Below are 227295 nucleotides of genomic sequence, written 5' to 3'. Positions count from 1 at the left end.
GTCCGCGTGACGATGTCGGTGGCGACCGGGTCGCCCGCCGCGTGCGCGGCGGACACGAACGGCGCGAACCGCGCGAGCCGGATCGGCTGTTCGGCGTTGGCGGCCGTGATCAGCTGCGACCAGAGCTTCTGGTGGTCGCCCGCTGTGGTCCCGACGGCTTCGGTGAGCACGGCTTTGGCCAGTTCGCCTGCTGGTACGTGCGTCTCGAGCAGCTTCAGCACGGCGCGCACGGCTTCCCGGCCCATCCAGTACGCGGAGCCCTCGTCACCGAGCAGCCAGCCGATGCCGCCGACGATCCGGGCGGCGCGGTGGTTCTCGATGCGGGACGCGATCGAGCCGGTGCCCGCGACCAGGATGGTGCCGGACGGCTCGGCCGTCATCGACGCGAACGCCGCCTCCTGGTCGGTGATCACCCTGACCTCGCAGCCGAGCCCCAGTTCGCGCCACGTGTCGTGGAACACCTTGGCCACGTCGGGGTCGCTGAGCTTGGACGACCCGGCCATCCCGACGACGCACGCCCGGCAGTCAGCCGGGTCCAGGTCGCGGATGGCCAGTGCGATCGCCTCGGCGATCCGGGTCGCGGCGACGTCGTACGGATGGGAGTTGGGGTTCGCGCCGCCCGAGGCGCCCCGGCCCAGCCGGTAGCCCTCCAGATCGACGGCCAGTGCCCTGCTGCCGGTGCCACCTGCGTCCACGCCGACCACGTAGCTCACTGCTGCTCCATTCGGAGTAGTATCCACTCTGCCCGCTTCGTCTTACCCCCTCGGCGAAGCGGGTTTCTCACATCTGGGCTCGGAATCTCGTCAATTGTTAACTAGACTCGACGGACTGTTCGCCGATACGCTAGCACTGGTCTGGACCAATTGGAGGGGAAGTTTGAGTACTGTCCTCGCCGCGCAGAAGGCCCTGATCGGCCGCGGCTTCTCCGGCCCGGTTTCCGTCCGCATCGAGGACGGCCGGATTGCCGATGTCACCGAAACAGCGAACGGCGACGTGGCGAGCGGCCTGCTCACCCCCGGTCTGGTCGACATACAGGTGAACGGTGCGTTCGGCACCGATTTCGCCGAGATCGACAACGATGGCATGCGCAGGATCGTGCGCAACCTGCCGAGGACCGGTGTCACCAGGTTCCTGCCGACGCTGATCACGGCCGACCTGAACCGGATCGTCGAGCAGGCACGCGCTGTGCTCGCTGCGGTGTCCACAATGAACGGTTCCGGCGCCCGATCGCTTGGCGTGCACCTGGAAGGACCATTCCTGTCGCCCAAACGGCCGGGTGTGCACGACCCCTCGCTGATGGTCGCGCCGACCCCCGAACGCATCGACGCGGTACTCGAACTGCGCGACGCGCTGCGGATGGTCACGCTGGCGCCTGAACTGCCCGGCGGCTTCGAAGCGGTCAAAAGGCTTACCGAGGCGGGTGTTCTGGTCGCCGTCGGTCACACCGACGCGACCGGCGCGGAGACGACGAAGGCCGCGGACGCCGGCGCGCAGATGATCACGCACCTGTTCAACGCCCAGCGCGGGCTCGGCCACCGGGAACCGGGCGTGCCCGGCGTCGCGCTCGTCGACGAGCGCTACACCCTCGGCCTGATCGCCGACCTCGCGCACGTCGGCGCCGACGCGTGCCGACTGGTCTTCAAGGCCGCGGGCGACCGGGTCGCGCTGGTCACGGATGCCGTGGCGGCGGCCGGGATGCCGCCGGGCGTGTACCGGCTCGGCGGTGCGGACGTGCTGCTGTCGGACGATGGCGTGCCCCGCTCCGCCGAAGGAACCATCGCCGGAAGCGCGTTGACGCTGGACCGCGCGATCCGCAACGTCATCTCGATCGGGGTCGACCCGGTCACGGCGTTCCGCGCCGCGACGGTCGTGCCCGCCGACACGATCGGGGAGACGGCGCTCGGCCGGATCGAGCCGGGCGCGCTGGCCGATCTCGTCCTGTGGGACGACGAGTTGCGGCCGAGCAAGGTCTGGGTGGAAGGCAAGCTGGTCTACGACGCGCAGACAGCGGAGCCGGACACCACGCTCCCACCCCACCGCGAGGCAGCGGGTCAGCCTTCGTGAGTGGTTTGGCCGGTTCTAACCGGCCAAACCACTCACGAGGACTAGCGGGTCCTCGTCACCTTTGAGAGGCCTCGCGGGCTGTCCGGGTCGCCGCCGCGCGCGAGCGAGAGCCCGAGCGCGAGTCGTTGCAGCGGCAGGACTTCCAGGATCGGCGCGACTTCCTCGGCGGTTTCCGGCAGCACGATCCGGGAACTGGCCGGGACGTCCGCCGCGGCCGAACCGACGGCGAGCACGTCGGCGCCGCGCTGGCGCACGGTGTCGACGACGTCACGCATCGCCTCGCCGCCACGGCCCGCGCTGGTGACGGCGACGACGCCGGTGTCGGAATCGATCGCGGCGACCGGGCCGTGCAGCAGGTCCGCGCCGCTGTACGCGCGGGCGGCGAGGTAGCTGGTCTCGGCGAGCTTCAGGGCGCCTTCGGCCGCGGTGGCCGAGGAGTAACCGCGCCCGGTCGTCACCATCCGTTCGACGAACCGATACCTGGCGACAGCCTCCTCGACGGGCGAGTCGATCGTGGACAGCGCCTGCGCTGCGAGTTCGGGCAGCGCAGCGGCTTTCTCACCCTGTCCACCCTGGACAGAGTCGATCAAGAGGTACAGCGCGAGCAGCGTCGCGGTGTAGGTCTTGGTCGCGGCGACCGCCTTTTCGACGCCCGCGTTGACATCGACTGACAACTCCGCGACCCCGGCGAGCTCGGAGTCCGGGTTGTTGGTGACGGCGACGGTGAGCGCGCCGCGGTCGCGTGCCGCCGCTGTCGCCTCGATCAGGTCGGGCGAGCCACCGCTCTGGCTGACGGTGACGTAGAGGACGTCGTGCAGGTCCGGCTTGGCGTTGTACAACGTCGTCGTCGACGCGGACACGAGGCCCGCGGGCAGCTCGAGCAGAACTTCTGTCAGGTACTTCGCATACAACGCGGCGTGGTCGCTCGATCCACGAGCGGCCAGCAGCACGAAGCGTGGCGCGCGTTCGGCGATCACCCCGCCGACGGAGGCGATCGACGGCCGCGTTGCCGTGACCGCTGAGAACACCTCCGGCTGCTGAGCGATCTCGGCACTCATGTGCCTGCCGGGCGTTTCGTCGGTCATCCGGCCCCTCCCGTAGTAGGTCTAGACCAATCGTAATGGGCGGGCCACCCCGACCGCCACGTGAGACGATGTGGTGCCAGTTTGTCACTCCAACGGGCAACAGGGTGGGGTTTGATCGCATCTGAGCCGGTGGCAGGGCATGCTGTGGGGGTACGCCTTGAGGAGGAGGCCATGCTGGAGACATCGTCCGCCGCGACATCGGACGCCGCAGCCGCCGCGCGCCTGCAGCGCGAGCCGAAGTACTGGGGTTTGAAGCGGCATCTGCTCGACCTGCTCAGCGCGCTGCCTCCGGGCTCGCCGATTCCGACCGAGCGCTCGCTCGCGTCGGAGTTCGACGTATCGCGCACCACCGTGCGCCAGGCGCTGGCCGAACTGACGGTCGAGGGCAGGCTGCTGCGCGTGCAGGGCAAGGGCACCTTCGCGGCCGAGCCCAAAGTGGCGCAACGACTGCACCTTTCGTCCTACACGGAGGACATGCGGGCGCAAGGACGTGAACCATCTTCACGTTTGCTCGAGGTCTCCGAGCTGCCCGTGGAAGCCGAACTCGCCCGCCTGCTGGGAATCCGGGCGGGCGCGAAGATACTGCGGCTGCACCGCCTGCGCTTCGCCGACGGCGAGCCGATGGCGCTGGAGACCACGCACCTGCCACTGGGCCGGTTCCGCGGTCTGCGCAGGTACATCACCAGCGGAGGCTCGCTCTACCAGGTGCTGCGGGAGCGGTTCGGGGTCGAACTGGGGCACGCCGAGGAGACCATCGAGACCGGCCTGGCAGGTCCGCAGGAGGCGGAACTGCTGGGGGCGGACGTCGGCATGCCGATGCTGTTGCTGTCCCGGCATTCCTTCGGCACGGACGGGCGGCCGGTGGAATGGGTGCGCTCGGTGTATCGCGGTGACCGGTACAAGTTCGTCGCGACCCTGAACCGTCCAAACGGGTGATTGGCTTCCGTTGAGCATTCGCTGGGGCACGCCTGTTGCCCGGGGTGTCCTCGCCACCACCATCATGGCGTCGGGGATGGCGATGCTCGACGGCACCATCGTCAACGTCGCGCTGCCGCGGATCGGCAAGGAGCTCGAAGCGTCCGTCGCGGGTCTGCAGTGGATCCTTGACGGCTACCTGCTCTCCCTCGCCTCGCTCATCCTGATCGCCGGGTCGCTCGGTGACCGGTACGGCCGCAGGAAGGTCTACATCCTCGGCATCGTGTGGTTCGGTCTGGCTTCGCTGCTCTGCGGTGTCGCACCGACCACCGAGCTGCTCGTCGTCGCCCGGATCCTGCAGGGCATCGGGGGCGCGCTGCTCACGCCCGGCTCGCTGGCGATCCTCCAGTCCTCTTTCGACCGTGTCGACCGGGCTCGCGCCATCGGGGCATGGTCCGGTTTGGGTGGTATCGCCGCCGCTGTCGGGCCGCTGGTGGGTGGTCTGCTCGTGCAGGCGTGGTCGTGGCGGCTGGCGTTCCTCATCAACCTGCCTGTCGCCGTCATCTGCGTCTGGATGGCGCGCAAGTACGTTCCCGAATCGCGGGACGAGCAGATGCGGGGCCATCCCGACATCGTCAGTTCCGCGCTCGGCGCTGTCGGGCTCGCGGGCGTCACGACCGCTCTGGTCGAGGCTCCTGTGCGCGGTGCCGACCCGATCGTCCTGGTTGCCGGGATTCTCGGCCTCGCCGGGCTGACTGCTTTCGTTGTCCTGCAGATCAAGTCGCGCGACCCGCTCGTGCCGCCGGAGATGTTCCGCGACCGAACGTTCACGCTGTCCAACGCGCTCACGTTCGTGGTCTATACCGCGCTCGGCGGCGTGATGATGCTGCTGGTCCTGCAGCTACAGGTGTCGTTGGGGTACGGGCCGACCGCCGCGGGTGTCGCCGGGCTGCCCATCACCATCATCATGTTGCTGACGTCTTCGCTGTCCGGGCGGATCGCCCAGAAGTTCGGGCCACGGCTCCAGCTCGTCGTCGGCCCGCTCGTGATCGCCGTCGGGATGCTGCTGATGATGCGGATCGAGCCTGGGGCGTCCTACGTCACCGAAGTCCTGCCCGCGGTGGTGGTCTTCGGCCTGGGGTTGACGACCGTGGTCGCGCCTGTGACAGCGACCGTTCTTGCGGCGGCCGAGGATCGGCACGCGGGCGTGGCGTCGGGCGTGAACAACGCGATCGCGCGGACAGGTGGCCTGCTTGCCGTCGCTGTGCTGCCTGCGGTGGCCGGGTTGAACGGCGCCGCATACACCGACCCCACGGCTCTCACGAGCGCGTGGCGGACCTCGTTGACGATCTGTGCCGTGCTGGCTGCCGTCGGCGGGGTGCTGGCGCTGGGCGTGCGCAACGACGTTCTCGGCAGGACACCGGAGCCGGAGCACGAGGCCCCGGCGCCCGGTGAATGCCTGCACTGCGGTGTCGAGGGCCCACCGACGCACATCAAGCCGACAGGATCTCCTGAAGCATCTGTGGATTGACGTTCCCGCCCGACACGATCACCGCCGTGCGCCCCGCGGGCACGGCACCCTTCAGGTACGCGGCGAGCGCGGTCGCCCCGCTCGGCTCGGCCACCAGGTGCGACTTGTATGCGAGCACGCGCATGGCTTCCCGGATCTCGTCCTCGGTGACCGTCACCATGCCGTCCACGACCTTGCGCAGGTGCGCGAAGGTCAGGTCGGACGGCTGGGAGCGCAGTCCGTCGGCGATCGTGCGGTTGCGGTCGGCCACCGACCAGTCCACCCGGTGCCCGGCCGCCAGTCCTTCGGTCGCGTCCGCGGCCAGTTCGGGTTCGACACCGTAGATCCGCGCGTCGGGGCACAGCGCCCGGATGGCCGTGCCGACGCCGGACGCCAGGCCGCCACCGCTGACCGGGACCAGCACGATCTCCACGTCCGGCAGGTCGCGCGCGATCTCGAGGCCCGCCGTGCCCTGGCCCGCGATCACGTCGGGGTGGTCGAACGGCGGCACCAGCACCGCGCCGGTCTTCTCGACCAGGTCGTCGGCGTACTCCTCGCGCTTGCCGACCGGGCAGAGCACGACCTCGGCGCCGTACGACCGGGTCGCGTCGATCTTGACCGACGGGGTGTCCTCCGGCATGACGATGTACGCCGGGATGCCGTACGCCCGCGCGGCGTAGGCGACTGCTTGCGCGTGGTTGCCGCTCGAGTACGCCACGACGCCCCTGGCGCGTACCGGTTCGTCCAGACGGGCCAACGTGTTGAAGGCGCCCCTGACCTTGAACGCGCCGATCGGCTGCAGGCTCTCCGGTTTTATCCACAGTGGACGATCGGGGTCGGCCCAGCCGGCCGGGAGCAGCGGCGTCCGCACGGCGAACTCGCGCACGCGGTCGGCCGCCGCCTTGATGTCGTCGATAGTCACCAGTTCCACACGGCGATTCTGCCCTGTTCAGAGCCGGTGTGCGTACTGTCCATTATGGACTTCGATGGTGGCGGTGCTCACGTTCGGGCAACGCGCCCGCGAGCCGTTACGTCAACCAGAGCAATGAGCGAGGAGAAGAAGACCGGATTCCACCCGAGTCAGGTCGCCGTCGCGGCGCTGGCGGCGGTGACCGCCGCGATCCTCGGATCGACACTCGGTGTCGCCGGTACGGTACTGGGCGCAGCAATTGGTGCGATCGTGACGACCGTCGCGGCCGAGCTATATGCGCGGTCCATTGACCGAGTTCGTAGCCGAGTTGTTAAGTCGGACGCGGACGTACCGGACAAGAAAGTCGAGAAGTCGCCACGCGCCGTGCGCTGGCAATTACTCACCGCTGGGGCGCTTGCCGCATTCGTTCTCGGCATGCTTGTGATCACCGGTATCGAATGGGTGCGCGGTGAACCACTTTCCGGTGACGGCAAGACCACGATTGGTGGCGTTCTGCAGCGGCCTGAACACGGCGAGCAAAAATCAACTCCACCACAAAAGACGGTGCCGCCGCCCACTGTCACGGTGACCGAAACGCCGTCACTGACGCCGTCGCGAACCGCACCGCCGACCTCGACCCCGCCGCCTCCGTCCAGTGGCTCGGGCTCGTCCAGCTCCTCGTCGACCCGCAGTACGACTACTGATCCGGTTCAGACCGGCACGCCGAGTGCTCCACCGGAGTCGCCGTAGAGCGCTCTGTCCAGGCGTGATTACAGTGCGTACAAGAAACATGTGATTTGGAACACAGTTTCACCCTGTTCGGGCCATTGTGTAACGCCCACGCGATTCATACGCTCGCTTGCGGAGGGTGACCCGGAAGAGTGACGCTCGAACAGGTGCCGGGGTGAGTCGACCACCCCGGCACCTATTCCTTGAAAGCCCGCGAGCTGGCCCTGCATCCAGCTCACGGGTCCCTGCACCCAAGGAGACGACATGAACCCAAGGAAAACGCTCCGGTTAACCGGTACCGTCCTCATTGCCGCCGCCATGGCTGTGCTGCACAGTCTACCCGCGTCCGCGGCCTCTTCGGGTGGCACTTCTGCAACAGATTTGTCGACTCTTCAGTTCGAGGCCGAAAATCCCGGGTTGCTGGCTGCCATGAAGCGGGATCTCGGCCTCGACGCGACGGAGGCACGCGCGCTCGCCGCGACGCAGGAGGTCGCCACCGCGACCGAGAATTCGCTGCGTACGGCGTTGGGCGACAGTTTCGGCGGCGCCTACTTCGACAGCGCGTCGAGGAAACTCGTCGTCGGGGTGACCGACGCGAGCAAGGCCGGGGCCGTGACGGCCGCCGGAGCGACGGCCAAAGTGGTGGCCCGCAGCGCGGCCCAGTTGGACTCCGCTGTGGCACAGCTGAACGCCCGTGAAGCCAGCGCACCGTCCTCGGTGACCGGTTGGTACGCCGACACTGTGACCAACGAGATAGTCGTGACCGCCCTCCCGGGCACGGCTCAGGTCGCCAAAGCCTTCGCGGGTGACGTGCGGGTCGTCGAAGCCGAGGCCCCGCAGCCGTTCCTCAAGGGCGGCGACGCCTACACCATCGGTGGCAGGTCGCGCTGCTCCGTCGGTCTGACCGTCCGCGGTGGCTTCGTCACGGCCGGGCACTGCGCGGCCGCCGGTGCGCCCAGCAACGGCACCTGGGGCGGCTCGTCCTTCCCGGGCAACGACTACGCCTGGGTGCGCACCAACTCCGGTGTCACGCTGGAGCCACGTGTCGGCTCGGTGACGGTCAAGGGCTCGACCTCGGCCGCGACCGGCGCGGCTGTCTGCAAGGCCGGTTCGACCACCGGCTGGACCTGCGGCACCATCGGTGCCAAGAACCAGACCGTCCGGTACCCGCAGGGCGCCGTGACTGGCATGACCGCGTCGAACGTGTTGTGCCAGCCCGGTGACTCCGGTGGCGGCTTCATCACCAACGCCGGTCAGGGCCAGGGTGTCGTGTCCGGCGGCAACTCGTCGGTGTGCTACTTCCAGCCGCTCCCTGAGATCCTCTCGGTCTACGGCCTGACTCTGCTCACCGGCTGACCTCTGTTGTGCAACCAATGTGGCCTTTGTTGCAAAAAACGCAACAAAGGCCACATTGGTTGCACGGGGTGCTCAGTTGGTGAGCTGGGATTTCAGCAGGCTGGCGGCGGCGCGCGGGTCTTCAGCCTCGGTGATCGCGCGCACGACCACCGCACGGGACGCGCCTGCGGCCAGCACCTCCGGCATCCTGCCCGCGTCGATACCGCCGATGGCGAACCACGGCTTTGCCGGGTCGTCCTCGGCGGTTTGCCTTACCAGGTCCAGACCGGGCGCGGGCCTGCCGGGCTTGGTCGGCGTCGGCCAGCACGGACCGGTGCAGAAGTAGTCGACGCCCTGCTCGGTCGCGGCGGCGCGGGCCTGCGCCACGTCGTGGGTCGACCGGCCGATGACCATCTCCTCGCCGACGATCCGCCGCGCGTACTTCACCGGCAGGTCGTCCTGGCCCAGGTGCAGCACGTCCGCGCCGACGGTCGCCGCGATGTCCGCGCGGTCGTTGACCGACAGCAGCGCACCGTGCTTCGCGCAGATCCCGGCCATCACCTCCAGTGCGGCGATCTCCTGGCGCGCCTCCAGGGTCTTCGCGCGCAGCTGCACGATGTCCACACCTCCGCCGAGCGCCGCGTCGACGAAGTCGGCGAGGTCGTCTCGGATGTCGGTGCACAGGTAGAGCCGTGCTCCGGCGAGCTTGCGCCTGAGGTCTGTCCCACTGAGTCCGGGCATACCTTGATTTCTACGCTATTCTGGTCACCGGTCCGCACGGGAGCCTGGCGACACCGGGCTGAGAGGGAGCTTGTGGCAGCTCCGACCGTCGAACCTGATCCGGGTCATGCCGGCGCAGGGAGCGTGTTGTGGTCAAGGGAAAGATCGTCGTCGTCGGGGCAGGCGTGATCGGCCTGTCGGTCGCCTGGCGTGCCATGAACTCCGGATGGCGGACGGTTGTGGTCGACCCGCAACCGTGTTCGGGCGCGTCCTGGGTGGCGGGTGGCATGCTCGCGCCGACCACCGAGGCGTGGCCGGGTGAAGAACCGTTGCTGGAACTGGGCGAGGCCTCCTTGCGGGCGTGGCCGGAGTTCGCCGCGGACCTCGGCGACGTCGGGCTGCGCACGGAAGGCACTGTGGTCGCGGCGTTCGACTCGGCCGACGTGCGGCAGCTGGAGATACTGGCCGAGCACCTGGCTTCCACCGGGCGCGAGGTCGAGCAGTTGACCGGCCCTGAGCTGCGCGCGCTGGAGCCCGCCATGTCCACGTCCGTTCGAAGTGGACTGAGCGTGCCCGGGGATCTGGCCGTGGACAACCGGAAGCTGCTCGAGGTGCTGGCCTCGAAGGCGGATTTCCGGCACGCGGAGGTGAAGTCGATCCGGCCGGGGGCCGTCGAGCTCGAAGGTTCCACAGTGGACTGCGACGCCGTCGTCATCGCCGCGGGGGCGTGGAGCCGGAACCTGCATCCCCGCCTGAGAACGGTGATCCGCCCGGTGAAGGGCGAGATCCTGCGGCTCGGACCCGGCCGTGGCGCGTTGCCGCTCGGTCGCACGATCCGGGCCCTGGTCGAATCACGACCGGTGTACCTCGTTCCGCGGGACACCGGGGAGGTCGTGCTCGGCGCGACCCAGTACGAAGCGGGCTACAACACGGACGTCACGGTGAAGGGCGTCCGGGATCTGTTGCTGGACGCGGAACGCGTCGTGCCGGGCATCTCCGAGTACGTCCTCGTCGAGAGCGCTGCGGGTGTGCGCGCGTCGAGCCCGGACAACCTGCCGGTGATCGACTGGGTGGAACCGGGCGTGCTGGTGGCCAGCGGGCATCACCGCAACGGCCTGCTGCTCGCCCCGATCACCGCGGCCGCGGTGGTGGCGTTGCTCGACGGTGAACCGGTACCCGAAGCGGCTCAGGTGGCCGGATTGGAGTCACGAGGATGAAGGCTCGCGTGAACGGCGTCGAGCGCGAACTCGCCGAAGGCGCGACGGTGGCCGATGTCCTCCGGATGCTGGACGTGCCCCGGAACGGCGTCGCCGTCGCCGTGAACGGGGAGGTCGTGCCCCGCGCCAGGCACCTGGCGACCGTCATCGGCGACGGCGCGGACATCGAAGTGCTGACCGCTGTGCAAGGAGGCTGACATGGACGACCCGTTCATCCTCGCTGGCCGGGAGTACGAGTCCCGGCTGATCATGGGAACCGGTGGCGCAGCCAACCTCGCCGTCCTGGAACGCGCGCTGATCGCCTCCGGCACCCAGTTGACCACCGTGGCCATCCGCCGCGTCGACTCGGACGGCGGCACCGGTGTGCTGGAAACGTTGCGGCGGCTGGGGATCGATCCGCTGCCGAACACGGCGGGCTGCCGGACAGCCGCGGAAGCCGTGCTGACGGCCCAGTTGGCACGGGAAGCGTTGGACACCACCTTGATCAAGGTCGAGGTGGTTGCCGATGATCGGACGTTGCTCCCCGATCCCGTTGAGCTGCTTGACGCCGTGCGCAAGCTCGTCGCCGACGGGTTCGTGGCGCTGGCGTACACCAACGACGACCCCGTGCTGGCGTTGCGGCTGGAGGAAGCCGGTGCGGCCGCGGTGATGCCGCTCGGCTCCCCGATCGGCACCGGGCTGGGCATCAGGAATCCGCACAACATCGAGTTGATCGTTGCCAGGGCGTCGGTTCCGGTCGTCCTCGACGCCGGGATCGGCACCGCGTCGGACGCCGCGTTGGCGATGGAACTGGGCTGCGACGCGGTGATGCTGGCCACCGCGGTCACCAGGGCGAGCGATCCCGAGAAGATGGCCGCGGCCATGCGCAGCGGTGTTGTCGCAGGTAGATTGGCCCGCTCGGCCGGGCGTATACCGCAACGATTCTGGGCACAGGCATCCAGCCCTCCTCGGTAACCTCGGGCGAAACAGTCATCATTGTCCGATGCACCTTGCACGAAGGAGGGCAGATGATGACGCCTTCGGCTGCTGAGGACGTGCCGGCGCGGCTCTACCTGGCGATCGGACGGCTGTCGAGGTCGCTGCGCCGCAGTGGCACACCAGGGCTCGGGCACGGCTCCATCTCCGCGCTGTCGACGCTGGTCGGCTGCGGTGAGATGCGGCTCGGCGATCTGGCGAACAAGGAAGGCGTGGCCGCGCCGACCATGTCGCGGATCGTCGCCGCGCTCGTCGAGGCCAAGCACGTGCAGCGCGAACCCGATCCGGTAGACCGCCGGGCGTGGCTGGTCAAAGCCACGCCGGAGGGCGAACGGATGGTCTCCGGGCTGCGCTCGACCCGTGTGCAGGAACTGCGCAGACGGATCGAACGGCTGCCCGACGACAAGCAGGCGCAGTTGATCAACGCCATCCCGGTGCTCGAAGAACTGCTGAACGAGGACTAGTCCCGTTCACCGGTCCGCGGGGTGATCCCGGCGAAGATCGACTTGTGTCGTGAGTGAAAACCGGGGTCAGCACCCCGACAACCACTCACGAGGGTTTCCTCCGCCTCGACGAGTTCGTCCGTCATGCCGCGGTCCATCCCGTTGACCACCACCGCGACGAACATGTTCAGCACCACGACAACACTGTGGCCACGTCGCGGTGAACTGTGGCTGAAGAGCGGCATGTGGGGCCTGATTCATCCGACCGGGCGAATTATGTTGGTCGCTCCGGGGACAACGCTGGGGAGGCGTTCGATGGATCTCGACTTATGGGCTCTGGTCCTGACCATCCTGGGCATCTGCGTACCGGTCCTGGCCTTCCTGTGGGAGTTCGTCCTCGTGGGGCGCAAGCGGCTCGGCTACCGCGTGCAGATGGACACCACCGGGATGGCCGAGATGAGCTCCGAGTTGGCAGGCGTGCTCGCCAAGATGCGGCGGGACGACGGAATCCCGCTGGTGAACCCGTCCTTCGTGCTCGTCCGGATCGAGAACGACGGCGCGACCACCATCAGTTCCACCGACTACCGCGGCATCCCCGAGGTCAGGCCGGGCCTGCGGATCAAGTTCCCCGGCCGGACGGTCGCCGGGCTGGTGGTGACCGAGCTCAGCGATCCCGACCTGAGGAAGAACTTCGAGGAGAAGGACAGCGGCCTCAACAGCACGGACTTCGTCGACGGCGGCGAGAGGACCGGGGTCGTCGACCTGCCGCGGGTGCCGCTGAACCGCAACGACCACTACAAAGTCCTTGTCGTGCTGGAACGGGCGGCGGACGACGGGAACGGCGGTGCCACCAAGCCGAAGGACCCCGTCGTGGAAGCGGGGATCCTTGGCGGCAGGGTGAAGGAGACGACGGCACGCACCGGCCTGCCCCGCAGGGCGTTCGCGATGCTGGCGTTCCTGACCGCGGTGATCGTCGGCCTCGGCCTGTTCACCGTGCTCAACGAGGACTCGCCGCTGGACTGCGCCGAGGGGACGCTCAAGCTGACCGGGTCGACCGCGATCGAGGCGGTCATGCGGGAAGCCGGATCGATGTACGAGAAGACGTGCTCCGGCGCGAGCTTCGGCTACGACTTCCAAGGCAGCTCGGCCGGGTTGACCACGCTGCAGCGAGCAGGCGACGAGGCGAAGCAGTCGCCGGGTGTGCTCGCTTTCTCCGACGGTGCCAAAGCCGACCTCCAGCCGCAGCTGTTGCCGAGACCGGTCGCGTTCATGCTGTTCACGCTCGTGGTGAACAAGGAGGCGGGAGTGGGCGACCTGACCATCGACCAGGTCCGGCGGCTCTACGACGGGCAGGTCGCCAACTGGAAGGACATCGGTGGCAACGACGTGCCGGTCACGTTGATCAGCCGCAAGCCGGGATCCGGCACCAGAACCACGTTCCAGCACCAGATCCTGCAAGGCAAGCGCGAGGCCGCGACCAACTCCGACAACTGCCGGACACGCGACAGCGGCGGCGTACCAGGCGTCATCCGGTGCGAACGAGACCGCACCGACGACCTGCTCAACGGCGTCGCCGACACCCGAGGGGCGTTGGGCTACGCCGAACTCGGCGCGGCGGCGAAGCGAACCGACCTGGTCGTGGTCCGGATGGACGGCCAGAAGGCGACGCTGGACGCGGCGGTGCACGGTGCGTACACGTTCTGGGAAACCGAGTTCGCGTACACCTACCAGGAACCCAAAGCGGACTCGCTGGCCGCCAGTTTCCTGCGGTACCTGACCAACCAGGTCGGCAAGGACATCATCCGCTCACACGGCAACCGCCCGTGCGACGAGTTGGCGAACCCCATGCTGTGCCGCCCTTAGACCTCCTCAGTGGACAGTCGCCAGAACGGGGAGACCGGGCCGTGGCCCTTGCCCAGTTGGTACGAGTCACGGACCGAGCGCACGATGAACCGCTTGCCGAACGCGACGGCCTCCGGCACCGGCAGGCCACGGGCCAGCGCCGACGAGATGGCCGAGGCCAGGGTGTCGCCGCTGCCGTGGGTGTTGCCCGTGTCGAAGCGGGGGCCGGGCAGTTCGTGGAAGTCCGAGCCGTCGTAGAGCAGGTCGACGCAGTCGTCCACGTTGCGCATGTGGCCCGCTTTGACCAGCACCCACTCGGGGCCGTACTCGTACAGCGCCTTGGCCGCGTCGCGCTGGGTCGCCATGTCGGTCACGTCGATCCCGGTGAGCAGCCGGACCTCGTCGAGGTTCGGCGTGATCACGGTGGCGCGGGGGAACAGCTCTGAGCGCAGCGCGTCCAGCGCGTCGTCGCGCAGGAGCTGGTCACCGCCCATCGACGCGGAGACCGGGTCCACCACGAACGGGATGCTGCCGCCACGGCCCATGCCCACCCGGTCGGCGGCACCGGCGATGGCGATGATGATGTCCGCGTTGGCGAGCATGCCCGTCTTGGCCGCATCGATGCCGATGTCGACGGCGACCACCTCGATCTGGGCGGCGACCGCGTCCGGCGGGATCTCGACGAACCCGCTGACACCGACGGTGTTCTGGATGGTCACGGCGGTGACCGCGGTCATCCCGTGCACACCGCAGGCGAACAGCGTCCGCAGGTCGGCTTGGATGCCCGCACCACCGCCGGAATCGCTTCCGGCGATGGTGAGGACAGTCGGTGGAGTCATGAGTCAGTCAACCACGGGCAGGTAGACCTTGTTGCCCTGCTCAGCGAACTCTTGGGACATCTCGCTCATCCCGGCCTCGATGGCATCCACTGTGGACAGGTTGTGCTCCTCGGCGTACCTGCGCACGTCCTGCGTGATCTTCATCGAGCAGAACTTCGGCCCGCACATCGAGCAGAAGTGCGCGGTCTTGGCCGGTTCCGCGGGCAGCGTCTCGTCGTGGAACGACCGGGCGGTGTCCGGGTCGAGCGAGAGGTTGAACTGGTCGACCCAGCGGAACTCGAAGCGCGCCTTGGACAACGCGTCGTCCCACTCCTGCGCGCCGGGGTGGCCCTTGGCCAGGTCGGCCGAGTGCGCGGCGATCTTGTACGTGATCACGCCGGTCTTCACGTCGTCCCGGTTGGGCAGCCCGAGGTGCTCCTTCGGCGTGACGTAGCAGAGCATCGCGGTGCCGGCCCAGCCGATCTGCGCGGCGCCGATCGCCGAGGTGATGTGGTCGTACGCGGGCGCGATGTCCGTGGCGAGCGGGCCGAGCGTGTAGAACGGCGCCTCGCCGCACCACTCCTCCTCCAGCCGGACGTTCTCCATGATCTTGTGCATCGGCACGTGGCCGGGGCCCTCGATCATCACCTGGACGTCCTTGTCCCGCGCGATGTGCGTCAACTCGCCGAGGGTGCGCAGTTCGGCGAACTGGGCCTCGTCGTTGGCGTCCGCGATGGAACCGGGCCGCAGGCCGTCGCCCAGTGAGAAAGTCACGTCATAGGCGCGCAGGATGTCGCACAGCTCTTCGAAGTTGGTGTAGAGGAAGCTTTCCTTGTGGTGCGCGAGGCACCAGGCCGCCATGATCGAACCGCCGCGCGACACGATGCCCGTGACCCGTTTCGCGGTCATCGGGACGTACCTCAGCAGGACGCCCGCGTGGACGGTCATGTAGTCCACGCCCTGCTCGCACTGCTCGATGATGGTGTCCTTGTAGACGCTCCAGCTCAGCTTCGCCGGGTCGCCGTTGACCTTCTCCAGCGCCTGGTAGATCGGCACGGTGCCGACCGCCACCGGCGAGTTGCGCATGATCCACTCGCGGGTCTCGTGGATCCGCTTGCCGGTGGACAGGTCCATGATGGTGTCCGCGCCCCACCGGGTGGCCCAGACCATCTTGTCCACCTCGTCCTCGATCGAGGAGGACACCGCGGAATTGCCGATATTGGCATTGATCTTGACAAGGAACTTCTTGCCGATGATCGCGGGCTCGGATTCGGGGTGGTTGCGGTTGACCGGGATGACCGCCCGGCCGATGGCAACCTCCGAACGGACGAATTCCGGGTCCATGTTCTCGCGGGCCGCGACGAACCGCATCTCGTTGGTGACGATCCCGGCCTTGGCGTAGGCCAATTGGGTCACCGCGCCGTTGACCGGCTCGAGCGCCCAGCTCTCCCGGATCCTGGGCAGTCCATTGTGGACGTCAATGGTCGCGCTGGTGTCGGTGTACGGACCGGAGGTGTCGTAGAGGTCGACGTGCTCCCCGTTGGTCAGCTCCACCCTGCGGAAAGGCACTGTGATGCCGTCGCCGATGTCCCGGTATTCCTTGTGCGAGCCGGAGATCGGCCCGGTCGTGATGGTCGGCTGGACAGTGCGGTCTTCAAGCGCCGTCATGGAACGCCTACCTTCCCTACGCCGGCATTACCCGGTCAGGTTCATGCGGTCGGCGGCACCGGGTCCTCAGTGGACACCAGCCGCCCTCTCAGCCCGCTTCGGCGCGAGCTCCCGCGACGTTTGGTCAATCTTCTCGACCATAACCAGCATGACCGCGCGTTGCCAAGCCAATCGGCGTACCGTTTCGCTGTGACCTCCGCTCCGGGCCTGCGGCAGCTGGCCAGACCCGACGTGGTCGCGCCGTGCGCGGACTGCGGTGAATTCGCCGGCCGCGGCTACCCGCGGTGCCCGGCGTGCGAGGACTTCGTCGACCGCTACTGGGCCGCGGACTGGCTGAACGCGCTGGCGGGGACCCCCTCGGACCTGATCTCGGCGGTGCTGTCGGACGACGGCGACACCTACCCGTGGACCTGCCTGGACTGGGCGCTGCGGCTGTCGAACTGCGCGGGCTGCGGGCGTGAGGCCACCACCGGCGAGGTCGACTGCGCGTACTGCGCCATCGCGGAGGAGAAGCGCTGGCTCGCGGGCGGTGACATGACCCCGAACGAGCAGTTGTTGCGGCAGGCCAGGGTGGTCCTGCGGGCGCCGCACCGGCACCGGGCCTCGCAGGTCGGGTACTGGCGCCTGGTGCTGCCGTTCCTGCTGACCGGCCACTGCTTCACCGCCCGGCAGGCCCAGCGGCTGAGGTCGTTCCTGATCGCGGGCCGCTACGCCGAGCTCGCGCATAGTACGTCATACGACGAACTAGCGTCGTTGCCGGATCTGCCGTGGCGGCAGAACACGGTTACTACCGTGGGGCCATGAAGATCGGATTCGGCGCCCCGGTCTCGGGCGCATGGGCGACTCCCGACAACTTGACCCGGTTCGCCGAGTCGGCGGAGCAACTGGGGTACTCGTCGCTGTGGACGTTTCACCGGCTGCTGACCCCGGCGGACCGCGAGGCGCTCGACCCGGTCTACCGGAGTGTCCTCGACCCGCTGGTGGCGCTGTCTTTCATGGCGGCGCGGACGTCCACGATCAGGCTGGGCGTGTCCCTGATCAACTTCCCGTTCGTGTCGCCGACCTACCTGGCCAAGCAGGCGGCGACCCTGGACGTGGTGTCCCGTGGCCGCCTGGACCTCGGCCTCGGCGCGGGCTGGCAGCAGGAGGAGTTCGTCGCCACCGGCGCGTCGATGGAACGCCGCGGCCCTCGGACGACGGAGTACGTGCGGGTCCTGCGCACGCTCTGGGCCGATGAGGTGAGCAGCTTCGACGGCGAGTTCTACACCGTGCCGCCGACCAGGATGGCCCCGAAGCCGATCGGGCCGCAGGTGCTGCTCGGCGGGGTCGCGCCCGCCGCGCTGAGGCGGGCCGGGCGGATCGCGGACGGCTGGATGTCCCGCAGCGCCACGGATCTCGAAGCCATCGCCGACGAGATCGCCGTCGTCCGCGAGGGCGCTGCCGAAGCGGGCAAGGACCCGGCGGCCGTCCGCGTGGTCGTGCGGGGCGTGGTGCGCCCCGGTGAGCGTGCGGGACGCCTGTCCGGCTCGTTCTCGCAGATCCGCGCGGACGCCGAGTGGCTGGGCGAGCAGGGTGTGACGGAGTTGTTCTACGACCTCAACTGGGACGAGCGGATCGGCAACCCGGACGTGTCGACCGAGAGCGCGACGGAGACCGCGCAGGAGATCCTGGAAGCGCTCAAGCCCTAGGTGACGATCAGATAGCCCTTGTCCAGCAACCGCGACACGGTCGGGTGATCGGCGACGTAGTCGACCAGGATGGTCGCGCGTCGCCGGTAGCCCGACGGGATCCGCCGCCGGTAGTCGACGACCATCGGCGGGACGCCCAGCAGCAGAGCCGCGCACGAAGTCCAGAAGGTCACCTGCGCGCCGACCGGAAGACCTGGCAGGCCGAGCAGCAGGCAGCCGGCCACGATGGCCGCCGCGACGACGAGCGCGACGGAGAACACCACGAAGTCGGAGGTCGCGATCGGCAAGTTCGGGATGGGCGTCGTGCAGGTGCCGCAGAGCGGGATGCCGACGATGTGCGTCTGGGAGCCGTGCTTCTCCATCCGGATGTGCATCAGCGGTTGGCCGTCGCGCCTGCCGCACTCCCAGCACGGGCCGGGCTTCCAGTCCCGAATCGGCCGCAGCGACCCCGGATAGCGCTTGCGGTACTGGCCGGACTTCCGCGGCTCGGACTCGCCCGTCGGCCACGACTGCCTCGGCCTGGGCACCCGGGACGGGCGGGCGTTGTCGTAGCTCGCGCGCTTGTCGGGGTCGCTCAGCGTCTCGAAGGCCAGCTGCACGAGACGGAACTGCTCCTCGTCGCCGTCCTCAAGGTCGGGGTGCACCTGTTTCGCGAGTCTTCGGTGCGCCGACCTGATCTCGTTGGCCGACGCGGTGCGCGACACTCCTAGTACCGCGTAGAGGTTGGGTTGCCGCACTCTTCCCCCTGGCCGGACGCTTCTGCGTACGACGATATGCCTCCCCGGAGCAGACCGGCAACGTCCGTCAGCCGGGGGCTCGTCAGTCCTGGAACGGATCCGGTTGGGTCGCCGGATCCCAGGACAGTCCCGGAACGCCCCAGCCGTTGGACTTCAGCATCTTCTTCGACTGCTTCGCGTAGCGACCCACGAGCCGGTCCAGGTACAGCAGGCCGTCGAGGTGGTCGGTCTCGTGCTGCAGGCAGCGGGCGAAGAAGCCCGTGCCCTCCACCGTGATCTCGTTGCCTTCGGCGTCCTGGCCGGTGACGCGGGCCCATGTCGCGCGGCCGGTCGGGTACGTCTCGCCCGGCACGGACAGGCAGCCCTCGTAGTCGTGGTCGGGGTCCGGCATGGTCTCCGGGCGTTCCGTGGTCTCCAGCACCGGGTTGACCACGAGGCCGCGGTGGCGGACTTTGTCGTCGTCCGGGCAGTCGTAGACGAACAGCCGTAGCGGGATGCCGATCTGGTTGGCCGCGAGGCCGACTCCGTTGGCAGCCGCCATCGTCTCGAACATGTCTTCGACGAGCTGCTGCAGTTCGGCGTCGAATGTGGCAACTTTGTCGGTGGGGTTGTGCAGAACCGGGTCGCCGACAACGCGGATCGGGTGTACAGCCATGGTCGACATGTTATCCAGCGGCAACACATCGACCCGGACGCGCCGGGTGACATGGCCGACAGTCCCGGGCGGGGGCGTGATGTAATGACACAGCGGAAATCACACACGTGTGATTCTCAGACGGGTAAGGGATTCCCGAGCGCGAGCCGAGGAGCCGGATGGACGCCGCAGAGGCACTGGTCCCCGAAGGTGGGCCGCACGACGGTCTGACCGAGCGGGAACGGGTGATCCTCGCCTTCGAGCGCCAGTGGTGGAAGTACGCCGGCGCGAAGGACCAGGCGATCAGGGAGATCTTCGGCATCTCGCCGACCCGTTACTACCAGTTGGTCAATGACCTCATCGAAAAGCACGAAGCCCTGGTGGCCGATCCGATGCTGGTGAAACGCCTTCGCAGGCTGCGCACCGGTCGCGTCAGGGTTCGTGGGGCACGAAGGCTGGGTGTCGACAAAACATGACCACCCCTGAGCAGTCAGGACCGACCCGGCCGGCGCGCCTGGCTGGGCTTGGTCTGCTCGCGCTCGCACTCGTAGCAGTGGTGATCGGCGTCATCCAACTGGTCGGGGGTGATGATTCGGATCCGGGCGCCCAGCCCCCGCCGACCTCCGAGTCGCAACAGCCGCCGCCTGCGTCAAGCGGTGAGCCGAGCGTGCCGAGCAGTGCGCCGTCAACGCCGCCGTCAACGCTGCCGTCAACGCCGCCGTCCAGTGCGAGCACGCCCGCCCCGCCGACGAGCGCCACGCCGCCGCCTCCGGCGTCCCAGCCGCCTGCCCCGCCGCCGCAGCAGCAGCCGAACCGGACTGAGCCGGTGCGCGTCTACAACAACAGCTTCGTCGAGCACCTGGCCGAGCGGGCCGCCAACGACTTTCGTGCCGGTGGCTGGAACGTGGTCGACACGGGCCCGCACCAGGGCAAGATCGCCGAAACGACGGTCTACTACCGGCCTGGCACGGCCGAGGAGGCGCAGGCCAAGGAGTTGGCGCAGCAGTTCGGCCTGCGGCCGGAACCGCGGTTCGACGGCATCAAGAACGCCTCGCCGGGCATCATCGTGATCGTCACCAAGGAATACAACCCGAAGTCCAAGTAAGGATCCCCTGCTCAGCGGGTCCGTGGAACACGCACGCCCAGGTAACGTTGTAAAAGGGTGCAACGGTGTAATCGCGGCATGGGCGGTGGTGGCTGTGGACGAGTACTCCAGGACAGTGGTCTCCGTCGCCAAATCGGTGACCCCGCACGTCGCGAGCGTGCGGTTGGACAACGGCAGCGGCTCGGCAGTGGTGTTCGAGAACGGCCGGTTGCTCACGAACGCGCACGTCGTCGGAACCGCGAGACGCGGCACGGCGACGTTCGCGGACGGCAGCGACGCCTCGTTCGAGGTCGTCGGCTCAGACCCGCTCTCGGACCTGGCTGTGCTGAGCGCACGCGGTGACATCCCGCCGCCCGCGACGCTCGGCAACGCCGACCAGCTCGAAGTCGGCCAGTTGGTCGTCGCGGTCGGCAACCCGCTCGGTCTCAACGGGTCGGTCACGGCGGGCGTCGTGAGCGCACTCGGCCGGGCTTTACCGGTGCGGCAAGGCAAAGCGGCCAGGGTGATCGAGGACGTCATCCAGACCGACGCCGCGCTCAACCCCGGCAACTCCGGCGGGGCGCTCGCGGACTGGCAGGGCCACGTGGTCGGGATCAACACGGCGGTCGCCGGGTTCGGGCTGGGCCTCGCGGTGCCGGTGAACACGACGACCATGCGGATCGTGCGGACGCTGGTCGCCGACGGCCGGGTCCGCCGGGCCTTCCTCGGCCTGGTCAGCATGCCCGCGCCGATCCCGGACGACGTCGCCGCGCGCACCGGCCAGAAAGCGGGCCTGCGGGTGGTCGAGGTCGTGGCGGGCAGCCCGGCGCACCGGGCCGGTCTGCACGCGGGCGACCTCGTGCTCACGGTCGGGCGCGAACAGGTCAGCGACGCGCAGGGCATCCAGAAGCAGCTCTTCGCCGAGGCGATCGGTGCCGAGCTGCCGGTGACGGTGTTGCGCGGCGGCGCGATGGTCGACGTCTTCGCGACGCCGACCGAACTCTCCGTCCGCTAAAAGCTTGGCAACCAATGTGGCCTTCGGTGCTCAAAACGCAACGAAGGCCACATTGGTTGCACGGGGTTAACGGGACTGGGCGTACGCCTCGAGCGAGGCCAGTTGGGCGGGGTCGAGGGACGGGCGAACCGTTTCCCTGGCTGTGTCCAGGTGCGCGCCCGTGACCACGGTGGCATCGAGCGATTCGCGCATGGCGGTCAGCGCGGCTTCCCGTATCAAGGCGGCGCAGTCCGCGGCCGAGTAGCGGTCGAGGTTGTCCGCCAAGGCGTCCAGGTCGACGTCGTCGGCCAACGGGGTGTTGCGGGCGGACGAGCGCAGGATCGCCGCGCGTGCCTCGCCGTCGGGCGGCGGCACGTAGATGATCCGCTCCAGCCGGCCTGGCCGCAGCAACGCCGGGTCGATCAGCTCGGGCCGGTTGGTCGCGCCGACCACGATCACGTCCCGCAACGGCTCGACGCCGTCCAACTCGGTGAGCAACGCGGCGACGACGCGGTCACCGACGCCGGAGTCGCTGGACTGGCCGCGGCGCGGGGCCAACGCGTCGACCTCGTCGAGGAAGACCATGGTGGGTGAGGCTTCGGCGGCCCGGCGGAACAGCTCACGCACGGCACGCTCGGACTCGCCGACCCACTTGTCCATCAGCTCGGCGCCCTTGACCGACATCACGTTCAACCGGCCGCTACCGGCCAGCGCGCGGATCAGGAACGTCTTGCCGCAGCCGGGCGGGCCGTAGAGCAGGACACCGCGTGGCGGCTGAACACCAAGGCGGGCGAAGGAATCCGGATACTGCAACGGCCACAGCACCGCCTCGGTGAGCGACTGCTTGACCTCGGCCATGTCGCCGACGGCGTCCAGGGTCAACCCGCCGGTCTGCAGGTTGTCCGAAGAGGACATCGAAGTCGGCCGGACGGTCTCCAACGCCCCGACCAGATCCTCCGCCCAGATCTTCGGCTCGGGGGAGTCCTTCTGGCGCAGCGCGGCGCGGACCGACGCCTCCCGGCGCAACGCGACCAGGTCGGCGACCACGAACCCCGGTGTGCGGTCCGCGACGACGCTGAAGTCCACATCGGACTCGGTCGGCACGTCGCGCATCAGCACGCGCAGCAGCTCGGTGCGGGTTTTGCCCGTCGGCAACGGAAGGGCGAGCTCGCGGTCGAGGAGTTCGACGGTGCGCAGCCGCGGGTCGATCGCCTCGGGGTGCGCTGTCGTCGCGACGATCGCCAGGCGTGGCGTGTTCACGGCGTTGCGCAACGAGTCCAGCACGATCGTGGCGACCGGCGGGGGATTGGTCGCGGGCAGCAACGCGTCCACATCGGTCACCAGCAGGACCGCCGGGGTGTTCCGCCCGGCTTCGGCGATGGCCGCGCGGACCTGGCCCGCGGCGGCGTTGGCTTCCAGTACGGCGATCGACGGCGCCGCGATCTCGATGATCCTGGCGTCGACCGCGTTCGCGACCGCGCGGACCAGGGTCGCCTTGCCGACGCCCTCCGGGCCGCTGACCAACGCGCCGAGCCGGGGCTCCGCCCCGAGCTTCCGCAGCAGTTCGGGCCGTTGGAAGGCCAGCTCCAGCCATTCGGTGAGTTTGCGGGCCGCGTCGACGGCCCCGACCAGGTCGGCGACCGGCAGCGGCGCCTCAGCCGGTGACGTGTCGAGTTCCTCGGCGACGATCACCGCGTCCTCGATGACCTGGCTCTGCCCCGTTGTCTGGGCCGTGGCCTGGGTGGTGCCCGCGGTGGTCTGCGCGGGTCCGGCGCCGCCGCGCGCGCCGTCCCGCCAGTTGACCACTGTGGACGGTGCCACCGCCACGCAGCCGTCCGGGTCGGACGCGGTGATCGTGATCAGCTCGTTCGTCCAGGTCATCCCGATGGCCTGGGACAGCCGCTGCCGCGCTGCGGTCACGTCCGCCCCGGGTGGCGGCGCGAGGTCCTGCGGCAGCAACGAGACGGCGTCGCCGACCGTGAACACCTTGCCCATCAGCGCCAGCCGCAGCGTCTGCGGCGTGACGGCGGTCGTGGCGAGCCGTGACCCCGCGACCGTGATGGATCTGGCGGCGGACACGGTCACGGGCGAGACCACGACCTCGGAGCCCTCGACGATTCCCAGGTTCGTCAGCGTGATGTCGTCGAGCAGGGCGACGCCGGGCAGGTTGTCGCTCTCGGCGGCCAGCGCGACGCTCGGTCGTGCGCCGATCAACCTGACCGCGTCCCACTGCCGCAGGCCGAGGGCGTCAAGGACCTCCGGGTGCAGCCGCACGACACCCCGCCGGGTGTCGATGGCCGACGGGGACAGCCGAGCGGTCAGCGTGATCTGCGGAGAACTCACGCACGCGAGCCTACGGGCTCGGGCACTGCCGTGAGGGCGGGGTTCACGATCAGGATGTGCGCCTTGGCGTGCCGCCAGAGTTCCTGGCTGGCGCTGTTGTCCATCAACGCGGGCAGCCCGCCGTGCCGGGGCGCGCCGACCACGATGGCTTTGGCGCCGAGCTTGTCGGCGTAGTCGGCGATCAGCCGCCCGACCTCACCGTGGTCCGTCGCGCCGGTCAGCACCGTGCCGACCGTGCCCTTCGCCCTGGCGACCTGCTCGCGGATCAACGCATCGGCCGTCCGCGGGTCCTCGCTGACAGTCACAGCCTGTTCCTGGACGTGCACCACGTGGACAGTCCGGTTGTGCAGCGTTGCCAGCTTCACGGCGGCGTCGACCACCGCGTCGGCTGTGGGGGAGTCGTCGATCGCGGCCACGATGGCGTTGCCCGGTGCGACCGGTGCCGCTTCGCCGCTGTCCTCGGCCTGCACGCGCTCGGCGTCGGCAAGTTCCTTGCGGGCCAACGTAAGGATGCCGATGCCGAGGACCAGTGCGCCCGACGCGATGTAGAACGGCACGTGCACGTTGGTGGCCTCGACCAGCTTGCCCGCCGCGAACGGCGCCAGGCCGCCGCCGATGAACCGCACGAAACCGTAGGCGGCGGACGCGATCGGCCGCTCGACCGGCGCGACCGTCATCACGGCCTGGGTGGTCACGGTGTTGTTGACGCCGATGAACACCCCGGCCACGATCACCAGTGTCACGAGCGTCGTCGTCGAGTCGGTCCAGATCCCGATGCCGAGCACGACCAGTGCGAACAGGGCGAGGTTGAGGTAGAGCGTGCGGGCGATGCCGAACCGCCGCTGCAGCCGGGGAGCGCCGAAGACCGAGAAGACCGCGACCAGCGCACCCCAGCCGAAGAACACGAACCCGAGTTCGATCGCACCGAGGTGCATCGGGAACGGCGCGTACCCCAGCACGGTGAAGAACGCCCAGTTGTAGCAGAGCGCGGTCAGCGACAGGATCAGCAAACCCCTGTGCCGCAACGCCTTCAACGGTGCGGTGATGGATGTCTTCTGTGCGGGTTTCGGGAGTGGCTCGACCAGGACGACCGTGGCGATCAGGGCGATCGCCATCAGTGCGGCGACGCCGAAGAACGGTCCCCGCCAGCTGACCTCGCCGAGCAGACCGCCCAGCAGCGGCCCGACCGCGATGCCGAGGCCGAGCGCGGTCTCGTACAGGATGATCGCGCCGACGAACCCGCTGGTCGCCGACGCCACGATGACCGCGAGCGAGGTCGCGATGAACAGGGCGTTGCCCACGCCCCAGCCCGCGCGGAAGCCGACGATCCCGCCGATGCTGTCCGACGCGCCGGCCAGCGCGCTGAACACCACGATGATCGCCAGGCCGGCGATCAGCGTCTTCTTCGCGCCGATCCGGCTGGACACCCAGCCGGTGATCAGCATCGCGACGGCCGTGATCACCAGGTAGCTGGTGAACAGCAGGGTCACCTGGCTCGGTGTGGCGTTCAGGTCCGCGGAGATCGCGGGCAGGATCGGGTCGACCAACCCGATGCCCATGAACGACACGACGCACGCGAAGGCGACCGCGAACACGGCCTTCGGCTGCTTGAACGGACTGCTGGTACTGGAATTCACGCCGGAATTCATGACAGGGCCCCCGCTTGGTCGGTCAGTGCGTTGATCGCGGGGATCGCGGCGGTCAACGCTTCGTGGTGTTTCGGGTCGAGCCCGCTCAACAGCTCTTCCAGTCGCTCGGTCTTGACCCGTCGGCGATAGGCGAGCTGGGCGCGTCCGGCGTCGGTGATGTGCAGCTGGACGGCGCGGCGGTCGGCGTCGTCGGCGACGCGCTCGACGAGCCCGGCGTCACCGAGCCGCGAGATCAGCTGGGTCATCGCGGGCTGGGACACGTTCTCCGACGCGGCGAGCTCGGTCAGCCGGTGCGGCCCCAGCCGGTCGAGGGTGGACAGCACCCCGGCTGCCGTGAGCGACATGCCCGTGCCCTGGCTGAGCTGCTTCATCAGCCGGGTCACGCTTTCGATCGCCGTGACCAGTTCGGCGGCAGGAAGAGTCACACAAAAGTTGTATCACGCACTTATGTAAATGCCAACGTGCGAACGAGTGGTCCGCACCACGGCAACCGATCAGGCCTTGCGGGCCTCGAACAACGTCCGGCTGCTGTGCGCGACGAACGGGCCGTCGGCGGCGATCCGCTCATGCAGCTCACGCAACCGCGGCAGGTACGCGGCTGAGGTGAAGCCCGGAACCATCCAGATCACCTTGCGCAGGAAGTACACGACCGCACCGACATCGAAGAACTCCATCCGCAGCCGCTCGGTGCGCACGTCGACGACCGCCAGCCCGGCCGCCTCGGCGTCGGCGCGTTCCGAATCCGGATGACGGCCGTTGCGCGTCTCGTCCGGCAACGGGCCGAGGAAGTACTCGACCAGTTCGAACACGCTGGCCGGGCCGACGTGCTGGGCGAAGTACGTGCCGCCGGGCCGCAGCACCCGCGCGATCTCGCCGAAGTACGGCCGCACCGGGTGCCTGCTCACCACGAGGTCGAACGCGCCGTCCGCGAAGGGCAGCGGCGGCTCCTCGGGGTCGGCGACCACGGCCGTGCCCAACGGGTGGAGCAACGCCGTCGCCTTGGCCACATTGGGCGGCCACGCTTCGGTGGCAACGCACACGGGTGGGCGCTTGGCGACACCGGCGAGGACTTCACCACCGCCGGTCTGGATGTCCAACGCCGCACTCGCGACGGCCATCCGCTCGCCCATGGACCGCTGGTAGCCCCACGAAGGCCGGGCTTCGGTCGCCCGGCCTTCGAACCACGAGAAGTCCCAGCCCTCGGTCGGCTCGGCGTCCGCCTCGGCTACCAGTTCGTCAAACGACCGCATGTCCCGATCATGCGGGACGGTGCAAATCGAAATCGGCAAATCGAAACCGGCAAGTCGAAATCAGCGGTCGCGCGGCGGACGCGGCTGACGGCGCAGCCCGATCCGGCGCCAGCTGCGCCGTTTCGGTGCCGGGCTGAGCACGCGTGGCTGCTGCTCGGGCTGCTGGTACGACTGCCAGCCCGGGTGCAACCGCTCGTTCTCGCCCGCCCTGCGGCCACCCATCCGGACACGGCGGGCAACCCCGGCCACACGGCGGCGCAGCGGCGGCCGCAGACCCAGCCTGCGTGCCTGGCTGCGGATCGCCCTGCGCTCACGCGGCGGCACGTCCCACGCCTCGGGGTGGTTGGCCAGCCAGTGCTTGCGGCGCACCGCGTACGGGATGTGCAGCAAGTAGACGATCAGGAAGATGCCCAGCGCCGCGATCGGGTACGTGACAACGGCCGCGGCCAGCGCCGTGACGCTGACCAGGACCGGCACGACCATCCGCGGCGGCACCCGCACGGTCTTCACCGACAGCGTGGGGATCCTGCTGATCAGCAGCGCGGCCACGGCGACTGTCCACACCATCACCACGACCTGGTCGGTCCACCAGCCGTCGGCGCGGTCGAACTCCAGCCACACGATCATCGGCAGCAACGCGAGCATGCCCCCCGCGGGCGCGGGCACGCCGACGAAGAACTCCTTGGCGTACGGCGGCTGGTTGCCGTCGTCGAGCAGCGTGTTGAAGCGCGCCAGGCGAAGGATCATGCAGACCGCGAACACCAACGCGAAGATCCACCCGAGGCGGTCGCCGCCCTCGCCGAGTTTCCATTGGTACAGCACGAGAGCGGGCGCCACGCCGAACGCGATCGCGTCGGAGAGCGAGTCCAGCTCCGCGCCCATCTTGGTGGTCGCGTCCAGCAGCCTGGCGATCCGGCCGTCCAGGCTGTCCAGAATGGCCGCGGCGAAGATCGAGGCGAGCACGGCCTCGTAGTTGCCGTTCAACGCGAACTGAACGGCGGACAAGCCCGCGCACATGGCGAGGACGGTGATCGCGTTGGGCAGTAGTCGAACTCCGGGGGCGGTACGCGCCGCCATCTGGCTCAGCCTCCCAGTTCGGCGATGACGGTCTCGCCACCGATCGTCCGCTGGCCCGGCTCGACCAGCACCCGGCTGCCGAGCGGTACGTAGGTGTCCACACGGGAACCGAACCGGATCAGGCCGTACGTGGCACCGGCCGCGACCTTGTCGCCCTCGTCGATGTGGCACACGATCCGCCGGGCCACCAGACCCGCGATCTGCACGACGACCAGCTGATGACCGTCCTCGGTGCGCAGCAGCACCGTGTTGCGCTCGTTCTCCTCGCTGGCCTTGTCCAGGTCAGCCGAGAGGAACTTGCCGGGGTGGTAGATCTTGCGCAGCACCTCGCCGGACGCGGGCACGCGCTGGACGTGCACGTCGAACACCGAGAGGAACACGCTCACCCGCAGCATCGGCGCGTCGCCGAGGCCGAGCTCCGGTGGCGCGACGACCTCGGACACCTGCGAGACCGTGCCGTCGGCGGGGGCGACGGCCAGGCCGGAGCGGCTCGGCGTGACCCGCTTGGGCTCGCGGAAGAACCACGCCGTCCAGCCGGTGAGCACCGCGCCGACGACACCGAGCGGCCGCCAGACCTTGCGCAGCACGAGGGTGAGCGCGGCGGCGGCGAGCACGAACGGGCGGCCGGCCGGGTTCATGGGTGGCACGATCCCGCGCGCCAGCTCGACGAAATGGGCGACGGGACGTTGCGGGGAAGAAGTCACTGCGGCCTTTTCCTGATCACGACGGGTGATGTGTGCTCCCAAGTCTGCCCGACTTGGTGCGACCAGGTGCCGATGCATCCCCCGACGATGCACCGGCATCTGTCGGTTCATCCACATGAATTACCCGGTCGACCCAGTTTAGGGCGCGTGAAGGTGGGATCAAAATGCTCTTCGTATGCGTCCTGTCACTGGGTGAGCACGAGCAGTTCGACTTCCTCGCCCGCGGCCACCACTGTGACGTCCTCCGGCACCTCGATCAGGCAGTTGGCCTGTGCGAAGGCCATGAGCAGGTGCGACCCCGGGCCGCCGACCGGCACTGCCCGCACGGATCCCGCGTCGTAGAAGCCCCGGCGGTACTGCTTCTTGCCCGCAGGGGACGTCATCTCGCTGCTGGCCTTCGCCCGGATGCGCGGCCGGTCCGTGTCCGGACGCCCCATCGCGCGCAGCAACGCGGGGCGTACGAAAAGCTCGAACGACAGCGCCGCGCTGACCGGGTTGCCGGGCAGTGTGACAACGGGCAACCCCATGTAAGTGCCGAATCCCTGCGGCCCACCGGGCTGCACGGCGACCTTGAGGAACTCGACGCCCTCGCCCGCCAGAGCGTCCTTGACCACCTCGTAGGCGCCCGCGCTCACGCCACCGGTGGTGATGAGCAGGTCGTGGTCGTCCAGATGCGGCTTCAGCGCCTCGTAGAGGGCGTTGACGTCGTCGGGGACCGACCGCAGGACGTGGGCGACGCCACCGATCTCCTGCACGGCCGCGGCGATGTGCACGCTGTTGGACTCGTAGATCTGCCCCGGCACCAGCGGCGTTCCCGGCTGCACCAGTTCCGTGCCGGTGGACAGGATCAGCACACGCGGGCGTCGGCGTACGGGCAGGTGGGACAACCCGAGCGCCGCCAGGAACCCGAGCTGAGGAGGCGCGAGGACGGCTCCCCTGGTCAGGACCGTCGTGCCCTCCCGCACGTCCTCGCCCGTCCGGCGCAGGTGGGTGCCGACGCTGACGGGCGCGAAGATGCGCACCCGCTGCACACCGGAGTCCGTCAACTCGACCTTGACGACCGAGTCCGCGCCGGGCGGCACGGGCGCGCCGGTCATGATCCGGTGCGCGGTACCGGGCAGCAACGGCACGACGTCGGTCCGTCCGGCCGGGATGTCCTCGGGCACGGGCAACTCGACGGGGTGTTCCTCACTCGCGCCGACCACGTCGACGGAACGCACGGCGTACCCGTCCATGGCGGAGTTGTCGAACGGCGGCAACGCGATGGGTGCCGTCACATCCTCGGCGAGGACGAGTCCGAGGCAGTCCGCCACCGGAAGTCGCTCGATCGGCAGGTCGGCCACCAGTGCGTGGATGGTCGCACGGTATGAATCGACGCTGCGGAATCTGGTCGCTGTGTTCGGCACGCATGCATCCTGCACCGTGGCGGACAGCAACGACATAGTGACGACTGCGTGACGTGCCAGACTCGTGATGCGAGGCACGCTGATCTTCGGAGGGGAACGTTGCAGGTCCGGACCCGACACACCCCTGCGTACGGCGTGGCCAGGCTGCTGCTCGCGCCCGGCGAGGCGATCCAGGCCGACTACGACCTGATGCTCTCGGCGAGCTACGGCGTGCAGATCGACGTCCGGCCGAAGGGCGGTGCCCGTGGCAAGCGCGCGCACCCGGCGTTGTTCACCGCGCCGCCGGAAGGCGGGTGGGTGGACGTGGCTCCCGCGTTACCGGGCGAGGTGTACACGCTCGAGCTCGAGGGCATCACGGGCTGGTGCGTGACCCGTGGTGTCTCGCTGGCCGCCTCGAGCACGATCCGGTACGACTCGGCCTGGCAGGCCTTCCGGCCGATGTTCGGCGCCGACACGGGCTTCCTCGAGCACGTCTCCGGCCAGGGCTCCGTGGTGCTCGCCTCGTGCGGCGCGTTGGACGTGGTCAACCTGGAACCGGGCGCCGCGATCACCGTCACACCGGCCTGCCTGGTCGCCTACACCGAGGGCACCCAGACCCGGTTGCGCGCGGCCAGCCAGTCGATGCCGCAGTCGATGCGCACGGGTGAGGGGTTGCTGCTCGACTTCGCCGGTCCGGGCCAGGTGCTCACCCAGACGCGCAAACCGCAGAGCATGATCGCGGCCCTCACGTAACAAATCCCGGATACGCCCACGTGCGCGTCCGGGCGGACGTTAGGCTGCGCTGCGTGTCGGAGGACCTCACCGGGCGTCGCCTAGGGCATTACCGGATCGACGGTGTGCTTGGCCGTGGCGGCATGAGCGTGATGTACAAGGCCACCGACGTCCGGCTCGGTCGCAAGGTGGCTCTGAAGGTCATCGGCGAGCACCTGGGTGAGGACGCGGAGTTCCGCGAGCGGTTCGTCGACGAGGCGAGAAACACCTCCGCGATCGACCACGCCAACGTCGTGCCGCTGTACGACTTCGGTGAGGTCGACGGCCTGCTCTACATCGCCATGCGACTGGTCGACGGCTCCGACCTGGCCAGCATCATCCGTGACGGCCCGATCAGCCCGGAGCGCACGCTCTCGCTGCTCGGGCAGGTCGCCGAGGCGCTGGACACGCTGCACGACCGCGGCCTGGTGCACCTGGACGTCAAACCGGCGAACGTGCTGGTGACCAGCAGGGAGACCTCGACCGAGCACGTCTACCTCGCCGACTTCGGCCTGACCAGGCGCGGCGCCACCGGCCACCGGACCCGCAGCGGCGATTTCCTCGGCTCGCCGACGTACGCCGCGCCGGAGCACCTGCGTGGTGAGCCGGTCGACGGGCGCACCGACGCGTACTCGCTGGCTTGCGTGCTGTTCGCCTGCCTGACCGGGCGGCCGCCGTACCAGGGCAAGGTCCCCGAGGTCATCCAGGGACACCTCAACCTCGACCCGCCCGCGGTCACCGGCATCGTCGCGCTGCCCAAGCCGGTCGACGAGGTGATCCGCCGTGGCATGGCCAAGGACCCGAAGGTCCGCTACCCCGACTGCAAGGCGCTGATCGGCGCGGCGCGCCAGGCGCTCCAGCAGGCGCCGCGGACCGAGCCGCCGCGCCCGGCGACGGCGCAGCCCGTGCCACCGCCCCAGCAGCAGGCCTACCGGCCCACCCAGCAGCCCCAGCCACAACAGCCACCTCAGCAGCAGCCCCCGCAGCCGCCCGGGGACTTCCACCGGGTGCGCCCGCCGACACCGGTCGGCTCGTCGGCGTTCACCTCCGACAGGGGCGGCAAGCGGTGGCTGGTGCCGGTGCTCGTCGGTCTCGTCGCGATCGCCGTCGTGGTGCTGGTGGTCTTCCTGCTCACGAGCAACAGCAGCAGCGGCGGTGGTGGCGGTGGCCAGGACGACACCACGTCCAAGCCGCAGATCCCGGTCGGTGAGAACCCGTCGTCCACGACCAAGCGGTCGCAGAGCGGCGTGGTGACGACCCGGCGGACGCTGCCGACACTCACCGGTATCCCGACCGGCTGACCTGCGTTTCTTGCACTCGCCGGGGGAGAGTGCTAAACACGTGTTAGCACTCGCTAGAGTTGAGTGCTAGTCGGGATGGTGAGACCGGGACACTCTCGGTCGTCCGTCGCGGGCGCCACACCTGGCTGAGCAGTGTTGTCGTGAGGCTGCGCCTCACGACCCCCAACGTAAGCAAGCAGGCGGAGGACACACCGCAATGGCCAAACTGATCGCGTTTGACGAGGACGCGCGCCGCGGACTCGAGCGCGGCCTGAACACCCTCGCCGACGCCGTCAAGGTGACGCTCGGCCCGAGGGGCCGGAACGTCGTGCTCGAGAAGAAGTGGGGCGCGCCGACCATCACCAACGACGGCGTCTCCATCGCCAAGGAGATCGAGCTCGAGGACCCGTGGGAGAAGATCGGGGCCGAGCTCGTCAAAGAGGTCGCCAAGAAGACCGACGACGTAGCCGGTGACGGCACGACGACCGCGACCGTGCTCGCCCAGGCGCTCGTGCGCGAGGGCCTGCGCAACGTGGCCGCCGGTGCGGACCCGCTGTCGCTCAAGCGCGGCATCGAGCAGGCCGTCGAGGCCATCACCGAGCAGCTGCACAAGGTCGCCAAGGAGATCGAGACCAAGGAGCAGATCGCTGCCACGGCCTCCATCTCCGCCGCCGACACCACGATCGGCGAGCTGATCGCCGAGGCGCTGGACAAGGTCGGCAAGGAAGGCGTCATCACCGTCGAGGAGAGCAACACCCTCGGGCTCGAGCTGGAGCTCACCGAAGGTATGCGCTTCGACAAGGGCTTCATCTCCGGTTACTTCGTGACCGACCCCGAGCGTCAGGAAGCGGTCCTCGAGGACCCGTACATCCTGCTGTTCGGTTCGAAGATCTCGAACGTCAAGGACCTGCTCCCGCTGCTGGAGAAGGTCATGCAGGGCGGCAAGCCGCTGCTGATCATCGCCGAGGACGTCGAGGGCGAGGCCCTGGCGACCCTGGTCGTGAACAAGATCCGCGGCACCTTCAAGTCCGTCGCCGTCAAGGCACCGGGCTTCGGTGACCGCCGCAAGGCGATGCTGCAGGACATGGCCACCCTGACCGGCGGCCAGGTCATCAGCGAGGACGTGGGCCTCAAGCTGGACAACGCCGACATCACGCTGCTGGGCAAGGCCCGCAAGGTCGTCGTGACCAAGGACGAGACCACGATCGTCGAGGGTGCGGGTGACGCCGAGCAGATCCAGGGCCGCGTCAACCAGATCCGTGCGGAGATCGAGAAGAGCGACTCGGACTACGACCGCGAGAAGCTGCAGGAGCGCCTGGCCAAGCTGGCCGGCGGTGTCGCGGTGATCAAGGCGGGCGCGGCCACCGAGGTCGAGCTCAAGGAGCGCAAGCACCGCATCGAGGACGCTGTGCGCAACGCCAAGGCCGCCGTGGAGGAGGGCATCGTCGCCGGTGGTGGCGTGGCTCTGCTGCAGGCCGCCCAGGAGGCGTTCGCCGGTCTGAAGCTGACGGGCGACGAGGCCACCGGTGCCAACATCGTCAAGGTCGCCGTCGAGGCGCCGCTGAAGCAGATCGCCGTCAACGCCGGCCTCGAAGGCGGCGTCGTGGTGGAGAAGGTCAAGGGCCTCAAGCAGGGCGAGGGCCTGGACGCCGCCACCGGCGAGTACCGCAACCTGATCGACGCGGGCATCCTCGACCCGGCCAAGGTGACCCGGTCGGCGCTGCAGAACGCGGCTTCGATCGCGGCGCTGTTCCTGACCACCGAGGCCGTCGTGGCCGACAAGCCGGAGAAGGCCGCTGCGGCCCCGGCCGGTGGCGACCCGACCGGCGGCATGGACTTCTGATCGAGTCCACCACCGCGAGGTAGGTAGCAGGGTAGACACATACCGCGCCCCAGGGAGTTCTTCTCCCTGGGGCGCAGTGCTTTCAGTACCGGGCTTTTCGGTACCGGGCTTTTCGGTACCGGAAGTCCCGCAAGGACCGGTCACAGGGTGAACCGGGCGAGCTCCGTCCTCTTGGTGACGCCGAGTTTGGGGTAGGCGCGGTAGAGGTGGTGTCCGACGGTGCGGGGGCTGAGGAACAGCTGCGCGGCGATGTCGCGGTTGCTGAGCCCCTCGGCCGCCAGCCGGACGACCTGGAGTTCCTGTGGGGTGAGCCGGGCGGCGGGATCGCGGTCGTGTTCCCTGGCGACCGGCCGGTCGCCGAGGGCGGCCAGTTCGGTCCGGGCTCGCGCGGCCCAGTCGTGGGCGCCGAGCCGTTCGAATCCGGTCAGCGCGTCGGTCAGGTGAGCGCGCGCGTCGGTTCGGTGGCGCTGGCGGCGTAACCATTCGCCGTAGAGCAGAGCGGTTCGGGCGTGGTCGTAGGGCCGGTCGGTCCCCTGGTGCAGCCGCAACGCGGCCTCGTAGTGCGTTCGGGCATCGGGACCGGTGGCGAGCAGTGCGTGGCAGCGGCGGGCCAGCGCGACCGCGTGTGGCTGACCGGTGTGCTCGGCCCAGTTGTCCAGTGCGGGCACGTGCCGCTCGGCTCGGGCCATCTGGCCGCTGCGCACCGCGGCTTCCACGTGGTCCGGGACGGCCCGGATGAGGAAGTCCCGCCGGGCCGGGCCGGCGCACACCGCCTCGAAGGAGTCGGTCGCCGTGTCGAACTGGCCGCGGCCGAGATCGAGCAGGCCGAGCGCCCAGGTGGCCATGGCGGCGTTGGTGGGGTGCCTTGCCTCGTTGCCGAGCATGATCTCGGCGTGCGAACGGCAGGTGCCCGCGTCGCCCGCGACCGCGGCCAGCCAGGCGGGGATGGCGGTCATGATCAGGGCCTGGGTTTCCTGACCGAGATCGGCGGACACCGCCATGGCCTCGGCCACGGTGGTCCCCGCGTCGCGGAATCGGCCGCGAAGCAGTTGGGCGATGGCCAGCGGCTCCAGGGCGTAGGGCAGCCAGCCCAGCGCGCCCTGGTGGCGGGCGTCGGCGGCCAGTGCGCCGAGCACGTCGGTCGCGGCTTGGTCGTCGGCGACGATGAGGGCCAGGTATCCGGCGAGAAGCCGTTCGACCATGCCGTGGACGTGTCCGCCCCTGGCGGTCTCCACCAGCTTTCGCATTCTGGTAACGGCCGATCGGGTGTCGCCCGCGAACAAGTCGCCCAATCCGAGCATGCCGTCGACCACTGGCCGCAACGCGGAGCGTGGTGGTAGCGACACCGTTGCGAGTAGTTGTGCGGCCTGGTCAATCAGGGGGTGTGCGCAGGCGTCTTTGGCGCACCCGATCGCGTCGGTGAGGATGGACACGGCCTGTTCGGGGTGGGTACCGACAATGGGAGCGGTGCCGTCCAGCATCAGCGCGGCGGCTGCCGCAGGGGTGTCGCGTTCGTACGCCACCTGCGCCCGGATCCACGCGGCTTCCGCCTGTAAGGACGCGTCGGCGCTGACGTCGGCGGCGGCCGAGGCGAGTGCGGCGGCCCGGTCGAGCCAGCTGACGTTGTAGGCGGCTCTGGCGGCGTCCACCTGCCGCCGTGCCCGCACGTCCGGGTCGGCGCTGAGTTGGGCGGCGCGTTCGAGCGCGATCGCGACGGCAGCCGCCCCGCCCCGCTGCCCCGCCCGCAGAGCGGCCTGTTCGAGCGCGTACGCCGCGTGTTCGTCCGGTGCCGTGGCGGCGGCAGCCAGGTGCCATGCGCGACGGTCGGCGTACTGGTCGCTGGTCAAGCTGTCGGCCAGCGCCTGGTGCGCGGCGAGTTGCCAGCCGCGCGGAGCGCCTTGATGGGCGGCGGCCCGGATCAACGGGTGCCGGAACGCGACTGTGTGGGCCGACAGGGTGAGCAGGGACGACTTCTCGGCCGGTTCCAGGTCCGCGGCGGTCAGCCCGAGGCGTTGCGCGGCGCTCAACAGCACAGTGAGGTCTGCGGTGTCGTCGGCCGCGACCAGCACCAGCAGCCGCTGTGTCGGCTCGGGCAGCTCACCGATGCGAGCCCGGAAGGCTTCCTGTACCTGTGTGGCGACCGGGAGCGGCGCCACGGGCAAGGACCAGCCGTGTTCGCCCCCGTGTTCGCCGCCGTGGCGCCGGTCGGTGAGTGCCGTGGTGAACTCGATGATGGCCAGCGGGTTGCCCCTCGCCTCAGCGAGGATCCGGGCCCTGGTGGCGCTGGCCAGGCCGCACGCGTGCTCGTTGAGCATGGCGATGGCGCTGTCGCGGTCCAGGGCGGGCAGTACGACCGTGTCGATGCCCTCGGCCGGGAAACTCCCCGTCCCGTCCCGGACGGCGAACAGCATCGCCACCGGCTCCTGCCGCAGCCGCCTGGCGGCGAACAGCAGAGCGTCCGCGGATGCCCGGTCGAACCACTGGGCGTCGTCGATCAGGCAGACCAGTGGCCCGTCACCGGCCAGTTCGGACAGCAGCGACAGAGTGGCTGCGCCGATCAGGAACCGCTCGACGGTGCCGGCGTCGACGAGCCCGAAGGCGGCCCGCAACGCCGTGCCCTGCGGCCTCGGCAGCGCGTCGACGTTGTCCAAGTACGGGTGCAGCAACAGGTGCAGCCCGGCGAACGGAACCTCGACCTCCGACTCGATCCCCACTCCGCGCAGCACCCTCAGGCCGGCGCTGCTCGCAGCGGCGTGGTCGACCAGAGCGGTCTTGCCGATCCCCGCCTCGCCACGGATCACCAGTGCCCCGCCGGTTCCGCTTCGGGCGGCGGCAAGCAGGCCGTCGATCCGAGCCCGTTGCGCCGACCGCCCGAAGATCACCCGTGAACAGTAACAACCTTCATCGGCGCGGGTTCCCCTTTCAAGGACGCCGGTAGTGCAGCGCGACCGCTCCAGATGACGGAAACGTCGTGGCGCCGGCCAGTTGCCATGTGGACGCGTAGTCGTCAGGGAGTACTCGGCGCCCGCTGCCCAGGGTCGACGGCACCACGGTCAGGTAGAGGTCGTCGATCAGGTCTGCCCGCAGCAGGGTTTGGATGATGCTCGCGCTGTTGAGCACGAGGATGTCCCGACCCGGTCGGTTCTTGAGTGCGCCGACCTCTGACACGACGTCCGCCGAGACCCGAGCGTTGGTCCATTCCGACTTCTCCAGGTCCTCCTGCCGCAGAGTCGTGGAGAAGACGACCTTCTCGACTGTGGCCAGCCAGGTGCCGAGCTCACGAGTCCGGGCCGAACTGGTCGGATCGCTCGTGATCGCCGGCCACACGGACGTGAAACCCTCCCAGTTCGTCCTGCCGAGGACCGCGGTGCTCACCCCTCGCCAGATCCCCTCGTAGTGGATCTCGCTCTGCCCGCTCGAGATGTGGTCCATCGCCCAGCTCATGTCGTCTTCAGGACCGGTGCTGCTGTATCCGTCCATCGACACGGCGACCTCGGCCCCCACCCTGCGGCCCGTCCGATCGGAACCGGTTTCGGACATGTGGTTCTCCTTCTGTTCTGTTCGGCACCACGAGCAGAGCCGCACAACGCGATCGCCGGAGTGCGCTGACTGCTGACCAGGTCGGGGTTGTCAGCTGTTCGCGTCCTTCGGCGTGATCCGGGTGCTCGTGGTTTCGTAGCCACCGCCGCCCGGATAGACCCACGCTCCGGCGAGGACGTCACCGGTGTCGTTGAACGTCGACCGCATGTAGGCGGGTGAGCCCTTCTCCCCGCCCCAGATGGTCAGGACGTCGCCGTCCAGTTCGTAGACGTAGTCCAGCGTGTCGCCCTTGTTGCCGTAGAAGCGGCTTTTGATGTCCTCGCTCGCCTGTTCGGCGCCGAACGGGCGTTCCCGGCCGATCACCTCGATGCCCGTGATCCGCTCGCCGTACTGCTCGAGGTCGACGTCCTGGATCAGGAAGTGGCCGCCTGCCAACCATCGGTAGGTGACCGTGCCCTCGGCGCCGCCGGTGACCTGCCACGTACCGACCAGCCGGTCCAACGCGGCCAGTTCGGCGTCCTGGCCCAGGTTCGTGGTTCCGCTCATCTCGTCGTCACTCCTCTCGGACCCCGCCGCCACCACGGCGGCGTTGCTGGTCGGAAAACTACGAGCGCGGCCATCAGTACCCGCATCGGTCGAAGTACTGGCGGCAACCTCACTCCCGCCTCGGTTGCCGGCGTCGTATCCGTCACGCGAGCGGTGTGACCGCGGAGCACACTGACGTCGTCAGTTCGGTGCGGGAACGGCCTTTTCGGCCGCGCGGCTGACCTCTTCCCAGCCGGACCACGTGTTCATGCGCTGCTGGGAGATGTCGAACGCGAGGTCGTAGACCATGTTGCCGAGCAGCAGCCGCAGCGGTGGGTTGTCGCTGTCGACGAGCTTCATCAACGCTTCCGCGGCCAGTCGGGGCTCGCTGTCGATCGATCCCTCCGCCCACTGCTTGGCCAGTTCCTCGCGCAGCGAGTCGTAGACCGGGTTCGGGGTGGTCGCCGTGGTGTTGGTGTAGAGGTCCGTCCAGTAGCCGCCCGGTTGGACGATCGTGAGCTTCGCGCCGAACTGAGCCGCCTCGGCCGCCAGTGCCTCGCTCATGCCCTCCAGCGCGAACTTGCTGGCGCTGTACAGCCCGGTGCTGGGGAAGGCACCGAGCGCGCCGATGCTGGAGATCTGCACGATGTGCCCGCTGCCCTGGCTGCGCAGCTGCGGCATGACGGCCTGGTTGACCCAGAGCGCGCCGAAGAAGTTGAGGTCGAACTGGGCGCGGGCCTGTTCTTCGGTGAACTCCTCGACCATTCCGGCGAACAGCGCCCCGGCGTTGTTCACGACGATATCGAGCCTGCCGAAGTGCTGTGCGGCTTTGCCGACGGCTTCGAAGACGGCCGAGCGGTCCGTCACGTCGACGCTCAGCGCCAGCACGCGGTCCGGGTGCTGCTCGACGAGGTCGCCGAGCGGTGAGACGTCCCGTGCGGCGCCGACAACCTTGTCACCGGCCGCCAGTGCGGCGTCGGTGAAGGCTCGGCCGAGACCGCGGCTCGCACCGGTGATGAACCAGACGCGGGATTCGGTAGCACCTGAGGTCATTCGTGGTCCCTTCACTGGCGAGACGAACCGTTCCGTCTCGTTCACGGGGTGAACTGTACATGGCCGACCGCGCCTGTCAAGACGGAACGTCTCGTCTCGTCGCGTGCTAGGGTGCGAGGCGTGTCACAGAAGGCCACCCCTGATGCCAGTCGCCGCAGCGAGACCGCGCGGCGAGCCATCCTCACCGCCGCGCTCGACCTGGTGGGCAAAGTCGGCTACGCGAAGCTCACGATCGAGGGCATCGCCACAGCCGCGGGCGTCGGCAAGCAGACGATCTACCGCTGGTGGCCGTCGAAGGGGTCGATCCTCTTCGACGCCTTCCTCTCGCTCACCACCGACGAGCAGGAGGGGGTGTTGCCCGACACGGGTGACCTGGCCGCCGACATGAAGCTGGTGCTACGGGCCACTGTGGACGAACTACGGGAGCCGAGCTACGACCTGCCCATGCGGGCGCTGCACACCGAGATCGTTCACGACCCCGCACTGGCGGCGGACTACGCGCAGCGGCTGGACGAGCCGATGCGGGAGTTGAAGCGCGACCGCCTCCGCGCGGCGCAGCGCGCCGGGCAGGTGGCCGAGGACGTCGATCTCGACGTGGCGATCGACTTGTTGTTCGGGCCGATCCTCAACCGGTGGCTCCAGCGCACCGGTCCGTTGACGCATGAGTACGTCGATCAGGTCGTGGACACGGCATTGCGTGGTCTCAAGCCGTGACGATCACGCGGCGATGATCACCATCAGCAGCGTCGTCGCCATCGCGCCGAGGATCAGCGTGCCGCAGCCCAGCGCGAGGACTTTGCCCATTGCCTTGACACGTATGGAAACGAGGACCGCGCCCACCGCCGCCACGATCGGTACGAGTGCGCACAGGATCAACGCGCCCGTGCTGGGGCGGGAGGATGCGCCGAGCACGGCGGCCAGGATCTCGGTGGCGAAGAAAGCGCTGAACGCACCGACTGTGGCCAGTCCGAACGCGCACAGCAGGACGACCAGCCGCGCGGCACCGGTATTGGGCGAAGGCCCTTCATCTTCCAGGGGAGCGTCTTCCATGGGAGGAGCTTAGTGCGATCCCCCATAGTGACTGCTATTGTGAATGTTCGCGGGCACACAGAAACACGCCAGCGTTTTCAGCTATAGCGTGACAATAGCGAAAGGAATGCGGTTTGTCAAGCGGGGAAATCGAGCTGGAACAACAGGTCGTCTCGATGCTGTACGGCCGTCTCGACGATCTGCGTGCGCGGACCGCCGAGCAGTTGGCCAAGGTGCTCAAGGATTCCAGCGGCACCCCGCAGGCGCGCACCGAGCGGGAAGCCGCGAACGTCATGTACTCGCAGCAACTGGCGCAGTACAACTCGGTCGAGAACGGACTGTGCTTCGGTCGTCTCGATTTCGACGACGAAACACACCAGCACATCGGCCGGATCGGCATATTCGACGAGGACGCCGACTACGAGCCGCTGCTGATGGACTGGCGTGCCCCCGCCGCCCGGCCGTTCTACCTCGCGACCGCCGCGGCGCCGGACGGCGTGCGCCGCCGCAGGCACATCCGCACCAGCATGCGCAAGGTCACCGCGATCGACGACGAGGTGCTCGACCTCGACGCCGCCGACCCGACCCGGCACGAAGGACTGACCGGCGAGGCGGCGCTGCTCGCCGCCGTGAACGCCAACCGCACCGGCCGGATGAACGACATCGTGCAGACCATCCAGGCGGAACAGGACAAGATCATCCGGTCCGGCCTGAACGGAGTCCTTGTCGTGCAAGGCGGACCGGGGACGGGGAAGACAGCGGTCGCGCTGCACCGCGCGGCCTACCTGATGTACACGTACCGCGAGCAGTTGTCCCGGCGCGGTGTGCTCGTCGTCGGCCCGAACGCCACATTCCTGCGCTACATCGGCCAGGTGCTGCCGTCGCTCGGTGAGACCGGTGTCCTGCTGTCCACAGTGGGCGAACTGTTCCCCGGCGTCGAACCGTCGCGCACGGAACCCGTGCACATCGCCGAGATCAAGGGCCGCGTCGGGATGGTCGACGTGCTCAAAGCGGCCGTGCGCGACCGCCAGCGCGTGCCCGACGAGCACATCGAGATCGAGTTCGAACGCGAGATCCTCAAGCTGGACAAGAAGACCTGCGTCCAGGCCCGTGCCGTCGCGCGGCGCTCGCGGCGCGTGCACAACAAGGCCAAACCGTTGATCGTGCCGACGATCCTCGACGCGCTCGCCCGCCAGTACGCCGAGCGGATCGGCTCGGACCCGTTGGGCGGCGCGAACTTGCTCGAGGACGCCGACATCGAGGAGATCAAGCGCGAGCTGCGCGAGTCGGCCGAGGTGCAGGAGGCGATCGACTGGCTCTGGCCGATCCTGACCCCGCAGGAACTGCTGGAGGACCTGTTCGCCTCGCCGGACCTGCTGGCGTCCGCGGCGCCCGGCTTCCCCGAACTGGAAAGACAACCAGGCGGCTGGACGGTGGCGGACGCGGCACTGCTCGACGAGGCCGCTGAGCTGCTGGGCATCGACGACTCGAAGGCCAAGGCGGCCGAGGAACGCAGGCGCCAGGAGGAAATCGACTACGCCAGCGGCGTACTCGACATCCTCGACCTGCACGACGAAGCCGACCCCGAGATCCTGATGGCCACCGACCTGATCGACGCGGGCAGACTGGCCGGACGGCACGAGGAAGTCGACCACCGCACAGCGGCCGAACGAGCCGCGGACGACCGCGAGTGGACCTTCGGGCACGTGATCGTGGACGAGGCACAGGAGCTGTCGGCGATGGCCTGGCGTGTGCTGATGCGCAGATGCCCCAGTCGATCCATGACCCTCGTCGGCGACGTGGCCCAGACCGGCGACCCAGCGGGAACAACCTCGTGGGACGCCGTACTGGCGCCGTACGTCGAGGACCGCTGGCGAATGGAGCACTTGACCGTCAACTACCGCACACCGTCGGAGATCATGGCCGTCGCCGCGGACGTCCTCGGCCCGGACGCGGACGCACCGACATCGGTCCGGGACTCCGGCGTGGACCCCTGGCACCGCGAGGTCGCGGACATCGAGGCAGGGCTGCCGGAGATCATCGCCAAGGAAGCCGCCGAGATCGGCGACGGAAGACTGGCGGTGATCGTTCCCGACGGCTTCGGCGGCGTCACACCGGACGTCGACCTGGAGAGCCAGGTGTCCGTGCTGACGGTGTGGCAGGCGAAGGGCCTGGAGTTCGACTCGGTCCTGGTCGTCGATCCGTCCGCCATCCTCGACGGCTCACCCCGAGGCGCGAACGACCTGTACGTGGCGCTGACCCGTGCGACACAACGACTCGGTGTCCTCCACCCGGCGGAGCTGCCGGAAAGCCTGTCCCGGTTGGTCAAGGCGTGAAAAGCGCGTAGGCACTGGTTGCTCCGCGCTTCACGTCGACGATCCCTTCGGCAAATCCAGTTGTCCACAACCGGTCGGTAACCCCTTGGACCAGCCCCTGTTGGCGATAGACTGGAGCGGGGACGCCCCCCGGGTTGGGTGGGGGACTGTTCGTGGTCCGGATTTGGGGCGAGGTCTCTGCTAGAGCAGGACAGTGGGAGTGACCACGGTCCGTGCGGGCGGTCCGTCGAGCTGGATGATGATCTGCGTCGTGCCGCGGGGGACGCCGTCCAGGACGAACCTGCCGCCTTCGTCCGCGGTGGTCTCCCGTGACCCGTGTTCGGCCACCCGGACCTCCACCGAATGCTCGCCAGCAGGCACCAACCAACCGTCGATGCGGTTGTTCTCGCCGATCCTGGTCAGGTTGATCATCACGGTCAGGTCGCTCACGGTGAAGGTGATCGTGCCCTGGTCGCCGCCTCGCACCCCGGCCAGTGAGTCGGCCCGCACCCAGCGGGCCACCTCCACGTCCAGGTCCTCCAGCGCGATGGCGAACTGGATCCGTTCGACCAGTCCCGCCGGGGGCGGGTCGAACTCGTCGATCATTCTGTCCAGGTCCGCGAGGATCGCGTCGTCGGGATACGCCTGACCTCCCGTCGGATCGATCTTCGTCATCCGCCGCCCCCTTCGGTGTCCAAGAGCTCCCTCAGCGTGGTCAGGCACCGGCCGCGGGTCGGGCCGATGCTGCCACGCTTCATCTGCATGGCCTCGGCTACCAGGCGGTATTCTGTCCGCCCCGCGAGTACGGTCAGCCTGAGCAGTTCCTGGCACTTCTCCGGCAGCTCGCTGAACGCGCGCCACAGCCTTGTGTCGCGGTCCGCGCGCAGTGCCTCGTCTTCCGGGTGTGGCTGCGTGCTTGTCAGCTGCTCGGCCATCTCGTCGGTGAGCGGCAGGTCGTTCGCGCCCTTGGTGCGCACCCGCTGTGCTTCCCTGCGGGTGGTGGTGATCAGCCAGCTCGCCAACGCCTTCGGCTCGGCCAGTGAGTTGATGTGGCTGAACAGCGCCAGCCAGACCGTCTGCACGACGTCTTCGGCGCTGGTGCGGTCGAGACCGTTGCCCCGCGCGACGTGCCAGACCAGGGGCGTGAGATCCCTGACCAGGGTCGCCCGCGCGGTCCGGCTGCCTGCTCTCGCGCCGTGCAGGCACGCCGCATAGCGCTCGGCGCCGTGCAGACCCTCCCATGGCGGGTCCGCCTCCGCGGTTCGAACGTCAGTCACCACGCCCACCCCATCCCGGGTGTCGTCCTTCAGCTGGCGACGGAAGTATCGCGACCATCGTGAAGTACATGAACGGCGAGATGCCGTCTGGATACATAAGTCACCCGAATAGACTATCTCGCCGGAACGTAACGGCGTCTGTGGACGGACCGTGATCAGGCAGTTCATCGCCACTCGCCCGGTCGGGGGACACGATGGCCGGAGTGGTCTACCCCGGTGTGGTCCACGACGGAGTGACTCGGATCTTGTGGGCGCAGACCGGCCGTGGCTGTCCGCCCGGCCGGCCCGCGCCGCCCCCATCCCCCCGGCGCCCCCGATTTCCCCTCGGCAAATCCGGTGAGTCCCATTGGGTGTTCTCTCCTCGGTGTGGAGACGGTGACCGGCAACCCCCCTCGAGCTGCCGGCCACCACCTCCGCTGTGCGGCCCCCCTCGGCCCGTCTCGGTGGCATCTCTAGACGATCAACTGGTCGATTTGCACTGTGGAAAGTTCGTTGCCGTTGATGAACGGCGTGACCGAATGGCCACCCGCGCGGGCGTTCATCAGCATCGCGAGCTTGTTCGTGGTGCTGTGCTGCCCATCGGCCAGGTGCGTCCAGCCGACGTTCTCCAGGTACGCCCAGCCGTTGGCGTCGTTGGCCGTGGCGAACAGTCGCAGCGCACGCTGTGCGGGCAACCAGGCGCGCAGATGCACTGCCGTGCAACCGAAAACCGACGACCGCTTGCCGGGGTAGCACTCGATGAAGCATTCGCCGTAGCCGATCCGGAAGAAGCCGTTCTCGCCCCAGCCGGGGCCCCACGAGTTCTTCGCGATCCAGCACTGCGCGTCGTCGTCCCAGCCGACGATCGCCACGCAGTGGCCGCCGACCAGGTGATCCGTCGTCGGCTTGTACACGCCGGCGCGGTAGTGGAAGAAGTCGCTGTGGACGGTGAGACACGCTGCCACGGCGCCGTATCCGAAGATGTGCTGCTTGATCGCGGCGGGGTTGCCGGTCAGGTCGGTCACCCCGGCCGCCTTGGCCAGCCGGTTCGGCCAGTCGGGATCGGCCGCGCCGGAACCGTCGTCCTGGTACGGGAAGTAGTCCTCGAAGGTGACGCCGACACGCACCGCGTCGTCGAGCAGGTCGTCCGGCCACGCGCCGGATTCGCTGGTGTAGCCGCGTTCGGCGGCGTGGCCGTGGAAGAGGTGCGCTTCGGCGAGGTCCAGGTCGAGACCGGGCACGCCGCGGGTGAACGCGGCGGTGGTCTCCAACGCGGCCAGCACGCCGAAGGCCACGCTGGACGCGCAACTGCCCTGGTCCCTGACGGCGGTCACGAAGTCGCGCCCGCCGACATCCCTGAGGTCGAACGACTTGGGCAACGTCGACGCGGGTGCGGTCGCGTCGACCACCGGGCGGCCGATGGCGTCGAGCGCCTCGGCGACGAGCCGTTCGGCCAGCCCCGCGCGGGCGGCGATGTCAGCCTGGGCCGGTGCGGGCACTCCGAGTCGAAGTCGGCGTGCCCGGTCTCCCAGCGGGCTCAACCGGGTTTCCCCGGCCTGCCAAGGCTGGCCGAGCGCGGCCAGCGAATCGCGGAGCACCGCGATTTCCGGCTCGTGCGGTCGGCTCATCATGCCTCCAGGTCGATCGGGTCTTCGCTGTCACAAGAGCGGCAGACCGTTGCCTGGATACACGGGAAGCGAGAAAAAACTGCGGTGTGTCGCACGTCACGTCCGGAGCGTGACGACGTGTTATCACTCCGCGGCGGGCTCCTGCGGCATCAGCACCCAGCAGATCAGGTACAGCACCGCGCCGGTGCCGAAGCCGAGGATGGTCGCCGCGACGAGCAGGATGCGGAGCAGGGCGGTGTCCACCCCGAGAACGTGTGCCCACCCGCCACACACACCGGCGACCATGCGGTCGGTGCGGCTGCGGTGGAGCTTGCGGGTGTAGATCTCGTTCGCCATGCGTCCAGGATGCGAGTCCGCCTCGCGTGCCGACATCGGGGTTCGGCCCTGGTTGTGCCCGGATCCGCCGACCCTGACCTACCCTCGGTGAGTGACCTGGATCTCCGTGCCCGCCCCTCGGGACCTGGCCGAAGCACTCGACGACGTCGGCTACCTGGCCGACGACGGCCTGGCCACGGCCGCGTTCCTGGCCCTGCGGATGCACCGGCCGCTGTTCTGCGAGGGCGAGCCGGGCACGGGCAAGACCTCCTTGGCGACGTCGCTGGCGCGGGCACTCGGGGTTCCGCTGATCCGGCTGCAGTGCCACGAGGGGATCGACGCGACCCAGGCGCTGTACGACTGGGACTTCCCCCGCCAGTTGCTGCACCTGCGGGCGTTGGAGGCGGCGTCGAAGGGCGAGGTGGACGCCGAAGCGGCCGAGCAGTCGCTCTACACCGAACGGTTCCTGCTGGCGCGGCCGTTGTTGCGGGCGCTGCGTGAAGCGCCGTGTGTGCTCCTGGTCGACGAGATCGACCGCGCGGACGACGAGTTCGAGGCGTTCCTGCTCGAAGTGCTCAGTGAGAACGCCGTGACCCTGCCGGAGCTCGGGGAGGTCCGCGCGGAGGTGCCGCCGCTGGTGGTCCTCACGTCGAACCGGACCCGCGAGGTGCACGACGCGTTGAAGCGGCGCTGTCTCTACCACTGGCTCGAACACCCCGATCTCGCCCGTGAGGTGCGGATCCTCAAACGACGTCTGCCTGGCGTCTCCGACCGGCTCGCCGCGCAGGTGGCGAACGCGGTGCGGCTGCTCAGGGCGGCCGAGTTGCTCAAGCCGCCGGGTGTCGCGGAGACCATCGACTGGGCCGAGGCGTTGTTGGCGTTGGGCCGGACGGAACTCGACGCGGAGACGGCGGCGGTCACGCTGGGGGCTGTGCTGAAGTACCGCGAGGACGCGGACCGTGTGCGGGTGGACCTCGATTCGTTGCTGGCTGGGTGAAGCATGGACCCGGTGCCGGGGCTGGTCGGGTTCGCGGCGGCGCTGCGGGCGGCGGGACTGGCGTGCGAGCCGGAGCGGGTCCAGGCATATCTGGCAGCGGTGGACCACGTCGATCTCACCGTCCCCGACCAGCTGTACTGGGCGGGCCGCGTGACGCTCTGCGGCGAACCCGACGACCTGCCGCGCTACGACGAGGCGTTCCAGGCGTGGTTCACGGGCCGGTCTCCTGGGAAGAAACCACGCGACACCACGGCGAAGCCACGACCGAGCGTGATCGCGGCGATGCTCCCCGCGCAGCAGAACAGCGGCTCCGGTGCCGAGCCGGACGAGCTCGGTGTGGCCGCGAGCGACACGGAAGTGCTGCGCCACCGCGACATCAGCGATCTGAGCGCGGCGGAGCGGGCGCATCTGCGTGAACTGATCGACATGCTGAGACCAGATCCACCCCTGCGTTCCGCGTACCGGAAACAACCGCATCGCAGGGGAGAACTCGACCCGCGCCGTACGTTGCGGGAGATGCGGGCGACCGGCGAACCGATCAGATTGCGCTATCGAAGGAAGGGAAAGCGGCCTCGGCCGGTTGTACTGCTCGTGGACGTCTCCGGCTCGATGAGCCCGTACGCCGACGCACTGCTGCGGTTCGCGCACGCGGTCGCGCGGCGGACTCGTGCCGAGGTGTTCACGATGGGCACGCGGCTCACCCGCGTCTCACGTCAGCTGCGCCAGCGTGATCCCGAGATCGCGCTGGCCGCGGCGTCCCGTGCGGTGCCCGACTTCGCGGGCGGTACCCGGCTCGGTGAGGGGCTACGCGCCTTCCTCGACCGTTGGGGCCAACGCGGTGTGGCACGGCAGGCGGTCGTCGTGGTGTTCTCGGACGGGTGGGAACGCGGTGATCCAGGGCTGCTCGGTGACCAGATGGCGAGATTGCGCCGCCTGGCCCACGCCGTGTTCTGGGTGAACCCGCACGCGGGCCGCGACGGCTACCGCCCGGTGCAGTCGGGGATCGTGGTGGCGCACAAGCACATCGAGAAACTGCTTGCCGGGCACAGCCTGGCTACGTTGGAGGAACTGTTGGTGGAGGTACGCCGTGCGTGACGTGCTCGACGAACTGGTCAAGCGCTACGAAGCAGGCGAGACGGTGGGGTTGGCGACAGTTGTCGCCACTTTCAGCTCGGCTCCGCGCTCACCCGGTGCGGCCATGATGGTGACCGAACGGGACGAGGCTTTCGGCAGCGTTTCCGGCGGCTGCGTCGAAGGGGCGGTCTACGACCTCGGCCAGACAGTGATCGCGGAGGGGAGGCCGGTGCTGCAGCGCTACGGCGTCAGCGACGACGACGCCTTCGCGGTCGGCCTGACCTGCGGCGGAATCCTGGACGTCTACGTCGAACCGGTCAGTCAGGACAGTTTCCCCGACTTCCCCGCGTTGGCCGAGTCCATCCGCTCGGAGCAGGCGGTCGCGGTCGCGACGGTGATCGAGCACCCGGACGCGGACCGGTTGGGCAAACGCATGATCGTCTGGCCGGACCGGGTGTCCGGCGACCTCGGTTCGTCGAGGACGAACGACGCCGTCACCGACGACGCGCGGGGCATGCTGGCCACCGGCCGGACCGGGACCATGCACTACGGCCCGGACGGGCAGCGCCGGGGCGAGGGGATGGCGGTGTTCGTGGCCTCCTTCGAGCCGCCGCCGCGGATGCTCGTCTTCGGGGCGATCGACTTCGCGTCGGCGATGGCCCGGCTGGGGGCGTTTCTCGGCTACCGGGTGACGGTGTGCGACGCGCGGCCGGTTTTCGCCACCAAGAGCCGGTTCCCCGAAGCGGACGAAGTGGTGGTCGACTGGCCGCACCGCTACCTGGCGGCGGAGGCCGAAGCGGGCCGGGTGGACGCGCGGACAGTGGTCGCGGTGCTGACGCACGACCCCAAGTTCGACGTGCCGGTGCTCCAGGTGGCGTTGCGGCTCGACCTCGGCTACATCGGCGCGATGGGCTCCCGCCGGACGCACGACGACCGGATGGATCGCTTGCGGGAGGCGGGGATGACCGAGCAGGAGCTGTCGGCGTTGTCCTCGCCGATCGGCCTCGACCTCGGCGCGCGGACGCCGGAGGAGACCGCGGTGTCGATCGCGGCGGAGATCATCTCGTTGCGCTGGGGCGGCAGGGGGGAGCGGCTGATGACCACGGCAGGGCCGATCCACCCGGAACCGGCCTGACGGTTGACCCGCGAGGCGACGTCCGCCCTGGGGCGGACGCGGTGAATGAACCCGTGGCCCGATGCGGCCGGGCTCGTTGTGCACGATCCTCGACCAGGTGAACCCACGACGAGAATTCGGCCGCATGGCAAGGCTTTCCGTGCTGTCGGTGATGCTCGCGGCCGCTCTGGCACCGGTGGCCGCCGCGGAAACCGACCGAGAACCAGTGCGGTGGCACGACTGTCCGTCGATACCGGGCATCCCGATGGAGAAACTGCGGTGTGCCACCGTCACCGTCCCGATGAACTACGCGGATCCCGGCGGTCGGCACATCTCGATCGAGATCTCCCGTCGCCAGGCGGACAACCCGGCACAGCGGCGCGGGGTGATGCTGCTCAACCCCGGCGGGCCGGGCGGTCCTGCCCTGCCGATGCCGCTCCAGTTCGAGCAACTGCCTGGCGCGGAAGCGGTTCTCGGCAGCTATGACCTGGTCGCGTTCGACCCGCGGGGGGTCGGGTTGAGCACGCCGGTCACCTGCCGCCTGCGGCCCGACCAGCGAAACGGCTCGGTCAGCCCGTATCCACGCGACGAGGCGGACATCGACCGGTACGCCCAGCGGGCACGGGAAGTCGCCCAGCAGTGCGGCAAGGACAGCGACAGAGACCTCCTGCCGCACATCACCACCGCGAACACGGCCCGCGACATGGACCGCATCCGCGTGGCACTGGGTGTTCCGCGGATCTCGTACTACGGTGCCTCGTACGGCAGCTATCTGGGCGCCGTCTATGCCTCGCTTTTCCCGCAACGCACTGACCGCGTCGTGCTGGACGCTGTGCTTGGGCCACAAGGGCTCGACGTGGACGGCGTACGGCGGTTCGGCCAGGGCGTCCAGGACCGTTTCCCGGACTTCGCCGCGTGGGCAGCGAAACGGCACAGCACGTATCAACTCGGTGCGACACCGCAAGCAGTGACCGTGAAGTTCTACGCGTTGGCGGCGCGCCTGGACCGTGAACCGATTGGCAAGGTCGACGGCGCGGCTTTCCGGGCAAGCCTCTTCAACGCGTTGTACAACGACAGGAGCTTCCCGGGGTTGGCGGAGTCCTGGCGATTGCTCGACAACGGCAAGGAACCTCCGCGGGACAACGAGCCACCCGGCGGCGGATATCCGGACATGGAGAACCGGGCCGCGGCCCAGCTGCACGTGCTGTGCAACGACTCCGACTGGCCGGAGGACATCGGCCACTACCGGCGCGCGGTGCGACTGGAACGCTTGCTGCGCCCGATGTTCGGTCCAGCGGCGGCCAACGCCCACCCGTGCGCGTTCTGGCCGGTCGATCCGGTGGAACCGCCAGTGGCCATCACGTCACGCGGACCGTCGAACATCCTGCTCGTCCAAAACCTGCGCGACCCCGCGACCCCGCTCCGGGGAGCTCAGCTGATGCGTGCGGCGCTGGGGCAACGCGCTGGCCTGCTCACTGTGGACGCGGGCGGGCACGGCGTCCTCAACCAGGCTGAGGGCACCTGTGCCCGTGACATCGTGTTGCGTTTCATGACCGGGGACCAGCCACCACGAGACGGGCACTGCCCGAGCCCGGGAGGAGGCGTGCACGAGAAGGTGAAGGCCGAAGTAGACGCACTGGTCGACTCCGGCGAGGCGACCGCGGCCCTGGTGCGGACTCGGGACAGCAACGGCCAGTGGGCCGCTGCCGCAGGCGTCAGGGACCTGACCACACGGCTTCCGGCCGACGCGCGGGGCAAGTTCCGGATCGCCAGCACGACCAAGGCGTTCACCGCGACTGTCGTCCTGCAACTGGTGGACGAGAACCGGATCGCACTGGACGCCCCAGTCGAGCGGTACCTGCCGGGGCTCGTCCCCGATGGTGCCCGCATCACTGTGCGGCAAGTCCTCAACCACACCAGCGGTTTGCACGACTTCGCAAGCGAGCCCGGCTACGAGGCGTGGAACTACCCGGCCTTGCAGCGCAGCCACACCCCGGCGGAACTGCTGGCAGTGGCTTTCGCCCACCCGCCGACCAACCCACCCGGCGCCAAATGGGACTACTCGAACACCAACTACGTCCTGGCCGGACAGCTGATCGAACGACTCACCGGCCGCCCATGGGCAGCGGAGGTGCAACGGCGTCTGTTGCGGCCACTGGGAATGCGCGACACAACACTGCCGGGCACATCGAAAACGATTCCGCGACCCCACGCGCACGGCTACATGCGTGTGCCACCCACGGAAGGCGCGCGACCCGAGCTGATCGACGTCACCTCGATCAACCCGTCCGTGGTCGGCTCGGCCGGGGAGATCATCTCCACCACCGAGGACCTGACCAGGTTCTTCGACGCACTGCTCGGCGGAAGACTGCTCAGCCGCGACACGTTGACGCAGATGCGGACGACCGTGGCCACCCACCCCGGCGCTCCGCGGTGGCGCGACGGACTGGGCGTGTTCAGCTCAGAGTTGTCCTGCGGACTGAAGGTCTGGGGACACGACGGGGGAGCACTGGGTTTCCAGACCTTCACGGCCCGCTCCGACGACGGCCGCCAACTGGTGCTGTCGGTGAACCCGTACGACGACCTGGTGCCGGACGCCCCGATCAAGCGAATCCAGGAAGCCTATTTCTGCCGGTGAGGCCTTACTTACCAGGACGAGTAAGTCCCTGATTCCCCGCGTCACGAGACAGGACGATGCCGTCGGTGCGCTTCACGGCTTCGGTCTGCCGCGAGTCGCCTGCCGAACCCTGAGACAGATCCAGCAACCGGATCGGCGGACCGAGATCGATCAGGGTCGGCAGGTACTCCGCCTTGTCGACGGCCCAGCCGGTGCCGTTGCGGGTGAAGTGGAACCGCGCGATCGCACCTTCCTCGGACACGCCACGGGGATCCGAGTGCTTGGCGATGTGGTTGCCCAGCCCGTACGCCACCCACTTGCCGTTGATCTTCTCGAAGGGCTGCACGACGTGCGCGTGGTGCCCGATGATCAGGTCGATGGTGGGGTCGGCCAGCAGTTTCTGCGCGTCCCTGCGCTGGGCCTGGGTGGGGTCGTGCACGAACTCCGTTCCCCAGTGCAGGCTGGCGATCACGACTTCGGCACCCGCCGCCTTCGCGGCCTTGGCCGCGGTGATCACGTCGTCGGCCTTGAGCGTGTTGGACAGCCACGGCTTGCCCGCGGGCAGTTGCTTTCCGTTGAAGCCGAAGGTGTACGAGACGTGTGCGACTTTCACGCCCTTCACGTCCATGATCAACGGGGTTTTGGCCTCGTCGGCCGAGCGCGCCGAGCCGGTGTGCTTGATCCCGGCCTTGTCCAGGGCTTCCAGCGTCCTGGTCACGCCCGCTTCGCCGACGTCCAGCGTGTGGTTGGACGCCGTCGAGCAGTCGTCGTAGCCGGTGTCCGCCAGCGCCGCGACGACCTCGGGCGGTGCGCTGAACTCCGGGTAGCCCTTGAACGGGCCCTCCGGCGCGGCGATCGGCGTCTCCAGGTGGCAGATCGCCAGGTCCGCCCCGCTGATCGCCGGTTTCACACCGGCGAAGATCTGCCGGTAGTCGCGTTTGCCGCCGCCGTCCTGGGTGGCCTGGTCGGTCAGCGCCGGGTGGATCAGCACGTCACCCGTGGCCGCCACGGTGAATCCCGGTGCCGCGGGCTTGGCGCTGCCGGAGGTGAGGCCTTCGGCAGCGGGAACGGAGAGCTTCGGATCGGCGGCGGTGCCGGTCGAGCACCCCGCGGCGAGCAGGGCGGCGGCGCAGCACGTCGCGAGCAAGGACCGGCGCATGCGCGACATCCTGCCAGTAGATTATTTACGTCGTCGGCGGGCTATCAGAAACAGCACGACGAGCGCGACCGCGATCAGCGGCAATGCCCGCTTGAGCACGGGAGAACCGGCGTATTCGAGCAAGTCGATCGCCTCGGTCTCCGGCGGTGGTGGCACAGCGCGTAACGGCTCGGACACCGGAGTCGCCGGGGTCGCCGGAGGTGCGACGAGTTCGGCGAGGGTGCGCGCGAACGTGTCGAGGATCTTCCCGCCGACATCCGCGATCATCCCGCGGCCGAGCTGCGCCGGTTTCCCGGTGATCGTCAGGTCGGTCGTCACCGCCCCGGTCGTCTGACCGTCCTTTTCGGACAACACGACTGTGACGGCCGCCGAGGCGGTGCCGCTGCGGGCGTCCTTGCCGGACGCCTTGATCTTGATGGTCCGGCTCGCCTCATCGGTTTCGGTGAACTCGCCCTTGCCCTTGTACAACAGGGAGACCGGGCCGAGTTTGACCTTGACCGACCCGGTGAACGCCGATCCTTCGACGCTGGTCAGGGTGGCGCCGGGCATGCACGGCGCCACCCTTTCCGGATCGAGCAGGGCCTGCCACACGATGTCGACCGGTGCGTCGACGGTGAACCGGTGTTCCAGCTGCACAGGCCCAGTCTCCTTATCCGATTGCGGCGGTCAGCGCACGTCCGGTGAGCACACGAGCAAGATGGCTACGGTACTCGCCGTCGGCGTTGCCGTCACTGGTCGGACTTGTGCCGTTCGCGGCGTTCGCGGCCGCCGCCTTGATGTTCTCCGCCGTCGCGGCCTGGCCGACCAGCGCGTCCTCCACCGCACGGGCCCGCACGGGAACCGACGCCATGTTGGTCAGCCCGATCCGTGCCTCCGCGATGGTGCCGCCGTCGGTGCGGACCATCGCCGCGACCGCGACCATCGACCACGACTGCGCGACCCGGTTGAACTTCTCGTAGTGCGCGCGCCACCCGGTGTACTTGGGCAGCCGCACCTCCACGAGCAGTTCGGCGGGGGTCATCGCGGTCGTGAAGAAGTCGACGAAGTACTCCGCGGCGGGCACGGTCCGGCGGCCGTCCATCCCGGCGACGACCATCTCCGCGTCCATCGCCAACGCGGGAGCCAGCAGGTCACCCGCCGGGTCGGCGTGGGCGATCGAGCCACCGAACGTGCCGCGGTGGCGGACCTGGGGGTCGGCCACGGTGTCGGTCGCCGCCGTGATCAGCGCGGCGTGCTCCCGTACCAACGGATCACGCTGGACCTCGTAGTGCGTCGCCATCGCGCCGATCACGATCGCGTCGCCGTCCTCACGGATCGCACGCAGCTCGGGGATCCGGCCGATGTCCACCAGCTTGGTCGGGGCGGCCAGCCGCATCCGCAGAACGGGCAGCAGGCTCTGGCCGCCCGCGATGACCTTCCCGTCCTCGCCCGCGTCGGCGAGCGCGCGGACCGCTTCGTCCACTGTGGTCGGTGCGACGTAGTCGAACCGCGCCGGGATCACCGCGCACCTCCCTGGATCGCCTGCCACACACGCATCGGCGAGCACGGCATCTCGACGTCGGCGACGCCCATGTGCCGCAGCGCGTCGACGATCGCGTTCACCACCGCGGGCGTGGACGCGATCGTGCCCGCCTCGCCGACGCCCTTGACGCCCAACGGGTTCGTCGTCGACGGCGTCTCGGTCCGATCGGTCACGAACGTCGGCAGGTCCGCCGCGGACGGCAGGTGGTAGTCCGCGAACGTGCCCGAGGTCAACGTTCCACTCTCGTCATGGACAGCCTCTTCGTACAGGGCCTGCGCGATGCCCTGCGCGAGGCCGCCGTGCACCTGGCCTTCGACGATCAACGGGTTGACGACTTTGCCGACGTCGTCGACGCACACGTACGACCGGATCGACACGCGACCGGTCTCGGTGTCCACTTCGGTCGCACACAGGTGCGTCCCGTGGGGATACGAGAAGTTGTCCGGGTCGAACGTGGCGTCGGAGTCCAGGTTCGCCTCGTAGCCGTCCGGCAGGTCGTGCGCGGCGAACACGGCCAGTGCCACGTCCTGGATGCCGACCGACTTGTCCGTGCCCTTGACGGCGAACTTGCCACCGGCGAACTCGATGTCGTCGACCGCGCACTCGAGAAGGTGCGCCGCGACCGGTTTCGCCTTGTCGAGAACCCTGTGTGCGGCAAGGACAAGAGCTGTCCCGCCGACTGTGAGGGAACGGGACCCGTACGTGTCCATGCCCCTCGGTGAGAACTGCGTGTCGCCGTGCAGCACTTCGATGTCCTCGAACGGGACACCCAGTTGGTCGGCGACGATCTGGCTCCACGCCGTCTCGTGGCCCTGCCCGTGCGCGGACGACCCGGTGACGACCTCGACCTTGCCCGTGGGCAGCATGCGGATCGCCGCGTGCTCCCAACCGCCCGCGCCGTAGGCCAACGAGCCGAGGACGCGGGACGGCGCGAGGCCGCACATCTCGGTGTACGTCGAGATGCCGATCCCCAGTTGGACGGGGTCGTTGGATGCCCGGCGTGCTTCCTGCTCACGCCGCAGACCGTCGTAGTCGAACAGCTGCTTGGCGCGTTCGGTCGCGGCTTCGTAGTTGCCGGAGTCGTACGTCAGGCCGGCGACCGTGGTGTACGGGAACTCCTCGTGCTTGATCCAGTTCTTCTCCCGCAACGCCAACGGGTCCATGTCGAGTTCGACGGCGAGCTCGTCCATGATCCGTTCGATCGCGAACGTGGCCTCGGGACGCCCGGCACCGCGGTAGGCGTCGGTGATCGTCTTGTTGGTGAACACGTTGGTGCACGCGAACCGGTACGACGGGATCTTGTAGATGGCGTTGAACATGAACGCGCCGAGCAGCGGCACACCCGGCGCGACCACGCCGAGGTACGCGCCCATGTCGGCCAGCAGGTCCACTTTCAGCCCGGTGATCGTGCCGTCGCGCGTCGCGGTGATGGTGATGTCCTGGATCTGGTCGCGGCCGTGGTGTGCGGTGGCCATGCAGTCCGACCGGCTTTCGTTCCACTTCACCGGTTTGCCGAGCTTCCGCGCGACCAGGAGGGTCATCAGTTCCTCGGGCAGCACGCCGATCTTGCCGCCGAAGCCGCCGCCGACGTCCGGCGCGATCACCCGCAGCTTGTGCTCGGGCAGGCCGAGGGTCAACGCGGTCATCACGCGCAGGATGTGCGGGATCTGGGTGGACGACCAGACTGTCAGCTGCGGCCCGGTCGGGTCGACGACGGTCGCGCGTGGCTCCATGAACGCCGGGACCAGGCGTTGCTGGCGGAACCGGCGGGTGACCGTGACCTCGGCGTCCGTGATGGCCTGCTGGACGTCGCCGCCGGTCCCGGCTTCGCCCGAGTCGAAGACCCACACGGCGTTCTCGTTCGTGCCGAGGTCTTCGTGGATCACGGTCGTGCCCTCGGCGAGCGCGGCTTCCATGTCCAGGACGACCGGCAGGTCCTCGTACTCGACGTCGATGGCTTCGAGCGCGTCCTGAGCCTCGGCGGCACTGCGCGCGGCCACGACAGCGACGCCCTCACCGGCGAAGTTCACCTTGTCGGCGGCGAGAACCGGTCGCCTCGGGTGCTTCATGTCCGGGGTGACGGGCCATGCGCACGGCAGGCCGATCTCCCTGGCAGGGTCGAGGTCCTTCGCCGTGAACACCGCGATGACGCCGGGCATCTCGCGGGCCGCGGACGTGTCGATCTCGGCGATCCGCGCATGCGCCAATGGACTGCGCAGCACAGCGAGGTGCAGCATGCCGGGCAGCGTGATGTTGTCGGTCCACCGGGTGCGGCCGGTGACCAGACGCTCGTCTTCCTTGCGCAGACGGGCCTTGCCTACTTCAGGCTCGGCGGTGGCGGTCATCAGCTACCGCCTCCCGTGTGGCTCGGGGCGGGCGCGCTGATGTCAGCGTCCGAAGACCTGCTTGCGGGGTCGAGCGTCGGCTCTGCGACCTGCTCGGCGGCGGGACCCGCGCCGGGCGCCATCTTCGACGCGGCGTCACGCACCGCGCGCACGATGTTCTGGTAACCGGTGCACCGGCAGAGGTTTCCCTCGAGGCCGTGCCGCACGGCGTTGTCGTCGGGGTCGGGGTCGTCGGCCAACAGGTCGATCGCCTGCATGATCATGCCGGGGGTGCAGAAGCCGCACTGCAACGCGTGGTTGTCGCGGAAGGCCTGTTGAACGGGGTGCATCCGGCCGTCGCGGGCCAGTCCTTCGATGGTGGTGACCTCGCTGCCGTCGGCCTGGACCGCGAGGACGGAGCAGGACTTCACGCTGTGCCCGTCCAGATGCACGGTACAAGCCCCGCAGTTGCTGGTGTCGCATCCGACCACGGTTCCGGTTTTGCCGAGCCGCTCGCGCAAGTAGTGCACGAGCAACATGCGGGGCTCGACATCGTCCGTGTACCTGGTCCCGTCGACGCCGACGGTGATCCGCATAGCGCCTCCAACGCTGGCTCGGTGGTGGGCTCGGGAACGCGTGTGAGCGTGATCACGCTCACACCCGTTCGAGACTGCTACCGATTGCGCGGTCAATCAACCCCGAGTCGATCAAGTTCCCTATCCGCGGATCGGGAGAGCCTTTCCTGCCGTGTTCGCGGATCAAATCGGCCGAATGTCGTAGTCGGCGAGCCGGGGGTAGCGTGCCGGAACATGTACTCCATGTCACGGGAGCAGTGGTGGGCCTTCGCCTCCGAAGGCACCCGCACGGGCAAGCTCGCCACCGTCCGGGCCAACGGCGCGGCGCACGTCGCCCCGATCTGGTTCCTGCTCAACGAGCAGGACGGCCACGACGAGATCGTCTTCAACACCGGCGCGAACACGACCAAGGGCAAGGCGCTGCGGCGTGACCCGAGGTTCTCGCTGTGCGTCGACGTGGCCGAGCCGCCGTACTCCTACGTGATCATCCAGGCCGAGGCCGTCATCTCCGAGGACCTCGACGAGTCGCTGGTCTGGGCGACGAAGCTGGCCGCCCGTTACATGGGTGAGGACAAGGCGGACGCGTACGGCAAGCGAAACGCTGTGCCCGGTGAACTGTTGGTGCGCGGCAGGATCACCAAAGTCGTCGCGCACGCGGACATCGCGGACTAACTGTCACATCGGACATGTCCGCGGGCTCATCCCAGGTGAGCCTCGACGACAGGATGGTGTGACCGATGGACGAGACCGAGTGGCTGGCCGATCGTTTCGAACAGGAGCGGCCGCGGCTGCGTGCCGTGGCCTACCGGATGCTGGGTTCGGTGGCGGAGGCCGACGACGCGGTGCAGGACGCGTGGCTGCGGCTGAGCCGGGCCGGTTCGGAACAGATCGACAACCTCGGTGGCTGGCTGACCACGGTCGTCGCGCGGGAGTGCTTGCACCAGTGGCGTTCCCGGCGGCGCCGCCGGGAGGACCCGTTGGCCGAGCACCTGCCGGACCTGCTTGTCTCCGGCGGCGAGCTCGACCCCGAGCAGGAGATGCTGCTGGCCGATTCGGTCGGCCTGGCGTTGCTGGTCGTGCTCGAACAGCTCACTCCCGGGGAGCGGTTGGCGTTCGTGCTGCACGACATGTTCGACGTGCCCTTCGGTGAGATCGCCGGGATCGTCGGCCGTACCCCCGCCGCCACGCGGCAGCTCGCCAGCCGGGCCCGGCGCCGCGTGCACGGTGCCGACGTCCCGCGGGCCGAGCCGGACCTGGCGCGTCAGCGGAAGGTGGTCGAAGCCTTCTACGCCGCCGCGCGGACGGCGGATTTCGACGCCCTCGTCCGGGTTCTCGACCCGGAAGTCGTGCTGCGGACCGACTTCGGCGCCGCCCAGCCCGCGACTGTCGTGCGTGGTGCGGCGGCTGTCGCCGAGCAGACTCGCGTCCCTCGCGGCGGCCAACTGCGTCCCATCCTCGTCAACGGCGTGATCGGGGCCTTGATCTCCCGCGACGGACGGCCGTACTCGGTGATGGCTTTCACCGTCGCCGACGACCGGATCGCCCGGATCGACGTCATCCACGACACCGACCGCGTGCGGGACGCCGCGTCCGCTGTGGACCGGACCGGGTGAACAGGGGCCCGGCACACGCCGGGCCCCCGGCTCTCGTCACCAGTACTTGGCGATCTTCCGCACCTCCACCGCGCCACCCAGACGCGCCTGCGGGATCTGGGCCGCGATCGCGACCGCGGCTGCCAGGTCCTCCGCCTCGACGGTGAGGAATCCGCCCACCGCGCTCGTGGCGTCGAGGAACGGTCCCTCGGTCCGAACGGTCGATCCGTTCTCGACCCGGACGGTCGTCGCGTCCTTCGGCAGGCCCAACGGCGGCCCGCCGGTCACGTTCGCCATCGAGCTGACGACCGCCCAGTCGGCTCGGGCCGCCTTCGCGTCCTCCATCGAAATCGTCTCCGCGCCCGGCGTGCCGGGCAACGGGTACGTGCCGTGGTGGACCACCAAAACGAACTGCATCATGTCCTCCTCATCAGGTGTACACACCCATGAGCCCTGACGCAGCGGTGATGTGACAGCTAACTACGAGCCAGGCACAAAGTCGTGGCCGGCTCCGAGTAGACGGCGGCCATGTTGCCCTTGCCCTTCCCGCACGCGGACGCGTCCGCCTTGCCGCTCACGACCTTGGCCACCTTGACCGCCGAGCCGCCGCAGGGGGAGCGTTCGTCCGCCTGGTTGCCGGCGCCGCTGGAGATCTTGAAGCAGTCGCCTTCCTTGGCGTTGAGCATCAGGCAGAGCTTCATCGTGTCGCGGCGGCTGCGCCGGGTCCACTCGGTGTAGTCGCCCTTCGGGCACAGGTCCGACGAGCTGTCCAGTTTCTTGGCCACCTTGTAGACGGCCTCCTGGGTGGTGCAGTCGGCCTTCTCGGCGTCCGCGCTGCTCGCCTTCACGACCTTGATGCAGTCACCCGCCTCGGCGGACGCCGCGCCGGTGCCCCAGTTGACGATCCCGAAGATGATCAGGCCGACGACGCCGAGCGCGATGACACCGCCGACGACCTTGCGGCCGCCGCTCTTCTTCGGCAGCGGCGGCGGGAGGTTCGGCGGCGGGCCCGGTGGCGTGTTCTGGGGCGGGAAGCCGCCACCCGGCGGCTGGTACTGCTGCTGGGGGAACCCGCCAGGGTCCGACGGCGGCGGGAACTGCTGCTGGGGCGCCTGGTACTGGGGTGCCGGGTACTGGGGCGGCGGGTACTGCTGTGGCGGGTAGGGCTGCTGTGGCTGGTGTGGGTAGCCCTGCGGCGACGGGTAGTGCCCCTGCGGTGGATAAGTCATCGTTTCCCCAGCTTGATCGGCCTTGATTCGGGGCAACCGTACCCGGCGGGTCGCGTTCGCCATGGCGGAATGGCCGGGATTTTTGCCGGTGGTCACGGTGTTGGCACACTGGGGGAGGTCCCGCGGATGAGGAGTTGTTTGACACAGTGACCGACGGCCCGTTGATCGTGCAGTCCGACAAGACGCTGCTGCTCGAAGTCGACCATCCACAGTCCGGTGAGGCACGGATGGCCATCGCGCCGTTCGCCGAGCTGGAACGAGCGCCGGAGCACGTGCACACCTACCGGGTGACGCCGCTCGCGTTGTGGAACGCCCGCGCCGCGGGGCACGACGCCGAGCAGGTCGTCGACGCCCTCTCGCGGTTCTCCCGGTACCCGGTGCCGCAGCCGCTGCTGATCGACGTCGTCGACACGATGGGCAGGTTCGGCAGGTTGCAGCTGCTGCACAACCCGGCGCACGGCCTGGTGATGAACGCGACCGACCGCGCGGTGCTCGAGGAGGTGCTGCGCAACAAGAAGGTCTCGCCGATGCTCGGCGCCCGGATCGACGACGACACCGTGGTGGTGCACCCGAGCGAGCGCGGCCGTCTCAAGCAGGTGTTGTTGAAGGTCGGCTGGCCCGCGGAGGACCTGGCGGGCTACGTCGACGGCGAGGCGCACCCGATCGCGCTGGAGGAGGAAGGCTGGCAGCTGCGCGACTACCAGCGCATGGCGGCGCAGACGTTCTGGGCCGGTGGCTCCGGGGTCGTGGTGCTGCCGTGTGGCGCGGGCAAGACCCTCGTGGGTGCCGCGGCGATGGCCGAGGCACAGGCGACGACGTTGATCCTGGTGACGAACACCGTGGCCGGGCGGCAGTGGAAGCGCGAGCTGATCGCGCGGACCTCGCTGACCGAGGACGAGATCGGCGAGTACTCCGGCGAGCGCAAGGAGATCCGGCCGGTCACCATCGCGACGTACCAGGTGATCACCCGCAAGACCAAGGGCGAGTACCGGCACCTGGAGCTGTTCGACTCCCGCGACTGGGGCCTGATCGTCTACGACGAGGTGCACCTGCTGCCCGCGCCGGTCTTCCGGATGACGGCGGACCTGCAGTCCCGCCGCCGCCTCGGCCTGACAGCCACCCTGGTCCGCGAGGATGGGCGCGAGGGAGACGTGTTCTCCCTGATCGGCCCGAAGCGCTTCGACGTGCCATGGCGTGACATCGAGGCGCAGGGCTGGATCGCCCCGGCCGAGTGCACCGAGGTCCGCGTGACGCTGACGGACACCGAACGCCTGAAGTACGCGACGGCCGAGCCGGAAGAGCGCTACAAGATCTGCTCGACGGCACGGACGAAGCTGCCGGTCGTCCGCAGCATCCTGGACAGGCACCCGGGCGAGCCCGCCCTCGTGATCGGCGCGTACCTGGACCAACTCGACGAACTCGGCGAGGAACTGAACGCCCCGATCATCCAGGGCTCGACGAAGAACAAGGAACGAGAGGCGCTGTTCGACGCGTTCCGCAGGGGCGAACTGCCGACCCTGGTGGTCTCGAAGGTGGCGAACTTCTCGATCGACCTGCCGGAAGCGTCGGTGGCGGTGCAGGTCTCCGGCACGTTCGGCTCCCGCCAGGAAGAGGCGCAGCGCCTGGGCAGGCTCCTGCGCCCCAAGGGCGACGGCCGCCAGGCGCACTTCTACTCGGTGGTGTCCCGCGACACCCTGGACACGGAGTACGCCGCCCACCGGCAGCGCTTCCTGGCCGAGCAGGGCTACGCGTACACGATCGTCGACGCCGACGACCTCCTCGGACCACCCGTCCCGGAGGTCGGCTGACCCGTCCGCCCCGCCCGACCCCGGCTGCCGCTGTGCAACCAATGTGGCCTTCGTTGCGAAAAACGCTACGAAGGCCACATTGGTTGCACAGCCGGGTCGGGGGTGGGCGTGCGGGCCGGCATTGTCGGACCCCTCGAGTAGCGTTATATTCGAACACACGTTCGAGGCGAGGGGTTCGCGATGACGGCTATGACGATCGCTCCGGCGGCGCTGGGCAGCTGGCACGGGGAGATCTGGTTGACCGACTCGGTGCTGTCCGATCCGCATGCGTATCTCGACCGGGTCGCGGACTACCCCCGGACCCGGTTGTGGCCGGTGCTCGTGCCTTCCGGTGGTCTCGGCGTCCCCGGGGACGTCACCTTCGCGCCGGAGGCGGCCCGGCGTTCGGTGGACCGGCACGACCCGCAGGCGGAGGCGGGCATCGCGGGCGCGGTCATGATCGCCAACAAGCGTCCTGCCTACCGCCTCGGCCTGGTGGAGGCCAATCGCCCGGCCGACGTTCCCGCCCGGCTCGGCAGGCCGGGGATGTCGTCGATCCTGCGCAGCTGGGAGGACCGCTTCGGCGCGACGCTGGTGGTCCTGGGTGCGCGGGAAATGATGCTGTCGGTCTCCGCGCCGCCGACCGAGTTGCACCACGCGTTGGTCGTCGCGAACGAACACCGGTCGTTCTGCCCGCGGATCCCGGGCACTTTGCCGCAGTTGTCCCGTGGGTTGATCCGTATGCGCCGGTGGCATTTCCGCTGGCGCTGAGCCGGTGGTGGCAGTCCTTGGTCCTTGACAAATACAGAGTGATGCCGTGGCGGCGTCGCCGGTGTACGCGTGGGGTCCGCGTACACCGGCGACGATTCAGCCCGTCGCCGGTTTGAAGATCATCGTGTCGATGTTGACGTTCGCGTTCGGGTCCAGCATCTTGTACTGCTTCATCAGGTCCACTGTTCGCTGCAGACGGGTGCGGTCCACACTGGTCGGGAATGTTCCGATCCGGACCAGCTGGGCCACTTCCTTTTCGATCTTCACGAACTGGGTGACCGCCTTCTCCACTTCCTCGCGGTTGCGTGCGGTTTCCGACGCTTTCGTCAGCGCTTTGCGGAACGCCTCGGTCGTCTTCGGGTTCTCCGAGACGAACTTCGACGTTCCGGTGTAACCGGAGATGGGGAAGTTGGATGTCGGGCCCTGAGAGGTGTCGAGGATCGTCACCGCGCCGATCGCCCGCGCCGCCTGGGTCACGAAGGGCTCGAGGATCACCGCCGCGTCGATGCTCTTGTCCTGCAGCCTCGCCTGCATGTCGGGGAAGGGGAACTCCACCCAGGTGATCTTCGACTGGTCGACGCCCGCCGTCTCCATCGCCGACTTGGCGAGCAGGTCGGTGATGCTGTTCTTGGTGTTCGTCGCGATCTTCTTGCCTGCCAGGTCTTTCGGGCTCTTGATCGCCGAGTCCCCGCCGACCATGATCACGAAGATGTTGTCGGCCGTCTGGTAGCTGTCCGCGACGAACTTGAAGTCGCCGGTGCCCTTCGCCTGCGCCTGGAACACCGGTACGTAGGCGCCGTAGGTGAACTGGAGTTCGTTCGACATCAGCTTCGGGATCGCCGTCGCCGCTCCGGTCACCGTTTCCAGCTCCACCTCGAGCCCGACTTCCTTGAAGTACCCCTTCTGCTGCGCGAGGTGCACGGGCGTCGAGTCGATGATCGGCATCGCGCCGACGCGGATCTTGGTGCGTTCGAGCTGTCCGTTGCCGCCACCTCCGCCGCCGTCGTTGGAGCCGCCGAGCGCTCCACAACCGCTCAAGGCCACGACGAGGCTCGCGGATCCCAAGATGCCCAGTGCGGCTCTGCGGGTGTGCACAGACCTACTGCCTCTTCCAAGCATGTGCTGCCTTATCTGAAAGTGAGGATCTCCCTGGTGCGGTGTTTTATACACCACGAGATCGGCTTGCCGGGACATCGATCGCCTTGATCTTCGACCCATTGGTGATCTGTTGGCAATGCCGTGAATAAATATGATCATTACTGCGTGGGGAGGCATTTCCGGGCGTCGCCGATGCGCCATTTCCCCTCTGTGCGGCATCGGCTGGCGGATATGTCCTCTGTAGACGGAAAACCGGTCGGCGCGCCAGGCGCCGACCGGTTTCCCGTTCGTCTGTGGAGAACAGAGCGTCAGCCGGTGCTGGCGTCGCTCCTGCGCCGGGCCTGCTCGCGCTCGGCTTCGAGGAACCGCTGTGCCGCCGCGGACTCCTGAGCGGGAGTCGGCCGCGTGATCGGTTCGTGTGCGACAGCCGGCTGGTTGTGCAGCAGCCGGGCGACCTCGCCGCGCAGCGCGACGAAGTTCTTCGACTCACGGGTGGTGATCTGGTCGCGCTGGGCGGGTAGGTCCACGGGCAGGTCGGCCACGATCGACGCGGGCGACTTGGACAGCACCAGCACCCGGTCGCCGAGGTAGACGCTCTCGTCGATGTCGTGCGTGACGAGCAGAACCGTGCTCGAGTGCTCGTGGCGCACACGCAGCAGCAGGTCCTCCAGTTCGAACCTGGTCTGCGCGTCGACCGAAGCGAACGGCTCGTCCATCAGCAGCAGCGAAGGCTGGCACGCCAACGCGCGCGCGATCGACACGCGCTGCTGCATACCGCCCGACAGCTGCCACGGGTACTTGCCATCCGCGCCGGACAAACCGACCCACTCCAGCGCCTCGGCGGAGCGTTTGCGGCGTTCGGCGCGGGAGACACCGCGTGACCGCAGGGGGAATTCCACGTTGCCGCGCACCGAAAGCCACGGGAACAGCGAACGGCTGTAGTCCTGGAAGACCACGGCGAGGTCCTCCGGTGTGCGGTCGATCTTGTCGCCGTGCAACGACACGGTGCCCTCGGACGGCTTGATCAGGCCTGCGATGCAACGCAGCAGCGTCGACTTGCCGCAGCCCGACGGGCCGACGATGCACGCGAGCTCCCCGGTGGCCACCTCGAACGTGAGGTTCTGCACCGCGGTGTGCGCGGTGGGCCCGGAGCCGTACGTGTGCCGCAGGTCGGCGACTTCCAGCATGGGCGTCATTGGGTTCAGCCTCCGGCCTTGACGGTACTCAATTGCGCGTTACGAGTGGGTTGCCAGGAGAGCACGCGCCGCTCCACTGCCAGCAGCAAGGTGTTCAGCACGAAGCCGAGCACGCCGAGCAGGACGATGACCGCCCACATGTTCGCGTAGTCGTACTGCCGCTGGGCGTCGGTGAGCTGGGTGCCCATCCCGGTGGCCGCGCCGACCAGCTCGGAGATGACCATCAGCACCAACGACAGGGACAGCGAGACCCGCAGTCCGGCGAAGATCTTCGGCAGCGCGGCTGGCAGCACGACCATGGTGATCCACTGTGCTCGCGGGATGCGGAACGACCGCGCGGTGTCGGTCTTGACCGCGTCGACCGAGCGGGCGCCGTCCACCGAGTTGAGCAGGATCGGCCACAGCGCGCCGAACGCGATCAGCGCGATCTTCTGCCCCGACTCGATGCCGAAGATCACCATGAAGAACGGCAGCAGCAGCACCGGCGGGATCGAGCGCAGGAACGCGAACAGCGGCCCGAAGTACTCGATCCCGTGCTTGGACCGGCCGAGCGCGATGCCGACCGTGATCCCGACGACCGCGGCGCCGAGCCACCCGGTCAGCAGCCTGCCGAGGCTCGGCAGGACGTGGACGAACACGTTGTCGTGCAACCAGAGTTGCGACGCCGGGCCACCGAGCCACAGGTTGCCTGCCGCTTCGACGATCGACAGCGGCGTCGGGAAGAACTTCGACCCGCTCGCCATCGTCAGCAGCTGCCACACGACCAGGACGCCGATGAAGACCACCCAGCGCTGCGCGAATCCCCGCAGGTGCGTCATTTGCCCGCCTCCACGCTGTTCCACTTGAACAGCACGCGCTGCAACTGGAGGAAGCCGCCGTCGAGCAGGTACCCGATCACGCCCGCGAGCAGCGTCACGGCGAGGATCACGTCCTGCCTGCCCGACCCGCTCGCCCAGTCCAGGGTGAACTTCCCGATCCCGATCACGCCACCGGCCAGGTACTCGACGCTGATCACCACGATCAGGATGACCGCGCTGGCCAGCCGGACACCGGTGAAGATGAACGGTGCCGCGTGCGGCAGGCCGACGGTGAACATCGTCCGCGCCTTGCCGAGGCCGAACGACCGCGCCGTGTCCAGCAGCAGCGGGTCGATCTCGTCGAGCGCGTAGATCGTGTTGAACAGGATCGGCCAGATCGCGGCGTACACCGCGAGCGTGATCTTGGTTTCCACGCCGGAGCCGAGCATCACGATGATCAGCGGGATGATCGCGACCGACGGGATCGGCCGGAGGAACTCGACGATGACCCTGGTGGCGACCCGGACCGACGGGATGCTGCCGAGGATCAGACCGGCCGGGACGGCGATCCCGACGGCGATCAGCAGGGCGAGCAACCACGTCAGCATGGTCGCGACGAGGTCCTGGATGAAGTGGCTGCTCGTGCTGCTGCCGTCGTCGACGTTGAACGTCGGCCCGAACAGCTCGTACATGCGGGGGATGACGGTGGTCGGCGGCGGGATGTAGTCCTGCGGGAACAGCCCTGTGATCGAACCGAGCTGCCACAGGGCGAGGATGAACACGATCCCCACCAGGCCGCGGGCGAACCCGGTCATCCCGGCCCGCCACCTGACGAACCTGGGGCCGTTGAAGAACCGGATCACCCCGGTCCACCACCTAGCGAATCTGAGGGTGCGGCGTCGGGCGGCGACGCTGCGGAGATGAACACACCGAACTCCATGAGCGGTTGGAAGGCGGGTCACCCGGCGATGCCAGGGGGTCACTCTAAAGACTGACGAGGGTTTTCGACAAATTACTCACGTTCCGTCAACCCGTGACGGTGTGGAAATCAGGCCGTTCAGCCTAGTCGGTGGGGATTAACCGACTGCTCTGATCGGACGGACACCGTTGCTGCGCGTGACGCATCATCGGGCCGGCAGACGAAGAAGCCCGGGGACGTGTGATCCCCGGGCTTGACAGCACAGCGTGCGCCTCACTTCGACGTGGTGGGCTCCAGCAGCATCTTGGACACGTCCAGCTTGTCCTTGATGACGTCGAACTCCTTCATCAGGTCGGCCACCCGCTGCAGCCGGACGGCGTCCGCCCGCTCCGGGTAGTCCGCGATGGTCACCAGCGGCGCGGTGGTCGCGTCGATCTTGACGAACTTGGTCAGGATCGGTTCGAGCGCGGTGCGGTCCTTCTTCACGTCCGAGACGCCCTTGGCCAGCCCGCGTTGGAACGCGGCGAACGTGTTGGGGTTCGCGCTGGCCAGCTTGTCCAGCGCGGCCCAGCCGGACATCGAGATGTTCGCCGTCGGGCCGGACGAGACGTCGACGATCGGCACGGCGCCGTGCTCCTTGGCCGTCCTGGTCACCCACGGCTCGGCGACGACGGCGCCGTCGATGTTGCGGTTCTTCATCGCCGGACCCATGTCCGGGAACGGCATCGGCACCCACTCGATCTGCTTGATGTCCACGCCCTGCGAGCTCAGCACGGACATCGTGCCGAGGTCGGAGATGGAGCCCTTGCTGGTCACGGCGATCTTCTTGCCCGCGGCGTCCTCGGGTCGCTTCAGCGGCGAGTTGGCCGTCGCGACCAGCACGAGGTGGCCGGGGCGGGCCGCGTAGGCGTCCGCGACGATCTTGAGGTTGGCCGCGCCCTTCGACTGGGCGAGGAAGGCGCCCGGGTAGCTGGTGAACGCGATGTCGATCTCGCCGGAGATCACGCTCTCCACCGCTTTCGGGCCGCTGGCCACGACGATCGGCTCGACGTCGAGGCCTTCCTGCTTGAAGTAGCCCTTCTCGACCGCCTGGTACAGCGGAGCGACATCGACCACCGGTAGCAGGCCGACCTTGAGCTTGGGTTTCTCGATGGCGCCCGTGGTGCCCGAGCCGCCACCGCTCGGGTTGTTGGACGAGCCGTCGAGTGCCCCGCAGCCGCTGAGCGCGGTCACCAAGGCGACGGTGGCGGAGATGATCGGGATCCACACGCGCGACCGGATGTCGCCGCGTCTAGGCATTGCCTCTCCTCGATTTCTTGCTCTGTGAATGTTTTGCAAGGTCGCTCCCCGACGTACCGGCGCGACTCTAGGGCCGATCCCGGTCGGTCACAATGGGTCGTTGACCGGTTTCTGTTCGTCCTTTTTGATCACACTTTCAGGTCGAATGGCCAAACGGACTAATCGTCTGCGTAGTCCGGTGGCCACACCTTGCCCTCTTTTGGGGCCTCCGATCGGCAACCGGGTGATGGGTTGGTGGCCAATTCACGCGACTCGTACCTGCGGAGACGCGGTCGCCGGGAGCGCGGGCGCGCCCTCGCCCGCGCGTCGAAAGGCGGTCACTGACCGTCGGGGGTGTCGGAGAATCCCGGACGTCGCCGCCCCGCCGGTTTCGCTTGATCAAAAAGAAGGGCCGGGACGGGGGTGGTATATCGGAAATGATCTCTCCGGGGTTCCGCTCATCGAGATCATCAAAAGGATCATGGGATGTCTCCGGGTGTGGGTGATCATTTCCGGAAATAAGTGGGTATGGAATATGTGATCACTCGTGCCGGAGCCCGCCACACCGGTGTGCGACGCGGTCGCCCCGGTTGGCGATGTGCCGATGACCGGTTCACGGCGCTTGTCTGTCCGTCGCGGTGAAACGCGCCCGAATTGTCCGGTTGCGTCGTCTGTCGCGGCGAAAACGATGTGATAACCGACACCTGGTTGATCGACATGCATGGTCGGCCGAGTGGGGCCGCCGGATTTCCCGCGCCTGGCGCGCTGACCTCGGGCAAGGCTGCCGAAGTGACCTCGCGGCCGGATCATGGTGGGATCACGGTCTGTGTTTGACCCGTTGCACCTGGGCGAGTTCGGTGCTCAAACGGACGAACGAGCCCCGCCGAAGGGCCTATTCGGATACAAAACGATCGTTATCGTGGACCTTGATCCGCCGCTGGTGGGACGCGAGTCTGCGCCAAACCTCCCCGATAGGCTTACATCGGCGCATAGTTTTCGCTACCTTCTGTGCCCACAGTGAGGTGGAGCGCCACCGATGTAGTGAGGAGGCTGCGCGGGTGCGGGTTCGGCGGTTCGTGCCGTCGTGCTCAAGGCCGAGCAGGCTCGAGGGGAACACCGTGGCCGCCGCGGACGACCCAGGTCGGGATGGGTTGACCTAGGTGGCCTTGGGCCGCGATGCTTCGCGCCGGACGGATTTCGCATGCGCGAAACCCGGGCGGTTCGAGGTGGAGTGGATTGGGTGCCGCGAGCCGGAGCGACAGGTTGTGAGGACTGGAGCTATGTGACCTGACGTTCGGTGTCGAACGAGACTCACTCTCGTTTGGTGTCCTTCTCATTGCGGTAATCGTCCGTTCGAGCTGGCCTTCCGGGTACCGGGCTACTGGCTCAAACGCAGGGAGTGTGCTGGGAGTGCCCGACCAGAACGCTGGGGTCGCAGGTAGCTCGGGGATCGGTCGCCAGGCGGCGTCGCCAGGCGGCGAACACACCGACACAGGTGCCAGGCCCCAAGGGACCCGCGCGCCCGGCGGCAAGAACGCCCGCGCGGGCTCGCCATGGCGCATGCGCAACTGGCGGCTGCGCACCAAGGTTCTCGCCGTCCTCATCGTCCCGACATTGACCGCTCTCGCGCTCGGTGGACTGCGCGCGCAGGAGGACCTGCAGCGCGCGGACGAGTTCCGCCAGACGGTCAACCAGGTCGACCTGGCCCGCAACGTCACAAGACTCGTGCACGAGCTGCAGAAGGAACGCACGCTCGCCGTCGACAACGTGGCCGGCGGTCGTAGCGCGGGCAACCGCGCCGAGTTGGACACCCAGATCAACAAGGTGAACAACGAGCAGGAGCAGCTGCGGCAAGCCGCGGGTCGCGTGAACACCGACGACGAAGGCGCTGTGGAGCGCTACCGGCGCGGTCTGCAGCGGCTCGCCGGTCTCGACGCGCTGCGCGAGGCCGCGAAGTCGACCGAGTACCCGCACCTGGCGGTCCGGGCGGCGTACACGTCGATCATCGAGGCGCTGGTCCAGCTCGGCCGCGAGGTCAACACCGCGGTCACCGACCGGGACCTGCTGCGCCAGGCCACGACGGTGCAGTCGCTGTCGGAGATCAAGGAATTCGCCTCGCAGGAGAACGCGGCGCTGCAGATCGCCGCGTCCGTGAACTCGTTCCCGTCCGACCTGCTCAACGAGGTCCGGGCGGCCGGGGCGAGCTTCCAGGCCGCCGTCGCCGGGTTCCGCGCCAACGCCACGCCGCAGGAACTGCAGTACTTCGCTGACACCTTCTCCGGCCCCGAGGTCGACAACCGCGAGCGGCTCAAGTCGACGGCGTTCAACAACGCCGAGAACGGCCAGACCCTCCAGATCGACAAGCAGACGTTGATCAAGGACGGGACCGCGGCGGTCGACAAGCTGCGGACGGTCGAGGACAGCCTGCTGGCCAAGCTGCGGGACAGCTCGGACGCGCTGGCCACCACGCGGACCAACTCGGCGTGGACCAACGCGGCCATCGTGCTCGCGCTGCTGATCGCCGCGCTGATCCTGATGGCGATGGTGACGCGCTCGATCCTGAAGCCGCTGCGGGTCCTGCGGACCAACGCGCTGGACATCGCGTACACCAGGCTGCCCGAGACGGTGCAGCGCATCCTGGCCGACCCGGACCCCGTCGCGGCGTCCAAACAGGCGGTCGAACCGATGCCGCTGTTCACGCGTGAGGAGACCGGTGAAGTCGCCCGCTCCTTCGACGCGGTCCACGAACAGGCCGTCCGAATGGCCGCCGAGCAGGCGCTGCTGCGCGACAACGTCAACTCGATCTTCGTCAACCTGTCCCGCCGCTCGCAGGCGCTGGTCGAACGCCAGCTGAACCTGATCGACCGGCTGGAGCAGGACGAGCAGGACCCCGACCAGCTGGCCAGCCTGTTCGAGCTGGACCACCTGGCCACCCGGATGCGGCGCAACTCCGAAAGCCTGCTGGTGCTCTCGGGCACCGGCCTGTCACGCCAGCTGACGCGGCCCGTGCCCGCGGCCGACGTGGTCGGCGCCGCCGTGTCCGAGGTCGAGCAGTACGCCCGCATCGAGGTGCTCTCCGCGCCCGAGGTGGCGGTCCAGGGCCGCGCGGTCAACGACCTCGTGCACCTGATCGCCGAACTGCTGGACAACGCGACGTCGTTCTCCGAGCCGGAGAAGAAGGTCACCGTCCGGATGGCGGCCACCCGCAAGAAGGAACTGGCCATCCAGATCACCGACCAGGGTGTCGGCATGTCGGCGGACGAGATCGAGACCTCCAACCGCAGGCTGGCCGACCCGCCGGACATGGACGTCTCGGTGACCAGGCGAATGGGCCTCTACGTGGTCGCGCGGCTGGCCCAGCGGCACAACATCCAGGTCCGGCTGCGGGACAACGAGGACATCGACGGCGGTCTGATCGCCCGGATCATCGTCCCCGCGTCGCTGATCCAGTCCTCGCGCGGCGTGCACGCCACGAACCTGACGCCGACCGGCGGCATCCCCACGATCACCCCGTCCGCCGAGAACTCGATGAGTGGGACCGGCTCGATGGGCAGCGGGTCGATGGGTGGCGGGTTCGGCACCGGTGGCATGGCCGGAACGGGCGTCGGCACCGGCACGTTCGGGGGCGAGCGCACACCGCCGCCGCCGTCACGGCCGGGTGGCGGCATCGCCAGCGCCTTCACCGGCAGCCTGCCCCGCGTCGGCCCCGAGGACTCGGCGGACTCCGGCTCGATGCCGTCGTACCCGTCGGGGTCCTACCCGCCGGTGACCGAGAGCAGCACCAACGGCAGCGTTCCCGAGACCGGCGAGTCCACCCTGCGGTGGTCGCCGGACCAGCTCGGCCAGCCGTCGCACGACGAGGCGCCGACGCACATCCAGCCGCTGCCGGAACCCCCGGAGCAGCCAGCGACGTCGTCGCTGTTCGGTGACGCGTTCGCCGAGGAGAAGGCCGCCCGCGAAGCCGCGAACCCGCGGCCGGCACCGCCGCCGCCACCGGCGAACCCGGACCTGGACGCGCCGACCGAGCGCCTGCCGATCTACGAGGCCGTGCTGTCCCAGTGGTTCGAGGAAGGCGACGGCGAGAAGCGCACGCCACCGGCCTCGGAGCGCGGCAGGCCGACCCCGCCACAGGCATCGGCCACGCCACCACCGGCCGTCGAGCCGCCCGCGCCGCGCGGGGAGGCGACCATGCCGCCGCCCGCGCACGTGGAGACCATGAACGGCGACACTCCGCACGTCGACCAGCACGTCGAACCGGAGCCGGTCGCCCAGGCCGAGCCGCAGCCCGAACCGGAGCCGGAGCCGGAGCCGAGCCCCGCTCAGTCCGCCTGGCAGTCGCCCGGCGACGAGGGCTGGCAGGCCGCGCAGTCGCTCACCAAGTCCCAGCCCGAGGTGATCACCTCGGCCGGTCTGCCCAAGCGGGTGCCGAAGGCTCAGCTGATCCCCGGCTCCGCACCCAGCAGACCGACCTCCAACCAGCAGCAGGCGCAGCGCGCCCCAGCACTGCCGCCGCGCTCGGCTGACGCCGTGAGAGGCAGGATGTCGAGTTTCCAGCAAGGGATCCGCCGTGGTCGACACGCACTCGTCGAGACTTACGCTGGTGACCAGGATTCAGCCGAGAGCCGTCAAGACGAGGAGCAGGAGTGACGACCGCGACGACTAACCAGCCAGGCAGTTTCGGCTGGCTGATCACCGATTTCGTTCGGCAGGTGCCCGGAGTCGCGCACGCGGTGGTGGTTTCGGCGGACGGCCTGCTGTTGGCCGGGTCCCAGGGCCTGCCCCGGGACCGCGCCGAGCAGCTGTCCGCTGTGGCGTCCGGACTGGTGAGCCTCACTGCGGGTGCCGCGAGGTGCTTCGAGGCCGGCGGGGTCAACCAGACCGTCGTCGAGATGGACAGGGGATATCTCTTCCTCATGTCGATCTCGGACGGTTCTTGTCTCGCCGTGCTCGCCGCACCCAACTGCGACATAGGCTTGGTCGCCTACGAGATGACGCTTCTGGTCGAGCGGGTCGGCCAGCAGATGACGCCCGAACTACGGGCGCAGCTGCAAGGCGCGCAGCGAAGATAAGCCGGGTTGGCGGGGTGAGCGCAGATGGCTAGAGGTCACCGAGCCTCAGGCGGTCGGTTCGGCGCGGACTTTTCGTATCAGGACTGGGCATCAGCCGGGTTCCGATTCGACGAGCCCGACGCGGGAGGCCCCGACGACGATGATGACGCCGCGCCCGACGTGGCCGTTTATCACGAGCCCGATGAGGCGTTGGACGAGCAGGACCATCGGCTGCCGAGCCGGCCGGAGCGGAGGCAAGAGGAAATGCCGGAGCGAGGTTGGGAGGACCTGCCCGAGCACGGACTTGGGGATCCACCGAACAGGATCGACCTGGACGGCTACCGGGCGAGGTTGTTCGGTGGGCCAGGCGCTAGCCTGTACGGCGACCCGGGGGTGCCCAGGCAGAACGACTGGAACTCCGACCAGCTCCCCGCGGTCTCAGCCGCTACGGAGTGGGAGGAGCCAGTCAGGGCCGAACCCATCGCGGAGACCGGTTCGCTGGTCCGGCCGTACACCAAGACAGGTGGACGCACGCGGTCCGACTACGACCTGGCCATCGAGGCGCTGGTGTCCACCAGTGACCGAGGACGGCTGCCCGAGGCCGCGGTGCTGCCCGAGCACAGGTCGATCTGTGGACTGTGCCTGGACACGCGCTCGGTCGCCGAGGTGGCCGCCCACTTGCGTCTGCCACTCGGCGTGGCCCGGGTGCTGATTGGTGACATGGCGGGCATGGGGCTCGTGCTGATTCACCAGAGCGGCATGGTTGTCGGTGACCGGCCGTCGATCGAGTTCATGGAAAGGGTGCTCAGTGGGCTCCGCAGGCTCTAGTCCTCACAACCCGCGGGCCGTGGCGCGTCAGGCGACGACGTCCGCGAAGATCGTCGTCGCCGGTGGTTTCGGCGTCGGTAAGACCACGTTCGTCGGAGCGGTCTCCGAGATCGTGCCGCTGACCACCGAGGCGGTGATGACCGAGGCGAGCCAGGACGTCGACGACCTGTCGGCGACGCCGAACAAGACCACCACCACGGTGGCGATGGACTTCGGCCGTGTCTCGCTCGACTCGGATCTGATCCTGTACCTGTTCGGCACCCCCGGCCAGCACCGGTTCTGGTTCATGTGGGACGACCTGGTCAGGGGCGCGATCGGCGCGATCGTGCTCGTGGACACCCGACGGCTGGCCGACGCGTTCGCGGCGATCGACTTCTTCGAGGACCGGCAGCTGCCGTACATCGTGGCGATCAACTGCTTCGAACGCGTGCTGCACCACCGCGTCGAAGACGTGCGCGACGCGCTGACCATCGAGCCGTCCGTGCCGGTGGTGACGTGTGACGCGCGTGATCGGGAGTCGACCAAGGAAAGCCTGATCACGTTGGTCGAGCACGCGATGCACCAGCGGATGTCGGCCCGCGCGGTCTGATCTGCTCTCTTGTCCAGCGGCTGTCGCCCTCAGGGGCGGCGGCCGTTTTGGTGTGCCCGCAGGTCGGTGAGGGCGGCACCGGTGATGTCGTGGATTCGTTGCAGCGCAGTGGTGTCGAGCTGGATGTAGGACTCGAAACCTTTCGTGCCAACGAGAGTGATGGTGGCTTCGTCGTTGAGTTCGTCGACGGTGTACGTGGCGCGGATGCCGCAGTCGACGATCATCGCAACGTCGACCCGGACATGATCGGTCATCGTTCGGAGTATGGCATGTACGTGCATGGATGACGTACGCACAAACGAATGAACTTGAGCGCTGATGATCGCTGGCTAGCGTAGCGTGGCGGCATGGACGGTCGTGACGACAGCCCCATCGGACAGCGCAGACAGCTGGGTGCGGCGATGCGCAGTTACCGCAGGGAAGCGGGACTGGATCGGGAAGAAGCGGCTGAACTCATCGAAGTGACCGGGCCGACGCTGACTCGGAAGGAAGGCGGGTTCACCAGGTTCAAGCGCGCCGAGATCGAGGTGCTCACGAAGGCATATGGGGTGGGTGAGGCAGAGGTCGAAGCCCTGATCGATCTGGCGCGGGAGGTTCGAGCGAGCCGGAAGCGCGGCGAGTTTCCCCTGTTCCTGCCAGTGAAGGCGCGTGCATTCCTGGAGTTGGAGCGCGACGACGCGATCGAGATCCGCGTGGCGACAATCAGTGTGATTCCGCTGTACTTCCAGACCGAGGACTACATGCGGTCGCTGTGGCTGAACAACGGCGATCTTCTTGCGCCGCCACGAATCAACGAACTGGTCGATCTTCGACAGGAGCGGCAGCAAGTCCTGCTCAAGGAGGAGCCGCCAAAGATAAGGGCAGTCATTCATGAATGTGCCCTGCGGATCCCGGTCGGTGGCCCCGCGGTGATGAGCAACCAGTTGAGCCACCTCGCGAAGGTCTGTGATCTGCCCGGTGTCGAGGTGCAGGTTCAGCCCATGTCGGCAGGTGCTTGCCCGGGCATGGATACGACCTTCTACCTACTCAGACTCGCAAACGGCCCAGCCGGTGACATGGTTCAAATCCACACGCACAATGAGACCTTCTATCGCGATCGACCCAACGCCACTGAGGCCTATATCGTGGGTTGGGACCGTCGTTCGGTCGCCGCGTTGAACCTTCAGGCGTCCAAGAAGCTGATTCTCGACGCGGCGGCGCACTTCGGGACCTGATACCGACAGCTAACCACCGAAGGTCGTGACATAGCGATGAATCAGTGGCGCAAGTCGAGCTTCAGCGATGGGGCTGGTGGCAGCAACGAGTGTGTTGAGGTCGCCCGCCCCCACGATGCTCCCGTTGGCATCAGGGACTCCAAGTCCCCGGACACCGGGCACCTTCATGTCCCGGCATCCGCCTTCGCCGCCTTCACCCGCACCCTCAAATGACAGGCCGGACCGGCTGGTTTCCGGCCAGCCGGTCCATCACCTGCTTCTCTCAGCGGCCCAGGTACGTCTTCACCCGGTCGGCCGCCGCCTGCGCGTCCGCGATCGCGCGACCGGTGTCGCCGACGATCTTGCCGTCTTTCTTCAACGCCACACCGTTCACGAACACCCACTGCACGTTCGCGGGCTGAGTGTTGAATACAACCTGCGCGGGCCAGTCCACCTTCGGCGCGAAGTTCAACGCCTGCGTGTCGATCACCAGCAGGTCCGCCTTCTTACCCGGCGTCAGCGAGCCGATCTCCTTGTCCAACCCCAGCACCTCGGCGCCGCCGAGCGTTGCCATCCGCAGCACGTCCGTCGGCGTGGGGTAGCGGTCGGGATCCTTGGACAACGCGCGCTGCAGGCCGACCGCGGCACGCATGTTGTTGAACATGTCCGACGTGTCGTTCGTGCCGCCGTCCAATCCGAGGCCGACCTTCATGTTGCGGGTCTTCATGTCCGGCACGCGCGCCACGCCGGACGCCAGGCGCATGTTCGACAACGGGTTGTGCGCCACGCGGACGTCGTGCGCCGCCAGCTCGTCCAGTTCGGCGTCGGTCATGTGGATGGTGTGGCCGGTCAGCAGTCCCGGCCGCAGCGCGCCTGCCCTGCGCAGCGCGTCCATCTGGCCGGTCGCCGGGTCCGTCTTGGACTCGTGCAGGTGCACGTTCAACGACACGCCCAGTTCCTCGGCCAGTTTCTCCGACGCGAGGGTGTTCTCGTAGTTCCCGGTGGCCGGGTGTGTGCCGATCATCAGACGCGCCAGCGGATTCGGGTCGATCACGTCCTTCTTCACCCGGCGGATCTCCTGGCTGATCGCGGGATCCTTGCCGCCCATGTACGTGAACACGAAGCGCTGCTTGGAGTCCACCAGCGCCCGCAGATCGCCGCGGTTGAAGTCCGCGTTGAACGCGTGCGGCCAGTCGTTCACGGTCGTGACACCTGTGGACAACGAATCCAGCGCCGACAACCGGCCACCCGCATAGGCGTCCGCACTGTTCATCGGCGAGCGCTGCAGCGGTAGCACGCATTCGTCGAGCCAGCCGTTGAGCTCCTTGTCCGTCGCGCAGCCGCGGATCAGCGACTGCCACAGGTGCGTGTGCAGGTCGACGAACCCGGGCATGATGATCTTGTCTCGCCCGTCGACGACCTGGGCGCCGCTCGCCCGCAGCCCCCGGCCGACTGCCGCGATCGTGTCGCCGTCGATGAGCACATCGGTGTTCTCCAGCGTGCCCAGTTTCGCGTCCATGGTGATCACCATGGACGCGTCGCGGATCAGCGTCCCGCCGTCGCCCGCCGCATCGATGTCCCGCCGACCGAGGTCGACCAGGAATGCACTGGCGATGACCAGCGCGAACGCCAGTACGAGAAGTTTCTTGGCCACAGTGACCGAAACTATCTACTTCGGACCGAAACCGCAGGGTCAACCCGTGGCTGAACCTTGCGCCGGTCGTCGTCAAAGCCTGAGGCCCCGGCCCTGCCGGTAGCTCGCCTCCGCGCTGGGGACACGGCTGGCAGAGTCGAGCACGTTGGGCATCATCGCGACGAGTGATTCCCGGTCCGGCATGATCACCCGCGCGTTCGCCACCGGGTTGGCACCGGTCATCGGCGAGATCACCAGGACCTCGTCGTGGTCGGCGACCAGGTCCGAGTTGGTCGACCGCGCGCTGCCGCCGTCCATGTAGCGCCTGCCGTCGATCGTCACCGGCGGGAAGACGCCCGGCACCGAACAGCCGCCGAGGGCAAGTGCGCGCATGCCCACATGCTCTCCATGCCAAACTTGATCGGTGCACCCTGTTATGCGTCTTGTCTCACGTCGCCATGCCGAAGGCAGCCGTCCCGGTTTCCGCACCGACGGCCACCGGATCGCACTGGCGATCGAAGGCGGCAGCAGCAGGGGCACGTATTCGAGCGGCATGGTCATGGCGCTCGAAGAACTCGGGCTGACCAGGTGTTTCGACGCCGTCTACGGGTCGTCGGCAGGTGCGCTCAACGGCGCGTGGCTGTTGTCCGGGCGTGCGTTGACGGGAATGCGTGGCTGGTGGGACCCGGAGATCATGCGCGAGGTCATCAACCCGTGGCGTTTTCTGCGCGGCAAGCCCGTTGTCGACACGCAGTACCTCGTCGACACCGTGTACCAGGAACTCACGCCGATGGACTTCCCGGCCATCCTGGCCAATCCCGTCTCCTACCACCCGATGGCCACCGACGCGGAGACCGGCGAACCGGTGGACCTGCGGCCGTACATCCGGAAAGTCGAAGACCTGAAAACGGCGTTGCGCGCGACGACCTGTATGCCCGTTCTCGCGGGAAAGCCCGTTTTCCTTGCCGGGCGGCGGTTTGTCGACGGTGGCGTGGCCGAGCCGTTGCCGTTCCGGACCGCGCTGGCCAACGGCGCGACGCACGTGCTGATGCTGCGCACCAGACGCGCGACCGAACGTCCCGCCAAACCCCGCCGGATGCACAGCATGGTCGTACCACGGGCTTTACCCGGCCTGCGCAGTGTGTGGGTCCAGCAATACCCGCGCGACATGGCCGACGAGCAACTGCTGACCGAACTGCCCACGGTCATGTCGATCCGCCCGCCCACCGACGCTCCCAACGTGTCCGCGTTGGAACGTGACACCGCCTTGTTGCGCAAGGCCGTGATGATGGGCCGCCAAGCCGTCCACGCCGCCTTGGCTTCTTAGTCCTCCACCAGCGACACCGAGGTGATCCGGTGCAGGGCGAAGCGGTGCGTCTCCGAGCGTGTCGAGTCCAGTCCTTCGAGGACACCCGCGCCGACCCGGACCGGTTCGATCACGCGCTGGCTCGCGGTCCCGTGCGCGTCGACGTAGCCGATGTACACGTTCCGCCCGTTCGTCACGGCTTCCTGAAGCAGGGCAAGGGTTTCGGACGTATCCGCGCCGCGGCCACCGGCCAGCGCGACCGTCCGTCCGCGACGGGTCCCCGCCGCCTTGTCGCCCGCGCGCATCGAGCTGACCAGATCGGCGAGCTGCTCCGGGCTGGCCGGCCTGGGCAGTCCGCTGGTCTTGGGCCGTTGCCGCAGCGGCACACGCAGTCCGCTCGACCGCATGTCCATCAACCGGCCTTCGGCGTCCTCCGCCGACGGCGCGAAACCCGCTGCTCGCAACTCTTCCAGCACATCCGCCAACGGCACCGGGCTGACGAGCACACCCGGCGCGATCTTGCGCAGCTCCAACCGAGTGCCCACCGAGCTCGCCGCGACTTCCGTGAGCAACGCTTCGTCGTCGCAACGCAGGAAGGACATCGCCGCCCCGCCGCGTAGCTGGCCGTGTCGCCGTGCCACGTCGTCGATCATGTACGTCAGCGCCTGCGGGACCGGCGTGCGTGACCGCTTCCGGAACAGCTCGTGCAGGTCCGTCGACGTGCGCCCGGCGTCGAGCGCCCGCCTGACCGACGTCTCGCTGACCCGGTAGACCGTTGCGCCACCAGCGGATTCGACGTCGGCGACCAGGTTGATCTCGTGGCCGAGGCTCTGCTCCAACGGGCCGGGCGCGACCACCGTCAGGTCCGCCTGCACCAGCACGTGGTCGACGGGCGTCGGCATCGCCTCGGCCATCCGCTTCGCCGCGACCGCGGGACCGTCCTCCAGCAAGGCCCGCGCGGACGTCGTCAGCGTGCCGAAAGCCACCAGGCCGAGCGCTTGCGCCTCACGGACCGTCCAGAACACCAGCTCGTCCCGCAGTCGCCCACCCCTGCGCGGCGCACGCCAGGCCAGCAGCCCGGCCAGTTCCTCGACCGAGTCGACTCCGGTGCCCGGCTCGAACTCGGCGAGCGCGTCCAGCACCCGTCGCCGGGCGGTCGGCGCCAGCGGGCGGCGCAGTTCCTCCGACAGGGGAGCGATCACCTTGTCCCGCAGGTCCTTGCTACCCGCCAGGCCCGGCAACCGGGGCAGGTCGAGCCAGACCGATGCCAGCGTGGCCCACCTGTGCGGCGGGGTGGCCGCCAGCCAGATGTCCGCCTGCGTGGTCGGCGCCCACTGCGGGGACGTCGTGTCCGTCGCGACCACCAGGCCCGCACCGAACGCGAGTTCGGCGATCAACGTGCAGCGCACCTCGTCCGCCCGCAGCTCACGGGCCAGTTTGCGGATGTCGCGCACGCCGAGCCCGCCCGCGCGCAGCACCGGCGGCGGATCCGCCGACCACAGCGTGATCAGCTCCTCGGTGTGCCGGATCAGCTCCATCGCCTCACCGGCCGCTGTGGAGTCCACAGTGGAAAGCGTGTGTGCGGTGGTCTGCACGGGCGGCGGGTTGACCTTGACCTGACCCATCGGGTTCGCGCCGCGCAGCGCCAGCCCGACCTGCCTCGGCAGTTCGACCGTCTCGGCGTCCAGCCGCAGCAGCAGACCGCGCGCCAGCAGCTTCTGCACCGGGGTCTGCGCCTGCTCCAGCGGTACGAGCGAGTTCGCGTCCCGGCTGCGGCCGGTCGGCTGCCCCTCGGCGAGCGTGGCGAGCAGCCTGCGCTCCGGTTCGGACAGTTCCGCGAGGACCGGGGCCAGGTCGTTGCCGTCGAGTCCGGCCGACCGGCGCCCGAGTCCGCCGGGGAACATCCCGGCCGCCTCCCGTGCCGACGGGACCACGCTCAACGCGTTGTCCGGACCCCACGCCAACGCCAGGTCGACCAACGTGTCCACGGCTTCCCGCACGCGTTTGCGCGGCACCTTCGTGCCAAGCATCGTGGCCACATCGGCCAGTGCGACCGTGCGGGTGTCCGCGTCGCACAGCAGGAGCGCGTCGAGGACCGCCAGAGTGAACGTGTCCAGCGACTCCGCCGCACGCGCGACGGACGCGCGACTGCCCGCGCGAGTCGCCAGAACGGACGTATCCGCAGGTATCGGCGTTGCCAGGTCCGGGCGCGCACCGAGCAGCCGGGCCAACGCGGCGTCGTCCCGCTCGCGCAGCCACTCGGTTAACGTGGAGACTGACACCCTGACCACGGTATACGCGCGTGCTCCGGCACGTGCGAGGTCGGGTACCGTACGGGCGGATTTCCGCATCGAGATGCGGCTGTACTTCGAGGAGGAGTCGGTGGCCAAGGGCAACCCGGACCGGATCGAACCAACCTGGCCCGAGAAGCCGGCGAACGCCGCGCATCCGGTCAGTGAACTCGCTGCCGACAGGCAGGGCGCGCTGTCGCCGTTCGGCGACGTCACCTTCCCGCTGCCGGTCGAGGACCTGGGCTACGAGCACCCGGTCACGGAGATCAACAAATAAATCGTTCATTCGCGGGGAGCTAGAGAAATGCCAGTACCCGGTCCTGGTTATTCGATCACCATCCGGGTCGAGGCCCCACCGTCGGCGAGCGCCGCTGGCGACCTGACCTCGGCAGTCGGCCGGGTCGGTGGCGTCATCACGGCGTTCGACGTCGTCGAGTCGCACGCCGACCGAGTGGTCGTCGACATCACGTGCAACGCGACGTCCGCCGAGCACGCCAACGAGATCACCGCCGCCCTGGGGGAACTGCCGGGCGTCGCGGTGCGCAAGGTCTCGGACCGAACCTTCCTGATCCACCTCGGCGGCAAGCTCGAGGTGCACTCCAAAGTCGCGCTGCGCAACCGTGACGACCTCTCCCGCGCCTACACCCCCGGTGTCGCGCGGGTCTGCCAGGCGATCGCGGCCAACCCCGAGGACGCCAGGCGCCTGACCATCAAGCGCAACACGGTCGCGGTCGTCACCGACGGCTCGGCCGTGCTGGGTCTCGGCAACATCGGCCCGGCCGCGTCCCTCCCGGTGATGGAGGGCAAGGCGGTGCTGTTCAAGAAGTTCGCGGATGTGGACGCGTGGCCGATCGTCCTGGACACGCAGGACACCGACGAGATCATCCGGACCGTCGAGCTGATCGCCCCGGCGTACGCGGGCATCAACCTCGAGGACATCGCGGCGCCGAGGTGCTTCGAGATCGAGGCGCGGCTGCGCGAGAAGCTGGACATCCCGGTCTTCCACGACGACCAGCACGGCACCGCGATCGTGGTCGTCGCCGCGCTGCGCAACGCGCTGAAGGTCGTCGACAAGCCGCTCGAGGACTGCAAGATCGTGGTCTGCGGCGTCGGCGCGGCCGGGTCGGCGATCATCCGCCTGCTGCTGCACCGCAAGCCCAAGGACATCATCGCGGTCGACATCAACGGCATCGTGCACTCCGGCCGCGGCGACCTGGACTCGAACCTCGAGCAGATCGCGGCGAACACCAACAAGGACGGCGTGTCCGGCAGGCTGCACGACGCGCTGGTCGGTGCGGACGTGTTCATCGGCGTCTCCGCGCCGAACCTGTTCGGTGCCGAGCAGGTCAAGACGATGGCGAAGGACCCGGTCATCTTCGCGCTGGCCAACCCGGACCCGGAGATCGACCCGCTGGAGGCGCAGCAGCACGCGGCGATCGTCGCGACCGGCCGCAGCGACTACCCCAACCAGATCAACAACGTCCTCGCGTTCCCCGGCGTGTTCCGCGGCCTGCTCGACGCGCAGGCGCACACGATCACGGACTCGATGCTGCTGGCGGCGGCCGACGCGATCGCCGACGTGGCCGACGGCGACCGGATCAACGCGTCGTTCATCGTGCCCAGCGTGTTCGACGCGGCGGTCGCCCCTGCGGTGGCCGAAGCCGTGAAGAAGGCCGCGACCAGTAAGGACTGATGTGCCGATGACCAACACGGCGCGGGTGATCACGGCGTCGAACCGGGCGGCGGCCGGTGTCTACGAGGACCGGACGGGCCCGATCATCGTCGACTGGCTGCGGGTTCGTGGCTACGACGTGCCTGCGCCGGTGGTCGTCCCCGACGGCGGGCCGGTGGCCGCGGCGCTCCGCGAGGCCGTCGCCACGGGCGTGAACGTCGTCATCACGACCGGCGGCACAGGCATCACACCGACCGACCGCACGCCTGAGGCCACCTCGTCCGTGCTGGACTACGAGATCCCCGGCCTGGCGGACGCCGTGCGGGCCGCCGGCCTGCCCGAGGTTCCCACGGCCGCGCTGTCGCGTGGCCTGGCGGGGGTGGCCGGGTCGACGTTGGTGGTGAACTTGCCGGGGTCGACCGGTGGCGTGCGAGACGGCCTCGGTGTGCTGGAAGGTGTGCTCGACCACGCGGTGGACCAGTTGGGCGGCGGTGACCACGCCAGGCAGACCGGCCAGATCGCCCCGGCGAAGGTCCTCCGGGCGGTGGTGACCGAGTCGCCCCTGTCGGTCGAGGAACACGGCGAGATCGTCGCCGACCGGGCGGCGGGAGCGGTGGTGACCTTCGGCGGCGTGGTCCGCGACCACGACCGCAACAAGACGGTCCGGGACTTGTCCTACAGCGGGCACCCGAGCGCGGCGGAGGTCATCGAACGGGTCGCCTTGGAGATCGCGTCGTCCCGGCCGGGCCTGCGGGGGATCGCGGTCAGCCACCGGATCGGCGATCTTGCGATCGGCGACGTGGCGCTGGCCTGCGCGGTCTCGGCGGAACACCGGGCAGAGGCGTTCGCGGCCTGCTCGGACCTGGTCGACGAGGTGAAACGGCAGCTGCCGATCTGGAAGCACCAGACCTTCGCCGACGGCACCGACGAGTGGGTCAACTGCCCGTGAAACCTGGTGAGTGTTTGGCCGGGTCAGAACCCGGCCAACCCACTCACGAGGGCTGAGCTGGGAAAGGCTGAAGCCCGGAATCCGGTCGTGTCACCGGATTCCGGGCTTCGCTCAGCTCACCAAGGTCACTTGGTGGTCAGCTTCTGACCCGGGAAGATCAGGTTCGGGTTGCTGACGGTTCCCGCGTTCTTCGCAGCCAGGGTCTTCCAACCACCCTGGACGTTCAGCTTCGAGGCGATGCTCGAGAGCGTGTCGCCGACCACGACGGTGTAGTCACCGGCGCCGGTCTGGACGGGGGCGGTGGCGGGCTTCGGCGCGGTGGCGGGCTTCGGGGCCGCCTTCTTCACCGGCGCCGGAGCTGCCTTGGCCTTCTTCGGGGTGGCCTTCTTGGCCGGGGCCGCGCTGCCGCCGCCGAGGCCCTTCGGGCCGCACTTCGGCCACGCCTTGATGCCCTGCGTACGCAGCACGTTCTCGGCGACGCGGATCTGCTCCTCACGGGAGGCGCCAGCCGCGCTGCCGGAACCGCCGTTGGCGGCCCAGGTACGCGGGTGGAACTGCAGACCGCCCTTGTAGCCGTTGCCGGTGTCGATGTTCCAACGACCGCCGCTCTCGCACTGGGCGACTGCGTCCCAGTTGACGCGGCCTTCAGCCTGCGCCGGTGCCGCTGCGATCGCCAGGGGCGCGCCGACCGCGAGGCCTGCGATGGCGACGCGAGCGATGGTGCGGGTGGCGAGGGTGGGCCTGCGGTGCTTGCCGGAGTTGGTCATTTCACTCTCACCTCCAGCGCCTGCTGGTCCTGCACGCGGGAGAGGTCACTCGGGGTTCGCTCTCCTGCCCCCGTCCGGAAGTTGTCTCTCACTCGGGGCTGGGTCCTGCGAGCCCACCGGACGGGGTTCGGCGCTGCGGGCTCTCAGGTCTAGCGGGTTGGTCGGGTCCAACCCGAGAGCGACCGTACGTAACCAGAACCGAGATCGGAAATTTATCTGGGCGTGACCTAGGTCACAGTAACGTCATGACACCCCCCGCGATGAGTCATATATCCCCAGCTAGGGGCGCCGTTATCGGTTCGTTTCCTTGTCGAGATTTTTCACTCTAAGTGAGACCTGTGTCTCGCGTGTCGCAGCCCGGTTGGGCTGTTCGTGAACGCCCGTTTAGCCCCCTGCGAACGGCGGGAGGACGTCCAGCTGGGTCCCGTCCGACAGCCGTGTCGCGGGCGACCGGACCGCGATCCCGTCGAGCAGGAAGCTGCACGCGGTCAGCACGCCGCTGAGCTTCTCGCCGTGCCGTTCGGAGACGGCTCGGGCGGCGTCTGCCACGGTCGCGCCCGCTGGGAGGGCGATGTTCTCCTCCTGGATCCCGGCTGCGGCGCGAGCGCCTGCGAAGTACCGGACCTGGATTGTGACCTTGTCACTCACTCGCGTGATTCTAGTCTCGGATAGACATACATACCGAATGTATGTTTTTATCGGTCTATGGGGATCCGCAAAGTGGCCCGACTGAGCCGGGCGACCGTTGACTACCGAGAGTGTGGCGAGGGGTCACCGGTTGTGTTCGTGCACGGCCTGCTGGTGAACTCGAATCTGTGGCGCAAGGTCGCGCCGCTCGTCGCCGAGGCGGGAAACCGTTGCATAGCGCCGGATTGGCCGCTCGGTGGGCACACGCGACCGGTGCCGGGGGCCGACCTGACGCCGCCGGGCGTCGCCGACCTGATCGCCGAGTTCCTGAACAATTTGGACTTGCGGGACGTCACGCTCGTCGCCAACGACACCGGTGGCGCGCTCGTTCAGCTTGTGCTGGCAAGGAATCCGGTCCGTGTCGGCCGGGCCGTGTTCACCCCGTCGGACTGCTTCGAGCACTTCCTCCCGCAGCCGTTCACGTCGTTGCCGAAGCTCGCGCGCGTGCCGGGCTTCGGCTGGGCGCTGGCCAACGTCCTGCGCTCGCGGGTGATTCAGCGCTCGCCGGTCGGCTTCGGGCTGCTGACGAAACGCCCTGTCCCGCAGGACGTCGTCGACTCCTATCTGCTGCCGAGCCGGACCAGTCCGGCCGTGCGCGCCGACCTGACCCGCTTCGTCCGGACCATCCACAATCGACACACTCTTGACGCGGCGCGGAAAATCGGTTCCTTCGCCAAGCCGGTGCTGCTGGCGTGGGCGAAGGAGGACCGGATCTTCCCGGTGGAGCTCGCCCACCGGCTCGCCGGGATCCTGCCCAATGCGACAGTGACGGAAATACCGGACACCCTGACGCTCGTCCCCGAGGACCGGCCCGACGAACTGGCCGAGCTGATCGTGAAGTTCGTCAGGGCAAACTAGGCGGTATGCCGCGAACCCAGCAGGACCGATCGAGGGCGACGAGGACCGCTTTGATGAAGGCGGCGCGCCCGATGTTCGCCGAGCGCGGCTACGCGAACGTCGCCGCCGACGAGATCGTCGCGGCCGCCGGGTTGACCCGAGGCGCGCTGCACCACCACTTCAAGGACAAGCAGGGCCTGTTCCGCGCGGTGTTCGAGCAGATCGAGACCGAGCTGTCCGACGAGATCGACGCCGCCATCGGGGTGGTCGACGACACCGCGACCCGGATGGCGATCAGCCTGCGGACGTTCCTCGACGTGTGCGAACGCCCCGAGGTCGTGCGGATCGCCCTGCTGGACGCGCCGACCGTGCTCGGCTGGGACACCTGGCGCGCGATCGAGTCGGAGCACGGCCTGAAGCTGATCAACAGCCTGATGACGCAGGCGGCCTCGGAAGGCGTGCTGGCACACGAGCCTTCCGAGGTGCTCGCCCGGTTCGTGTTCAGTGTTCTCGTCGAGGCCGTGATGGTGATCGCGCACGCCGACGACGCGACCGAGGCACGAGCTCAGGTCGAGCACTCGCTCGGCATCGTGTTGTCCGGTCTGTTCAATGCGCCTGGTTGAGCTGCTCGGCGGTCAGCCTGCGCGGCAGCATCACGCTCAACAGCGCGACCACGACGAGCGTGCCGACCGCGATCCAGGTCGCGCTGCGGAAGCTCGCTATATAAGAGGTGACGTCCGGCGTCGCGCCCAGCGCGTTGAAGAACACCACGCCGAGTACCGCGATCCCTACCGAGCTGCCGAGTTGGTCGGCGGCGTTGATGGTGCCGGACGCCGCGCCCGCGTCGCGGCCGTCGATCTCCGCACCGGCCATGGCGAAGATCGGCCCGACCACCGCGCCCATGCCGATCCCGCCGAGCAGCAGCCACGGCGCCAGGCCCCAGAACCCGATCCCGACGTCCATCCTGACGATCAGGACGGCCACCGCCGCGGCCATCACGAGCGCGCCGACGGTCGTGACGTACCGGCCGAACCGCATGACGAGCGTGTTGCTGGGCACGACCGACAGGACCACGCCGAGCGAGAACGGCAGTGACGTCAGCCCGGCTTCCATCGGCGTGAAGCCGAGTCCGAGTTGCAGGGTCAGCGCATAGGGGAGGAAGAACCCGGCCATCGCGGCGAAGAACAAAGCGGCGACGGCCGTACCCGCGCTGAACCCGCGGGACCGGAACAGCCGCATCGGGACGAGCGCCGAACCGCCGCGCGCACGGGAGCTATGTATAAACAGTGCGAACACCGGCAGGGACGCCGCCATGGACAGGAAGGTCCACAGTGGCCAGCCCAGCTCGCGGCCCTGTACGAGCGGCACCAGGACCAGCGCCAACGCCGCCGAGACCAGCAGCATGCCGCGCAGGTCCGGCTTGATCGCGTGCGACGAGCGGGTTTCCGGGACCACCGCGGCGGCGAGCACGAGCGTGATCACGCCGACCGGCACGTTCACCAGGAAGATCGCGCGCCAGCCGAGGCCCCACAGGTCGTGCTCGAGCAGCAGGCCGGACGCGAGCGGTCCGACGACGGAGGCGAACCCGGCGATCCCGCCGAAGAGGCCGCCGGCCGCGGCCCGTTCCGACGGCGGGAACGTGGCGTACATGGTGCTCAGCACCTGCGGGATCATGATCGCCGCGGACAGGCCCTGCAGCAGGCGTGCGCCGACGAGCACCTCGGCGGTCCACGCGATGCCGCAGAACAGCGAGAACAGGGTGAAGGCCGCCATCCCGAGCAGGAACATCCGTTTTCGGCCGAACAGGTCGCCGAGCCGCCCGCCGGTGATCAGGCCGACCGCGAAGGTGAGCGTGTACCCGGCGGCGACCCACTGCGTGGCGGCGGACCCGGTGTGCAGGCTGTTGCTGATCGCGGGCAGTGCGACGTTGACGATCGTCGTGTCGAGCAGGTCCATGAACCCGGCGATCATCAGCACGGCCAGTGCGACCCGGCGGCGTGGGTGCCCGGTGGCGTCGGTCTCGGAGTGCGGCGTGGCCAGCGCGCTGGTGCTCATGGGTGTTTCCTCCGGATATGATGTCTTTAAGAGTAAGAGCTTGTTATGAACTAAGTCTCTTAGTTTGTAAGATAACTAGAGGCTAAGAGGAGTGGTGTGCCATGTCAACCTCGGCTGAGCGCGGCACGTACCCGGTGCCGTCCGACGAGCTGATGCGGTTCGCCGACATGGCCCGCGAGATGAGCGGCCTGACCGTGCTGTTCCACTCCCGGATCGCCGAACAGATGGGTGTGTCGGCCACCGACTACAAGTGCCTCGACATCGCGATGCGCGTGGACGAACCCCTGACCGCTGGCCAGATCGCCAAGATGTCCGGATTGTCGACGGGCGCGGTGACCGGCGTGATCGACCGGCTGGAGAAGCACGGGTTCGTACGGCGCGTGCGTGACCCCCACGACAGACGCAAGGTGCTCGTCGAGGTCACGAAGGTGGACCACGCCAAGTTCGCGCACCTGTTCGCCGGAGCCCTTGATCACATGAAAGAGGTGCTTTCCCGGTTCTCCCCGGAGGAACGGGAGCTCATCGAGCGGTTCCAGCGCGTGTCGATCGAAGGGTTCCGCAAGGAGGCGTTCGCCGGGTTGGACAATGGCTGATGCCCCGATTCAGGTTCGCCGAGGCCGCCAAGCTGCTCGGCGTGAGCGACGACACCATCAGGCGCTGGGTGGACGCGGGTGAGCTGTCGTCCAGCCTCGACGCGTCCGGCCGAAAGGTCGTCGACGGCGCGGAACTGGCCGAGTTCGCCAGGGCGCACGCCAACGAAGTGCCCGATCCGTCCGGAATCGGCCGTTCCGCGCGCAACCGGTTCGTCGGCCTTGTGACGTCCGTCGCGGTGGACAAAGTGATGGCACAGGTGGAAATGCAGTGTGGGCCACATCGGGTGGTGTCGCTGATGTCCGCCGAGGCCGTGCGGGAACTTGGTCTTGAACCGGGCTCGCTCGCGGTGGCTGTGGTGAAGGCGACCACCGTGATGGTGGAAACCCCTTAGTCCACGTCGGATACCTTCTTTGTATGGGTTTCCTGGGGCGTATCAGGCGGGGGTTCGGACGGGGGCGCACACCCGAGGAGCAGTTCACCGACGATTTCGTGGCGACCATCAACCGGCTGCCGGGCATCGCGAAGATCACCAGGACGGACGGGTTCGGCATCGACGTGCGCAGGGTGGGGGAGCCCGGCGCGCACTCGATCTTCCTCGGCAACCTGTTCGCCGAAGTCAGGCACCTCTCGCAGGCGGAACGCAAGGAGGCGGTGCAGCAGTTCGTCGCCGCCATGTTCTCCCAACCGGACGAACCGGAGAGCTGGGAGGCCGCGGCGCCACGCCTGCGGCCGGTACTGCGCACGGCGTCGTACGCGCAAGCGGGCCAGGTCGGCGGGATCACGGTGGCCAGCCGCCCGTCCATGCGGCACCTGGTCGAGATGATCGTGATCGACCACGAGCACCGGATGAGCCTGGTCAACTCGGACAGCCTCGAAGAGTGGGGTGTCACGTTCGACGAGGCGTACCAGCGCGGCGCGCAGAACCTGATGGTCGAGGGCACACACCTGGCTCGGTTGGACAACGGAGTGCTCGCTGTGGCCAGTGAGGACACCTACGAGTCCTCGCGGCTCGTGGTGCCGGGCTGGTTGGCCGGACTCGGCGACGAGGTCGGGATCGTGCCGGTGGCGGTCGTGCCGTCCCGGGACATGATGCTGATCGCCGACGAGCGCGACAACGCCGCCGTGCAGTGGGTGCTCGACGAGGGGCTGAAGATCTTCTCCGACCACCCCCGGTGGCTCTCGCCCGTACCGTACAAAGCAGACGAAGACGGTGACATCGTCGCCTGGAAGCCGGACCGCGGCCACCCGTCCTACGCGGCGGTCCGCCTGGCGGAACGGACGCTCGAGACATACGAGTACCGCGAGCAGCGAACCCGGATGGAGAAACTCTTCCGGCAGGCAGGCGAGGACCTCGAAGTCACCGCGTACGAGGTCGAGACCGGACCGGACGGGACCGCGCGCAGCTTCACCACGTGGCCCAAGGGGCACGACGCGCTGCTGCCGTACGCCGACGAGATCCTGTTCCCCGCCGACAGCGAGCCGTTCCGCGTGCCGTGGTCGGCTGCGGCGGACGTGCTCACCGGCGAATGGGAGGAAGCGCTGACCACACCACCCCGCCGCCGCACGCTCCGGTGGCCGGACGAGCAGGTGCTCGCCAGGCTGCGCTCCCAGTCCTCCGGCGTGTAGCCCACCTCCCCCTGCGCCTTGTGCAACGAAGGCCACATTGGTTGCGGTTTTGGCAACGAAGGCCACATTGGTTGCACCCCTCGCGCTCAGTCCTCGGGGGTGTAGGGGAGGGGGACTATGAGGCACGGGCCGCCGACGAACAGGCCGCCGTCGATGCCGAGGACCTTGCCGCCCGCGTACTCGTAGGGCGCCTCGACCTGGGCCGGCAGGATGCCCAGCTGGTCGGCGATGACGCTGTGGCCGTGCACGATCTGCTTGCCGCCGAGGATGTCCATCAGCTGTTCGGCGACCTCGGGGCCCTGCGGCCCGCGGAACGAGTACCGGGTGGTCATCCGGCGCCAGCACTCCCACCACTTGGCCAGGTCGTCGGACCGCAGCAGTTCCAGCACGGCTTCGTTGATCTGCTCGACCGTCTCACCCCACTGCAGGTACTCGATGGTGTCCGAGTGCATCAGCAGGTGGTCCTCGACCAGGGCGAGCACCGGCCGTGAGGTCAGCCAGTCCAGGTGCTCGGCCGTCAACGCCTCCTGGTCGCTCTCCTGCCCGCCGTTGATCTCCCAGCTGCGGGCGAAGCTGCGCGGACCGAAGTCGGACGGCACGTCCGTGTCACCGAACCGGTGCATCCCCAGCAGCAGGATCTCGTGGTTGCCGAGCAGGCTGTCGACGTGCCCGCCTGCCTTCTCCGCCTGGTCGCACAGGCTCATGACCAGGTCGATCACGCCGATGCCGTCCGGGCCGCGGTCGACGAAGTCGCCGAGGAACCACACGTGGTGTCCGCCGCCCGACCAGTTCTCGTCCTCGTCGACCAGGCCGAGGGCACGCAACGCGCCCACCAGCTCGGCGCGGTGTCCGTGCACGTCCCCGATCACATAGGTCCGTCGCTCATCCCGCACACCTGCAGACGATACGAGCATCTGTCACCCGAGGGGATTCAAGGTGTGCCCAATCAGGTCCGCGATCGAGTTGATCACCCTGGTCGGGCGGTACGGGAACTGGTCGGCGGACGCCTCGGTGGAGATCCCGGTCAGCACCAGGATGGTGGCCAGCCCGGCGTCCAGACCAGCGCGGACGTCGGTGTCCATCCGGTCGCCGATCATCAGCGTGTTCTCCGAGTGCGCCCCGAGCGACCGCAGTGCCGAGCGCATCATCAGCGGGTTCGGCTTGCCGACGAAGTACGGCGAGAATCCGGTCGCCCGTTCGATCAGGGCGGCGACGGACCCGGTCGCGGGCAGGGAGCCCTCCCGGCTGGGACCGGTGGCGTCCGGGTTGGTCGCGATGAACTTCGCGCCCATTTCCACCAGACGGATCGCTCGCGTGATCGCTTCGAAGCTGTACGTCCGCGTCTCGCCGAGCACGACGTAATCCGGGTCACGGTCGGTCAGCACGTACCCGATCTCGTGCAACGCCGTAGTCAGGCCCGCTTCGCCGATCACGAACGCCGAACCGCCTGGTCGTTGGGAGTCCAGGAACCGCGCGGTCGCCAGCGCCGAAGTCCAGATCGAGGTCTCGGGAACGTCAAGACCTGTCCGAAGCAGCCGCGCGCGCAGGTCTCTTGGCGTAAAAATGGAGTTGTTGGTCAGCACGTGGAACCGGATGTCGTTGGCCCGGAGTTCGGCGAGGAACTCGTCCACTCGGGGCACCAGGTGTTCCTCGTGGACGAGCACACCGTCCATGTCCATCAAGTAGTTCCAGGTCATGGGGGACATGATCGCAGTGTCACGGGCCACAAGCCCTTTCAGCCGCACCTGTCGGGCTTGACCGGCCATCCGGCGGACGATAGTAATGGCGACTGGAGTAACGGCGAGGAGTTGAGTTGGGTCGCAGGCACAAGCCGAGTCGCTGGCCGGTCAACTGGACCGTCGTCAGCGTTGCCGCCGCGCTCACTCTGGTCATCGGCATCGTCGTCGTTCTGCTGTCCAGCACCGAGAAGCGCAGCGGCATCGTGGTGCCCGCGCCCAGTTCGGCGCCGCCCGCGCTGATCAAGCCGACCGGGTGACCCGCTGGGTGATCTTGCCTGGACAGTGGGAACTGCGCCTTAAGGTGAGATACACCACATCGTCGGGAGGGTTGTCGTGTCCGCTCCTAGTTACGCCTCGGGTACATCGACTGTGCCGCTGCTCGGGGAGACCATCGGGGACAACTTCGACCGGGCGGTCGCCGCGTACCCGGACAGGGACGCGCTCGTGGACAGGGCATCGGGGCGCAGGTGGACCTACCGCGAACTGGCCGAGGAGGTCGACGCGGTCGCGTTGGGTCTGCTCGACCTCGGTGTGCGCAAAGGGGACCGGGTCGGCATCTGGTCGCCCAACCGGGCGGAGTGGACTTTCGTGCAGTACGCCACCGCGAAGATCGGCGCGATCCTCGTCAACATCAACCCGGCGTACCGGATCCACGAGCTCACCTACGTGCTCAACCAGTCCGGCATCCGCACCCTGGTCTCGGCGCCCGCGTTCAAGACGTCCGACTACGCCGCCATGATCGCGCAGGCGCGGCCGGACTGCCCCGCTCTCGTCGACGTCGTCCTGCTCGACAGTTCGGAGTGGACCGACCTGGTCGAGGCGGGCCGCGCGGCGGATCCGGCCGCGCTGGCCGGAATCCCGCTGTCAGCGGATGACCCCATCAACATCCAGTACACGTCCGGGACGACCGGCTTCCCCAAGGGTGCGACGCTGTCGCACCACAACATCCTCAACAACGGCTTCTTCGTCGGCGAGACCTGCGGCTACACCGAGCAGGACAAGGTGTGCATCCCGGTGCCGTTCTACCACTGCTTCGGCATGGTGATGGGAAACCTGGCGTGCACGTCACACGGCGCCTGCATGGTCATCCCGGCGCCGTCCTTCCAGCCCGCCGAGACGCTCGCCGCGGCCGCCGACGAGAAGTGCACGTCCTTGTACGGCGTGCCAACGATGTTCATCGCGATGCTGGCCGAGGCCGACTTCGAGTCGTACGACCTGTCGAGCCTGCGGACCGGGATCATGGCCGGGTCGCCGTGCCCGGTCGAGGTGATGAAACAGGTCATCGAGCGGATGGGGATGAACGAGGTCACCATCTGCTACGGCATGACCGAGACGTCACCGGTGTCCACCCAGACCACCGCGCGGGACACACTGGACCGCCGGGTGTCCACTGTGGGCAGAGTGCACCCGCACCTCGAGGTGAAGGTGGTCGACCCGGAGACCGGGCTGACCGCGCCGAGGGGAACGCCCGGCGAGTTCTGCACGCGCGGCTACTCCGTGATGCTGGGGTACTGGGAGGAGCCGGAGAAGACGGCGGAGGCCATCGACGCGGCGCGCTGGATGCACACCGGTGACCTCGCGGTGATGGACGACGAGGGCTACCTGAGCATCACCGGCCGGATCAAGGACATGGTGATCCGCGGCGGCGAGAACGTCTACCCGCGTGAGATCGAGGAATTCCTCTACACGCACCCGGACATCCTTGACGCACAGGTGATCGGCGTGCCGGACGAGCGCTACGGCGAGGAGCTGATGGCGTGGGTCCGGATGCGCGAGGGCGCCGAGCCGTTGACGGCGGCGGCTTTGAAGGAGTTCTGCACCGGGAAACTGGCGCACTACAAGGTTCCCCGGTACGTGCACGTGGTCGACGAGTTCCCGATGACCGTCACCGGCAAGATCCGCAAGGTCGAGATGCGCGAGGCGGCCAAGGACATCCTCGGCCTGTGAACCCGTAGGCTGAGTACGTGACCAGATGGGGAGTGGTGGCAACCGGCCGGATCGCGGACGTCGTCACGTCGGACATGGCGCTGGTGCCGGATGTCGAAGTGCTGGCGGTTTCCTCGCGCAGCACGCACAAGGCCGAGGAGTTCGCCCGGGAGCACGGCATACCGCGGTTCTACGGTGACTACCACGACCTGCTCGCCGACCCGGACGTGGACGTCGTCTACGTCGCCACGCCGCACAGCAGCCACTACATCGTGGCCCGCAACGCACTGCTCGCGGGCAAGGCCGTGCTGTGCGAGAAGCCGATCACGGTCGGCATGAAGGACGCCGAGAAGCTCGTCGACCTGGCCCGCAAGCAGAACGTCTTCCTGATGGAGGCGATGTGGACCCGGTTCAACCCGTTGGTCAAGCTCATCCGTGACCTGGTCACCGACGGCGCGATCGGCACGGTCCGCAGCGTCCACGCGGACTTCGGCGCCCCCTTCGCGCACGATCCCGCGCACCGGCTGTGGGATCCGGCCGCGGGCGGCGGGTCGCTGCTGGATCTGGGCGTCTACCCGGTCTCCTTCGCGCACATGCTCCTCGGCGAGCCGAAAAGCGTTGCCGTACAAGGCACCCTGATCGACGGTGTGGACGCGGAGGCCGCGCTGATGCTGCGCTACCCCGACGGGGTCTTCGCGCAGCTGTCGTCCTCGCTGGTCGGCTACTACCCGATCGCGGCGACGATCGTCGGCACGGCCGGGCGGATCGAGATCCCGCCCGTGTTCTACCGGCCGACCGAGTTCACCGTCGTCCGCCCCGGGCAGGACGACGAGAAGCACGCGTTGGAACTGGCGGGACACGGCTACCAGTACCAGATCGCCGAGGTCGTCGAGCGCGTCACGGCAGGGGAGGTCGAGAGCCCGCACATGCCGTTGGACGAAACCCTCGCGGTGATGCGGACGCTGACCGAGGCGCTCGACAAACTCGGCGTCAACTACCCGTGACGGTCAGGTAGATCAACGCCAGGTTCAACGCGATCACCAGTGCGGCGATCACCCAGGCCAGCACGGTCGTGACCCGGTGGTTGACGTTCTTGCCCATCAACCCGCGAGCGGACGTCAGCCGTACCAACGGGATCAGTGCGAACGGGATGCCGAACGACAGCACCACCTGCGAGATCACCAGCGCCCACGACGGATTCACGTTGAACGCCAGCAACACGACAGCGGGCAGCAGTGTGAGCAACCGGCGGGCCAGCAACGGGATCCGCTTGCGCAGCAGCCCACCCATCACCACGGCACCGGCGTAGCACCCGACCGAGGTCGACGCCAGGCCGGAGGCCAGCAGTCCCACGGCGAACAGCAACGCGATGCCGTTGCCGAGGTGCTGCCCGATGGCGGCGTGGACGCCGGAAAGCGAGTCCACGCCGTCGATCCCGGACAGGGCACTCGCGGCGAGCAACAGCATCGCGAGGTTGACCGCACCGGCGAACACCATGGCGACGCCGACGTCGTAGCGGGTCGCGTTGAGCAGGCGCCCCAGTCGGGGTCCGGTCTGGCGGCCGTGCCGGTCACGTGCCAGCGCGGAGTGCAGGTACACCGCGTGCGGCATCACGGTCGCACCCAGCATTCCCGCGGCCAGCAGGACGCTCTCCGACCCAGCGAACTGCGGCAGCAGCCCGCCGACCACGCCGGAGCCGGACGGCGGCGAGACGAAAAGCCCCGCGGCGAAACCGATCGCGATGATCAGCAGCAGTCCCGTGATGACCCGTTCGAACGGCCGTTGCCCGGCGCGGTCCTGCACCACCAGCAGAACGGTGGACACCACACCGGTGATCACGCCACCGAGCAGCAGCGGGAGGTCGAACAGCAGGTTCAACGCGATCGCGCCGCCGAGCACCTCGGCCAGGTCGGTTGCCATCGCCACGACCTCCGCCTGCGCCCAGTAGGCCAGCCGGGTCGGGGTGGACAGCCGGTCCCTGACCGCCTCGGGCAGCGACAGCCCGGTGACCAGCCCGAGTTTCGCGGACAGGTACTGCACGAGCCCGGCCATCACGTTCGCCACGACGACCACCCACACCAGCAGGTAGCCGTAGGTGGCGCCCGCTGCGGTGTTGGTGGCCACGTTGCCGGGGTCGACGTAGGCGATCGCCGCGACGAACGCGGGCCCCAAGAGCGCGGCTCCGGCTCGGAAACGGGTGATCCTCGGTTTGATGGCACTGGCGAGCGACAAACGGACCTCCCACGACGAACCGAGCCCAGGCTCAGCTTACTGCAAATGGTTTGCAGTAACTTCGGCGAACACCTTTGCGTCCTCTTCGCCGAACTGGTCCTCCAGCACCTCGGGTGAGTAGTCCAGGTCGATCTGGGCGACCGGCGTGCCGCGGGCCGACGAGATGGCTCCGAGGCGGCGCTGGGCGCGGTCACCAGCGTAAACGACGTACTCCTGCGGGTCGGTCTCGAACGGGCGCGGCTCATCGAACTGGTTGCCGACCCACTCGATCATGTTCAGCGCGATCGGCAGGAGTTCGCCCATGCGCTCGGTGACCGCGTCGAACAGGGTGTCGTCCGCCGCGACGTGCCTGCGACAGGTGAACGTGCCCCACGCCATGTGCCTGCGCTCGTCGTCACCGATCCGCCGGACCAACTCCTGCATGCCCGGCAGGATGCCGCGGCTGGTGCAGATCTTCTGCCACGCGTAGTACCCGGTCAGCGCCAATGTGCCCTCGATCACATGGTTGTACGTCACCGACGCGCGGATCTGGTTGCGGGGACTGGGATCGTGCTGCAGCACCGCGAGCGAGCCGGGCAGTTCCTCGTAGAAGAGCTTGCGGTAGTAGGGGTTCTCCGCGACGAACGGGTGCAGGTCGTCGGTCAGCCCGACCGCGTCCATCCACCGCCGGAACACCTCGGTGTGCTTGGCTTCCTCGAAGCAGAACTGGGTGAGGTACATCTCGTCGGAGATCCGGCCCTCCGCGGCCATCGCCTTCATGAACGGTTGGATGTCCTCGGTCACCGCCTCCTCACCCGCGATGAACTGGGCGCAGAGGTACGTGGCCGACCGGCGCTCCTCGTCGGTGAGGGCTTCCCAGTCGGCGCGGTCGTGGGAGAAGTCGATGTCCGCCGGGTTCCAGAACCTGGCGTTGCCCTTCACGAACAGCCTGAGCGGGAACGAGTCCCAGTTCAGGCCGCCCTTGCGCAACGACGCGAACCCGCTGCGGAGTTCGGCTTGCGTCTGCGTCATCTGACGGCTCCTTTGCCGTTGATCGTCAGGAGTGGGCCTCGATCGCGGGGAGCACCACCGAGCACACCGCGTCCGCCGCCTCGCCCGGCGTGCCGCCGGGCAGCAGCATGTGGCTGATCGACAGCCGCACGATGGACTCCGCCAGCAGTGCCGCGCGTTCCGGCGGCAGTGCCGGGATCCGCTCGGTCAGGTGGTGGCTGACCTGGTCGATGGAGTGCCGGAACACCGGTTCGGCTCTCGTGGTCAGCAGCGGCAGCAGGTCCTCGGCCTGCGCACCACCGAGAACGGCTGCCACCAGCCGGTTCTCCCTGCCGTGCCGGACGGTGTACTCGACCGTGGCGCGCAGGCTGTCGGCCACCGCGGTGGTCGCCCGCCAGAGCGCTTCGGTGCCGTCGAGGAATTCCGACAGCGTCCGCAACACGACCGCGTCGACCAGCGCGGCCTTGCTGCCGAACTCGTTGTAGACGGTCTGCCTGCTGACTCCGGCGCTCGTCGCGACGTCGACCATCCGCAGGCCCGCGAACCCGTGCTGGGCCAGCAGTTCAGCCGCCGCGTCCAGCAACGTCTCGCGCAGGGACAGCCGTACTCGTTCCGAGAACGGTGTGATCTCGGTCATGCTCCGAGTGTTGACACGGATGGGGATTCTGTCAACCGCCTGGACTCGATCGGCGCATCTGTAAAGCCCTTAGGGTGATGGGATGACCGTGACTGTCGGCTTCGACCTCGACCTGACGCTGATCGACCCGCGCCCTGGCGTGATCAAGGCGATGGCCGAGCTGTCCGCGGCCAGCGACCTCGTGCTGGACGGCGAGTACGTCGCGGCCAACATGGGCCCGCCGTTGCGCGACATGCTCGCCTCCATCGGCGTTCCCGAGGCCAGGCTGGACTGGTGCGTGAGCCGGTTCCGCGCCACCTACCCCGAGATCGTGATCCCCACGACCTTGCCGATGCCCGGCGCGGTCGACGCCCTGCGATCAGTCAGGGCAGCGGGCGGCAAGACGGTGATCGTCACCGGGAAGTACCAGCGCAACGCCCAACTGCACATCGACGCGCTCGGCTGGCAGATCGACCACCTGGTCGGCGACCTGTGGTCGGCGGGCAAGGCCGAGGCGCTCAAGCTGCACGGCGCGGGCATCTACGTCGGAGATCACATCGGCGACATGAAGGGCGCGGTCGCCGCGGGTGCGTTCGCGGTCGGCGTCACCACGGGCCCGTGCGACGCCGCCATGCTCACGGCGGCGGGCGCGGACGTCGTGCTGAGCGGTCTCGACGAGTTCCCCGAGTGGTTCAGCGACGCCGCACCACGCTGAAGATCCCCAGCCCGAGGCCGACCGGCAGGAGCATCGCCGCGACGTAGAGCCACACGGACAGCTCCGACTGCCCGGCGGCGTACAGCACGAACACCACGATGATCGCGATCAGGCCAACGGCGAACATCGTCACGGCGGCTGGCAACAGGCTGAACTTCGGCACAGCGAGCAGACTATGCGCTACGCCAGGACCTCGGTTTGGCATAGGCTGTCACGACGCGTCCAGGGCGTGCCCGGGGCGCGTTAGTCGTGCGGCATGGAGGGTGGAGCCGCACGGCTGATGGAGTCGACGAGGGAACGGTGAGAGCTGTGCCGACCGGACGGGTCAAGTGGTACGACTCGGAGAAGGGCTTCGGGTTCGTCACGCAGGACGGCGGGGAGGACGTGTACGTCCGCGCATCCGCGCTGCCTCCTGGCGTGACGGGACTCAAGGCGGGACAACGCATTGAGTTCGGGGTGGCGGACGGCCGCCGTGGCCCGCAGGCGCTTTCGGTCCGGCTGATCGACCCGATGCCGTCGGTCGCCGAGGCGCACCGCCGTCCGGCCGAGGAGTTGCACGGCCTCGTCGAGGACATGATCAAGATGCTCGAAGCCAAGATCCAGCCGGACCTGCGGCGCGGCCGCTACCCGGATCGCAAGGCCACCAAACGAATCGCCGAAGTCGTCCGCGCCGTCGCGCGGGAGCTCGACCCGTAGACCGCGTCAGGCACCCAGTTCGCTGAGCCGTTGCCGCAGGCGGTCGGCTTCTCCCGTACGGCGCTGTATCCGGCAAATGTCCAGCGCCGACTGCCATGCCGTCACGGCAGCGGCGGTGTGCCCGTGGGCAAGATTAGCCCTGCCGAGCTGGATCAGCGTGGTCGCGGCGTTGTAGTCGTCGCCGTGTGCCTCGAAGATCGCGATCGCCTGGCGGTACCAGTCGATGGCCTCGGGCAGCCTGCCGCTCTGCTCGTCGATGAAACCGAGGCTGTCGTGGATCTGGCCGCTGGCCATGCCGTCGATCCCGACGATGGCCAACGCGGCCAAGCAGTGGCGGCGGGCGTCGTCGTACTTGCCCAGCAGCGCCTCGACCCAGCCGAGCTGGTTGAGGGCGCTGGCTTCTCCTTCACGGCTGCCCGCGGCGCGGTAGAACTTCAGTGATTGGCACGCGTGGTCCAGTGCGCGCTCGTTGTCGCCTTGCCCGCCCCAGCACTCCGCGAGGCCCTGGTGGGCATGTGCCTGCATCACCAGGTCACCCACCTCGTCGGCCAGTGTGATGGCACGTTCGAAGTGGCGGACGGACTCGTCCACCAGCGCGGCGCGGGCGGCCACCTGACCGAGGTTCGCGTGCAGCCTGGCCCGTGGCGCGGGATCGGCTGCCGCGTCGGCAGCCGTGACCGCGGTCCGCAACGCGGTCAGGTGATCCGCGTGCTGGCCCTGCCGCGAGTGCCAGGTGTCGGTGACGAATGACATTTCCCACGCCTGTGCGTGCCAGCCACACTCCGCGGCCAGCTCCTGCGCGGCCAGCAGGCAGGTGTGTTCGGCCGTCATCCACGCCGTCGCGTCGGCTTCGTCGCGCAGCGCGTGGGGCTCCGCCAGCACGTCCCCGCTGATGGTGAACGGCGGACGTCGCGGGTCCAGCAGCCGGTCGGCGACCTGCCCGGTGCGCAGGTAGAAGTCGATCAACCGGCGCAGGGCCTTTTCGGTGAGCGCGGCGGCCGCCTGTTCGGCCGCGTCGAGCCGGACGAGGTCGTGCATCCGGTACCGGCCCGGCGTGAACTGGGAAACCAGGTGCACCGACTCGAGTTCGCGCAGCAACGCGGCCGCGTCGTCACCGGCCAAGGCGCCGACGGCGGCGAACGAGATGTCGGGACCGGGCGCCACGCCGAGCAGCCAGGCGAGTTGCCTCGCGTCGGCCGAGACCGCCCGGTAGGACAACGCCAGCACGGCACGGAGATTCACGTCCGCGTCCCCGGTGTCCAACCCGTCGAGGCGCGTGGTGTGCGAACGCAGCTGCGCCGCCAGCTCGGCAAGCGGCATGTCCGGCGACACGACCGCACGAGCCGCGACGATGCTCACCGCCAACGGCAGGCCGCCGCAGTGCTTGACCAGTTCGGCCACCGCGTCGGGCTCGACCAGCAGCCGCTCGTCGCCGAGCTGGCCGCGCAGCAACTCGTAGGCTTCGTCGTCGCTCAGCACGTCCAGCGGCAACGCGTGCGCTCCATGGGTGACGACCAGCCCCGTGAGCGGGTGGCGGCTCGTCACGAGCGTGGTGACGGACGCGCTGCCCGGGAGCAGCGGGCCGACCTGGGTGGTGTCCGCCGCGTTGTCGAGCACCACCAGCATCCGGCGGTCGGCGACGATCGTGCGGTACAGCCCGGCCTGCGCGTCCAGGTCGCCCGGGATCTCCTTGACACCCAACGCGTTCAGGAAGCCACGCAGCACTGTGGACGGCGCGGCCGGTGTGCCGCTGGGGTCGAACCCGCGCAGGTTGGCGAAGAGCTGGCCGTCGGGGAACCGGTCCGCGTGCTGGTGCGCCCAGTGCAGGGCCAGTGACGTCTTGCCGATCCCACCGCCGCCGCCGATCGCGTGGATGACGAGGGTGCTCGCCCCCGAGCCGGTCCGTGCGGACAGCTTGTCGAGCTCGGGGCGGCGGCCGGTGAACGCCCGTGGCGGCGCGGGCAGCTGTCGTGGCGGCCGTGACCTGCTGTGTTCCGGTGCGAGCACGATCTGGTCGTCGGCGAGGATCTGGTGGTGCAGGTCCCGCAGCGACCTGCCGGGGTCGGTACCCAGCTCGTCGGCCAGCAGCTGCTGGAAGGCCTGGTAGTGGCTGACCGCGTCGGCCTGCCGCCCGGTGCGGTACAGCGCGAGGATGACCTGGCCTGCCAGCCGCTCGTCCAACGGGTGCCTTGCTGTCCTGGTCATCAGCTCGGCGACCAGCTCGGCGTGCTCACCGAGCCGCAGCAGGACGTCGGTGCGATCGAGCTCGGCGGCGTACCGCCTGCGGTGCAACAGGCTCCGCGTGTCGTTGGCCCATGGTGTGTCCAAACCGGGCAGCGGTTCGCCACGCCAGAGGTCGAACGCCAGCTCGTACGTCCGGGCGGCCAGCCGGTCGTCCTGTGCGGCGCGTGCCCTGGCGAGCAGGTCGTCGAACCGGTCGAGGTCGAGGGCACCCGGCTCGACGGTGATCTGGTACCCACCGGTCCGCCGCTCGATCGGCACCGGCGCCAACGCCTGCCGCAGCCTGGTCAGATAGGTCGACAACGTGCCGCGTGCGGTGGGTGGCGGGTGATGGCCCCACACGCGGTCAAGCAGTTGGTCCGCCGAAACCAGCCGGTTGGCGTCGAACAGCAGCGCGGCCAGCACGCTGGTCTGCCGTGAATGGCCGACGTCGACGGGCTTCTCCGCGCGCCAGGCCCGTACCTCGCCCAGCACCTCGAACCGCACGTTTCCTCCCCTCCGTTCGATGACACGCATCGAATCAGCCGGTCGCCGGCCGTTCAACATTTTCTCAAGATCGACATCACAGGGTTCTCACATGGTCGGAATGAGAACCGGGGCGCTGGCCTGTGCCCTGATGGTCCTGGTCAGCGGATTGCCCGTCGCCCAGGCAGCGCAACGGGCGACGCGGGCGGCAGCGCAGCGGGTGGAAATGCCGAACCTCACCACGGCGACCACGCAGGTCTTCGCCGAGCCCGACGGCACCTACACCATGCAGACGCACCCGATGCCGGTTCGCGGCCGCAAGGACGGTGGATGGGCTCCGATCGACACCACCCTGCGCTTCACCGCCAAGGGTACCGTCGAAGCCACCACCGGAGCGGTGGACCAGGCGTTCTCCGCGGGTGGGGACGGGCCGCTCGTCCGGGTCGCCGAAGGAACCAACCGGGTCGAGCTGACCTGGCGGCACCGGCTGCCCAAGCCTGAGCTCGCCGGGAACACCGCGACCTACCGCGAGGTCCTGCCCGGCGTCGACCTGAAGCTGCGTGCCCTGCCGCAGGGCTACGCCAAGCTGCTGGTGGTCAAGGACCGCGCCGCGGCGGCCAACCCCGAGTTGCGCAAGCTCACGTTCGGCATGCGCACCGACGGCGTGACTGTCAAACAGCACCAGGACGGCACCACGACGGCCGAGGACGGCCAGGGCCACCAGGTGTTCCGCTCCGGCAAACCGATCATGTGGGACGCGACCCGCAAGGTCGTCCCGGTGTCGATGGGGGTCGGCGCCGGTGAGGTCTCGCTGACCCCCGACCAGGGCCTGCTCACCGACCCGAACACCCAGTACCCGGTGGAGATCGACCCGGAGTGGAGCGCCGGCAGGGCCGCTTGGGCGATGGTCTACGGCGTCCCGTCGAGGCTGCGCACCCAGTCGTACTGGTGGGGCGACGGCAGCCCCTTCGCCAAGGTCGGGTTCACCACGAAGGAAGACCCGGACGTACTGGTCCGCAGCTACTTCCAGTTCGACGTCGCCGGGCTGTTCGGCAAGCACATCCGGTCGGCCGAGTTCAACATCTTCGAGAACTGGGCGGACAGCTGCACGCCGTCCTGGCTCGGCCTGCACGAGACCGGGGCGATCACGCCGGGCACCACATGGGACAACCCACCGTGGACCGGCCAGGAGCTCGGCAGGGTCAACGTGGCCAACGGGTGGGGACCGGGCTGCCCGGACAAGAACGTCGGGTTCAACGTGCTCGGCGCGGTGAACAACTCGGTGAAGCAGTCAACGCCGACGACGACCCTGATGCTCAAGGCCATCGACGAGGGCAGCTCGACGGGGTGGAAGAAGTTCGACCCGAACCCGTCGCTCGTCGTCAACTACAACAGCTATCCCGGCGCGCCGCTGTACAAGTCGACGGATGGCAAGGACTGCACGGTCGTGCCCGCGCAGGCGTACATCTTCAACAACGCTCCGGTGCTCAAGGCGCGACCGTCCGATCCGGACGGCGGCAGCGTCCGGGTGACGTTCGAGTGGTACCTCAAGGGCGGCGCCAAACGGGGATCGACGACCACGCTCCCGCAGACCGTGAACACGGACTTCCGCATCACCCTCCCCAAGGACACGTTCAAGGAGGGCGAGACGCTGTCGTGGCGGGCGCAGACCACCGACGGCATCGACGTCAGCCCGTGGTCGAACTGGTGTGACGCGACCATCGACACGACGAAGCCGTACGCGGAGCCCGTGGTGTCCTCCTCGGACTACCCGGAGAACGGGGTCGGCGGCGGGATCGGCCGGACAGGCAAGTTCCTGCTGAGCCCCGGCGACGCCAGGGACAAGGACATCGCCGGGTACGAGTACGACCTGCACGACAACCCGAAGCGATGGGCCGCGGCCAAGGCTGACGGCACCGCGGAAGCCTTGATCACACCACCGACCGACGCGTGGACGGACTTCTACGCCCGCAGCGTCGACCACGCGGGCAACCCCGGGCCCCTGAAGCGCTACCACTTCCGCGCCGGCATCGGTACGCCGCCGGTCGGCGTGTGGCGGCTGGACAACGCGCCGGGTGCGACCACCGCGATCGACGGGTCCGGAAAGGACAACCACGGCACGCTCACCCCGGCCACCGCGGGCACGACTCCGGGAACCTGGACGAACGGCCGGTTGGACGACGCGGTGTGGCTCGACGGCAGGGGCTGGTTGAGCACCACCGGCCCGTCCGTGCGCACCGACAACACGTTCACCGTCGCCGCGTGGGTCCGGCCGGATCTGTTGGAGAACAACGTCTGGCGCACGGCCGTGAGCCAGGACGGCAACGTGATGAGCGGGTTCTTCCTGCAGTTGAGTCCGGACGCCCACAAGTGGCAGTTCATGATGGTCGGGGCGGACGCGGACACCGCGAGGTTGACCGTCGTGTCGGATTCGGCCGCGGTGGCCGGTCGGTGGACGCATCTCGCGGGCGTGTTCGACAAGGCGACAAACACGATGTCGCTGTTCGTCGACGGCGTCAAGCAGGCGCAGGCCACGAAGAACGCGAACCCCTGGCACGCCGCGGGGCCGACGCAGATCGGCCGGGCGCTGGCGTCCCGCAACAAGGTCGACTTCTTCCGCGGCGCCATCGACGAGGTGCGGATCTACGACCGGATGCTGTCCGCACGGGAGATGCACGACCTGGCGACAGTGCCCACCGTGGACGAGGCGTTCTGGCAGTTCAACGAGAAAACCGGGACCGCCGCGGCGGACGTCTCCGGCAACCGCAGGCCCGGCACCCTGAAGGGCGGCGCGTCGTGGACGGACATCTCCGCGGCGGGAGGCGGCGGCGTCCAGTTGGACGGGCAGACCGGCCAGGTCGAGACCGGCGTGCACCTGCGTACGGACAACAGCATCACGGTCGCCGCACACGTCCGGCTCGGTTCGGCCAACGCTGACTGGCAGACAGCGGTCAGCCAGGACGCACCGAGGGGATCGGGCTGGGCGCTGCGCTACCGCCCGGACACCAAGGGGTGGTCGTTCGGGCTGTCGCCCAAGGACGCGGACCAGCCCGCCTACATCGTCGCGAACTCGGCCGAACCGGCCGCGGTCGGCGAATGGGTGCAGCTCACCGGCGTCTACGACCAGGCCGACCGGGAAGTCCGGTTGTACGTCAACAGCATCCTGGTCGCGGCGACGCCGATCCCCGCGGGCACGGTGATCCCCGAGTCACCGGGCAACGTGGTGGTCGGCCGCGGCAAGCACACCGGCGCGGCCGCCCGGTTCTGGGGTGGCCAGATCGACCACGTCCGGATCTTCACCGGGGTCCGCACCGAGGACCAGATCTCCGACGACGCCCGCGACCCGAGGCCACCGGCCCCGACGCTCTACAAGGGACAGTTCAGCCGGTGGGTCACGCACGGTGCGGAACACGCGATGAGCAACGACACCGCGCCGCGCGGCTACCACTTCGAGTCCCCGTTGGGCTTCCCCGCGCCCGCGGACGCGCCGAACACGAGGATGTTGTACTCGTGCCTGTCCGGGGCGGACGAGTTCACCTCGGTCGACGCCGCCTGCGACGGCAAACGCGTGCTCGGTGAGCTGGGCCGGGTCTACAGCGAGGTGCCGGCGGATGTGCCCGTGCTGACGTTGTGGAGCTGTGCCAACAAGTTCGGTGGCGAGATGTTCGTTTCCCCGCACGCGGACTGCGAAGGCAACACCGTGCAGGCGCAACTGGGGCATTCCGTGGCCCGGATGTACCTGACGCGTCACCGGCAACAGGACACCACCGGCGAGTTGCGCACCGCGACGCACTTGACGTCCGGCGAATACCGCGCCGAGGCCGCACTGGGCATCGTGGCCCAGAAAGAGGCGCCTGGGACGCGCAACTTGTTCTCGTGCCGTTCGGGCAAGGACTACTTCCTCACGCCGGACGGCGCCTGTGAGGGCAAACAGCTCGTCAGCTGGGTGGCGTTCGTCTGGGACGCCCCGGCCGGTGCGGCGACCGTGGAGTTGGTGCGGTGCAAGGCCACTGGCAGCAACGAGTTGTTCGAATCGGTGGACCCGGGCTGCGAGGGCGGCGTACTCGACCGCAGCCTCGGTTATGTCATGCCGAACATGGAGGGAAAATGATCCGGAAGAGATCCGGCGCGGTGGTCACCAGCATCGCGCTGATGACCACCCTGGTGGTGGGCACGCCTTCGGCGTTCGCTGCCCCGTTGGAACCCAAGAAGGCGCAACGGCTGACATCGGTGCCCGGGAAACCGGTCGACGTCAAGCCGCTCTCGGTCAGCACCGCTGAGGAGCTGCGCACACCACCCCGCGTGACCTGGCCGTCGGTGGGGTCGGCCGAAGTCACGCTGAACCGCGCGGCTCAGGCCGTGCAGGCGGGCGGGCTGCCCGTCAAGGTGGCGGGCGCGGAAGCCGCCAAGGTGCGTGTCGAAGTCCTCGGTCAGGACGAGTCCGCCAAGGCCGGAATCGCCGGACTGGTGGTCCGCCTGGCCCGCACGGACGGGGCCAGATCAGCTGCGCCCGTGTCGCTTTCCGTCGACTACAACGGTTTCCGGCACGCCTACGGCGGTGACTGGGCATCCCGGCTGCGGTTGGTCCCGCTCAACGGTGCCCCGGCGGTCGGCAAGACGCACAACAACCACAAAGCCGGTGTGCTGTCCGCGGAGGTTCCCGCGACGGACCAGGCGACGACGTTCGCCGTGGCCGCCGCCCCGGAAGGCGCGACAGGCGACTACAAGGCGACGTCGCTGTCGCCGAGCGCGGAATGGCAGGTCTCCCAGCAGAACGGCTCGTTCAGCTGGAACTACCCGATGCGCGTGCCACCGGTCCCGGGTGATCTCGTGCCCGCGCTGAAGGCGTCGTACGACTCCGGCTCGGTCGACGGCCGGGTCGCCACGACGAACAACCAGACGTCGTCGCTTGGCGAAGGCTGGACCATGTCGTCGTCCGGTTTCATCGAGCGCGGCTACAAGGCGTGCGCCGAGGATCCCGGCAACCAGGGCAGCGCCAAGACCGGCGACCTGTGCTGGGCCACCGAGAACGCCACGCTGTCCATGGAGGGGCACAGCGGCGCGTTGGTCAAGGAAGCCGGGACCCGGTTCTGGCGGCTGAAGAACGACGACGGCAGCCGGATCGAGCAGTTCTGGGGCGCCGAGGGTTCGGACAACGGCGACGACAACCGCGAGTACTGGCGGATGACGACGACCGACGGCACGCAGTACACCTTCGGCCTGCACAAGATCCCCGGTCGTGGCGACACCAATTCGGTGTGGACAGTGCCGGTGGCGGGCAACAACCCGGGTGAACCGTGCAACCAGTCCACCTACGACGCCTCGTTCTGCAAGACGCAGGCATATCGCTGGAACCTGGACTACGTCAAGGACCGGCAGGGCAACACGATGATCTACACGTACGACGTGGAGGTCAACAAGTACGGCCGCAACCTCGGCAAGTTCGTGGAGTCCTACACCCGCAGCGGCAACCTGCGCACGATCGAGTACGGCACCGTGCACGGGGTGGGCGGCGAAGCACCGGCGAAGGTCGAGTTCACCCTGTCCGACCGGTGCCTCAACGGCCCGGCCTGCACGGCCAAGACACCGGCGAACTGGCCGGACGTGCCGTGGGACCGTGACTGCTCGACCGCGACGTGCGGGCAGCTGTGGGCACCGACGTTCTGGGCCACCAAACGCCTGACCGCGGTCACCACCAAGATCAAGGCCGCCAACGGGTACGACGACGTGGAGCGCTGGACGTTCGACCAGGGCTTCCCGTTGCCGGGGGACAACACCAGCCCGGCGTTGTGGCTCAAGGCAATCGGGCACACCGGTCTGATCGGTGACGACGTCGCGCTGCCGTCGGTGACGTTCGTGGAGGACCCGAACCACAAGGGCAACCGCGTCGACGCCCGCGAGGACGGCCTGCCGCCGGGCAACAAGAACCGCATCCACCACATCAACACCGAGTCCGGTGGCCAGGTCGTGGTGAACTACAAGGAACTCGACTGCGCGCCGAATGCCTTCCCTCCGGTGGACACCAACACGTTGCGGTGCTTCCCGGTCCGCTGGGCACCGGACAAGTCCGAGCCGTTCGACGACTGGTTCCACAAGCGAGTGGTGTCGACAGTCGCCCTTGTCGACCGCGTCGGCGGTGGGCCGACCCAGTTCACCAGCTACGACTACCACGACGGCGCGGCGTGGGCGTACCGCGACGACCCGTTGGTCGACCCGAAGTTCCGGACCTGGAGCGACTGGCGTGGCTACGCCAAGGTCACCGTCCGCAAGGGCGATGCGCCCAACCCGGGCAACAACATCGAGTCGGTGAACACCTACCGGTACTTCCGGGGCATGAACGGCGACAAGCGCAATGCGGGCGGCCCCAAGTCCGAGAAGGTCGACGGGATCGCCGACGACCCGCAGCTGGCGGGCTTCATGCGCGAGGAGATCACGTACGACGGCGCCGGCGGGCCAGAGGTCAAGGGCACCATCAGCACGCCATGGGTCAAGAACACCGGTACGCACCTCAACCTGAAGTCGCACATCGTGAAGATCGGCGACACGTTCGGCCGGACCGCGTTGGCCGGTGGTGGACAGCGCAGGACCGAGACGCACACAACCTACGACGGCGTGGGGCAACCGCTCACCGTCAGCGATCTGGGTGACATGGCCGACCCCAACGACGACCAGTGCGTGACCACCACGTATGTCATGAACGTCGGTGCCTGGTTGTTGTCCCTGCCCAGCAGGATCACTGAAGTCGGCGTGGCCTGCGGTGCCACGGCGACGTACCCGCGTGACGCGATCTCGGACACCCAGTCGTACTACGACGGCCTGTCGATCGGTCAGGCCACCAAAGGCAACGTGACCAAGGTGGACGAGTTGGCGGCGCACAACGGGACACCGCAGCTCGTCACCACCAAACGCACGACCTACGACAGCTATGGCCGTGCGGTGGACACCTTCGACGCGATGGACCGCAAGACCAGCAAGGCGTACACGCAGGTGAACGGCCTTGTCACGGCGTCGAAGGAGACAAACGCGCTCGGCCACGTGACGACCTCGACGATCCATCCCGCCTACGGTTCCGTGACGTCGGTCGAGGACTCGAACTCCAGCCGGACGGACACGACGTACGACGCGCTGGGCCGTGTCACGGCGGTGTGGGCGCCCGGCCGGTCGAAGGCGTCCGGTCAGGGACCGACCAGCCGGTTCGGCTACGGCGTCCGCAACGACGGCGCGACCTGGACGAAAACCGAGTCGCTCAAGCCGAACTCCAACTACCTCACCAGCTACCAGCTGTTCGACGGCTTCATGCGGGAACGGCAGACGCAGGCGCCGAGCCCGCAAGGCGGCCGGGTGCTCACGGACAAGGTCTACGACACCCGTGGTTTGGTCGCCGCGACCAACGCGCCTTACTTCAACGACTCCCAGCCGGGCACGACGTTGTTCGCGCCGCAGGACAACCAGATCCCGAATCAGACCGTGATCAGCTACGACGGCGCCGAGCGCAAGGTGAAGGAGACGTACGAGAAGCACAACGACAAGCAGTGGTCGACGCTCACCGAGTACTTCGGCGACCGGGTGAAGGTCACTCCTCCCGCCGGTGGCACGCCAACGGAAACGTACACCAACGCCCGTGGTCTGGACACCGAGGTGCGCCAGTTCGCCGATGGTGGTGTCGTCACCACGAAACGGTCCTACACCAAGGCGGGTGAGCTGGCGAAGATCACCGACGCCGTCGGCAACGTGTGGACCAACGACTACGACGCCGCGGGCCGCAAGGTCAGCACCGCCGACCCGGACAAGGGTTCGGCGACGATGACCTACAACGCGCTGGGCGAGGTCGTGACCACAAAGGATGCTCGTGGTCAGGTCACCTGGCGCGCGTACGACGCTCTGGGCAGGCAGACCGAACTGCGCAAGGACTCCGCCACCGGGGAACTGCTGGCCTCGTGGACGTACGACACGATCAAGGAGGGGCAGCTCACCTCGACCACCCGTTACGTCGGGGGAAAGGCGTACGTCAGCACGACCGACAGCTACGACGCCGCCTACCGGCCGTTGCAGATCTCGGTGACGGTCCCGGACACCGAAGGACCGCTGCAGGGGACGTACAAGACCAACACGACGTACTTGGCTGACGGCTCGGTCGGCTCGGTGGCGTTGCCCGCATTGGGCACCGCGATGCCGAGCGAGACCGTCGTCTACACCTACGACGCGTTCGGCCTGCCCAAGGCCACCAAGGCGAACAACGTGCCCGTGGTCAGCGCGACCACGTACACCGCGCTCGGTGAGGTGACGCAGATCCAGCAAGGGCCGGACGGCAAGCGCGCCTGGCAGACCGTGTACTACGAGGAAGGTACCCGCAGGCTGTCCGACTCCCTCGTCGAGCGGGAGACCGCCACGGACGTGCAGGCCGACCAGACCAACTACTCCTACGACCCGATCGGCAACGTCAAGAAGATCGAAACGAAGACCGCGGGCAGTTCGCTCGACCGGCAGTGCATGGCCTACGACGGCATGCGCAGGCTCAGGGACGCCTGGACGTCCACTTCGGACTGCGCTGCGGCCGGTGCGGCGGTTGGCGGGCCGGCCCCGTACTGGAACAGCTACCAGCCGGACATGGTCGGCAGGCGTGTTTCCCAGACCCAGCACGGGATCAACGGCGCACCGGACACCACGACCACGACGACGTACCCGCAGGCGGGTCAGCCGCAGCCGCACGCCCCGGCGACGGTGTCGGTGTCAGGCCCGGCGCTGCGCACGACCGCGGCGGCCGGGGAGTTCGACTACGACAAGGCAGGCAACACCGTCAGCAAGCCGAACGCCGCCGGAGCACAGCAGTACACGTGGGACGCGGAAGGCCAGTTGGCTTCGGTCAACGCGAACGGTGTGCTCACCGAGTACGTCAACACGCCGGACAACACCCGCCTGCTCGCCAAGCAGCCCGGCTCGGCGACGCTGTACCTGCCCAGCGGCGAACTCAAGCTGGACAAGGCGACGAACAAGCTCACCGGCACCCGGTACTACCTGCACGGCGACTCCCTCGTCGCGGCGAAGACCGGGGGTTCGTTGAGCTACCTCACCGGCGACCGGCAGGGCACCGGCACGTTGTCGGTCAACGCGAACACCCTTGCGACGACCAAGCGCCGGTTCGACCCGTTCGGCGTCGCCCGCGGTCCCGCACCGGAGAGCTGGCCGTCGACCCAGGGATTCGTCGGCGGGACAGCCGATCCGGCGACCGGCCTGACCAGGCTCGGTGTCCGGGACTACGACCCGGCGCTTGGCAGGTTCCTCTCGGTCGACCCGCTGCTCAACGACGCCAGCCCGCAGAGCCTGGACGCCTACGTCTACTCCCGCAACAACCCGTCCACCTTCAGCGACCCGAGCGGGGAGATGGACTGGGAAGAGCAGAAGGCGATGCAGGCGCTCAAGCTGGACTCGCAGGGACGCCACGAGGACGCCGCCAACGTCCGCAGGCAGATCGACCAGAAGCGCAACGGCATCGTCACCGGCAACAAGGAGGAGAACCCCAGGCGGGGCACGACGATCACCAACCAGAAACGCAAGGAGGCCAAGCACCGGCAGCAGATGTACGACTGGCGCAGGGAACAGGCCCGCAAGCGCGAGCGCGCCAGGGTCGTCGCCAGGGAGGTCAACAAACTGGCCAAGCGGCACGTCATGGACGAGCAGGACGACCGGTGGACCTCGATCCTGACCGACGGCATCGGGTCCGGCTCGGTCTGTGGTTCGTTCTCCATGGCCGCCGGTGAGGTCGGGGTCTCCCGTGAGGAGTGCGTCAACTTCGACAACGTCGGCATCACCTACAGCGCGCAGATCAAGATCGGCGTGCAGTTCGGCTTCGGCATCGCGGCCGACCTGACGTCGAAGGTCAACGCCGACAAGGCCGACCAGGTGGCCTCGGGCATCACGCTGTCGGGCGAAGTGGGCGTCCACGCCAAAGTGGGACCTGGCGTCGACTTCGGGTACGAGTCGGAGAAGAACCTGATCAACGGCGGCGTCAGCGACTCGATCGCGGGCAGTGCCGGGTGGGGCGCCGAGCTGAGCCTCGCGGCGGGCTGGCTCAACGGCGGGGTCAACACCGGCTACATCATCCGATGGGACCCGGTGCGCAAGCCCACTTCGAACGGTCCAAACGCGAATTGCCACCCCACGCTCTGCTGATCGGCCGGAACGAGAACGGGAGGGGCCGAGCGCCTCTCCCGTTTTCCTGCTTACTTGATCGTCAGCGCCCAGCTGGCGTTGACGCCGAAGACGGACTGCTGGTTCTCGTCCACGCCGATCCCGCCGATGCGTTGGACTTCCACGTGCATCAGCTGGTCGGCCGCGGTCGGCGCGTGGAGCGTGTACGCGTACGTCCCGCGGTCGCCGAACAGCGCTGAGCGCGCCTTCTGCACGGAACCGTCGGCAGCGCGGTAGCGGAACACGACCAGCCACGGGGCTTCGGCGACCTGCTTGGGCACGCTAATGTTCAACGACTTGCCGCTGGGCACCGCGAGCTCGCCCGTCGGTTTGCACTCCTCGAGCTTGTCGTCGCAGACAGGCGACGGCGTGATCCGCACGGTCTCGCCGTCCGCGAAGAACGTGACCTCGGGGTCGTGGGGCGCGGCGCATCCCGCGAGCAGCAGACCGCCCACCACCAGCGAGGCAATTCCGAATCGGCGCACAGCGGGCAGCCTACGTGGGCTCGGTGCCCGCCCGGCGCGCCGGGGTGGCCCGGCGAACCACGTTGAGCAGCGAGTTCCCCTTCGTGGCCAGGATCGTCTGGACCAGGCCGATGCCGAGCAGCAACGAGACAACCAGGAAGCCGACCCAGAACGTGGTGGGCAGCAGCACGCCCAGCGCGCCGCCGAAGACCCAGCCCATCTGCAGCACCGTCTCCGAACGGCCGAACGCCGACGCGCGCGACTCCTCCGGCAGGTCGTCCTGGATCACCGCGTCCAGGCTGTTCTTGGCCAGCGCCGCGGCGGTCGACGCGATCAGGCTGACGATCGCCATCGTCCCGATGCCCGGCAGGATCGTGGCGACCACGGTCGCGGTCACACAGGCGATCACGCAGGCGAGCACCATCTGATCGGGTCTGGCCACGTGCAGTCTCGTGCCGATCGCGTTGCCGCCGAAGCTGCCGACACCGGCTGCGGCCGCGATGATGCCGAGCAGCAGCAACTGCTGGAACGCCTGGCCCTCGGTCTCCGCGCGGATGGCGAACGCCGAGAACATCATCAGGAACCCGGTCAGGATCTTGACGGTGGCGTTGGCCCACAACGACACCACGACCTGTTGGCCCATCGGCTGGCGTTTGGGTCTCGTCGGCGACGATGACAGGGTCGCGGGTACCTCGCCCTCGGTGACCTCGACCCACGCCGGGATCCGCATGCCCTGCACGGCGCCGACGACGCAGATGAGGGCGGTGAACCAGAGCGCACCCGGTGAGCCGAACAGTTGCGTCAGCCCGGCCGCGATGCCACCGAACACCATGCCCGCCGCCAGGCCGAACACCGTCAGCCGGGCGTTGGTCTTGGACAGCGTGATCTCCTGCGGCAGCACTCTCGGTGTGACCGCCGCCTTGAGGACCGTGAACGACTTGGACAGCACCATCTTGCCGAGCGCGGCGGGGTACAGCAGCCACGAGTCGAAGTTGGTGGCCATCACGACGCACATCAGCGCCTGACCGGCCGACGCGACGCACATCGCCAGCCTGCGGCCACGCTGGATCCGGTCCAGAGCCGGGCCGATCACCGGCGCGACCAACGCGAACGGCGCCACCGTGATCAGCAGGTACAGCGCGATCTTGCCTTTGCTGCTGTCCGCGCTCGCGGCGGCGAAGAACAGGGTGTTGGCCAGCGCGACGGCCATCGCCGCGTCGCTGGCGTAGTTCAGCATCGTCGCGTACGTCAGCGACGTCAGCCCCGACTTGTCGGCGCCGTCGGCGTTCGCCGCCCGCTTGAACGCGTGCACCGCCTGCTGGGTCAGTTGCTTGCCGCGCAGCGCGGCCACCCGGGTGACCGTGAGCTTCTTGGGCATCTGGGGGATGCCGCCCCGCGGCAGGGCTGTGGCTTCCGACCCGTGGTTGGCCTCGGCCTCCGGCTCGGGTTGCTGGTGTTGCTGTGGCGGTGGGGGCTGCCGGTGCGGCGGGGGCGCCTGCTCGTAGTAGTCGTACGGACCCGTATGACCACTGCGCGGCACCGGGTAGCCGTCCGGGCCGTACCGAGTGGACGGCGGGGGCGGTGGCTCACGGCGCAGCGGCGTGGTCTGCCGGAACTCCTCGGGAAGGGGAGGAGGCGGGGGCGGCGGCTGGCGCCGGGCAGGCGGGGGCGGCGGCGGAGGTGGCGGCTGCTGCTCCCGGTGGAACTGCTGGGGCTGCCGCGCGGTCCACTTCCGTCCTTTGGACCGGCTCTTGGCAGGCCGGTCCCCGCCGTTGTCGTCAGAGCCGGAGCGAAGCACCCCTCCATCCTGCCTTAGGGACTCCGGCGCCACACACGGAGTTACTCAGGATGCCGTGACGAACTTCACCCGGAACATCTTCGGCCACAGTTTGCCGGTGACCAGGAACTCGCCCGTGCCCCGCACGGCCGCGATCCCGTTGAGCACGGCATCGTCCGCGCGGTCCTCCCGCGGCAGCAGACCCGTCAGGTCGACGGTGGCCGTGACGTTCCCGGACGCGGGGTCGATCCGCACGATCGTGTCGGTCTTCCAGACGTTCGCGTAGACACCGTCCGGCGTGCACTCCAGCTCGTTCAGCAGGGTGACCGGCTCTCCGGCCGACCGCACCCGCACCTCGCCGACCTGGTCGAACGTCTCCGGGTCGCGGAACGCCAGCTTGTCCGAGCCGTCGCTCATCACCAGCCGCTGACCGTCAAGGCAGACGCCCCAGCCCTCACCGCTGTACGGCACACGTCTGACCTCGGCGAGCGTCTGCTTGTCGCGCTGGAACGCGACGCCGTCCCGCCAGGTCAGCTGCCAGATCTTCGACCCGGCGACGGTCACGCCCTCACCGAACATCGGGGACGGCAGGTCCACCTTCCTCCTGACCTCGGCGGTCTTCGGGTCGACCACGCGCACGCTGGACGCGCCCTCCAGGCCGGTGCCTTCGATGAGCCGGTCGCCGTCCAGCTCCAGGCCCTGGGTGAACGCCGTCGAGTCGTGCGGCAGGACCGCCAGCACCTCGGCGCGCATCTTCACGGGCCCAGCGTTCGGCCCAGCGTTCGGGGCAGCGTTGGGGGCAGCGCTTGTGCCACACGATGCGACCAAAACGCAGGCCGTGAGAACAAGGAGCACCTTCACGGCGGAAGCGTGACACACGTGGTGCACAATCTTCGTGATGAGCACGACGCCGGAACCAGACGCTGCCCTTGTAGGAGCAGTCGAGCGCGCACGCGCCGCTGCCCGCGTGGAAGCCGGTGACGAGGTCGGCAAACACGTGGGCGTGCGGCCGGAAGACGACGCCGCTGTCACACACCTCTTCGAAGCCGACAAACCCGGCTACCGCGGCTGGCACTGGGCCGTCACGGTGGCCAACTCCGGCCCGGGGACCGAGGTGACGGTCAGCGAGGTCGTGCTCGAGCCCGGTCCCGACGCGCTCGTGGCTCCGGCGTGGGTGCCGTGGCAGCAACGTGTGCAGGCGGGCGACCTCGGCGTCGGCGACCTGCTCCCGACCGCCCCGGACGACCCGCGGCTCGTGCCCGCGTACGTGCAGTCCGACGACGAAGCCGTCGAGGAGGTCGCGCTCGAGGCCGGACTCGGCCGGGTCCGGGTGATGTCCCGCCCGGCGCGGCTGGACGCGGCGTCCCGCTGGCAGAGCGGCGAGTACGGGCCACGCTCCGACATGGCCCGCAGCGCGCCGGAGCACTGCGGCACCTGTGGCTTCTACCTCCCGGTCGCCGGCGCGCTGCGTTCGGCGTTCGGTGTCTGCGGCAACGAGATCGCCCCGGCGGACGGGCACGTCGTGCACGTCCAGTACGGCTGCGGCGCGCACTCCGAGCTGCGGATCGAACAGGGCTCGCCGGTGCTCGTCGCGGACCTGATCTACGACGACTCGCTGCTCGACGTCGAGCGGGCATCAGCGGAGTGAACGACCCGTTCGGCACCCAGCGCTTACGCGAGGCAGTGCTGGCAGCTTGGAGCGCCTCGCCCACGCGGTTCCGTGAAGACGCCAACGCCGAGGAAGACCTGCGGCTCGGCGCGTACCGCGACCGCCTGCTGGTCGAGCTGGCGCAGAACGCGGCCGACGCCGCCGGGTTCGGCGGGCATCTGCGTCTGACGATCGTGGACGGCGAACTGCGCGCGGCGAACACGGGCGCGGCACTCGACGCCGACGGTGTCGCGGCGCTGGCCTCGTTGCGTGCCTCGTCGAAGCGCGACATCCTCGGCACGGTCGGCCAGTTCGGTGTCGGGTTCTCCGCGGTCCTGTCGGTGACCGACGAGCCCGAGGTCGTCTCGTCCACCGGGTCCGTCCGGTTCTCCGCGCAACGCACCAGGGAGATCCCCGAGATCCAGCGGCACGTGGCCGCGCGGTCCGGCCAGGTGCCGGTGCTGCGCCTGGTCTGGCCGACGGAGTCCGTCCCGCCTGCCGGCTTCGACACCGAGGTCCGGCTGCCGTTGCGCGCGGACGTCGACCAGGCCGCGTTGCTGGCCGGCTTCCGCGCGCAGGCGCCCGACCTGCTGCTGGCGTTACCCGGCTTGGCGTCCATCGAGGTCGACGGGTCGCGTTGGACCAGCAGCGACTCCGGTGACACGGTGATCCTGACCGGGCCGGAAGGCACGACCCGGTGGATGCTGCGGCGCGCGTCGGGGAAGCTGTCGGACACCGCGGGTCTCGGGATGGAGACGAGCGCGGAGTGGCTGATCTGCTGGGCGATCCCGGTGACGGACGCGGGTGTGCCGCAGCCGCTGACCGAGGACGTGCTGCACGCGCCGACACCGACCGACGAACGGCTTTCGCTGCCGGCCAGGCTGATCGCCAGCCTGCCGATCGAGGCTTCCCGGCGCAGGGTGATGGCGTCGGCCGCGGTGGCCGAGGTGCTGGCCGAGGCCGCGAAGATCTACCCCGCTTTGGTTTTCGGCATCGCCGAGCGGCACCGCACGGCGCTCGTGCCGGTTCCCGGCTTCCCCCGGTCCGATGTGGACGCGCAGCTGCGTGACCTGATCATCGCCGAGCTGCGTTCGCAGGCATGGCTGCCCGGCGTGACCGAGTCGCTGACCCCGGCCGTGGCCCGTGTGCTCGAGGTCCCGTCGGACTCGTTGGCGGACTTGCTGTCCGACGTCGTGCCGAACCTGGCGTCGGCGTGGCTGGCGGAACCGGAGCACGCGCACGCGTTGGCGTCGCTGGAGATCTCGCGGCTGCGCATTCCCGAGGTCGTCGCGGCGCTGACCGGGATCTCGCAGGAACCGTCGTGGTGGCAACAGGTTTATGCGGCGCTGCTGCCGTTCGCGGAGAACGACGCGGCGATCCGGGAGAACCTCAGCGGCTTGCCGGTCCCGTTGGTGGACGGCCGCACGCTGCCCGGCCCACGGGGGACGTTGCTCGCCGACGAGCCGGAGTTCCTGTCCGACCTGGACGTTCCCGGCCTGCGGCTGGTGCACCCCGAAGCGGCCAACCCGTTGCTCGAACGCCTCGGTGCCCGGCACGCGGGTGCGGCCGAGGTGCTGGATTCGTTGCAGGAAGCGGTGGAACGCAGCGTCGCCGACGCCTCGGCCGGTCTGATCGTCTCCGGCCTCGCACACGCCGTACTCGGCCTGGTCAGCCAGGCGGGTGGCCGTCCGTGGCTGAAGTCGTTGGCGCTGCCGGATTCCGCCGGTGACTGGCGCGCGGCGGACGAGCTGGCGTTGCCGGGGTCCCGGTTCCTGGAGGTGCTCGACCCGGAGTCGCCACTGGGCCTGCTCGACCCGGACTTCGCCGAACGCTGGTCGGCGGACGTGCTGTCGGCGGTGGGCGTGCTGACCGGCTTCGCGGTGATCGTCGACGAGGAACCGATCGGCCCGGAGCACGACCTCGCGGACGAGGAAGAGTGGTGGTCCTTCGGCGAAGAGCCGAAACGCGTGGTGGCCGTGCGTGACCTGGACCTCGTGGCGGACGACAAATGGCCGGACGCCCTGCGCCTGCTGGCGATGGAACCCGCGACCTGGCAGGCGTTGCGTGAACCGGGCGGCTACACGGCATGGTGGATCTCCCGCTACGCGCTGCTGGAAGGCCGCGCGCCCCGCTTCTGGCGAACGGCGTCCGCGTCGGACCTGATCGGCCTCTACGACCCGCTGCCCCTCGACCTCGGCGACGACCTGGCAGCGGCGGCGGGAGTCCGCACCCACCTGGAGATCAAGGACGCCACGGACGCGGCGGATCTCCTCGACCGCCTCGGCGACGCACAACGCGCTGTGCCACACGGGGTTTCCCTGCGCGCCCACGCGGCACTGGCCGGATCGGTGGACGTGTCCCTGGTCGACGCACCGGAACACGTCCGCGTCCTGTCCGGCGAAGCGGTGGACGCCGAAGACTGCGTGGTGCTCGACGCCCCCTGGCTGCTGGCGGTGCTGCCCCCGGCGCGGGTCGTGGCGGCACTGGACGACGACGCCGCGGAAGGCCTGGCGGAACTGCTGGACCTGCCCGTGGCCTCGGAATCGGCTGGCGACGTGACCGGCGGCGACCTGGTGCCGTGGGCGGAGTTGGGCGCGGTGGTCGTGGCGGCGGAGCTGCTGGGCTTCGACCTGCCCCTCGAAGGCGTGATCGTGCACGACGAGCTGAAAGCCAACGACCAGCGCGTGCACTGGTGGGTGGACCGGCAGAACCGCGTCCACTGCGAGGACACCCCCGACGGCCTCGCCCGGGCACTCGCGTGGGCGTCGGACCGCTGGATCGACCGGCACGTCATCCACGCCATCCTGGAGGACCCGGACCCACGAACAGTTCTGTCCTGACGCTCGAAGTGTCGACAGACGCTCTCCGCAGCGCGGAGGTTCGATGAACCGCTTGTGTCGAACTTCGCCGACGAGTTGATCGGGATGCGGTCCCGCCGACTGCGTCCATCGGGGGTTTTCGGTTTGACCGACCTGTACTGGCGCACTATCCAGTCCGACATGGATGGCCAGTCCAAGGTGCTGTCGATGCTGCGACTGGCGGATCTCGGCATAAGCGGAATTTCGATCGACCAGCACGAGGGCGAGCGGCGGGTGCGTCTTGTGCACCAGGCGGGCACCGAAGAAGTGCCGTTTGACTTCGCAGCGGAATCGGAAGGAACCCGCACCTGGTTCAAGCTGATCGGGCACGTTCTCACCGCGTTGGAATTGGGCTCGGTGTTGGTGCTCGACGAGCTGGATGCCAGCCTGCACCCCGTTCTGTCCGCACAGTTGATCAGGCTGTTCCATGCCCCGGAGACAAACCCCAAGGGCGCTCAGCTGATCTTCACCTCGCATGACACGAGTCTGCTCAACCACCTCAACCGGGACGAGGTCTGGCTGACCGAGAAGAACGACGGCGCGACGAGGCTAGGCGCGTTGGCGGAGTTCGCCGGTGAGCGGGTCCGGAAGTCGCAGAACCTGGAAAAGGCCTACCTGCACGGCAGATTCGGTGCGCTACCCGATGTCCGTGCTTCGAGCTGTGGCTGATCCTGCATCACAAGGATCATGCCGCCTTCCTGACCACGTCCGATGCCGAGAAGAAGAGCCGTGCGCTGGACAAGCGTGCGGGCAAGCGGATCGACCCGCAGTTGTACATGCCTCTGCGGAAAGCGGCGATGAACCGTGCGGACCGGCTGACCCGGCGCCACGAGCGCAACCAGACTGTGTTTCCCGACGACAACCCCTCGTCCACGATGGGTGAGTTGCTCATCGCGATCGAGCCGGAGAACTAAAGACCCTGCTGGGCTGTTTTCGAGCCGCGCCGGACGGCTGATCGCTGCCAGGTCATGATGGCCATGCCGATTCCGCCGAGTGCCGCACCCGTGAGCGCGGTCCATGCCAGGATGCTCGGGCCGGTGAACAGGGCGACCACCAGGATGCCGAGCCAGACGACTTCGCCGACGATGACGATCCGGAACAGGTCGACCAGCCGCGCCGGTGGGGGTGGCGGCGGCGGGAGCGACTTGCCGGTTTCCTGAGTGGACTCCACACCGTGCAGGCTACCTGGCCCGGCACTTCCCCCTCCGGGCGCGAGAACCTATTACGCGCAGCGCGGCCGTGTGGGTGAGTCCCCGCTCTGACCTGCGGGTTACTCTTCCGCCGAACACCGGCGCCGAGTGGATGGGCGAGACGATGGCCACCAGCAGGATCGATCGCTTCTTCAAGATCACCGAGCGTGGTTCCACCACCGGCAGGGAGATCAGAGGTGGGCTGGTCACGTTCGTCACGATGGCGTACATCGTCGTGCTGAACCCGCTGATCATCGGCTCCTTCGCCGCCGATGGCCCGTCCGCGCACCGCGACGTGCTCGGCAACGTCCTGCCCTCTCCCCAGGTCGCCGCCGTGACAGCGCTGGTTGCCGGGGTGCTGACGATCCTGTTCGGGGTGGTCGCCAACTACCCGTTCGCACTGGCGACGGGTCTCGGGATCAACAGCTTCCTCGCGGTGACGCTGGCGCCGCAGATGACGTGGCCCGAGGCGATGGGCCTGGTGGTGCTGAACGGCCTCGTCGTCATGGTGCTTGTGCTGACAGGCGTGCGCACGGCCGTGTTCAACGCTGTGCCGCAGCCGTTGAAGGCCGCGATCGCCGTCGGCATCGGTCTGTTCATCACGCTCATCGGCCTGGTGGACGCCGGGTTCGTGCGGCGGATCCCGGACGCAGCCAATACGACTGTCCCCGTCGGGCTCGGCATCTCCGGGTCGATCGCGTCGTGGCCCACGCTGGTGTTCTGCGTCGGCCTGCTCGTCACCGGGGTCCTGGTGGTCAAACGGGTCAAGGGCGCCATCCTGATCGGTGTCCTGTGCTCGACGGTCTTCGCGATCGTGCTGGAGGCTATCGTCAAGGCCGGTCCGTCACAGGGCGTGAACCCCAAGGGCTGGAGCCTCGGCTACCCCGCGATGCCCGACCAGGTCGCCGGGCTGCCGGACCTGTCGCTGCTCGGGGAGTTCTCGTTCGGCGCGTGGAGCCGGGTGCCCGCGCTGACCCTGTGCCTGCTGCTGTTCACGTTGATCCTCACCGACTTCTTCGACTCGGTCGGCTCGATGACCGGCCTGGGCAAGGAAGCCGGGCTGATCGGCAAGGACGGGCAGCTGCCCGGGGTGGGCAAGGCGCTGTTCATCGACTCGGTCGGCGCTGTCGCCGGTGGTGCGGCGTCGAGCAGCTCCAACACGGTCTACATCGAGTCGGCGTCCGGGATCGCCGAGGGCGCGCGGACCGGGCTGGCGAACGTGGTCACGGGCCTGCTGTTCATCGCCGCGATGTTCTTCACGCCGCTGTACCGGGTCGTGCCGGTCGAGGCCGCCGCTCCGGCGCTGGTGATCGTCGGTGTGCTGATGATGGCGCAGATCAAGGAGATCGACTTCACCGACTTCTCCTTGGCGCTGCCCGCGTTCCTGACCATCGTGGTCATGCCGTTCACGTACTCGATCGCCAACGGCATCGGCGCGGGGTTCATCAGCTTCGTCGTCCTGCGGATCGTCTCCGGCCGGGCGAGGACTGTGCACCCGTTGCTGTGGGTGATCGCGGCGGCCTTCGTCGCGTTCTTCGCGGTCGGCCCGATCCAGAGCGCCATCGGGTGACGTTGCGTGACATTCGACTCGATCCGCAATTCATGAGGTATGCTAACTATGTGTCCGGTGCTGCCGATGACCACTCGCTGACCAGCCGACTCCGGCTGGCGGTGATGCGGCTCAACCGCAGGCTTCGGGCGCAACGGACAACCGAGTCGGTCACGTTGAGCCAGGTCTCGGCGCTGTCGAGCCTGCACAAGTGCGGCTCCATGACGCCAGGCGAACTGGCGGCGCGGGAAGGCGTCCAGCCGCCCTCGATGACGAGGGTGATCGCCGCGCTGGAGGACATGGGCTACATCCGCAAACGGGCCCACCCCAACGACGGCAGGCAAGTGATCGTCGAGCTGACCGAGCGGGGGCTCGGCTACATCGAGGCGGATGTCGCCGCGCGCGAGGCGTGGCTGCACGCCCGACTGTCCGAACTGGACGAGACCGAGCGGGCCACGCTGCTGCGCGCGGCCGAGATCATCGACAGGATGGCGGGGCAATAAAGACGTGCTGACCGGCGCGGGTGGGACCCGAGAGAAGAAGAACGAGACCTTCGACTCAGACCTACCCCCACCGCCGGAGCAGCCCAGGCAAGGCACCTTCGCGTCCTTGCGGATCCGCAACTACCGGTTGTTCTTCTCCGGCCAGATCATCTCCAACGTCGGTACCTGGATGAACCGGATCGCCCAGGACTGGCTGGTCTTCACCCTCACCGGCAACAACCCCGTCGCGCTCGGCGTCGCGGCCGCGCTCCAGTTCGCGCCGACGCTCCTGCTTTCCCTCTACGCCGGTGTCCTCGCCGACCGGCTCGACAAGCGCAAGCTGCTGATCGCGTTGCAGTCCGCGATGGCGGGCTGTGCCGTGGTCCTCGGTGTGCTGGACATCTCCGGCCTGGTGCAGATCTGGCACGTGTACGTGCTGTGCTTCGTGTTCGGTTGTTTCGTCGCGCTGGAGACACCGGTCCGGCAGTCGTTCACCAGCGAGATGGTCGGCGTCTCGCAGATCACCAACGCCGTCGCGCTGAACTCGTCGTCGTTCAACCTGGCCCGCGTGGTCGGCCCGGCACTGGCCGGCCTGCTGATCATCTGGGTCGGTACGGGCACGGTCTTCATGATCAACGCGGTGACCACGGTCGCGGTGATCACCGGTCTGCTGATGATGCGACCGTCCGAACTGCACAGGGGCCCGGCGGTGCCGCGCAGGAAGGGGCAGTTGCGGGAGGGCCTGCGTTACGTGCGCGGCCGCCCGGACCTGGTGGTCGTGATGACCCTGGTGTTCTGCGTGAGCACGTTCGGCATCACGTTCTTCACCACGCTGGCGATCATGGCCGCGAACGTCTTCCACAAGGAAGCCGACGGCTACGGACTGTTGTCCACGATGCTCGCGGTCGGCACGCTCGCGGGCGCGTTGCTCGCGGCTCGCCGCAGCGTGCGGGGCACACCGAAGATGCGGATGGTGTTCGGTTCCGCGCTGCTGTTCGGGGTGCTGGAGATCGGCGCGGGCCTGATGCCGACGTACCTGTCGTTCGCGCTCGCCCTGATCCCGGTGGGTCTCGTGCTGATGACGTTCATGAACACGGCGAACACCACCGTGCAGATGTCGGTGGACCAGGAGATGCGCGGTCGTGTGATGGGCCTGTACATGCTGGTGTTCCTCGGCGGCAACCCGATCGCCGGGCCCATGTCGGGCTGGCTCGCCGACCAGTTCGGTGGCCGGACCACGTTCTTCTTCGGCGGTGCGGTGTCCGTTGTGGCCGTGCTGGTGCTGTGGACGATCCTGCGCTGGCGGGCGCGATCCGGAAGAGACCTAACAGGACATGGGGCGTCCTGACCTGAGGCAAGGCTGCTGGCGATCACTCGTACGGGGTATGTCGCGCAGACGGCTGTTGCGGACGAAGTGAGGGTAGGCTAACCTCATACACGTCCGCTTCGTGGTGGGAGCGGCAGTCAGTTCGGGAACAGTGAGAGCCCCGGTCCGCCGACCGGGGCTCTCCTCTATGTCGTGAGTGTTTTCGCCGGATGGAACCCGCCTGACCACTCACGAGGGGTGGGGACGGCGAAAGCCCCCGGCCGTGCTGAGCCGGGGGCTTTCACCCGTGTGGCAGCTTCGCTTGTCGGAGCATCCGCCGCCAGGTCTGGAAAATCAGGCCTGTCTGGTCAGGCCTGGGGCACGCGCAGGCCGTTCAGCCCGTTGCGGGCGTCGACGAAGCGCTGGTTGACGTCCTCCCAGTTGACGACATTCCAGAGCGCGTTGATGTAGTCCGCCTTCACGTTGCGGTACTGCAGGTAGTACGCGTGCTCCCACACGTCGAACGCCAGCAGCGGCGTCGTGGCGATGGAGAGGTTCGCGTGGTGGTCCTTGAGCTGCTGGGTGAGCAACCGCTGGCCGACCGGGTCCCACGACAGGATGCCCCAGCCGGAGCCCTGGATCGTGGTGGCCGCCGCGTTGAGCTGGGCGCGCAGCTTGTCGAACGAGCCGAAGAACTCGTCGATCGCGGCCGCCAGCTCGCCGGTCGGCTTGTCGCCGCCGTTCGGGCTCAGGTTCTTCCACCAGACCTGGTGCAGCGAGTGCCCGGCCAGGTTGAACGCCAGCGTGGTCTCCAGGCCGACGATCGAGCCGAAGTCGCCCTTGTCACGCGCCTCGTCGATCTTCTCGATCGTGTCGTTGGCGCCCTTGACGTACGCGGCGTGGTGCTTGCCGTGGTGCAGCTCGTTGATCTCGCCGATGATGGCCGGTTCGAGGTCGCCGTAGTCGTAGTCCAGGTCCGGCAGGACGTACTGGGCCATCGGCCCTCCCTCACGGATAGGTGACACAAGTATTTGGTACTTGCAACCTACTCGCAACAGAAGGCCGACGCCGGACCGGCCCAAGGTGAGAAGCGTCAACTCAGGACATGGAATACCTGGGCATGTCCTCGGCAAGGGCGGCGAACAGGCCGACGTTGAGCTCGTACGCCCGGACGCTCTCCATGATGAAGTTCCTGCGCTCCTGCGCGTCCCACGGCGCCGTGTTGAGCAGTTCCCGGTAGTTGTCGCGGAACTTCGGCGCGCTCGGGATCTGGTCGAACACGTAGAACATCGAGCCCGGCCCGGTGATGCCGTGCAGGTTCTTCAGCTTGTGCCGGATGATCTGGCCGCCCGCGATGTCACCGAGGTAGCGCGTGTAGTGGTGCGCCACGAACCCGCCTGACCAGGACGTTCCCGCTTCGCGGATGCGTTCGCAGTACGCCGCGGTCGCGGGCAGCGGCTTGACCACCGACTCCCACGACGGGCCGAAGTAGAACGCCATGTCCTCGCGCAGCGCCGCCCTGCGGTAGAGCTCGGGGAACACGAACCTGCCCGCGATCGGGTCCTCGCGCACCTGCTCGGCGGTGTCCTCCAGTGCGGAGTAGACGAAGTACAGCTGGCCGGCCAGGTCGGCGAACGCGTCGACTGACAGTTCTCCACCGAGCAGCGCCGAGATGTACGGCGAGTGGTTTGCCTGGTCGTGGACAGGCAGCGTCGCAGCTCGAAGGGTTTCCGCGAAGGTCGGGCTCATACGTCCGTCTCCTTTTCTGACACAGCTGTCAGAAAAGGATAGGCGATCTCTCCCGGTTAGGCCACCCTAACTCCCACAGCTCGCAGGATGAAGCGCACCGCGGTCTCGATCGTGTCGTCGAGCTCCGGCCCGGCGTCGACGACCTCGCGCGATGCCAGGCTCGCGGTGACCATCGTGATCACCACGTCGACGTCCTCGTCGATCATCTGCCCGGCGGCGATCCCCCTGGTCAGGATCGACCTCAACTCGGCCGTGATCGGGTCGACGTGCTCGGCCATCCGCTGGTAGGCCTCCGGCGAGAGCAACGCGTTGAGCTTCGCGCCGGGCGGCGTGTGCCGTCCGGCCAACACCCGCAGTTGCATTCGGACGAAGATCGACAACGCCTCGACCGGGTCCGCCACCGCGGCGAGCGCCTCGCGCAGCCGCACCACGTACTGCGCGGTCTCGTGCTCGACGAACGCGACGAGCAGCGACTCCCGGTCGGGGAAGTGGTTGTAGATCGCCGTCCGGCCGACCCCGGCGGCGGAGGCCACACCGGACAGCGTGATCGCGTCGAAGCCGCGCGTGTACAGCAGCGTGCGCATCGCGTCGAACACCTTCGTGCGCACCTGCGAACGATGCTCGGCGAGCGACTCGCCGAGGATTTTCGGCATCCTGTCAGATTAGCCGACCGGCCACGTGTGTACAGGCTCACCGGTGTGCATCAACTCGATGTACGCGCGCAACATGCCGACCAGCGCCCGGTCCCTGCTCATCCCGCGCTGCTCCATCCTGGCCACGGTCTCGCGTTGCCACGAGGCGCCGTTGCGCCGGGCGACGCAGCGTTGCTCGATGATGTCCAGGTACCGCTCCCGTGCGGTGTCCGAGACGCCGCAGTCGCGCAAACCCTCGTGTGCCATGGGAAGCAGCCTGCGCAACACGAGCTCGTCCGGCGGGATCCAGCCGATGCCCGGCCAGTACAGCTGGGCACCGAGTCCGTGCCGCGCCGCCGAGTACAGGTTCTCCTCGGCGGCCTGGAACGACATCTGAGTCCAGAGTGGACGGTCCTCGTTGACCAGTGCGCGCTGTGCGCCGTAGAAGAACGCGGCGTTGGCGACCAGATCGACGACAGTCGGTCCGGCGGGCAGGACCCGGTTCTCCACGCGCAGGTGCGGCGCGCCGTCGACCACGTCGTACACCGGCCGGTTCCACCGCCACACGGTTCCGTTGTGCAGCCGCAGTTCCCGCAATGTGGGCGCACGGCCCTCGGCCAGCTCGGCCATCGGGTCCTCGTCCTCGATCTCGGGCAGCAGGCCGGGGAAGTACCGGACGTTCTCCTCGAAGAGGTCGAAGATCGACGTGATCCACCGCTCGCCGAACCACACTCTCGGTCGTACGCCCTGGTTCTTGAGCTCCTCCGAACGGGTGTCGGTCGCCTGCTCGAACAGCGGAATCCTGGTCTCGTGCCAGAGCGCCTTGCCCAGCAGGAAAGGTGAGTTGGCCGCGAGCGCGACCTGCGGTCCGGCCAGGCATTGCGCCGCGTTCCAGTGCGCGGCGAAGTCCTCGGGTGCGACTTGCAGGTGCAGTTGCGCCGACGTGCACGCGGCCTCCGGGAGGATTGACTCGACGTAGCAGCGCAGCCGGTCCGGCGCCTGGCCGGGCATCGGGTCGCCCTCCATGTTCAACAGCATCTCCTCGCCGCGCGCGGCGAAGATGCGCTCGTTGAGCATCCGGTAGCGGCCGTGGGGGGAAAGCCAACGGGCGTCGAAATGCTCTTCCCGGATCGTGGGAAGGATGCCGATCGTGACCAGGTCGGCGCCCGCGTCGTGCGCCTTGGAGTTGGCTCTGGTCAACGAAGCCCTGATGTCCTGCTCCAGCTCCACCGCGCCGTTGCCGTCCAGCGGTCGCGGCCGCACGTTGAGCTCGAGGTTGTGCTGGCCCAGTTCCAGTGTGAAGTCCGGATCGTTGATCTTCTCGAGCACGACGGTGTTGGTCATCGCCGGAGCCAGCCGGTCGTCGATGAGGTTGAGCTCGATTTCCAGGCCCATGTGCCTGCGGTGGAACGCGAACGTCTCGCTGTTGAGCATCGCCGCGAGCGCGTCGAGACACTGCTTGATTTTCCGGCGGTATCGTTGACGATCCTCACGGGTACGGGCCCCGGTCGTCACGTGGACTCCCATGCCGCCTCCCCTTCGCTCGGCTCGGCGTCACCAGCGGGAAATCCAACGTTGACACAGCAACCAACGGAATCGCTAGCGGCCAAATCGGTGCTGTCAGTCACCCTCGGATAACGCTCCGCTGTAGCAGGGCCTTCGGTCAAGGCAGGGTCTCCCGTCAGGCGGGAGTACCAACCATGGGAAGATCGGCACGTGGCCGACGTGATCCGGATAACAGATCCGGCAGATCCGCGACTGGACGACTTCCGCGACCTCACCACGGCCGACCGCAGGCCGGACCGGCCCGGCGGGAAGGGCCTGGTCATCGCGGAGGGCGTGGTCGTCGTCCGGCGCCTGCTCGCCTCGCCGTACCCGGTGCGGGCCCTGCTCGGGGTGCTGCGGCGGATCGACGAGCTGGACGCCGAAGTGGACAGTGCGGTTCCGGCATACGTCACATCAGCCGACGTGATGGCCGAAGTCGTCGGGTTCCACCTCAACCGCGGCGTGCTCGCGGTCGCGGACCGGGCCAGGCCGTGGGAGCTGGCCGACCTCGCCGGGCTGAAGAGGCTCGTTGTCCTGGAAGGCGTCGGCGATCACGAGAACCTCGGCTCGCTGTTCCGCAACGTGGCCGCGCTCGGCTTCGGCGGTGTCGTGCTCGGACCAGGGTGCAGTGATCCGCTGTACCGGCGCAGCGTGCGGGTGTCGATGGGGCACGTGCTCGCGGTGCCGTTCACCACCGTGACGGAGTGGCCGGGTGCGTTGAAGTACCTGCGGGACAACGGGTTCCAGGTGCTCGCGCTGACACCGAGGCCGGACTCCGTGCCGCTGTCGGATGTCAGCACCGAGGGCAAGGCGGCCGTGCTGCTGGGTTCGGAAGGGCCGGGCCTGACCGATGAGGCGATCGACGCGGCCGACCACGCCGTACGCATCCCCATGTCAGGCGGTGTGGACTCGCTGAACATAGCAACAGCAGGTGCTGTTGCCTTCTACGCGCTGGGGCCTGGTTAGCTGTGCCGGTGGAACTGCGCACGAACGGCGAGCGAGCGGAACTCGTCGCGCCGGATGAAGGGGTCGTCGACCCCCGGGTGCTCGACGTGCCGGACGACTTGATCATCTCGTTGACCGAGTGGGCCCAGGTCGTGGCCGCGATGCAGCGCACGGACGCGCCCGAGGACGCCTCCGCCGCCGTGCTGGTTTCGCGGCGCGGAATGCAGCTGGCCGACCGGCTGTCGTCGGTTCTGGAGACCCCTGTGCGGTACCACGATCCGCTGACCGGCGAAGTCCTGTTCGTGGACGCCGCGCCCGCGCCCCAACGGCAGACGCCTCAACCGGAGCCGACGCCGTGGCTCACAGGACTGACCGTCAGCGCGTTGCTGGCGGTCGTGACGCTGTCGGCCGTGCTGACGTTGGCTATCACGTTGAGCGACACCAGCGCGTTGCTGGCGCTGGGGGCGAACGTCGTGGTGACGGCCGGGCTCGCGCCGTCGATCTGGCTGGCCCGCCGGGTGCTGATCTGGCGGTGGGTCGCGCTCGGTGTCGCGGCCGGTCTCGCGCTCGGCTGGGTCGCGATGGTCTTCGTCCTGCTCTGAGGACCCGCTCACCGGATCCGGGGGCCGGTTTTGGCCGTGCAGCGGAATTCGACGCGGGCCGGGAGTTCCGGCAGTTCGAGCGCCTCGCGCAGCCTGGGCAGTCCTTCGTCGTTGATCCTGCGGCGGACCTCGCCGAGGTCGGCGTCCTGGTTGACGCGGATCAGCAGGACGAGCAGCGGAGATGCCGGTCTGCCGGTCATCCGGGCGTCGACCGAACGGACTTCGGGATAGCCGCCGACCTCGTCGGTGAACGGTTGCACGGCGACAGTGCCGGGCAGCGTCGTGCGGCCGCGCCCGGACGTGCTGCCCAGTTGCCATGTGGTGGTTTTCGGCTTGCGGTTGAGCTGCGCGACCAGCCAGCCGACACACAACAGGCCGAGGACCACCGCGCCGCCTGCCGCCACGACCAACACCCACGTCGGTGGCAGCGCTGTGCCGGGAACGAGTGGCCTGGACCACCGCATGAAGTACGCGGTGACGGCGAAGCCGCCCGCGGCCAGCAGAACCAGCCCGCACAACGCCAGCACGGACCTGTTCAGCCTGGCCGGGCGGTTGAGGCTGGTCATGACTCGCTCCTCGGTGCCTTCACCTTCACGGTGAGCTGGTGTTGCCTGGCCAGACCGACGTGGTCGAGGCGCTGTTCGACGGCGGCGCGGACGGCGTCGGCGAGGCCGTCGGTGACGGTCCTGTCGGTGCGAACGACCGTGCGCACACGGGCCCTGCGCACCTTGACCACAGCGTTGGTGACGCCGTCGACCTTGGCGGCGTCCCGCAGCGCCGTGCGGAGGCTCGTCCGGGAGATCGCGGCGTCCGTCGTGCTGTCGTCCGGCGCGAGCCCCAGGATGCGTGATCTGCCGGGGACGACAGCGGACAGCACCAGCAGCAGACCGATCAGCGCCACGGCGCCACCGGCGATCGCGGGCACCAGGTCAGTCCACTGTGTCTGGTGAATCCGGGTGGCCACGGCGTCGTAGCTGACCAACGGCGGCTCGTCGAGCAGCAGCTGGACCGCCGACACGGCGACGACGACACACACGCCAAGCAACACCACAGCGGTCAGCACGGCGGGCAGACCGCGGCGAGGCCTTCGGATCATTGCACCCTCCGGTGCTCCTTGCGGTCGGATGTCAACGCGGTGACCGCTATGTCCACTTGCGACACGGTCATGCCGGTCAGCTGTTCGACCCGCTCGATCAGGTGGCCGCGCAGTCGTTCGGTCGCGGCGCCGACCGGCGCGGGGTACCGCAGGCCGACGCGGATGTCGAGCGCGGTCGTCGTCCCGGCGACCTTGGCGTTCGTCTTGGCCGACACCACATCCGGGTCTTCCGCGGCGGCCGCCTGTGCGACACGGGCAACGACGCGGTCAGCCACGGTGGTCCGGCCCCGATCGACCAGATCGGGTAGCACTGCGGCGGTCATGCTCAGTCCCTGTCCCGGCCGAGCAGCTGGGCGAGGTCCAGCTTGCCGTCCGCGACGCGCCCGGCCAGCAGCCCGAGCGTGCCGAACACGACGACCAGCAGGAACGCGGTGAAACCGCCGAACGCGGCGGCCAATCCGAGAGCGAGCCCGGTGAGCAGGCCCAACGTCGTGCCACTCATGGATTTCTCCTTACTGGGGGGGAGCGCCGGGAGCCGCCACGCCGGGCAGCGGCTCCCCGGTCGGCTCACTGGACGCGGCTGGTCTCGGGTTCGCTGCCCTCGTCGTCGCCGGGCAGGTGGATGTCGTTGACGTTGATGTTGACCTCGACCACCTCGAGGCCGGTGATCTGCTCGATCGCGGTGATCACGTTGCGGCGCACGGTCCTGGCCAGGTCGTTGATGGCCACGCCGTACTCGACGACGATCTCGAGGTCCACGGCTGCCTGCTTCTCGCCCACCTCGACCGACACGCCCTGGCCGACGCTCGCCGACGCGCCGGGGATGCGGTCGCGGATCGCGCCGAGCATCCGCGCGGTGCCGCCACCGAGGGCGTGCACGCCACTGACCTCACGCGTCGCGAGACCCGCGATCTTCTGCACCACGACGTCGGCGATGGCGGTGTTGCCGTCCTCGGTCTGCAGGCCGCCAGCGCGCTTGGTGAGCGCGTTGCCCGGCTCCGTGCCCTGGTTCTTCTGGGTCGACGGCGTCTTCTCGGCTGTGGGGTTCGTCATTGCTACTCGTCTCCCGTTCTCGTCGGGGCCGGTGCGGCCTCCGGACTGGCACATCGGTAAGACCCGGCTGTAGTTCGTTCGTCACGGCCCGCTGCTGTGACGACTGTCGCGTTTGAAGGCAGCGCGGTCGACATCGGTGACCACGATCTCCAGCCGTGCGCTCGCCCAATCGGTCGCGACGAGCACAGGGCGGATCACCGCGTTGGCCTTGCCGAGCAACGCGGGCAGCGGCAGCCGCGTCGCCACAACCTGAACCCGGACAACGTCTTCGCTGACCTCGACGGCCAGGGTGTCCCAGTCCCACGGCACCCACGACGCCACGGGCGTGGTCGACGGCGTCGACGGCCGCAGGCCGTCCACTTTGTTCAGTGCGGTCAGCACCGCTCGCGTCACGTCGTCCTTCGGGCTCACGATGTCCGCCTTGGCACGTCGATGTCGAGGATGGTGACCAGCACCGAGGACACCGCCAGACCAGTCGCGGTGCACACGGCGCCGGTGACGGCGTCCTGGACCAGCCGTGCCGTGACGGCGGCCTGGTCCTGGCCGGAGACGGCAACGTCGACCTCGATGGCCGCGCTGCCGTCCGCCGCGAACCGCACCCGGACACCCTCGGTGGGCGCCGGGTCGAGACCTTTCACACGCTGGCGGGCCATCCGCGCCACGGAGCCCGCGAGGTCGCCAAGGCCGGGTTGCACGCGCACACCGGGCACGCCATCGGCCGCGTTCACCGCGACCGCGGCGACCACCGAGCCCGACACAACGCTCTCGAACACGCACACTCCCCTTTCACGCGTCGAACACGTCCGCCACAACGATGTCCAGCCTGCTCAACCGCACGCCGATCCGCGCGGCCACCGCGTTCGCCACCCGCTCGCGGACCAGGTCGTACGCGCCCGCGGCCAAACCGCGGTAGCTGACAGCGATGCTCAGTTCGACTTCGATGCTGTCCGGGGAGCCGGATTGGCGGACCTTGCACCGGCGTGCCCGAACTCCCTCGACCGTGTCGGCGGCGAACCGCAGCACCGAGGCGATCGCCTGCGCACTGATCCGGGCCTCGTTCGGGGCCTGGCTGGGCAACGGCAGCATGTCGCGCCGCCGGGAGTCGGCGCGGACCGCGGACATGATCCGTCCGACCAGGTCGCTGGGCGGTTCGACTGTCTCGGCGGCCAGCTCGTCGACCGCCGAGCGCAGTGCGCACAGGCTGTCGCGGGTCGCGGCGCAGTGCGGGCAGGACAGGTCGTGCTCGTCGGCGGCTCCGGCGTCCACAGTGGTCAGCCGGTCCCACACGGTCTCCACGTCTCGCCCGCACGGCAGCATGTAGTCCGCGTCGTTCATCGCCATGGCGCCATCACCTCCGCCAGTTGCGCGCGAGCACGGGCTATTCGCCCGCGCACCGCTTGCGTCGTGGTGCCGAGTGTCTGCGCGATCTCGTCGTACGACCGCCCGTGTACCTCTCTCAGCAGCCAGCAGGCTCTTTGTTCAGGGGTGAGTTCCGTCAAGGCTTGACCCAACGCGGCCATCTGCTCGCTTACTTCCGCCGCGTGCTCCGGCCGCGTCCGCGTGTTGGTCGACTCGTGCTCGTCCAGTTCCACGTCGGCCTGCGGCCGCCGTGCGCGGATCACGTTCAGACAGCGGTTGGTGGTGGTCCGGTACAGCCAGCCGACGAAGGCGCGGTCCTCCTGCAACTGCGGCAGCTTGCGCCACACGATGAGGAAGACCTCCTGGACCGCGTCCTCGGCGTCGCCGCTGCTGCCGAGCATGCGCAGCGCGAGCCGGTACATCGGCCCCTGGTAGCGGCGGACGAGAGCCTCGTAGGACTGCATGTCCCCGTCCCGCGACCGCGCCACCAGTGTGGCGTCGTCCAGGACGGTCTCGGCCTGCGTCACCATCCGCTCGCGTTCCTCCTCCGACATGCCCTCACAGATGCCCAGACACCGTTCGCACCGAAACGTCACGCGGATGCCATCATCTGTCCGGGTGAGCACGGTCACCCGGATTACTCCCCGATCGGGCGTGACAGTCGTGTCGCACGGGGGTCCTGACTGGGCACACGTCGAAAGACGACAGCGACCCCAAGGGAGGACAGCCATGGCACTGGACGACAAGATCACCGGGAAGGCCAAGGAAGTCGCGGGCAAGGCGACCGGCGACGAGGAGTTGGCCCAGGAGGGCAAGGCCGACCAGCTCAAGGCGAAGTTCCAGGACGCTGTCGAAGACGTCAAGGACACGGTCGGCGGAATCGCGGACAAGGTGAAGGACAAGCTGGGCAAGTAGCCCGCTCACAAGGAGCCAGGCGGCGGGGTACCTCGGGGGGTGCCCCGCCGCACCTGTCTCTCAGGCCAGGGACGCCAGCCAGGCCTGGTGCAGGGCCGCGAACTCGCCCCTGCCCTCGGCGACCAGGTCCGCGGGCGAGCCGTCCTCCACGATCCGGCCGCCCTCGACCACCAGCACGCGGTCGGCGATCAGCACGGTCGACAGCCGGTGCGCGATGATCAACGCCGTCCGGTCGGTCAGCACGGTCTCCAGCGCTGCCTGCACCGCACGCTCACCGGGGACGTCCAGGCTCGACGTGGCCTCGTCGAGCACGAGCACGGCCGGGTCGGCCAGGAACGCCCGCGCGAACGCCACCAGCTGGCGTTGACCTGCGGAAAGCCGTCCGCCGCGCTTGCGCACGTCGGTGTCGTAGCCGTCCGGCAGCGCCGCGATGAACTCGTGAGCGCCGACCGCCGCGGCCGCCGACTCGATCTCGCCCCGCGTGGCCGTCGGCCTGCCGAGGGCGATGTTGTCCGCGACCGACCCGGAGAACAGGAAGTTCTCCTGGGTCACCATGACCACCTTCGACCGCAGGTCCTCGTCGGCGACGTCCCGCAGGTCCATACCGGACAGCCGGACGGATCCGGCCGCCGGGTCGTAGAACCGGGCGACCAGCTTCGCGATCGTGGACTTGCCCGCCCCGGTCGCGCCGACCAGCGCCACCGTCTGCCCGGCCGGGATGGTCAGGTCGAACTCGGGCAGCACGACCGGGCCCTGGTCGCTGTAGCGGAACTCGACCCGCTCGAACTCGATCGCCCCGCCCGGCGGCAACGGCTTCGGGTTCTCCGGCTCGACGACCGTCGGCCGCTCCTGGAGGACACCGGAGATCTTCTCCAGCGCCGCGCTGGCCGACGCGTACGAGTTCGCCACCTGCGCCAGTTCGTCCAGCGGGTCGTAGAAGCGGCGCAGGTACAGCGTGAACGCGGTCAGCACGCCGAGCTCCATGCTGCCGCCGGTGACCCGCCACGCGCCGACGCCCAGCACGATCGCCAGCGAGAGGTTGCCGATGAACCGCACGCTCGCCGCGAACACCGCGACCGCGTTGATCGCCGAGTAGTTGGCGTCGCGGTAGCTGGTGTTCTCGGTCTCCATGATCGACTCGTTGCGGCGCTCCCGGCGGAACGCCTGCACCGCGCGGATTCCGTTCATCGTCTCGACGAACTGGACGATCACCTTGGCGATCGCGCCCCGAGTCCTGCGGTACGCCCGGCCGGAGGTGCGCCGGAACCAGCGCAGCACCAGCACAAGGGGGATGAACCCGGCCATCACGACCAACGCCAGTCGCACGTCGAGGATCAGCAGCAGCGTCCCGATGAAGGCCAGCGACAACAACGCGTTGAGCATATTGTCCAGGCCGTCTCGGAGCAGCTTGCCGATCGACTCCATGTCCGCGGTCAGCCGGGAGATGACCTTGCCGGACGTGTAGGACTCGTGGAACGACAAGGACAGCCGCTGCACGTGCCGGAACAGCCGCTCCCGCAGGTCGAGCAGCACGTCCTGGCTGATCCGGGCGGACAGCCGCAGGAACGCGAACAGCAGCACGGAGTTGGCGACCGCGCTGAACGCGTACCCGCCGATGCACCAGGCCAGGATGCCGGTGTCGCCCTTGAGCGCGGCCGGGATCCCGCTGTCGATCGCCGCGGCGATCAGCAGCGGGCCCGCCAGCGACGCCAGGTTCTGCAGGACCACGAGCACCAGCGCGGCCGACGACACCCAGAGGTGCGGGCGGATGAGCGAACCGAGCAGCCTGCGCGAGCGGGCCTGCAGCTTGGCGCCGACCACCGCGTCGAGCTCGCCGACCTCCTCGGCGGCCACCCCGCGCCACGCGTCGTCGTTGCTCATGCCTTCACCTCCTCGGCTTCGTCTTCCAACGTGGACAACAACTTCCGGTACGCCTGGTTGGTCGCCAGGAGTTCCGAGTGCGAGCCGACCGCGGCGATCCGGCCGTCGGCCAGCATCGCGACCCGGTCGGCGAGCTGGACCGTGCTCGGCCGGTGCGCCACGACGAGCGCGGTCACCCCGGACAGGACCTCACGCAGCGCGCGCTCGACCTCCGCCTCGGTGTGGACGTCCAAAGCGGACAGCGGGTCGTCCAGTACCAGTATCTCCGGGTGGGCGACGATCGCACGGGCCAGCGCGAGCCGTTGCCGCTGCCCGCCGGACAACGACAGGCCCTGCTCGCCGATCCGGGTGTCCAGCCCCCACGGCAACAGGTCGACGAACTTGTCCGCCTGTGCGATCCGCAAGGCCTCCCAGACCTGCTCGTCGGTCGCGTCCGTCGAGCCGAGCGCGATGTTCTCGCGCACACTGGCGGAGAACAGCACGGGTTCCTCGAACGCCATCGACACCAGGGTCCGCAGGTCCGCCAGGCGCAGGTCGGCGATGTTCACGCCGTCGATCGTGATCCGGCCTTCGGTCACGTCGGCAAGACGCGCGACCAGCGCGGTGAGCGTGGTCTTGCCGGTGCCCGTCGCGCCGACCAGTGCCACGGTCTCGCCCGGCCGGACCTCCAGGTCCACCCCGCGCAGGATCTCCGCGCCGCCCTCGGCGTGTCTGAAGTGGACGTTGTCGAACCGCAGCAGTCCCCGCGCCGGGGTCGCGGGCGGTTTCGGGTCGGCCGGGTCGGCGACGGTGACCGGCGCGTCCAACGCCTCGAAGTACCGGTCCGTGGCCGCGGCTGTCTGGTTGGTCTCGGCGAGCAGCCAGCCGATCGAGTCCGTCGGCCACCGCAGGTACGCCGCCACGGTCACCGCGGCGACCAACGTACCGACGGTCATCGTGCCGTCGACGATCCCGGACGTGCCGACCAACAGCTGGCCCGCGATGCCTGCCTCCGGCAGGAGCACGATCGCGCCCCACAGCAGCGACAGGATCCGCGCTTTGCGCAGTTCCGTGCCGCGCAACAGCTTGGCTTGGCCGAGGAATCGGCGTGCCAGGTGCGGGCCGCGGCCGAACGCCTTGAGCACGCGGATGCCCAGCGCGGACTCCTCGACCGTGGTCGCCAGGTCGCCGTCCTGGTCCTGGGCGAGCCGGGCGGTCACCTTGTACTTCCGCTCGAACACCGTGGAGATCGCGATCAGCGGCAGTGTCGAGACCAGCACGGTCAGCCCGAGCCAGAAGTCCAGCGTGAACAGCACGGTCAGCCCGCCGATCAGGGTGAGGCTGTTGACGACGAGGAAAATCGCGACGAAAGCGAAGAAACCGCGGATAGTGGACAGGTCGGCCACCGCTCGCGACAGCAGTTGCCCGGACTGCCAGCGGTCGTGGAACGAGACCGGCAGCCGCTGCAGGTGCGCGTAGAGGTCGCTGCGCATCCGCGCCTCGATCCCCGTGGTCGGCCGGGCGAGCATCTTGCGGCGGCAATAGAAAAGCCCGGCCTCCGTGAGACCGAGCAACGCCACTCCCGCGACCGGCCAGAGCAACCCGGTCGTCTCGCCCCGTGCGATCGGACCGTCCAGGATGCTCTGGATCATCAGCGGGATCGTCAGTCCCGCTGCCATCGCGCAGATCGTGGCGACCATCGCGAGGATCAGGTAACGGCGCCACGGCCTCGCGTAACGGCCGAGGCGCCGGAGAGATCGATAGGCCGAGCTCGGTTGCTCCGCCTCTTCCATCACAACCCCCAACTTTCTCGATGCCAGCCTTCGAGGTTACAAAGCAACGCCGGGCGGGGCATCTGAATTTCCCGGCACCGACGACCATGCTGCGACCTCAAGTTCACTCGAGGTCAAATATCCGGCCAACAAGGCGGATACAACCGATCCGACGCGTGCCTGTGTCTCCCCGGACGTGATGGTCCTCAACCGAACAACCCGACGGGCAAGCCTGAACGCGACGGACTGGTTCGTCTTCGGCTGCTACGTCCTGGCGGCTGTGCTGCTTTACAGTCGCATGTGGACTGATGTGGGAGCGTCCTACCTGACCAACAGCGGGCACGACCAGAACCTGTTCGAGTGGTTCTTCGCCGTCGCCGCGGGCTCGCCCGGTGACGCACTGCACAGCACGCTGCAGAACTTCCCCTTCGGCGTGAACATGATGGCCAACACATCCGTGTTGGGTCTCGGCATCCCGCTCTCGCCGATCACGTGGCTGTTCGGCCCCGGTACCACGTTCCTCGTGGTGCTCACCGGGGGAGTCGCGGGCAGCGCGGCCGGGTGGTACTGGGTGATCTCGCGGTACCTGGTGGACAACCGGATCGGCGCGGCGGTCGGCGGCGCGTTCTGCGCGTTCGCCCCGCCGATGATCACACACGCCACCGCGCACCCGAACTTCACCGCGTTGTTCGTGCTGCCGTTCATCGTCGCGCGGGTGATCCGGTTGGCACGCGGGGAAAGCCTGTTGCGCAACGGCTTCATCCTCGGGCTGCTGGTCGCGTACCAGGTTTTCCTCGGCGAGGAGCCGTTGCTGATCGCCGCTACTGCGCTGGTGGTCTACGGGCTCGCCCGCCCGTCGGTGCTGAGCACGCATCTGCTCAAAGGGATCGGCATCGCCGGGCTGGTCGCGGCCTCGATCGTGGCGTATCCGTTGTGGCAGCAGTTCTTCGGGCCGCAGAGCTACACCAGCATGGGGCACGGCGGCGCAGGCAACGACCTGGCCACCATGACGGCGTTCGGCAGCTATTCGATCGCCGGTGATCCCGACTCGGCCGGCCGGATCTCGATCAACCCCACCGAGGAGAACGCGTTCTTCGGCTGGCCGCTGGTGATCCTGGTGGTCGTGCTGGCGATCTGGCTGTGGCGGGTCGCGGCGGCCCGAGCGCTCGTGATCACCGCCGCCGTGATGGCCGTGCTGTCGCTCGGCTGGCTGCTGAAGGTCAACGGCGAGGAGACCTGGCTGCCGTTGCCGTGGCTGGCTGTGTCCCAGTTGCCGCTCTACGACTCGTTGCTCGGCGCCCGCTTCGCCATGGCGTGCGTGCCGACGATCGGGATCCTGCTCGCGATGGCTTGCCAGCGGATCATCACCCTCGCGGACAACGCCACGCACATCCCGCTGCGGCTGCTGTGGTTCGGCACGCTCGTCGCGGTGCTGCTGCCGATCACGCCGACGCCGCTGCCCGTCCACCAACGACCCGGGGTGCCCGCGTACTTCGCCGAAGGCGTGTGGCGAGACGACGCGAAGCCGGGCCGGTCAGTGGTGATGGTGCCTCCGGCGAGCCCCGGCAACTCGGAGCCGTTGCACTGGCAGACCGAGGCGGGCATGGGCTTCCCGCTGGCCGAGGGGTATTTCGTCGGCCCCGGCCGCGGCCGCGAAGGGCACTACGGCGCTGTGCGGCGACCGACCTCCGAGCTGCTGGACGCGATCGCCAGGGGCGAGCGGCGGGCGATCGGACCGGTCCAGCGGGACCAGGCCCTGGCCGACCTGCGGTTCTGGCGGGCGGGCGTGGTCGTGCTCGGGCCACACGAACGACAGGAACAGCTGCGCGAGGCGTGCGAGGCGCTGTTCGGTCCCGGAAGCTACCGTGGAGGAGTCTGGACATGGCGCATATGACGGACGTCACACAACCGATACCGCTGCAGGTGCTGTCCTCCAGGCAAAGGGGGTGGGCTGTGCGAGCGTCAGACGAAGAGCATTACACCGAGTACGTGACGGCGCGACTGCCCGCGTTGCGCAGGATCGCCTACCTGCTCTGCGGGGACAGCCATCGCTCGGACGACATCGTGCAGAACGCGATCACCAGGTTGTACGTGCACTGGCGCAAGGCCCGTGTCGCCGACAACCTCGACGCCTACGTACGGACGATCGTGGTCCGGACATTCCTCAACGAGCAGCGAACCGGCTGGTTCTCCCGGACACGAGTGGTCGACGAGCTGCCGGAGACGCCCCAGGTGGGGCCGGACGTGGAAACCAGCCAGGTCCTGCACGCCGCGTTGCGCCGGGTCCCGCCCAAACAGCGGGCCGTGCTGGTGCTCCGCTTCCTCTACGACATGTCGGTCGCCGAGGTCGCGGGCGCGTTGAACTGCTCCGAGGGCAACGTCAAGAGCCAGACCTCGCACGGCCTGGCCGCACTCCGAAAACAGTTGGGTGACCATACGTTGAGCCTGTTGGATGGGAGGTGACGAGCATGAACCACGAGGACGAAGGCAGGCAACTGCTCGCGCCGCTGCGGGACGTCGAACCGGACATCCGGACCGGCGTGGACATCGCCAAGGCCAAGCAGGCGGGCCGCCGGACCAGCAGGCGCCGGGTGATCGCCGGTGTGGCGGCCGCCGCCAGCCTCGCGGTGCTCGCCGGGCTCGGTGTGCCCGCGGTGGTCAGCAACCTGTCGGAGCAGGTGCCTCCGGCGAAATCCACAGATGGCGTGATCGAGCAGTTGGTCGAGGTGGGTACAGCTGGTGGGTTCACGCCGCGGTTTTACACGAGCACCACCACCTCCCAGACTGTCGTGCTGACACGCACCGACGGCGGCGCGGGCACGGCTGAGGTCGAGGTCCTCCGACCTGGCCTCGTTCCCGGCGATGCGGAGATGCGCAATGCCGCCCCGGACGTCAACGGTAGGAAGGCATACTGGACAGGCGAGGACCTCGGCACGCTGATGTGGAAGTGGCCGGGTGAGGGATATGCGACCGTTCGCTCGCACGCGACGTTCCCGAACATCAAAGAGCGGTTGCACTACATCGCGCAGGCAGTGCGGCCCGTCGTCAAGCCGATGTCCGTGCCGTTCACCGTGCCGCGCGACGACTCCCTGACGTTGCGTGCCATCTCGGCCTACGTGAGCACACCGACGGGGTCAGTGGACTTCACCCACTCGACCCAGGCCGGGGCGTCGACCATTTCGGTGCTCCTGGCACCGACGGAGAAGGGCCTCCAGACTCACACGACCGTCCGCGGCCGAGCGGCGTCTGTCGAACCGAACGTGGTCAAGGTCCCGGATGTGATCCCCGGCTACATGCTGGTGGTCACGACTGACGCCATGCGGGGCGAACGCGAATACCTCGTGCGGCTGGCGGAGAGCGTCCAGTTCGTCGGCGATGTGAGCAACCGCGGGACCTGGCCGTCGCGCATCTGGCGCTGAACACACCGATGGGGGTGTTCCAGCTGGAACACCCCCACCGGTTCTGCCTGTCAGCCCCGGTTGGAGCGGACGCCCAGCAGCACGTCCTCCCAGGCGGGCACCACCGGGTGGTTCTTCTTCTTGCCGCGCCGGGGCGCGGGCTTCTCCTTGGCCGCGTCCGGCTTGGGCTCCGGCTCCGGGACCAGTTCCTCCTGCACCGGCTTGGTCGCCGCCGCCGGTTCCGGCTGTGCCACGGGCTCGGGCTCGGCGACTGACTGAGGGACCGGTTCGGCGACCGGCTGGGGCTCCGGCTCCGGTTGCTGCTGAGCCGCGGGCTCGGCAGGCGGCTGCGGGGCCACCGGTGGCTGGACCGGTTCGACGACCGGCTCCGGTTCCGGCTGCTGGTGGACCGGCTGCGTCTGGGCGGCCACGGGCTCGGGCTGCGGGGGCTGTGCCACCGGCTCGGGCTCCGCGTACACCGGCTCCTGAGCAGGCTGCGGGCGCTGCGCTGTCTCCATCGCAAGCGCTTGCCTGGCCAGCTCCGTCACCGGGCGCACGGTCCGCAAGGACCTGTTCGGGTTCGGGTCGAGCAGGTCATGCGCGTGGTCGTCGAGCGGGGTGACCGTGCCGCCGTGCGCTCCTGGCTTGAACGACCAGTGGGCGCGGTTGTCCGAGCGGCCCGCTGTCCAGCGCAGCTGGACGACCCACTTGTTCTCCTCGTTCTTCCACGAGTCCCAGACTGCTTCGGAGTACTCCTGGCCGCGCAGGCCGAACGCGTGCGCGCAGACCTCGCCGAGCGTCTGCACGTCCGGCCCGTCCTCGCGGACCGGGTGGGCGCGCTGGGCCAGGTCGGCGGTGCGGGATCGTTCGAGCAGGACCGGGTAGGCGAACCGCTCGACCTTGTCCTCGGGCAGGCCGGACGCCTCGGCGACCTGGGCGACGGACTCGCCCGCGCGGATGCGGGCCTGGATTTCACGTGGGCGCATCTGGCTCTCCAGCTCGATTTCGATCTGGCCGAGTCTGGTGACGTCGCCACGGGCAGCCGCACGCAGCCGCTCGTCCGCGGGCAGTTGGAAACGCTCGCCACGCATCGGGTCTTCGAGGATGACAGTCTTGCCATCCTCTCCGAGCCCGACAACTCGTAGCGCGCGCACCTCAAGCCTCCCGAATGACTTCACCTCGCTGACTTTGTGACGTTATTACGGCGCGTCCGCTTGACGGCGGAGGCGCGCCGCGCCTCAGCGAGATACTCGCCATCGATCTTCCCGCATCCACAGCGAAAGCGCACTCCCTTACTTCCTACTTTGGTTGGGCAGAAGGGAGGAAAGCGAGTTCGGTCACGTAGTGGACGAAGTTCGACGGTCGTGGGGCACCGGATCGGCGTACGCCGGATCTCCTTGGCAACCAGTCACTTCACGGCATGTTCATCCGCTTGTGCGTTGACGTGCGGGCGGGTTGCGCCAGTGACAATGATCATTTCGTTGTGACTGTTCGCGATTCGACGCATCAGCCCGCTGTAACGGTGTTGTGCGGAGCCGGTGCCGCCGGGGCGGACGACGGCGGCAGGTCGACGCGCAGATCCAGTCCGCCGGACGGCCGGGCCAGGACGCCGATCGACCCGGCGTGCGCCTTGACCACCGAACGCACGATCGACAACCCCAACCCGGATCCGCCCGACGTGGCGGTCCGCTCCAGCCTGCGGAACGGCTCGAACAACCCGGGCAACGCCTCGACCGGCACGACCGGTCCCGTGTTGACCACGCGGACCGCGGGGGAATCGCCCACTTCGACGGTCACCGAGCCGCCCGCCTTGTTGTAGCGGATCGCATTGTGCACGAGGTTGATGAGCAGCCGTTCGAGCAGCACGGGGTCACCGGCGACGGTCCGCTGCCGGATGGTCTTGTGGATGGTCACGTTGTGCTCGTCGGCCATGCCGATGCAGCCGACCAGCACGGTCTTGGCCACCTCGTCCAGGCGCACGGGAACACGGCCACTCAGCCCACGGTCGCTGCGTGCGAGCACCAACAGGCCCTCGATCAGGCGTTCGCTGCGCTCGTTGGTCGCCAGCAGGTGCGTGCCGAGCCTGCGCAGCTCAGGCGTGGCCGCCGGGTCGGCCATGGCCACCTCGACCAGCGTGCGCTGCACGGCCAGCGGAGTGCGCAACTCGTGCGAGGCGTTGGCGACGAAGTGGGTCTGGCTGTCGAAGGCCGACGCCAGGCGTTCGAGCATCCCGTCGAACGTCTTGGCCAGCTCTTTCAGCTCGTCGTCCGGGCCTTCCAGGTGGATGCGCCGGTTCAGGCTCTCCGCGCCCAACCTGCGCGCGGTCGCTGTGATCATGTGCACCGGCCGCAGCACACGCCCGGCGATGTACCAGGACGCGAACACCGCGATCGCACCAGCGACCACCAGGGCGATGCCCGAGGTCAGCAGCATGCTTTGCAGCGTGGACGCCCGGTAGTCGGTCGCCGCGAGTTCGATCGTCTGCTGCACCGGCGTCGGCACTCGCTGGATCGCTATGCCACCTGCGTCGTCGTAGGCGTCCCCGCGAGCAACGGGTGCCATCGTCGTGGCGAACGACGCGGGTTGCGGCAGTACGCCGAGCACCAGCAGGTAGTTGACCACCACGAGCACGATGCCGACGAGCATGAAGACGACGCCGTAGATGACCGTCAGGCGGGTACGGACCGACCAGCGCTTCACCGGAGGTGGTAACCCGCGCCGGGCAGCGTCTCGATCACCGGCGGGTCACCGAGTTTGCGCCGCAGGGTCATCACCGCCACCCGGACCGCGTTGGTGAACGGGTCCGTGTGCTCGTCCCACGCCTTCTCCAGCAGATCCTCGGCGCTGACCACGGCACCCTCCGCGCGCATCAGCACTTCGAGCACGGCGAACTCCTTCGGGGACAGCGCCAGGTGCCTGCCGTCGCGGGACGCCTGGTGGCGTGGCACGTCCAGGATCACACCGGAGCGCTGGAGCACCGGCGGGAGCGCGGGTCTCACCCGGCGCGCAAGCGCTTGCACCCTGGCGACCAGCTCGTCGAAGGCGAACGGCTTCGTCAGGTAGTCGTCGGCGCCCAGCCGCAGGCCCGCGACCCGGTCGGTCACGTCGCCCGCGGCCGTGAGCATCAACACCCTGGCCTCGCCGCCCGCGTTCACGAGCGATCGGCACACGTCGTCGCCGTGCACTTTCGGCAGGTCGCGGTCCAGGACCACGACGTCGTAACCGTGCACGTGGACACGCTCGAGTGCCGCGTCGCCGTCGTAGCAGACGTCCACCGCCATGGACAGCCGCCGCAGCCCGTCGGCCAGGGTGTCGGCGAGCAGCCGCTCGTCCTCAACGACCAGTACTCGCATGAGGACAGTGTCGCCGATCTGCGGTTAAGCGCGAGATAAGCGCTTTCGCTTAGCGGGTCCGAACCGGTCGGTGCCTAGAAATGACCACCGGCGGGCCCGGACTGTCGGGGGCCGGGCCCGCCGGGCGAAAGGAGATCACATGGGAGCCAAATGGCGGCTCGCCGCCGTGACCGGCCTGCTCGTGCTCGCGACGGCGTGCGGCGGCGGCGACAACGGCGGCGACAAGGTCGCGTCGCTCGGCGACGGCAAGCCGGGTGGTGCGCAGAACAGCGCGAACGACAACAAGACCGACGAGGACAAGTTCCGGGAGTACCGGAAATGCATGCGCGAGCAGGGCGTCGACATGCCGGAGCCGAAGGCCGACGGCACTGCGGAAGCGTTGGAGTTCAACGAGTCCACCATGCAGAAGATGGAAAAGGCCGGCGAGGTGTGCAACAAGATCCTGCCCAACGGCGGAAAGCCGAAGCCCCTGTCACCCGAGGAACTGGACAAGCAACGCCAGCAGGCCAAGTGCATGCGTGACCATGGCATCAACATGCCAGATCCCGACCCGAACAACCCGGGCATGGGCATGACCCTCGACATGGGCAGTGACCAGGCCAAGATCGACAAGGCGTTCAAGGAATGCGGGATGGGCGTGGCGTCCGGCCGGACGAGCGGCGGCGGCAATTGAGCGAGCAAGGACCACAGCGGTTGCGCAGGCGACGCCGTGCTCGCTGGATGATCGCCGGGACAGCCACCGTCGTCGCACTCGGCGTCGGTGCCGCGGTCGTGCTGACCCAGGTCGGCACGGGCAAGGCCGTGGCAGGACCGCAGGCACCGGCACCCGCTGAGACGACCCAGGTGACCAAGGCCGACCTGGCCGACCGGCGCAGCGTGAGCGGCAAGCTCGGCTACGGCGCCGAGACCACACTGCCCGGCCGCAAGCAGGGCACCATCACAGGTCTGCCCGCCATCGGCGACGTGCTGGACCGCGGCAAGCCCGTGTACCAGGTGGACGCCAAGCCGGTGCCGCTGTTCCACGGCCAGATCCCGCTGTACCGGCCGGTGGGCCCCGGCATGACCAACGGCCCGGACGTCAAGTTGATCGAGGAGAACCTCAAAGCGCTGGGCTACGGCGGGTTCGGCACACCGGACGAGAAGTTCACCGACGCCACCGCGAACGCGGTCAAGAAGTGGCAGAAGGCGAACAAGCTCGACCAGAACGGCACGATCGCGGTCGGCGACGTGGTGATCACCCCCGACTCGTTCCGGGTCAGCACGATCGTCGCGTCGCTCGGCGCACAGGGCACGACCGATGTGCTGAAGTACACAGGCGGCAGCCGTGGGGTGATCGCGCAGATCAAGGCCGAGCAGCGCGACAGCGCCAAGCCCGGCTCGAAGGTCACGGTGAACATCGGCGGCAAGCAGGTGACCGGGACCGTCAAGCAGGTCACGCTGGCGCCGCCGGACAACAACCCGGCACCCGGCCAGTCGCCGGACAGCAAGTTCGACGTGTCGATCTCGCTGGACGACGCGGGTTCGGTCACCGCGCCGGACGGCAGCACGGTCGACGTCCGGTTCACCGTGAGCAGCCAGAAGGGCGTGCTGACCGTGCCGGTCGGTGCCTTGCTCGCGTTGGCCGAAGGCGGTTACGCGCTCCAGGTCGTCGAAGGCGAGTCGCGGCGGCTGATCCCGGTGAAGACCGGTCTGTTCGCCGACGGCAAGGTCGAGGTGAGCGGGCCGGACGTGCGGGAAGGCATGCGGGTGGTGACCACGTCGTGACCCCGGTACTGGCTGTCCGCAACGCCGAGAAGGCGTATCCCGGTGGTGTGCGAGCACTTCGCGACGTGTCGCTGTCGGTGGACCAGGGTGAGCTGCTCGCCATCGTCGGACCGTCCGGCTCCGGCAAGTCCACCCTGTTGCAGCTGATGGGCACGTTGGACACCCCGACGTCCGGCCGGGTCGAGGTGCGCGGGCACGACGTGGCGCGCCTGAACGACCGCAGGCTCTCGGCGTTGCGGTCGCGGTGGATCGGGTTCGTGTTCCAGCAGTTCTTCCTGACCGAGGGCATCCCGGCCGTGGAGAACGTGGCGACCGGGCTGCTGTACGCGGGGGTTTCCGCGCGGCGCAGGCGAAAGATCGCGCTGGGTGCGTTGGAACAGGTGGGTCTCGGCGGCAGGGCGTGGCACCTGCCGAACGAGCTGTCCGGTGGGGAAAGGCAACGAGTCGCGATCGCGCGCGCGGTGGTCAACCGCCCCGCGATCCTGCTCGCCGACGAGCCGACCGGCAACCTCGACACCACCACCGGCACCGGGATCCTCTCGCTGCTGCACCAGTTGAACGCGGCAGGCACGACGATCGTGATCATCACGCACGACAACGACATCGCCGCGTCGATGCCCCGCCGGATCGAGATGCGTGACGGCATGTTGCGCCTGGACACAGGAGTGGCCGCATGACCGCGGTGATCGACCGGCCACCGGACGCCGAGCCGCTGCCGTCGCCGCGGCGGCTCGGTTCGCGGGACATGCTCGGCCTTGGCGTGCACGGGATGCGGACGCGTCCGTTGCGCGCGGTGTTGTCGGCGTTGGGGATCGCGATCGGGATCGCGGCGATGATCGCCGTGGTCAGCATTCCCGCGTCCAGCAGCAAGGCGCTGGCCGACCAGATCGCCGCGCTCGGGCCGAACCTGCTCGTGGCCAAACCGGGCCAGACGTTCTTCGGCGGGGACGCGAAGCTGCCGGAGACCGCGGTGCCGATGGTGAAGCGGATCGGCCCGGTGACCGGCGCCTCGGCGACGGGGAACATCAAGGGATCCGTTCGCCGCAACGACCAGGTGGCGGCGAACGAGACGTCCGGGTTGGCCGTGTACGCGGCGAAGCCGGACCTGCTCGGGGTGCTGAACGGGTCTGTCTACAGTGGAAAATTCCTGGACGGCGTTTCGGGCAGGTTCCCCGCCGTGGTGCTCGGCTCGGTCGCCGCCACCCGGCTGGGCATCTCCCACGTCGACCCGGCCGCGCCGCCGCAGGTGTGGATCGGCGGGCAGTGGTTCTCGGTGGTGGGGATCCTCAACGCGATGCCGTTGGCACCGGAGATCGAGCGGTCGGTGCTGGTCGGCTGGGACACCGCCAAGGAACGGCTCGGCTTCGACGGCCACCCGACCACCGTCTACGCCCGTGCGCAGGACTCGCAGGTGAAGTCCGTGCGGGACATCATGGCGGCGACGGTGAGCCCGGAGCACCCGAACGAGGTGGACGTCTCGCTGCCCTCGGAGGCGCTGGCCGCGCAGAAACTCGTCGACCAGTCCTTCAGCGCGCTGTTCCTGGCGTTGGGTGGTGTCGCGTTGCTCGTCGGCGGCGTCGGAGTCGCCAACACGATGGTGATCTCGGTGCTCGAACGACGCAGGGAGATCGGGTTGCGCCGGGCGCTGGGCGCGACCCGGCGGCAGATCCGCGGGCAGTTCCTGGCCGAATCGGTGATCCTGTCGGGCCTCGGGGGCGTCGTCGGCGTGGTCATCGGCGTCGGTGTCACGGCCGGGTACGCGCTCAGCCAGGGCTGGCCCGCGGTGCTGCCGCCGTTGGCCCTGCTCGGCGGGGTCGGGATCTCGGCGCTGGTCGGTGCGATCGCCGGTGCGTATCCCGCCATGCGGGCCGCTCGGTTGACGCCGACGTCCGCCTTGGCGTGATCCGCGGTCGGCGGAACGGGTAAACCTCGGTCACCCCGTTCCGCCGATGACCGCGCACGCTGGTGCGGTCTTGCGCGATGCTGGGAAATCACACCACAAACGGCGCGTGATCCAGCACAATCAGAGCGTGACCGATCTGGACGCCACTTTCGCTGAGGCCGTGCGGTTGCTGACCGGGCTTGTTTCGGGGGAGGTCAGCCCGGTTGAGGCGGCCAACTGGGCCACTCCCCGGTACACCGACCGCAGCGGGTACGACCAGCACGCTCCTCTCTGGACCGCGCTGGGATCGCTGGTGCTGGCCGACATGCCCGCTGGGCGGGGTCGTTACCTGTACGGCCCTGCCGACTACCAGGACTGGTTGGACGAGGCTTTGGCCTAGTGGTCACGAACTCCCGTTCGCAACCACTAGTCTCCGGTGGCGCCGAGCAGATCCAGGTAGCCGCTCGTCACGGCGTGGAGGTGGTCCGCCACCGGCTCCAGCTTTCCCGGGCTCCAACGCTTCTTCTCGTATGCCTGTGCGCTGGTCCGCATGGCTGCCAGGCTTGTCCTGAGTTCCGCTTCGAGCTGGCTTCTTCGCTGGTCTGGGCTCGGTGCGTCCAACCGGAACGCGTCCGCCTTGTCCTCGCGGATCGCTGCCAGGGCTTCGGTGCGGACGCCTTCGTCCGCGTCCCACACCTGCACCGGCCGGACCACCCGGTGGTTCCAGACCGGGATCGCCGCTGACCGCCACACCGCTGTGAACGGGTTGCGGGACAGCCGGGTCGCGTTGGCCCAGTGGGACGCACCCTGGGGCTGCGAGAGCCATGGCACCTCCGGCAGGTCCACCGCCAGTGCCACGTCCACTGTGTCCAGGTCCGCCCTCGAATCCAGAAAAGGCCCGTGGATCCACAGGCTCGTCACCTTCAGTGGCAGGCTCCTCGCCTCGTCGCAGGCGGCCGCCAGGGCTTCGACGTGCTGGAACGCTTTTGTCCACTTCACCGGGACATTCTGCCCATAGGCTGTGTTGATGCCCTAGGCGTGGGCGCTCTCCTGGGCTGACAAGCGAGAATCACGACATGCTGCCTACCACTGAGCTGGCCCTTCTCCGCCGTGTCGCGCACGAGCAGGCCACGTGCCGTGCCCCGTCTCTGGTCGCGGCGGTGGTGCGCGGGGACGGCCTGGTCTGGTCCGGGTCGCGTGGCCGGGTTGACGGTGAGCTGCCCGGCCTGGACACCCAGTACCGGATCGGGTCCATCACCAAGACCTTCATCGCCGTTCTCGTCATGCGGTTGCGTGACGAGGGCAAACTCGATCTCAACGATCCGCTCGACAAGCACGTTCCGGGCACTGTCGTCGGTGACCGGACGATCGCCCAGTTGCTGTCGCACACGTCCGGGCTCACCTCCGAGTCTCCTGGCAGTTGGTGGGAGCGCTCACTCGGTTCCGACTGGGCCGCGTTGCAGGCCAGCCTCGGTCCTGAGGCCGTCGTGCTGCGTGCCGGGAGCAAGCTGCACTACTCGAACGTCGGCTTCGGTGTGCTGGGTGAGCTCGTCTCCCGTTATCGCGGGATGAGCTGGTTGGACGCTGTGCGCGCCGAGCTCCTCGCGCCGTTGGGGATGACTCGTACGAGCCCGCACCCGGAGGCGCCGCACGCACTGGGGTGGGCTGTCCACCCGCACGCCGACGTGCTGTTGCCGGAACCGACGCCCGATGCCGGTGCCATGGCGCCCGCCGGGCAGCTCTGGTCGACACTTAACGACCTGTCGCGCTGGTTGCGTGTGATGGCCGGGGACACCGGGGACGTGCTGCACCCTGACACCATGGCTGAGATGCGTACGCCTGTGACGGTGGACGACGGCGACAACTGGCTGATGGGGTTCGGCCTCGGCCTGCAGGTCACGCGGGACGCCGGGCGCAGGATGGCCGGGCACACCGGGTCGATGCCCGGGTTCCTCGCGTGTGCGCTCACCGACACCGGCAGCGGAACGGGCGCGCTCGTCCTGGCCAACAGCACGGCCGGGGTCGGCATTGTCGGACTTTCATACGATCTGATGAAAATCGCCGACGAGCACGAGCCGGTGCTGCCGGCCGAGTGGGCACCGGCCACGACCGTGAATCCGGACCTGCTGGACCTCACGGGCGTCTGGTACTGGGGTCCGACTGTGTACCAGTTGCGGCTGCTCGACCAGGCGTGGCTTGAGCTCCTGCCCGTCCAGGGCGCGGGCCGGGCGTCTCGTTTCCGCCCTGCCGGGGACGGCACCTGGGTGGGGATCGACGCCTACTACGCTGGGGAAACGCTCAAGATCGCCCGTGACTCGAGCGGTGCGGTGTCCCATTTGGACCTGGCGACGTTCATCTTCACCCGTCGCCCGTACGATCCGGCCGCGCCGATCCCCGGAGGTGTCGACCCTCACGGGTGGGGTACGCGCCGATAGGCCCCATGACAAACTGGTTACCCCCCGGCAACGGCGCCGGTACCGCCGCAGTTCGTTTCGATCCAGATGAGATCCAAAAGAGGCGCCATGACGCAGACCGTTGACCCGACCACGCTGCAGTTGCCCGCCGAGCTCAAGCCATCCGACGGCCGTTTCGGCTGCGGCCCGTCCAAGGTGCGGCCGGAGCAGTTGGCCCGCCTGGCTGGCGAGGGTGCCGCCTACATGGGCACCTCGCACCGCCAGAAGCCGGTCAAGTCCCTGGTCGGCCGGGTCCGCGCGGGCCTGCGTGAGCTGTTCGCACTGCCGGACGGCTACGAGGTCGTGCTCGGCAACGGCGGAACCACCGCCTTCTGGGACGCTGCCGCGTTCGGCCTGGTGAACGAGAAGGCGCAGCACTTCACCAACGGCGAGTTCTCCGCGAAGTTCGCCAAGGTCACCCAGAACGCGCCGTTCCTGTCCGACTCGATCGTGGTCAAGGCGGAGCCGGGCACCGCGCCGGAGATCGCTTACGCCGAAGGCGCCGACCTGGTCGGCTGGGCGCAGAACGAGACGTCCACCGGTGTGGCCATGCCGGTGGTTCGGCCGCGGGGTTCCGGTGACGCGCTCATCGCGGTCGACGCGACCAGCGCCGCGGGCGGTCTCCCGGTCAAGGCCGAGGACTTCGACGTCTACTACTTCGCGCCGCAGAAGAACTTCGCCTCCGACGGCGGACTGTGGATCGCGCTGATGTCCCCGGCCGCACTGGAGCGGGTCGGCTCGATCGGCGCGAGTGGACGGTGGGTGCCGGAGTTCCTGTCCCTGCCGACCGCGCTGGACAACTCGGTGAAGGACCAGACGTACAACACGCCCTCGGTGGCGACGTTGTTCCTGCTGGCCGACCAGATCGAGTGGATCAACGGCAACGGCGGGCTGGCCTGGGCGACCGGCCGCACCGCGGACTCGTCGTCGCGGCTGTACACCTGGGCCGAGAAGACCGCGTACACCACGCCGTACGTGGTGGACCCGGCGCACCGCTCGCAGGTCGTCGGCACGATCGACTTCGCCGACGACGTGGACGCGGCCGCAGTGGCCAAGGCGCTGCGCGCCAACGGGATCGTCGACGTCGAGCCGTACCGCAAGCTGGGCCGCAACCAGCTGCGCGTGGCGATGTTCCCGGCCATCGACCCGGACGACGTCACGGCCCTGACCAACTCCATCGAATGGGTCGTCGACCAACTCGGCTGACAACCCTCGTGAGTGTTTTCCGGGTTCTGACCCCGGAAAACACTCACGAGGTTTTACAGGGCGCCTTGTTCCATCGCGGTGGTGACGGCTGCCGTCCGGTCGGAGACCCCGAGCTTGTTGAACACCCGCAGCAGGTGCGTTTTCACCGTGGTCTCGCTGATGTGCAGCGACGCGCCGATCTCCGCGTTCGTCTGTCCTTTCGCGACCAGCCGGAGCACTTGGATCTCCCGTGCGGTCAGCGCTTGCTGCACGGGCTGGCGGATCCGGCGCATCAGGCGTCCGGCGACCGACGGCGCCAGCACGGTTTCACCGCGGGTCGCGGCCCTGATCGCGCCGGCCAGTTCGGCACGGGACGCGTCCTTGAGCAGGTACCCCGTCGCGCCCGCTTCGACCGCGCGCAGGATGTCCGCGTCGGTCTCGTAGGTCGTGAGCACGATGACGCGGCTGCCGGTGTTCGAGGACATGATCTTCTCGGTGGCTCCGGCGCCGTCGAGGCCCGGCATCCGCAGGTCCATCAGGATCACGTCGGGGCGGAGGGCCGATGCCAGCGCCACCGCCTCCTCGCCCGACCCGGCCTCGCCGACCACCGCGAGGTCCGGCTCGGCGTCCAACATGCCGCGCAGTCCTTCCCGCACGACGGGGTGGTCGTCGACGAGCAGCACCTTGATCACGTGCACACCTCCAGTTCGACCGTCGTGCCCGAACCGGGCGAGCTGGTCACCGACAACGACCCGCCGACCTGGTCGATCCGGGACCGCATCCCGCGCAACCCGAACCCGCTCGTCGGCTCGGACACGTCGAAGCCGGCACCGTCGTCGCTCACGATGACGACGATCGACTTGTCCTGATAGGACAGTACAATCTCGACCGAAGTGGCGCACGCGTGCTTGCGCACGTTGGACAGCGACTCCTGCACGGCCCGCAACAGCACCACGTCGACCCCGGTCGGCAGCGGACGCCGGTCGCCTTGCACGACGAACTCGGCCGCGACCCCGATCTCCTCGGCGAGTTTGGCGGCCTGGCGCCGGATCGCGTCGACCACGGAGCTCTCGGTCAGCTCGGCCGGTGCCAGCGCGCCGACCAACGCACGGGATTCGGCCAGGTTCTCGCGTGCTGTGCGCAGTGCGAGCGCCACGTGCTTGCGCACCTGGGCCTCGTCCCGGCCGAGTTCCGATTCCGCGGCCTGCACCAGGGTGATGATGCTGGTGAAGCCCTGAGCCAGGGTGTCGTGGATCTCGCCAGCCAGCCGCTCCCGTTCACCCGCGACTCCCGCTTCGTGCGACAACCTGCCGACCTCGGCCTGGCTGGCCTCCAGCTTCGCGATCAGCTCGGCGCGTTCGGTGCTCTGCTGGACGACCTTGTCGATCCAGATCCCGATCATCACCGAGAAGATCACGCTGATGGTGATCGCCAGCGCGCTGTTGGTCCAGTTCGCGTCCGGGTCCCCGATGGTGGCGAACAACGTGGTGAAGCCGATGGACACCGCGACCAGCGCGATCGCCACGGCCAGCCGCATGCTCATGAACAGCAGCGGGATCACGCCGAAGAAGGCGTACTGGGTGTACGGGACGAGGAACGCCGACCCGGCGACCCCGAGGAACAGCACGGCCGCGAACAGGTTGAGCTGCCAGCCGAACCGCTCCGCGATGATGAACCGCTTCGCGAAGGTGGCGTAGCAGACCGCGATCACGGACAGCAGCGCGACCGCTCCCGCCCGCTCCGCCGTGGTCGCCTCCTCGGCCACGAACAGCACCAAGGAGACGACCATGACGTAGACGAACGAGAAGAACACGTCCCACAGCCAGAAGTAACGCATTCCCGCGTCATCGGTCACCGGCGGGTGTTGCTCCACCGGAACGTCATCAGGCACAGCACGAGACCGACGACGCACCAGGCGCCAAGGACCAGTGAGGTCTTGCCCAGTTCCCATGTTCCCGCCATCTCGTACTTCATCATGCTGTCCGGCAGGAACACCGACCGGAAGCCCTGTGCCGACCACTTGATCGGGAAGAACGACGCCACTGTGACCATACCCGTCGGCAGCCACGTGATCGGGTTCATGTAGACGCCGGAGATGAACTGCAGACCCACGTACGGCAGGTTCGCCACGGCGGACGCGCTCGACGCGGACTTCGCCAGCGACGCCGTGAAGATGCCGATCAGCGAGCAGCTCACGACGGAGAGCACGAAGACCCACGCGAACGTCAGCCACTTGCCGGGCGCGGTCGGCAGGTCGAGGTCGTACATGCCGACGCCGACAGCGAGGATCAGGACCGTCTCGGCGACGCTCGCCACGAGAACGAGGATGATCTTGCCGATGAAGTAGGAGATCGCGGGCATCGGCGTGCCGCGCAGCCGCGACAGCGTGCCGTCCTCCCGGTCGAGCGCGACGCTCACGCTCAGGTTCACGAACGACGTCGCGATGATGCCCGCGCCGACCATGCTCGCGGCGAGCACCTGGTTGGACTCGACCCCGGTGTCCCCGTAGGGCTGGCTGAACACCGAGCCGATCACGGCGAGGATCCCGGCGGGGAAGGCGAACGTGAAGATCGCCTGTTCCTTGTTGCGGAAGAACAACTTCAGCTCGGTCAGGCCACGGGCGAGCCCGATCGCCAGCGGCGACGGCAGTGCGAGAGTGGTCATCGGGCTTCTCCGACCAGGTCGAGGTAGACGTCTTCGAGCGACGGGCGGGTCACGGTGAGACCGGCGAGCTCCCCACCCCCAGAGGAGAGCTCACCGATCAGCTTCGTGGGCGTCGGCGTGCGCACCGACTGTTCACCGTTGCGGTCGAACCAGCGCACAACGGCCTCGCGCTGCGAACGTCCCCCCAGCTCACCCGGCGCGCCCTGGGCGACCACCGCACCCTTGGCGATCACCGCGACCCGGTCGGCCAACGCCTCGGCCTCCTCGAGGTAGTGCGTGGTCAGCACGATCGTGGTGCCGTCCGCGGCGAGTTTCTGGATCAGGCTCCAGAACTGCCTGCGTGCCTCGGGGTCGAAGCCGGTGGTCGGCTCGTCGAGGAAGAGCAGCTCAGGCGTGCCGATGATGCCGAGTGCGACGTCGAGCCGCCTGCGTTGCCCACCGGAGAGCCCCTTCACCCGTGCGCCCGCTTTCTCCCGCAGGCCACAGAGTTCGATCACTTCCTCCGGCTGGCGGGGCCGCGGGTAGTACCGCGCGAAATGCCGGACCGTCTCCCGCACGGACAGCTCGGCCGCGTCGGTGGCGGTCTGCAGGACCATGCCGATCCGCGCACGCCAGGCCCGCCCGGCGCTACCCGGGTCCTCACCGAGCACGGACACCGTCCCGTCGTCGCGTTTGCGGTGTCCCTCAAGGATTTCCACGGTCGTGGTCTTCCCGGCGCCGTTCGGGCCGAGTAAGGCGAACACCTCGCCGCGTTCGATGTCCAGGTCGATACCGGCGACCGCCTGGATCTTCGGGTAGGCCTTGCGCAGCCCCCGGATTCGTATCGCCGTCATGTCCACAATGCTGCTGGGCGACGGGCGCGCCAGGGACGACCGCGCGACTGAATCCCGTTGTCCTCCTTTCGGAGGACAGTGTTGGATTGTCCTCGCTCCGCGAGGACGGGGCTTGGTCGCCGGAAGCCGGGCTAGACAGCCACCGGAACGCTGAGGAAGCCGCGGATGACGATCGACTTGCGACGGACAGGCGGAGCCGTGACGCGGATCCCGGGCAGCCGCTCGGCGAGGGCGCGGAACGCGACGTCGCCCTCCAGACGGGACAGCGGAGCGCCGAGGCAGTAGTGCGCGCCGCCGCCGAACGCCAAGTGCTCCACGGCTTCCGGGCGCGTGATGTCGAACCGGTGCGGGTCGGGGAAGACCTCCGGGTCGCGGTTGGCGGCGGCGGTGATGAACACGACGCCGCGGTTCACCGGGATGGTGTGGCCGCCGATCTCGAACGGCTCGTGCGGGTGGCGGTAGATCAGCGGAAGCGGCGACTCGAACCGCAGCACCTCCTCGACCGCGCCGGGCGCCAGATCCGGTTGCTCCCGCAGCAGTTCCCACTGCTCGGGGTGCTGATCGAAGAGGACGACGGCGTTGCCGATCAGGTTCACGGTCGTCTCGAACCCGGCGATCAGCAGCAACCGGCACGTGGCGATCAGCTCGTCGGCGGTGATCTTCTCGTCGGTCTCGGCCGTGACGAGCAGGCTGATCACGTCGTCGCCGGGGTCGGTGCGCCGCTCGGCCATCAACCGCGTGAACAGTTCCTGCAGATCGGCGACCGCGGCCTTGTAGACCCGCAACTGCGCCGAGTTGCCGAGCCCGTCGAACGCGCGGCCGACAACCTGCCCGTAGTGCGCGAACCGCGTCCGGTCGGCAGGCGGGATGCCGAGCAGGTCGCTGATCACGGCGATCGGCAGCGGGGCGGCGAAGTCGCGCATCAGGTCGAACTCGGTGCCCAGCCGGTCGAGCAGGCGGTGGGTGGTCGCCTCGATGCCATCCCGCATCTGCCGCATGAGCTTCGGCCGGAACGCGGGCGCGGCCACCTTGCGCAGCCGCCCGTGGTCAGGCTGATCCAAGGAGACGAACGTGTCAGCGAGCGCGTTGGTGGACTCGCCGATCAGCTTGCCGGTCGTCGTGCGCACACCCAGTTTGGGTTCGCGCAGAGCACTGGAGCAATGGGCGTGCGACGTGAGCGCATAGGCACCGGACGGGGCCTTGTAGATCGGGCCCTTGGCGCGGATGCGCTCGTACAGCGGGTAGGGGTTCTCCTGGTAGCGCGGGCTCTCGATGGCGCAGACAAGATCGCCCGCTTCGGCGAGCAGCCTGGCGGTACCGCGGACGGCGAGGGTGCCCGCGATGGTCCGTACTTCGCTGAGTGTCAACACGGTGTACCCCTCCATGAGTGAACATCTCTGTTCACAACTGTACAGAAATGTTCACACGGAGGGTGGGTTCAAGCTGTCCGCTTAGTTGCTGGTGATGCTGCCCCAGCCTTCGACCTCTTCGGGCTTGCGGGGTTCGGGGCCCGTGTACCGGGCCGACGGGCGGATCAGTCTGCCGGTTTGCTTCTGCTCCAGGATGTGCGCGCACCAGCCCGCTGTCCGGGCGCACGTGAACATGGACGGCATCATGTGCGGTGGGACTTCGGCGAAGTCCAGGATCACCGCTGCCCAGAACTCCACGTTCGTCTCGATCGCGCGGTCCGGCCTGCGTTCGCGCAACTCCGCCAACGCCGCCTGCTCCAGGGCGTCCGCTGCCTCGTAACGGGAGGCGCCCAGTTCGCGGCAGGTACGCCGGAGCACACGCGCTCGCGGGTCCTCCGCGCGGTAGACCCTGTGGCCGAAGCCCATCAGGCGTTCGCCTCGGTCCAGCACGCCCTTCACGTATCCGCGTGCGTCTCCTGAGCGCTCGACTGCCTCGATCATCGGCAGGACCCGTGCGGGGGCTCCGCCGTGCAGAGGGCCGGACATCGCGCCGATTCCGCCGGACAACGCCGCTGCCACGTCCGCTCCGGTCGACGCGATCACGCGGGCGGTGAACGTCGACGCGTTCATCCCGTGCTCCGCCGCCGACACCCAGTAGGCGTCGATCGCTTTGATGTGCGCCGGGTCCGGTTCTCCGCGCCAACGGGTCATGAAACGTTCAGTGATCGTTTCACATTCGTTTATCCGGCTTTCCGGAACCGCGGGATGGCCGATTCCCCTGGCCGACTGGGCCACGTACGACAGCGCCATCACCGACGCCCGCGCCAGATGCGCTCGTGCTTCCAGGTCCGTGATGTCCAGCAGCGGCCGGAATCCCCAGATCGGGGCCAGCATCGCCAGCGCCGCCTGCACGTCCACCCGCACGTCCCCGGTGTGCACCGGGATCGGGAACGGCTCCGCAGGCGGCAGCCCCGGGCCGAACCTGCCGTCGACCAGCAGCGCCCACACGTTTCCGAAGGTCACTCGGCCGACCAGGTCTTCGATGTCCACGCCGCGGTAGCGCAGCGCCCCGCCATCCCTGTCCGGTTCGGCGATCTGCGTGCGAAACGCGATGACTCCTTCGAGACCAGGCTTGTAGCCGTCGTCGTCGAAGCCGGTTTGCGATGGGTTCACCGTTGGTGTCGACATGCGCGGTTGCCTTTCCGCCAAATCCCCGACTTGCCTCACGCACGCGTCGGCGTCCGGGTAGGAGTCGGCGACACCGCGCGGCCTCAGCTTCAAACACTTCACCCCGGCGCTCTGTGTCGCAATGACACGCGCCGTGGCTTGGGTCACGATTGCGTGAACGATTCAGTCTGCTATTCCATGCCGCATGCGAATCCTCTCCGCTGCGGACGTCAAGGACCTCCTGACGCTGGACGAGTGCGTCGACGTGATGGCCGACGCGCTCAGGGCCAGGGCGAACGGGCAGGTCGAGCAACCGCTGAGGACGCCGTTCCACCCCTCGTCGACCAGTGCGTTCGGGGTGTGGATGCCCGCGTACCGTGGTGGCGAGCGGCCGTTGTTCGGCACCAAACTGCTGTGCATAGTCCCGGACAACCCGTCGCGGGGGTTGGATGCGCACCAAGGGGCGGTCGCGCTTTTCGACGGTGTCACCGGTGAGCCGCTGGCTTTCCTGAACGCTTCGGCGCTCACCGAGATCCGGACCGCCGCGGTGTCCGCGCTCGCCACTCGTGAGCTGGCCAGGCCGGACGCGGGCACGCTCGCGATCATCGGCGCGGGCGTTCAGGCCGAGGCACACCTGCACGCCATTCCGCTCGTCCGCCGGATCAGGCACGCCAAGGTGTTCTCGCCACGATCCGCGGCCGCGTTCGTCGACCGGGTGGACGTCGAGTTCGACCTCGAAGCGGCCGCCAGCGCGGAGGAAGCCGTGCGGGACGCGGACATCGTCGTCACGGTGACCACTGCGACCGAGCCCGTGCTGCGCCGGGAGTGGATCCGCCCCGGCACCCACGTCAACGCCGTCGGCGCGAGCACGGTGCGGCACCAGGAAGTCGACTTGGCGACAGTGCGGGCCGCCGAGTTGTACGTCGACGCGATGCAGTCCGTGCTCGGCGAGGCCAAGGAGTTCCAGGACGACCCGCCCCCGGTCCGCGGCGAACTCGGCGACCTGCTGATCGGCAAGGCGCCCGGCCGTTCGGGACCGGAGGCGATCACGCTGTTCCGGTCGTTGGGCATCGCCACCGAGGACCTGTTCGCCGCCGACCACGTGGTGCGCAAGGCCATCGAACTGGGCATCGGGGTCGAAGCACCCATCTGAGTTACACGTGTGTTTCCAGATCGGGTCACGTGGCGGCCGACGTCGCGCGCAAGCGGCTGGACCGCGGTGTGAAGCTGAACTACCCGGAGGCCGTCGCGCTGATCACCGACCACGTCCTGGAAGGCGCGCGCGACGGCCGCACGGTGACCGACCTGGTCGCCAGTGGACGGCACGTGCTCAGCCGGGACCACGTGCTCGACGGCGTGCCGGAGATGGTGGACGCGGTCCAGGTCGAAGCCACCTTCCAGGACGGCACCAAGCTCGTCACCGTGCTCGCACTACCACTTCGCGGCCGTCAACCCTGGCCTCGACTTCGACCGCGAGGCCGCGTGGGGCCACCGGCTGGACATCCCGACTGGCACGTCTGTGCGGTTCGAACCGGGCGTCGAGCGGGAAGTCGGGCTCGTGCCGATCGCGGGCAGGCGTGTCGTGCCAGGGCTTCGGAAGGAGTGGGCCGGTGACCTCGATCGACCGTGACCGGTACGCCGAGCTGTTCGGTCCGACCACCGGCGACCGGATCCGGCTCGCCGACACGAACCTGCTGATCGAGGTCACCGAGGACCGCAGCACGGGCGCGGGCGCGGGTGACGAGGTGATCTTCGGCGGTGGCAAGGTGATCCGCGAGTCGATGGGCCAGGGCGTGGTCACGCGGGCGCAGGGCGCGCCGGACCTGGTGATCACCGGAGTCGTGATCCTCGACCACTGGGGCGTGGTCAAGGCGGACGTCGGGGTGCGTGAGGGCAAGATCGTCGCGATCGGCAAGGCGGGCAACCCGGATGTGATGGACGGCGTCGACCCCGCGCTGGTGATCGGGCCGTCCACCGAGATCCTGGCGGGCAACGGCAAGATCCTCACCGCCGGTGGCATCGACTGCCACGTGCACTTCATCTGCCCGCAGCTGACCGACCAGGCGCTTGCTTCCGGGCTGACGACGATGGTCGGCGGCGGCACGGGCCCGGTCGAAGGCAGCAAGGCCACCACGGTCACGCCCGGCGCGTGGAACATCGGCCGGATGCTGCAGGCGATGCAGGACCAGCCCGTCAACGTCCTCCTGCTGGGCAAAGGGAACACGGTCAGCCATGCGGGCCTGCGTGAGCAGCTCCGCGCGGGCGCGGGTGGGTTCAAGCTGCACGAGGACTGGGGTTCGACGCCCGCCGCGATCGACGCGTGCCTGACCGTCGCCGACGAATCCGGCGTGCAGGTCGCGATCCACACGGACACGCTGAACGAAGCGGGGATTGTTGAGTCTACTTTGGACGCGATTGGTGGCAGGTCGATCAACGCGTACCACACGGAAGGCGCGGGCGGTGGGCACGCGCCGGACATCATCCGCGTGGTGTCCGAGGCGAACGTGCTGCCGTCGTCGACGAACCCGACGCGCCCGCACACCGCGAACACGCTCGAAGAGCACCTGGACATGCTCATGGTGTGCCACCACCTGAACCCGTCCGTGCCCGAGGACCTCGCGTTCGCCGAGTCGCGGATCCGGCCGAGCACGATCGCGGCCGAGGACGTGCTGCACGACCTCGGTGCGATCTCGATGATCAGCTCCGACTCGCAGGCGATGGGCCGGATCGGCGAGGTGATCATCCGGACGTGGCAGACCGCGCACGTGATGAAGGACCGGCGCGGTGCGCTGCCCGGTGACACGGCCGCCGACAACACGCGGGCGCGTCGATATGTCGCCAAATACACGATCAACCCGGCGATCGCGCACGGCATCGACAGGTGGGTCGGTTCGGTCGAGGTCGGCAAGCTCGCCGATCTCGTGCTGTGGGAACCGAAGTTCTTCGGCGTCCGGCCGCACGTCGTGCTGAAGGCCGGGTTCACGGCGTGGGCGGCGATGGGCGACGCCAACGCGTCCATCCCGACGCCACAACCGGTGTACGCGAGGCCGATGTTCGGTGCTGCGCCGTCGGTCGCGATCGACAGCGGGCTGCACTTCGTCGCACAGGAGGCGCTGGACACGGACGTGGCCGATGTGTTCCGGCTCGACAGGGAACTCGTCGCGGTGACCAGTACTCGCGAGGTGACCAAGGCCGACATGCTGCTCAACGACGCGATGCCGGACGTCCGCGTCGACGCGGACAGCTTCGCCGTGCACGTGGACGGCGAGCTGATCGAACCGCGCCCGGTCGACCGGCTGCCGTTGGCACAACGGTATTTCCTGTTCTGATGCACGCGGTCGCGCTCGTCCTGTCCGATTCCCGGTTCCCCGGTGGCGGGCACGTGCACTCCGGCGGTCTCGAGGAGGCCGCCGCGCGCGGGCTCGTCACCGACATCCCTACACTGGGGCTGTTCCTGGCAGGCAGGCTGCGCACAGCGGGGGAGCTGGCGGCGATCTTCGCCGCGACGGCCGTGGAATGCCACGAGTGGTCCATTCTGGACGAGGAACTGGACGCGCGGACACCGTCACCCGCGCAACGCGAAGCATCACGGGCGCAAGGGCGAGCGACGCTCAGAGCGGGCCGCGGCGCGTGGCCGTCGCCTGTGCTGGATGCCTTGGTACGAGCCACACCCAGGCCTCACCACGCGATCGTCGTCGGCGCGTTGACCGGAATCGCCGGGGGATCATCGGGTGATGCGGCGTTGACGGCGGCGTACCTGTCGGTCAGCGGCCCGGCGAGCGCCGCGGTCCGGTTGCTCGGGCTCGATCCGTTCGCTGCCAACGCTGAAGTGACCCGGCTGGGCGACGCCATGCACGCCGTCGCCGAGCGCGCGGTGTCGTCGGCGGACCTGCCGCCGGAGGACCTGCCCGGCCCGGGAGCACCCGGGCTGGATCTGCTGGCCGAGGCGCATCTGCGCCACCACAAGGAAGAGGTACGGCTCTTTGCAAGCTGATCACAGTGACATTCCGACCCCCGCAGAGGGGGTCGCCCACCCCCACCGGCACCCGGTGAACTTCGACCCGACCTGGTCGGAGCCGGACCACCACCAACAGTCCCCGGCCACGGGCCGCGCCTTCCGGATCGGCATCGGCGGACCGGTCGGCAGCGGGAAGACCGCGCTGACCGCCGCGCTGTGCCGCGCGTTCCGCGGTGAGGTGAACCTCGCCGTGGTCACCAACGACATCTACACCACGGAGGACGCGGACTTCCTGCGTCGCGCGGGCGTGCTGGACACCGACCGGATCGAGGCCGTGCAGACCGGTTGCTGCCCGCACACCGCCATCCGTGACGACATCACCGCGAACCTGGACGCCGTGGAGACACTGGAAGAACGCCACCCGGGGCTGGAGCTGGTGATCATCGAGAGCGGTGGCGACAACCTGACGGCCGTGTTCAGCCGGGGCCTGGTCGACCGGCAGATCTTCGTCGTCGACGTGGCCGGCGGCGACAAGGTGCCGCGCAAGGGAGGTCCCGGTGTGACCACAGCGGACCTGCTCGTGATCAACAAGATCGACCTCGCCCCGCTGGTCGGGGCGGATCTGGAGGTCATGACGGGTGACGCCGCGCGAATGCGCGGCGAGTTGCCGGTGATCGCGCAGTCGCTCACCGAGACGCCAGGCGCTCCCGCCGTCGCCGACTGGCTGCGTGCTCAGTTGCCTGTACGGTCGGGATGAAAGCGCACGCACGGGTTGTGGCCGAGTCGGTCGACGGGCGGACTGTGTTGCGGGAGTTGCGATCCTGCTCGCCGCTCACCCTCGTCCCGCACCGTGGCAAGCCGGGCCACGTGCACCTGGTGAACTCGGCGTCGGCACCGCTCGGCGGCGACGAACTCGACCTGACACTCGTCGCCGGGCCCGGTGCCCGGCTGCGGGTGGCGAGCGTGGCCGCCAGCTTGGTCCTGCCCGGACCGAGACCCGCGCCCAGCCGGTTCACCGTCCGGGTCGAAGCGGCCGACGGATCCATTGTGGAGTATTCGCCCGATTCCATGATCGTCACGCACCGTGCTCGGCACACGGCCGCGTTCACCGGTTCGCTTGAACCTGGGGCGCGGCTGCGCGTCCGCGAGATGCTCGTCCTCGGCAGGGAAGGCGAGCGGCCGGGCAGTCTGCGCACCGAGACTGTCGTCCGGCGCGGCGGCCGCCCGGTGCTCAACCAACGGCTGGAGATCGACTCGTTGATCGCCAGCCCGGCCGTCCTCGCGGGCAGGCGGGTGCTCGCCTCGGATCTCCGTGTGGGCCATGAAGATCCGCCTGCCGCGGTCGCCGGCGAGTGGTGCTCGCTCGTGCCGTTGGCCGCGGGTGGGTCCCTGGCCACGGCCCTGGCGCACGACGCCGTCACCGCGCAGCGCATGATCGGTTCACTGAATCGATCTGGTTGATCGATCTGGTTGGCTCCGCGTGGGTGTAATCACCATGCGTCCTGTTTCTCCTGGCGGGTGGACCCCGTAACGTCCTTGGGAACCAAGGAGATCCCGAGGCGGAGGGTGATACGCATGGCGGACGCCGACATCACGTCCAACATCACACTCGACCTACCGGCGATGCGTGCCCACTACGAGGGCGGCACTCTCGACGAGTCCGAGCTGGCCCGGACGTGGCACGAGCAGTTGCAGTACTGGCTTGACCAGGCGGCGCAGCAGGGTGTGGTCGAACCGAACGCGATGGTCCTCGCCACCGCCGACCCCCAGGGCAGGCCGTCGTCACGGACAGTGCTCGCCAAGGGTCTCGACTCGCGCGGCGTCGTGTTCTTCACCAACTACACGTCGACCAAGAGCCACGAGCTCGCCGCGACCCGGTACGCCTCGGCCACGTTTCCTTGGTACTCCCTCCAGCGCCAGGCCCACGTCCGCGGCACCGTCGAGAAGGTCGACGTCACCGAGACAGCCGCCTACTGGGCCAGCCGCCCGCGCGAGTCGCAGCTCGGCGCATGGGCGTCGCCGCAGTCGGTCGTAGTACACAGCCGCAACACGCTCGACTCGTCGCTGGCCAACATCCAGCGCCAGTTCGCCGACGCCGAAGAGGTCCCGGTGCCCCCGCACTGGGGCGGCTGGCGAATCCGGCCCGAGGTCGTCGAGTTCTGGCAGGGCCGCCGCAACCGCATGCACGACCGCCTGCGCTACAAGCTGACCCGCGACGGCTGGAAGGTCGAGCGCCTCGGCCCGTAGAAGCTGTGCAACCAATGTGGCCTTCGTTGCGTTTCGCGCAACGAAGGCCACATTGGTTGCGAAAAATCACGTTCGGACGGTTGCTTAGGGCCCCTAAGCTTGTTCGATGTGGCACTACGCGAACTGGTGATGGACGTCCGGCCCCTTCGCGTACGTCCGTATCGCCGCTTATGGCTGTCCACGGCGGTCACCTCCATCGGCGCCCAGCTCACCGCGGTCGCCGTGCCCAAGCAGGTGTTCGACCTGACCGGGTCGTCCGGCTACGTCGGGCTGACCGGCGCGGTCGCGCTGGTCCCGTTGCTGGTCTTCGGCCTGTGGGGCGGGGCCATCGCGGACATGATGGACCGGCGGAAACTCCTGCTGATCACCAACGCGGGGATCGCGCTGAGCTCGGTCCTGCTGTGGCTGCAGGCCGCGACCGGGATGCGGTCGGTCTGGGTCGTGCTGGTGCTGCTCGGCCTGCAGCAGTCGTTCTTCGCGGTCAACATGCCGACCCGGTCGGCGGCGATCGCCCGGCTGGTGCCCGCCGAGCTGATGCCGTCGGCGATGGCGCTCGGCTCGACCATCTTCACGTTCGGCGCGGTGCTCGGCCCGTTGCTCGCGGGCGCGCTGCTCCCGGTCCTCGGGCTGTCCACTTTGTACCTCGTTGACTCGGTCGCGCTCGTGCTGGCGATGTACGCGGTGTGGCGCCTGCCGCCGATGCCGCCGCTGAGCGGCGAGATCAGACGGGCCGGGCTGCGCGACGTCGTCGACGGGTTCCGTTACCTGGCCGGGCAAACCGTGCTGCTGGCGTCCTTCCTCGTCGACATCATCGCGATGGTCGCGGGTATGCCGCGCGCGCTGTTCCCCGAGATGGCCGAGCGCACGTTCGGTGACCCGCCGGGCGGCGGCAGCGCGTTGGGTTGGCTGTACGCCGCCATTCCGCTCGGCGCGTTCCTGATGGGCCTGTCGTCGGGCTGGCTGCAGAAGGTCAACCGGCACGGCGTCGGCGTGATCATCTCGGTGTGCGTGTGGGGCGTCGCGATGGTCGGGTTCGGCCTGAGCAGCGCGCTTTGGCTGGCGGTGGTGTTCCTGGCGGTCGGCGGGGCCGCGGACATGGTCAGCGCCGTCTACCGCTCGTCGATCCTGCAGATGGCGGCCCCGGACGACATGCGTGGCCGGATGCAGGGCGTGTTCACCGTCGTCGTCGCAGGGGGCCCACGCCTCGCGGACATCACCCACGGCTGGACGGCAGCGGGAGCGGGCACGGCCGTCGCCTCGGCGGGCGGCGGTGTCCTGGTGATCGTCCTGACCGTCGCGTCGGCCATCTGGCTGTCGGCGTTCTGGCGTTATCGGGCCGACAAGGAAGTCGCGACGACAATGGAGTGATGTCGTTACACCTTTTTCGGTGATATCGGGCACACTCCAGGGATGACGGAAGGGATCAAGGAACAAGCGCCCGGGAAACCCGAGCTCAAGCGGGCAATTGGGCCGAAACTGCTGCTGTTCTTCGTCGTGGGGGACATCCTCGGCACCGGCATCTACGCACTGACCGGCCAAGTGGCCGGCAGAGTCGGCGGTGCGCTGTGGTTGCCCTTCCTGCTCGCCTTCGTGATCGCGTTCCTGACCGCGTTCAGCTACCTCGAACTGGTCGGCAAGTTCCCGCAGGCAGCGGGGGCCGCGCTGTACACGCACCGGGCCTTCAAGATCCAGTTCTTGACGTTCATGGTCGCGTTCGCGGTGATGTGCTCGGGAATCACGTCGGCGTCGTCGGCCGCCATCGCGTTCGGCGGGACGTACCTGCCGAAGACGTTCGGGCTCACCGCGACCATGACGCTGACCACGATCCTCGCGATCGCGTTCGTAGTGCTCGTCGCGGCGGTGAACTTCAGAGGCGTCAGCGAGTCTGTCAAGGCCAACGTGGTGCTCACCTGCATCGAGCTGGCCGGTCTGCTGATCATCATCGCGGTCGGCGTCTTCGCTGTCGCGAGCGGCGACGGCGACCCCGCCAGACTGACCCAGGTCGACACACACGACCAGACGTGGCTGGTCGCCATCACTTCGGCGACCTCGTTGGCGTTCTTCGCGATGGTCGGTTTCGAGGACTCGGTGAACATGGCCGAGGAATGCAAGGACCCGGCTCGGATCTTCCCGAAGGCGATGCTCTGGGGCATGGTTGTCGCCGCGACGATCTACATCCTGGTCTCGGTGACGTCCTCGCTGCTTGTGCCAGCCGACGAACTGCAGAAGTCGGGCAGCAACGCGCTGCTGAAGGTGCTGGACGTCGGCGCGCCGGGCTTCCCCCACGTCGTGTTCTCCGCGATCGGCATGTTCGCCGTGATCAACTCCGCGCTGATCAACATGATGATGGCCAGCCGTCTGCTCTACGGCATGGCCAACGAGCGGATCATCCCGCGCCAGCTGGGCACCGTGCACCCGTTCCGCAGGACCCCATGGGTGTCCATCCTGTTCACCACGGTCATCGCGGTGATCCTGGTGTCCACAGTGGATATCAGCGTGCTCGGCGGCACGACGGCGTTGTTGCTGCTCGTGGTGTTCGCCATCGTCAACATCGCGTTGCTGGTGCTGCGCAAGACCAAGGTCTCGCATCCGCACTTCCGCACACCGACCGTTATTCCGGTGATCGCGGCGGTGCTGTGCCTGTACCTCGCCAGCCCGCTGTCCGGACGACCGGCACGCGACTACGGCATCGCCGGGATCCTGCTGGGCGTCGGCGTGATCCTCTGGCTGATCAACTTCATCTACACCAAGGTCAGGGGCGAGGAGGTCACCCTGAACCCCGAAGCGTTGAGCAAGGGCGGGGACTAGCTGTACCTGGCCAGTCCGGCCGGGTCGTGCGCGCAGAACAGCTCGACCCGGCCGGACTGGTCGCGGGCCAGATCGCGCAGCCGGTCCTGGTTGCGCAACCGCGGCGTGCGCTCGGTCTCGACGATCTTCTGGAACAGGGTCAGCATCGGCGGGCAGTGCGGGTGCGCGGGGTCCATCTCGCCCTCGAAGAAGTAGCTGTCGCCGCCGTGCAGCAACCACTTGTCACCGATGTCGACGGCGATCCCGGCGTGCCCGGCCGTGTGCCCGCGCAGCGGAACGATCAGGATTTCCTCCGGCAACCCCTTGAGGTTGCGGACTGCCTGGAAGCCGAACCAGTCCTCGCCGCTCGTCTGGTAGCTCTCGAACCGCGCGTGCGCCCACTGGGCCTTGCGGAACCGGCTGCGGTCCTTGGCGGTGGCCTGCGCCTGCGCGACCCGGAGCTCCTCGGCGTACACGTGCACGGTCGCGTCCGGGAAGTCGCGGAACCCGCCCGCGTGGTCGAGGTCGAGGTGGGTGGGGATGATGTGCCGGACGTCCTCGATCTTGTAGCCCAGGTTCACCACCTGCTGTGCCGCGGTTTCCCGCACGTCCAGGACGGGGTTGGCGGCGAGGAGGAACTCCCGTGTCAGCGACGCCTTCGGGTCGCGGATGTCGTCCGAACCGATCCCGGTGTCGACGAGGACGAGGCCGTCCTCGGTCTCGATGAGCAGGCAGTGGCAGACCATCGTGCCCCTGCGCAGGTGGCCGGGCCTGCCGTCGAGCAACTTGCCGCCGAGCGGACGCATGGTCCCGCAGTTGAGGTGGTGCACGCGCATGGCGATCACTCCTTGTGGATCAACAGCTTGAGGTGGTCCCCGACCTGGCGGAGCGGTGTGACGTCCTTGCGTGTCCTGGCGAGGATGAGAGCGCCTTCGATGGCGGCCAGCACCGTGGTCGCCAACGCCGCGGGGCTGGGAACCCCTTGGCGCTCCAGGTAATCGGCGATCACGCTCTCCCACGACAGGTACGCGGTGTCGCACGCCTCGCGGATCTGCTCGCTGTCGCCCGCCGCGTCCAACGCGACAGTCGTGATCGGACACCCGTCCCGGAAGTCGGACTCCTCGAGCCTGGTCGCCAGCAGATCGATGACGTCGTCGAGCGAGGCGGCCAGCTTGAGCTGTTCGCACAGCTCGCCACCGGACAGCTGGAGGGACTCGACGGCCAGCTGCTCCTTGCCGCCGGGGAAGTGGAAGTAGAGGGAGCCCTTGGGGGCGCCTCCCTCCGCGAGCACCTGGTTGAGGCCGGTCGCGTGATACCCCTGGGCGCGGAACAGGGTGGCCGCTGTTCTCAGCACCCGCTCCCGCGTGTCGTTCTTCTTGGGCATGCGACCGACTATACAGACTGGTCTATTACTGCGCGAGGGAACGCGAAAGCCCGCCGGACGACTTCTCCGGCGGGCCTGGAACGTTCGCTACCGGCGGGGCAGGGTGCAGCCCGGCGCCGTCAGGGTGAACTGGTTGCCCGCGCCGATGCAGGCAGGGATGTTGTAGGTCTGCTGACCGTACTTGTAGCCGTTGCGGACTGTGACCTGGCCGGTCTGGCTGACCTCACACGGGTTGTTCAGCGTGCAGCGGCCGCCGCTCTCGTTCGCCGTGTTGTTGACCGCGACGACCTTGTTGGACGCCGTGTCGACCACCGGTGAGCCCGAGGTGCCACCGATGGTGTTGCACGTCGACTCCGACTTGTAGCGCACCGAGTCGCGCCACGTCCACACGTCTTCCTTCAACTGGTGGACGAAGCCGTCGACGTGGCAGCTGTAGATCCGCTTCCAGTAGCCGGACCTGACCTCGATGCTCGATCCCGGCGCCGGTTTCGACGTGGCCAGCTCCAGCGCTGGCGTGTTGTACTGCGACTGGATCTGGGCGTAGGTCTGGCTCAGTTGGTAGAAGGAGACATCCGTGTCCTTCATCGTGGCGTAGGCCAGCTTGGTCGCGCGGAGCGTGCCGAGGGGCTGGGCGTTGCGGTTGAGCAGCGTGAAGGTCCGGCTCGCCGACTGGTTCACGATGACCTCGTTGGCGCCCATGAACTTCACGCAGTGACCGTTCGACATCACCAGTGCCGGGTCGGTGTCCTTCGCCGCGGGCGGCCGCACCACCGAGCCGGAGCAGTTGTTCAGCGCCACGATGGCGTTGAAGTCGGAGGCCTGGACGGCACCGGCCGGGGCGGCCACGAACGCCCCGATCGCCATCGCCGCGAGGAGCGTGCCAGCTACACGCTTGATCATAGTGGAGATCCTTCCGCTTGCAGGGTCCTTCAAGCGTCAACGCTGCGCGAGTGGAGTACCACCCGCCGTTAGGCTGCAAATCATGACCCTGGAGATCGTGCACGGCACCGCGCGGGCCGTGATCACCGAAACCGGCGCGGGGCTGCGGGCCTACGAGGTCGGTGGCGTGCCGTTCAGCGAGACGTACGGCTACGGCGAGACGCCGCCGCTCGGTTCCGGTGCCGTCCTCGTGCCGTGGCCGAATCGGACAGCGGGCGCGCGGTGGCTGCTCGACGGCGAGCCGCAGCAGCTCGACGTGACCGAGCCCGCGCGTGGCAACGCCATCCACGGCCTCACCCGCCGTCTGCAGTGGACTGTTCTGGAGCACGTCGGGTCGTCGATCTCGCTGGAGGTCACGATCGAACCGCAGGCGGGCTGGCCGGTGCGGCTGCGCAGCACGATCGCGTACTCGCTGGACGACACCGGCCTCACCGTTGCGCACGGAGTGCATAACGTCGGTGACCGCGCGACGCCGTTCGGCGTGGGCACTCACCCGTACCCCCGAGCGGGTAACGACTCGACCGATTCGTGCACGTTGCAGCTGGCTGCGACCACTGTCCTGCCCCTCGACCCGGAGCGGATGGTGCCGAGTGGGCCCGCCGTCGACGTGGCGGGGACCGAGTTCGACTTCCGCGCGGCGCGGCCGTTGCGCGACGTGCAGCTGGACACGCCATTCGGCGGCTGCCTGCCGGGGGAGGACGGCCTTGTCCGGCATGTCGTTTCGGGGTCGTCGGCGGCGGTGGAGGTCTGGGCGGACCCGGACTTCAAGTGGGTGCAGGTGTTCACCCCCGGGGAGTTCCCCGGCCGGGGCAGGGCGATCGCGGTCGAGCCGATGACGTGCCCGCCGGACGCGCTGAACTCCGGAACGGACCTGATCACCCTGGCGCCGGGCGAGTCGTGGGCCGGACGCTGGGGAATAACGCCGATAAGTACCTGAAGTACTTGACGTACCTGACCTCTCGGGGGAAAAATAGGACCCGACCGAGAGGGAAACAATGCACTTCGACAGTTACACCGACGCCCGTACCCACCTCAAGGACCTGTTGGACGCGGCGGAGAAAGGCCGAGTGGCGACCATCCGCCGTGACCACGCACGCACCGCGGTGGTCGATGTCGTTCGGCTGCAACATGTCCTGGTGTCCATGAACCAGCCGAGGGCGCACGTGGTCGCCGAGTCGGACGGCTGGTCGGTCTTCATCCCGGGCTTGCCCATCTCGGCCGACGGAGCGACCTTCGACGAGGCCATCGCCGAGATGATCACGTCGTTGCGCGAGTACGCCGAGGACTGGCAGGAGCGGCTGTTGGAAACCCCGAACCACCGCGACAACTGGGGCCTGGTCCAGTTGATCGGCCTGAGCGACGACGCGCAGCTCCGCGAATGGCTGGTAGGGGTCGCCGAATGAGCGAGCAGCCGCACACCCCGGCGAACCACGACCGCTTCTGCCGCAACGAAGGATGGATAGGCGTCCGCACGGGAACCCACATCACCTACGAACTCGGCCTGCCGGACGGTCGTGTCCTGCGCACCCGCATCTCGGACCGCGAGGAATACGGACCGGACCTCTGGCGCCACATTCTCCGCGACCAGCTGGAAGTGGACGAACCCACCTTCTGGGCCTGCGTCAACGAAGAGGAAAAACCCGATCGCGGTATAGCGAAAGCCCGCCCGGACGCCCTTCCCGTCGACCTGGTCCACCTCCTCCTCACCCGCCTGGGCCTCCCCGAACGAACAGTCGCCACCATGACAAGAAAGGAAGCCATCGCCCGAATCGACGCCTACTGGGAATCCGACACACCGGCATAACGGTGCGACGGCCAACTGCTACCTCAGGCCGTTGCTGCGAGGAACCTAGCGACATCCCCACGCTGTCCGGCCGTGTAGCAGTATGCACAGAGGTCGCCTTCGTGGTTGGTTCCCTTCCGTATGGCCTGGGCGAAGCCCAACCGCTCGTGTCAAGGGGTCCGCCTTCGCAACCCGACCAGGCTGGGAACCCAACGGATCCCCTTGACGCGTGTTGTTGCCTCCGGCAGGCCATACGGAAGGGGACCGACCGCGCTCACTCACCCCGACGATCAAGCCGCGCCCGAGGCTGGAACCTGTACCGCCTCGTTCCCTTTCGGTGGTCTGCTGTCCGGCGGGGACTGTCCTTTTCTTTTCACCCGCAAGGGCTTGCTGTTCGGGGCGCGGCGATTGGTTCTAGCGCGGTGGTCCGGGGAAAGATGCCTCGCCCGGCGGGCAGGCCACCGAGCAGGAGCAACCCCGAAGCACCACTCTGCGCTTGCGCGCGGCTGGTCTGCCCGCGGCTGGCTCAGTGGACGGTCTGCGGTTGCTCGCTGATCTGGTTCGCGAGCCACGCCAGCGCCATGGGCTGCCTGTATTCGATGGCGAAGTGGCCGCCGTCGAACAGTTCGAAGTGGACGTTCTCGGCGCCTGCTTCGCCGATTGCCTTGTTCAGTGCCAGTGCGCCGAGGTCGAGGAACCATTCGTCACTTGTGCCCGCGTCGATCCAGATCGCGCGCATCGACCGCAGTGCTTCCGTGTGGTTCGGCGCCATTCGCACCGGGTCCCAGTTCAGCCAGCGCTGCCAGGTCTCCGGTTGGAGTGCTCCCGTCACCGGGTCGAAGGGCAGCAGCGGTGTTCCGTCCGTGTCCGGGGAGAAACAAGCCGACACTCCGAGGATTTCCAGTAGGCGCATGTCTTCTTCCTTGGTGAAGGCGATGCGTGACTGAAAGTCCTTCCACCAGGCGAAGATGTCGCCGTTGTAGGCGCGTAGGTGCCGTGCGGCCATGAGGAAGTGCGGTATGTATTGGGCTTCGGACAACGCGTCGCCGGAGTGGGTCGCGAACGCGCCGAAGAGGTCGGGTCGCAGCATCGACGTCACCGCGGCGCCGAGACCGCCGCTGGATTTCCCTGCTATGGCGCGGTGTTCGCGGGCAGCCAGGGTGCGGTAGTTGGTGTCGACCCACGGCACGACCTCCTGGCACAGGTACGAGTGGTAGCGGCCGGTTCCCGCGGAGTCGACGTATTGGCTGCCGCCGTAGGTCGTGAACGCGTCCACGAACACCAGGATCATGGGCGGGGCTTCCCCGCGGGCGAACACCTCGTCGATCGCGACCGGTACCGACTTGCGGTACGCGGAGGGCTGGTTGCTCCAGGCGGGCAGTGTCCCGGTGAAGCCAAGCAGCATGTAGACGACCGGGTAGCGGCGCTGCGAGTCGTCATAACCCGGTGGTGTGTAGACCCATAACGGCCTGCTGTGCGGGTCGCCCAAGGGGTTGTCGCGCAACAGTTCGCTGTGGATCGCGTGCTCGTTGACCCGGCCTGCGAAGCCGGGCGGCCAAAGTGGCATGCTGCCCCCGATGGGTTGATACGAAAACATATTATTTGAAATGATAGTATCAGGTGTGGCTGATTCGATCGATCGACATATCGCCTACTGGTCGAAGCAGGTGCCGGACCTCGACGTGCACGTGGAGGGCGCGGTCACCCGGATGCAGGGGCTCGTCCGGCTGCTGTGGCGCCGTCGGGAGGCAGGCCTCGCGGCGCGTGAGCTCAAGGGGTGGGAGTATGACATCCTCTGGCGGATCCGCTCGGCCGGTCCACCGTTCCAGGTCAGCCCCACCTGGTTGGCCAAGGCGTTGGACACCCACCCGGCCACGCTCACCAGCAGGCTGGAGCGCCTGGAGGGAACGGGCCACCTCACGCGCGTCCACGACCCAGCCGATCGGCGCCGGCTCCTCGTCGAACTCACCGACCTCGGGCACCGGATGTGGGAAGCCACCATCGAAGACCAAGCGGCCAACGAGCGCGCGCTGCTCGCGGTCCTGACCGAGGTCGAACGCGAGCAGCTGTCCGATCTGCTCCGCAAGGTCGTCACGGCCGCCGAGGAGCACGAGGCGCCGCTGATGCCGCCGGTGGAGAACGCGCCTTAGTGGTTCTCCTACCTGAACCCGCAAGTCATCGGATGAATACCGGTACATCGAGACGAAAAGCTGGTCATCAGCCGGGATTCATCGTATGTTTTCCGCCGTGGCGGATGTGTCAAGGAGGACATTTCTGGGGGCCGCGGCCCTCACCAGTGGTTGGGTGGCCGGGGATCCGGTCGCGTGGGCTGAGCCGGTCGACCGGCCTGCCCCAGGACGTGGCTCAGTGCACCAGCAGATCGTGGCCGACGCACGAATGGTCTGGCGGAAAGTGCCCACCGGGTGGGACAACGCGCCCTTCCTCGGCAACGGGTTCCTCGGTGTCCAGGTCTACCGTGGCCCGGAGCCGAACGTGCTGCGCTTCATGCTCAGTCACAGCCTTGTGCAGGACCAACGTGCGCAATGGGAAGCCGCGGTCGGCTTGTCGCGCCTGCCCATCGGCTACCTGACGCTCACCCTCCCCGGAGCGGTGACCGCGGTCGACTGGACACTCGACCTGTGGAACGCCGAACTCCGGGGCACTGTCACCACCGCGCAGGGCAGCCTGAAGTTCGAAGCCCTGGTGCACAACGAGTCCGGCGTCCTGCTCGTCTCCACGACCGGTGACGCCACATGGGGCTTCACCCCCATGCCCTCGCACACCACCCGCACCATCCGCATTCCACCGGACTACGTGGGCAACCCCGCGCCCAAGATCGGCCGCAACTACGTGGAGCAGCCGCTCATCGCGGGCGGCGGGTACAGCACAGCCTGGCAGGAAAGGCAGTTCGGCACGCGGAAGATCCTGACCGCGACCGTCCACTACGGTCACCCGAACTCCACCGGACTGGCCGAGGCGCTCGCCAAGGTCATGATCCCGCCGATCGTCGCGACGCACCGCGCGTGGTGGAACGCCTATTACACGCGCAGCCTGGTTTCCGTGCCGGACAAGTGGGTTCAGCGTTTCTACTGGATCCAGCTGTACAAGATGGCCTGCGCGACACGGCGGAACGCGCCGGTGGTGACCGAGTGGGGACCGTGGTTCCCCGACGGCGGCGGCAGTTGGACCGCGGTGTGGTGGAACCTCAACGTCCAGATCACGTACCCGCTCGTGAACGGGTCCAACCACCCCGAGTTGGACGCCGTGACCGAGACTTTCCGGCGCTACCACGAGAACCTCGCGTTGTCCGTCCCGCCGGACTACCGCGACGGGAAGACGTACGCGCTGGCGCACCCCGGCGACCGGACGCTGCGGTCGGGCGGGCCCAAGCTGGGCGCGCAGATCCCCGGCAACGCCACAGTCGGCAGACCGGGGACGAGCACCAAGACCGACCAGACGGGCAACCTGATCTGGGCCATGCACAGCGTGTGGGTGTCCTACCAGCACACCAGGGAACGCTGGGTGCTGCAGGACGTGCTGTTCCCGGTCCTGACCAAGGCTCTGAACTTCTACATGCACTTCCTCACCAAGGGCAGCGACGGCAAGCTGCACCTGCCGTTGACCCGTTCCCCCGAGATCCACGACGCCGAGGACTGCACGTACGACCTGTCGTTGATCCGTTGGGCGGCGGGCATCCTGCCGGGGATAGCCGAGGAACTGCGCGTCAAGCCCGACCCCAGGTGGCGTGACGTGGCGACCAGGCTGACGCCGTACCACGAGAACGCGCAGGGCGTCATGATCGGCAAGGACGTGCCGCTCACCGAGTCCCACCGGCACTTCTCGCACATGCTGTGGATGCATCCCTTGCGAGAGCGGACCTGGGACAACCCGGCCGACCGCGACATCATCCGCCGCACGTTCGACCACTGGTCGAGCATGCGCACGGCGTGGGCCGGTTACAGTTACCCGGCCGCGTCGTCGATGTCGTCGATGATGGGACAGCCGGAGCAGGCGTTGTCGTACCTGCGCCACCTGCTCGACGGCAACGTCATCGGGATCGCCCAGCTGATGCCCAACACCATGTACAAGGAGGGCTCGAACCTCGCGATCGAGAGCCCGCTGACCGCGGCCCAGTCCGTTTTGGACATGCTGGTCGACAGCGATCCCGATGTGGTGAAGGTGTTCCCGGCCGTGCCGTGGGCGGACGCCTCGATCGACAACCTGCGCACCATGGGCGCGTTCGAGGTCAGCGCGTCGCGCCGGGCCGGGCGCACCGAGTGGATCAGCGTGCACAGCCGCGCGGGCGCGCCTTTGTCCCTGCGGCACGGGATTTCCGGCGACCTGGACGTCCGTGACGAACACGGGCGCAGGCTGCCGTGGCGGGAAACGTCGCCGGGCACCGTGTCGATCCGCCTCAGGCGCGGCGAAACAGCCGTCGTCACGCCACGCGGCAGCAGGCCGGATGTGCGGCCGAGGGATGTTCCCGCTGTCGCCGACGCCCCGCGGTGGGGGATGAGCTAGTACGGTGTCCACCCGTGACAGTGGCTATCACGGGTGGATACGTTGTTCCGGTAACGAGTGAGCCCATCGAGGGCGGCACCGTGCTGGTCGAGGACGGCAAGATCGTCGCGGTCGGCGCGGACGCCGACGTCGACGTGCCTGACGACGCCGAGATCGTGGACGCCTCCGGGACCTGGGTCCTGCCCGGGTTCGTGGAGGCGCACGGGCACGCCGGGATCGGCGAGGACGGCATCGGCTGGGAAGGCCGCGACTACAACGAGATGACCGACCCGAACGGGGCACGGCTGCGGGCGATCGACGGGTTCAACCCGGACGACCAGGGCCTGCGGGACGCGCTGGCCGGTGGCGTGACGACGATCGTCGCCAAACCCGGTTCGGGCAATCCGATCGGCGGGCAGACCGCGGCCTTGAAAACCTGGGGCCGCACGGTCGAGGACATGCTGCTGCGGACGCCTGCCAGCGTGAAAAGCGCACTGGGGGAAAACCCGAAACGCGTCTACGGCGACCAGAAAAAGCTGCCGTCGACGCGGATGGGCGTCGCGGCGATCATTCGGGACGCGTTGACCAAGGCGCAGGACTACGTCAAGAAACGCGATCAGGCCGTGGCGGACGGCAATCCGTTCGACCGCGACAACACGATGGAAATCCTCGCGCGGGTGCTCAGCGGCGAAGTGCCGTGGTGCCAGCACACGCATCGCGCCGACGACATCGCGACGGCGATCCGGCTCGCCGACGAATTCGGTTACCGGCTGATCGTCAACCACGGCACGGAAGGGCATTTGGTCGCCGACACGCTGGCCGAGCGGAACATCCCGGTGATCGTCGGCCCGCTGATGACCAGCCGGGGCAAGATCGAGACCGGCCGCCGCACGATGCGGGGCCCGGGGATCATGGCCAGGGCCGGGGTGAAGATCGCGCTGACCACCGACCACCCGGTGGTGCCGATCGACTTCCTCGTCCACCAGGCGACGCTGTGCGTGAAGGAAGGCCTGGACACCGAGACCGCGCTGCGCTCGATCACGATCAACCCGGCCGAGATGATGGGCCTGGACGACCGCGTCGGCGCGCTCGCCCCGGGCCTGGACGCCGACGTCGTGCTCTGGTCCGGCGACCCGCTGGACGTGATGAGCCGCGCCGTCCGCGTGTTCATCGAGGGCAACGAGGTCTACTACTACGACGACGCCAAGGGTGAAGGCGTGCCCAAGAACCCGTTCTACAGCGAATGACCCTCGTGAGTGGTTATCGGGGTGCCAACCCTGGTAACCACTCACGACCTTGTTCAGGTGTTGCGCAGTTCGCGGGCGATCACCATGCGCTGGATCTGGTTGGTGCCCTCGAAGATCTGCGGGACCTTCGCCTCACGCATGTACCGCTCGACCGGGAAGTCCTTCGTGTAGCCGGCACCGCCGAGGACCTGCACGGCGTCGGTGGTCACCTTCATCGCGGCCTCGGTGGCCACGAGCTTGGCGATGGACGCCTGGCGTTTGAACGGCAGCCCGCGGTCACGGCGCCGGGCGGCCTCCAGGTACATGGCCCGCGCGGACTCCACCGCGGCGGCCATGTCGGCCAGCAGGAACTCCATTCCCTGGAACTCGATGATGGCCCGGCCGAACTGGCTGCGCTCCTTCGCGTACCGGACGGACTCGTCCAACGCCGCCTGGGCGAGGCCGACGGCGCAGGCCGCGATGCCCAGCCGCCCGGAGTTCAGCGCCGACAGCGCGATCTTCAGCCCGATGCCCTCCTCGCCGAGCCGCCGCGACGCGGGCACCCTGGCCTGGTCGAAGTTCATCTGCGCGGTCGTGGACGCGGTCATGCCCATCTTGCGCTCGGGCGCGGAGGCCGACAGGCCCGGCGTGTCCGCGGGGACGAGCAGGCAGCTGATCCCCCGGCCGCCGTCGGGCGACGTCCGGACCATCGTGGTGTAGAAGTCGGCCTGGCCACCGTGCGTGATCCACGCCTTCGTACCGGTCACGACGTAGTCGGGGCCGTCGAGCACGGCACGGGTCGACAACGCCGCCGCGTCCGAGCCCGCGTGGGTCTCCGACAGGGCGTACGCGCCAAGCAGTTCGCCGCTCAGCATGTCCGGCAAGTACTGGTCTCGTTGCTCGTCGGTGCCGTACTGGGCCAGTGCGTAGCAGGACATGGTGTGCACCGACAGGCCGACGGCCACGGTCATCCACGCGGCCGCGATCTCTTCGAGAACCTGCAGGTAGACCTCGTACGACACGCCGCTGCCGCCCCACTGCTCCGGGTACGGCAGGCCGAGCAGGCCCGAACGGCCGAGCAGTCTGAACTCCTCGCGCGGGAAGAGCTCCTTCTCCTCGTACTCGCTCGCCTTCGGGGCCAGTTCGTTGGCGGAAATGTCCCTGACCAAGGCGATGAGGTCTTCCGCCTCGGTGTCAGGGAGCAGACGTTCGACTGCCATCGCGGGATCTCCGTATACATGCAGTGCTGAGGGACATCCCAGACTACCGCCCGGGGTAGGTTGGCGGCCGTGATTGTCGTAGCTGGTGAGGCGCTGGTCGACCTGGTGCCCGCGAAGTCCACACTCGACGGTGAGCCCGGTGCGCTGCTGCCCCGGTTGGGCGGCGGCCCGTACAACGTGGCCGTCACGGTCGGTCGCCTCGGGACTCCGGTGAGTTTCCTGTCGAGGATCTCGGCCGACGACTTCGGCGACGCGCTCGTCGAGCGGCTCAGGGTGTCCAATGTAGACACTTTGCTCGTCCGGCGTGGGCCGGAACCGACGACGCTCGCGGTGACCAGCCTCGGCCCGGACGGCGGCGCCAGGTACACGTTCTACGCCGAAGGCACGGCGGACCGCCTGTTCGAGGCGCCCGAGACCCTGCCCGAAGCGGCCATCATCTCGTTCGGCACGCTCTCGCTCGTGCTCGAGCCGGGGGCGAGCGCGTACGAGCAGGTCATGCGGCGGTCGGACGCCCTGGTCGCGCTTGACCCGAACGTTCGCCCGGTGCTCATCGCCGACGCCGACGCCTACCGTGCCCGGTTCGCGGGCTGGCTGCCGGACGTCGACCTGCTCAAGCTGTCCGAGGAGGATGCGGAGTGGCTCGCCGGGAAGGACGCCGTCGACGCGGTCGTCGAGTGGCAGCGCCAGGGACCGGCCGTCGTCGTGCTCACCCGCGGCTCGAAAGGGCTGGCAGTTGTTACCGGGTCGGGTGAACTGATCGAGGTTCCGGCTACGGAAACGAATGTCGTGGACACGATCGGTGCCGGTGACACGGTCCACGGGGCGTTGTTGAGCTGGCTGTACACGAAGGGTGTCCGGACACCGGAACACCTGCGGGAGCTCGACGCGGCCGCATGGCGAACAGCGTTGCGATTCGCCGGGGCCGCCGCCGCGGTAACCGTGTCGAGGGCGGGAGCGGAGCCGCCATTCGCCGCTGAACTGGGTCCGATCATCTGAATCGTTCTGTGAATCGATGTGAGAAGCGTCCCACCAGCGTGTCTTAACTTACGCCGCACTGTGCGATTCGCCCCCGGCGCACTAGCGTTGGGGGTTGACAGGACCCCAATGGGGCGGTGCTGCGGTGCGGCGATCGATCAGACCGCGTGCACGTGGCTTGATTCGCCAGATCCACCGCCCTGACCGATCGGGAGAGGGACGTTCATGCCCGACGCGACGACCGCGCCGCAATCCGGTACTCGTACCGTCGCGCTTCACCACGACGGCGGAGAGCTCGAGATGGCGGTGGTACCCGCCACCGAAGGCTCGAATGGAATCGAGCTCGGCAAACTGCTGTCGAAAACCGGACTGGTCACACTGGACCCCGGTTTCGTCAACACCGCCGCATGCTCCTCGGAGATCACCTACATCGACGGTGACGCCGGAATTCTGCGCTACCGCGGATATCCGATCGAGCAGCTCGCCGAGCACTCCACCTTCATCGAAGTCAGCTACTTGCTCATCTACGGCGAGCTGCCGTCCGAGGCGCAGCTCAACGACTTCACCACCAAGATCAGCAGGCACACCCTGCTGCACGAGGACCTGAAGAGGTTCTTCGACGGCTTCCCGCGGGACGCGCACCCGATGCCGGTGCTGTCCTCCGCGGTGTCCGCGCTGTCCACGTTCTACCCGGAGACCCTCAAGCCGGTCACCGACGAACGCACCGAGATCGCCACCATCCGCCTGCTGGCCAAGCTGCCGACCATCGCGGCGTACGCGTACAAGAAGTCGGTCGGCCAGCCGTTCCTCTACCCGGACAACTCGCTCGGCCTGGTGGAGAACTTCCTGCGGATGACGTTCGGCTTCCCCGCGGAGCCCTACGACGTCGACCCGGCACTGGCCCGTGCGCTCGACCTGCTGTTCATCCTGCACGCCGACCACGAGCAGAACTGCTCCACGTCGACCGTGCGGCTGGTCGGCTCGTCCGAGGCGAACCTGTTCGCCAGCATCTCCGCGGGCATCAACGCCCTGTTCGGTCCGCTGCACGGCGGTGCCAACAGCGCGGTGCTGGAGATGCTCGAGGGCATCCGCGACTCGAGCGGCGACGTGAAGTCGTTCGTCAACAAGGTCAAGAACAAGGAAGACGGCGTCAAGCTGATGGGCTTCGGCCACCGGGTCTACAAGAACTACGACCCGAGGGCCGCGATCATCAAGAAGACCGCCGACGAGATCCTCGGCAAGCTCGGCGGCGACGACAGCCTGCTGGACATCGCCAAGCAGCTGGAGGAGCACGCGCTGGCCGACGACTACTTCGTCCAGCGCAAGCTGTACCCGAACGTGGACTTCTACACCGGGTTGATCTACCGCGCGATGGGCTTCCCCACGAAGTTCTTCACCGTGCTGTTCGCGCTGGGCCGCCTGCCCGGCTGGATCGCGCACTGGCGGGAGATGACCAACGACCCGGCGACCAAGATCGGCCGTCCGCGCCAGGTCTACATCGGACCGAAGGAACGGGACTACGTGGCGATGGACGCCCGTTAGAACCAACCGCTTCGCGGGGTGGTGCGTGTTCTGCGCACGCACCACCCACGCGGTAGCGTTTTCGGATGACTTCCGTCGTCTGGTTCCGCCGTGACCTGCGGACCAGGGATCATCCCGCGTTGCTGGCGGCCGACAAGGACGCCCTCGCGCTCTTCGTGCTGGACAAGCGCCTGACGGAGCCGTCCGGCGCGGCCAGGCTCGCCTTCCTCTACCGCTGTCTGCGGGACCTCAACGAACAGCTGGACGACCGGTTGCTGGTCGTCTCCGGTGACCCGGTCGAGGTCGTGCCCCGGATCGCCAAGCAGGTCGACGCCACGAGCGTGCACGTCTCCGCCGACTACGCGCCTTACGGCCACACGCGCGACCAGCAGGTCGAGGCCGCTCTCGGCGACATCGACTTCGTCCGCTCCGGCTCGCCCTACGCGGTCGCGCCCGGCCGGGTCACCAAGCCGGACGGCACCCCGTACAAGGTCTTCACGCCGTTCTCCAGGGCGTGGGCCGACCACGGCTGGCGCGGACCGGCGGACACCGACGCGTCCATCCTGGACTGGATCGAGCCGCCGGGGAGAAGCCGTATCCCTCAGGACCCACCCGGTGTCCCCGAGTTGCCCGACGCGGGTGAAGCGGCGGCGCTGGGGGCGTGGGAGAAGTTCCGCGATGAGCGCGTCGAGGACTACCCCGAGAACCGCAACCGGCCGGACCGGCCGGGAACCAGCTGGATGTCGCCGTACCTGCGGTGGGGCTGCGTGCACCCGCGGACGCTGCTCGACGACCTCACGCCCGGCCCGTACCGCAACGAGCTGGTGTGGCGCGAGTTCTACGCGGATGTGTTGTGGCACAAGCCGGACAGCGCCCGCCGGAATCTGGACCGCCGGTTCGACAAGATCGAACTGGACGACGACCGGGACGCGTTCGACGCGTGGTGCCAAGGCGTTACGGGTTTTCCCATCGTGGACGCCGGGATGCGGCAGTTGCTCGAGCTGGGCTGGATGCACAACCGGGTCCGGATGATCGTGGCCAGCTTCCTGGTCAAGGACCTGCACCTGCCCTGGTGGTGGGGCGCGCGGCACTTCATGAAGCACCTGGTCGACGGCGACCTGGCGTCCAACCAGCACAACTGGCAGTGGGCCGCGGGCAGCGGAACCGACGCGGCGCCGTACTTCCGGGTGTTCAACCCGACCACCCAGGGGGAGAAGTTCGACCCGAACGGCGACTACGTCCGCCGGTTCGTGCCGGAACTGCGCGGTGTCACGGGAAAGCGCGTGCACAAGCCGTGGGAGATCGACGGGCTCGACTATCCCGAGCCGATCGTCGACCACGCGCACGAGCGCGAAGTCGCGCTCGCCCGCTACGCGGCTGTCAAGAACTAGTGGTCACGACGACACGGCTTCGCGCAGTTTCACGCGGCTTCCGGTGCGCAGCACGGCATTGCGGTAGATGCGGCCACCGAGCCACGCCACCAGCGCGATGCCGCCGAACGACAACAGGATCGCCACGGCCTGCAGCCAGATCGGCGCGAGGCCGAGCGCGGTCAGGCCCGGCATCAGGATCGGCGCGAACGGCGGCAGGATAGCCATGACCATGGTGAGCGTGCTGTCGCTGTTGCTGATCAACAGGTTGATCGCGAAGATGAAGCCGACCACGATCACCATGGTGACCGGGGTGAGCACGCTCTGGGTGTCCTCCTGACGCGACACCAACGACCCGAGCGCCGCGAAAATGGTGGCGTAGAAGAAGAAGCCGATCAGATACCAGAAGACCCCGGCCAGCACACCGCCGATCGCCGCGCCGGAGAGCGTCAACGCGCCCGTGGCGAGGCCCGCGACCAGGCCGACCGCCGTGATGACCGCGAACTGGATCAGCCCGACCAGGCCGAGGCCGAGCACCTTGCCCGCCAGCAGCTGCCACGGCCGCACAGTGGCCAGCAGGATCTCCACCACGCGGCTGGACTTCTCCTCGACCACGCCCTGCGCGACCATCTGGCCGTAGATCATCAAGGCCATGTACAGCAGGAACGCCACGATCAGACCGATCGCCAGCCGCTGGCCCTGGTCGTCGCCACGGGGCTCCAGTTCAGTGACCTTCACCTGCGCCGCGGCCGCGGTGGCGAGGACCTCTTTCGGATCGAGTTCGGTCTGCGACAGCTCGGAGGTGAGGATCTGCTGACGCATCAGGCCGTTGAGCGTGTTGCGCAGCTCGGTGTTCAGCTTGTCCTTGACCGTCACCTGGAGCGAGCCGACCGGCCCGGTGACGAGCGCGTCCAGGTCGTTGTCCTTGACCTGCTGCTCTCCCTGTGCCGGATCGGCGATGTCGACGATCGCGACCTGGTGGCCGATCTGTTTGGCCGACTCGACGATGTCCGGGCCGAGCGCGGTGGCCTGGCCGCTCAGCCCGACCCGGCTGCGGCTGCCCTCGTCGAACGTGGAGCTCTGCAGCAACACGAACGCGGCGAGCACGACCACCGAAACGATGGTGCTGATCACAAAGGACCGGGTGCGCAGTTTGGTGTTCAGCTCGCGGCCCGCGACCAGGAACACGGCCTGGGCGGGCTTCAACTCGGCGCTCAACGCCCCTCCTTGACTACGTCGCGGAACAGGTCGGCGAGCGACGGGCGGTGTCTGCTGAACTCGTGCACCGGGCCGGTGTCCAGGGCGGCGCGCAGGATCACCTGGTCGTCGACGCCGTCACCGACCCGCAGCGAGGTGTGGCCGTCCTGTTCGGACACCACGGTCACACCCGCGATCCCGGCGGCCCACCCGGGCGGTGCCGCGGGAGCGTGTACGTGAAGCTCCGACGCGCCCGCCGAACGCAATGCGTCGACCGTGTCACACGCGACCATCCGGCCTTTGTTCACGATTCCGACACGGTCACACAACCTCTGCACAAGGTCGAGTTGGTGGCTGGAGAACACAACCGGGATCCCGGCCGCCGACTTCTCCTTGAGCACCTGGCTCATCACGTCGACCGCGACCGGGTCGAGACCGGAGAACGGCTCGTCCAGCACGAGCACCTCGGGGTCGTGCACCAGCGCGGCGGCCAGCTGCACGCGCTGTTGGTTGCCGAGGCTCAGTTTCTGCACCTCGTCGAGCCGCCGCTCGCGCAGTCCGAGCCGGACGATCCAGTCGTCGGCGGCGCGGTGGGCGTCGTTGGCGGGCATGCCGTGCAACTTGGCCAGGTAGATCAGCTGGTCGAGCACCTTCATCTTCGGGTAGAGACCGCGTTCCTCCGGCATGTAGCCGAATCGGCGGCGGCTGCTCAACGTGGTCGGTTCACCCGCCCAGCGCACCGCGCCGGAGTCCGCTTCGAGCACGCCGAGCGCGATTCGCATCGTGGTGGTCTTGCCCGCGCCGTTGCTGCCGACGAAGCCGAAGAGTTCACCTGGCCGTACGTCGAACGTCATGTCGGACAACGCGACGACGTCACCGTAGCGTTTGGAGACTCGGTCGATCTCCAGCCCCGCTTCAGGCACCATCGTTCCTTCCTCGCTGGACGTGTCCCACGCAGTATCCAGCTTGAGCCCGCTGCTCGCTCAAGAGCCTCGTGAGTGGTTGGCCGGGTTGGCACCCGCATAACCACTCACGATGTCTACCAGGCAGTTTGCCTCAGCGGAAACCAGGCCCACGCGACTGCGGCGGTGCAGCACGTCCTCGGCGTCGAGTGCGCCTTCGTGCTCGATGGCCCAGATCACTTCGGCCACCGTGAGCTCGGGGTGCAGGGTGGTCTGGTCCAGCTCGGCGACGGCCGCCGCCTCCGTGCCGTACTTGGCGATCAGCCTAGCCGGTGCGTCGATTCGGGTGAGCCGGGCCCGTGCGGTCGCGCCGACGAGGGGAATGTCCTTGGTACGGGCCGAAACCGTGGTGAGCTTCGTCGCATCGACCGCGTCCGCGGCCATCCGGCGGTATGTCGTGAACTTGCCGCCGACAACCGTGATCACACCGTTGTCCGCGGTGAGCACCGCGTGCCGCCGGGACAGGTCGGCACTCGACCCGTCCGCGTCGAGCAACGGCCGCAGCCCGGCGAACGCGCCGAGCACGTCGGCGCGGGTGAGGGGGCGTTCGAGCACGGACGACGCGGCCGACAGCAGGAAGTCCACATCGGAGTCGGGCACGGCGGGCACGTCCGGGATCTCGCCGTCGACCGGTTCGTCGGTCAGCCCGACGTAGACCCGGCCGTCGAGTTGGGGGAGCACCAGCACGAACCGGTTGCGGGAGCCGGGAATCGGCACGGTCAGCGAGGTGCTGGTGAGCCCGGTGCCGGTCAACGCGGTGCCGGCGAGCACGATGTGCGTGCCGCGGGAGGGCCGCAGCCGCACGGACGGCACGAGTTGGCCTGCCCACACGCCTGTCGCGTTGATCACTTTCCTGGCGCGCACGTCGAATTCCGCGCCGGTCAGGGTGTCGCGCAGCCGCGCGCCGCCGCCGTCCAGCGAAACGGCCTTGGTCCTGGTCAGGATCTTCGCGCCGAACCCGGCCGCGGTCCTGGCCAGCGCGACCACGAACCTCGCGTCGTCGATCACCTGTCCGTCGTAGGAAAGCAGGCCGCCGCGCAGTCCTTCACGGCGCAGCCCCGGCGCCAGCGCAAGCGCTTCCGCGGCGGGAACACGCCGTGGCCGGGGCAGCAGGGCGGACGGGGTTCGAGCCAACCTGCGCAGCAGATCGCCCGCGTGCAGACCGGTCAACGTCAACGCACCGGGCACGCCGTCGTGCAACGGGACCAACTGGGGAAGCGGGCGGGTGAGGTGCGGAGCCGTGCGTGTCATCACGATTCCACGCTCGACCGCGCTCTCGTAGGCGATCCCCACGTCGCCGTTGGCGAGGTACCGCAGTCCGCCATGGATCAACTTGCTCGACCACCTGGACGTGCCGAACGCCAGGTCGTTCGCCTCGGCGAGAACCACGGACAAACCCCGGGACGCCGCGTCGAGCGCGACACCCGCGCCGGTCACGCCACCGCCGACGACCAGCACGTCGACGACGCCCTGCTCGGCACCGGCCAGGTCACGCGCGCGCCTGCGGGCGTTGAGAGAGGTGTTCACCGGCGCTCCAATGCCCCGTCGAGCTGCGTGGTCAGTTCGGCGAGCAGCTCCTCGCTGTCCACATCGGATGTCGCAGGCCGCATGGACAGCACGAAGGACTGGACGGTCAGCAGCACGACCCGTGCCTGGGTCGGCACGTCGACCACCCGGATCGAGCCGTCGTGGTGCCCGGCTTTGAGCTGGTCGGCGATGAACTGCTCGGTCAGCCGTTGCGTGCTGCCCATCCGCTGCACCACGTACGGCAGGAGCAGTTCCGGCTCCAGGTCCAGTGCTGCCCGCATGATCGGGTTGTCCACGAGCACCCGGACACCCGTGACCAGCCCGGTCACGAGCCGCTCGCGAGCCGTCGTGCCGGTCAGCGACGCGGAGATCCCGGCGAGCAGGCCGCCGAACTCCCTGGTCATCAGCGCCGCGATCAGGCTGCGGACGTCCGGGAAGCGGCGGTACAGCGTCATACGGCTGACCTGGGCGCGCCGGGCGACCTCGGTCAGCGTGGTGCGGCCCACGCCGATGGCCAGCACGCAGCCGCGTGCCGCGTCCAGCAGCACGTCGTCGTCCACTCGATAACTGTGACGTTGTGACGTCATATGTCACACTGTACCCATGGCGAACCGAACTGACCAGCTCCTGAGGTCCGCGTGGACGACCGAACCGCCGCAGCTGCCGCCGCACGCCGTGCGCTGGCTCCGGCAGGAGACTGGGCTGACGGACGCCTGGACGCCCACGCGCGGGATCACCGCGCCGCCGTCCGAACTGCCGGACACAGCACGGGAAGTGCTCGACGGGATCGTCGGCGCGGACCACGTGCTGACCGGCGGACAGGACCGGCTCGGCCGGACCGGTGGCCTGTCGTACCTCGATCTCCTCGCGCACAAGGGGATCGGTGAGGTCTCGGTGCCGGACGCTGTGGTGCTGCCCGCGAATCCCGCCGAGGTCGCCGACGTCGTGCGCGCGTGCGCGGAACTGGGCCTGGCTGTTGTCCCGTTCGGCGGTGGAACGTCAGTGGTCGGCGGGGTGAAGGCGTCGAACCGGTCGATCGTGCTGGATCTGGCCAGGCTGGACCAGCTCGTGCTGGTCGACGAGGTCTCCCGGCTCGCGGTGCTGCAGGCGGGCATGCGCGCGCCGGACGCGGAGAAAGCCCTGGCGGAATACGGGTTCACGCTCGGCCACGTGCCGCAGTCGTTCGAGCGGGCGACGATCGGCGGGTTCGCCGCGACCAGGTCGGCCGGTCAGGCCTCGGCGGGATACGGCCGGTTCGAGGACATGGTCGAAGGCGTCCGGGTCGCCACGCCACGCGGCGAGCTGCGGTTCGGCGTCGCACCGGCCTCCGCGGCCGGACCGGACCTGCGGCACCTCGTGGTCGGCAGCGAAGGCGCGTTCGGCGTGATCACCGAGGTGACCGTGCGCATCCGGCCGGTGCCGCGGATCCGCCGCTACGAGGGGTTCGTCGTCGACGGCTGGGACCAGGGCGCCGAACTGGTCCGCGCGCTGGCGCAGGACCGCGTGCTCGCCGACGTCACCCGTCTGTCCGATGTGGACGAGTCACGGGTGTCCTTCGCGCTGACCGGCGGCTTGAAGTCCGAAGCCCTTGGCGCGTACCTGAAGCTGCGGGGCATCCGGCAGCCGTGCGTGCTGGTCCTCGGCTGGGAAGTGCAGGACAAGCGTGAGCTGGCGATGCGCCGGGCCGCGGCGTTGAGCAGGATGCGTGGCGTGGTGCGGCTCGGCCGGGTGCTCGGCGAGGCATGGCGGCACGGCCGGTTCAACGGGCCACGGCAGCGCGACGCGTTGATGAACGCGGGCGTCTGCGTGGAAACCCTGGAAACCGCGACGCATTGGTCCCAGGTGCACGAGCTGTACGACAAGGTCCGGCAGGCGTTGACCAGCTCGCTGGACCGCCCGATCATCATGTGCCACATCTCGCACGCCTACGAGACCGGGGCGTCGCTGTACTTCACGGTGATCGCGGCGCGGTCGACCGAGGACCCGGCCGGACAGTGGCAGCGCGCGAAAACCGCGGCGTGCGAGGCGATCGCAGGCATCGGCACGATCTCGCACCACCACGCCGTCGGCGTCGACCACGCTCCCTACCTGCCCGGCGAGATCGGTGACCTCGGCGTGGAAGTGCTCGCTGCGGTGAAGAACACGCTCGACCCGGCGGGGATCCTCAACCCGGGCAAGCTCATAGCTCCTTAGCCGACTCGTTGGCCGCGTCAGTGGCTTTCGCGCACGGGTCAGGGGCGTTGACGGCCTCGATCCGCGTGGTGAAGTAGGACTGCTCGAGCACGGGCCGGACCATGATCATGACCATGCAGCGGTCGTTCTGATCGGGCTCCTGGTGGCGCATTCCTTCCATGCCACCGATGGCGAGCGGTTCGCCGTGCGCGTGCCCGGCCATGTTCTCGATCTCGTGGCTGATCAACAGGGTTCCGGCGGTGCCGGTCAGCTCGCAGTTGATCAAGGTGGGGCGGTTGGCCTTCGTCAGCGAGCCGATCTGGTTGGCGAACTGGCCGATGGGCTGGCACGGGTCCTTGCCGTGGAACGGCGAGGCGCCCGGGTTCTGCGGCGGGGACTTCAGCTGCGCGGCGACGAGCCCGGCGACCTCACGGGACTGCGCGCACTGCTTCTCGTAGTCGGTGCCCTCGATGGAGATCGCGATACCGAGTTCGCCCGCTGTCTTGACCGTCAGCGTGCAGCCGCTGTCCTGGACCGCGTTCAGCCCGGCGACCTCGACGGGTTTGGCGTCCGGCGACGCCCGTTCGCCGACGTACGCCCGTGCCACGAGAGGCGTCCCGTCCGGCCGGGTGATCGTGACGACGCAGTTGTGCGCGCTCGCCCCGGAGAACGTGCGCGCACTGACTTTCCCGATCTTGGCCAGCGCGGTCTCGTCGAGGATGGCGCACGAGTCGACGTTGCGGAACGAAGCCCATTCGTCCGGTGGCAGCGGCACGGACGGACCCGGCTGGGCCGCCGGTTCGGCGGAGCACCCCGCGAGCAGGAGCAGGGCGACGATCACGGTATGCGGTCGAACCCTCATACACCGTGATAGTACCCCAATGGTCCAGACCTATTCGAGCCCTGATTTTCGCCTGCGGCCCGCCCCGAGCCAGATCCAGCCGAGCATGCCGCCGAAAAACAGCGTCCACGCAGGCAAAGCACGCGCGTCGATGCCGCGGTCGCACATCGAGACGTACTCGACGAGGATCGGTTTCTCCGGATTGCCCAGACTGGCGGCCAGTCGCGGCGTCTCCACGCCGCCGAGGGTGTTCCCGCAGCTCACCTTGACTGTCGCCACGGTGTCCAGCGTCGAGACGCGAACCGGCACCAAACCGAGCACCAGTCCGACGACCAGCGCGATCGACGCGAGTGAGGCGACGAAGACCCGCGGCGTCAAAGTGATCTTGGCGAGCGGGTCCTCGTCGACGTGGGCCGGTGCGCCCGGCGAGTGGATCTCTGTCGACATGCCGACAGCGTGCCTGCTTCGGGCCGCCGACGGGTAACGAACGGGCTTATTTGTAGTACGCGCTGCCGTCGATCGAGCCCTTCTGGCAGACGGACCCGAAGTCGTACTTGATCGTGAACGGCTCGGTCTCGTCCGGCGGGATCACCTTCGCGCCCTTCGACTCGGGTTCGCAGGGGCCGGTCGTCGGCTCGCTGCCGTCCGGCACGGCGCCCCAGTGCAGGTTCTTGTGGGCTTTCTGGCCAGGTTCGAGGGTGACCAGCGCCGGAGCGGGGTCCGGCTTGCGGGTCAGCTTGGTCGGCGTGGCCGCGCCGTTGGCATCGGTCAGCTGTAGGCCGCCGTAGCCGTACAGGGTGCACGCCTTCGAGCTCGTGTTGGTGACGACCAGCTTGGCGTAGCGGTTGCCCGCCGCCGCGTCACCGCCCTGGATCTCGCCCTTGAGCACGCCGGGGGTGCAGCGGGCGACCTGAGTGCTGCGCACCACGCTGTCCGGTCGCTCCGGGCTCGTCGACGTCGATGAGCCGCTGGACGGGGGCGGCTGTTCCGTCTGGGTCACGGTCACGGTTTGTGGAGGTTGTGCCGTCGTGTTGCCGTCACCGCACGCGGCCAGCGAGCCGAGGGCAACCACCGCTGCCCCTGCGACGAGCACCTTGTGTCGGACCATGTGCCACCTCCCGAAACGTTGTTACCCGGTCCTATCAGTAAGGACGGGTCACCGCACGCCGGGTTGCGACCGCTCACACCCTTAGGCGAACTTCCACAGGTACGTCCAGCAAATCGTGCCGTCCGGCAGGTTCACCCTGATTCGCCGGTATTCGTCACCTTCGTACGAATCCAAAGTGGCCAATGCGGCTCTGGTGTCGCGCAACGGAAGCACCCAGCCCGGGACGCGATCGCCGCCGCGCTTGAGACCCGGGTAGCCGAAGCCGGTGTCGAACACCTCACCGGCGACGCTCGACTGGTACGGCTCGCCGTCCACCCAGGGCTCGACCAGCTCCCACGCCGATTCACCCGGCTTGAGCGTGCCGTAGACGAACACCCGGGCGGGGAACTCGTCGGGGTGGGGAGCGCCGTTCACAGCCGACACGTCCAGGCCCATCACCGGCGCCGCCGTGCCGACCAGGTCCTTCGCCTCGGCCTGGGCGAGGTCCGCGCACCGCACGGGCCTGCCCGACACGAGCAGCGGCCAGCGGATCTCGGCCTTGCCGGTGTAGGCGAGCAGGCCGTCCCAGACGCCGCCGTCCTCCAGTTCGACGCGGCCGGAGCGCAGCCGGGACAGCTGGTACCGGTCGCCGCGGCCCTCGCACACGTCCAGCACCGCGACCTGCGCCGGATCGGCCATCCACACGGCATGGGTCTCGGTCACGCCCGGCATCGCGGCCAGCGTCACCGGCCGCTGCGTGTCCACCACGCGCAACCCGGCCGCCCAGACCGCCGACAACCCGGTGCACCGCGCGCGCAGGACGACGACCGGACCTTCGAGGCCCAGGTTCTCGCGCAGCCAGGTGATCTTGCTCGGGTTGGCGTTGGAGCCGTAGGTCAGCACGGGCACGCGTTCGGCCAGCGCGGGGGCGTTGTGCTTGGCGAGCCATTCGTCCAGGTCGTCGTCCGGCCGGGTCCGGCGGCCCTTGCCGTCGAGGTGGACGTAGGAGAACGGTGGGCGGGCGCCCGGGTACGGCGCCGCCGGGTACTCGGCGTCGGTGAACGAGCTCACTTCTCGCCTTTGCGCTTGTCGTAGACGTCCTGTGCCTGCTTGAAGTCCGTCCACCGACCGGCGATCAGGTCGAACAGGGTGTTCACGGCCCGCGCCGCCTGCTCGCCGAGCTCGGTCAGGCTGTAGTCGACGTGCGGCGGGATCACGGGGTGCACGAACCGGCTGACGACACCGTCGCGTTCGAGCGTCTGCAGCGTCTGGGCCAGCATCTTCTCGCTCACCCCGCCGATCGCCCGGCGCAACTCGCTGAACCGCATCGTGCCCTCCCGCAGCAGCATGATCTGGATCAGCACGCCCCAGCGGCTCGACAGGTGCTCCATCACGGCCCGGGAGGGACAGTTGACGTCGAACACGTCGACCGTGGCACTTTCCATTCGGACAGTATAGGTCGTGGGGTTAGCGCTGCACACTTCCCTGAGGGTAAGTACAGTACTTCAAAGTGGGTACTTTCCAATGGTTAGTACCCCTCTTATGGTTAGTGTCATGACCATTCTGTTGACCGGGGCCAACGGCCAGCTCGGAACGTTGATCGCCCAGCACCTCGCCGAGCGTGGGGCGACCTTCGTGGCGGGGTCCCGCACGCCGTCCCAGGACGGGCGCCGAGTCGACTTCGCGGACCCGGCGGGTCTGGCGCAGGCGTTCGACGGCGTGACCAAACTGATCCTGATCTCCACGAACGCCGAGGACCGGCTCGCCCAGCACCGCAACGCGGTCGACGCGGCCAAGCAGGCGGGCGTCGGGCACATCATCTACACGAGCGTGACCGATGCGCCCCAGTCGCCACTCGCGCTCGCCGCCGACCACAAGGGGACGGAAGAGGCGATCCGTGCGAGCGGCATCCCCTTCACCTTCCTGCGCAACAACATGTACCACGAGAACTACACGGCCCAACTGGCGCACACCGAGGACACCTTCCTGACGTCGGCGGAATCCGGGCTGCTCGCGTCGGCGTCCCGTGACGACTTCGCGTTGGCGGCCGCGGTCGTGGCGACAACGCCCGGTCACGAGAACGCGGCGTACGAGCTCACCGGGTCGACCGCGTGGACATTCGACGAATTCGCGGCGACCGTGGCGGAAATCGCCGGAAAACCGTTCGCGCACAAGAGCATTCCGGCAGCGGACCTGCGTGCCGGGTACGTGTCGGCCGGGTTGCCGCCGCACGCGGCCGACCTCTACACGGACATCTACGTGCACATCGGCCGGGGCGCCCTCGCCGAAGTGCGGCCCGACCTGGAGAAGCTCATCGGGCGACCGAGCGTCTCGCTGGCCGACGCGGTCCGCGCCGCGGTCGGGCGCTGAACTGGCGGGCGCTGAAAGTGTTCCCCCGGCTCGCCGACGGCGTTCACCGCGCCGTCGGCAGTCGTCAAAGTTGAGCACTTCCGGGCTGTCCACAATAGATTCGTGGATCACAACTTTCGGAGTAGTGACTTTTATTCACGTTTTCCGGCAGGATCCATCGCATGGCCAACCTGAGCCGCCGCCGTCTGCTGACGGCCACTGGTGCACTGGGTCTGCTCGCCGCCACACCGGCGCAGGCGCGCGACAAAGCGCTGCGGGAAACCATCAAACGCACGATCAGCCCGGCGGGGACCACGCTGGAGACCGTCGGCACCCCGGTCGGCACCACGGGATTCCGGCGGCTGACCGCCGGTCCGGGCTGGCCGCTGGTCGTGCGCGCCGACCTCACCGAGCCGTCGGGTGGCCGCGACGACCGGCGCACCGCGCTGACGTCCTTCGTCCAGCTCACCGACATGCACGTGATCGACGCGCAGAGCCCGGCGCGGGTGGAGTTCCTGCACCCGTTCATCGGCTCGGCACATCGTCCACAGGAGACCTTGGGCACGCAGGGCGCGGCCGCCGTCGTGCGACGGGTGAACGCGCTGCGCGGGCCGTACACCGGCAGGGCGTTCGACTTCGTGCTCAGCACCGGTGACAACACCGACAACCACGAGACCGTCGAACTCGACTGGTTCCTCACGATCCTCAACGGAGGAACGGTCATCCCCAACACCGGGGACCCCGCGCGGTTCGAGGGCGTGCAGAACTCGCGGTCGGCGCTGTACTGGAACCCCGGCGACGCCGTGGCCGACATGTACAAGGACAAGGGGTTCCCGCTGATGCCGGAGCTGCTTGCCAACGCCATCAAGCCGTTCACCAGCCCTGGCCTGAACCGGCCGTGGTACAGCGTTTTCGGCAACCACGACGACAGCGTCCAGGGCACGTTCCCCAGCGGCGTGCCGCTGGTCGACGCCATCTACACCGGTTCGCACAAGCTCGAAGGCTTCTCGTCGACGGCCGACGCGGAGAAACTCGCCCGTGCCATGAAGACGTCACCGCTCAAGGCGGTCGAGCTGCTGCTCGGCTTCTCCGGGCCGGTTCGCACGGTCACCAGGGACACCCGCCGCAGGCCGTTCACACCGAAGGAATACGTGGCCGCGCACCGTGACCCGCGCAACACCGGCCCCGGGCCGATCGGGCACGGCTTCGGCCCGGCCAACGCCACGGGCCGTGATCTTTACTACAGCTTCGAAGTGGCGCCGGGCGTCGTCGGCATCGGCATGGACACCACCAACCGCGCCGGCCTCGCTGACGGTTCGATGGGCGACGGCCAGTTCAAGTGGATCGAGCGCACGCTCAAGGCGGGCAGCTCCCGGTACTACGACAGCAAGGGCAACCTGGTCCGTACCGGCTCGGCGGACACGTTGTTCATCCTGTTCAGCCACCACACCAGCACGTCCATGGGCAACGTCCTGCCGGATCCGACGAACCTGCTCGAGCCACGCCGGGACGGTGCCGCGCTGGTCGCGTTGCTCAACCGGTTCCCGAACGTCGTGGCTTGGGTCAACGGCCACAGCCACCGCAACCAGATCACCGCACACCGCGGCAGCACGCCGGAGCAGGGCTTCTGGGAGATCAACACGGCGTCGCACATCGACTACCCCCAGCACGCCAGGATCATCGAGTTGACGGACAACGCCGACGGCACGCTCTCGATCTTCACAACGCTGATCGAGGCCGACGCGCCGTACGAAGCCGCGTACGACGACGGGTCGCAGTCCGGTCTCGCCTCGCTGTACCGGCAGATCTCCCTCAACGACTTGCACAGGGACCCGGGCCTGATGGGCTCGGCCGTCGACCACAACACGGAGCTGGTGCTCACGAAACCGTTCTGACCGCGCGCGGGCAGCGTGACTGTGATGGCATAGGGAGGGCGTAACCGTCGCGTGATCGATATGGTCTGGTCGATCGCGCCCCAGGAGGTGACCCCACTGCCCGCCGACCCCGCCGAGCCGACCGAACCGACTGAGCCGTCCGAGCCGTCAGTCGGGCGGTCGCGCAAGCTCAACGCGACGTCCTACGTTGTGCTCGGCATGCTCTCGTTCGGCCCGGCCACGAGCTACCAGCTCAAACAGCGGGTCGGCCGGACCATCGGCAACTTCTGGGCGTTCGCGCACTCCCAGCTGTACGACGAGCCCGCCCGGCTGGCCGCCGCGGGTCTGGTGACCCAGACGACAGAGGAGGGCGGCAGGCGCAAGAGGACATACGCGATCACCGACGAGGGCCGCGAAGCACTCGCCGAGTGGCTCTCCGAACCGACGCTCGAGCAGACCGAGGTCAGGGACACGGGTCTGCTCAAGCTGTTCTTCTGCGTCGGCGCGAACCCCGAGGACATCCGGCGGCTGGCCCGGGAGCGTTACCAGTCGCACCGCGACCGGGCCGACGGGTACGTCCAGCAGCGCGCCGAGATCGAGGCGCTCGCCGACCGCTGGCAGCTCAAGACCCTCGAACTGGGGATGCGCTACGAGCGCACGGTGGAGAAGTTCTGGAAGGACTTCATGGAGGAACTGGACCGCGATCCGCCCTGAGGACATTTCCACCCCGACAGCGGTTTACATGATCTAGCGCGATGATGAAAATGTCTCCCACCCGCCCCGAGGGAGACATCATGACCCGCTTGGCAGTGCTGATCATCGCCACCCTGCTCCTGTTACCCACGCTGCCGTCGGCGGCGGCCCAGCCGCAGGCGCCGGTCGACTACCACTCGTGGCAGTCGCGTGACTTCTTCCACGCGGGCCATCGCGACGGGCTGGTCCCGACACTGCGCGGGCTGCGCGTCGGCCGACCCGCGGGCACGATCGACCACGCCGAGCCGGACAAGGGCACGCGCGCGTACGAGTACGGCACGTGGACCTCGCCGTTCTACCGCCAGGGCTTCGACGCGACCCAGCTCGTGGCGTCCTGGAACGCGACCACGCCGAAGGGAACGTGGCTCACCGTCGAGATGCGCGGCCGGACGGCGGCGGGCGCCGAGACGATCTGGTACGGCATGGGCCGGTGGGCGTTGAACGACACGGACATCCGCCGTACGAGCCTGCCGGGGCAGGCCGACGGCAACGGGTACGTCGACGTCGACACGTTCGTCGCCAAGTCCGCTCTGCGCGGCTACCAGTTGCGCGTGACGCTCTACCGCGCCGCGGGCACCCGTGAGTCGCCGACGTTGTCCATGGCGGGCGCGATGACGTCCGCGATCCCGGACCGCTTCACCGTGCCGACGAGCCCGAGCGGCGGGGCGTGGGGCAAGGAGCTGAAGGTCCCGCCGTACTCCCAGAACATCCACATCGGGCACTACCCGGAATACGGTGGCGGCGGGCAAGCGTGGTGCAGCCCGACGTCGACCCAGATGGTCGTGGAGTACTGGGGCAAGCGCCCATCCAAGGAGGACCTTTCGTGGGTCGATCCGTCCTATCAGGACCCAAGCGTGGACCACGCGGCCCGCTACACCTACGACAAGGACTACGACGGAACGGGGAACTGGCCGTTCAACACCGCCTACGCCTCGACGTACGGCCTGAAGGCGCACATCACACGACTGCGCTCCCTGACTGAGCTGGAGCACTACATCAGGCGCGGTATTCCCGTGATCACGTCGAAGTCGTTCCTCTCGACGGAACTGGACGGCGCGGGGTACGGCACCTCGGGGCACATCATGGTCGTCATCGGGTTCACCAAGGACGGCGACGTGATCGTCAACGACCCGGCGTCGTCGAGCAACGACCGCGTTCGCAACGTCTACAAGCGCGCCCAGTTCGAGAACATCTGGCAGCGCACAAAGCGTTACCGCGCAGACGGTTCCGTGGCGAGCGGGCCGGGCGGGGTCGCTTACGTCATCACGCCATAGCGTTGTCACGGCTTGGTAACGGCGGTCAACCTCGGTATCTCCCGCGCGACTCTACTTGTGAGAGTTGGGGATTGGGGCAGCTGTGAACGGGCTGTCCCGTACGGAGGGGAAACCATGAGAGCGCGTAGGTTTGTTTATGCTGCCCAGACCGGCGGCGGCGCGACCGCTTCCTGACATCAGCCGACCGGCGGGCTCCCCGGGGGTAAGGAGCCCGCCTTTCGTGCTGGCCGCGGCCGGGCTGAAACCCTTCGGCCGCACGGAGTTACTGCAGATGCGTGACGTCGAGCTCGCCCTCGGCGTAGGCGGCCCTGATCCGCTTCTTGTCGAACTTGCCGACGCTCGTCTTGGGCACCTCGTCGATGTACGTGTAGTTCTCGGGAACCTGCCAGTGCGCGACCCGGTCCTCCAGGAACTCCCGCAGTTCCTGCGGCTGCACGGTTTCCCCTTCCCGCAACACGACCGCGACCAGTGGCCGCTCGTCCCACTTCAGGTCCGGGATGCCGACGACGGCCGCCTCCGCGACCGCCGGGTGCGCCATCACCTGGTTCTCCAGTTCCACCGACGAGATCCACTCGCCGCCGGACTTGATCACGTCCTTGGAGCGGTCGGTCAGCTTCAGGTAGCCGTCCGGCGTGAAGGACCCGACGTCGCCGGTGCGCAGCCAGCCGTCGTGGAACTTCTCCGCGCCGTCACCGTCCTCTTCCTGCCGGTAGTACGACCCGGTGATCCACGGCCCCTTGACCTCCAGTTCGCCGACGCTCTCGCCGTCCCACGGCACCTCTTCGCCGCTGTCGCCGATGAGCCGGGCGCTCACCCCCGCGGGCGGACGGCCCTGCGTGTAGCGGTACGGCCATTCCGCGTCGCCGGTCACCCCGGCGGGCGGCATGGCGACGCTGCCGAGCGGCGACGTCTCGGTCATGCCCCACGCCTGTGTGATGCGCAGGCCGTAGCGCTCGTGGAAGGCGTGCATCAACGCGGGCGGGCACGCCGAGCCGCCGACAATGGTGTTACGCAACGACGACACGTCACCGGAAGTGGCATCCAGGTGGGCCAGCAGGCCCTGCCAGATCGTCGGGACCGCGGCGGCGAACGTCGGCCGCTCCGCCGTGATCATGGCCGCGAGCGGCTCCGGCTGCAGGAACCGGTCCGGCATCAGCATCGAGCTGCCGACCAGCATCGACGCGTACGGCAGGCCCCAGGACATCGCGTGGAACATCGGCACGATCAGCAGCGACTTGTCCGAGCCCTGCAGCTCCATGCTGTCGGACATGCAGATCTGCATCGAGTGCAGGTAGATCGAGCGGTGCGAGTAGACGACACCCTTCGGGTTGCCGGTCGTGCCCGACGTGTAGCACATCGCGGCGGCCTGCCGTTCGTCCACTTCCGGCCAGTCGAACTCCTCGGGCTGCCCGGCCAGCAGTTCGTCGTACGAGTGCACCTCGACACCCGCGGGCGCCTCCAGCGCCTCGACAGGGCCGTTGACGACGACGATGTGCTTGACGGTGGTGAACGTGGGCAGCACGCGGGCGAACAGCGGGGCGAGCGACGCGTCGAGCAGCACCACGTGGTCGGCCGCGTGGTTGGTGATGTAGGTCAACTGCTCGGGGAACAGCCGGAGGTTCAAGGTGTGCAGGACCGCTCCCATCGAGGGCACGGCGAGGTACGCCTGCAGGTGCTCGGCGTTGTTCCACATGAAGGTGCCGACCCGCTGGTCACCGGTGACGCCGAGGCCGCGCAGGGCGTGGGCAAGCTGAGCCGCCCGCTGCCCGGTCTGCCCGTACTGCTCGCGCCGGGCTTCCGCTCCGGTCCACGTGATGACCTCACGGGACGAGTACATGCCTGTGCCGTGGCGGACCAACCGCCCGATCGTGAGAGGGGTGTCCTGCATGGTGCTCAACATGGGATCTCCCGCTGTGTCCTGCGTCACCGCATCGTGCGCCTCACTGCACAGTAGATGGTCCTTACCTCGGAGTGGTGAGGCTCCGGTCACGGTCACGGGTTGCGCCTCCCCGTGGCGTGAGCTAGCCGACAAAAATTCCGAACATCCCCAGGAAGAGGCCAAAAAATTTGGGCCGAAACCACCGCGTGTGCGACCCGCATAGCGGCCGTCGCGAGAGCCGGAAAACCGCCCTTGAGGGTGAATTACTGTGGGTTGTGCCTGGTCGGGGTGGGGTTGTTCAGCGGAAAGTCCCGCGTGTCGGGGGTATGTTCCGCAGGTGGGTGTCGTTTACTGGTCGCGTCGCGAGGCGTGATCGGGCCCGGAAAAAGGGCGGTGGAAATCGCGCCGGCGACACCAGACTCTCGACATAGGAAGGAACAGCACGTTGGCTCTGCCTACGTTGACTCCCGAGCAGCGCGCTGAGGCGTTGGCCAAGGCAGCCGAGGCTCGCAAGGCGCGCTCCGAGCTGCTTGCTTCGATCAAGGCCGGCACGACCACCATCGACAAGGTGCTCGCCAAGGCCAAAGAAGACAAGACCATCGGAAAGACCAAGGTCAAGCAGCTGCTGATGGCCGTGCCAGGCCTCGGTCAGGTGAAGGTCAACAACATCCTCGAGAAGGCGGGCATCGACGAGACCCGCCGGGCAGCCGGGCTCGGCGACCGTCAGCGCAGCGCTCTCATCGACGCGTTGAAGTAAGACCGGTCACCCCGTTGACCTGGGGCTGACGAATCGTGCCGAAGGTGGCTCTCGCATGACGAGGGCCACCTTCAGCAGTTTCAGGGGCGGTCAGCGGGGCACGATGGACACAGGCGGGCACGACGAGAGGTGTGGACGTGGAGCTAACCGACCGGTACCGGCCAGGAGCCTTCTTCTTCGCCACGCCCGAACGCACCCTGCTGGCCGACGAGCCGAGGCACGTGCTCTCCGAGAAGGACTCGGACGCACTGTCCGTGCAGGTCAGCGAAGCGCTGGCGGAATATGGCGGGATTGCTGTCGGCGCATTGCCCTACGACGACACCGGTGAAGCACACGTCCTGCTGCCCACCTCGGTGTCCTGGTCGGGCCCGAGCCGTCCGGGCGAACAGCAGGCGGCGTTGCTGCCCGGCGGGCACCAGGTGTCGCCCGAGCCACTGCCGCAGGAGTACGAGCGCCAGGTCGCCAAGGCGCTGACCCTGCTCGAGGACGGCCCGCTCGGCAAGGTCGTTCTGGCCCGAACGCTCCGGATCGATCTCGACCAGCCCGTCGACATGCGGCGGATGCTGGCCAGCCTCGCCGCGATGAACACACACGGTTACACCTTCGCGGCCCCGCTACCCACTCCCGGAGTGACGCTCGTCAGCGCGAGCCCCGAGCTGCTCGTCCGGCGAACCGGAACGGAATTCGTGTCCCGGCCGCTCGCGGGTTCGCAGCCGCGCGGCAAGGACCCGGTCGAGGACCGCGCCAACGCGCAGCGGCTGCTGGCGTCCCGCAAGGACCACGACGAGCACCGCTGGGTGGTGGAGGCCGAGGTCGAGGCCCTGCGCCCGTTCTGCCGCCGGATGGACGTGCCGCGCACGCCGTCCCTGCTGAGCACCCCGAGCATGTGGCACCTCGCCACGAAGATCACCGGCCAGCTGGCCGACCGGGACGTGACGGCGTTGACGCTGGCAGCGGCCCTGCACCCGACCCCGGCGGTGTGCGGGTCGCCGACGAGCGCGGCCCGTGCCGCGATCGCCCAGATCGAGTCGTTCGACCGCGGCTTCTACACCGGGGCGGTCGGGTGGGTCGACGCCGACGGGGACGGCGAATGGGCGGTGGCGATCAGGTCGGCGGACGTCACCGACCAGTCGCTGCGGCTGTACGCGGGTGCGGGGATCGTGGCCGGGTCGGTACCGGGCCTCGAGCTCGCCGAGACGTCCGCGAAGTTCCAGACCTTGTTGCGCGGCATGGGACTTGATCTCAAGCTGTAACTTGGGGCCATGCATCCGTATGTCGTGGCCGACGTCTTCACCGATCGGCCGCTGAAGGGCAACCCGGTCGCGGTGTTCACCGCGGGCCAGGACGTACCCGCCGAGCACATGCAGGCGATCGCGCGGGAGACCAACCTCTCCGAGACGGTGTTCGTGCTCCCGCCGACCGACGGCGGCGACGCCAAGGTCCGGATCTTCACGCCCGCGATCGAACTGCCCTTCGCCGGGCACCCGATCCTGGGCACCGCGTACGTACTCGGCCAGACGCTGCCGGGTGACGTGCTCAGCCTGGAGACCGGCAAGGGCATCGTGCCGGTCGCGCTGACCCGCGACGGGACCGGGCGGATCACCTCGGGCCGGATGACCCAGCCGGTCCCGACGTGGCAGGAGTTCGCGGACGCGGGCGAACTGCTCGCGGCGCTGGGCGTGCGGTACTCCGTGCTGCCGGTGGACGTCTACACGAACGGGCCGAGGCACCTGTACGTCATGCTCGACACGATGGACGCCGTCGCGGCGCTGCGTCCCGACATGTCGGTGCTGTCCCAGCTGCCCGAGATCGGCGTGAGCTGCTTCGCCGGATCGGGACTGCGCTGGAAGACCAGGATGTTCGGCCCGTCGCTCGGGGTGAACGAGGACCCGGCGACGGGGTCGGCCGCGGGCCCGCTCGCGGTGCACCTGGCCCGCTACGGCCGGATCCCGTTCGGCGAGGACGTCGAAATCAGCCAGGGCGAGGAAATCATGCGCCCTTCGACGCTGATCGCCCGAGTGGAGGGTGAAGGCGAGCGCATCGACAAGGTCGAGGTGGCGGGCTCCGCGGTGATCGTGGCGCGCGGAACACTCGAGCTCTGATCGTGTCCTGAGTGGACCGGCTTGCGGTGCGACGAGAACTCGTTGCACCGCAAGCAAGGTCGGGTGTTACAGCTTGACCACGGCCAGGTCGTAGTTGACCTCGTTGGCGAAGCTCCCGCTGCTGCCGCGCAGGGTCAGCGTGTGCTGGCCGGGGCTGAGCGGGTTGGCGCGGAACCAGAGGCCGCAGCTGAAGCCTTCCTTGCTGCCCTGCTCGGTCTCGTACGTGATCTTGGTCGGCTCCATCTTCTCCAGCTGGACCGGCTTGCCGTCCAGCAGCACCTCGCCCTTCGCGGCGGCGAGGAACGCGGCGCAGTCGTTCTGGTCCTTGGTCACCTGGGCCGCGGCCGGACCGGCGAGCGGCAGCGCGGCGGGGACCTGGCAGTGCCGGTCGGCCGTGCCGCTGGCCGTGCCCGCGACCAGCCAGACGCCGAACGGCTGACTGTCCCCGCAGTACTGGCCGGTGGCGTCCTCGACGGGGCTCTGGCCTGGCGCGGCCGAACTGGCCCAGCTCCACCACAGGGTCTGCAGCCGTTGCGGCGTCAACGGTTCTGCTTTCACCTGCTCGGCAGGGGGCTGTTCGGCCGCGGCCGACGGCTGCGGGGCGGGCGCGGGCGTTCCGGAACAGGCGGCCAGAAGCAGCGTGGCGCTGATCAACAGCGGGCCGATCAACACGGGGCGTCGGATCACCGGCGAATCGTATCGGGCTCGACGCAGCGGCTGAGTCTGCGTAGCCCTTCGTCGATATCGGACAGTTCGACGGCGCCGTAGCCGATCACGAGGCCGGGTCGCCCGGTGGACCGGATCCTGAAGGGGGACAAGGCGTACACGCCGACGCCGACCGCCCGTGCCCGGTGGTACACCGCCATGTCGTCAGCCGAATCGGGCAAGTAGGCGCACAGGTGCAGCCCGGCCGCGACCGGCAGCGGCTCGAGCACACCGGCGAAGTCACGCCGCAACACCGTCAGTATTCGATCATGCCTGGCTTTGTACTCCTTTCGAGTGAGCCGGATGTGCCTGGCCAACAGTCCTTCGTCGACGAAGTCGGCGAGCGCGGCCTGGATCGGCCGGTTGGACTGCCAGTCGGTGACGTACTTGGCGGCGCGCAGCGCGGCCCGCAGCCCGCTCGGCGCGATCAGGAAACCGAGCCGCAGGTTCGGCAGCAACACTTTGGACAGTGAGCCGACGTAGATCACGTGCCCGGCGCGGTCGAGGTTCTGCAACGGCTCGATCGGACGGCCGCCGTAGCGGAACTCGCTGTCGTAGTCGTCCTCGACGACGACGGCCCCGGTCCGCTCGGCCCATTCGAGCAACGCGGCCCGACGGGGCAGCGACATCGGCACACCCAACGGGAACTGGTGCGACGGTGTCACGTAGACGATTCGAGCGGTGGGCGGGATCTCGTCGACGACGATGCCATCGTCGTCGACAGGAACGCCGACAACCCGCGCGCCGTGCGACCGGAACAGGAGCAGTGGTCCGCTGTAGCCGGGATCTTCAACGGCTACAACGGTTCCCGGCGTCACGAGCACTCGGCAGACAAGGTCGAGCGCCTGCTGGGCGCCGTTGGTGACGAGCACATCGTCCGCTGTGGCCCGCACCGCCCGCGCGACGCCGACGTGCCGGGCGAGCGCGGCGGTCAGTCGCGGGTGCGCGGCGGCGGCGTCGTGCGCGAGCGACCCCATGGCGGCCGGGGTGAACTGCTTGGCCAGCAGACGGCGCCACGCGGCGTACGGGAAGAGCTTCACGTCGGGTATCCCGGCCCGGAAGTCGTAGCGCACCGGCAGCGGGTTGGGGGTCGGCGTCACCACGTCGTCCCACACGGCCTTGGCACGCGGGCCGGGGCCACCGGTGGTCTTCGTGGCCGGTGAGAAGCCTGTGGCCTGCACGAACGTGCCCGCTCCCGTCCGCGCGGCCACGAACCCCTCGGCGGTGAGCCGGTCGTAGGCGGCGCTGACGGTGTTGCGGGACACCGCGAGCCGGGCGGCGAGTTCCCGCGTCGGGGGAAGGGCGTCGTCCGGGCGCAGCCTGCTGTCCATGATGGCGGCCTTGATCTGCTGGTAGATCTGGCCGGTCTTGTCGGCGCGGCCGATCAGGCTGACATGGAACTCCACGGGGTGAGACTACTGGGATTGGCCCAGTCGAACTTGATGATTTTGGACCTTCCAAGGTGCCGCTGTGTGTTCCTATGGTCGGGGAGTGGATTACAGGGACCTCGACCGCCAGGCGATGAAGGCGGCCGACGAAGTGATCAGCCAGGTCCGCCCCGAACACCTGCGCCTGCCGACTCCCTGCACGGACTGGACGCTGCACGGACTGCTGCGGCACCTGGTGAGCGAGGACCAGGCCTTCGCGGCGGCGACGACAGCGGGAACAGAGTGGTCCGATGTGGACTGGAACGCGGGCCGACTGGGCCAGGACCCGGTGGCGGACTACCGAACAGCGGCGGCGGGATACCTCGCGGCCTTCGAACCGGACGACGTACTCGACCGCCCGATGCGCATCAACGTCTTCGGAGTCGTCAAAGGCTCGACAGCGGTGTCGATGCACCTGGTGGACACAGTGGTGCACGCGTGGGACGTCGCGAAGACGATAGGCGTGCCCTACCAACCCGACGAGTACCTGACCGCGACGACACTGAAGGTGATGCGCCGCTTCCCACCCCAACGCCCAACAGCAGCCTTCGACGTGGTCCACGAAGTGCCGGACAACGCGAACGAGCTGGACAAACTGGTCGCCTACGTGGGCAGGAACCCGAACTGGACCTGAGTCGCAGTGGTCCTGGGGGTCCACTGTCGGCTCGCGAAACCCGGGGAACCGGGGCCATACTGTCGCCACCCGGAAAAGTGGAGGCTGCAGTGGCTGACGTCCCCGCGAAACACGACCGAATCGCCTGGCAGGAATGGATCGGCGTAGGAGCGGGGATAGCAGCGGTGGTAGTGAGCTTCCTGCCGTGGTTCCGCCTGGCGGAGCCGACGGCGGCGGAACTACGCGCACAGGGATCGGAAAGCTGGATCCCGGTGTGGCAGGGAAACTTCCTTGCCTGGTTCCCCACGGTGTTGCTGCTCGCGGTGAGCGTCCTGCTGCTGTGGCAACGATTCGGCAAACCCATGCAGATGCTGGCATCCCTCTGGCTGACCCTGGCGGTACTGGCACTGGTGATGATCCTGCTCCGCTGGATAACGCTGCCGACAACGATAACCAGCGGCCTGGGCCTGTACCTGGGAATCGTGATGGCGGTGGGCTCAGGAGCAGCAGCCTTCCTGGCATTCCGGAAACGGAAACAACAGCAGTCACCCCAGGCAAACTGAAGAACGCGCCTCCGGCCCTGATCGGCGAATGGGCGAGTGCAGGGCAGGCGGCTTGCTCACCAGCGCTGGGGTTCACGGCTCACGAGGTGCTTTCGGCCCTGCGCACCAGCGCAGTGCAGGCGGCGTGCGCGCAAGCGCAGGGGTGGGCTTCGGGGGTGTCTCCTGCCCGTCGGCCTGGGCGAAGCCAACCACGGGCTGTCAAGAGGTCGGCCTGCACAAAACAGCCCAGCGATAGCGGTACCGATCCTCTTGATAGTCCGTGGTTCCCTGGGGCAGGTCGACGGGCAGGAGACACCCGCGCCCTGAAACCCCGGGTCATGAAAAGCATGCGCCGGGAGCAACACGACGCGAAGACCTCCTGCCCAGAGGTCTGCCACCCGGCGAGGGTCTGTCTTTCACCCCCGAGTGATCCCGAGCGTGGCATGGGCTGCGGCGTGGCCACCAGACCCGGAAAACATGAGATCCCCGGGTCTGAAAAGACACAAGAGTCCCTCGCCGGGAGCAGACCTCCGGGCAGGAGGGATCGCGGGGCCTTGCTCCCCGCGCATAATTTTCATGCCCCGGGGTTGGAGGGCGCGGGCGTCCCCTGCCCGTCGACCTGCCCCAGGGAACCACGGACAGTCAAGAGGTCCGTACCGCTATCGCTGGGCTCGCGAGAAACGCAGGCGGACCTCCTGACAGCCCGTGGTTGGCTTCGCCCAGGCCGACGGGCAGGAGACACCCCCGAAGCGGACCTCTGCGCTGGCGCGCACGCCGCCTGCACTGCGCTCGTCCGGCATGCTCTGCGCTTGGGCGTTAGGGTTTTCCGGAGATCACGCGGCTCAGGGCCGAGAAGAAGATTTCGTTGATCTTCGTGGGGTCCGCTGTGCTGAATGTCTGGCCGCCGGTTGCTTTGGACATCGCGTTCAGTTCGTCCACGTCCACGTCTGGGCCTATGCCGATGAAGACGATCGGCAGGGGGCGGTTCGGGTCCTGCATCTTGCCCAGTTCGGTGAGGAGGGTGTCGCGGCTGACACCGCGTCCGTCGTCGTCGTTCTTTCCGTCGGTCAGGATGAGGACGATGTTCAGGCGCCCGGGTTCCCAGTTCTGCCTCGCTGACGTGTACGCCGCCAGTGCTGTGTCGTACAGGCCTGTGCGGCCGGTCGGGGTTGCCTTGATGCTGCGGAGTTTGTCCAGTGCGCCGTTGGGCAGCGACTCCGTCAGGGGGAGGACCGGGAGGACTTCGCGGTAGTCCTTGTCGCCGTCCAGCTCCGCCGAGAAGACCCAGATGCCCAGTTTGGTCCTCGGGTTCATCAGTTTGATGCCAGCTTCGGACGCTTCCAGCGTCACCTGCATCCTCGTCTTCCCCGAGCCGGGGATCACGCCGTTCATCGAGCCGGACACGTCCAGCACCGCTTGGATCCGCGATGCTTTGCTGATCCCCGCCCACGTGTTCAGCACCTGGTCCAGTTGGGCCGTTCCGGGTGCCGCCACCGGGTTGAGTTTGCGGACGATCGTCCTGTTGTCCGACGGCGGGTAGCCGGGCACCCTCCCGTCCGGGAGGCGCAAACCGTTCGCTGCCAGCACATCGCGGACGTTCTGGCCCAGCAGTGTCGTGCGGAACTTCGCCGCCGCCACGGCGACGTTGTCGGGTGCGGGCAGCACCGCGTACGGGTAGTCCAGCGACGGGGCCGCTGGGTCCGCGTAGACCGCCACCAGCTGTTCGTCCTTGCGCTTGGCGTTGTTGTCCAGCAGGGCCCGTTCTGAGGTCGGGAAGGCGTTGATCGGGGGCCCCGCCGTGTTCGTGCCGGTCTTGGCGAACAGTTCGGATGAGCCGGATGCCGCGTTCGGGGACAGCTTGCGCAGGACCGCGACGTTGTTCGCGGCGGGGTCGGAGGTCAACGCCGTCACGGAACGCACGGCTATCAGCGCCGAGACGCCCACCGCGTCGACCGACGGGTCCACCATGCCCACGTTCAGGTTCGCGCCGCCCGCGCCGATCACGTCCGACCAGTTCAGTTGCTTCTCCGGCCAGTTGCGCTGCTTGGCGGCCGGTTCGGCCAACGCCATCACCACGGGTGAGCTCGCGATCGACGAACCGCTCTCGGGGACCTGCGCCGCGCCTTTCTCCCGCGCCCGGCGCAGCCACACCGACGAGTCCGGGATCCACACCGCCGGCGGGTTCACCGGGTTCGGCGCGGAGAGCTGGTCCGCTGTGTGCGCCGGGTCGCTGACGATCATCTCGACGCGGTAGCACGTGTTCTCGTCGTTCGGGTTCAGCCCTTTGGCCACCTGGTCCACCACGGGCGCGATGTCGGGCGCCGCGACCACGTTCAGCACAGCCGGGTCGGCGCACTTCGCGCTCGACGTCTCACGCAGCCGGTCGACGGCGAACCACGCGACGCCCGCGATCAGGGCACCCACGAGCGCGAGGACCAGCGTCAAGGTCAGTTTGCGCCGGTTGCGTCGTTCGATGTCGTGCCGGCCCATCTTTTCCAACCCCTCACGGTGTCGCCGGCATTTTCCGGCCAATCGCTTCGGCTCCTCTGGAATGTACTGCCTCGAATGGCGCCGACGAATACGCCGAGTGCAGTAACACCGGGTCCCGTCAATGATTGTCGGTCAGCGAGGGTTGATCGTTATCAATTGATCCGCTGTCCCGGCGACAAAACGAGTTGCCGCCGGGGCAGTGCTGTCACCATTCGTAGCCTTATGAGTACAAGGCATCAACATCGGTCTTGAAGTCCGTCATGATGACCGACCGCTTCAGCTTCAGCGACGGTGTCAGGTGGCCGGTCTCCGGGCTGAACTCGGTCGTCAGTATCCGGAACTTGCGGACGGATTCGGCCTTGGAGACCGCCTGGTTGCCCTCGTCCACCGCGCGCTGGATCTCGGCGTTGAGGTCGGCGTCGTCGAGCAGGTCCGCCACGGTCGCCGACTCCGGCTTGCCCGTCGTGGACTTCCAGTACGTGAAGTAGTCCGGCTCGATGGTGATCAGGGCCGCGATGTAGCTCTTGCCGTCGCCGACCACCATGGCCTGCCCGACCAGCGGGTGCGCCGCGATCCGGTCCTCGATCACCGCCGGTGCGACGTTCTTGCCGCCGCTGGTGACCAGGATCTCCTTCTTGCGCCCGGTGATCTTCAGGAAGCCGTCGTCGTCCAGTTGGCCGAGGTCGCCGGTGGCGAACCAGCCGTCGTCGTCCAGCGCGGCCTTGGTGGCTTCCTCGTTCTGCCAGTAGCCGGGGAAGACCTGGCCGCCCTTGATCTGGATCTCGCCGTCGTCGGCGATCCGCACGGCGGTGTTGGGCAGCGGGTGACCGACCGTGCCCGGCTTGAACTTGTCCGGCGAGTTCACGGTGGCCGCGGCACACGTCTCCGTCAGGCCGTACCCCTCGAACACCACCAGGCCGACGCCGCGGAAGAAGTGCGTCAGCCGCAGGCCCAGCGCCGCGCCGCCGGAGATCGCGTACTTCGCGTTGCCGCCGAGCGCGGCGCGCAGCTTCGAGTAGACGAGCTTGTCGAACAGGGCGTGTTTGATCTTCAGCCCGAACCCGGCCTTGCCGTTGGCCTCGCTGTACGCGATCGCGACGGCCGCGGCGGCGTCGAAGATCTTGCCCTTGCCGCCGGCGTGGGCCTTCTGCCGCGCGCCGTTGTAGACCTTCTCCAGCACGTACGGCACCGACAGGATGAACGTCGGCTTGAACGTGGCCAGGTCCTCGGTGACCTTCTTGATGTCCGCGGTGTGCCCGAGCCGGGTCCGCGCCATGATCGTGCCGACCTCCACCATCCGGCCGAAGACGTGCGCGAGCGGCAGGAACAGCAGTGTCGACGTGTCACCCGGGCTGACGCCCTTGAACACCGGCGCCAGCATCTCCACGACGTTTCCGCCCTCGGAGTGGAAGTTGGCGTGGGTGAGCACGCAGCCCTTCGGGCGGCCGGTGGTGCCGGAGGTGTAGATCAGCGTGGCGACGTCCGAGGCCTTGACGGCCTTGCGACGTGCGTCGACCGCTTCGTCGGTCTCGTTCGCGCCTGCCGCGACGACCTCGTCGACAGCGCCCTTCTCGATGTTCCACACCTGCTTGAGCGCGGGGGTGCCGGCGCGGACGCTCTCCACCTTGGCCAGCAGCGCGTCGTTCTCGGCGACCACCGCGACCGCGCCGGAGTCGGACAGGATCCACTGGATCTGCTCGTCCGACGACGTCACGTAGATCGGCACGGGCACGCCGCCCGCCGCCCAGATGGCGAAGTCGAACAGGGTCCACTCGTACCGCGTGGCGGCCAGGATCGCGACCCGGTCACCGGCGCCGATCCCGGAGCCGATCAGGCCCTTGGCGACGGCGAGCACCTCGTCCTTGAACTGGGCTGCGGTCACGTCATGCCAGGTCCCGCCCACATTGCGGCTGATGGTGACGGTGTTGGGCGCCTCCGCCGCGTTGGTGTAGACGAGGTCGGCCAGTCCGCCGCCGTAGGGCTCAACCAAGGGGGCGACTGCGATCTCGCGCATACCTCACTCCTCCGACCTGCTACTACACGGTAACCAGGGTGACATAGTGCCTTCCCGTAAGGGGATCGGCCAGACCTCGCAGCCGAATCGGTACTTTCCGGGCATCTCGTCACCCAGGCCTACCGAACGGTAACCTACCGTGAGTATGGGTAAACGTTTCCTGCGTCACACCGAAATGCGCCCGCGGAATTCGCTGAGAATTCTTTCAGCTCACGGTGATCTCACCGGAGTCGTGGAAGATGTGCGCGATCTCGGCACGGCTCGCCCCCGACGAGACAAGAACGTGCAACAGAACGCGGGCTTTGAAGGGGTCGAGGAAACCGGCGTTGATGAGCCCCCTTGACAGCAGGTCCTGCTCGGATCCCGGATATCCGTAGGTGCGCGTGAGCACCGGACCGGAACTGGTCCGAGATGCGAGCACGACCGGCTTCGCCTCGGCCAGTTCGGCCAAAAGCGGCACCAGCCGGGACGGCACGTGCCCGCCGCCGAATCCGGCGATCACCAGGCCGTCGGTGTGCTCGGCGAACGGGCGCAGCCAGTCGCCGTCGTCGCCGAGCGCCGCGTGCACCATGCCGATCGACGTGTCCGGCAGGCGCGGGTCGCGCGGCAACGGCTCGTACGGTCGCGGCCGGGAAAGGAGAACCAGTTCCTGTTCGACGACGCGGCCGATCGGCGCGGCGTTCGGGGACGTGAACGCTCCCGTGCTGGTGCTGTGCGACTTACGCACGTAGCGCGCCGCGTGCACCTCGTCGGACATCACGACCACGGTGCCGAGCCCGCGAGCCTGCGGATCGGCCGCGACGACCATGGCCGCCAGCAGGTTCGCCGGACCGTCCGGACCGGCCTGCTGCGGGTGGCGCATCGCGCCGGTCATCACGATCGGGACGTCCCCGCCGATCGTCCGGTCGAGGAAGTAGGACGACTCCTCGATCGTGTCCGTGCCCTGCGTCACCACGATCCCGGTCGCGCCCGCGGCGATCTCGGCCTCGATCTTCGTGGCCAGCGCCGCCAGGTCGACGAACCCGATGTCCGGACTGGGCAACTGCCTGAAGTCGTGCGTGACAAGCTCGATGTCCAGTTCGGGCAAGGTCGCGAGCAGGTCGGCGGCGTCCAGCTTCGGCACCACCGCGCCGGAGGCGCTCGCCGAGGTCATCGCGATCGTCCCGCCGAGGGTCAGCATCGACAGCTTGGGTTTGTCGGTCACGGCGGGGACTTTATGTCGTACCCCCGTGGTTGCATCGATTCATGAGACGGAAAACGCTTCTCACGCTGGTGACAGTGTTCGGCCTTGCGGCGTCCCCCGCGGTCGCGTCCGCCAGTCAGCCTGGGGGCTGGGAAGGCACGTGGACGGCCTCGGTGCAGAAACCCGGCGACGGCTTCGCGCCGAACTGGTCGGTCAAGGGGTTCGCCGACCAGACCGTCCGCCAGGTCGTCCGGGTCAGCCAGGGCGGCCCAGCGATCCGCATCCAGCTCAGCAACAAGTACGGCAGCACCCCGTTATCCGTCACCGGTGCGACGGTCGGTCGCACGGGTCCGGGCGCCGCGGTGGATTCACTGCGGCCGTTGAGCTTCAACCACCGCGACAGCGCCGTCATCAAGCCGGGCGGTCAGCTCGCCAGCGACCTGGTGTTCCTGCCGGTGCGGCCGTTGGAGGAGCTGTCGGTCACGCTGTACTTCGCCAAGCCGACCGGCCCGGTGTCGTACCACTTCGCGGCGACGTCCACCACGTACCGGGCGTCCGGCGACCACCGCGCCGACCGGGATGGCAAGGCCTTCACCGAAACCACGTCGTCGTGGTACGTGCTGTCGGGCGTTCAGGTGGTGGACCCCAACCCGCGCCGTGACGTCGTCGTGGCGTTCGGTGACTCGATCACCGACGGCGTCGGCGCGGCGGAGAACTCCAACGACCGCTACCCGGATGAGCTCGCCGAGCGGGTCCGTGGCCGGTTCGGTGTGCTCAACCAGGGCATCGGCGGCAACCAGGTGCTGTTCGACACGGACCTCGCCGGTGAAGCCGGGACCAAGCGGCTCAAGGCCGACGTGCTCGACCAGCCGCGCGTGCGGACGGTGATCGTCCTCGAGGGCATCAACGACATCGGCTTCTCCGAGATCTCGTTCCCCGGCGTCCCGCCAAGGCCCCGCGTGACCGCGGCGCAGCTGATCGCGGGCCACAAGGAGCTCGTCCGCCAGGCGCACGCGAAGGGCGTGCGGGCGGTCGGCGCGACGCTGACGCCGTTCAAGGGCGCCGGGTACTACACCGAGTACGGCGAAAAGGTCCGCGACGAGGTGAACACGTGGATCCGGACATCCGGCGTCTACGACGCGGTCGTGGACTTCGACAAGGTGACGGCGGACCCGAACGACGCGGACTCGATCAACCCGGCGTACGACTCCGGCGACAAGCTGCACCCCAACGGTGCTGGTTACAAGGCGATGGCTGCCGCGATCGATCTGGGGAGCTTGTAATACTGCCCGCATGACTCAGGTTGCTGTGATCACCGGTGCCGGTTCGGGAATCGGCCGGGCTGTTGCCATCGACCTGCTTGACGCCGGGTACACGGTCGTCCTGGCAGGCAGGCGCGAGGACAAGCTGGAGGAGACCGCTTCCCTCGGCAACGGCCCGGCGCTGACCGTCCCCACCGACGTGGCCGACCCGGACTCCGTCCGAGCGTTGTTCGGGCAGGTCCGGGATCGGTACGGCCGCGTCGACGTGCTGTTCAACAACGCGGGCCTGAACATCACCGGGTCCGTGGCCGACCTGTCGGTCGAGGACTGGCGGCACGTGATCGACGTCAACCTGACCGGCTCGTTCCTGTGCGCGCAGGAGGCGTTCAAGCTCATGCGCGACCAGGAGCCGCAGGGCGGCAGGATCATCAACAACGGTTCGATCTCCGCGCACAGCCCGCGACCGAGCACCCCCGCGTACGCCGCGTCGAAGCACGCGATCACCGGGCTGACCAAGTCGATCTCGCTGGACGGCAGGCCGTACCGGATCGCGTGTGGACAGATCGACATCGGCAACGCCACGACCGAGATGTCCCACATCTTCACCAGCGGCGTCCCGCAGGCCAACGGGACCATCGCGCCGGAGCCGACTTTCGACGTGCGGCACGCGGCCGCCGCCGTGCGCCAGATGGCGGGCCTGCCGTTGGACACCAACGTCCAGTTCATGACGATCATGGCGACGAACATGCCGTTCGTAGGCAGGGGATGACGGTCGTCATGGGTCAAGTCGCGACGCGCGACACTTAAAACCGACCGGCGGTGTTCCTAGCGTTGAAGCATGGAAACACGCTTCGACCAGGTGAGCTACCGATACGGTTCGGTACCCGCGCTCACCGGGGTCAGCTTCACTGTCCCCAGCGGACAGACGGTGGCCTTGCTCGGCGCCAACGGCGCGGGCAAGTCCACCGCGGTGGACCTCCTGCTCGGCCTGAAACGGCCCCGCAGCGGGTCGGTCACCGTGCTCGGCGGGCCCCCGCACGACGCCGTGGCCGCGGGCAGGGTCGGCGCGTTGCTGCAGACCGGCGGGCTGCCAACGGATTCGACCGTGCACGAGATCGTCGCTCTCGCGTGCGCCCTCTACGGCAAACGCCGGACCACCGCGGAAGTCCTTGACCTGGCGGGTCTCAAGGAAGTCAGGCGCCGCAAGGTCGACGCGTTGTCCGGCGGGCAGAAGCAACGCGTCCGGTTCGCCGTCGCGATGGCGGGAGAGCCCGAGCTGCTGTTCCTCGACGAGCCGACGGTCGCCCTGGATTTCAAGGCGCGCAGGCAGTTCTGGCGCTCGGTCAAGGCGTTGGGCAACACGGTCGTGTTCGCCACGCACTACCTCGACGAGGCCGACGAGTACGCCGACCGCGTGATCGTGATCGACAAGGGCCAGGTCATCGCCGACGGCTCACCCGCGCAGGTCAAGGGGGACAAGAGCCTGGAGCACGCACTGGTCGCGCTGACCGAGGGGGCGGAATGATCGCGTACGCGAAATTCGAAGTGCTGCGCACCCTGCACAACGTCCGGTACCTGGTGTTCGTCGTGGTGATGCCAGTGGTGTTCGAGGTGATCTGGATGAAGCAGGGCCCCGGGGTCACCGCGGCGATGGCCGTCTACGCGGCGACCGGCGCGGGGCTGTTGGGCAGTGGCAACACCATCGCGGAAGACCGGGCGACGGGTTGGCTCCGCCAGTTGCGCGTGACACCGTTGTCGGATCGCGCGTGGCTGCTCGGCAAGATCGTGCAGGGGCTGCTGACGGTGATCCCCGGCGTGCTGGCGGTCGTCCTGGTCGGCACCTTCGCCATGAACTTCGAACGCTGGCCGTTGCTGGTCGCGGTGGCCGTGGTCGGTTCGTTGCCGTTCGTCCTCATCGGGGTGTTCGCCGGAACCCTGTTCCGCGGCAAGACAGCCGTCCTCGCGCTGTCGGTGCTGTTCTTCGCGCTGATGTTCGTCGGTGGCGTGATCGGCGGGGAGACGATCTGGTCGTACGCGCCGACCTACAGCCTGATGTCGCTGGGGCAGCACGTGCTGGCGAGTCAGCCGATCGAGGCGGGACCGTTGCTCAACCTGGGTGCTTGGACCGTGCTCGCGGCCGCGGCGGTGTTGCTGCGGTGGCGCCGCGCGTGACAATAGTCGGCGTGGACGTGACGGACGACCAGGTCCGGGTGTGGTGGAACCGGCGCAAGTGGACGCGCTACATCGCCATGTACGTGGCGATCATCGCGTCCGCGGTGTTCTACTTCCGTGGCGGGCCTCCGGTCTGGGAGGCCGTTGTCGTCATGGCGGCCGCGCTTGTGCTGACGGTGCTGGGCATGCGGACCACGTTCGAAACGCCGATCCTGCTGCTGCGCAGGTTGCCGTTCTGGCCGTCCTACGTGCTGCTGCTCGTGCTGTGCGTGGGGTTGCCCGTGTTCGCGGGGATGGAGTGGACGTCCAGTTCCGTCTGGGCCAGTGCCGCCACCGGCTGGATCGGCGGTCGGTGGATGTTCGCGCGGCTGGCGGCGATCGGTGCCGTCCTCGCGGGCATCGCCACGATCCAGGGCATGGAGTGGGTGCTGATCGCCTGGCTGGTGCTGGTCGGGTTGATGGTCGGCTTCTTCAGCAGCCAGGCCCGCCAGCAGTTCGAGTTGTTCACCGAGCTACGGGACAGCCGCAGGGAACGGGCGCGGCTCGCGGTCGCCGAGGAGCGCGACCGGATCGCCCGTGACCTGCACGACCTGGTCGGGCACAGCCTGTCGGTGATCGCGGTGAAGACCGAACTGGCCCGCCGCCTGGTCTCGATCGACACCGCCAAGGCCGAGCAGGAACTCGCGGACATCGACACGGTTGTCCGCCGTGCGCTGGCCGAAGTGCGCCAGGCGGTCACCAACTACCGCCAGCCGACACTGGCCGGCGAGCTGGCGTCGGCCCGGCGTGCGGCGGCTTCGGCGGGCATCGACTGCCGTGTCGAATCGCCCGACTCGTGGTCACTGCCCACACCGGTGGACGGCGCACTGGCCTGGACCGTGCGGGAAGGCGTGACCAACGTGCTGCGGCACAGCCAGGCGAAGCGCTGCACGATCACACTGTCCGTCGAGGACTCCTGTGCCGTGGTCGAGATCGTCGACGACGGCGTCGGTCCCGGCGACGACAGCCGGGGCAACGGCCTCGTCGGGCTGGCCGAGCGGGCGCAGGCGCTTGGCGGCATCATGGATTCAGGTCCGCGCGAGGACAATGGCTTCTACATCCGAGTACGGGTACCCGCATGATCACGTTGTTGCTGGCAGAGGACCAGACCATGTTCCGCGGCGCGATGGCCGCGCTGCTCGACCTCGAACCGGATCTCGAAGTGGTCGTGCAACTCGGCCGGGGTGACGAGGTCGTCGGCGCGGCCGAGGCGTTCAAACCCGACGTGGCGTTGCTGGACATCGAGATGCCGGGGATCGACGGCCTGGAGGCGGCACGGCTGTTGCGCGAGCGCGTGCCCGCGACCCGGGTGATGATCCTGACGACGTTCGGCCGCCCCGGCTACCTGCACGCGGCGGTCTCGGCAGGCGTCGCCGGATTCCTGATCAAGGACGCGCCGGTGACCGAGCTCGCGGTGGCGATCCGGAAAGTCGCGGCCGGGCACCAGGTGGTCGACCCGGGACTGGCGCTCGCGGCGCTCAGCGAAGGCGCGAGCCCGTTGACACCACGGGAAACCGAGATCCTCGCGGCATCACGCGGCCACGGCACGATCGCGGAGATGGCTCGCGGCCTGCACCTCTCGCCGGGAACAGTGCGCAACCACCTGTCGTCGGCGATCCAGAAGCTCGGCGCGCGCACCCGCGCCGAAGCGGTCGACACAGCCGAGGCCAAAGGCTGGCTCCCCAAACACTCACGAGGTGACCAGGGTGGCGAGTAGGTTCCGGTCGGTTTGGGGGAGGAAGGTTCCGTAGTAGTCGTAGAGCGCTTGGCGGGCCAGTCGCGCGGCCAGCGCACCGTCGCGGTCGCGGATCGCTTGGAGGACATCGGAGTGGTGTTCCAGGTAGGCGCTCATCAACGCCTGCTGGTCGGCCGCGTTGGCGAGGCTGTCGGCGATCGAGTCGAGCACGACACCCCGGACGACGTTGCTGCACACCACGATCAGCGTGTTCTGCGTCGCGCGGGCGACAGCGTCGTGGAAGGCCACGTCGGCGTCGCTGAACGCCGCGTGCCCCTTCGCGTCCGCCATGTCTCGCAACGCCGTTTCCATCTCGCCGAGCTGGGTTTCGGTTCGTAACCGCGCGGCGAGCTGGTACGCGGAGCCTTCCATCAGCATCCGGAACTGCAGCAGTTCGGCCAAGGACATGGATTCCGCGCGCACCAGCCGGGACATCGACTTGCGCAGCGTCTTCGGCGACGCGGGCAGCACCTCGGGGCCACGCGGATCGCCCGCGCGGGACTGGATCATGCCGTTGCTCTGCAACACCCGCAGCGCCTCACGCACGGTCGACCGGCTGACTCCGAACTGGGTCATCAGGTCCCGCTCACTGGGCAGCCGGGCGCCAGGCCTGAGCCTGCCCGCGAACACGGCCTCCTCGATCTGCTCGACCACTCGTTCGTACGCCCTGACCGGGCTGACCGGCTCGAACATCGGGACCGCCCCTCTTGACCGACCCCTCTTGACCGACTCGGCAGCGGAGTGCAAGTCTACTGGTCAGACCAGCGTACTAGGTAGGTGAAGCCAGTGCGGATGTTCGGCGCGACGCTCGTTCTGGCGCTGCTGGCTGCCATGACGGCGTGTTCGGCCGGGTCTTCCGTGTCGGTCCCGCCGGACCCGGACGCGATCTCGATCGGGTTCACCGCCGAACCCGCGAACCTCGACTTCACCAGGACCGACGGTGCCGCGATCCCGCAGGCGTTGCTGTACAACGTCTACGAAGGCCTGGTGAAACTCGACGCGGACGGGAAGATCGTGCCGCTGCTCGCTCGTGAGTGGACAGTCAGCGAGGACCGCAGGACGTACGACTTCCGGCTGCACGACGGCGTCACGTTCGGCAACGGTCAGCCGTTCACCGCGGCGGACGTGAAGTTCTCGATCGACCGGGTGAAGACGGAATGGACGATCTCGCTGAAGTCCAAGATGGACGTGGTCGAGCGGGTGGACGTGGTCGGTCCGGCGCACGCCAGGGTCGTGCTGAAACGGCCGAGCAACAACTGGCTGTTCGACATGACGACCCGGATCGGCGCGATGTTCAGCCCGTCCGGTGTCGCGGACCTGGCCACCACCCCGGTCGGGACGGGGCCGTACGCCTTCGCGACCCGCAAGCGCGGCGACTCGATCGTGCTGCGGGCCAACCCGTCCTACTGGGGGCGGAAACCCACGTACACCACGGTGTACCTGAAGTACTACAAGGATCCGACCGCGCTGAACAACGCACTGCTCAGCAACGGGATCGACGTGATCTCCGCGATCACCACCCCGGACTCGATCGGCCAGTTCGAGACCGACACCCGGTTCACCGTGCTGCAGGGCACCACGAACTCCGAGGTCACGCTGTCGTTCAACAACGCCAAAGCGCCACTGGACGACAAGCGAGTCCGGCAGGCCCTGATGTACGCGATCGACCGCGAAGCCGTGATGGCGACGGTCGCTGCCAACCGGGGCACGCTGATCGGCAGCATGGTCCCGCCGACCGACCCCTGGTACGAGGACCTGACAGGGCTCTATCCGCATGACCCGGCGCGTGCGAAAGCATTACTCGCCGAGGCGGGCAAGCAGAACCTCTGGCTCCGGCTGCGTGTGGCCAACTTGCCGTACGCGGTGTCCTCAGCGCAGGTCGTGGCGTCGCAGCTGGCCGATGTCGGCGTGAGCGTCAGCATCGAGCCGTTGGACTTCCCCGCGGTCTGGCTCAAGCAGGTCTTCACCGACCACGACTTCGACATGTCGATCATCCAGCACGTCGAGGCCCGCGACATCGTCACGTTCGGCAACCCCAAGTACTACTGGGGCTACGACAACCCGAAGGTGAAGTCCCTGTTGGCCGGTGCCGACACCGGCACACCGGAACAACAGGTCACGGCGATGCGCGAGGTCGCGCGGACGATCGCCGAAGACGCGGCCGCCGACTGGCTGTTCCTGTTCCCCAACGTCGTCGCGGCCAAGAAGAAAGTCACCGGGTTGTCCGACAACCTGGTCAGCGAGTCGTTCGACCTGACCGGACTGGGGCGCCGATGATCCTCGCCCTAATGCGCCGAACCGGCATCTTCGTCGTCAGCGTCGCCGCCGCGTCCGTCGCTGTGTTCCTGTTCATGGCGGTCCTGCCCGGCGACCCGGCACAGGTCGCGCTCGGGATCAACGCCACGCCCGAGCTGGTCGCCAGGACCAGGGCCGAGTTCGGCACGGACCGTCCACTCGCGACCCAGTACTTCGACTGGATCGGCGGGGTGCTGACCGGGGACTTCGGCCGGTCCTACGTCACGCGTGACCTGATCGGGCCGCAGCTGGCCGACCGGCTCGGCGTGACGTTGTGGCTGGTCGGCGCGGCGATGGTGATCGCGTTGCTGATCGCTGTGCCGCTGGGGTCGTTCGCGGCCGTGCGGCACCGCAAGCTCAGCGGCACAGTCATCTCGGGTGTGTCCCAACTGGGCGTGGCCGTGCCCGCGTTCCTCGCCGGGATCCTGCTGGTGCAGGTGTTCGCGGTGCAGTGGCGGTTGCTGCCGTCCGGCGGGTGGACGCCGCCGGACCAGGACTTCGGCGAGTTCCTGCGTGGCCTGATCCTGCCCGCGCTGGCGTTGGGGCTGGTGCAAGGCGCCGTGCTGACGAGGTACGTCCGGTCCGCTGTGCTGGACACGTTGCGCGAGGACTACCTGCGCACGGCACGAGCCAAAGGCCTCAGGCCCGGCCAGGCGTTGGTGCGGCACGGATTGCGCAACGCCGCTGTCCCCGTGGTGACTGTGCTGGGGTTGCAGCTCACGACACTGCTGATCGGCGCGGTCGTGGTCGAGCGGGTGTTCGTGTTGCCAGGGCTGGGAAGCATGTTGCTGGACTCGGTGGCGGCGCGTGACCTGCTGACCGTCCAGGGCATCGTGCTGGTGCTCGTGATCGCCGCCCTGCTGGTGAACTTCCTGGTTGACCTGCTGTACACGGCCATCGACCCACGGCTGCGGAGGTCGTGATGACGACTGCTGTCAAACGCCGCACGCCCACGCTGACCGCAGGCGCGGTCCTCGTCGGTCTGGTGGTCCTGGTCGCACTGGTGTCGTTCATCTGGACTCCGCACGACCCGACCCGGGTCGACGCGGCGGTCCGGCTGCTCGGGCCGACCGGCGACTTCCTGTTCGGCACGGACAAGTTCGGCCGTGACTTGGTCAGCCAGATCATGGTCGGTGCGCGGACAACGCTGTACGTCGGTGTTGTCGCGGTCGGTGTGGCCGCGCTGATCGGTACGCCCCTGGGCATCCTCGCCGCGATGAGTCCACGCTGGCTCGGCGAGTTCATCATGCGTGTCAACGACTTGGTGCTCGCGTTCCCCGCGTTGCTGCTGGCGATCATGTTCGGCGCGGTGTTCGGAGCCAGCACGTGGACCGCGATGGTGGCGATCGGCATCGCGACCGTGCCGTCGTTCGCCCGGATCGCCAGATCCGGGACAATGCAGGTGATGAGCACCGAGTACGTGCTCGCGGCACGCGCGGCCGGACGATCCAGGCTCGTGATCGCCCGCAGGCACGTCCTGCCGAACATCGCCGGATTGCTGATCGTGCAGAGTTCCGTGTCGTTCGCGATCGCGGTCCTCGCCGAGGCGGCCTTGTCGTTCCTGGGGTTCGGCACACGCCCACCGACACCGTCGTGGGGCCGGATGTTGCAGGAATCTCAAGAGCTCCTTGCTGTACAGCCACGCCTGGCGATCGTGCCCGGCATCGCGATCGCCGTCGCCGTCCTGGGGTTCAACCTGCTCGGCGACGGACTGCGCGACCGGCTCGACCCACGGTTGGCAGGCCGCCGATGACTGTGCTGGCTGTGCGCGGCCTGAGCGTCTCGGTGGGGGACACCGAGCTGGTCAAGGACGTGTCGCTGGAGATCGGTGCGGGTGAACGGGTCGGGCTGATCGGCGAGTCCGGCTCGGGCAAGTCGCTCACCGCGTCGGCCGTGATGGGCCTGTTGCCCGAGGAACTCGACGTCTCCGGTTCGGTGGAACTCGACGGCAGACAACTGCTCGGCATGCCGGAACGGGAGCTGTCCCGGTTGCGCGGCCGTGCGATGAGCATGGTGTTCCAGGAGCCGATGACCGCGCTGAACCCGTCCATGCAGGTGGGCAAGCAGGTCGCGGAAGTCATGCGGCTGCACCGGACCAACCAGGACCCGCGTGCGGCGGCCGTCGACCTGCTCGACCGGGTTCGCCTGCCGGATCCGCGACGGGCCGCGAAAGCCTATCCCCATCAGCTTTCCGGTGGTCAACGGCAACGCGTGATGCTGGCGATGGCGTTGGCGAACAACCCGTCGCTGCTGATCTGCGACGAACCGACGACGGCATTGGACGTGACGGTCCAGGCGCAGATCCTGGACCTGATCCTGGCGAACACACAGGGGTCCGCGTTGCTGTTCATCACACACGACCTGGCCGTGGTCGCGACCGTGTGCGAACGGGTGCTCGTGATGTACGACGGGCAGATCGTGGAATCCGGCCTGGTGCTTGACGTCTTCACCGCGCCGCAACACCGCTACACCCAGCAGTTGCTGGCATCCTCGGATCTGGAGTCCACCGACGAGAACGGCCGACTGAAGACGGTGTCCCATGATTGAGGTCCGTGACCTGCGCCGGACCTATCGGGGACGGCTCGGCCGCCCGGCGGTGGACGCGTTGCGCGGGGTGTCGTTCGACGTCGCCGCCGGTCAGCGCTTCGGCATCGTCGGCGAGTCCGGCTCCGGAAAGTCCACCTTGGTCCGGTTGCTCGCCGCGCTGGACACCCCGACCGGCGGGACGATCTCCTTCCGCGGCACCAGGATCGACGGGGTGCCGGAGCGGAGGCTGAAGTTCCTGCGTGACGAGCTGCAGATCGTGTTCCAGGACCCGATGGGCTCGCTCGATCCGCGGATGCGCGTCCGCGACATCATCTGCGAGCCGTTGAAACGGCGCGATGACGAACGCCTCGCCGAACTGCTGGACGCGGTCGGGCTGCCGCTGGACGCGGCCTCCCGCTACCCGCACCAGTTCTCCGGCGGGCAACGGCAGCGGATCTCGATCGCCCGTGCCCTCGCCCCGGACCCGAAGGTGCTGATCGCCGACGAACCGGTCAGCGCGCTGGACGTGTCCGTCCGCGCGCAGATCCTGAACCTGCTGGCGGACTTGGTGGAACGCTACGAGCTCACCCTGGTGTTCGTCTCGCACGACCTGTCCGTGGTACGGCACGTGTGCGACACGGTCGCGGTGATGCGACGCGGTGAGATCGTCGAACTCGGGGACGTCGAGCAGGTCTACCAGCAGCCGTTGCACGAGTACACGCGTGAACTGATCGCCGCCGCACCGACTCTCCGCGCCGCACTCGCCCGGTTCCAGGAAGGATGAGCATGTTCCAGCCGCCGTATCCACCTGGGCTGCCGATCGGTCCCGACTGGGTGGCCACGCCCAGCACGACCCCGGTGCGCTTCCCGTACGACGCCTCAGAGGTCGCTCAAGCACCTGTCGGAACCGTGGAACTCGCACGCCGGGCCATCGACGAGGCCGTCGCTGTCAAGAAGGCCGCCGCAACGCTGTCATCCCGTGCGCGCAGGCAGATCCTGACCACGGCAGCGGACGCGATCACCGCGCGGCGGGAGGAGTTCGAGGAGCTCCTGGTCGCGGAAACCGGGAAACCACTCGTGGACTGCCGGGTGGAGGTCGCGCGCACGATCGTGACCCTGCAGGCTTCCGCCGAGGAAGTCGCCCGGTTGCACGGCGAAACCGTGCCGCTGGACCTGCTGCCCTCCGGCGACGGCATGATCGGGTACTGGACCCGCCGCCCGATCGGCGTGGTCGTGGGGATCGCGGGCTTCAACTACCCGCTCCTGCTGGCGTCGCACAAGATCGCGCCCGCTGTCGCGGCCGGGTGCCCGGTCGTGTGCAAGCCCGCTCCGGCGACACCGCTCGCGACGTTGTGGCTGGTTGACGTGTTCCGCAAGGCAGCGGTCGACGCGGGCGCGCCCGCCGCGCTGGTCCAGTTGGTCACCGGGGACGTCGAGGTCGGCTCGGCGCTGGTGACGGATCGGCGGATCGGCGCGGTGTCGTTCACCGGTTCGTCCGCGGTCGGCCACCAGATCGCCCGCGACGCGGCGCCGACCAAGACCTTGCTTGAGCTCGGCTCCAACGCGGCCATGGTGGTCGCGGCCGACGCGGACCTGGACGCGGCTGTCGATGCCGCGCTGCGCGGCGGTTTCTACGCCTCCGGCCAGGCCTGCATCTCGGTCCAGCGGCTGGTCGTGCAGGAGTCCGTCGCGGCGGAGTTCGCCGCGAAACTGGCTGACCGGCTGGGCGAGGTCGTGACCGGCGATCCGCGTGACGAGAAGACCAGGGTGTCGGCGTTGATCGACGCCCGGTCCACCCGGCGCGTCCTGGACTGGGTCGACGCGGCCGTGTCCGCCGGTGCCCGCGTGGTCAGCGGTGGTGGCGTGGACGGCGGCGTGATCCGGCCGACCGTGCTCGCCGACGTCCCGTCCGGTGTCTCCTGTTGGGACGACGAGATCTTCGGGCCGGTCGTCTGCCTGCGTCAAGTGTCCACTGTGGAAGAGGCGTTCGAGGTGGTGAACGACTCCCGTTACGGGTTGAACGCCTCGGTGTTCACGCGTTCGCTCGCCACCGCGCACCAGGCGATCGAGGAACTGGAGGTCGGTGCGGTCGTGGTGAACGAAGTGCCCGGGTTCCGGTCGGACACGATGCCGTACGGCGGCGTGAAGGACTCAGGGAGCGGCAGGGAAGGCCCGAGGTTCGCCATCGAGGAGCTGACCGTGACCAGGATGGCGGTGATCCGGCCGTCATGACCGACTACACCAAGCTGTTCGGACTGGACGGTCGCAACGCCGTCGTGATCGGCGCGGGCAGCGGGATCGGCCGTGTGTCCGCGTTGGCCCTCGCCGCGCACGGCGCCACCGTGACCTGTGCTGACTTGAACATCGCGGCCGCGCGGGAAACAGCGGCGATGATCGACTCTGATGCCTACGAGCTCGACGTCCTCGACTCGGAAGCCGTCACCGAAGCCGCGACCGCACTGGGCGAGGTCGACGTGCTGGTGCTGACCGCGGCGATGAACGTCCGCAAGCGCTTGCTCGACTACAGCAAGGCGGAGTTCGAGCGCGTGGTGGCGCTGAACCTCGGCGCGACCTTCGACGTGGTGCGGGCGTTCGGGGCGCACATGGTCGAACGCGGCCGGGGCAGCATCATCGGGTTCTCGTCGATCAGAGCGACCACGGTCGAGCCGGGCCAAGGCGTCTACGCGGCCACCAAAGCCGGTCTGGTGCAGCTGTTGCGCACCGCCGCCGCGGAGTTCGGCCCGTCCGGTGTCCGCGTCAACGCGATCGCGCCCGGTGTCGTGGAAACCCCGCTGACCGCCCAGATCAAGTCCGACCCCGGCTGGTACCGGGCGTACGCCGACAAGGGCGCGCTCGGCCGCTGGGCCCAGCCGTCGGAGATGGCCGGTGCCGTGGTGTACCTGGCTTCGGACGCGGCCAGTTTCGTGACCGGTGCCGTGATCGCGGTCGACGGCGGCTGGACCGCTGTCGACGGCCGCTTCAACCCGCCTGCGTGAAAGGACTGACATGACTGAACTGGCAGATCTGACCGCGGTCGAACTGCTCGCCGAGTACCGCTCGGGGTTGTCACCGGTCGAGGTCGCCGAATCGGTCCTCGCCAGGATCGCGGCCAACGAACCCACGCTGAAGGCGTTCTACACGCACGACCCGGAGGCGGTGCTCGCCGCGGCACGGGAATCCGAGCAGCGCTGGCAGGCAGGAAGTCCACAAGGGACGCTGGACGGCGTCCCGGTCACGATCAAGGAGAACATCGCGACCGAGGGAACCCCGGTCCCGTTGGGCACCGCGGCGACGGAACTGGTGCCCGCGCCCGTGGACGCTCCGGCGGCAGCGCGCGTGCGGGAAGCCGGTGCGATCCTGCTCGGCAAGACCACGATGCCGGACTACGGCATGCTCACGTCCGGCCTGTCCAGCTTCCACGAAGCCTCCCGCAACCCCTGGGACACCGCACGGACACCGGGCGGGTCGAGCGCGGGAGCGGGCGCTGCCGGAGCGGCCGGGTACGGGCCGCTGCACCTGGGGACGGACATCGGCGGCTCGATCCGGTTGCCTGCCGCGTTCTGCGGGCTGGTCGGGTTGAAGCCGAGTTTCGGCCGTGTGCCGGTGGATCCGCCGTACATCGGCCGCGTCGTCGGGCCGATGACCAGGACAGTCGCCGACGCGGCGCTGCTGATGAGCGTGGTGTCCCAGCCGGACTCCCGTGACTTCACGAGCTTGCCACCGAACGACATCGACTGGCAGTCCCTCGACTTCGAGCCGAAGGGCGTGCGTGTCGGCTTGCACCTGACAGCGGGCGTCGGGCTGGACGTCGAACCGGACATCGCCACGGCGGTCACCGAGGCGGCCAGGCTGTTCGAGGGCGTCGGTGTCACTGTCGAGTCGATCGACCCCTTCGTCACCAGGGAGATGCTCGACGGGCTCGACCTGTTCTGGCGGACCAGGCTGTGGGCGGATCTGATGGCGTTGCCCGCCGACCGGTTCGAGCGTGTGCTGCCGTACATCTCGCAGTGGGCGCGGACAGGCGGTGATTCATCCGGTGTGGACGTTTATCGCGGCTTCTCGCAGATCGACAAGATGACCGTGGCCGCCTTGCGGGCGACCGAGCCGTACGACTTCGTCCTGTCGCCGACGACGCCGGTGTCCGCCTTTCCCGCCGAGTGGGCCTCGCCGGTCAACGACCCGGCCAAGCCGTTCGAGCACATCGGATTCACCGTCCCGTTCAACATGTCCGGGCAGCCGTCGGTGTCGGTCAACTGCGGGTACACGGGTGAAGATCAGCCGATCGGCCTGCAGATCACCGGCCGCCGGTTCGACGACCTCGGCGTGCTCAGGATGGCTGCTCTGTTCGAAACACTGCGGCCGGAACAGCGATCAGCCTTCTGATCAGCACCGCGATGATGCCGATGTCGACACCGAGCACGAACCGTTCGACCAGGCCGCTGTAGCCACGCCACCCCGGCACGACGAAGGTCAACACGAAGACCACGAGCGCCACGAAGCTCGCGATGCAGGACGGCCTGAGCAGCGGCCATTGGCGGGACAGCAGCAGACCGGCCAGCGGCAACGTGATCAGGCCTGCCAGCGCGGCGTGCCGGTGGATGGCGCCGTGCCAGGTCAGGGCCTGGTCGGCCGGTTCCTGCGGGAAGATGGCCAGCACCGCCAGACCGATGCCCCACACCAGGATCAGCCAGTACGCGGACCGCGGGCCGCCCACCGACCACAGCGCGCCCGCGGCGGCCAACGACGCGAACCCGATGGCCAGCATCGCGACACCGGCGAGCCGGGCGCCTTGACCTGTGTGAACGTACTCGCTGAAGGTCTGGTGGACGGTGCCCGCACAGACGATTTCCAGGTATATCGCCACGCTGATGCCGACGACCATCCAGAGCAACGCGGATCCGGTCATCAGCCGGGTCATTCGCTCGTTCATGGTGCCGAGCGTGCCGGTGAACACGGTGTGAGGCGTCCCGCCATGGCGGTGTCTTGTCATACCTCCATGGAGCTACGGGAATTTCCCTGATATCCGGGTCGGTGACGTGTTGGCTAGCGTCAGGGTCATGAGGATCGTCGCCGCCGTGCTGACCGGCCAGGACCGGGACATGGGTCCGCCGCTGGGCTGGTGGCGCGGGCCCGCGTGGTTCGGCTGGGCGCTGCTGGTCGCGGTCCTGTGCGCCTGGTCGTACCCCATGTGGCTCGCGTGGATCCAGGCAGGCGACTTCACGACCGGGTCCATCGTGGTGCTGGTGGAGGTCGTCGCCGTGGTGTCGGTGCGCCACCGGCCGTTGACCGCGGTCCGGGTTGTCGCCGCCGCGACTGTCCTCGCGGCGCTCATCGTCACGCCGATCAACCGGTCGATCGGACTGGTGCACTCGTGGCCCCTCGACGCTTACCTGCTCCCGGCCGGCATCGTGGTCAGCTTGGCGATCGCGCGCGCCCGCGGCCAGCACATGGGCGGGATCGCCGTCGTGGCGGCGGTGACCATGGCCATCGCCACCGCCGTGGTGGCGAGCCGCGGTTATGGACTCGACACGATGACCGGGCCGCTCGTCGGGTTGGTGGTCTCGATCACCGCCGGGTACGCGCTGAGCGACTCCCGCAAGGCGAGACAGGAGACGGAAGAGGAACGGCAGAAGCGGTCGAACCTGGAGCAGCGGGCCAGGATCGCGCGGGAGTTGCACGACGTGATCGGCCACCACCTGTCGATGATCGCGGTGCGCACCGACAGCGCGCAGTACCGGATTTCCGGCGTGACACCGGCGATCCAGGAGGAACTGACCGCCCTCGGCACGGCCGCAAGGGAAGGGTTGACCGAAGCGCGCAGGCTGATCGGCGTGCTCAGGGAGGACGGAGCCGAAGCCGAGCACTTCCCGCAGCCGACCGCGGACGACATCACCGACCTCGTGCGATCCGCTGTCGACTCGGGCGCTTCCGTCGAGATGAAGATCGACGAGCCGCTGCCCGCTGTTCCCGCTGTCGTCGGGCTCGCGGCGTACCGGATCGTGCAGGAGTCGTTGAGCAACGCCATGCGGCACAGCCCGGGTGCGCCGATCACGGTGCGCATCGGGGCGTCCGGCAAGGACATCGAGCTGTCTGTCGACAATGGACCGTCGGGCGCGGCGGCTGCCCATGGCGGTGGTACCGGTATCGCCGGGATCAAGGAGCGGGTCGGCATGATCGGCGGCGAGTGCACGGCAGGCCGCCGTGCGGACGGGGGATTTCGGGTATGGGCGAGACTGCCCGGTTGATCAAGGTCTTCGTGGTGGACGACCAGGTGATGGTCCGGGAGAGCTTCGCGGCTGTGCTCGGCGCGCAACCGGACATCACCGTCGTCGGTACAGCGGGAGACGGCGCCGAGGCGCTCGCCGCGATCCCGGTCGCGGCACCGGACGTGGTGCTGATGGACATCCGAATGCCCACAATGGACGGCCTGGAGGCGACCCGGCGGCTGCTCGCGCGATCGGCACCGTACCGGGTGGTCGTGCTGACCACGTTCCACCTGGACGAATACGTCTACGACGCGTTGCGGGCGGGCGCGAGCGGGTTCCTGCTGAAGGACGCGCCATCGGCGGACCTGATCAACGCCGTCCGCGTGGTGGCCGCCGGTGACGCGCTGCTCGCGCCCGCCGTGACCCGCCGCCTGATCGCGGACCTGGTCAAAGCGGCGCCCCGCAAGCAGATCCGGCCGAACCAGCTGGCCAGGCTGACCGACCGCGAGGCCGAGGTGCTGATGCTGATCGCCCGTGGCCTGTCCAACGCGGAGATCGCCGGAGAATTCGTGCTCTCCGAGCAGACGGTGAAGACGCACGTCGGCCGTATCCTGGGGAAACTCGGTCTGCGTGATCGCGCGCAAGCGATCGTGCTCGCCTACGAGTCCGGTTTGGTCCAACCGGGACAGGGTTAGAGTGCCTCCCATGTCCGAACTTCGTGCGGTGCTTGACGACCTGCTCGCCGAGGGCGAGTCCCTCGATGACCTGGTGGCCGGTTTGCCCAGCGAGGCGTGGGCGACGATGACCCCGGCCGAAGGCTGGCGCATCGCCCACCAGATCGCCCACCTGGCCTGGACCGACGACGCCAGTGTCCTGGCGGCGACCGACGCGGCGGCGTTCCAGGAAGTGGTGACCGAGGCGTGGAAGAACCCGACCGGGTTCGTGGACGAAGGCGCCGAGGAGCTGTCGAAAACGCCGCCCGCACAACTGCTCGAACGCTGGCGCACCGGCCGGACGGCGTTGGCGTCGGCGCTGCAAGCCGTGCCCGCCGGGACGAAACTGCCGTGGTTCGGGCCGCCGATGAGCCCGATGTCGATGGCCACCGCCCGCATCATGGAAACCTGGGCTCACGGACTGGACGTCGCCGACGCACTGGGCGTCGAGCGTGAGCCGACCATGCGGCTGCGGCACGTAGCGCACATTTCCGTGCGTACCAGGGACTTCGCCTACAGCGTGCACAGTCTCACACCACCGGCCGAGCCGTTCCGCGTCGAGCTGACCGCGCCCGACGGCTCGACCTGGACCTGGGGCCCCGAGGACGCGGCCCAGAAGGTCACCGGTCCGGCGCTGGACCTGTGCCTCGTCGCCACCCAACGCCGTCACCGCGCGGACACGGCACTGGTCGCGACCGGCCAGGACGCCGACAAATGGCTGGACATCGCCCAGGCCTTCGCTGGTCTGCCCGGCGGTGGCCGCCAACCCTCGCAATGACCGTGACCAGGCATCGAGGCGGAGAATAAAACAAGCACGCTTGCTTGTTTTAGGTGCGGCTGGCATGCTGGCGGCATGTCGGCGATCAGGATCGGCAACGCCTCCGGGTTCTACGGTGACCGGTTCAGCGCGGTGCGCGAGATGCTCACCGGTGGGCCGCTCGACGTGCTCACCGGCGACTACCTGGCCGAGCTGACCATGCTCATCCTCGGCCGCGACCGGATGAAGGACCCGAAACTCGGGTACGCCAAGACGTTCCTGCGGCAACTGGAGGACGGCCTCGGCCTCGCGCTCGACCGCGGCGTGCGGATCGTCGCGAACGCGGGCGGCCTGAACCCGTCGGGCCTCGCCGACGCCATCAGGGAACTGGCATCGAGACTCGGGCTCGCGGTCAAGGTCGCCCACGTCGAAGGCGACGACCTGATCGGCCGCGCCGCCGAGCTCGGCCTCGGCCAACCCTTGACAGCCAACGCATATCTCGGCGCGTTCGGCATCGCGGAATGCCTGAAGGCCGGTGCCGACGTCGTGGTGACCGGACGCGTGACGGACGCGTCGGTCATCGTGGGCCCGGCCATCGCCCGGTTCGGCTGGCGACCGACGGACTACGACCAACTCGCCGGTGCCGTCGCGGCCGGGCACGTGATCGAGTGCGGCGCCCAGGCCACGGGCGGCAACTACTCGTTCTTCCAAGAACACGACATCCGCCACCCGGGCTTCCCGATCGCGGAGATCGAGGCCGACGGCAGCAGCGTGATCACCAAGCACGACGGCACAGGCGGTGCCGTGACCGTCGGAACCGTGACGGCCCAACTGCTCTACGAGATCTCCGGCGCGCGGTACGCGGGACCGGACGTGACAGCCCGCTTCGACACCGTCGAACTGTCCCAGGAGGACACCGACAGGGTCCGGATCAGCGGTGTCCGCGGCGAGCCGCCACCACCGTCGTTGAAGGTCTCGCTGAACACCCTCGGCGGCTTCCGCAACGAGACCGTGTTCGTGCTGACCGGCCTGGACATCGAGGCCAAGGCGGAGCTGGTCGAACAGCAGCTCGTGTTCGCCAAGCCACCGGCCGAGATCAAGTGGACGCTCGCCCGCACCGACCGGCCGGACGCCGTCAGCGAGGAAGAAGCGAGTGCGTTGCTGCGGTGCGTGGTCAAGGACCCCGACCCGAAGGTGGTCGGTCGCGCGTTCTCCAGTGCGGCCATCGAGATCGCCCTGGCCAGCTACCCCGGCTTCCACGTCACCGCACCGCCCGGCGACGCCTCGCCGTTCGGCCTGTTCAAGCCCGGTTTCGTGGACGCGAAACTGGTCGAACACGTCGCGGTCGTCGACGGGCAGCGGATCGCCATCCCGCCCGCGGCGGAAACCCTGGAGCTGGCCACCGCCGACGAGCCTCCGCTGCCGGAACCGTTGGCTGGGCCGGTGAAACGCGTACCGCTCGGTCTGGTCGCCGGTGCGCGCAGCGGGGACAAGGGCGGTGACGCGAACGTCGGCGTATGGGTCCGTACGGACGAAGCCTGGCGGTGGCTGGTGCACGCGCTGACGGTCGACGAGTTCCGCGGGCTGCTGCCGGAAACGGCGTCGTTGCCCGTGACCAGGCACGTGTTCGGGAACCTGAAAGCGGTGAACTTCGTGGTCACAGGCATCCTCGGCGACGGTGTCGCCTCGCAGGCCAGGTTCGATCCGCAGGCCAAGGCGCTGGGCGAATGGCTGCGATCGCGGCACATGGACATCCCGG

At 68.4% G+C, this 227295-nt stretch carries 217 protein-coding genes, 2 pseudogenes and 1 riboswitch (2 of these 220 cut by a window edge); of the genes and pseudogenes, 117 read left to right on the top strand and 102 right to left on the bottom strand.

Annotated features, from left to right (window positions below):
* Positions 1 to 713, bottom strand: the 5' portion of a protein-coding gene (locus ALI144C_RS28865) for an N-acetylglucosamine kinase (RefSeq protein WP_076990316.1). 241 nt of this gene lie to the left of the window's left edge; only the first 713 of its 954 coding nucleotides appear in the window; it begins with the start codon at positions 711 to 713; its stop codon lies beyond the left edge, outside the window.
* Positions 714 to 876: 163 nt separating this feature from the next.
* Between ALI144C_RS28865 and nagA the strand changes: the two genes are divergently transcribed.
* On the top strand, positions 877 to 2064 hold the full coding sequence (gene nagA / locus ALI144C_RS28860; RefSeq protein ID WP_076990315.1) for an N-acetylglucosamine-6-phosphate deacetylase: 1188 nt from the start codon (positions 877 to 879) through the stop codon (positions 2062 to 2064).
* A 41-nt stretch (positions 2065 to 2105) separates the two neighbouring features.
* Here nagA and ALI144C_RS28855 read toward each other — a convergent pair whose 3' ends face one another.
* Complete coding sequence (locus ALI144C_RS28855) at positions 2106 to 3149, bottom strand: SIS domain-containing protein (protein WP_076990314.1); 1044 nt, start codon at positions 3147 to 3149, stop codon at positions 2106 to 2108.
* Positions 3150 to 3320: 171 nt separating this feature from the next.
* Between ALI144C_RS28855 and ALI144C_RS28850 the strand changes: the two genes are divergently transcribed.
* Positions 3321 to 4085 carry a GntR family transcriptional regulator gene (locus ALI144C_RS28850; protein ID WP_042190855.1) on the top strand — a complete coding sequence of 255 codons (765 nt, stop codon included), beginning with the start codon at positions 3321 to 3323 and terminating at the stop codon, positions 4083 to 4085.
* A 10-nt stretch (positions 4086 to 4095) separates the two neighbouring features.
* Positions 4096 to 5595: an MFS transporter gene (locus tag ALI144C_RS28845; RefSeq protein WP_076990313.1), complete on the top strand. Its 1500-nt coding sequence runs from the start codon at positions 4096 to 4098 to the stop codon at positions 5593 to 5595.
* Here the strand turns inward: ALI144C_RS28845 and ALI144C_RS28840 are convergent.
* Positions 5558 to 6505 carry a threonine ammonia-lyase gene (locus ALI144C_RS28840; protein ID WP_076990312.1) on the bottom strand — a complete coding sequence of 316 codons (948 nt, stop codon included), beginning with the start codon at positions 6503 to 6505 and terminating at the stop codon, positions 5558 to 5560. The two genes, ALI144C_RS28845 and ALI144C_RS28840, sit on opposite strands and share 38 nt — an antisense overlap.
* A 114-nt stretch (positions 6506 to 6619) precedes the next feature.
* Between ALI144C_RS28840 and ALI144C_RS54715 the strand changes: the two genes are divergently transcribed.
* Both ALI144C_RS54715 and ALI144C_RS28835 read left to right on the top strand, forming a co-directional pair.
* Positions 6620 to 7234, top strand: a complete 615-nt coding sequence (locus ALI144C_RS54715) for a hypothetical protein (RefSeq protein ID WP_143230930.1) — start codon at positions 6620 to 6622, stop codon at positions 7232 to 7234.
* A 408-nt stretch (positions 7235 to 7642) separates the two neighbouring features.
* Positions 7643 to 8569, top strand: coding sequence for a S1 family peptidase (locus ALI144C_RS28835; RefSeq protein WP_330359617.1), 927 nt, complete (start codon positions 7643 to 7645; stop codon positions 8567 to 8569).
* Between the two features lie 72 nt (positions 8570 to 8641).
* On the opposite strand, the gene thiE is transcribed toward ALI144C_RS28835, so the two are convergent.
* Positions 8642 to 9289: a thiamine phosphate synthase gene (thiE, locus tag ALI144C_RS28830; protein WP_076990310.1), complete on the bottom strand. Its 648-nt coding sequence runs from the start codon at positions 9287 to 9289 to the stop codon at positions 8642 to 8644.
* Between the two features lie 26 nt (positions 9290 to 9315).
* Positions 9316 to 9427, top strand: a riboswitch (TPP riboswitch).
* On the opposite strand from thiE, the gene thiO reads away from it, so the two are divergent.
* The 4 genes from thiO (at position 9418) to ALI144C_RS28810 (ending at position 11924) form a co-directional block, all read left to right on the top strand.
* Positions 9418 to 10485 carry a glycine oxidase ThiO gene (thiO, locus tag ALI144C_RS28825; protein WP_076990309.1) on the top strand — a complete coding sequence of 356 codons (1068 nt, stop codon included), beginning with the start codon at positions 9418 to 9420 and terminating at the stop codon, positions 10483 to 10485. Its footprint overlaps the riboswitch before it by 10 nt.
* On the top strand, positions 10482 to 10682 hold the full coding sequence (gene thiS, locus ALI144C_RS28820) for a sulfur carrier protein ThiS (protein WP_076990308.1): 201 nt from the start codon (positions 10482 to 10484) through the stop codon (positions 10680 to 10682). Before thiO ends, thiS begins: the two co-directional genes overlap by 4 nt.
* Position 10683: 1 nt before the next feature.
* Positions 10684 to 11439: a thiazole synthase gene (locus tag ALI144C_RS28815; protein WP_076990307.1), complete on the top strand. Its 756-nt coding sequence runs from the start codon at positions 10684 to 10686 to the stop codon at positions 11437 to 11439.
* 56 nt (positions 11440 to 11495) lie between these two features.
* Positions 11496 to 11924: a MarR family winged helix-turn-helix transcriptional regulator gene (locus ALI144C_RS28810; RefSeq protein ID WP_076990523.1), complete on the top strand. Its 429-nt coding sequence runs from the start codon at positions 11496 to 11498 to the stop codon at positions 11922 to 11924.
* Here the strand turns inward: ALI144C_RS28810 and ALI144C_RS28805 are convergent.
* Positions 11921 to 12100, bottom strand: a complete 180-nt coding sequence (locus ALI144C_RS28805; protein ID WP_143230929.1) for a hypothetical protein — start codon at positions 12098 to 12100, stop codon at positions 11921 to 11923. The genes ALI144C_RS28810 and ALI144C_RS28805 overlap by 4 nt on opposite strands.
* A gap of 118 nt (positions 12101 to 12218) precedes the next feature.
* Between ALI144C_RS28805 and ALI144C_RS28800 the strand changes: the two genes are divergently transcribed.
* Positions 12219 to 13766 (top strand): substrate-binding domain-containing protein, encoded by a 1548-nt coding sequence (locus ALI144C_RS28800; RefSeq protein WP_076990305.1) that lies wholly within the window; start codon positions 12219 to 12221, stop codon positions 13764 to 13766.
* Here the strand turns inward: ALI144C_RS28800 and thiD are convergent.
* A complete protein-coding gene (thiD, locus tag ALI144C_RS28795) occupies positions 13763 to 14584 on the bottom strand; it encodes a bifunctional hydroxymethylpyrimidine kinase/phosphomethylpyrimidine kinase (protein WP_076990304.1) in 822 nt (273 codons plus the stop codon). The genes ALI144C_RS28800 and thiD overlap by 4 nt on opposite strands.
* A 3-nt stretch (positions 14585 to 14587) precedes the next feature.
* Complete coding sequence (gene thiC, locus ALI144C_RS28790) at positions 14588 to 16231, bottom strand: phosphomethylpyrimidine synthase ThiC (protein WP_076990303.1); 1644 nt, start codon at positions 16229 to 16231, stop codon at positions 14588 to 14590.
* Positions 16232 to 16420: 189 nt separating this feature from the next.
* Here thiC and ALI144C_RS28785 point away from each other — a divergent pair, with 189 nt between their 5' ends.
* Together ALI144C_RS28785 and ALI144C_RS28780 are read left to right on the top strand one after the other, a co-directional pair.
* The gene (locus ALI144C_RS28785) at positions 16421 to 17035 is read left to right on the top strand and encodes a hypothetical protein (RefSeq protein ID WP_076990302.1); all 615 of its coding nucleotides are present in this window, start codon (positions 16421 to 16423) and stop codon (positions 17033 to 17035) included.
* Positions 17032 to 17919, top strand: a complete 888-nt coding sequence (locus ALI144C_RS28780; RefSeq protein ID WP_076990301.1) for a TIGR03619 family F420-dependent LLM class oxidoreductase — start codon at positions 17032 to 17034, stop codon at positions 17917 to 17919. Before ALI144C_RS28785 ends, ALI144C_RS28780 begins: the two co-directional genes overlap by 4 nt.
* Here ALI144C_RS28780 and ALI144C_RS28775 read toward each other — a convergent pair.
* A complete protein-coding gene (locus ALI144C_RS28775) occupies positions 17916 to 18656 on the bottom strand; it encodes a J domain-containing protein (protein WP_083753465.1) in 741 nt (246 codons plus the stop codon). The two genes, ALI144C_RS28780 and ALI144C_RS28775, sit on opposite strands and share 4 nt — an antisense overlap.
* Positions 18657 to 18738: 82 nt before the next feature.
* Positions 18739 to 19311: a peptide deformylase gene (locus tag ALI144C_RS28770; RefSeq protein WP_076990522.1), complete on the bottom strand. Its 573-nt coding sequence runs from the start codon at positions 19309 to 19311 to the stop codon at positions 18739 to 18741.
* A 158-nt stretch (positions 19312 to 19469) separates the two neighbouring features.
* On the opposite strand from ALI144C_RS28770, the gene ALI144C_RS28765 reads away from it, so the two are divergent.
* The 3 genes from ALI144C_RS28765 (at position 19470) to ALI144C_RS28755 (ending at position 21389) form a co-directional block, all read left to right on the top strand.
* Positions 19470 to 19766: a DUF3263 domain-containing protein gene (locus tag ALI144C_RS28765; RefSeq protein ID WP_076990299.1), complete on the top strand. Its 297-nt coding sequence runs from the start codon at positions 19470 to 19472 to the stop codon at positions 19764 to 19766.
* Positions 19763 to 20395: a LytR C-terminal domain-containing protein gene (locus ALI144C_RS28760; protein ID WP_076990298.1), complete on the top strand. Its 633-nt coding sequence runs from the start codon at positions 19763 to 19765 to the stop codon at positions 20393 to 20395. Before ALI144C_RS28765 ends, ALI144C_RS28760 begins: the two co-directional genes overlap by 4 nt.
* A gap of 94 nt (positions 20396 to 20489) precedes the next feature.
* Positions 20490 to 21389, top strand: coding sequence for a S1C family serine protease (locus tag ALI144C_RS28755; RefSeq protein WP_202819080.1), 900 nt, complete (start codon positions 20490 to 20492; stop codon positions 21387 to 21389).
* A gap of 66 nt (positions 21390 to 21455) precedes the next feature.
* Here ALI144C_RS28755 and ALI144C_RS28750 read toward each other — a convergent pair whose 3' ends face one another.
* The 7 genes from ALI144C_RS28750 to moeA form a co-directional block, all read right to left on the bottom strand.
* Positions 21456 to 23711 (bottom strand): AAA family ATPase, encoded by a 2256-nt coding sequence (locus ALI144C_RS28750; protein ID WP_076990296.1) that lies wholly within the window; start codon positions 23709 to 23711, stop codon positions 21456 to 21458.
* Entirely contained in the window at positions 23708 to 25348 is a 1641-nt protein-coding gene (locus tag ALI144C_RS28745) for an MFS transporter (RefSeq protein WP_237774358.1), read from the bottom strand. Before ALI144C_RS28745 ends, ALI144C_RS28750 begins: the two co-directional genes overlap by 4 nt.
* Positions 25349 to 25356: 8 nt before the next feature.
* Positions 25357 to 25785: a MarR family winged helix-turn-helix transcriptional regulator gene (locus ALI144C_RS28740; protein WP_202819079.1), complete on the bottom strand. Its 429-nt coding sequence runs from the start codon at positions 25783 to 25785 to the stop codon at positions 25357 to 25359.
* A gap of 69 nt (positions 25786 to 25854) precedes the next feature.
* On the bottom strand, positions 25855 to 26610 hold the full coding sequence (locus ALI144C_RS28735) for a class I SAM-dependent methyltransferase (protein WP_076990294.1): 756 nt from the start codon (positions 26608 to 26610) through the stop codon (positions 25855 to 25857).
* A gap of 60 nt (positions 26611 to 26670) precedes the next feature.
* Entirely contained in the window at positions 26671 to 27687 is a 1017-nt protein-coding gene (gene pssA / locus ALI144C_RS28730) for a CDP-diacylglycerol--serine O-phosphatidyltransferase (protein ID WP_076990293.1), read from the bottom strand.
* Between the two features lie 5 nt (positions 27688 to 27692).
* On the bottom strand, positions 27693 to 28469 hold the full coding sequence (locus ALI144C_RS28725) for a phosphatidylserine decarboxylase (protein ID WP_083753464.1): 777 nt from the start codon (positions 28467 to 28469) through the stop codon (positions 27693 to 27695).
* A 107-nt stretch (positions 28470 to 28576) separates the two neighbouring features.
* Positions 28577 to 29797, bottom strand: a complete 1221-nt coding sequence (gene moeA / locus ALI144C_RS28720; protein ID WP_076990520.1) for a molybdopterin molybdotransferase MoeA — start codon at positions 29795 to 29797, stop codon at positions 28577 to 28579.
* Between the two features lie 99 nt (positions 29798 to 29896).
* Between moeA and ALI144C_RS28715 the strand changes: the two genes are divergently transcribed.
* The 3 genes from ALI144C_RS28715 to groL all read left to right on the top strand — a co-directional run bounded on the left by ALI144C_RS28715 (position 29897) and on the right by groL (position 33670).
* Positions 29897 to 30529, top strand: a complete 633-nt coding sequence (locus ALI144C_RS28715) for an AIM24 family protein (RefSeq protein WP_076990291.1) — start codon at positions 29897 to 29899, stop codon at positions 30527 to 30529.
* 53 nt (positions 30530 to 30582) lie between these two features.
* The gene (locus ALI144C_RS28710; protein WP_083753462.1) at positions 30583 to 31848 is read left to right on the top strand and encodes a serine/threonine-protein kinase; all 1266 of its coding nucleotides are present in this window, start codon (positions 30583 to 30585) and stop codon (positions 31846 to 31848) included.
* A gap of 196 nt (positions 31849 to 32044) precedes the next feature.
* Positions 32045 to 33670, top strand: coding sequence for a chaperonin GroEL (groL, locus tag ALI144C_RS28705; RefSeq protein ID WP_076990289.1), 1626 nt, complete (start codon positions 32045 to 32047; stop codon positions 33668 to 33670).
* 140 nt (positions 33671 to 33810) lie between these two features.
* Here groL and ALI144C_RS28700 read toward each other — a convergent pair whose 3' ends face one another.
* From ALI144C_RS28700 to ALI144C_RS28685, 4 genes are all read right to left on the bottom strand, one after another.
* Positions 33811 to 36552, bottom strand: coding sequence for a helix-turn-helix transcriptional regulator (locus ALI144C_RS28700; protein ID WP_076990288.1), 2742 nt, complete (start codon positions 36550 to 36552; stop codon positions 33811 to 33813).
* A gap of 40 nt (positions 36553 to 36592) precedes the next feature.
* Positions 36593 to 37210, bottom strand: a complete 618-nt coding sequence (locus ALI144C_RS28695) for a dihydrofolate reductase family protein (RefSeq protein WP_076990287.1) — start codon at positions 37208 to 37210, stop codon at positions 36593 to 36595.
* Between the two features lie 90 nt (positions 37211 to 37300).
* Entirely contained in the window at positions 37301 to 37756 is a 456-nt protein-coding gene (locus ALI144C_RS28690; protein ID WP_076990286.1) for a hypothetical protein, read from the bottom strand.
* A gap of 180 nt (positions 37757 to 37936) precedes the next feature.
* A complete protein-coding gene (locus ALI144C_RS28685; protein ID WP_076990285.1) occupies positions 37937 to 38788 on the bottom strand; it encodes an SDR family oxidoreductase in 852 nt (283 codons plus the stop codon).
* 120 nt (positions 38789 to 38908) lie between these two features.
* Here ALI144C_RS28685 and ALI144C_RS28680 point away from each other — a divergent pair, with 120 nt between their 5' ends.
* Positions 38909 to 39502: a TetR/AcrR family transcriptional regulator gene (locus ALI144C_RS28680; protein ID WP_076990284.1), complete on the top strand. Its 594-nt coding sequence runs from the start codon at positions 38909 to 38911 to the stop codon at positions 39500 to 39502.
* Positions 39503 to 39505: 3 nt separating this feature from the next.
* Here the strand turns inward: ALI144C_RS28680 and ALI144C_RS28675 are convergent, their stop codons facing one another.
* Positions 39506 to 39838 (bottom strand): hypothetical protein, encoded by a 333-nt coding sequence (locus ALI144C_RS28675; RefSeq protein WP_076990283.1) that lies wholly within the window; start codon positions 39836 to 39838, stop codon positions 39506 to 39508.
* Positions 39839 to 39993: 155 nt separating this feature from the next.
* Here ALI144C_RS28675 and ALI144C_RS28670 point away from each other — a divergent pair, with 155 nt between their 5' ends.
* Positions 39994 to 42153, top strand: coding sequence for a HelD family protein (locus ALI144C_RS28670; RefSeq protein ID WP_083753502.1), 2160 nt, complete (start codon positions 39994 to 39996; stop codon positions 42151 to 42153).
* A 180-nt stretch (positions 42154 to 42333) separates the two neighbouring features.
* Here ALI144C_RS28670 and ALI144C_RS28665 read toward each other — a convergent pair whose 3' ends face one another.
* From ALI144C_RS28665 to ALI144C_RS28650, 4 genes are all read right to left on the bottom strand, one after another.
* A complete protein-coding gene (locus tag ALI144C_RS28665) occupies positions 42334 to 42807 on the bottom strand; it encodes a hypothetical protein (protein ID WP_076990281.1) in 474 nt (157 codons plus the stop codon).
* Positions 42804 to 43409, bottom strand: coding sequence for an RNA polymerase sigma factor (locus ALI144C_RS28660; protein ID WP_076990519.1), 606 nt, complete (start codon positions 43407 to 43409; stop codon positions 42804 to 42806). The genes ALI144C_RS28665 and ALI144C_RS28660 overlap by 4 nt, the downstream gene beginning before the upstream one ends.
* A gap of 452 nt (positions 43410 to 43861) precedes the next feature.
* The gene (locus tag ALI144C_RS28655) at positions 43862 to 45016 is read right to left on the bottom strand and encodes a C1 family peptidase (RefSeq protein WP_076990518.1); all 1155 of its coding nucleotides are present in this window, start codon (positions 45014 to 45016) and stop codon (positions 43862 to 43864) included.
* Positions 45017 to 45139: 123 nt separating this feature from the next.
* Positions 45140 to 45352 (bottom strand): PspC domain-containing protein, encoded by a 213-nt coding sequence (locus tag ALI144C_RS28650; RefSeq protein ID WP_076990280.1) that lies wholly within the window; start codon positions 45350 to 45352, stop codon positions 45140 to 45142.
* A 91-nt stretch (positions 45353 to 45443) separates the two neighbouring features.
* On the opposite strand from ALI144C_RS28650, the gene ALI144C_RS28645 reads away from it, so the two are divergent.
* From ALI144C_RS28645 to ALI144C_RS28630, 4 genes are all read left to right on the top strand, one after another.
* Positions 45444 to 46328 carry an AAA family ATPase gene (locus ALI144C_RS28645; RefSeq protein ID WP_441297578.1) on the top strand — a complete coding sequence of 295 codons (885 nt, stop codon included), beginning with the start codon at positions 45444 to 45446 and terminating at the stop codon, positions 46326 to 46328.
* 3 nt (positions 46329 to 46331) lie between these two features.
* Positions 46332 to 47423 (top strand): vWA domain-containing protein, encoded by a 1092-nt coding sequence (locus ALI144C_RS28640; RefSeq protein ID WP_076990279.1) that lies wholly within the window; start codon positions 46332 to 46334, stop codon positions 47421 to 47423.
* Complete coding sequence (locus ALI144C_RS28635) at positions 47416 to 48537, top strand: XdhC family protein (RefSeq protein WP_076990278.1); 1122 nt, start codon at positions 47416 to 47418, stop codon at positions 48535 to 48537. The genes ALI144C_RS28640 and ALI144C_RS28635 overlap by 8 nt, the downstream gene beginning before the upstream one ends.
* A gap of 124 nt (positions 48538 to 48661) precedes the next feature.
* Complete coding sequence (locus ALI144C_RS28630) at positions 48662 to 51154, top strand: alpha/beta fold hydrolase (protein ID WP_143230927.1); 2493 nt, start codon at positions 48662 to 48664, stop codon at positions 51152 to 51154.
* A gap of 4 nt (positions 51155 to 51158) precedes the next feature.
* Here ALI144C_RS28630 and ALI144C_RS28625 read toward each other — a convergent pair whose 3' ends face one another.
* The 5 genes from ALI144C_RS28625 to ALI144C_RS28605 are packed head-to-tail and all read right to left on the bottom strand — an operon-like array spanning position 51159 to position 56734.
* Entirely contained in the window at positions 51159 to 52292 is a 1134-nt protein-coding gene (locus tag ALI144C_RS28625; protein ID WP_076990276.1) for a CapA family protein, read from the bottom strand.
* Positions 52293 to 52313: 21 nt separating this feature from the next.
* On the bottom strand, positions 52314 to 52928 hold the full coding sequence (locus tag ALI144C_RS28620; RefSeq protein WP_076990275.1) for an SRPBCC family protein: 615 nt from the start codon (positions 52926 to 52928) through the stop codon (positions 52314 to 52316).
* A 13-nt stretch (positions 52929 to 52941) separates the two neighbouring features.
* Positions 52942 to 53793, bottom strand: coding sequence for an FAD binding domain-containing protein (locus ALI144C_RS28615; protein WP_076990274.1), 852 nt, complete (start codon positions 53791 to 53793; stop codon positions 52942 to 52944).
* Positions 53790 to 56159 (bottom strand): xanthine dehydrogenase family protein molybdopterin-binding subunit, encoded by a 2370-nt coding sequence (locus ALI144C_RS28610; RefSeq protein ID WP_083753461.1) that lies wholly within the window; start codon positions 56157 to 56159, stop codon positions 53790 to 53792. The genes ALI144C_RS28615 and ALI144C_RS28610 overlap by 4 nt, the downstream gene beginning before the upstream one ends.
* Positions 56159 to 56734: a (2Fe-2S)-binding protein gene (locus ALI144C_RS28605; protein WP_083753460.1), complete on the bottom strand. Its 576-nt coding sequence runs from the start codon at positions 56732 to 56734 to the stop codon at positions 56159 to 56161. The genes ALI144C_RS28610 and ALI144C_RS28605 overlap by 1 nt, the downstream gene beginning before the upstream one ends.
* Positions 56735 to 56947: 213 nt before the next feature.
* Between ALI144C_RS28605 and ALI144C_RS28600 the strand changes: the two genes are divergently transcribed.
* The gene (locus ALI144C_RS28600; RefSeq protein ID WP_076990273.1) at positions 56948 to 57385 is read left to right on the top strand and encodes a PPOX class F420-dependent oxidoreductase; all 438 of its coding nucleotides are present in this window, start codon (positions 56948 to 56950) and stop codon (positions 57383 to 57385) included.
* A 65-nt stretch (positions 57386 to 57450) separates the two neighbouring features.
* The gene (locus ALI144C_RS28595; protein ID WP_076990272.1) at positions 57451 to 58326 is read left to right on the top strand and encodes a sigma-70 family RNA polymerase sigma factor; all 876 of its coding nucleotides are present in this window, start codon (positions 57451 to 57453) and stop codon (positions 58324 to 58326) included.
* 36 nt (positions 58327 to 58362) lie between these two features.
* Here the strand turns inward: ALI144C_RS28595 and ALI144C_RS28590 are convergent, their stop codons facing one another.
* Both ALI144C_RS28590 and ALI144C_RS28585 read right to left on the bottom strand, forming a co-directional pair.
* Positions 58363 to 58722, bottom strand: coding sequence for a YciI family protein (locus ALI144C_RS28590; RefSeq protein ID WP_202819078.1), 360 nt, complete (start codon positions 58720 to 58722; stop codon positions 58363 to 58365).
* 59 nt (positions 58723 to 58781) lie between these two features.
* On the bottom strand, positions 58782 to 59534 hold the full coding sequence (locus ALI144C_RS28585) for an LppU/SCO3897 family protein (protein ID WP_083753459.1): 753 nt from the start codon (positions 59532 to 59534) through the stop codon (positions 58782 to 58784).
* 146 nt (positions 59535 to 59680) lie between these two features.
* Here ALI144C_RS28585 and ALI144C_RS28580 point away from each other — a divergent pair, with 146 nt between their 5' ends.
* Both ALI144C_RS28580 and ALI144C_RS28575 read left to right on the top strand, forming a co-directional pair.
* Positions 59681 to 61342 (top strand): DNA repair helicase XPB, encoded by a 1662-nt coding sequence (locus ALI144C_RS28580; RefSeq protein WP_076990269.1) that lies wholly within the window; start codon positions 59681 to 59683, stop codon positions 61340 to 61342.
* A 180-nt stretch (positions 61343 to 61522) separates the two neighbouring features.
* Complete coding sequence (locus tag ALI144C_RS28575; protein WP_076990268.1) at positions 61523 to 62092, top strand: DUF4253 domain-containing protein; 570 nt, start codon at positions 61523 to 61525, stop codon at positions 62090 to 62092.
* A 96-nt stretch (positions 62093 to 62188) separates the two neighbouring features.
* On the opposite strand, the gene ALI144C_RS28570 is transcribed toward ALI144C_RS28575, so the two are convergent.
* The 5 genes from ALI144C_RS28570 to ALI144C_RS28550 all read right to left on the bottom strand — a co-directional run bounded on the left by ALI144C_RS28570 (position 62189) and on the right by ALI144C_RS28550 (position 67401).
* Positions 62189 to 63187, bottom strand: a complete 999-nt coding sequence (locus ALI144C_RS28570; RefSeq protein WP_168211368.1) for an ABC transporter substrate-binding protein — start codon at positions 63185 to 63187, stop codon at positions 62189 to 62191.
* Positions 63188 to 63498: 311 nt separating this feature from the next.
* A complete protein-coding gene (locus tag ALI144C_RS28565) occupies positions 63499 to 64386 on the bottom strand; it encodes an ABC transporter ATP-binding protein (RefSeq protein ID WP_076990266.1) in 888 nt (295 codons plus the stop codon).
* A gap of 5 nt (positions 64387 to 64391) precedes the next feature.
* On the bottom strand, positions 64392 to 65204 hold the full coding sequence (locus ALI144C_RS28560; RefSeq protein WP_076990265.1) for an ABC transporter permease: 813 nt from the start codon (positions 65202 to 65204) through the stop codon (positions 64392 to 64394).
* A complete protein-coding gene (locus ALI144C_RS28555) occupies positions 65201 to 65998 on the bottom strand; it encodes an ABC transporter permease (protein ID WP_076990516.1) in 798 nt (265 codons plus the stop codon). The genes ALI144C_RS28560 and ALI144C_RS28555 overlap by 4 nt, the downstream gene beginning before the upstream one ends.
* A gap of 377 nt (positions 65999 to 66375) precedes the next feature.
* Positions 66376 to 67401: an ABC transporter substrate-binding protein gene (locus ALI144C_RS28550; RefSeq protein WP_083753456.1), complete on the bottom strand. Its 1026-nt coding sequence runs from the start codon at positions 67399 to 67401 to the stop codon at positions 66376 to 66378.
* A 1389-nt stretch (positions 67402 to 68790) separates the two neighbouring features.
* On the opposite strand from ALI144C_RS28550, the gene ALI144C_RS28545 reads away from it, so the two are divergent.
* Genes ALI144C_RS28545 through ALI144C_RS28530 form a run of 4 tightly spaced genes read left to right on the top strand, consistent with a single transcriptional unit; the run spans position 68791 to position 73845 of the window.
* The gene (locus tag ALI144C_RS28545; protein ID WP_237774356.1) at positions 68791 to 72027 is read left to right on the top strand and encodes a sensor histidine kinase; all 3237 of its coding nucleotides are present in this window, start codon (positions 68791 to 68793) and stop codon (positions 72025 to 72027) included.
* Entirely contained in the window at positions 72024 to 72449 is a 426-nt protein-coding gene (locus tag ALI144C_RS28540) for a roadblock/LC7 domain-containing protein (RefSeq protein ID WP_076990263.1), read from the top strand. The genes ALI144C_RS28545 and ALI144C_RS28540 overlap by 4 nt, the downstream gene beginning before the upstream one ends.
* Before the next feature lie 24 nt (positions 72450 to 72473).
* A complete protein-coding gene (locus ALI144C_RS28535; RefSeq protein ID WP_076990262.1) occupies positions 72474 to 73256 on the top strand; it encodes a DUF742 domain-containing protein in 783 nt (260 codons plus the stop codon).
* Entirely contained in the window at positions 73237 to 73845 is a 609-nt protein-coding gene (locus ALI144C_RS28530) for a GTP-binding protein (RefSeq protein ID WP_042190776.1), read from the top strand. The genes ALI144C_RS28535 and ALI144C_RS28530 overlap by 20 nt, the downstream gene beginning before the upstream one ends.
* A gap of 29 nt (positions 73846 to 73874) precedes the next feature.
* Here ALI144C_RS28530 and ALI144C_RS28525 read toward each other — a convergent pair whose 3' ends face one another.
* A complete protein-coding gene (locus ALI144C_RS28525; RefSeq protein WP_076990261.1) occupies positions 73875 to 74099 on the bottom strand; it encodes a hypothetical protein in 225 nt (74 codons plus the stop codon).
* Positions 74100 to 74192: 93 nt separating this feature from the next.
* Between ALI144C_RS28525 and ALI144C_RS28520 the strand changes: the two genes are divergently transcribed.
* Both ALI144C_RS28520 and ALI144C_RS28515 read left to right on the top strand, forming a co-directional pair.
* Entirely contained in the window at positions 74193 to 75059 is an 867-nt protein-coding gene (locus tag ALI144C_RS28520) for a helix-turn-helix domain-containing protein (RefSeq protein ID WP_076990260.1), read from the top strand.
* A gap of 36 nt (positions 75060 to 75095) precedes the next feature.
* Positions 75096 to 75272: a DUF397 domain-containing protein gene (locus ALI144C_RS28515; RefSeq protein WP_076990259.1), complete on the top strand. Its 177-nt coding sequence runs from the start codon at positions 75096 to 75098 to the stop codon at positions 75270 to 75272.
* Between the two features lie 49 nt (positions 75273 to 75321).
* Here the strand turns inward: ALI144C_RS28515 and ALI144C_RS28510 are convergent, their stop codons facing one another.
* A complete protein-coding gene (locus ALI144C_RS28510; RefSeq protein WP_237774355.1) occupies positions 75322 to 76692 on the bottom strand; it encodes an amidohydrolase family protein in 1371 nt (456 codons plus the stop codon).
* Between the two features lie 72 nt (positions 76693 to 76764).
* Positions 76765 to 77064 carry a patatin-like phospholipase family protein gene (locus ALI144C_RS28505; protein ID WP_143230926.1) on the bottom strand — a complete coding sequence of 100 codons (300 nt, stop codon included), beginning with the start codon at positions 77062 to 77064 and terminating at the stop codon, positions 76765 to 76767.
* A 43-nt stretch (positions 77065 to 77107) separates the two neighbouring features.
* On the opposite strand from ALI144C_RS28505, the gene ALI144C_RS28500 reads away from it, so the two are divergent.
* Entirely contained in the window at positions 77108 to 77998 is an 891-nt protein-coding gene (locus ALI144C_RS28500; protein ID WP_237774354.1) for a patatin-like phospholipase family protein, read from the top strand.
* Here the strand turns inward: ALI144C_RS28500 and ALI144C_RS28495 are convergent.
* Positions 77995 to 80259 (bottom strand): helicase-associated domain-containing protein, encoded by a 2265-nt coding sequence (locus ALI144C_RS28495; protein ID WP_076990256.1) that lies wholly within the window; start codon positions 80257 to 80259, stop codon positions 77995 to 77997. The two genes, ALI144C_RS28500 and ALI144C_RS28495, sit on opposite strands and share 4 nt — an antisense overlap.
* Positions 80260 to 80359: 100 nt before the next feature.
* Here ALI144C_RS28495 and ALI144C_RS28490 point away from each other — a divergent pair, with 100 nt between their 5' ends.
* Genes ALI144C_RS28490 through ALI144C_RS28480 form a run of 3 tightly spaced genes read left to right on the top strand, consistent with a single transcriptional unit; the run spans position 80360 to position 82889 of the window.
* Positions 80360 to 80545, top strand: a complete 186-nt coding sequence (locus tag ALI144C_RS28490; RefSeq protein ID WP_076990513.1) for a hypothetical protein — start codon at positions 80360 to 80362, stop codon at positions 80543 to 80545.
* 27 nt (positions 80546 to 80572) lie between these two features.
* Positions 80573 to 81961, top strand: coding sequence for an NAD-dependent malic enzyme (locus tag ALI144C_RS28485; protein ID WP_076990255.1), 1389 nt, complete (start codon positions 80573 to 80575; stop codon positions 81959 to 81961).
* A 7-nt stretch (positions 81962 to 81968) separates the two neighbouring features.
* Complete coding sequence (locus ALI144C_RS28480; RefSeq protein ID WP_076990512.1) at positions 81969 to 82889, top strand: molybdenum cofactor biosynthesis protein MoaE; 921 nt, start codon at positions 81969 to 81971, stop codon at positions 82887 to 82889.
* A gap of 125 nt (positions 82890 to 83014) precedes the next feature.
* Here the strand turns inward: ALI144C_RS28480 and ALI144C_RS28475 are convergent, their stop codons facing one another.
* Complete coding sequence (locus ALI144C_RS28475; RefSeq protein WP_076990254.1) at positions 83015 to 83656, bottom strand: LysM peptidoglycan-binding domain-containing protein; 642 nt, start codon at positions 83654 to 83656, stop codon at positions 83015 to 83017.
* A 384-nt stretch (positions 83657 to 84040) separates the two neighbouring features.
* Positions 84041 to 84313: a MoaD/ThiS family protein gene (locus tag ALI144C_RS28470; protein WP_076990253.1), complete on the bottom strand. Its 273-nt coding sequence runs from the start codon at positions 84311 to 84313 to the stop codon at positions 84041 to 84043.
* 48 nt (positions 84314 to 84361) lie between these two features.
* On the opposite strand from ALI144C_RS28470, the gene ALI144C_RS28465 reads away from it, so the two are divergent.
* Positions 84362 to 85201, top strand: coding sequence for an alpha/beta fold hydrolase (locus ALI144C_RS28465; protein ID WP_076990252.1), 840 nt, complete (start codon positions 84362 to 84364; stop codon positions 85199 to 85201).
* A gap of 53 nt (positions 85202 to 85254) precedes the next feature.
* On the top strand, positions 85255 to 85803 hold the full coding sequence (locus ALI144C_RS28460) for a TetR/AcrR family transcriptional regulator (RefSeq protein ID WP_237774353.1): 549 nt from the start codon (positions 85255 to 85257) through the stop codon (positions 85801 to 85803).
* On the opposite strand, the gene ALI144C_RS28455 is transcribed toward ALI144C_RS28460, so the two are convergent.
* The gene (locus tag ALI144C_RS28455; RefSeq protein WP_076990250.1) at positions 85787 to 87235 is read right to left on the bottom strand and encodes an MFS transporter; all 1449 of its coding nucleotides are present in this window, start codon (positions 87233 to 87235) and stop codon (positions 85787 to 85789) included. The two genes, ALI144C_RS28460 and ALI144C_RS28455, sit on opposite strands and share 17 nt — an antisense overlap.
* Positions 87236 to 87336: 101 nt before the next feature.
* Here ALI144C_RS28455 and ALI144C_RS28450 point away from each other — a divergent pair, with 101 nt between their 5' ends.
* The 3 genes from ALI144C_RS28450 to ALI144C_RS28440 are packed head-to-tail and all read left to right on the top strand — an operon-like array spanning position 87337 to position 89455.
* A complete protein-coding gene (locus ALI144C_RS28450; protein ID WP_076990249.1) occupies positions 87337 to 87828 on the top strand; it encodes a MarR family winged helix-turn-helix transcriptional regulator in 492 nt (163 codons plus the stop codon).
* Positions 87828 to 88220, top strand: coding sequence for a TOBE domain-containing protein (locus ALI144C_RS28445; RefSeq protein WP_076990248.1), 393 nt, complete (start codon positions 87828 to 87830; stop codon positions 88218 to 88220). Before ALI144C_RS28450 ends, ALI144C_RS28445 begins: the two co-directional genes overlap by 1 nt.
* A 23-nt stretch (positions 88221 to 88243) precedes the next feature.
* Positions 88244 to 89455, top strand: a complete 1212-nt coding sequence (locus tag ALI144C_RS28440) for a DUF1444 family protein (protein ID WP_076990247.1) — start codon at positions 88244 to 88246, stop codon at positions 89453 to 89455.
* An 86-nt stretch (positions 89456 to 89541) separates the two neighbouring features.
* Here ALI144C_RS28440 and ALI144C_RS28435 read toward each other — a convergent pair whose 3' ends face one another.
* Both ALI144C_RS28435 and ALI144C_RS28430 read right to left on the bottom strand, forming a co-directional pair.
* Complete coding sequence (locus ALI144C_RS28435) at positions 89542 to 90369, bottom strand: metallophosphoesterase family protein (RefSeq protein ID WP_076990246.1); 828 nt, start codon at positions 90367 to 90369, stop codon at positions 89542 to 89544.
* A 3-nt stretch (positions 90370 to 90372) separates the two neighbouring features.
* A complete protein-coding gene (locus tag ALI144C_RS28430) occupies positions 90373 to 91161 on the bottom strand; it encodes an HAD-IIA family hydrolase (RefSeq protein ID WP_076990511.1) in 789 nt (262 codons plus the stop codon).
* Positions 91162 to 91268: 107 nt separating this feature from the next.
* Here ALI144C_RS28430 and ALI144C_RS28425 point away from each other — a divergent pair, with 107 nt between their 5' ends.
* From ALI144C_RS28425 to ALI144C_RS28415, 3 genes are all read left to right on the top strand, one after another.
* Complete coding sequence (locus tag ALI144C_RS28425) at positions 91269 to 91451, top strand: hypothetical protein (RefSeq protein WP_076990245.1); 183 nt, start codon at positions 91269 to 91271, stop codon at positions 91449 to 91451.
* A gap of 76 nt (positions 91452 to 91527) precedes the next feature.
* The gene (locus tag ALI144C_RS28420) at positions 91528 to 93141 is read left to right on the top strand and encodes an AMP-binding protein (RefSeq protein ID WP_076990244.1); all 1614 of its coding nucleotides are present in this window, start codon (positions 91528 to 91530) and stop codon (positions 93139 to 93141) included.
* A 17-nt stretch (positions 93142 to 93158) separates the two neighbouring features.
* Entirely contained in the window at positions 93159 to 94124 is a 966-nt protein-coding gene (locus ALI144C_RS28415) for a Gfo/Idh/MocA family protein (RefSeq protein ID WP_076990243.1), read from the top strand.
* Here the strand turns inward: ALI144C_RS28415 and ALI144C_RS28410 are convergent.
* The 3 genes from ALI144C_RS28410 to ALI144C_RS28400 are packed head-to-tail and all read right to left on the bottom strand — an operon-like array spanning position 94111 to position 96979.
* The gene (locus ALI144C_RS28410) at positions 94111 to 95352 is read right to left on the bottom strand and encodes an Nramp family divalent metal transporter (RefSeq protein ID WP_076990242.1); all 1242 of its coding nucleotides are present in this window, start codon (positions 95350 to 95352) and stop codon (positions 94111 to 94113) included. The genes ALI144C_RS28415 and ALI144C_RS28410 overlap by 14 nt on opposite strands.
* A 36-nt stretch (positions 95353 to 95388) precedes the next feature.
* Entirely contained in the window at positions 95389 to 96363 is a 975-nt protein-coding gene (locus tag ALI144C_RS28405) for a R2-like ligand-binding oxidase (protein ID WP_076990241.1), read from the bottom strand.
* 25 nt (positions 96364 to 96388) lie between these two features.
* Complete coding sequence (locus tag ALI144C_RS28400; protein ID WP_143230925.1) at positions 96389 to 96979, bottom strand: TetR family transcriptional regulator; 591 nt, start codon at positions 96977 to 96979, stop codon at positions 96389 to 96391.
* Positions 96980 to 97061: 82 nt separating this feature from the next.
* Between ALI144C_RS28400 and ALI144C_RS28395 the strand changes: the two genes are divergently transcribed.
* Positions 97062 to 97673: an HAD family hydrolase gene (locus ALI144C_RS28395; RefSeq protein ID WP_076990240.1), complete on the top strand. Its 612-nt coding sequence runs from the start codon at positions 97062 to 97064 to the stop codon at positions 97671 to 97673.
* Here the strand turns inward: ALI144C_RS28395 and ALI144C_RS28390 are convergent.
* Positions 97651 to 97836 carry a hypothetical protein gene (locus ALI144C_RS28390; RefSeq protein ID WP_143230924.1) on the bottom strand — a complete coding sequence of 62 codons (186 nt, stop codon included), beginning with the start codon at positions 97834 to 97836 and terminating at the stop codon, positions 97651 to 97653. The two genes, ALI144C_RS28395 and ALI144C_RS28390, sit on opposite strands and share 23 nt — an antisense overlap.
* Positions 97837 to 97982: 146 nt before the next feature.
* Here ALI144C_RS28390 and ALI144C_RS28385 point away from each other — a divergent pair, with 146 nt between their 5' ends.
* Positions 97983 to 98369: a cold-shock protein gene (locus ALI144C_RS28385; RefSeq protein WP_076990238.1), complete on the top strand. Its 387-nt coding sequence runs from the start codon at positions 97983 to 97985 to the stop codon at positions 98367 to 98369.
* 6 nt (positions 98370 to 98375) lie between these two features.
* Here ALI144C_RS28385 and ALI144C_RS28380 read toward each other — a convergent pair whose 3' ends face one another.
* On the bottom strand, positions 98376 to 101096 hold the full coding sequence (locus tag ALI144C_RS28380; protein WP_202819077.1) for an AfsR/SARP family transcriptional regulator: 2721 nt from the start codon (positions 101094 to 101096) through the stop codon (positions 98376 to 98378).
* Between the two features lie 91 nt (positions 101097 to 101187).
* Here ALI144C_RS28380 and ALI144C_RS28375 point away from each other — a divergent pair, with 91 nt between their 5' ends.
* Together ALI144C_RS28375 and ALI144C_RS28370 are read left to right on the top strand one after the other, a co-directional pair.
* Positions 101188 to 105186, top strand: coding sequence for a LamG-like jellyroll fold domain-containing protein (locus ALI144C_RS28375; protein WP_076990237.1), 3999 nt, complete (start codon positions 101188 to 101190; stop codon positions 105184 to 105186).
* Complete coding sequence (locus ALI144C_RS28370; RefSeq protein ID WP_076990236.1) at positions 105183 to 111245, top strand: RHS repeat domain-containing protein; 6063 nt, start codon at positions 105183 to 105185, stop codon at positions 111243 to 111245. Before ALI144C_RS28375 ends, ALI144C_RS28370 begins: the two co-directional genes overlap by 4 nt.
* A 50-nt stretch (positions 111246 to 111295) precedes the next feature.
* Here ALI144C_RS28370 and ALI144C_RS28365 read toward each other — a convergent pair whose 3' ends face one another.
* From ALI144C_RS28365 to ALI144C_RS28350, 3 genes are read right to left on the bottom strand one after another with little or no spacing between them, the layout of a single operon-like run.
* Complete coding sequence (locus ALI144C_RS28365) at positions 111296 to 111748, bottom strand: DUF2771 family protein (protein ID WP_076990235.1); 453 nt, start codon at positions 111746 to 111748, stop codon at positions 111296 to 111298.
* A 10-nt stretch (positions 111749 to 111758) separates the two neighbouring features.
* Positions 111759 to 113525 carry an MFS transporter gene (locus ALI144C_RS28360; protein ID WP_237774352.1) on the bottom strand — a complete coding sequence of 589 codons (1767 nt, stop codon included), beginning with the start codon at positions 113523 to 113525 and terminating at the stop codon, positions 111759 to 111761.
* Between the two features lie 45 nt (positions 113526 to 113570).
* Complete coding sequence (locus ALI144C_RS28350) at positions 113571 to 114365, bottom strand: glutaminyl-peptide cyclotransferase (protein WP_076990234.1); 795 nt, start codon at positions 114363 to 114365, stop codon at positions 113571 to 113573.
* Between the two features lie 37 nt (positions 114366 to 114402).
* Between ALI144C_RS28350 and ALI144C_RS28345 the strand changes: the two genes are divergently transcribed.
* The 4 genes from ALI144C_RS28345 (at position 114403) to ALI144C_RS28330 (ending at position 118924) form a co-directional block, all read left to right on the top strand.
* Positions 114403 to 115152: a DUF3027 domain-containing protein gene (locus ALI144C_RS28345; RefSeq protein WP_076990233.1), complete on the top strand. Its 750-nt coding sequence runs from the start codon at positions 114403 to 114405 to the stop codon at positions 115150 to 115152.
* Positions 115149 to 117992, top strand: coding sequence for a sacsin N-terminal ATP-binding-like domain-containing protein (locus tag ALI144C_RS28340; RefSeq protein ID WP_441297577.1), 2844 nt, complete (start codon positions 115149 to 115151; stop codon positions 117990 to 117992). Before ALI144C_RS28345 ends, ALI144C_RS28340 begins: the two co-directional genes overlap by 4 nt.
* A 123-nt stretch (positions 117993 to 118115) precedes the next feature.
* Positions 118116 to 118679 carry an AAA family ATPase gene (locus tag ALI144C_RS28335; protein WP_237774351.1) on the top strand — a complete coding sequence of 188 codons (564 nt, stop codon included), beginning with the start codon at positions 118116 to 118118 and terminating at the stop codon, positions 118677 to 118679.
* On the top strand, positions 118637 to 118924 hold the full coding sequence (locus tag ALI144C_RS28330) for an RloB domain-containing protein (RefSeq protein WP_083753453.1): 288 nt from the start codon (positions 118637 to 118639) through the stop codon (positions 118922 to 118924). Before ALI144C_RS28335 ends, ALI144C_RS28330 begins: the two co-directional genes overlap by 43 nt.
* Here ALI144C_RS28330 and ALI144C_RS28325 read toward each other — a convergent pair.
* The gene (locus tag ALI144C_RS28325; RefSeq protein ID WP_076990231.1) at positions 118921 to 119181 is read right to left on the bottom strand and encodes a DUF2530 domain-containing protein; all 261 of its coding nucleotides are present in this window, start codon (positions 119179 to 119181) and stop codon (positions 118921 to 118923) included. The genes ALI144C_RS28330 and ALI144C_RS28325 overlap by 4 nt on opposite strands.
* A gap of 143 nt (positions 119182 to 119324) precedes the next feature.
* On the opposite strand from ALI144C_RS28325, the gene ALI144C_RS28320 reads away from it, so the two are divergent.
* The 3 genes from ALI144C_RS28320 to ALI144C_RS28310 are packed head-to-tail and all read left to right on the top strand — an operon-like array spanning position 119325 to position 122579.
* Positions 119325 to 120770: an NCS2 family permease gene (locus tag ALI144C_RS28320; protein WP_237774350.1), complete on the top strand. Its 1446-nt coding sequence runs from the start codon at positions 119325 to 119327 to the stop codon at positions 120768 to 120770.
* 50 nt (positions 120771 to 120820) lie between these two features.
* Positions 120821 to 121252: a MarR family winged helix-turn-helix transcriptional regulator gene (locus tag ALI144C_RS28315; protein ID WP_076990229.1), complete on the top strand. Its 432-nt coding sequence runs from the start codon at positions 120821 to 120823 to the stop codon at positions 121250 to 121252.
* Positions 121253 to 121256: 4 nt separating this feature from the next.
* Positions 121257 to 122579, top strand: coding sequence for an MFS transporter (locus tag ALI144C_RS28310; RefSeq protein WP_076990228.1), 1323 nt, complete (start codon positions 121257 to 121259; stop codon positions 122577 to 122579).
* A 326-nt stretch (positions 122580 to 122905) separates the two neighbouring features.
* On the opposite strand, the gene ALI144C_RS28305 is transcribed toward ALI144C_RS28310, so the two are convergent.
* The 4 genes from ALI144C_RS28305 to ALI144C_RS28290 all read right to left on the bottom strand — a co-directional run bounded on the left by ALI144C_RS28305 (position 122906) and on the right by ALI144C_RS28290 (position 126445).
* On the bottom strand, positions 122906 to 123535 hold the full coding sequence (locus ALI144C_RS28305) for a superoxide dismutase (protein WP_076990227.1): 630 nt from the start codon (positions 123533 to 123535) through the stop codon (positions 122906 to 122908).
* A 100-nt stretch (positions 123536 to 123635) separates the two neighbouring features.
* Complete coding sequence (locus ALI144C_RS28300; RefSeq protein WP_076990226.1) at positions 123636 to 124286, bottom strand: biliverdin-producing heme oxygenase; 651 nt, start codon at positions 124284 to 124286, stop codon at positions 123636 to 123638.
* Between the two features lie 56 nt (positions 124287 to 124342).
* On the bottom strand, positions 124343 to 124939 hold the full coding sequence (locus ALI144C_RS28295) for a TetR/AcrR family transcriptional regulator (protein ID WP_076990225.1): 597 nt from the start codon (positions 124937 to 124939) through the stop codon (positions 124343 to 124345).
* Positions 124940 to 124948: 9 nt separating this feature from the next.
* Positions 124949 to 126445 (bottom strand): glutamate--cysteine ligase, encoded by a 1497-nt coding sequence (locus tag ALI144C_RS28290; RefSeq protein WP_076990224.1) that lies wholly within the window; start codon positions 126443 to 126445, stop codon positions 124949 to 124951.
* Positions 126446 to 126634: 189 nt separating this feature from the next.
* Between ALI144C_RS28290 and ALI144C_RS28285 the strand changes: the two genes are divergently transcribed.
* Together ALI144C_RS28285 and ALI144C_RS28280 are read left to right on the top strand one after the other, a co-directional pair.
* The gene (locus ALI144C_RS28285; RefSeq protein WP_076990223.1) at positions 126635 to 127429 is read left to right on the top strand and encodes a TrmH family RNA methyltransferase; all 795 of its coding nucleotides are present in this window, start codon (positions 126635 to 126637) and stop codon (positions 127427 to 127429) included.
* Positions 127430 to 127437: 8 nt separating this feature from the next.
* Positions 127438 to 128010 carry a DUF2537 domain-containing protein gene (locus ALI144C_RS28280; protein WP_076990507.1) on the top strand — a complete coding sequence of 191 codons (573 nt, stop codon included), beginning with the start codon at positions 127438 to 127440 and terminating at the stop codon, positions 128008 to 128010.
* 8 nt (positions 128011 to 128018) lie between these two features.
* Here ALI144C_RS28280 and ALI144C_RS28275 read toward each other — a convergent pair whose 3' ends face one another.
* From ALI144C_RS28275 to ALI144C_RS28240, 9 genes are all read right to left on the bottom strand, one after another.
* On the bottom strand, positions 128019 to 128576 hold the full coding sequence (locus ALI144C_RS28275) for a hypothetical protein (RefSeq protein ID WP_076990222.1): 558 nt from the start codon (positions 128574 to 128576) through the stop codon (positions 128019 to 128021).
* The gene (locus ALI144C_RS28270; RefSeq protein WP_076990221.1) at positions 128573 to 129106 is read right to left on the bottom strand and encodes a DUF6286 domain-containing protein; all 534 of its coding nucleotides are present in this window, start codon (positions 129104 to 129106) and stop codon (positions 128573 to 128575) included. Before ALI144C_RS28270 ends, ALI144C_RS28275 begins: the two co-directional genes overlap by 4 nt.
* Complete coding sequence (locus ALI144C_RS28265) at positions 129103 to 129429, bottom strand: hypothetical protein (RefSeq protein ID WP_076990220.1); 327 nt, start codon at positions 129427 to 129429, stop codon at positions 129103 to 129105. The genes ALI144C_RS28270 and ALI144C_RS28265 overlap by 4 nt, the downstream gene beginning before the upstream one ends.
* Positions 129430 to 129431: 2 nt before the next feature.
* Positions 129432 to 129608 carry a hypothetical protein gene (locus tag ALI144C_RS55775; protein ID WP_168211367.1) on the bottom strand — a complete coding sequence of 59 codons (177 nt, stop codon included), beginning with the start codon at positions 129606 to 129608 and terminating at the stop codon, positions 129432 to 129434.
* Between the two features lie 65 nt (positions 129609 to 129673).
* On the bottom strand, positions 129674 to 130159 hold the full coding sequence (locus ALI144C_RS28260) for an Asp23/Gls24 family envelope stress response protein (protein ID WP_076990219.1): 486 nt from the start codon (positions 130157 to 130159) through the stop codon (positions 129674 to 129676).
* An 81-nt stretch (positions 130160 to 130240) separates the two neighbouring features.
* A complete protein-coding gene (locus ALI144C_RS28255; protein ID WP_076990218.1) occupies positions 130241 to 130570 on the bottom strand; it encodes a hypothetical protein in 330 nt (109 codons plus the stop codon).
* On the bottom strand, positions 130567 to 130932 hold the full coding sequence (locus ALI144C_RS28250) for an Asp23/Gls24 family envelope stress response protein (protein WP_237774349.1): 366 nt from the start codon (positions 130930 to 130932) through the stop codon (positions 130567 to 130569). The genes ALI144C_RS28255 and ALI144C_RS28250 overlap by 4 nt, the downstream gene beginning before the upstream one ends.
* Before the next feature lie 13 nt (positions 130933 to 130945).
* Positions 130946 to 131500, bottom strand: a complete 555-nt coding sequence (locus ALI144C_RS28245) for a hypothetical protein (RefSeq protein WP_076990216.1) — start codon at positions 131498 to 131500, stop codon at positions 130946 to 130948.
* Positions 131491 to 132072: an RNA polymerase sigma factor gene (locus ALI144C_RS28240; RefSeq protein WP_076990215.1), complete on the bottom strand. Its 582-nt coding sequence runs from the start codon at positions 132070 to 132072 to the stop codon at positions 131491 to 131493. The genes ALI144C_RS28245 and ALI144C_RS28240 overlap by 10 nt, the downstream gene beginning before the upstream one ends.
* 175 nt (positions 132073 to 132247) lie before the next feature.
* Here ALI144C_RS28240 and ALI144C_RS28235 point away from each other — a divergent pair, with 175 nt between their 5' ends.
* On the top strand, positions 132248 to 132433 hold the full coding sequence (locus ALI144C_RS28235; RefSeq protein WP_076990214.1) for a CsbD family protein: 186 nt from the start codon (positions 132248 to 132250) through the stop codon (positions 132431 to 132433).
* Between the two features lie 60 nt (positions 132434 to 132493).
* Here the strand turns inward: ALI144C_RS28235 and ALI144C_RS28230 are convergent, their stop codons facing one another.
* Together ALI144C_RS28230 and ALI144C_RS28225 are read right to left on the bottom strand one after the other, a co-directional pair.
* Complete coding sequence (locus ALI144C_RS28230) at positions 132494 to 134314, bottom strand: ABC transporter ATP-binding protein (RefSeq protein WP_076990213.1); 1821 nt, start codon at positions 134312 to 134314, stop codon at positions 132494 to 132496.
* Entirely contained in the window at positions 134311 to 136086 is a 1776-nt protein-coding gene (locus tag ALI144C_RS28225) for an ABC transporter ATP-binding protein (protein WP_076990212.1), read from the bottom strand. The genes ALI144C_RS28230 and ALI144C_RS28225 overlap by 4 nt, the downstream gene beginning before the upstream one ends.
* Positions 136087 to 136363: 277 nt before the next feature.
* Here ALI144C_RS28225 and ALI144C_RS28220 point away from each other — a divergent pair, with 277 nt between their 5' ends.
* From ALI144C_RS28220 to ALI144C_RS28210, 3 genes are read left to right on the top strand one after another with little or no spacing between them, the layout of a single operon-like run.
* Positions 136364 to 137959: a glycosyl transferase gene (locus tag ALI144C_RS28220; RefSeq protein WP_143230920.1), complete on the top strand. Its 1596-nt coding sequence runs from the start codon at positions 136364 to 136366 to the stop codon at positions 137957 to 137959.
* 59 nt (positions 137960 to 138018) lie between these two features.
* The gene (locus ALI144C_RS28215) at positions 138019 to 138528 is read left to right on the top strand and encodes a SigE family RNA polymerase sigma factor (protein ID WP_076990506.1); all 510 of its coding nucleotides are present in this window, start codon (positions 138019 to 138021) and stop codon (positions 138526 to 138528) included.
* A gap of 5 nt (positions 138529 to 138533) precedes the next feature.
* Positions 138534 to 139484, top strand: a complete 951-nt coding sequence (locus tag ALI144C_RS28210) for a hypothetical protein (protein ID WP_076990210.1) — start codon at positions 138534 to 138536, stop codon at positions 139482 to 139484.
* Between the two features lie 50 nt (positions 139485 to 139534).
* Here ALI144C_RS28210 and sepH read toward each other — a convergent pair whose 3' ends face one another.
* From sepH to ALI144C_RS28195, 3 genes are all read right to left on the bottom strand, one after another.
* Positions 139535 to 140617: a septation protein SepH gene (gene sepH / locus ALI144C_RS28205; protein ID WP_076990209.1), complete on the bottom strand. Its 1083-nt coding sequence runs from the start codon at positions 140615 to 140617 to the stop codon at positions 139535 to 139537.
* A 352-nt stretch (positions 140618 to 140969) separates the two neighbouring features.
* Entirely contained in the window at positions 140970 to 142163 is a 1194-nt protein-coding gene (locus ALI144C_RS28200; protein ID WP_143230919.1) for a sensor histidine kinase, read from the bottom strand.
* The gene (locus ALI144C_RS28195; RefSeq protein WP_076990208.1) at positions 142160 to 142816 is read right to left on the bottom strand and encodes a response regulator transcription factor; all 657 of its coding nucleotides are present in this window, start codon (positions 142814 to 142816) and stop codon (positions 142160 to 142162) included. Before ALI144C_RS28195 ends, ALI144C_RS28200 begins: the two co-directional genes overlap by 4 nt.
* A gap of 139 nt (positions 142817 to 142955) precedes the next feature.
* Between ALI144C_RS28195 and ALI144C_RS28190 the strand changes: the two genes are divergently transcribed.
* From ALI144C_RS28190 to ALI144C_RS28170, 5 genes are all read left to right on the top strand, one after another.
* Positions 142956 to 143489, top strand: coding sequence for a hypothetical protein (locus ALI144C_RS28190; RefSeq protein ID WP_076990207.1), 534 nt, complete (start codon positions 142956 to 142958; stop codon positions 143487 to 143489).
* The gene (locus ALI144C_RS28185; RefSeq protein WP_237774348.1) at positions 143441 to 144580 is read left to right on the top strand and encodes a peptidoglycan-binding protein; all 1140 of its coding nucleotides are present in this window, start codon (positions 143441 to 143443) and stop codon (positions 144578 to 144580) included. The genes ALI144C_RS28190 and ALI144C_RS28185 overlap by 49 nt, the downstream gene beginning before the upstream one ends.
* Positions 144577 to 145257, top strand: coding sequence for an ABC transporter ATP-binding protein (locus ALI144C_RS28180; RefSeq protein ID WP_076990206.1), 681 nt, complete (start codon positions 144577 to 144579; stop codon positions 145255 to 145257). The genes ALI144C_RS28185 and ALI144C_RS28180 overlap by 4 nt, the downstream gene beginning before the upstream one ends.
* Positions 145254 to 146483: an ABC transporter permease gene (locus ALI144C_RS28175; protein ID WP_076990205.1), complete on the top strand. Its 1230-nt coding sequence runs from the start codon at positions 145254 to 145256 to the stop codon at positions 146481 to 146483. Before ALI144C_RS28180 ends, ALI144C_RS28175 begins: the two co-directional genes overlap by 4 nt.
* A 127-nt stretch (positions 146484 to 146610) precedes the next feature.
* The gene (locus ALI144C_RS28170; protein WP_143230918.1) at positions 146611 to 146862 is read left to right on the top strand and encodes a hypothetical protein; all 252 of its coding nucleotides are present in this window, start codon (positions 146611 to 146613) and stop codon (positions 146860 to 146862) included.
* A 26-nt stretch (positions 146863 to 146888) separates the two neighbouring features.
* Here ALI144C_RS28170 and ALI144C_RS28165 read toward each other — a convergent pair whose 3' ends face one another.
* Positions 146889 to 147461, bottom strand: coding sequence for a DUF7711 family protein (locus ALI144C_RS28165; RefSeq protein WP_076990204.1), 573 nt, complete (start codon positions 147459 to 147461; stop codon positions 146889 to 146891).
* Between the two features lie 77 nt (positions 147462 to 147538).
* Between ALI144C_RS28165 and ALI144C_RS28160 the strand changes: the two genes are divergently transcribed.
* Both ALI144C_RS28160 and serC read left to right on the top strand, forming a co-directional pair.
* The gene (locus tag ALI144C_RS28160; RefSeq protein WP_076990203.1) at positions 147539 to 148897 is read left to right on the top strand and encodes a serine hydrolase domain-containing protein; all 1359 of its coding nucleotides are present in this window, start codon (positions 147539 to 147541) and stop codon (positions 148895 to 148897) included.
* Positions 148898 to 148984: 87 nt separating this feature from the next.
* Positions 148985 to 150121 (top strand): phosphoserine transaminase, encoded by a 1137-nt coding sequence (gene serC / locus ALI144C_RS28155; protein WP_076990202.1) that lies wholly within the window; start codon positions 148985 to 148987, stop codon positions 150119 to 150121.
* A 53-nt stretch (positions 150122 to 150174) separates the two neighbouring features.
* On the opposite strand, the gene ALI144C_RS28150 is transcribed toward serC, so the two are convergent.
* From ALI144C_RS28150 to ALI144C_RS28125, 6 genes are all read right to left on the bottom strand, one after another.
* Positions 150175 to 150792, bottom strand: coding sequence for a response regulator (locus ALI144C_RS28150; RefSeq protein WP_076990502.1), 618 nt, complete (start codon positions 150790 to 150792; stop codon positions 150175 to 150177).
* Positions 150789 to 151955 (bottom strand): sensor histidine kinase, encoded by a 1167-nt coding sequence (locus tag ALI144C_RS28145; RefSeq protein ID WP_083753497.1) that lies wholly within the window; start codon positions 151953 to 151955, stop codon positions 150789 to 150791. The genes ALI144C_RS28150 and ALI144C_RS28145 overlap by 4 nt, the downstream gene beginning before the upstream one ends.
* Positions 151952 to 152764, bottom strand: coding sequence for an ABC transporter permease (locus ALI144C_RS28140; protein WP_076990201.1), 813 nt, complete (start codon positions 152762 to 152764; stop codon positions 151952 to 151954). Before ALI144C_RS28140 ends, ALI144C_RS28145 begins: the two co-directional genes overlap by 4 nt.
* Complete coding sequence (locus tag ALI144C_RS28135; protein WP_143230917.1) at positions 152761 to 153597, bottom strand: ABC transporter ATP-binding protein; 837 nt, start codon at positions 153595 to 153597, stop codon at positions 152761 to 152763. The genes ALI144C_RS28140 and ALI144C_RS28135 overlap by 4 nt, the downstream gene beginning before the upstream one ends.
* Before the next feature lie 131 nt (positions 153598 to 153728).
* Complete coding sequence (locus tag ALI144C_RS28130; RefSeq protein ID WP_076990499.1) at positions 153729 to 154967, bottom strand: cytochrome P450; 1239 nt, start codon at positions 154965 to 154967, stop codon at positions 153729 to 153731.
* Between the two features lie 81 nt (positions 154968 to 155048).
* Entirely contained in the window at positions 155049 to 156179 is a 1131-nt protein-coding gene (locus ALI144C_RS28125) for a citrate synthase 2 (RefSeq protein ID WP_441297576.1), read from the bottom strand.
* A gap of 199 nt (positions 156180 to 156378) precedes the next feature.
* On the opposite strand from ALI144C_RS28125, the gene ALI144C_RS28120 reads away from it, so the two are divergent.
* The 10 genes and pseudogenes from ALI144C_RS28120 (at position 156379) to ALI144C_RS28075 (ending at position 165186) form a co-directional block, all read left to right on the top strand.
* Positions 156379 to 157326, top strand: coding sequence for an ornithine cyclodeaminase family protein (locus ALI144C_RS28120; protein ID WP_076990200.1), 948 nt, complete (start codon positions 156379 to 156381; stop codon positions 157324 to 157326).
* A pseudogene (locus ALI144C_RS56845) lies at positions 157323 to 157598 on the top strand (urease subunit gamma); the annotation flags it as partial. The gene ALI144C_RS28120 and the pseudogene ALI144C_RS56845, both read left to right, overlap by 4 nt.
* A 1-nt stretch (position 157599) precedes the next feature.
* Positions 157600 to 157803: pseudogene (locus ALI144C_RS57775) on the top strand (urease subunit beta); the annotation flags it as partial.
* Positions 157784 to 159502, top strand: coding sequence for an urease subunit alpha (locus ALI144C_RS28105; RefSeq protein WP_076990199.1), 1719 nt, complete (start codon positions 157784 to 157786; stop codon positions 159500 to 159502). The pseudogene ALI144C_RS57775 and the gene ALI144C_RS28105, both read left to right, overlap by 20 nt.
* Complete coding sequence (locus ALI144C_RS28100) at positions 159502 to 160167, top strand: urease accessory protein UreF (protein ID WP_076990198.1); 666 nt, start codon at positions 159502 to 159504, stop codon at positions 160165 to 160167. Before ALI144C_RS28105 ends, ALI144C_RS28100 begins: the two co-directional genes overlap by 1 nt.
* Positions 160157 to 160888: an urease accessory protein UreG gene (ureG, locus tag ALI144C_RS28095; RefSeq protein WP_193441234.1), complete on the top strand. Its 732-nt coding sequence runs from the start codon at positions 160157 to 160159 to the stop codon at positions 160886 to 160888. The genes ALI144C_RS28100 and ureG overlap by 11 nt, the downstream gene beginning before the upstream one ends.
* Positions 160885 to 161592 (top strand): urease accessory protein UreD, encoded by a 708-nt coding sequence (locus ALI144C_RS28090; protein WP_076990197.1) that lies wholly within the window; start codon positions 160885 to 160887, stop codon positions 161590 to 161592. The genes ureG and ALI144C_RS28090 overlap by 4 nt, the downstream gene beginning before the upstream one ends.
* A 114-nt stretch (positions 161593 to 161706) precedes the next feature.
* A complete protein-coding gene (pdxH, locus tag ALI144C_RS28085; protein WP_076990196.1) occupies positions 161707 to 162378 on the top strand; it encodes a pyridoxamine 5'-phosphate oxidase in 672 nt (223 codons plus the stop codon).
* A 129-nt stretch (positions 162379 to 162507) separates the two neighbouring features.
* On the top strand, positions 162508 to 163746 hold the full coding sequence (locus ALI144C_RS28080) for an MFS transporter (RefSeq protein ID WP_076990496.1): 1239 nt from the start codon (positions 162508 to 162510) through the stop codon (positions 163744 to 163746).
* A 42-nt stretch (positions 163747 to 163788) separates the two neighbouring features.
* The gene (locus ALI144C_RS28075) at positions 163789 to 165186 is read left to right on the top strand and encodes an APC family permease (protein ID WP_076990195.1); all 1398 of its coding nucleotides are present in this window, start codon (positions 163789 to 163791) and stop codon (positions 165184 to 165186) included.
* On the opposite strand, the gene ALI144C_RS28070 is transcribed toward ALI144C_RS28075, so the two are convergent.
* The 3 genes from ALI144C_RS28070 to ALI144C_RS28060 all read right to left on the bottom strand — a co-directional run bounded on the left by ALI144C_RS28070 (position 165183) and on the right by ALI144C_RS28060 (position 167449).
* Positions 165183 to 166001 (bottom strand): MBL fold metallo-hydrolase, encoded by an 819-nt coding sequence (locus ALI144C_RS28070; protein ID WP_076990495.1) that lies wholly within the window; start codon positions 165999 to 166001, stop codon positions 165183 to 165185. The two genes, ALI144C_RS28075 and ALI144C_RS28070, sit on opposite strands and share 4 nt — an antisense overlap.
* Positions 166002 to 166006: 5 nt before the next feature.
* Positions 166007 to 166549 carry a TetR/AcrR family transcriptional regulator gene (locus ALI144C_RS28065; protein WP_076990194.1) on the bottom strand — a complete coding sequence of 181 codons (543 nt, stop codon included), beginning with the start codon at positions 166547 to 166549 and terminating at the stop codon, positions 166007 to 166009.
* A gap of 87 nt (positions 166550 to 166636) precedes the next feature.
* Positions 166637 to 167449, bottom strand: a complete 813-nt coding sequence (locus tag ALI144C_RS28060; protein ID WP_076990193.1) for a S1 family peptidase — start codon at positions 167447 to 167449, stop codon at positions 166637 to 166639.
* A gap of 82 nt (positions 167450 to 167531) precedes the next feature.
* Here ALI144C_RS28060 and ALI144C_RS28055 point away from each other — a divergent pair, with 82 nt between their 5' ends.
* The 3 genes from ALI144C_RS28055 to ALI144C_RS28045 are packed head-to-tail and all read left to right on the top strand — an operon-like array spanning position 167532 to position 169292.
* Positions 167532 to 168425 carry an aldose 1-epimerase family protein gene (locus ALI144C_RS28055; RefSeq protein WP_076990192.1) on the top strand — a complete coding sequence of 298 codons (894 nt, stop codon included), beginning with the start codon at positions 167532 to 167534 and terminating at the stop codon, positions 168423 to 168425.
* Between the two features lie 58 nt (positions 168426 to 168483).
* The gene (locus ALI144C_RS28050) at positions 168484 to 168891 is read left to right on the top strand and encodes a prevent-host-death protein (RefSeq protein WP_042190627.1); all 408 of its coding nucleotides are present in this window, start codon (positions 168484 to 168486) and stop codon (positions 168889 to 168891) included.
* Positions 168888 to 169292 (top strand): cytotoxic translational repressor of toxin-antitoxin stability system, encoded by a 405-nt coding sequence (locus tag ALI144C_RS28045; protein WP_076990191.1) that lies wholly within the window; start codon positions 168888 to 168890, stop codon positions 169290 to 169292. Before ALI144C_RS28050 ends, ALI144C_RS28045 begins: the two co-directional genes overlap by 4 nt.
* A 505-nt stretch (positions 169293 to 169797) precedes the next feature.
* Here ALI144C_RS28045 and ALI144C_RS28040 read toward each other — a convergent pair.
* Entirely contained in the window at positions 169798 to 170838 is a 1041-nt protein-coding gene (locus ALI144C_RS28040) for an alpha/beta hydrolase (RefSeq protein ID WP_076990190.1), read from the bottom strand.
* A 55-nt stretch (positions 170839 to 170893) separates the two neighbouring features.
* Between ALI144C_RS28040 and ALI144C_RS28035 the strand changes: the two genes are divergently transcribed.
* The 3 genes from ALI144C_RS28035 (at position 170894) to ALI144C_RS28025 (ending at position 175018) form a co-directional block, all read left to right on the top strand.
* Positions 170894 to 171421: a MarR family winged helix-turn-helix transcriptional regulator gene (locus tag ALI144C_RS28035; RefSeq protein WP_202819075.1), complete on the top strand. Its 528-nt coding sequence runs from the start codon at positions 170894 to 170896 to the stop codon at positions 171419 to 171421.
* Between the two features lie 97 nt (positions 171422 to 171518).
* Positions 171519 to 173792, top strand: coding sequence for a glycosyl hydrolase family 95 catalytic domain-containing protein (locus ALI144C_RS28030; RefSeq protein WP_143230916.1), 2274 nt, complete (start codon positions 171519 to 171521; stop codon positions 173790 to 173792).
* A 14-nt stretch (positions 173793 to 173806) separates the two neighbouring features.
* Complete coding sequence (locus ALI144C_RS28025; RefSeq protein WP_076990187.1) at positions 173807 to 175018, top strand: amidohydrolase; 1212 nt, start codon at positions 173807 to 173809, stop codon at positions 175016 to 175018.
* A gap of 53 nt (positions 175019 to 175071) precedes the next feature.
* Here the strand turns inward: ALI144C_RS28025 and ALI144C_RS28020 are convergent, their stop codons facing one another.
* On the bottom strand, positions 175072 to 176217 hold the full coding sequence (locus ALI144C_RS28020) for an acyl-CoA dehydrogenase family protein (RefSeq protein WP_076990186.1): 1146 nt from the start codon (positions 176215 to 176217) through the stop codon (positions 175072 to 175074).
* Positions 176218 to 176286: 69 nt separating this feature from the next.
* Between ALI144C_RS28020 and ALI144C_RS28015 the strand changes: the two genes are divergently transcribed.
* From ALI144C_RS28015 to ALI144C_RS28005, 3 genes are all read left to right on the top strand, one after another.
* Positions 176287 to 177213 carry a carbohydrate kinase family protein gene (locus ALI144C_RS28015; RefSeq protein ID WP_076990494.1) on the top strand — a complete coding sequence of 309 codons (927 nt, stop codon included), beginning with the start codon at positions 176287 to 176289 and terminating at the stop codon, positions 177211 to 177213.
* 204 nt (positions 177214 to 177417) lie between these two features.
* Positions 177418 to 178734 carry a citrate synthase gene (locus tag ALI144C_RS28010; protein WP_076990185.1) on the top strand — a complete coding sequence of 439 codons (1317 nt, stop codon included), beginning with the start codon at positions 177418 to 177420 and terminating at the stop codon, positions 178732 to 178734.
* 65 nt (positions 178735 to 178799) lie between these two features.
* A complete protein-coding gene (locus tag ALI144C_RS28005) occupies positions 178800 to 180104 on the top strand; it encodes a cryptochrome/photolyase family protein (protein ID WP_076990184.1) in 1305 nt (434 codons plus the stop codon).
* Positions 180105 to 180107: 3 nt separating this feature from the next.
* Here the strand turns inward: ALI144C_RS28005 and ALI144C_RS28000 are convergent, their stop codons facing one another.
* From ALI144C_RS28000 to ALI144C_RS27985, 4 genes are read right to left on the bottom strand one after another with little or no spacing between them, the layout of a single operon-like run.
* Positions 180108 to 181301: an ABC transporter permease gene (locus ALI144C_RS28000; protein ID WP_237774347.1), complete on the bottom strand. Its 1194-nt coding sequence runs from the start codon at positions 181299 to 181301 to the stop codon at positions 180108 to 180110.
* Positions 181298 to 182206, bottom strand: a complete 909-nt coding sequence (locus ALI144C_RS27995) for an ABC transporter ATP-binding protein (protein WP_076990183.1) — start codon at positions 182204 to 182206, stop codon at positions 181298 to 181300. Before ALI144C_RS27995 ends, ALI144C_RS28000 begins: the two co-directional genes overlap by 4 nt.
* A 57-nt stretch (positions 182207 to 182263) precedes the next feature.
* Entirely contained in the window at positions 182264 to 183769 is a 1506-nt protein-coding gene (locus ALI144C_RS27990) for a glycerol-3-phosphate dehydrogenase/oxidase (protein WP_076990182.1), read from the bottom strand.
* Positions 183766 to 184356 (bottom strand): TetR/AcrR family transcriptional regulator, encoded by a 591-nt coding sequence (locus ALI144C_RS27985; RefSeq protein ID WP_076990181.1) that lies wholly within the window; start codon positions 184354 to 184356, stop codon positions 183766 to 183768. Before ALI144C_RS27985 ends, ALI144C_RS27990 begins: the two co-directional genes overlap by 4 nt.
* A gap of 16 nt (positions 184357 to 184372) precedes the next feature.
* Between ALI144C_RS27985 and ALI144C_RS27980 the strand changes: the two genes are divergently transcribed.
* Positions 184373 to 185962 (top strand): FAD-binding oxidoreductase, encoded by a 1590-nt coding sequence (locus tag ALI144C_RS27980; RefSeq protein WP_076990180.1) that lies wholly within the window; start codon positions 184373 to 184375, stop codon positions 185960 to 185962.
* On the opposite strand, the gene ALI144C_RS27975 is transcribed toward ALI144C_RS27980, so the two are convergent.
* The 5 genes from ALI144C_RS27975 to ALI144C_RS27955 form a co-directional block, all read right to left on the bottom strand.
* Positions 185949 to 186803, bottom strand: a complete 855-nt coding sequence (locus ALI144C_RS27975) for a hypothetical protein (RefSeq protein WP_143230915.1) — start codon at positions 186801 to 186803, stop codon at positions 185949 to 185951. The two genes, ALI144C_RS27980 and ALI144C_RS27975, sit on opposite strands and share 14 nt — an antisense overlap.
* Positions 186804 to 186833: 30 nt before the next feature.
* Positions 186834 to 187229: a hypothetical protein gene (locus ALI144C_RS27970; RefSeq protein WP_076990178.1), complete on the bottom strand. Its 396-nt coding sequence runs from the start codon at positions 187227 to 187229 to the stop codon at positions 186834 to 186836.
* 46 nt (positions 187230 to 187275) lie between these two features.
* The gene (locus tag ALI144C_RS27965) at positions 187276 to 187890 is read right to left on the bottom strand and encodes a DUF4232 domain-containing protein (protein ID WP_076990177.1); all 615 of its coding nucleotides are present in this window, start codon (positions 187888 to 187890) and stop codon (positions 187276 to 187278) included.
* Positions 187891 to 187971: 81 nt separating this feature from the next.
* Complete coding sequence (locus tag ALI144C_RS27960) at positions 187972 to 188940, bottom strand: gamma-glutamylcyclotransferase family protein (RefSeq protein WP_076990176.1); 969 nt, start codon at positions 188938 to 188940, stop codon at positions 187972 to 187974.
* On the bottom strand, positions 188937 to 189314 hold the full coding sequence (locus tag ALI144C_RS27955) for a winged helix-turn-helix transcriptional regulator (protein ID WP_076990175.1): 378 nt from the start codon (positions 189312 to 189314) through the stop codon (positions 188937 to 188939). Before ALI144C_RS27955 ends, ALI144C_RS27960 begins: the two co-directional genes overlap by 4 nt.
* 109 nt (positions 189315 to 189423) lie before the next feature.
* On the opposite strand from ALI144C_RS27955, the gene ALI144C_RS27950 reads away from it, so the two are divergent.
* The 4 genes from ALI144C_RS27950 (at position 189424) to ALI144C_RS27935 (ending at position 194119) form a co-directional block, all read left to right on the top strand.
* Positions 189424 to 190239 carry an SDR family oxidoreductase gene (locus ALI144C_RS27950; protein WP_076990174.1) on the top strand — a complete coding sequence of 272 codons (816 nt, stop codon included), beginning with the start codon at positions 189424 to 189426 and terminating at the stop codon, positions 190237 to 190239.
* A gap of 161 nt (positions 190240 to 190400) precedes the next feature.
* Positions 190401 to 192113, top strand: coding sequence for a TIGR03767 family metallophosphoesterase (locus tag ALI144C_RS27945; RefSeq protein ID WP_076990173.1), 1713 nt, complete (start codon positions 190401 to 190403; stop codon positions 192111 to 192113).
* A gap of 60 nt (positions 192114 to 192173) precedes the next feature.
* Positions 192174 to 192806 (top strand): PadR family transcriptional regulator, encoded by a 633-nt coding sequence (locus ALI144C_RS27940; RefSeq protein WP_083753448.1) that lies wholly within the window; start codon positions 192174 to 192176, stop codon positions 192804 to 192806.
* 80 nt (positions 192807 to 192886) lie between these two features.
* Positions 192887 to 194119, top strand: coding sequence for a C39 family peptidase (locus tag ALI144C_RS27935; protein WP_076990172.1), 1233 nt, complete (start codon positions 192887 to 192889; stop codon positions 194117 to 194119).
* 262 nt (positions 194120 to 194381) lie between these two features.
* On the opposite strand, the gene ALI144C_RS27930 is transcribed toward ALI144C_RS27935, so the two are convergent.
* A complete protein-coding gene (locus tag ALI144C_RS27930) occupies positions 194382 to 196019 on the bottom strand; it encodes a long-chain fatty acid--CoA ligase (protein ID WP_076990171.1) in 1638 nt (545 codons plus the stop codon).
* Positions 196020 to 196443: 424 nt separating this feature from the next.
* On the opposite strand from ALI144C_RS27930, the gene mihF reads away from it, so the two are divergent.
* The 3 genes from mihF to ALI144C_RS27915 all read left to right on the top strand — a co-directional run bounded on the left by mihF (position 196444) and on the right by ALI144C_RS27915 (position 198857).
* On the top strand, positions 196444 to 196755 hold the full coding sequence (gene mihF, locus ALI144C_RS27925; protein ID WP_168211366.1) for an integration host factor, actinobacterial type: 312 nt from the start codon (positions 196444 to 196446) through the stop codon (positions 196753 to 196755).
* A gap of 137 nt (positions 196756 to 196892) precedes the next feature.
* Entirely contained in the window at positions 196893 to 198008 is a 1116-nt protein-coding gene (locus ALI144C_RS27920; protein ID WP_237774345.1) for an isochorismate synthase, read from the top strand.
* A gap of 9 nt (positions 198009 to 198017) precedes the next feature.
* Positions 198018 to 198857 carry a PhzF family phenazine biosynthesis protein gene (locus ALI144C_RS27915; protein ID WP_076990168.1) on the top strand — a complete coding sequence of 280 codons (840 nt, stop codon included), beginning with the start codon at positions 198018 to 198020 and terminating at the stop codon, positions 198855 to 198857.
* A gap of 66 nt (positions 198858 to 198923) precedes the next feature.
* On the opposite strand, the gene ALI144C_RS27910 is transcribed toward ALI144C_RS27915, so the two are convergent.
* Positions 198924 to 199544, bottom strand: a complete 621-nt coding sequence (locus tag ALI144C_RS27910) for a hypothetical protein (protein WP_083753447.1) — start codon at positions 199542 to 199544, stop codon at positions 198924 to 198926.
* A complete protein-coding gene (gene pdxR / locus ALI144C_RS27905) occupies positions 199541 to 200968 on the bottom strand; it encodes a MocR-like pyridoxine biosynthesis transcription factor PdxR (RefSeq protein WP_076990167.1) in 1428 nt (475 codons plus the stop codon). The genes ALI144C_RS27910 and pdxR overlap by 4 nt, the downstream gene beginning before the upstream one ends.
* Positions 200969 to 201053: 85 nt before the next feature.
* Here pdxR and ALI144C_RS27900 point away from each other — a divergent pair, with 85 nt between their 5' ends.
* Together ALI144C_RS27900 and ALI144C_RS27895 are read left to right on the top strand one after the other, a co-directional pair.
* Positions 201054 to 201623: a TIGR03086 family metal-binding protein gene (locus ALI144C_RS27900; RefSeq protein ID WP_076990166.1), complete on the top strand. Its 570-nt coding sequence runs from the start codon at positions 201054 to 201056 to the stop codon at positions 201621 to 201623.
* A 170-nt stretch (positions 201624 to 201793) separates the two neighbouring features.
* On the top strand, positions 201794 to 202165 hold the full coding sequence (locus ALI144C_RS27895; RefSeq protein WP_076990165.1) for a hypothetical protein: 372 nt from the start codon (positions 201794 to 201796) through the stop codon (positions 202163 to 202165).
* 795 nt (positions 202166 to 202960) lie between these two features.
* On the opposite strand, the gene ALI144C_RS27890 is transcribed toward ALI144C_RS27895, so the two are convergent.
* The 3 genes from ALI144C_RS27890 to ALI144C_RS27880 form a co-directional block, all read right to left on the bottom strand.
* On the bottom strand, positions 202961 to 204634 hold the full coding sequence (locus ALI144C_RS27890) for a substrate-binding domain-containing protein (RefSeq protein WP_076990164.1): 1674 nt from the start codon (positions 204632 to 204634) through the stop codon (positions 202961 to 202963).
* A 220-nt stretch (positions 204635 to 204854) separates the two neighbouring features.
* On the bottom strand, positions 204855 to 206648 hold the full coding sequence (locus tag ALI144C_RS27885; RefSeq protein ID WP_076990163.1) for an AMP-dependent synthetase/ligase: 1794 nt from the start codon (positions 206646 to 206648) through the stop codon (positions 204855 to 204857).
* Between the two features lie 205 nt (positions 206649 to 206853).
* Entirely contained in the window at positions 206854 to 207852 is a 999-nt protein-coding gene (locus tag ALI144C_RS27880; protein WP_076990162.1) for an asparaginase, read from the bottom strand.
* Between the two features lie 41 nt (positions 207853 to 207893).
* Here ALI144C_RS27880 and ALI144C_RS27875 point away from each other — a divergent pair, with 41 nt between their 5' ends.
* From ALI144C_RS27875 to ALI144C_RS27850, 6 genes are all read left to right on the top strand, one after another.
* Positions 207894 to 209114 carry an SGNH/GDSL hydrolase family protein gene (locus tag ALI144C_RS27875; protein WP_076990161.1) on the top strand — a complete coding sequence of 407 codons (1221 nt, stop codon included), beginning with the start codon at positions 207894 to 207896 and terminating at the stop codon, positions 209112 to 209114.
* Positions 209115 to 209124: 10 nt separating this feature from the next.
* A complete protein-coding gene (locus tag ALI144C_RS27870) occupies positions 209125 to 209862 on the top strand; it encodes an SDR family oxidoreductase (protein WP_076990160.1) in 738 nt (245 codons plus the stop codon).
* Between the two features lie 69 nt (positions 209863 to 209931).
* Entirely contained in the window at positions 209932 to 210618 is a 687-nt protein-coding gene (locus ALI144C_RS27865) for an ABC transporter ATP-binding protein (protein WP_076990159.1), read from the top strand.
* A complete protein-coding gene (locus tag ALI144C_RS27860) occupies positions 210615 to 211265 on the top strand; it encodes an ABC transporter permease (RefSeq protein WP_076990158.1) in 651 nt (216 codons plus the stop codon). The genes ALI144C_RS27865 and ALI144C_RS27860 overlap by 4 nt, the downstream gene beginning before the upstream one ends.
* A gap of 11 nt (positions 211266 to 211276) precedes the next feature.
* A complete protein-coding gene (locus tag ALI144C_RS27855; protein ID WP_076990157.1) occupies positions 211277 to 212386 on the top strand; it encodes a sensor histidine kinase in 1110 nt (369 codons plus the stop codon).
* On the top strand, positions 212383 to 213021 hold the full coding sequence (locus ALI144C_RS27850; RefSeq protein WP_076990156.1) for a response regulator transcription factor: 639 nt from the start codon (positions 212383 to 212385) through the stop codon (positions 213019 to 213021). The genes ALI144C_RS27855 and ALI144C_RS27850 overlap by 4 nt, the downstream gene beginning before the upstream one ends.
* Here the strand turns inward: ALI144C_RS27850 and ALI144C_RS27845 are convergent.
* Positions 212995 to 213732 carry a FadR/GntR family transcriptional regulator gene (locus ALI144C_RS27845; protein WP_076990155.1) on the bottom strand — a complete coding sequence of 246 codons (738 nt, stop codon included), beginning with the start codon at positions 213730 to 213732 and terminating at the stop codon, positions 212995 to 212997. The genes ALI144C_RS27850 and ALI144C_RS27845 overlap by 27 nt on opposite strands.
* A 99-nt stretch (positions 213733 to 213831) precedes the next feature.
* Here ALI144C_RS27845 and ALI144C_RS27840 point away from each other — a divergent pair, with 99 nt between their 5' ends.
* From ALI144C_RS27840 to ALI144C_RS27805, 8 genes are read left to right on the top strand one after another with little or no spacing between them, the layout of a single operon-like run.
* Positions 213832 to 215316, top strand: coding sequence for an ABC transporter substrate-binding protein (locus ALI144C_RS27840; protein WP_076990154.1), 1485 nt, complete (start codon positions 213832 to 213834; stop codon positions 215314 to 215316).
* A complete protein-coding gene (locus ALI144C_RS27835) occupies positions 215313 to 216257 on the top strand; it encodes an ABC transporter permease (protein WP_076990153.1) in 945 nt (314 codons plus the stop codon). The genes ALI144C_RS27840 and ALI144C_RS27835 overlap by 4 nt, the downstream gene beginning before the upstream one ends.
* A complete protein-coding gene (locus ALI144C_RS27830) occupies positions 216257 to 217087 on the top strand; it encodes an ABC transporter permease (protein ID WP_076990152.1) in 831 nt (276 codons plus the stop codon). Before ALI144C_RS27835 ends, ALI144C_RS27830 begins: the two co-directional genes overlap by 1 nt.
* A complete protein-coding gene (locus ALI144C_RS27825; protein WP_076990151.1) occupies positions 217084 to 217881 on the top strand; it encodes an ABC transporter ATP-binding protein in 798 nt (265 codons plus the stop codon). Before ALI144C_RS27830 ends, ALI144C_RS27825 begins: the two co-directional genes overlap by 4 nt.
* On the top strand, positions 217874 to 218644 hold the full coding sequence (locus ALI144C_RS27820; RefSeq protein ID WP_076990150.1) for an ATP-binding cassette domain-containing protein: 771 nt from the start codon (positions 217874 to 217876) through the stop codon (positions 218642 to 218644). Before ALI144C_RS27825 ends, ALI144C_RS27820 begins: the two co-directional genes overlap by 8 nt.
* A 2-nt stretch (positions 218645 to 218646) precedes the next feature.
* Positions 218647 to 220092, top strand: a complete 1446-nt coding sequence (locus ALI144C_RS27815) for an aldehyde dehydrogenase family protein (protein ID WP_076990149.1) — start codon at positions 218647 to 218649, stop codon at positions 220090 to 220092.
* Positions 220089 to 220856, top strand: coding sequence for an SDR family NAD(P)-dependent oxidoreductase (locus tag ALI144C_RS27810; RefSeq protein WP_076990148.1), 768 nt, complete (start codon positions 220089 to 220091; stop codon positions 220854 to 220856). The genes ALI144C_RS27815 and ALI144C_RS27810 overlap by 4 nt, the downstream gene beginning before the upstream one ends.
* A 10-nt stretch (positions 220857 to 220866) precedes the next feature.
* Positions 220867 to 222243 (top strand): amidase, encoded by a 1377-nt coding sequence (locus ALI144C_RS27805; protein WP_076990147.1) that lies wholly within the window; start codon positions 220867 to 220869, stop codon positions 222241 to 222243.
* Here the strand turns inward: ALI144C_RS27805 and ALI144C_RS27800 are convergent.
* Complete coding sequence (locus ALI144C_RS27800) at positions 222188 to 222790, bottom strand: DUF998 domain-containing protein (RefSeq protein WP_168211365.1); 603 nt, start codon at positions 222788 to 222790, stop codon at positions 222188 to 222190. The genes ALI144C_RS27805 and ALI144C_RS27800 overlap by 56 nt on opposite strands.
* A gap of 127 nt (positions 222791 to 222917) precedes the next feature.
* On the opposite strand from ALI144C_RS27800, the gene ALI144C_RS27795 reads away from it, so the two are divergent.
* The 4 genes from ALI144C_RS27795 to ALI144C_RS27780 all read left to right on the top strand — a co-directional run.
* Entirely contained in the window at positions 222918 to 224105 is a 1188-nt protein-coding gene (locus tag ALI144C_RS27795; protein WP_076990145.1) for a sensor histidine kinase, read from the top strand.
* Positions 224084 to 224761: a response regulator gene (locus ALI144C_RS27790; RefSeq protein ID WP_202819074.1), complete on the top strand. Its 678-nt coding sequence runs from the start codon at positions 224084 to 224086 to the stop codon at positions 224759 to 224761. The genes ALI144C_RS27795 and ALI144C_RS27790 overlap by 22 nt, the downstream gene beginning before the upstream one ends.
* A 10-nt stretch (positions 224762 to 224771) precedes the next feature.
* Positions 224772 to 225557, top strand: a complete 786-nt coding sequence (locus ALI144C_RS27785; protein WP_076990144.1) for a TIGR03084 family metal-binding protein — start codon at positions 224772 to 224774, stop codon at positions 225555 to 225557.
* Between the two features lie 75 nt (positions 225558 to 225632).
* Positions 225633 to 227295 carry the 5' portion of an acyclic terpene utilization AtuA family protein gene (locus ALI144C_RS27780; RefSeq protein WP_076990143.1) on the top strand. Its footprint extends 14 nt past the window's final position, so 1663 of the gene's 1677 nt are visible here — the first part of the coding sequence; its start codon is at positions 225633 to 225635; the stop codon falls past the right edge of the window.

The organism is Actinosynnema sp. ALI-1.44 (assembly GCF_001984155.1).
Taxonomy (GTDB): Bacteria; Actinomycetota; Actinomycetes; order Mycobacteriales; family Pseudonocardiaceae; genus Kibdelosporangium.
This window is presented reverse-complemented; position numbering and strand designations above follow the sequence as displayed.

Excerpts from the sequence above, each read along its gene's own strand:
- ALI144C_RS28855 (WP_076990314.1), bottom strand. The coding sequence starts at position 3,149 with ATGACCGACGAAACGCCCGGCAGGCACATGAGTGCCGAGATCGCTCAG.
- ALI144C_RS28850 (WP_042190855.1), top strand. The coding sequence starts at position 3,321 with ATGCTGGAGACATCGTCCGCCGCGACATCGGACGCCGCAGCCGCCGCG.
- ALI144C_RS54715 (WP_143230930.1), top strand. The coding sequence starts at position 6,620 with ATGAGCGAGGAGAAGAAGACCGGATTCCACCCGAGTCAGGTCGCCGTC.
- ALI144C_RS28835 (WP_330359617.1), top strand. The coding sequence starts at position 7,643 with ATGAAGCGGGATCTCGGCCTCGACGCGACGGAGGCACGCGCGCTCGCC.
- thiE (WP_076990310.1), bottom strand. The coding sequence starts at position 9,289 with ATGCCCGGACTCAGTGGGACAGACCTCAGGCGCAAGCTCGCCGGAGCA.
- thiS (WP_076990308.1), top strand. The coding sequence starts at position 10,482 with ATGAAGGCTCGCGTGAACGGCGTCGAGCGCGAACTCGCCGAAGGCGCG.
- ALI144C_RS28815 (WP_076990307.1), top strand. The coding sequence starts at position 10,684 with ATGGACGACCCGTTCATCCTCGCTGGCCGGGAGTACGAGTCCCGGCTG.
- ALI144C_RS28810 (WP_076990523.1), top strand. The coding sequence starts at position 11,496 with ATGACGCCTTCGGCTGCTGAGGACGTGCCGGCGCGGCTCTACCTGGCG.
- ALI144C_RS28800 (WP_076990305.1), top strand. The coding sequence starts at position 12,219 with ATGGATCTCGACTTATGGGCTCTGGTCCTGACCATCCTGGGCATCTGC.
- thiD (WP_076990304.1), bottom strand. The coding sequence starts at position 14,584 with ATGACTCCACCGACTGTCCTCACCATCGCCGGAAGCGATTCCGGCGGT.
- thiC (WP_076990303.1), bottom strand. The coding sequence starts at position 16,231 with ATGACGGCGCTTGAAGACCGCACTGTCCAGCCGACCATCACGACCGGG.
- ALI144C_RS28780 (WP_076990301.1), top strand. The coding sequence starts at position 17,032 with ATGAAGATCGGATTCGGCGCCCCGGTCTCGGGCGCATGGGCGACTCCC.
- ALI144C_RS28770 (WP_076990522.1), bottom strand. The coding sequence starts at position 19,311 with ATGGCTGTACACCCGATCCGCGTTGTCGGCGACCCGGTTCTGCACAAC.
- ALI144C_RS28765 (WP_076990299.1), top strand. The coding sequence starts at position 19,470 with ATGGACGCCGCAGAGGCACTGGTCCCCGAAGGTGGGCCGCACGACGGT.
- ALI144C_RS28760 (WP_076990298.1), top strand. The coding sequence starts at position 19,763 with ATGACCACCCCTGAGCAGTCAGGACCGACCCGGCCGGCGCGCCTGGCT.
- ALI144C_RS28735 (WP_076990294.1), bottom strand. The coding sequence starts at position 26,610 with ATGCGGTCGTTTGACGAACTGGTAGCCGAGGCGGACGCCGAGCCGACC.
- pssA (WP_076990293.1), bottom strand. The coding sequence starts at position 27,687 with ATGGCGGCGCGTACCGCCCCCGGAGTTCGACTACTGCCCAACGCGATC.
- ALI144C_RS28725 (WP_083753464.1), bottom strand. The coding sequence starts at position 28,469 with ATGCATCGGCACCTGGTCGCACCAAGTCGGGCAGACTTGGGAGCACAC.
- groL (WP_076990289.1), top strand. The coding sequence starts at position 32,045 with ATGGCCAAACTGATCGCGTTTGACGAGGACGCGCGCCGCGGACTCGAG.
- ALI144C_RS28695 (WP_076990287.1), bottom strand. The coding sequence starts at position 37,210 with ATGTCCGAAACCGGTTCCGATCGGACGGGCCGCAGGGTGGGGGCCGAG.
- ALI144C_RS28690 (WP_076990286.1), bottom strand. The coding sequence starts at position 37,756 with ATGAGCGGAACCACGAACCTGGGCCAGGACGCCGAACTGGCCGCGTTG.
- ALI144C_RS28685 (WP_076990285.1), bottom strand. The coding sequence starts at position 38,788 with ATGACCTCAGGTGCTACCGAATCCCGCGTCTGGTTCATCACCGGTGCG.
- ALI144C_RS28675 (WP_076990283.1), bottom strand. The coding sequence starts at position 39,838 with ATGGAAGACGCTCCCCTGGAAGATGAAGGGCCTTCGCCCAATACCGGT.
- ALI144C_RS28670 (WP_083753502.1), top strand. The coding sequence starts at position 39,994 with ATGCTGTACGGCCGTCTCGACGATCTGCGTGCGCGGACCGCCGAGCAG.
- ALI144C_RS28665 (WP_076990281.1), bottom strand. The coding sequence starts at position 42,807 with ATGACGAAGATCGATCCGACGGGAGGTCAGGCGTATCCCGACGACGCG.
- ALI144C_RS28655 (WP_076990518.1), bottom strand. The coding sequence starts at position 45,016 with ATGAGCCGACCGCACGAGCCGGAAATCGCGGTGCTCCGCGATTCGCTG.
- ALI144C_RS28650 (WP_076990280.1), bottom strand. The coding sequence starts at position 45,352 with ATGGCGAACGAGATCTACACCCGCAAGCTCCACCGCAGCCGCACCGAC.
- ALI144C_RS28640 (WP_076990279.1), top strand. The coding sequence starts at position 46,332 with ATGGACCCGGTGCCGGGGCTGGTCGGGTTCGCGGCGGCGCTGCGGGCG.
- ALI144C_RS28630 (WP_143230927.1), top strand. The coding sequence starts at position 48,662 with ATGGCAAGGCTTTCCGTGCTGTCGGTGATGCTCGCGGCCGCTCTGGCA.
- ALI144C_RS28625 (WP_076990276.1), bottom strand. The coding sequence starts at position 52,292 with ATGCGCCGGTCCTTGCTCGCGACGTGCTGCGCCGCCGCCCTGCTCGCC.
- ALI144C_RS28610 (WP_083753461.1), bottom strand. The coding sequence starts at position 56,159 with ATGACCGCCACCGCCGAGCCTGAAGTAGGCAAGGCCCGTCTGCGCAAG.
- ALI144C_RS28605 (WP_083753460.1), bottom strand. The coding sequence starts at position 56,734 with ATGCGGATCACCGTCGGCGTCGACGGGACCAGGTACACGGACGATGTC.
- ALI144C_RS28600 (WP_076990273.1), top strand. The coding sequence starts at position 56,948 with ATGTACTCCATGTCACGGGAGCAGTGGTGGGCCTTCGCCTCCGAAGGC.
- ALI144C_RS28595 (WP_076990272.1), top strand. The coding sequence starts at position 57,451 with ATGGACGAGACCGAGTGGCTGGCCGATCGTTTCGAACAGGAGCGGCCG.
- ALI144C_RS28590 (WP_202819078.1), bottom strand. The coding sequence starts at position 58,722 with ATGCAGTTCGTTTTGGTGGTCCACCACGGCACGTACCCGTTGCCCGGC.
- ALI144C_RS28585 (WP_083753459.1), bottom strand. The coding sequence starts at position 59,534 with ATGACTTATCCACCGCAGGGGCACTACCCGTCGCCGCAGGGCTACCCA.
- ALI144C_RS28575 (WP_076990268.1), top strand. The coding sequence starts at position 61,523 with ATGACGGCTATGACGATCGCTCCGGCGGCGCTGGGCAGCTGGCACGGG.
- ALI144C_RS28565 (WP_076990266.1), bottom strand. The coding sequence starts at position 64,386 with ATGACGCCCATGCTGGAAGTCGCCGACCTGCGGCACACGTACGGCTCC.
- ALI144C_RS28560 (WP_076990265.1), bottom strand. The coding sequence starts at position 65,204 with ATGACGCACCTGCGGGGATTCGCGCAGCGCTGGGTGGTCTTCATCGGC.
- ALI144C_RS28555 (WP_076990516.1), bottom strand. The coding sequence starts at position 65,998 with ATGACCGGGTTCGCCCGCGGCCTGGTGGGGATCGTGTTCATCCTCGCC.
- ALI144C_RS28550 (WP_083753456.1), bottom strand. The coding sequence starts at position 67,401 with ATGCCTAGACGCGGCGACATCCGGTCGCGCGTGTGGATCCCGATCATC.
- ALI144C_RS28535 (WP_076990262.1), top strand. The coding sequence starts at position 72,474 with ATGGCTAGAGGTCACCGAGCCTCAGGCGGTCGGTTCGGCGCGGACTTT.
- ALI144C_RS28525 (WP_076990261.1), bottom strand. The coding sequence starts at position 74,099 with ATGACCGATCATGTCCGGGTCGACGTTGCGATGATCGTCGACTGCGGC.
- ALI144C_RS28520 (WP_076990260.1), top strand. The coding sequence starts at position 74,193 with ATGGACGGTCGTGACGACAGCCCCATCGGACAGCGCAGACAGCTGGGT.
- ALI144C_RS28515 (WP_076990259.1), top strand. The coding sequence starts at position 75,096 with ATGAATCAGTGGCGCAAGTCGAGCTTCAGCGATGGGGCTGGTGGCAGC.
- ALI144C_RS28505 (WP_143230926.1), bottom strand. The coding sequence starts at position 77,064 with ATGCGCGCACTTGCCCTCGGCGGCTGTTCGGTGCCGGGCGTCTTCCCG.
- ALI144C_RS28500 (WP_237774354.1), top strand. The coding sequence starts at position 77,108 with ATGCGTCTTGTCTCACGTCGCCATGCCGAAGGCAGCCGTCCCGGTTTC.
- ALI144C_RS28485 (WP_076990255.1), top strand. The coding sequence starts at position 80,573 with ATGCCAGTACCCGGTCCTGGTTATTCGATCACCATCCGGGTCGAGGCC.
- ALI144C_RS28480 (WP_076990512.1), top strand. The coding sequence starts at position 81,969 with ATGACCAACACGGCGCGGGTGATCACGGCGTCGAACCGGGCGGCGGCC.
- ALI144C_RS28475 (WP_076990254.1), bottom strand. The coding sequence starts at position 83,656 with ATGACCAACTCCGGCAAGCACCGCAGGCCCACCCTCGCCACCCGCACC.
- ALI144C_RS28465 (WP_076990252.1), top strand. The coding sequence starts at position 84,362 with ATGGGGATCCGCAAAGTGGCCCGACTGAGCCGGGCGACCGTTGACTAC.
- ALI144C_RS28460 (WP_237774353.1), top strand. The coding sequence starts at position 85,255 with ATGAAGGCGGCGCGCCCGATGTTCGCCGAGCGCGGCTACGCGAACGTC.
- ALI144C_RS28455 (WP_076990250.1), bottom strand. The coding sequence starts at position 87,235 with ATGAGCACCAGCGCGCTGGCCACGCCGCACTCCGAGACCGACGCCACC.
- ALI144C_RS28450 (WP_076990249.1), top strand. The coding sequence starts at position 87,337 with ATGTCAACCTCGGCTGAGCGCGGCACGTACCCGGTGCCGTCCGACGAG.
- ALI144C_RS28445 (WP_076990248.1), top strand. The coding sequence starts at position 87,828 with ATGCCCCGATTCAGGTTCGCCGAGGCCGCCAAGCTGCTCGGCGTGAGC.
- ALI144C_RS28440 (WP_076990247.1), top strand. The coding sequence starts at position 88,244 with ATGGGTTTCCTGGGGCGTATCAGGCGGGGGTTCGGACGGGGGCGCACA.
- ALI144C_RS28435 (WP_076990246.1), bottom strand. The coding sequence starts at position 90,369 with ATGCTCGTATCGTCTGCAGGTGTGCGGGATGAGCGACGGACCTATGTG.
- ALI144C_RS28430 (WP_076990511.1), bottom strand. The coding sequence starts at position 91,161 with ATGTCCCCCATGACCTGGAACTACTTGATGGACATGGACGGTGTGCTC.
- ALI144C_RS28405 (WP_076990241.1), bottom strand. The coding sequence starts at position 96,363 with ATGACGCAGACGCAAGCCGAACTCCGCAGCGGGTTCGCGTCGTTGCGC.
- ALI144C_RS28400 (WP_143230925.1), bottom strand. The coding sequence starts at position 96,979 with ATGACCGAGATCACACCGTTCTCGGAACGAGTACGGCTGTCCCTGCGC.
- ALI144C_RS28395 (WP_076990240.1), top strand. The coding sequence starts at position 97,062 with ATGACCGTGACTGTCGGCTTCGACCTCGACCTGACGCTGATCGACCCG.
- ALI144C_RS28375 (WP_076990237.1), top strand. The coding sequence starts at position 101,188 with ATGGTCGGAATGAGAACCGGGGCGCTGGCCTGTGCCCTGATGGTCCTG.
- ALI144C_RS28370 (WP_076990236.1), top strand. The coding sequence starts at position 105,183 with ATGATCCGGAAGAGATCCGGCGCGGTGGTCACCAGCATCGCGCTGATG.
- ALI144C_RS28345 (WP_076990233.1), top strand. The coding sequence starts at position 114,403 with ATGAGCACGACGCCGGAACCAGACGCTGCCCTTGTAGGAGCAGTCGAG.
- ALI144C_RS28320 (WP_237774350.1), top strand. The coding sequence starts at position 119,325 with ATGGCCACCAGCAGGATCGATCGCTTCTTCAAGATCACCGAGCGTGGT.
- ALI144C_RS28305 (WP_076990227.1), bottom strand. The coding sequence starts at position 123,535 with ATGGCCCAGTACGTCCTGCCGGACCTGGACTACGACTACGGCGACCTC.
- ALI144C_RS28300 (WP_076990226.1), bottom strand. The coding sequence starts at position 124,286 with ATGAGCCCGACCTTCGCGGAAACCCTTCGAGCTGCGACGCTGCCTGTC.
- ALI144C_RS28295 (WP_076990225.1), bottom strand. The coding sequence starts at position 124,939 with ATGCCGAAAATCCTCGGCGAGTCGCTCGCCGAGCATCGTTCGCAGGTG.
- ALI144C_RS28290 (WP_076990224.1), bottom strand. The coding sequence starts at position 126,445 with ATGGGAGTCCACGTGACGACCGGGGCCCGTACCCGTGAGGATCGTCAA.
- ALI144C_RS28275 (WP_076990222.1), bottom strand. The coding sequence starts at position 128,576 with ATGACCAGCCTCAACCGCCCGGCCAGGCTGAACAGGTCCGTGCTGGCG.
- ALI144C_RS28270 (WP_076990221.1), bottom strand. The coding sequence starts at position 129,106 with ATGATCCGAAGGCCTCGCCGCGGTCTGCCCGCCGTGCTGACCGCTGTG.
- ALI144C_RS28265 (WP_076990220.1), bottom strand. The coding sequence starts at position 129,429 with ATGACCGCCGCAGTGCTACCCGATCTGGTCGATCGGGGCCGGACCACC.
- ALI144C_RS55775 (WP_168211367.1), bottom strand. The coding sequence starts at position 129,608 with ATGAGTGGCACGACGTTGGGCCTGCTCACCGGGCTCGCTCTCGGATTG.
- ALI144C_RS28260 (WP_076990219.1), bottom strand. The coding sequence starts at position 130,159 with ATGACGAACCCCACAGCCGAGAAGACGCCGTCGACCCAGAAGAACCAG.
- ALI144C_RS28245 (WP_076990216.1), bottom strand. The coding sequence starts at position 131,500 with ATGGCGATGAACGACGCGGACTACATGCTGCCGTGCGGGCGAGACGTG.
- ALI144C_RS28240 (WP_076990215.1), bottom strand. The coding sequence starts at position 132,072 with ATGTCGGAGGAGGAACGCGAGCGGATGGTGACGCAGGCCGAGACCGTC.
- ALI144C_RS28235 (WP_076990214.1), top strand. The coding sequence starts at position 132,248 with ATGGCACTGGACGACAAGATCACCGGGAAGGCCAAGGAAGTCGCGGGC.
- ALI144C_RS28230 (WP_076990213.1), bottom strand. The coding sequence starts at position 134,314 with ATGAGCAACGACGACGCGTGGCGCGGGGTGGCCGCCGAGGAGGTCGGC.
- ALI144C_RS28225 (WP_076990212.1), bottom strand. The coding sequence starts at position 136,086 with ATGGAAGAGGCGGAGCAACCGAGCTCGGCCTATCGATCTCTCCGGCGC.
- ALI144C_RS28220 (WP_143230920.1), top strand. The coding sequence starts at position 136,364 with ATGTGGACTGATGTGGGAGCGTCCTACCTGACCAACAGCGGGCACGAC.
- ALI144C_RS28210 (WP_076990210.1), top strand. The coding sequence starts at position 138,534 with ATGAACCACGAGGACGAAGGCAGGCAACTGCTCGCGCCGCTGCGGGAC.
- ALI144C_RS28195 (WP_076990208.1), bottom strand. The coding sequence starts at position 142,816 with ATGCGAGTACTGGTCGTTGAGGACGAGCGGCTGCTCGCCGACACCCTG.
- ALI144C_RS28190 (WP_076990207.1), top strand. The coding sequence starts at position 142,956 with ATGGGAGCCAAATGGCGGCTCGCCGCCGTGACCGGCCTGCTCGTGCTC.
- ALI144C_RS28185 (WP_237774348.1), top strand. The coding sequence starts at position 143,441 with ATGCGGGATGGGCGTGGCGTCCGGCCGGACGAGCGGCGGCGGCAATTG.
- ALI144C_RS28175 (WP_076990205.1), top strand. The coding sequence starts at position 145,254 with ATGACCGCGGTGATCGACCGGCCACCGGACGCCGAGCCGCTGCCGTCG.
- ALI144C_RS28160 (WP_076990203.1), top strand. The coding sequence starts at position 147,539 with ATGCTGCCTACCACTGAGCTGGCCCTTCTCCGCCGTGTCGCGCACGAG.
- serC (WP_076990202.1), top strand. The coding sequence starts at position 148,985 with ATGACGCAGACCGTTGACCCGACCACGCTGCAGTTGCCCGCCGAGCTC.
- ALI144C_RS28140 (WP_076990201.1), bottom strand. The coding sequence starts at position 152,764 with ATGACCACTCTCGCACTGCCGTCGCCGCTGGCGATCGGGCTCGCCCGT.
- ALI144C_RS28135 (WP_143230917.1), bottom strand. The coding sequence starts at position 153,597 with ATGACGGCGATACGAATCCGGGGGCTGCGCAAGGCCTACCCGAAGATC.
- ALI144C_RS28120 (WP_076990200.1), top strand. The coding sequence starts at position 156,379 with ATGCGAATCCTCTCCGCTGCGGACGTCAAGGACCTCCTGACGCTGGAC.
- ALI144C_RS28100 (WP_076990198.1), top strand. The coding sequence starts at position 159,502 with ATGCACGCGGTCGCGCTCGTCCTGTCCGATTCCCGGTTCCCCGGTGGC.
- ALI144C_RS28090 (WP_076990197.1), top strand. The coding sequence starts at position 160,885 with ATGAAAGCGCACGCACGGGTTGTGGCCGAGTCGGTCGACGGGCGGACT.
- pdxH (WP_076990196.1), top strand. The coding sequence starts at position 161,707 with ATGGCGGACGCCGACATCACGTCCAACATCACACTCGACCTACCGGCG.
- ALI144C_RS28080 (WP_076990496.1), top strand. The coding sequence starts at position 162,508 with ATGGACGTCCGGCCCCTTCGCGTACGTCCGTATCGCCGCTTATGGCTG.
- ALI144C_RS28075 (WP_076990195.1), top strand. The coding sequence starts at position 163,789 with ATGACGGAAGGGATCAAGGAACAAGCGCCCGGGAAACCCGAGCTCAAG.
- ALI144C_RS28070 (WP_076990495.1), bottom strand. The coding sequence starts at position 166,001 with ATGCGCGTGCACCACCTCAACTGCGGGACCATGCGTCCGCTCGGCGGC.
- ALI144C_RS28065 (WP_076990194.1), bottom strand. The coding sequence starts at position 166,549 with ATGCCCAAGAAGAACGACACGCGGGAGCGGGTGCTGAGAACAGCGGCC.
- ALI144C_RS28060 (WP_076990193.1), bottom strand. The coding sequence starts at position 167,449 with ATGATCAAGCGTGTAGCTGGCACGCTCCTCGCGGCGATGGCGATCGGG.
- ALI144C_RS28055 (WP_076990192.1), top strand. The coding sequence starts at position 167,532 with ATGACCCTGGAGATCGTGCACGGCACCGCGCGGGCCGTGATCACCGAA.
- ALI144C_RS28050 (WP_042190627.1), top strand. The coding sequence starts at position 168,484 with ATGCACTTCGACAGTTACACCGACGCCCGTACCCACCTCAAGGACCTG.
- ALI144C_RS28045 (WP_076990191.1), top strand. The coding sequence starts at position 168,888 with ATGAGCGAGCAGCCGCACACCCCGGCGAACCACGACCGCTTCTGCCGC.
- ALI144C_RS28040 (WP_076990190.1), bottom strand. The coding sequence starts at position 170,838 with ATGCCACTTTGGCCGCCCGGCTTCGCAGGCCGGGTCAACGAGCACGCG.
- ALI144C_RS28020 (WP_076990186.1), bottom strand. The coding sequence starts at position 176,217 with ATGGCAGTCGAACGTCTGCTCCCTGACACCGAGGCGGAAGACCTCATC.
- ALI144C_RS28010 (WP_076990185.1), top strand. The coding sequence starts at position 177,418 with ATGCCCGACGCGACGACCGCGCCGCAATCCGGTACTCGTACCGTCGCG.
- ALI144C_RS28005 (WP_076990184.1), top strand. The coding sequence starts at position 178,800 with ATGACTTCCGTCGTCTGGTTCCGCCGTGACCTGCGGACCAGGGATCAT.
- ALI144C_RS27995 (WP_076990183.1), bottom strand. The coding sequence starts at position 182,206 with ATGGTGCCTGAAGCGGGGCTGGAGATCGACCGAGTCTCCAAACGCTAC.
- ALI144C_RS27985 (WP_076990181.1), bottom strand. The coding sequence starts at position 184,356 with ATGACGTCACAACGTCACAGTTATCGAGTGGACGACGACGTGCTGCTG.
- ALI144C_RS27980 (WP_076990180.1), top strand. The coding sequence starts at position 184,373 with ATGGCGAACCGAACTGACCAGCTCCTGAGGTCCGCGTGGACGACCGAA.
- ALI144C_RS27975 (WP_143230915.1), bottom strand. The coding sequence starts at position 186,803 with ATGAGGGTTCGACCGCATACCGTGATCGTCGCCCTGCTCCTGCTCGCG.
- ALI144C_RS27970 (WP_076990178.1), bottom strand. The coding sequence starts at position 187,229 with ATGTCGACAGAGATCCACTCGCCGGGCGCACCGGCCCACGTCGACGAG.
- ALI144C_RS27965 (WP_076990177.1), bottom strand. The coding sequence starts at position 187,890 with ATGGTCCGACACAAGGTGCTCGTCGCAGGGGCAGCGGTGGTTGCCCTC.
- ALI144C_RS27955 (WP_076990175.1), bottom strand. The coding sequence starts at position 189,314 with ATGGAAAGTGCCACGGTCGACGTGTTCGACGTCAACTGTCCCTCCCGG.
- ALI144C_RS27950 (WP_076990174.1), top strand. The coding sequence starts at position 189,424 with ATGACCATTCTGTTGACCGGGGCCAACGGCCAGCTCGGAACGTTGATC.
- ALI144C_RS27945 (WP_076990173.1), top strand. The coding sequence starts at position 190,401 with ATGGCCAACCTGAGCCGCCGCCGTCTGCTGACGGCCACTGGTGCACTG.
- ALI144C_RS27940 (WP_083753448.1), top strand. The coding sequence starts at position 192,174 with ATGGTCTGGTCGATCGCGCCCCAGGAGGTGACCCCACTGCCCGCCGAC.
- ALI144C_RS27935 (WP_076990172.1), top strand. The coding sequence starts at position 192,887 with ATGACCCGCTTGGCAGTGCTGATCATCGCCACCCTGCTCCTGTTACCC.
- ALI144C_RS27930 (WP_076990171.1), bottom strand. The coding sequence starts at position 196,019 with ATGTTGAGCACCATGCAGGACACCCCTCTCACGATCGGGCGGTTGGTC.
- ALI144C_RS27915 (WP_076990168.1), top strand. The coding sequence starts at position 198,018 with ATGCATCCGTATGTCGTGGCCGACGTCTTCACCGATCGGCCGCTGAAG.
- ALI144C_RS27890 (WP_076990164.1), bottom strand. The coding sequence starts at position 204,634 with ATGGGCCGGCACGACATCGAACGACGCAACCGGCGCAAACTGACCTTG.
- ALI144C_RS27885 (WP_076990163.1), bottom strand. The coding sequence starts at position 206,648 with ATGCGCGAGATCGCAGTCGCCCCCTTGGTTGAGCCCTACGGCGGCGGA.
- ALI144C_RS27875 (WP_076990161.1), top strand. The coding sequence starts at position 207,894 with ATGAGACGGAAAACGCTTCTCACGCTGGTGACAGTGTTCGGCCTTGCG.
- ALI144C_RS27870 (WP_076990160.1), top strand. The coding sequence starts at position 209,125 with ATGACTCAGGTTGCTGTGATCACCGGTGCCGGTTCGGGAATCGGCCGG.
- ALI144C_RS27865 (WP_076990159.1), top strand. The coding sequence starts at position 209,932 with ATGGAAACACGCTTCGACCAGGTGAGCTACCGATACGGTTCGGTACCC.
- ALI144C_RS27860 (WP_076990158.1), top strand. The coding sequence starts at position 210,615 with ATGATCGCGTACGCGAAATTCGAAGTGCTGCGCACCCTGCACAACGTC.
- ALI144C_RS27850 (WP_076990156.1), top strand. The coding sequence starts at position 212,383 with ATGATCACGTTGTTGCTGGCAGAGGACCAGACCATGTTCCGCGGCGCG.
- ALI144C_RS27845 (WP_076990155.1), bottom strand. The coding sequence starts at position 213,732 with ATGTTCGAGCCGGTCAGCCCGGTCAGGGCGTACGAACGAGTGGTCGAG.
- ALI144C_RS27840 (WP_076990154.1), top strand. The coding sequence starts at position 213,832 with ATGTTCGGCGCGACGCTCGTTCTGGCGCTGCTGGCTGCCATGACGGCG.
- ALI144C_RS27835 (WP_076990153.1), top strand. The coding sequence starts at position 215,313 with ATGATCCTCGCCCTAATGCGCCGAACCGGCATCTTCGTCGTCAGCGTC.
- ALI144C_RS27830 (WP_076990152.1), top strand. The coding sequence starts at position 216,257 with ATGACGACTGCTGTCAAACGCCGCACGCCCACGCTGACCGCAGGCGCG.
- ALI144C_RS27825 (WP_076990151.1), top strand. The coding sequence starts at position 217,084 with ATGACTGTGCTGGCTGTGCGCGGCCTGAGCGTCTCGGTGGGGGACACC.
- ALI144C_RS27820 (WP_076990150.1), top strand. The coding sequence starts at position 217,874 with ATGATTGAGGTCCGTGACCTGCGCCGGACCTATCGGGGACGGCTCGGC.
- ALI144C_RS27815 (WP_076990149.1), top strand. The coding sequence starts at position 218,647 with ATGTTCCAGCCGCCGTATCCACCTGGGCTGCCGATCGGTCCCGACTGG.
- ALI144C_RS27810 (WP_076990148.1), top strand. The coding sequence starts at position 220,089 with ATGACCGACTACACCAAGCTGTTCGGACTGGACGGTCGCAACGCCGTC.
- ALI144C_RS27805 (WP_076990147.1), top strand. The coding sequence starts at position 220,867 with ATGACTGAACTGGCAGATCTGACCGCGGTCGAACTGCTCGCCGAGTAC.
- ALI144C_RS27800 (WP_168211365.1), bottom strand. The coding sequence starts at position 222,790 with ATGAACGAGCGAATGACCCGGCTGATGACCGGATCCGCGTTGCTCTGG.
- ALI144C_RS27795 (WP_076990145.1), top strand. The coding sequence starts at position 222,918 with ATGAGGATCGTCGCCGCCGTGCTGACCGGCCAGGACCGGGACATGGGT.
- ALI144C_RS27790 (WP_202819074.1), top strand. The coding sequence starts at position 224,084 with ATGGGCGAGACTGCCCGGTTGATCAAGGTCTTCGTGGTGGACGACCAG.
- ALI144C_RS27785 (WP_076990144.1), top strand. The coding sequence starts at position 224,772 with ATGTCCGAACTTCGTGCGGTGCTTGACGACCTGCTCGCCGAGGGCGAG.